Here is a 230,102-nt window from a genome sequence, read left to right on the forward strand (position 1 = left end):
CGATCGTCGGCTCGATCGCCGCCGATGTTCAAGAAGGCACGCTCGTCCTCAACGGCGACGCGTCGCAATTCACCGGGAGCGTGACGGTCGATCAACCGGCTGTGCTGCAGGCCAGCGCACAGAGTCTGCCCGCGGCGGTCACCGACAACGGTTTGGTGCAGTTCGAACAAAACACCGACGGCACGTACGCGGGGGCGATCGGCGGTACGGGTACCGTCGAAAAGGACGGATCCGGCACCCTCGTGCTCAACGGCGCGAGCAGCTATTCGGGCGGTACGTCCGTCGCAGCCGGCACGCTGGTCGTCGGCGACGCGTCGCACGCGGGAGCGTCGATCGCAGGCCCGGCCACGGTCGCCGCGGGCACCACGCTCGGCGGCTACGGCAGCGTGGGCGGCGACGTCATGAACAACGGCACGATCGCCGTGGCCAATGCGCTATCGTCCGCGGCGGCAGGCGTTCAACCTCAACCGCAAGGCAGCTTCACCATCCATGGCCAATTGATCAACGCGGGGCTGGCACAACTCGGCGGCAGCCGCAGCAGCCCGGTCGGAAACACGTTGAACGTCGGCAGCTACGTCGGCAAGAACGGAACGATCGCGCTGAACACCGTCCTCGGCGGGGACAACTCGCCCTCGGACAAGGTCGTGATCGACGGCGGCACGGCAACGGGCTCGACCACGTTGAAGGTCACCAACGTCGGCGGCACGGGAGCACCGACTGTCTCGAACGGCATCGAGGTGGTGCAAGCGGCCAACGGCGCAACGACCGCCGCAGGCGCATTCACGCTGGCGGGCGGCATGCTCAAGGCCGGCGCGTACGAGTACTACTTGGCAAGAGGCGGCGTGACCGCGGGCACGTCGCAAGACTGGTATCTGCGCAATACGGTGGCCGCCGGGAGCGGCACGTCGGGCGCTACGATCGGGGCCAGCGGGGCGGCGGCGGGCGCGGCGGCTTCGGCGGCAGGGGGCGCCGGCACGGTCGTTTCGCAGGCCGCCACCGGCAACCCGGTCACGCTGTATCGCCCTGAAGTCGCGCTGTACGCACAGATCCCCGCCGTGATGCGCGAACTCGACGGGATGCAGCTCGATGAGTTTCATCTGCGCCAGGGCGACCAAATGCTGCTGAACGAGACCGGCCCCCTACCCGCGGGATGGGGCCGAGTCTGGGGCGCACACAGCGTGTTGTCGGAAGGCGGCGACGTGAGTCCGCAATTCGACGGCACGATGGGTGGCGCGCAGGTCGGCCAAGACCTCTACGCGGACGGCGTCCAGGGCGGGCAGCGCAATCACTACGGCTTCTACCTCGGCATGGGCCGGGCAACGGGCGACGTCGACGGATCGGCGGTGGGCGTGGCGGGAGCCGGTGTCGGACACCTCTCGGTCAACGAATACAGCCTTGCCGGCTACTGGACGCATATCGGTCCGAGCGGCTGGTACACGGATACCGTCTTATCGGGCAGCGCGCTCAGCGCGGACACGACCTCGACCGACAACGTCCATGCGAGCACGCACGGTACCGCCTTCACGGCTTCGATCGAAGCCGGCATGCCGTTCGCGATCGGGCACGGGCTCACGATGGAGCCCGAAGCGCAGGTCGTCTATCGGCATCTGTCGATCGACAACCTGAACGACGGCATTTCGAACGTGGGATTCGACAGCGGCAATTCGATGCTCGCCCGATTCGGCCTCCGGTTCGCCGGCACCTGGGACGCGCACGGCATCGCGTGGCAGCCCTACATGGCCGTCAACGTGCTGCATGCTTTCGCGAACGGGGATCATCAAACCTACGACAGCGCGACCTCGGTCGCTACGCCCGTGAACCAAACCACGGGCCGGATCGATGCCGGGCTCGTGACGAAGTTCTCCAAGCACGGCAGCGTCTTTGCCACCGTGAGCTGGGGCACGAACCTCGGCGGGGAGCACGTGCGCACGGTGGGAGGAAACGCAGGGGTACGTTGGTCCTGGTAATGCGCGGGGCCGCGGAAGGCTCGGGGGCCGAGGCCCCCGAGCCTTGCGCCTCTATGCAGCCGACAGCACTTCCACGATCTTGCGGTCGTATGCCTGCCCTTGATCGTCGAACAGATGGCAGTGATCGGGCTCGGCGCCCAGCGTGAGCGACTCGCCGCGCTCATGCCGCTCGAGCGGCGGAATACGCGCGATGAGACCGTCCGGCGCCACCGACGCTTCGGCATACAGATAGGCGGCGTCGCCCAGCGATTCGACGGCCGTCGTCCGCGCGCTCACGCCTTGCGCGGGCGCGCCGGTTGCCGGCTCGCTCGATTGCACATGCAGATGCTCGGGCCGAATTCCGACTGTCACGCGCGCGCCGTGCTCCAATGCCCGCGCCCCCGACGAAGAGGCCCCGCGCGTTTCCACCGCCACCCGCTGGGTCTCGCCCGTGGCATAGCGCACGAGCACGCCGTCGCCGCCGACCTGCTCGACGACACCATCGAGAAAATTCATCTTCGGCGATCCGATGAACCCGGCCACGAATCGATTCGCCGGCGCATGGTAAAGACGGTTGGGACTGCCGACTTGCTCCACGTTGCCCGCCGACATCACGACGATCTTGTCGGCGAGCGTCATCGCCTCGACCTGATCGTGGGTCACATAGATCATCGTGGTCTTCAGTTCGTCGTGAAGCCGCGCGAACTCGAGGCGCATCTTCACGCGCAGCGCGGCGTCGAGGTTCGACAGCGGCTCGTCGAACAGGAACACCTTCGGCTTGCGCGTAATGGCCCGCCCGATCGCCACACGCTGGCGCTGCCCGCCCGAAAGCTGCTTAGGCTTGCGCTCGAGCAGATGATCGATGTGCAGGATCTTCGCCGCATTGCGCACGGCTTCGTCGATCTCGGGCTTCTTCGCACCGGCGAGCTTCAGGCCGAATGCCATGTTGTCGTAGAGCGACATGTGCGGATAGAGCGCATACGACTGGAACACCATCGCAATGCCGCGCTTAGCGGGCGGCACATCGTTCACGCGCGCCGCATCGATCATCAGCTCGCCGCCGCTGATCGATTCGAGGCCTGCGATCATCCGCAGCAGCGTCGACTTGCCGCATCCGCTGGGTCCGACGAAGACGACGAATTCGCCGTCGGCGATATCGAGGTTCACGTTGCGCAAGACCTCGTGTTCCTCATAACGTTTTGCGACACCACGCAGCGTCAAGCTTGCCATGATCCGTCTCCTTTCCCATTCATCGCCGTGCCCGCCCGATCGGCGACACGGCTCATCCATTGGCCGACGAGCGCGGGCAACGCGCTCATGTCGTCGAATACTCGTTGCGCTCCCGCCTGCACGAGCGCCTCGGCATGCGCGCGCCCCCCCTGTTCCGCGTGCGTACCGCCCGCGAAGCCGAGCACGACCATCCCCGCCGAGCTCGCCGCCGCGACGCCCGCGACGCTGTCCTCCACGACGATGCATGCCCGGCTCGCCACGCCGAGCGCATCGGCGACCGCGATGTAGATATCGGGCGCGGGCTTCGGACGCGGCACGCGATCCGCGCAAAACACATGCGAGCCGAAGAAGCGGTCGAGTCCCGTGCGCGCGAGCACGGCGTGGACATAAGCCGTGTAGCTGTTGCTCGCGCACGCCTTCGTCAGCGCGATTTGTTCGAGTGCGGCTTCGACGCCGGCCACGACCGGCGCTTGCTGCGCCGCGGCTTCGACGCTGCGCCGTATCGCGTCCATCTCGATCGGCGCGAGCGCTTGCCCGAGCGCCGCGGCGCTGGCTTCGAGCACGCGTTCGATGCGCAGCCCAAGCAGCGGCATCACGACAGGTTCGACGTCGGCGTGGGGCCAACGCGCTTGCAGCTCTTGCACGAGCATCTTTGCCGCGACGGCTTCGCTGTCGATCAGCACGCCGTCGCAATCGCAGATCAGCACGCGGTCGCGCCGCAACTCGCCTGCGTTTCGGATCGTCGATCCCGTCATTTGACGGCTCCGAACGTGAGGCCGCGCACGAGCTGCTTCTGCGAGAGCCAACCGACCAGCAGAATCGGAGCGACCGCGAGCAGCGACGCCGCTGACAGCTTCGCCCAGAACAAGCCCTCCGGGCTCGAGTACGACGCAATGAACACCGTGAGCGGCGCGGCGTTCGAACTCGAGAGGTTGATGCTCCAGAATGCCTCGTTCCACGACAAAATCACGAGCAGCAGCGCCGTCGAGGCGAGCCCCGGCAACGCCATCGGCATCAAGAGGTAGACGATCTCCTGCCAGGTCGCCGCGCCGTCGATGCGCCCCGCCTCGAGAATGTCGCGCGGTATCTCGTTGAAGTAGGTGAACGCCATCCAGACTGCGATCGGCAGATTCATCAGCGTATAGACGATGATGAGCCCGGAGACCGTATCGAGCAGCCCGGCGTTCTTCCAGAGCAGGTAGATCGGCACGAGCACCCCGACCGACGGCATCATCTTCGTCGAGAGCATCCACAGCAGCAGGCTTTGCGTCCGGCGCGTCGGGAAGAACGCCATCGTGTAAGCGGCCGGCACCGCCAGCACCAGGCACAGCACGGTCACGCCCACCGAAATGAGGATCGAGTTGCGCGCGAACAGGAAGTAGTCGCTGCGGGCGAAGACCTCCCGGAAGCTGTCCAGCGTCGGCGTGAAGATCAAGGAAAGCTGATAGGCGTCGCGTTCGGTCTTGAACGCCGTGATCGTCATCCAGAAGATCGGGAAGAACAGCGCGAGCGCGATCAGCCAGGCGAGCAGCCCTGGCAGCGCGCGCTTGACGGTGGCGAGCACGGGCAGTTGCGCGCGCATCGGGCGCGCGGCGGATACGGTCGGGTGGCTCATGCTTCGTACTCCCCTTTCAGATTCTTCGCTAGCATGCGCACGAGGAAGAACGCGACGACGTTCGCAAGAATCACGGCCAAGATGCCGCCGGCCGAAGCCAGGCCGACGTCGAATTGCTGGAGGCCGAGCGCGTAGATCAAATACGACAGGATCGTCGTGGCATTGCCCGGGCCGCCCGCGGTGGTCGTGTAGATTTCGGCGAAGATCGACAGCAGAAAGATCGTCTCCATCATGACGACGACCGAAATCGCACGCCTCAGATGCGGCAGCGTGATGTAGAAGAACATCGCGAATGCGCCGGCGCCGTCGATGCGCGCCGCTTCCTTTTGCTCTTCGTCGAGCGATTGGATCGCCGTGAACAAGATGAGGAACGCGAACGGCAGCCATTGCCACGCGACGATGACGACGATCGACGAGAGCGGATAGGTGGCGAACCAGTCGATCGGCTGCATGCCGACCGAGCGCATGACGGCCGCCACCACGCCATACACCGGGTGCAGCATCATGTTCTTCCAAATCAGCGCGCTCACCGTCGGCATGACGAAGAACGGGCCGATCGCGAGCACCCGCGCGATGCCTTGCCCGATGAACTTGCGATCGAACAGCAACGCCATCAGGATGCCGCCGACGACGGTAATGACGAGCACCCAGCCGATCAGCTCGATCGTATGAACGATCGACGGTATGAACGACGGATCGGTGACGAGGTAGCGATAGTTGTCGAGCCCCGCGAAACCTTTTTCATCCGGGTTGAGCAGGTTGTAGCGCCTGAACGAATACCAGATCGTCATGGCGAGCGGTATCGTCATCCAGAGCACGAGCACTGCAACCGAAGGCGCGGCGAGCCAGCGCGTGGAGCCTGCCCGGCGTTCGGGCGTCGGCAACGCGCTTTGCTCCGCGGCGTGCGAGAGCGGCATATGAAGATGTCCCATCGTTTCGGACTCCTGATCGATCGGACGCCACCCTTAACGGATGGCGTCGAGCGCGGGCCGCCGCGGCATGCGCGGTGGACGGCCCGCACGAGGGCGGGGCACAGCACAGTACGCTATGCGCACCGCCCGCCGGCTTGCGCCGGCATGGGCTTACTTCTGGTACCCGGCTTGGCGTACAGCGCGGTTGGCCGCGGCGTTGCCGGCCGTCAACGCTGCGTCGACGCTCATTTGGCCCGCGAGCGCACCGGAGATGCTCTGCCCGACGACGGTTCCGAACGATTGGAATTCGGGGATGCCGACGAACTGCACGCCCGTGTACGGAACCGGCTTGGCCGTCGGGTGGTTCGGGTCTGCCGTCTTGATCGCGTTCTCGACGAATTCGCCGAACGGCGCGGCCTGCTTATACTCCGGACGGTTATAGGTCGATTCGCGCGTACCCGGCGGCACCGATGCCCAGCCTTCGTCCTTCGCGACCGCTTCGATATAGGGCTTGCCGGTTGCCCATTCGATGAACTTCTTCGCGTCGTCCTGCTTCTTCGACGTCTTCGGAATCGCGAGCGCCCAGGCCCAGAGCCAGTGCGAACCGTTCGGCGTCACCGCCGTCGGCGCCGCGGCGAAGCCGATCTTGTCGGCCACTTGCGACTGGTTCTTGTTGTAGAGCATGCCGGCGGCGACGGTGGCATCGATCCACATCGCGCACTTGCCGGAGGACATCAGCGTCAGGTTTTCGTTGAAGCCGTTCGAGCTCGCTCCCGGGGGGCCGTCCTTCTTCATCAGGTCGACATAGAAGTTGACGGCCTTTTTCCATTCCGGCGACGTGAGTTGAGCGTTCCACTTCTCGTCGAACCAGCGCCCGCCCTCGGTGTTCACGAGCGTCGTCAGGTAGGCCATGTTCTCGCCCCATCCCGCCTTGCCGCGCAAGCAGATGCCGTAGACGCCGTTCGCCTTGTCGGTCAGCTTGTCGGCGAACTGAGCGATCTGGTCGTAGGTCGGCTTCGGCGGCATCGTGAGGCCCTTTGCCGCGAACAGATCCTTGCGGTAGAAGGTCATCGAGCTTTCCGCGTAGAACGGCAAGGCATACAGCGTGCCGTTGTACGAGAGGCTGTCGCGCACGGGCTTCATGACGTCGTTCACGTCATAGTCGGACGGCAGATTCGTCATCGGCGAAAGCCAGCCGCGCTTGCCCCACTGCGGCGCCTCGTATGCGCCGATCATCATCACGTCGAACTGGCCGCTGCCGGTCGTGATGTCGGTCGTCGCGCGCTGGCGCAGCACGTTCTCTTCGAGCACGACCCAATTGAGCTTGATGTCGGGATTGCTCTTTTCGAACTCGGCGGAGAGCTTCTTCATCTCGATCATGTCGGGGTTGTTCACCACCGCGATCGTGATCGTGGCGGCCGACGCGGCCGTCGCCGTCAACGCGAGGGCGGCGGCGGCGATCGCGCGCCGCGTGAGTCGAACGGCAGAGCCGGAATTGCGTTGCATCTGATGTCTCCTTAAGTCTTGTACGTTGTGGTGGAAATGCACGTGCGCTCAAAGAGAAGCGCGGTTCGTACTCAGCTCATCCAGTTGCCGCCGTCGACGTTCAGCGTCTGCGCCGTGATGTAGTCGGCGTCGCTCGAAGCCAGAAAGAGCGCGGCGCCCGTGAGGTCGGCCGGCAAGCCCATGCGCCCGAGCGGCACCTCTTCGCCGACGAGGCGCTTCTTCTCGCCGAGCGGGCGATGTTCGTAGCGGGCGAACAGGGCATCGACCTGTTCCCACATCGGCGTGTCGATAACGCCGGGGGCGATGCCGTTCACGTTGATTCGGTGCGGTGCGAGCGCAAGCGCGGCCGATTGCGTATAGCTGAGCACGGCGGCCTTCGTCGCGCAGTAATGCGAGACGAGCGCCTCGCCGCGGCGGCCGGCCTGCGAGGACATATTGACGATCTTGCCGCCGCGCCCTTGCTCGACCATGCGCTGCGCCACGGCTTGCATCAGGAAGAACATGCCCTTCACGTTGACCGCGAAGAGCGTGTCGAAGGTGTCCCACGATTCGTCGAGCAGCGGCCGCATGTCGAAGATCGCGGCGTTGTTGAACAGAATGTCGATGCCGCCGAAGCGGCCGACCGCCTGCTCGACGATCCGCGCGATGTCCTCGCGCCGCGTGACGTCGGCTCGCACGACGTGGACCGCGTCGGCATGACGCCTGGCGAGATCGGGGCAAATGGCGTCGGGGGATTTGACGTCGACGAGGATGCAGCGCGCGCCCTCTTGCAAATAGCGCTCGGCAACGGCCTCGCCGATGCCGCTCGCCGCGCCCGTCAGTACCGCGACTTTGTCGTGCAATCTCACGAACTTGTCTCCTGGGGTTAAGGGAACCCGTCTTTCTTGTTTCGTCTTTCTTGTGGTCTTGCGTTCTTTGCCGAGCGATCGCTCACTGATAGAGCAATTGCTCAGCTGTTGATCGAATGATCGGATACGCATCGGGGCCTGTCAAGGCGAGCCCTGCTTTTTCGATGTTGCGGTGCGCAATATTTCATTGGCCTTTCGGTCTATTGTGAAATTGGACTAAACTAACGAAACTTAGTCCATCGAAACAAGACGCCATGGAAATTGTGAACATCCACGAAGCAAAGACCCACCTCTCGCGGCTCGTCGATCAAGCCGCGCTCGGGGAGGCTTTCGTCATCGCCAAGGCGGGCAAGCCGCTCGTCAAGGTCGTCCCGCTCGATGCGCCCACTGCCGGGCAGCGTCGCCGTCTCGGATTTCTCGCAGGAGAAATCGCCGTGCCCGACGATTTCGATCGGATCGGCGCCGGCGAGATCGAGCATCTTTTTGGAGGGATCGGTACTTGAAACTGCTACTCGACACTCATCTATTGCTCTGGGCCGCCGGGCAGCCCGATCGGCTTTCGGCCAAGGCTTGCTCGTTGATCGAAGACGAAGCCAATACACTGCTGTTCAGTGCCGCGAGTCTCTGGGAGGTCACGATCAAGAGCGATCTTGGAAGAGCCGACTTCCGGGTGGACCCGCGACTGCTGCGCCGCGGGCTCATCGACAACGGCTACCTCGAGCTGCCCATCACGCATCATCACGTCCTATCGCTGAAGGGCCTCCCGCCGCATCACCGGGATCCGTTCGACCGGATGCTCGTCGCGCAGTCGATCACCGAAGGCATCGCGCTCGTCACGACGGATCCGGTTGTCGCACAGTACGAAGGGCTCGTGAAGCACGTGTGAACGCCGAAACGGTCTGTCCCCGGCTCATTCGCGCCCATTCGAGCCTTGTCGGCAAGCGAAAAAAAATGCGCGGGAAAACGGCCTTTATACGCAAAAAGAAATACACCTCATAAATGCCAGGACGCGCTCGCCCCGTCCGAAAGGACAGGTAGGCCCGCCGAGCCCTTGCCGGCGTCGCGGTACGTTCCACCGGTGGCCCAGCGCATATCGGCGTCGAAAAGGATGGAATAGGCCGTGGCGTCTTGTGCGCCTCGCACCTTGGCCCTACCGTTGAGCCACCCAATACAAGAGACAATGGAGCGAGACACATGCAATCGAACACGGTTCACCCGTGCGACGAGCAGTTGCCGTTTGGGCGACTGCTTACGCTCGGCATTCAGCACGTTTTGGTCATGTATGCGGGCGCGGTTGCCGTGCCACTCATCGTCGGTGGCGCCCTGAAGCTGCCGAAAGATCAAGTCGCCTTTCTCATCAGCGCGGATCTTTTCTCCTGCGGCATCGCCACGCTGATTCAAACGCTCGGGCTGTGGATCTTCGGCATCCGCCTGCCCGTCATCATGGGTTGCACGTTCGCCGCCGTCGGCCCGATGGTGGCGATCAGCACCAATCCGCAGCTGGGCATTCTCGACATCTTCGGCTCGACGATCGCGGCCGGCGCCATCGGTATCGTGCTGGCTCCCGCCATCGGCAGGATGCTGCGATTCTTCCCAACCGTCGTCGTCGGCTGCGTGATCTCGGTCATCGGCTTGTCGCTGATGGAAGTGGGGATCAATTGGGCCGCGGGCGGTGTCGGCAATCCCAATTACGGCGCGCCGCTGTTCCTCGGCTTGTCGCTGTTCGTGCTCGTGCTGATTCTGCTCATCAACAAGTTCTGCCGCGGCTTCATCGCCAACATTTCCGTGCTCATCGGCATCGTCGCGGGGTTCGTCGTTGCCGCCGCCACGGGACACGTCTCGTTCGACGGCGTGCGCGCAGCGCCCTGGGTCGGCATCGTCGCGCCCTTCCACTTCGGCTTCCCGCATTTCGACCCGCTTGCGATCGCGACGATGGTCACCGTCATGTTCGTCACGTTCATCGAATCGACGGGCATGTTCCTCGCCGTGGGCGACATGGTCGGCCGCCCCGTCGATCGGCGCACGCTCGTGCGCGGGCTGCGGGTTGACGGGCTCGGCACGCTCGTCGGCGGCATCTTCAACTCATTCCCGCATACGTCGTTCTCGCAAAACGTCGGGCTCATCGGCGTCACCGGCGTCAAGAGCCGCTACGTCTGCGCCACGGGCGGCCTGATCCTCGTCACACTCGGACTGTTTCCGAAGATGGCGCAGGTCGTCGCCTCCGTGCCGCCGTTCGTACTCGGCGGCGCCGGCATCGTCATGTTCGGCATGGTCGCGGCCAACGGCATCAAGTCGCTCTCTCGCGTCGACTTCACGACGAATCCGCACAATCTGTTCATCGTCGCCGTGAGCATCGGGCTCGGCCTCGTGCCCGTGGTCTCGCCGAAGTTCTTCGCGCAATTGCCGCCCGCGCTTTCGCCGCTGCTGCACAGCGGCATCCTGCTCGCATCGGTGTCCGCGGTGCTGCTCAACGTCATCTTCAACGGTGTCTCCAGCAAGGACACCCACGAAAGCGAATATGAAACCTCGCACGACGAGCACGAAAGCCGGCCCTCGACCCGACTCGAGCGGCGCGCAGCCGATGCGCACTGACTGAGCGATAAGTTCCGCCGCCTCGATGCGAGGCGGCGTATCGAAGAAGGGCGCGCGTCGAGCCGATCAGGCTCCACGCGCGCCCTTCGCGTTTTCCATCTCGTGGAGTGACACTCGTCACGCTACAACCACCCTCAAGGCACCCTCCTCCATTTCATCTGACGTTATCCGATAGTTAGTAGAACTAACCTATCGTTTATACCTAACTCGCCATACGTCAGAGGATTTCAAAACCCCGCTCCGCTCGAGTGCAAACCCTTGCGGCACAAGGCTTTCGAGGCGCCCTGAGATCGCCCTCGATTTATTCACACAAAACATTTCGACGAGAAATTTCGAGGGCCCGGACGGATCTGTCTAAACCCTGGCAAACGTTTGCCGTAAACAAAATTGGGAGCCTCTCTCCCCCACCCCGTTGCGAAAGTGGTCCTCATACCGCTTCGTCCATCATTAAGGAGTCCTAACAATGTTGCGTTTCCTACGGTCCCTTTCTCGCGACGAGCGCGGCGTCAGCGCGCTCGAATACTCGGTCCTGGCCGGCATCGTCGTCGTTGCCGTCGCGGCAGCAGGCACGATCTTCGGCGGCGCGACCGGCCTGCCCGCCCTCTTTCACAACCTGATCACCAACGTCACCGCCGTTCAGGCCAGCGGCAATTGATGCCTTGATGCCGTTCGGCGGCAACGCCGAACGGCTCGTCTAGGCCGTATCCGGCTGTTATCGATCGAAAGGCAAACGCATCATGGATGCAATCGACGCCCTTGCCTGCGCCGTGTTGTCGATATTGGCCGTCTCCGATTTGCGTCGGCGCCGTCTGCCCAATGCGGCGGTCGCGGCCTACGCAGCGCTTTATTTCATGCACGCGTGGCTCGCCGGCGAAAGCCGCGCCGGGCTCGAAGCGCATGTTGCGGCAGGCATCGGCGCGCTCGCATTCGCAGCCGTGCTGTTTCGCTTCGGATGGCTCGGCGGCGGCGACGCCAAGTTGTTCGCCGCCGTGTTCTTGTGGACGGGCCCGCTTCACGCGAGCGCCGTCTTCTTCGTCATCTCGCTGTCCGGATTGGTGCTCGCGCTAGCGCAGATGGCCTGCGGCCGGCTGCGCAGCCGCGCGAATGCCGGCGCGGCGCTCGCATGGCTCGCGCCCGCGCGCGGCGTGCCCTACGGCGTGGCGCTCGCGGCCGGCGGCATCGCTGCCCTGTGGCTGCCGCACGGACAAGCGCACGCAGTATCGCTGCATCAGGCGGCCTGGCTGCCCTCGATTCACGTACGGCTCACATAACGGAACGCCGTCGTCATGCAAAACATCCTTAAGCTAGCCGGCCTCATCGTCATTGCCGCGATCGGCGCGTTCGTCTTGCGAGCGCTCTACATCACGGCATCGCGCCCGGGTCCCGCGAAGCCGCCCGCGACGGTGCGCATTCGCGCCGCCGCGGCCGACTTGCCCGACGGCCTGCTGCTGCGCGACAGCGACCTCGTCTGGAAGCGCGTCCCTCGCGCGGACGCACCGGCCGGCGCAATCGTCGAAGGTCAGCCCGACGGCGCGGACCTCAAAGGCGATTTGCTGCGTCACGCCGTCCACGCCGGCACGCCGCTCGGCCCGGCCGACGTCATCTCGCCGAGTTCGCCGGGGTTCCTCGCCGCGGCGCTCAAACCCGGCATGCGGGCGATCTCCGTGGCGATCGACGACGTTTCCGGCAATGCGGGACTCATCGAACCGGGCGACTACGTCGACGTTCTGCTGACACAGCAGATCTCGGCCTCGCCGGGCGCCGCGAGCACGTCCGACCGCACCGTCGAGGCGGAAACGATCGCCGAACGGGTGCGCGTGCTCGCAGTAGGCACCGCGTTCACGCGGCCCAAGGATGACGAGAAGAAGCAGAGTCCGGCCAAAGCGCGCACCGTCACGTTCGAGGTCACGCCGCGCAGTGCCGAAGTCGTCACGGTTGCCGCGCATCTCGGCTCACTGTCGTTGGCGTTGCGCAGCTTCGCGACACGGGATCGCAACGCCGCGCCGGCGGAGGACGTGATGGAGCCGCAGATCCCGCCCGTCTGGGCGCGCGACGTCTCGCGCGGGCTGCGTGCGATGACGCCCGCGCCGCAGGCGACGGAAACCCACGCAGCCATGCCGAAGGCGGCCGCCGGCGTGCGGGACGTCGTCATCTATCGCGGGTCCAAGCAAACCGATTCGCTAGGCCTGCAAGGCGGCTCGGCCGGCTTGATGCCGCCGTTGCCGCCGGGCACGCCGACGGCCGCTCCGGCGGCACCCGCCACCGCCGCGCCGGCCGCCGCGCTCAGCGCGCCGAGCATTCATCCTGCTGCTTAGGATCACGAAATGATTCTCCGCTTCACTCGACCTGTTGCGCGTCTCGGTCGCCTCGCGCCGCGGCCCTCGCACCCGTACCCCCGCTCGCGCTTGCTGGCGATTTTCGCGTGCCTAGCCTACGCCGCCGCTTGTTTTTGTCTGATGGCTGGGCCGGCCCACGCCGCCGACGAAGCCTCGGTGCTGTCGGTACCCGCGGGCGGCGGCGCGATGGTGCAGTTGCCCGAAGCGGCCGTGGCCGTCTTCGTGGCCGACCCCGACGTGGCCGACGTGCACGTGCCCACGCCGAAGACGGTGTTCGTGCTCGGCAAGAAGGCCGGCACGACGACGTTGTTCGCGCTGGGGGCCAACAATCGCCCCATCCTGCGCAAGACGATCATCGTCGCGATGGACACCGCATCGATCCAACGGCTGCTCGACGCACGCTTTCCTCAGTGGCGGTTGACCGTCACGAGCGCGCCCGGTTCGCTGATGGTGAGCGGGCACGTACCGAGCGCGGCCGACGCCGATGCGGTCGTGCAAACGCTGAAGCCCTATCTGCACGGCCAGGAATCGCTAGTGAACCGGCTGACGCTGGCGCAGCCCATCCAAGTGCACCTTCGCGTGCGCATCACCGAAGTCGACCGCAACATCACGCAGCAGTTGGGCATCAACTGGAGTTCACTCGGCTCGAGCGGCAACTTCATCGGCGGACTATTCAGCGGCCGCACGCTGTTCGACCCGACATCGAAGCTGTTCGACCTCTCGTCGACCGGCGCCTTCTCCGTGCTCGGCGGCTTTCACACGAACAACGTGTCGATCGACGGGGTGCTCGACGCGCTCGATCAGGAAGGGTTGGTCACGATGCTCGCCGAGCCGAACCTCACGGCGATGTCGGGGCAAACCGCCAGCTTCCTCGCCGGCGGGGAATTCCCGATCCCGGTGGCGCAAGACACGACGGGCGCCATCACGATCGAGTTCAAGCCGTACGGCGTCTCGCTCGACTTCACGCCGACGGTGCTCGCGAACAACCGTATCAGCCTCAAGGTACGGCCCGAAGTCAGCGAGATCGATCCGAACAACAGCGTGACGACCGGTTCGATCAAGGTGCCGGCCCTGACGGTGCGCCGAGTCGAGACGACGGTCGAGCTTTCGAGCGGACAAAGCTTCGCGATCGGCGGGCTGCTGCAAAGCAACAGCAGCGACGTGCTCTCGCAATTGCCCGGCCTCGGCCGGCTGCCCGTGATCGGCAAGCTGTTCTCGTCGAAGAATTATCTGAACAACAAGTCGGAAGTCGTCGTCATCGTGACGCCCTATATCGTGCAGCCCGTCGGTCCCGGTCAGACACGCGACGCGCTCGACAGCGTCACGCATCCGAGCAGCGACGTCGAGTACGCGCTGCAGCGCGCGCTCGGACTCGATCCGCTGGCCGGCGATGCACCCAGACTCGTCGGCGCCGCCGGCTTCGTCTACTGAATGGAGAGCGTCGATGCGCAATCGCTCAGCCACCCTGATCCTTTCCGCCGCGCTCGCCGCCGTCTTCGGGACGGGGCTGTCGGGCTGCATGTCGGAGCATCCGCCGCTCGGTATGCCGGACGACTCCGTCATCGGTTTCACGGCCGCGGACGGCGGCCGAGCCATCCCGCCGCAATGCGACCGGTTGAACCAGCCTTCGCATATGGTCGACGCGGGCCGCGGCCGGCCCGGCGTCGAGTTCGGCTGCGCGACGTACTCGAATCTCGCCGCGATGCTCGTTCGGCCCGCCGATCTCGTCGCACCGATCCCGTATGCGGGCGCCGACGCGGCGCTCGGCGCGAGCGCCGTGCGCGCCTATGACGAAGGCCGCGCGACACCGCTGAACTCGACCTCGACGACGAAGTCGATCACGCATTGACGATGACTTGGGACTACTAGGGACTTCACGCCATGGGTGCCTTCGATCTGCGCTCCAACAGCCGCCGCGCACAGCCGCTCGCGACCGATCGCATCGTCGCCGTGCTGGCCGACGCGAGCAGCGAGGAAGTCGTTAGAAACCTCATGCTCGACCAGGGCATGGCTCACGCCTTCGTCATGCGCGGCGCGATCGACGATGCGGTCGAACTCATGCGCGGCCTGCCTCATGCACCGCGGCATCTGCTCGTCGACGTGTCGGGTTCGGCCATGCCGATCTCCGATTTGATGCGGCTCGCCGAGGTCGTCGATCCGTCGGTCAGCGTGGTCGTCGTGGGCGATCACAACGACGTCGGTCTGTTCCGATCGCTGCTGCGCCTGGGCGTGCAGGACTACCTCGTGAAGCCGTTGACCGTCGAACTCGTCCAGCGCGCACTGACGGCCGCCGATCCGTCCGCCTCGGCTCGCGCCGGCAAGGCGATCGGCTTCATCGGCGCGCGCGGCGGCGTGGGCGTCACGACGATCGCCACGGCCCTCGCGCGCCATCTCGCCGACAAGACGCGTCGCCGCATCGCCTACGTCGATCTCGATCTGCACGGCGGAGCGGCGGCGTCGATGCTCGGCATCACGATGAACAACGGCTTGGCGGAGCTGCTGCAAAACACGCAGCGGCTCGATCAGCAACTCATTCATCAGACTGTCGTCGCGCAAAGCGATCGGCTGTTCGTGCTCGGCGCCGAGCTGTCCTACGATCAGCCGCTCGCGCTGCGCCCCGGTACGGTCGGCGAACTCGTCGCCGCACTCAAGCGACACTTCCACTATGTCGTCCTCGATCTGCCGCAACGGGCCGGCGCCTTGGTCGACGAAACGCTCGATGCGTGCGAAACGATCCACGTCGTGGCCGATCGCTCAGTCCACGCCGCGCGCGAAACGGCGCGGCTGTGCCGCTTCGCCGAAGGACGCCCCGCCGACGCCGCGGTATCGGTGCTGCTCAATAACGCGCAGCAGCCCGTGCGCGGACGTGTCGCGCATGGCGACTTCGTTCACGCCCTCGGCCGGGCGTCGGTGCACGAGTTTCCCTACGAACCGCAGACGCTCGCGGTGGCCGAAAACCTCGGGGAGGCGATTGCCGAAGGCAAGCACTCGGCGTTCGCGCGCGCCGTGGTCGCGCTCGCCGATGCCATCACGGGGTCGGACGCGCCGGCCGTCGCGGCGCCCTCGCCGTGGTACGCGCGGCTGCGGTCGAAGCGGAGCGCCGCGTGATGTTCGGACGTAAAAGCCACGCCCCGTCGATTGCGAAGCAACCCAGCGTCGCGAGCGAGGCGGCTCCGGTCGATGCGGCACCGAGCAATAGTGCGGGCGCGAATGGGCAAGGGCACAGACACGCGAATGCAAACGCAAACGCGAGCGCCGGTGCACGCGCGCCGGCCGACATCGCACGGCATGCGACGGCGAGCGCCGTCGCCGAGTCGCATCGGAACGTGCCGGAGGCGGAGCAGCGGATGGCCCCGGCTCCCGCCCCCTCATCGCCTCCGGCCGACCGCCACGAGGCATTGATTCGCTCCGATACGTTCAAGACGATACGCTCGGCCGTGTTCGCGTCGATGAACATGTCCGCCGCGTTGATGATGTCGCGCGCGCAAGTGCGCGAGGGCATCGAGCAGATCGCCGCGGAGACGATCGCCCGCGAACGCCTGACGATCACGCTCGCCGAGCAGGCGCTCGTGGTCGACGAGATCCTCAACGACATGTTCGGCGTCGGCCCAATCGAGCCGCTGCTCGCCGACGAGAAAGTCACGGACATCCTCGTCAACGGCCCCGATCAGGTCTACGTCGAACGGGCCGGCCGGCTCGAACTGACGCCGCTCAAGTTTCGCGACAACGCGCACGTGATCAACGTCGCGCAGCGCATCGCCGCGGCCGTCGGCCGCCGGGTCGACGAAAGCAGCCCCCTCGTCGATGCGCGGCTTGCCGACGGCAGCCGCGTCAACGTCGTATTGCCGCCGATCGCTCTGCGCGGCGCATCGATCTCGATTCGTAAATTCGCCAAGCGCAACATCACGCTCGGACGCATGGCGCAGCAAGGCAACATCTCGCCGGCGATGGTCGAGGTGTTGCGGATCGCGAGCGCGTGCCGCTTGAACATCGTCATTTCGGGCGGAACGGGCTCGGGCAAAACGACGCTGCTCAACGCGATGTCGAACTTCATCGATCCGCACGAGCGCATCGTGACGATCGAAGACGCCGCCGAGCTGCAGCTGCAGCAGCCCCACGTCGTGAGTTTGGAAACGCGCCCGGAAAACAGCGAGGGGCTCGGCGGCATTTCGCAGCGCGACCTCGTGCGCAATGCGCTGCGGATGCGCCCCGACCGCATCATCCTCGGCGAGACGCGCGGCACGGAAGCGTTCGACGTCCTTCAAGCGATGAACACGGGCCACGACGGATCGATGACGACGATCCACGCGAATACGCCGCGCGACGCGATCACGCGGCTCGAGAGCATGGTGATGATGGCCAACGGCAATCTGCCGCTGATTTCGATCCGGCGGCAGATCGCGAGCGCCGTCCATATGATCCTGCAGGTGGAACGCATGCGCGACGGCATGCGGCGCATCACGCGCGTCACCGAAATCGCGGGCATGGAAGGCGACATCGTCATCACGCAAGATCTGTTCGCCTTCCGATTCAACGCCGGCGGCTATGAGGATCAGGTGCGCGGCACGTTCGAGTCGTCCGCGCTGCGGCCGGCCTTCGCGCAACGGGCCGCCTACTACGGGCTCGAGGACGAACTGATCGGAGCGATGCAATCGTGAGGCCCGCCGACGTCGTCGCAGCCGGCGCGTTCTTCGCGATCGTCATCGCGGGGCTCATCTTGCGTTCGCTGCGCGAAATGGCACGCAAGCAACCCACCCGACGCATCGCGGAGCGCGTCGGGGCACTGCGTGATTCGCATGCGGAAAGCCGGCGCACGCGCAGCGAAAAACCGTCGCATCAGCTCGTGAGCTTCGATCGCCGCCGCGGCGACGAGCAGGCCTGGCTGGCGTGGCTGCGCGCAAAACGGCAACGCATCGAGACGATCGCGGGACGCGCCGGGGTACGCAACATCATCGCCGTCGCGCTGCTGGCGGGCCTAGTCGATTTCGTCGGCGGCGCGCTCGCCGGGCTGCCCCTCTGGGCACGCACGCTCGGCGCCTTGGTCAGTGCGCTCATCGCCCTGCGCGCGACGTACCTGATCATCATCAAGCGTTTCAAGCAGCGCTTTCTCGCCGTGTTTCCCGACACGCTCGATCTCATCATCCGCGCCGTGCGTGCCGGCATTCCCGCCGTGCAGGCCATTTGCACGGCGGGCGTCGAAAGCGAAGAGCCGGTGCGCTCGACGTTTCGCACGATGGGCGATGCACTGCTCGTCGGCGCCGAAATCAAGGACGTGCTCGAACAAGCGGCCGAGCGGCTGCAACTCGCCGACTTCTCGTTCTTCGCCGTCTGTCTCGTCCTGCAGCGCGAAACGGGCGGCAATCTCGCGGAGACGCTCGAGAATCTCGCCGCCATCGTGCGCACGCGCCGCGACATCCGCGCCAAGACCAAGGCGCTCACGGCCGAAGGACGAATCTCGAGCAAGATCATTTCGGGCGTGCCGTTCTTCATCATGGGCTTCCTCTACCTCGTCAATCGTCCGTACATCACGCTGCTCTTCGATACGCGCGCGGGCCACAAGATGCTCGTCCTCGCAGCCGTGCTGCTGACGATCGGCCTCTCGCTGATCCGCAAGATCGCCAACTTGGACACCTCGCGATGAACACCGCCAACCTGTGGACGAATCTAGCGCTCGTCGCCCTGCTTGCGGGCGCGACGCTCTGGCTCTTGCTGCACGGGCGCAGCACGCGTGCGCGCATCGCCCAGCGCGTGAGGCTCGGCGCCGCGCGCGCGAGCGCGACGGGGCATGAACGAAACGTGCCGCAACAACTTGCACACAAAGTCGCGACGATCGGCGAGCGGATGCCGATCATCGACGCGGCCGAGCGCGGCAAGCTCGCGACGCGGCTCGCGAGCGCCGGATTCCGGGAGTCCCGCGCCGTTTCGATTCTCGCGGGCCTGAAGATCGTCTGCGGCGCCTGCGTCGCCTTCGGCGCGATCGCACTCGCGCCGCACCTGCCGCGCATCGGCGGCTACTTCGTCTTCCGCCTGCTGGCGATGGCGGGCGCGTTCGTCATCGGCATGATGCTGCCCGAGTACGCGCTCGGGTACGCCATCAAGCGCCGCCAGCGAGCGATCTCGGCCGCCCTGCCCGATGCGCTCGATCTGCTCGTCATCTGCACGAACGCCGGCAACAGTCTCGTCGTCGCCATCAAACGCGTCGCAGCCGAACTGCATACGATCTGCCCGCCGCTGTCCGACGAGTTTTCGGTGACGGCGGACGAGCTGCAGATCGGCAGCGACAGCGCGGTGGCACTGAACGCGATGGCCACGCGGATCGGCCTCGTCTCGATGCGCGCGCTCGTGACGACGCTCGTGCAATCGCAGCAGTACGGCACGCCGATCACGCAATCGCTGCGCATGCTGTCCCGGACCGAGCGCTCGATGCAAATCATCGCGCTCGAAGAGAAAGCCGCGAAGCTCGCGCCGAAGATGACGCTGCCGATGATGCTCTTCATCATGCCGACCGTCGCGTTGATCGCAGCGGGGCCGGCCATCATCCGGCTCATCGCGGTGTTTCATCATCATTGAAGATCCATTGAAGATCGTTCGAACCGTGGGAGGTTTCATGTACTCGGTCCCTCTGCCCTCGCGCCGCCTGCTTCCGCTGATCGGCGCGTTCATGGTCGGCTTGCTCGCCGCCGGCTCCATGACCGGCTGCGCGAGCGGGCCGCGCATCGAGACGCGCCCCGTCGTCGCCACGCACGGCGTCGATAAGAGCACCGACCTGCGCATCGCCGAAAGCGCGCTCGAAAGCGGCGACACGCAACTCGCGGCTTCGCTCTTCGAGAAGGCGCTCAAGGCCGATCCGAGCTCGTCGCGCGCGGAGCTCGGCCTGGCCGATGCGATCTACCAAGCGGGCGATCTCGCGCGCGCCGGCATGCTCTACGCGCACGTCGCCGCAGGCGCCCCCGACGATCCCCGCGCCCAGCTGGGGCTTGCCCGCGTGGCGCTGCGCGAGCGCAATCTCGACGACGCGGTAGCACGGTATCGCCGTCTCCTTGCCGCCCACCCCGACAATCCCGTCGCGGCCGAAGGGCTCGGTGCCGCGCTCGACCTGCAAGGCAAGCACGGCGAGGCGCAAGCGGTCTATCGCGCGGCACTCGCGCGCCACCCCGAGGCGCAGGGCTTGAAGACGAACCTCGGCCTCTCGCTGATCCTCGATCGGCGTGCGCGCGCGGGCGCGAACGTGCTGCTCGACATCGCGGGCCTTCCCGATGCGCCCGCGCAAGCGCGCGAGAACCTCGCGCTCGCGTACGGCGTACTCGGCAACGCCGAAGCGGCCAAACGCATTCTCACCGCCGACATGCCGGCGGCATCGGCCGAGGACAACTTGCGCTTCTATCAAAACCTGCGCGCGCGATGGTCGACCCCGAGCAGCCAGGGCGATGCGGCCGGCAACGCGGGCAGCGGCCATGCGGCCAGCGTGCAGCCGGTGCCGTCGGCGCAGGTCTCGCCGCAAGGCGCGCTCGAATGAACCGCTGGGCGCGCCTCGCCTCGAACGAGCGCGGCGTCGCGGCGCTCGAGTTCGTGCTCGTGTTTCCGTTCCTGATGACGGTCTTGTTCGGCATCGTCGACACGAGCCTGCTGCTGTGCGACAAGGCCGTCATCACGAACGCGAGCAGGGAGGCTGCGCGTGCGGGCGTCGTCGTGCGCGTGCCTCAACTCGGGGCGAGCGACGTCCAGAACGTCGCGCTCGCCTATGCGCAGAACAATCTGGTGACGGGCGGCACGGCCACGACGCCCGTGGTCACCGTCGATCAATCGGCCGGCACGTCGCCCGGAGATCCGCTCAAGGTGACCGTCACCTATACGTACGACGGTCTCGTGCTCGGCTCGGCGCTCAGTTCGCTGACGGGCCCGGTGACCGTCACGGCAACGACGGTCATGAACTATGAGTAGACGTGCGTTACGTTTGCGCCGGCCTTCGCGCCGCCGGCAACGCGGTTCGGTTCCGCTATGGTTCGTGCTGACGGCGCCGATCCTGCTGATGTTCGGCGCGTTCGCCGTCGATATGCCGCGCGTCACGACCGTGCGCAACGAATTGCAGAACGCGGCCGATGCCGCCGCGCTTGCCGGCGCGTCGAAGCTCATCGACAGCAGCAGCGGGCCCGATTGGGCCAACGCAGCGAGCGAGACGAGCGCGGCCGTTTCGTTGAATGCGTCGGACGGCGTCACGCTGACTGCCGGCAGCGTGCAAACGGGATTCTGGAATCTGACCGGCACACCGTCGACGCTCGAAGCGCAGACGATCTCGCCCGGGCTCTACGACGTGCCCGCCGTGCAGGTGACGGTCACGCGCAGCGCGAGCCAGAACGGCGGCCCCGTCGATCTGCTGCTCGGCGGTTTTCTGGACGTGCTGAGCACGCCGGCGAGCGCGACCGCCGTGGCCGTCGCCGCCGCGCCGTCAACGGTCGATTCGGGCGGCCTGTTCCCGATGGTTATCGATCAGTGCGTGCTCGACCAGTACTGGGACGCGGAAACGAACGAACCGACGATCGACCCGTCGACCGGGCTGCCCTACGAATTCCAGATCGGCAATGGTCAGCTTTACGGCTCGAGTTGCGAGGCCGGACAATGGACGTCGTTCCTCATCAACGCGAACGACGTGCCGACCGTGCGCGGCCTGATCGCATCGGGCAATCCGTCGCCGCTTTCGATCGGCGACGACATCTGGATCGAGCCCGGTGTCAAGACGACGCTCTACAGCAGCGTCCCCACCGGCGTCACGATCGTCGTGCCTGTGGCCGAGCAGATCATCACGCACAGCTACGTGCCGATCGTCGCGTTCGCGGCGTTTTATGTCGATGGGTCGTACGGCGGCAGCCAGAAGTACATCGAGGGGCATTTCGTCGGCGGCTATCGGATCCCCGTGCAGTCTTGGGGCGTTGGGCCCGACTATGGGGCGTATGTGGCGCCGCGGCTGGCGCTTTGATTCTGGCGTACTCTCACTCTCACGCGCTCGGTAAAGAGCGGTGCGCTTCCATACAAAAAAAACGGCGAGCTGATTGGATCAGCTCGCCGTTTTTGCTTCTGCGTGTAACTGCTGCGCTTCGTATCGTCAGCCCGCCGTCTTCGCCGCCGGGGAAGCCGATGCGCCCGCAGCCGCCGACGCCGCCCCCACCGTCGCCGGCGCATCGGCCGGCCGCGGTGTTTCGCCCGTGTTCGCGATCCAGCCGCCGCCGAGCGCGACGTACAGATCCACGAGGTTGTCGAGCCGCGCCACGCGCGCGTTGATGAGCGCCTGCTGCGCCGTATAGAGATTCGTCTGCGCGGTCAGCACCTGCAGATAACTATCGACGCCGTTCTTATAGCGAAGCTGCGACAGATCGAGCGAGCGCGTTTCCGCGAACGTCGTCCGTTCCAACGCCTGGATCTGCGAATCGTACGTGCTGCGCGCCGCCAGATCGTCCGCTACCTCACGAAATGCCGACTGAATCGCCTTCTCGTAGTTCGCGATCTCGATGCGCTTCTGCACGTGCGCGAGATCGAGGTTGGCCACGTTCTGTCCGCCCTCGAAGATCGGCAGCGCAACCTGCGGCGCGAACGACCATGCCGCCGAGCCGGCCTTGAACAAGCCGCCGAGCGTCGGGCTTGCCGATCCGAACGAGCCCGTCAGCGAGATCTTCGGGAAGAACGCCGCCCGCGCCGCGCCGATGTTCGCATTGGCCGCGCGCAGCGTCGCCTCGGCTTCCATGATGTCGGGCCGGCGCGTGAGCAGATCGGAAGGCAACCCCGCCGGGATGTCCGTCAGCAAACGCTGATCCCCGAGACCGTTGCCCGCCGGCAGATCGTCGGGCAACGGCTGCCCCACGAGCAACACAAGTGCGTTTTCGGCTTGCGCCCGGGCACGCGCCTGCGCTTCGCGATTCGCGCGCGCCTGCTCGACGACCGTTTCCGCTTGACGCAGATCGAGCTCCGAGCCGGTGCCGTTGTCGAACTGCAGCTTGGTCAAGGCGTACGACGCTTCGGCCGTCTTCAAGGTGTCGTCGGTGGTCTTGAGCAGATCGTCGACGGCCAGCATTTGCAAGTACTGCTCGGCCACCTGCGCGACGAGCGAAATCTCGGCGGCCTTGCGCGCTTGCGCGGTTGCCAGATATTTCTCGAGCGCCTGGTCCTTCAAGCTGCGAATGCGCCCCCAGAAATCGATCTCCCACGACGTATTGAGCCCGACCTGGTACTGCTGCGAGATCGTCTGACCGAGGAACGACAAATCCTTCGGCGTGCGAGACACCGATTTGCTGCCTTGCGCATTGAGCGTCGGGAACAGCGCCGCGCGCGCGATCCGGTATTGCGCGCGTGCCGCATCGACGTTCAACACGGCAACGCGCAGATCCCGGTTGTTCGCCAGCGCGAGCTGGATGATCTGCTGCAGGCGCGGATCGGAGAAGAACTCGCGCCAGCCGATGTCCACGGCCGTGCGGCCGCCGGCCGTGTCGCCCGCGCTTGCCGCCGGCTGCGTCGCGTAAACACCCGAGGCCGGGAACGCCGCGGCCACCGGCGCGGCCGGACGCTCGTATTTCGGCTCGAACGTGCAACCGGCCGCGACGACCGCCACGGCGAGCGCAATCAATGAATATCGTTTCATTTCAATGTCCTTCGTCGCCGTTCTTGTTCTCGCCACGGTCCGGCGCGTGCTGCGCCGAATGGTGAGCCTCGGCAAGACGCGCCGCCTCATCCACGTCCTCCGATTCGCCCGCGAACTTCGCGCGGATCACGACGAAGAACATCGGGATGAAGAAGATCGCGAGGAACGTCGCCGTCAACATGCCGCCGATCACGCCCGTGCCGATCGCATGCTGGCTCGCCGAGCCGGCACCGTTGCTGATCGCGAGCGGCAGCACGCCGAGAATGAACGCCATCGACGTCATCAAGATCGGACGCAGCCGCAGCCGCGCCGCTTCCATCGCCGCCTCGACCGGCCCCATGCCTTCGCTCTGCTGCAGTTCGCGCGCGAACTCGACGATCAGAATCGCGTTCTTGGCCGAGAGGCCGACCGTCGTGAGCAGACCGACCTGGAAGAACACGTCGTTCTCGAGCCCGCGGATCGTGGCGGCCAGCAGCGCGCCGATCACGCCGAGCGGCACCACCATGATGACCGAGAACGGAATCGACCAGCTTTCATACAGCGCGGCCAAGCACAGGAACACGACGAGAATCGACAGGCCGTAGAGAATCGGCGCTTGCGAGCCCGATTGAATTTCCTGATACGACAGCCCCGTCCACGAGTAGCCGATGCCGGCCGGCAGCTTCGCCGCGATCTTTTGCATCGCCTGCATCGCCTGGCCCGTACTCTTGCCCTGCGCGGCCGCCCCTTGGATTTCCATCGACGAAATGCCGTTGTAGCGCTCGAGCTTGGGCGAACCGAACGTCCAGTGGCCCGACGCGAACGACGAGAACGGCACCATCGTGCCCGACGTGTTGCGCACGTACCAGTTGTTCATCTCCTCCGGCGTCATGCGGAACGGCGCATCGGCCATCACGTACACCTTCTTGATCCGGTTGTCCGTATCGAGGAAGTTGTTCACGTACTGCGATGCCCAAGCCACCGAGAACGTCTGGTCGATCGCCTCCGGCGAAACGCCGAGCGCTTGCGCCTTCTCGCGGTCGATGTCGACCTTGAACTGCGGCGTGTCGTTCAGCCCGTTCGGCCGCACGAGCGCGAGCGTCGGATCCTTGGCCGCCATCCCGAGCAGCTGATTGCGCGCCTTCATCAGCGTATCGTGGCCGAGCCCCGCGTTATCGGTCAGCTCGAAATCGAAGCCCGATGCCGTGCCGAGTTCGGGAATCGACGGCGGATTGAACGGGATCACCATCGCGTCCTTGTAGCGCGAGTAGTGCATGAACATCCGCCGGATGATCGCCTGCACCTTCTGATCCGCGTGCTGCCGCAAGCCGTAGTCCTTCAGCCGCACGAACACGAGGCCCGAGTTCTGGCCGCGGCCCGCGAAGCTGAAGCCGTTCACCGTGAAGACCGATTCGACGAGCGACTTCTCCTTCGTGAGCAGATAGTCGGAGATGTTCGAGAGCGTGCGCTCCGTCGTTTCCTGCGTCGATCCCGTCGGCGTCTGCACGATGACGAACATCAGGCCTTGATCTTCGTCGGGCAGGAACGACTTCGGCAAGCGCACGAACAGCAGCCCGACCGCGACGATCACGGCCAGATAGATCACCAGCCATCGGCCCGAACGGCGGATCACGTGATGCACGCCGCTGTGATACTTGTCGCGGCTGCGCTCGAACGTGCGATTGAACCAGCCGAAGAAACCGGTCGTGGCCTCGTGCTCGTCGCCCCGGATCGGCTTGAGAATCGTCGCGCACAGCGCCGGCGTCAGAATCAATGCGACGAGCACCGACAGCACCATCGCCGAAACGATCGTGAGCGAGAACTGGCGATAGATCGCACCCACCGAGCCGCCCGAGAGCGCCACCGGCACGAACACGGCCGACAGCACGAGCGCCACGCCCACGAGCGCGCCCGTAATCTGCCCCATCGCCTTGCGCGTCGCGTCTCGTGGCGAGAGCCCCTCCTCGCGCATCACGCGCTCGACGTTTTCCACCACGACGATCGCATCGTCCACGAGCAAACCGATCGCGAGCACGAGCCCGAACATCGACAGCACGTTGATCGAGAAGCCCACCACGTTCATGATCGCGAACGTACCGAGCAGCACCACCGGCACGGCGATCGTCGGAATCAACGTCGCGCGCAGGTTCTGCAGGAACAGGTACATCACGAGGAAGACGAGCACGATCCCTTCGAGCAGCGTCTTGACCACTTCCTCGATCGACAGGCGCACGAACGGCGTCGTGTCGTACGGGTACTTCACGACGAGGCCGTGCGGGAAGTACTTCTGCAGATCGGCGATCTTCGCGCGCACTTCCTTGGCCGTTTGCAGCGCGTTCGCGCCCGTGGCCAGCTGAATACCCATACCGGCCGTGGGCTGACCGTTGTACTTCGTATCGAAGTTATAGGTTTCGCCGCCGAGCTCGACGCGCGCGACGTCCTTGATCCGCACCTGCGAGCCGTCGGGATTCACCTTCAGCAGGATGTTCTCGAAATCCTTCGGCGTGCGCAGCAGCGTCTGCTCGGTGATCGTCGCCTGCAGCATCTGCCCCGGCACGGCGGGCGTGCCGCCGAGCTGGCCGCCCGCAATCTGCACGTTTTGCTGCTGCAACGCGGTAACGATGTCGCCCGGCGTCAAACTGAAGCTCGTCAGCTTGTTCGGGTCGAGCCAGATCCGCATCGCGTACTGCGTGCCGAACAGCGTGACGGTGCCGACGCCGTCGAGACGGCTGATCGGATCTTCGATGTGCGAAGCGACGTAGTTGGAGAGGTCGTACCGGCTCATGCTGCCGTCTTCGGAGACGAATGCGAGCACGAGCAAGAAGCTGCTGCTCGATTTCGTCACCTTCGTGCCGAGCTGCTGCACGACCGTCGGCAACAGCGGCGTCGCGAGCGACAGCTTGTTTTGCACCTGCACCTGAGCGATGTCGGGGTTCGTGCCGGCATCGAACGTCAGCGTGATGGTGGCCGTGCCCGAGTCGTCGCTCGTGGAAGACAAGTACAGCAGGTGGTCGAGGCCGCTCATCTGCTGCTCGATGACCTGCGTGACCGTGTTTTCGACCGTCTTCGCCGACGCACCCGGATAGCTCGCCGAGATCTGGATCGACGGCGGCGCGATCGTCGGATATTGCGCGATCGGTAGATTGAAGATCGACGCGACCCCCGCGAGCATCAGGATGATCGCAATCACCCACGCGAAGATCGGCCGATCGATAAAGAACTTTGCCATTGTTACGGGCTCTCCGTGATCAGGCGGCGGGCGCGGACGCACCCGAGGCCGGCGCAGCACCGCTGGCTGGGGCCTCCGCTGTCGCCGGCAACTGCGCCGGGACCGGTTTCACTTGCATGCCTGGATGGACCTTCTCCGTGCCTTGGACGATCACGCGATCGCCGGGCGTCAGGCCGCCGTCGACGACCCAGTCCGGACCTTGCATGCCCGTGGTCGCGAGTTCGTGCGGCACGACTTTGTTGTCCGCTCCGACGACGAGCGCCACGGCGGCGCCCTTCTGATCGTGCGTCACGCCGATCTGCGGCACGAGCATCGCGTGCTCGTTCACGCCTTCGTCGATGCGCGCCCGCACGAACATGCCCGGCAGCAACACGCGGTTCGGGTTCGGGAACAGCGCGCGGATCGTGACCGAGCCCGTCGATTGATCGACGGTGACGTCCGAGAACTGGAGCTTGCCCGGCAGCGGGTAGGGCTGGCCGTCTTCGAGGATCAGCGTGACCTTCGCCGCATTGGGGCCGCCGACCTTCAAGCGCCCTTCCTGGATGTCGCGGCGCAGCTTCAGGCCGTCGAGGCTCGATTGCGTCAGATCGACGTAGACGGGATCGAGCTGCTGGATCGTATCCATCAGCGTCGCTTGGCTCGCCTGCACGTAGGCGCCCGGCGTGACTTGCGAAACGCCGGTGCGGCCCGAGATCGGCGCGACGACGTCGGTGTAGCCGAGGTTGATCTGCGCCGTTTCGACGGCGGCCTTGCCGGAGGCAACGTCGGCCATGGCCTGGCCTTCCGCGGCCACCGCGTTGTCGTAGTCTTGCTTGCTGACGGCGTTCGCCGCGACGAGTACCTTGTAGCGATTGGCTTGTGCCGTCGTGCTGGCGAGATTGGCCTGCGCCTTCGCGAGCGTCGCCTTCGCGCTGTTCAGCGCGGCCTGATACGGCGCCGGGTCGATCTTGTAGAGCCGCTGGCCCGCCTTCACTTCGGTGCCTTCGGTGAACTCGCGGCGCAGCACGATGCCGTCGACGCGCGCGCGCACTTGCGCCACGAGGAACGCGTTCGTGCGGCCGGGCAGTTCGGTGACCACGGGTACCGCGCTCGGCTGCACGGTGATGACGCCCACTTCGGGCGTTTGCTGAGGCGGTGCGGACGGCTTCTGGCCGCATGCCGCAAGCGCCACGGCCGCGGTGGCGGCGCAGATTAGGCGAATTGGAACCGGTTGGACACGCATGGAGCGACCTCTGGTCTATAGCTGGGAACGAAATAATCCTGTCGCGCCTCTTCCCCCGCGAGACGCGCGGCGCGACGGTCGTCGCAAAACGCTTGGGTAAGTCGATGGGCGCCGGCTCGAACGCCATACCTTGCGTAGGGCGCTGCGCGAGGCGCGCGGGAAGCACGCGAAGTACGGCAAGGTGCGGCAGACTCGCGCGCAAACGACTGACGATAATACCCGCGATTTCGCTTACTGCTCACTTACCCGCGCTTCGAGACGCTTCAAACGCTGGCGCGTATTTTATATACATTCTCGACTGTATGTAAAATGGCTATCATTACGCGATGTTCCGAAGCCACGGCTGCGCGTGTCAGCTTGTCATTTCGCGAAAAGTCGTAGCAATCGAACCGACGGCGGCCGGGTATGTCCGCGAAGGCGCCTTCCCAACGGGCAGCGATAAATGGTAAGACGAACGAAGGAAGAGGCCCTGCAGACTCGCAACCGCATTTTAGATGCGGCTGAGCAGGTGTTTTATGACAAAGGCGTGTCGCGCACGTCGCTCGCCGACATCGCCGCGCAAGCGGGCGTGACGCGCGGCGCGATCTATTGGCACTTCGAGAACAAGGGCGATCTGTTCACCGCCATGTTCGATCGGGTGCTGCTGCCGCTGGACGAACTCAAAGCTCCGCCGGCCGATGGGGGCGAGGACGATCCGATCGCGCGCCTCGCCACCGTGCTCAAGTGGTGCCTGCAGGCGGCCTCGACCGACCCGCGGCGGCGGCGCGTGTTCGACATCCTGTTTCTGAAGTGCGAATTCGTCGAGGAGATGGGCCCCGTGATGGAGCGCCATCAGACGAGCATGCGCGAGGGGGTCGGCAAGATCGAGGCGGATTTGATGCTGGCCATCGAGAAGGGGCAGTTGCCGGCCGATCTCGATACGCGCCGCAGCGCGCTGTACATCCACGCGTTCATCGGCGGATTTCTGCGCGATACGCTGCTGTTGCCGGCATCCGACGATTTCGCCTCTCACATCGACGGGTTCATCGATGCGTGTCTCGATGCGCTGCGCACGAGCCATGCGCTGCGAAAGACGCCGGCCAAAGCCGGCCGCCGGCACTAACGGGTACGGCCGACACGAGTACGCAAGTTCGACGCGTTCGGTGCAGGCTTCGATGCGCGCCGAACGCGCTATACGCGCTATACGCGCTACACACACTAGAAATTTCGGGCCAAGCCGGCCATGAACAGATCTTGATCTTTGTTGTTGCCGGTCGCCACGCGATTGAAGCGCAGGCTCGCGGCCCAATCGTTCGTCACCTGGTAGCTGACCTGCGCGCTGAGCAAGGCGTTGAGCCGCATCTTGTTCGATACCTCGTCGCGGTCATACGAGAGATAGGGCCCCACGCCTGCCGACAAGGTCCATTTGGTTTGGATCGGCGCGACATACCAGAATTGCGCGGCCACCCCTCTTCTGCCGGCGACCCCGTTGTTGCCTTCATAGAGGAAGCTGCCCGAATACGCCCAAGCATTGCCGAGGGGCCGTTTGACTTCGACCATGTAGCCCTTCTCGATCGGCACCTGGGGATGGTTCGTCTGCGACGTCCCGGCCCACACGCTCACCTGCGTCTTGCCGTCGGAAAACGCCGGGCTGGCGTTGCCGGAAAAATCCGAGCCGATGCCGAACAGCACCATGTCGGAGTTGAATCCGTCGATCATCTGGACATGGTTGTACTGCAGCTTCAGGAAGAAGCCGTTGGGGACCAGGTAATACCGCACCGCCGCCGAGGCACGCACACCCCAGCGCTTTTCGTTGCGCGGCGCGTTGTCGACGTGCGTCGTGTCCATGCTGAAATACGGCCCCGCCGAAAGTTCGAGGACCACGCGGTCGTCGACCGGCCAGCGAAACGAGCCCAAAGCGGCAAAGCCGTCGCGGTGATGATCCAAGGGGTGCCCCTCGTTCAGATAAGCGACGTAGGCGGAAAGGTAGTCGGTCAGGACGTCGCCGAAGCCGACTTCATAGGCGCGCCACCGCATGTCTCCCCCCTGGGTCGCGCTGCCGTCGCCGAACACCGCATAAGCATCGATCTTTCGCCCCGGCGGCGCGGACGCGGCGGCGGGGTTCGGTGCGCTGTCGTCGGCGTGCGCCCAGCCCGCGCACGAAAGCGCCGCGACGGCGCTTGCAAAGACGACACACGAACGAATGCGATGGCCCTGGCTCATGTTCATGTCGATGCCCTCCTTACGTCCCTAAGTCGGTAGCTGCGATTATACGAAGCGAAACCCACATGACGGGACGAAGGATGATCGGGAGGGTCCTCTCAGGCCGCAGGTCACGCAGCGACGCGCGCCCTAGCCTTCTTGTTCGACGCTCCGATCGATCCGCGCTCGATCGCGTGGCCTGCTTCGACGGCGGCAATCCAAGCGTCCGTGCCGATCACCGCCGCGAACCGCGAGTGCATGACGACGGTGAACGCGCGATGGATCTCCTCGGCACTGGCATAGCCTGCGTCGTTCTCGTAGGGCAGCGCGCCCGTCGCATCGCTCAGATGCTCCACCGTCATCCCGGCATGCGACGCATGCAAGACCGTCGACACATTGCAGTTGTGCGTCATGTAGCCGACCACCGACAGCGTATCGATCTCATGTTCGGCGAGCCAATCAGCCAGATCCGTGCCCGCGAACGAGCTCGGCAACGTCTTTTCGATCAGGTGATCGTAGGCGCGGCTCGCCACGACCGGATGAAGCGCGGCGCCATGCGAGCCGCGTGCGAACATCGACGCATCGGGCGACTCGATGTGCTGAACGACGATCACGGGTACCGAATGCGCGTGCGCGGCATCGATTGCGCGCGCGATGTTGGCCAGCGAATCCTGCACAGGCGGATATTCGATCGGCAGCTCGCCGGTGACGTATTCGTTTTGGACGTCGATGACGAGCAGGGCGCGGCGCGGGGACGTGGACATGGCATTTCTCCTTTCGATTTCGATTTCGATTTCTAGGACGGGTTGGGGTCGCCGCCGGGCGTTTCGCGTCTTTACGCTGTTTCTACGCTACTGTCCGGCGACGGCATGGATGGCATTGTTCCCGGACCCGCTCCGCGCCGACAGCGGCCCAAGTGCCATTCATCGATATAATCGGGCCATTCGCCCAAGGCTGCCATGACGCTCCTCTCATCCTCGCCCGCCGTCGCGCCCGCCGTGATTGCCGTCGTCGCGTTCGACGGCATCATTCCGTTTCACCTGTCCGTGCCGTGCGTCGTGTTCGGCGAGGACTACAGTTCGGGCGGCGTCCCGCGCTTCGACATGCGCGTGTGCGCCGCCGAGCCGGGCATGCTGCGCACGACCGCGGGCTTCGCGATTGCCGCGCCGCATGGCTTGGAGGCGATCGCCGCCGCCGATATCGTGATCGTGCCGAGTTGGCGCGACGCGCTCGAGCCGCCGAACGAAGCGCTGGTCGACGCACTGCGCGCGGCGCATGAGCGCGGGGCTCAGATGGTGGGATTGTGTTTGGGTGCGTTCCTCTTGGCCGCGGCCGGGATACTCGACGGCCGCCCAGCCACGACGCATTGGGTATGGGCCGACGCGTTCGCGCGCCGATACCCCGCCGTGCACCTGGACGCGGCGGTGCTTTATGTCGACGACGGGGACGTGCTGACCTCCGCCGGCACCGCCGCCAGCCTCGATTGCTGCTTGCACCTGCTGCGCAGACGTTGCGGCGCGCGTGCGGCCAATTACGTGGCGCGGCGTCTCGTCGTGCCGCCGCATCGCCAAGGCAGTCAAGCGCAGTTCATCGAACAGCCCATCGGGATCCGCGCGCGCGACGAGCGGCTATCCGCCCTGCTCGATTGGGTCCAGCAGCATTTGCGCGAGCCGCATTCGCTCGATTCGCTGGCCGAGCGCGTGCTGATGAGCCGGCGCACGTTCACGCGGCGCTTCAAGCAAGCGACGGGGACGACTGTAGGGGCATGGCTGCTCGGTGCACGTCTGTCGCGCGCGCAGCAATTGCTGGAGATGACCGACGATAGCGTCGACGCGATCGCCGACACGGCAGGCTTCGGTTCTGCCGTCTCGCTGCGCCAGCATTTCGCCGACGCGTTCAAAACGACGCCGTCGAGCTACCGGCGCGAGTTCAGGGGCGTGTGAGGACGCCGCTCGCTCAGCCGAGCCAATGCGACGCGTACAGCAACACGGCAACCAGCACGACGATAGCCGTCCAGGCCCACGCCGGCATCGCCTGCGGCGGCGAAGAACGATGCAGGCCATGTGCGCCGCGCGGCGAAACGAGCGTCCCCGCCGCGCGGCCGGCGAGCGCCGCGGCCGCGTTGTGCTCCCATGTCTTGCGGCCGAGCCCCGCCATATTGATCGGCCTCAGAAACACATGCTGACGGCGCGGGGCGCCCGTGGCGCGGTTGGCCCGCTTGCCGTGCTTGGCTTCCACCACGGCGCAGAATTCGGCGAAAAAATCGTCGGCCAAATCGTGCAGTGCATTTTCGATTTGGCGCGGCGGCAATTCGGCAAGCGGCCCCGTCAGGGTGGCCCAGACCGAATAGTCGATGCGTGTCGCACTCGCCTCGCCGTTTTCGCCGATGGGACCGTCGCCGCCCAACACGACGTCGATCTGGCCGCGCAGCGAACCGACGCCCATCGCGCAGGCCTTGAAGGTCACGGTGCGATGCAGCGATTCGGCGCTCGGGGCGCTCGGATTCGGCTCACCGGCCGCACGCCCCGCATCGGCGCTCGCCAAGTGCGCGCGCACTTCGTAGCGCGCGCGCAGCGGCCCGAGCGGAACAGTTAGCGTCAGCGCGTACTCGCCGTTCGGCGTGCGGGTGAACGCCTCGCAGTTTTCGACACTCGCGCGCAGCAGGGCGATGTCCTGCAACGCATCGCAGACTGCGGATGGAGCGAGTGGAATACGCAGCGCGTCGGTCAATTCCATGGCGGTGTCCTCGATCTGCCTCGCCTACGAGGTCTGATCGATGCGGTCTACCCGCGACGAGTAGAACGCGATGCAACCCTTGATCGCCTCAGCCCCCGGCAACGGAGATTCGTAGCTCCACGCGGCATCGACCACGGGACCGTCCTCTTCGGTGAGCAGATGAAAATACGCGGCGTCGCCTTTATAGGGGCAATGCGAAGCGCTGTCCGAACGGCGCAGACGCGTCATGTTCACGTCTTCTCGCGGAAAATAGAAGACGTCGGGCAGACCGGTTTCCTTCAACGTCACCCCCTTGCGCGTATCGGCGATCGTGATGCCGCCATGGATGACGCGCAGACGGTGAAGGTTCGGCTCAATTTCGATACGGTGTGAGGTATCGGCATTCGTCATAGCAATTCCTCTCGCAAGGCGCATGCCGGGTGCCCGTGTGCACCGCATAAAAAAAGCCACGAGCGGGCGCCCGTGGCTTCATTATCGACGAAAGTCAGGCCGTGTGTGCGGCCCGACCGTGCACTATTGCGTATTCCAGTGGAAATCTGCGCGTGCGCCGGCCGCCTTGCCTACCGTCACTTCGTGCGACTGGTCGTCGTCCTTATAGCGCGCGTGCACGGTGTAATGGCCCGGCGGCAGTTTCACGAGCATATAGGGGCCGCGCGAATCCGCGTGCAGGACGTCGGCATCGTGCGGACCGACGATGCGCACATGGACATCGGCCAGGTAGTCCGAGCCCGGCCCCGTGAAGCGCATGGCGAGCGGCCAATGATGCGCGGCGCGCTTGAGTGCGGCCGATTCGTCGCTGCCCACGCCGCCCGACACGTAGGCCACCTCGCCCTGGTGCTGGATTTGCGGCATCCCGCCGCCATTCTCGTTGCCCGCGCTGGTCATGTCGGTGGTCGTGCCGCCGACCGTGCTCGCGTTTTGCGCCCACGCGCCGCCGGCGGTAAAGCCGAGCGCCGCCGTCGCTACGGCCGCGGCAAGCATCGCTTTCTTGCTGGTTCGCGTTTTCATTGCTTAGCTCCTTCAAGTTGCGCGCCCGTTGTCTTGGCAAAGCCGGGCGCTACGAGAAATAGGCATGCAAAGACCGTTCCCGGGGGGCCGCGCATCAGATGCATCACGCGGCCCGCCCCAACCTCACGCCTGCAAACGTCAGCCCATTCAGCCCAAATCGACCGGTACGAAGATTTGTGCGTTGTCGCGCTGGATCAACAGCGCCACGCTGTTGCCCGCCTTGGCGATGACGTCGCGCAGCTGCTGGACCGACGTGACCGGGCGGCCGTTCACCGCGAGAATGACGTCGCCGGGCTGGATGCCGGCGCTGGCCGCCGGGCCGCTCGAGCTCTGCACGATCAGACCGTGCGTGAGCGACGTGCCGCTGCGTTCCTGCGGCGTGAGCGGGCGCACCGCGACGCCGAGCTTGCCTTGCTCCGACGACTGCGCGCCGTTATCGGCCACCTTCGTATCGGACAACGAGCCGAGCGTCACCGACACTTCCTTCTTGGCCTTGTCGCGCCAGACGTCGAGCGTCGCCTTCGAACCCGGCTTCATGCTCGCGATCTGTGCCGGCAGATCCGTCGAGTCGTTCACGGCCGCGCCGTTCACGGCCAGGATCACGTCGCCGGCCTGCAAGCCGGCCTTTGCGGCCGGACCGCCCGGATCGACCGAGCTCACGAGCGCGCCGACAGGCTTTTGCAAGCCGAACGAATCGGCCAGCGTCTGATTGACGCCCTGCACCGCCACGCCGAGCCGCCCGCGGCTCACGTGGCCCGTCTTCACGAGTTCGTCCTTGACGCGCATCGCCTCGTCGATCGGAATCGCGAACGACAGGCCCTGGAAGCCGCCCGTCTGCGAGTAGATCATCGAGTTGATGCCGATCACCTGCCCTTGCAGATTGAACAGCGGGCCGCCCGAGTTGCCCGGGTTCACCGGCACGTCCGTCTGGATGAACGGCGTGTAGTTCTCGTTCGGCAGCGAGCGCCCCTTCGCGCTGATGATGCCCGAAGTGACCGTGTTGTCGAACCCGTACGGCGAGCCGATCGCGACGACCCATTGGCCGACCTTGCTCTGGTTCGGATCGCCGATCTTCACCGTCGGCAGGCTCGAGGCGCTGATCTTCAGGACCGCGACGTCCGATTGCTTGTCGGTGCCGACGACCTTCGCACGGAACTCGCGCTTGTCGGTCAGCTTGACGGTGACGACGTTCGCGCCGTCGACGACGTGCGCGTTGGTCAGAATGTAGCCGTCGCTGCTGATGATGAAGCCCGAACCGAGGCTCGCGCTCGGCACGTCGTCTTGCCCGCCGCCGCCGTTGTCGCCGCCCTGGCCCGGGAACTGGCCGTAAAAGCGCTTGAAGAACTGGTAGAAGGGATCGTCCGGATCGACGGGCAGCTGCTGCATCGAGCGGTGCGCCGCCGTCTGCTTCACGACGTGCTTCGCGCTGATGTTGACGACCGCCGGCCCGAAGGTTTCCACGAGCCCCGAGAAATCGGGAATGCCCGTTTTCGCGGCGGCTTCGGCCGGCATCAGCGCAGCCGCTTGCGCGCTCGAGATGATCTGGGGATCGGCGTGGCGCGTGCCGGCCACGTAACCGACGGAGAGCGCTGCGGAGACGGCCACGGCCACGGCACCGCGGGACAGGATTCTTGCGTTCATGGGGAAAGGCCTCCTTGCTTGATGTGAAGCAGAGTAAAAGGCCTGTCTTAAAGGAGACTTAATGGTGAAATTGGCGAAATCGCCGTCAAAACCGGACGGTAACGAGCAGGCCGCCGAGCGGCGCGTCGCCGAGTTCGATCGCCACGCCATGCTGCGTCGCAACGCGTTTGACGATCGCGAGCCCGAGGCCGCTGCCCGAAACGTCCGCGCGGGCACGCGCCGCCGCGTCGCGGTAGAACCGGTCGAACACGCGCGCGCGCTCCTCGGCCGGGATGCCGGGGCCGCTGTCGGCGATCTGCACGCAGGCGCGGCCTTTCTCGTCGACGGCGAGCGTCACGTCGATGCGGCCGCCGCCGGGCGTGTACTTGACGGCGTTGTCGAGCAAATTGCCGAACATGACGCGCAGCGAATCGGCGTCGGCCGTCACCGTCGCCGGCTGCGCGCGCTCGAAGCCGAGATCGATGCCGCGGCGCTGAGCGATGAGGGCATGCGCGGCCACGCAATCGGCCAGCAGCATGCGCAAATCGACGGCCTCCTTGACGGCGCCCGCGTCAGGCTCCGCGCGCGCCAGCGCGAGCAGTTGCTCGGCCAGCCGCGTCGCCCGCGTGACGCCGGCCTGCAGATCGGCCAGCGCCTCACGGCGCGAGTCGGCATCTTGCGCGCGCGCGACGAGCTGCGATTGGATCTGCACGGCCGCCAGCGGCGTGCGCAGCTCGTGCGCCGCATCGGCCACAAACGCGCGCTGCGTGTCGAGCGCCGCGGATAACCGCGCCAGCAGGCCGTTGAGCGCGCGCACGAGCGGGCGCACTTCGAGCGGCAAGCGCGCCTCGGGCAGCGGATCGAGCGCCTCGGGACGGCGCGCGTCGAGTGCGCGCGTCACGCGCCGAAGCGGCGCGAGCCCGCGCCCGACGACGCCCCAGACGGCCACGCCGAGAAACGGCAGCAGCACGATGAGCGGCCACAGCGTGCGCAGCGCGACGTTCGCGGCGAGACGATTGCGCACCGAAAGCGGCTGCGCGAGCTGCACCACGTTGTCGCCGACGATCGCGCCGTACACGCGCCAGTCGCCGCGGTCGGTGCGCTCGGTCGAAAACCCGAGTTCCGCCCGCGGCGCGAGCGGCGCGCGCGGATGCGAGTAGTACATCAGCGAACCCGTGCGGCTCCAGATCTGGATGACAATGCCCTCGTCGGCATCGTTATGCGCCCCGAAGATCTGCGCGAAAGGCTCGGACGGCAACGCCGCGGCGATCTCTTGCAGCTGATAGTCGAAGAGCTCGTTGGCTTCGGCGAGCGCTTGCCGGTAGATCAGCCAACCGGCCAGGCCCACGCCCGCGAGCACGATCCCGATCAGCCAGAACAGCAGTTGACGGCGAATGGATTGCATCGATGCGTTCAGTCCTTATCGCCCGGTTATTCTTTCGCGATCATATAGCCCAGGCCGCGTACGTTGCGGATCAGATCCGCCCCGAGCTTCTTGCGCAGTGCGTGAATATAGACTTCGACCGTATTGCTGCCGATCTCCTCGCCCCATCCGTACATCTTCTCTTCGAGCTGGGCCTTCGACAGCACGGCGCCGGGCCGCGCGAGCAGCGCTTCGAGCAGCGCGAACTCGCGCGCCGACAGCGCCACGGGCGAGCCGTCGAGCGTCACTTGATGCGCGGCCGGATCGAGCGTGAGCTGACCGTGGCGTATCACCGATTCGCAACGTCCGGCCTGGCGCCGAATCAGCGCGCGCATGCGGGCGCCGAGTTCGTCGAGATCGAACGGCTTGACGAGGTAATCGTCCGCACCGGCATCGAGCCCTTTCACGCGATCGGCCACGGCGTCGCGCGCCGTGACGATCAGCACCGGCAGCGTGTTGCCGCGCGAGCGCAGCGAACGCAGCACATCGAGGCCGTCGCGCTTGGGCAGACCCAGATCGAGCAGAACGAGATCGTACGTCTCGCTGACCGCCGCGGTCAGCGCGGCCTCGCCGTCCTGCACCCAGTCGACCGCGAACCCTTCGCCGCGCAGCGCCTTGCGCACGCCCTCGGCAATCATGCGGTCGTCTTCGACTAGCAGTATTCGCATCGCTTCACGCTCAGGCGCGCCCGAATGACACAGATAGCGCATTCTAGCGGGTCCGGCATCGACGGTTCGTGCGCAGCTCACGCCGCTTGCGCCATACAATGAGCGCTTCGCGCGCTCCGAGCGCGCCTTTCGCCCCTGCTCTCGGCCCTTCGTGCACTATTTCATGACGCTCGCCTCGCTTTTTTCGGCACGCCGCCGCCCCATTCCCGCTTCATCCCGTTTCCCTGCCTCGCCCCCCGAACCCGCCCCGACCACCCGCGCCGAGCATCGACGGCCCGGTACCGCATGGCTGCGGGCGGCTTGCGCGCTGGCCGCCGCCGGCGCGCTCGCGGCGGCCGCTCCGGCCGAGGCGCACAAGGCGGCCCCGCACAAGCTGCTGCGCCACCATGCGCAGGCCGCGCCCGCCCCGGCAGGGCTACCGCTTTCGGTGACGCGCGCGCTCAAGCGAGCCGGCGTGCCGCTGTCGAACATCAGCGTCGTCGTCGAGCGGATCGGCGATCGCACGCCGATCGTCGCCCTGAACGCGGACACCCCGATGCTGCCGGCCTCGACGATGAAACTCGTCACGACCTATTCGGGGCTGTCGATCCTCGGGCCGGACTACCGATGGCGCACGAGCGCCTACGCCGACGGCGACGTCGACGCGAACGGCGTGCTGCACGGCAACCTGTACATCCAAGGCACGGGCGATCCGAAGCTCGTGCCCGAAGAGCTGATCGACCTCGTCGACAAGATCCGGAAAGCGGGCATCACCGGGATCGACGGCGCGCTCGTGCTGGACAAGCGCTTCTTCGATCCGTCGACGCGCGATCTGCCGCCGTTCGACGACGACGTGACCGCGCCCTACAACGTCGGCCCGGACCCCCTCCTCTACGCGTTCAAGTCGCTCTCGTTCACGCTGACCCCGTCGCCGGACGGCAACGTCAACATCGACGTGATCCCCGCGCTGGCCCAGCTGCAGATCGACAACTCGCTGCGCGCGCGGCCCGGCGCCTGCGTCGGCGTGGACACCGCGCTGACGCCGAGCGTCACGCCCGAGGCGAACGGCACCGTCGATGCGCTGTTCTCGGGCGAGTATCCGATTCGCTGCGGCCCGCGCACGATCAACGTCGCCGTGCTCGACCACACCGCGTTCTTCGCGGGCGGCTTTCTCGCCTTGTGGCGCTCGGCGGGCGGAACCTTCAACGGCACGACGCACGAAGGCGCGGTGCCGACCGGAGCACGGCTCGTCGCCGTTCACCGCGGCCCGGTGCTGGGCGACATCGTTCGCGACATCAACAAGTTCAGCAACAACGTGATGGCGCGCAACCTGTTCCTCACGATCGGCGCCGTCGTCGACAAGCCGCCCGGCACCCCGGCGAAGTCGGCCGACGCGATCGAGCACTTTTTGCACACGCAAGGGCTCGCCATGCCCGAGCTCACGCTCGTGAACGGTTCAGGTCTCTCGCGCGCGGAGCACGTGAGCGCGCACTCGCTTGCCGATCTGCTGCAAAACGCGAACGCGAGCCCCGTCGCGCAGGTATTCGTCGCGTCGCTGCCGATTGCCGGCGTCGACGGCACCATGCGCAATCGGCTGCGCGACGAGCCCGTGCTCGGCAACGCCCATATCAAGACCGGCACGTTGAACGACGTGCGCGCGATCGCCGGCTACGTCGCGGCCGACAACGGCCAGAGCTACGTCGTCGTCAGCCTGATCAACTCGCGGCGGGCGGAAGAGGCGCGCGCGGCCCACGATGCGCTGCTGGAGTGGGTCTATCGGGGTTTGCGCTAGGGCCGCCGCATCGGCCGGCGCGCGCCGCATGCCGCGCCGGCCATCGAATACTTCTTCTACGATCAAATGAGGCCGCGCGAGACGCGAGCGTGTACCCTTTCGGGCAACGACCGGCGCATGACCGGATGACCGCAGTTGCCCCGAGCGCCTGCCGAACGGCGATAAGCACGGCGCCGGGCCCCATAACGACGAGACCCGAAGGAGGAAGACGTCATGCAATTCGACGCCGAATTGCTTCTGCTCGCCATGGCGCCCGTCTTTCTCGCATGCATCGGCTGGGAAGCGTGGCACTTTGCGCGCGCGCGCCGCCTCGGGCACCTCTACAGCTGGCCCGATACGCTGTGCAACGCCGCGCTCGCCCTGATGCATCAAGGCGCCGACAAGCTCGCCTGGCTCGCGGTCGTGCCGGTCTACGCCTACGTCTACGCGCATTTCCGGCTTCTCACCTGGCATGGCGGCTGGACTTCCTTCGCCGTCCTGTTCGTCGCACAGGACCTGCTCTACTACGTCTTTCACCGCTGCAGCCACCGCATTCGCTGGTTCTGGGCCGCGCACGTCGTCCATCATTCGTCGGAGCGCCTCAATCTATCGACGGCGTTCCGCCAAAGCCTCATGTATCCGATCGCCGGCATGTGGGCGTTCTGGACGCCGCTGGCGGTGCTCGGCTTCCCGCCGAAGCAGATCATCGCGATCGTGCTCATCAATCTGGCGTTCCAATTTTTCGTCCACACGCAGGCGATTGGCCGGCTTGGGTGGCTCGAATTCGTGTTCAACACGCCGTCGATTCACCGCTGCCATCACGCGCGCAATCCGCGCTACATCGACCGCAACTACGCGGGCGTGCTCGTGATCTGGGATCGGCTGTTCGGCACCTTTGTGGCGGAGGACGAGCATGACGCGCCGCGGTACGGCATCGTCGAGCCGCTTCGCTCTTACAACCCGTTGACGGCGACGTTTCACGAGTGGCGCTCGATGCTCGGCGACGCGCTGCATGCGCCGCGCTTTGCCGATAAGGTGCGCGCGATTTTTGGGCCGCCCGAATGGGCGGCGGCTTACCACGCGACGCGTGGCCACATTACACATCACATCACGGCCATGCCGCCTATACGAGGAGATGAAGTCGATGGAACACGGTAATAAGACACAAAACAACACTTGGCTGCGCGTGGCGCAAACCTCGATCGCCTGTGCGGCGTTCGCGCTGATGGCCGCGTGCGGCGGCGGTGGCGGCGGCAGCGGTTCGTCGAGCGCGGCCGCGACGCCGGCGGGTGGCGTGACGATGCAGGTCGTTTCGTTCGGCACGAGCCTGTCCGATGCCGGCACGTATTCCCCGGTCATCAAGGCACAGTTCGGCGGCGGCCGGTTCACGACGAACCCGGGTCAAGTGTGGACGCAAAACGTCGCCAACTACTACGGCGGCTCGCTCACGCCGGCCGTCGTCGGCGGCTTCGGGCAGGCGCTCACGGCAGCGGGCGGGCTCGACTACGCGCAGGGCGGTGCCGAGGTCTCCACTGCACAGGGCATCGGCTGGGCGCCGAACAATCTGGCCGCCACGACCACGCCGATCGTGACTCAAGTCGCGAACTACCTGAGCACGTACGGCAGCTTCAACTCGAATCAGATCGTGCTCGTGGAAGGCGGCGCGAACGACATCCTCGCGAACCTCACCGCGCTGCTGACCGCTATCCAAACCGACATCGGCGGCGGCATGACGCCGCAAAACGCGATTCTCAAGGAAGTCAGCACCACGCTCGGCCCCGCGGCGCAAGCGCTGGTGACCCAGGTCGCCACGATCGTCGCCAAGGGCGGCACGCACGTGGTGTTCGTCAATGTGCCCGATATCGGCCAAACGCCGCTCGGCGTGCAGGCGGCTGCCCAGAACGGTGCCGCGGCTCAGCAACTGATCTCGGGCGTCGTGCAGACGTTCAACGGCATCGTGGCCGCCGGGCTGCAAGCGGCCAATCTGCCTGCCGGCACTGTGATTCCCGTCGATGCGTTCACCTGGCTCGATCAGTTGATCGCAACCTACCAGACCAACGGCTTCACGGTGGCGAACACGAACACGGCATGCAACCTGACGCAAATGCAGACGTCGGCAACGGCGTACGCGCAAGCCAACCCGAGCGTGCTGCAGCCCGGTCAGACGGCAGCGCAGTTCGGCGCCGCGCTGGCGTCGTCGCTGTTCTGCTCGCCGCAGACGCTGACGGCGGCGGGCGCCGATCAGACGTACATCTTCGCCGACACCGTCCACCCGACCACCCGCGCGCACTTGCTGTTCGCGCAGTACGTCGAATCGCAAATCGCCAAGGCGGGCATCGGCCATTGACGTGACGGTGGCTTGATCCGGTCCGGTCGTCGGACCGTTCATACGCAAACGCCCGGCTCATATCGAGCCGGGCGTTGCTTTTTGTGGGCGTCGGCGGCGGATCGCCGTTCGCTATTCGTTCGCCTCGAACGCGGCGGCGGCACGGCCGAGCCGGTCGTTGACGGCGATCCATTCGAGCGTGCCGGGCAGCTTCTCGACGAAGATGCGCTCGACCTGCGCTCGATCGAGGGCGCGCAGCAAGCCGTACAGCTCGCGCGCATAGACGTGCGGATCTTCCGGGGCGGCGACGAAATGGACGTTGCGTGCATCGGCCCACGTACCGGCCCGTGACGCGCGCGCCACGAGCGCGACGCGCATGCCGGCCGTTTGCGCGCCGGCCAGCATCGGCTCGAGCGCGTCGAACGGCAGCAGCGCGAGCGGCGTACGCGGGGCGTAGTGCGCTTTGAGCGTGCCCGAGGCGCGCGGCGCCGTGGCATCGCCGCCGTCGGGCAGGCGCGGAGCGACGCCGAGCACGTCCGCGATCTCGCGCGGCGTGACGCGCCCGGGGCGCAGCAACGCCGGAAAACCGCGGGACAAATCGAGGATCGTCGATTCGATCCCGACGTCGCACGCGCCGCCGTCGAGCACGTGAATCGCATCGCCGAACTCGTCGCGCACGTGCTGCGCCGTCGTCGGGCTCACGTGACCGAAGCGATTCGCCGAAGGCGCCGCGACACCGCCGTGGCCCGCGCGCCGCGCGCTGAACGCCTCGAGCAGCCGCTGCGCCACCGGATGCGACGGGCACCGCAGGCCGACCGAGTCCTGACCGCCGCTAACGGCGGCCGGGATATGCGCCGCGCGTTTGAGAATCAGCGTAAGCGGCCCGGGCCAGAACGCATCGATAAGCCGTTGCGCGTCGGCGGGCAAGGGCCCGACCCAGTACTGCGGATCGCCATGCGGCGCCAAATGCACGATGACGGGATGATTGGCCGGCCGTCCTTTCGCCGCATAGATACGCGCGACCGCGGCCGGACTCTCGGCGTCGCCGCCGAGACCGTAGACGGTTTCCGTCGGAAACGCGACGAGTTCGCCGGCCGCGAGCAGCGCGGCCGCTTCGTCGATTTGCGCATCGGAGACCGGCGGTACGGCCGGTGAACTCGGATGGTGGGACATCGTTGAACAGGCTTGACGCTTTTCCGCTCAGGCGAGCGGGATGTGCAGCAGCCGCGCGCAATCGCGTGCGGCCGTGCGCGCTTCGTCGAGCGTGGCGGCGGTGAAATTCACATGCCCCATCTTACGCCCGGGCCGCGCTTCCTCCTTGCCGTACAAATGCAGGCGCGCGGCCGGCATCGCAGCCACTTCGTGCCAGGGCGGCGTCGCGGGCGTCGAACACGTGCCCCCCTTCGGATCGACGGGGAACCAGACGTCGCCGAGGATGTTGAGCATGACGGCCGGCGAGTGCTGACGCGTGTCGCCGAGCGGCATGCCCGTCATCGCGCGCACCTGCTGCTCGAACTGGCTCGCCGCGCAGGCATCGACCGTGTAGTGGCCCGAGTTGTGCGGCCGCGGCGCCATTTCGTTGGCGACGAACGAGCCGTCTTCCAGCAGGAAGAACTCGACGCAGAGCACGCCCACGTAGCCGAGCTTCTCGGCAATGCTGATTGCCGCCAGCTGCGCCTGCTGCGCCAGCGCGGGCGAGGCGTCGGGCGCGGGCACGACCGTCACCGACAGCACGCCGCCGCGATGCAAGTTCTGCGCGAGCGGATAAACGGCCGTCGCACCGTTCGTGCCGCGCGCCACGAGCGCCGACACTTCGAACTTGAGCGGCAGGCGCTTTTCGAGCACGCAGGGCACGCCGCCGAGCGAACTGTAGGCATCGCGCACCTCGTCGGCGCTCACCACGCGCACTTGGCCCTTGCCGTCGTAGCCGAGCCGCGCCGTCTTCAAGATGCCCGGCAACACGTGCGCAAGCTGCCCATCGTCGAGCGCGGCCAGCGCCTCCGACGATTCGATGACCACGTGCGGCGCAACGGGTACCCCTGCTTCGGCGATGAAGCGTTTCTCGGCGATACGGTCCTGCGCGATCGCCACGCAGCGTCCGGCCGGGCTCACGAACGTCGAGCGCGCGAGAAAATCGAGGCTCGCGGCAGGCACGTTCTCGAACTCCGTCGACACGGCCGCGCAAAGGCGCGCGAGTTCGGTCAGCGCGGCCTCGTCGGTATACGCGGCGCGCAGATGCCGATCGGCAACACTGCCGGCGGGGCTCGTTTCGTCCGGGTCGAGCACGGCAACGCGGTAGCCCATCGCCTGTGCGGCGAAGCAGAACATGCGGCCGAGCTGGCCGCCGCCGACCATCCCGAGCCAAGCGCCGGGCATGATCGGTGAAACGGGGGTGTTCTCTGGATTCATTTCTTTGGTCGGTCTCGCCCGCGGCATGCGAATCGGCCGCGGGACGGCAAGCAACGGTCGCGAAAACGGGACCTCGAAATAGGGCCGGCCAAACGGCAAAAGGCCGGCCCCAAGCGCTCAAAGCGCCGGCAGCACCATCGCGTGAGCCGCCTGATTTTGCCGAACGCGAAACGCCGCGAGCCGCTCGGCATACTCGTTCGACGTACCTGCGAGCATCGCCACGGCGAACAGCGCCGCGTTCGCCGCGCCGGCCTCGCCGATCGCGAACGTCGCGACGGGCACGCCCTTGGGCATCTGCACGATCGAGTGCAGCGAATCGACACCCTTCAGATACTTGCTCGCCACCGGCACGCCGAGCACGGGCACCGTCGTCTTCGCGGCAAGCATGCCGGGCAGATGCGCGGCGCCGCCGGCGCCCGCGATGATCGCCTGCAAGCCGCGCGCGCGCGCCTTTTCCGCATAGTCGAACATCTCGTCGGGCATCCGATGCGCCGAGACGACCTTCGCCTCGTAGGGCACGCCGAATTCCTGCAGCATCGCCACGGCGTGCTTCATCACGTCCCAATCCGAACTCGATCCCATCAGCACGCCGACGAGCGGCGCGCCGTGCGTATGAGCGGTCTGCACTTGTTCCGTCATGGTCCGGTCGTCCTCAGGCCAGCGTTTGACCCGTGAGCCGCTCGAGCGCCTCTTGGTACTTGCTGCTCGTCTTGGCGAGGACGTCCTCGGGCAGCTTCGGCGCCGGCGGCGTCTTGCCCCAGTTCTGGGCTTCGAGCCAATCGCGCACGAACTGCTTGTCGAACGACGGCGGGTTCGTGCCGACTTGGTATTCGTCGGCCGGCCAGAAACGCGACGAATCGGCCGTCAGCGCTTCGTCCATCAGGAACAGCTTGCCGTGGCTGTCGAGGCCGAACTCGAACTTGGTATCGGCGATGATGATGCCGCGCGTGGCCGCGTATTCCGAGGCTTCCTTGTACAGCTTGATCGAGATGTCGCGGATCGTCGCGGCCAGTTCGGTGCCGATGCGGCGCTCGCACTCCTCGAACGTGATGTTCTCGTCGTGATGCCCCATCTCGGCCTTCGCGGCCGGCGTGAAGATCGGCTCGGGCAGCTTTTGCGCGTTCTGCAGCCCGGGCGGCAACTCGACGCCGCACACGGCGCCCGTCGCTTGATAGTCCTTCCAGCCGCTGCCGGCGAGATAGCCGCGCACCACGGCTTCGACGAGGATCGGCTCGAGCCGCTTGACGACGACGCCCCGTCCCTTCACTTGCTCGACTTCGTCGGGTGCGACGACGGTCTCGGGCGCCACGCCCGTCAGGTGATTCGGCACGATGTGCTGCAGACGGTCGAACCAGAAGTTCGCCATCTGGTTGAGCACGCGGCCTTTGTTCGGAATCGGCTCGCCCATGACGACGTCGAACGCCGACAGACGATCGGTCGTGACGATCAGCAACTGGTCGTGGCCGACCGCGTAGTTGTCGCGGACCTTGCCGCGACCGAGCAGCGGCAGCGAGCGGAGCGAAGATTCGTAGAGGGTAGACATCGTCGTGAGCCGTCAGTCAAAAGTGAAGAACGAATGAAACGCCAGGCGCATCGAGGCAATCTGCCATCGGCCGCCTGAACCACGAACAACAACCAACAAAAGACTACAAAACAACAAAAGGCAAACGCCGTTCCCATCGGTCGAGGGGAACGGCGATCGATTCACAATGGCCGCGCGAACCTTGCGCGGCCTTGTGCAGTCAAGCTTTCGGCGAATCAGCGAACGACTTGCGCCAGCTCGCCCGCCTTGTACTTCTCCGCGATCTTGTCGAGCGAGACCGGCTTGATCTTGCCTGCCTGGCCTTCGCAGCCGAACGCGACGAAGCGGTCGACACACACTTTCTTCGCCGCTTCGCGCGCGGGCTTCAGGTAGTCGCGCGGATCGAACTTGCTCGGATTTTCGAACAAGTATCGCCGAATCGCACCCGTGATCGCCAGACGCAGATCGGTGTCGATGTTCACTTTGCGCACGCCGTGCTTGATCCCTTCCTGGATTTCCTCGACGGGCACGCCGTACGTTTCCTTCATGTCGCCGCCGAACTCGCGGATTTCGGCCAGCAGTTCCTGCGGCACCGACGACGACCCGTGCATCACGAGGTGCGTGTTCGGAATCCGCGCATGGATTTCCTTGATACGGTCGATCGCGAGGATGTCGCCCGTCGGCTTCTTCGTGAACTTGTACGCGCCGTGCGAGGTGCCGATCGCGATCGCGAGGGCGTCGCACTGCGTCTGCTTCACGAAGTCGGCAGCCTGCTCGACGTCGGTGAGCAACTGCTCGCGCGTCATCGTGCCTTCGGCGCCGTGGCCGTCTTCCTTGTCGCCCTTCATCGTTTCGAGCGAGCCGAGCACGCCCAGTTCGGCCTCGACCGTCACCCCGATCGAATGCGCCATTTCGACGACCTTGCGCGACACGTCGACATTGTATTCGTACGACGCGACCGTCTTGCCGTCGGCCTGGAGCGAGCCGTCCATCATCACGCTCGTGAAACCGCTGCGCATCGCGGCCATGCAGACGGCCGGCGACTGCCCATGGTCCTGGTGCATCACGACCGGAATATGCGGGTACGACTCGATCGCCGCCTCGATCAAGTGACGCAGGAACGGCTCGCCCGCGTATTTGCGGGCGCCGGCCGACGCTTGCATGATGACGGGCGCGCCGACCTGATCCGCCGCGGTCATGATCGCCTGCACTTGCTCGAGGTTGTTCACGTTGAACGCCGGCAGGCCATAGCCATGCTCGGCCGCATGATCCAGCAGTTGACGCATTGATACGAGAGGCATGCTGTACTCCTTGGATTGAAATCTGGGTGCTCAGTCGGCACTTTTTATGTGCGAATGCGCGATTTTATCGCGAAGTGAGGGCCTCACCCGCACTTAGGGGGTCGTCATACCCCGCGGCGAGCGCCAAATGTACGGCGCTGAGCGCCGGCTCGTGGCCGGCGCACCGCTTTCAATCGATCTACTTGGCTTGAACGCTTGGGATCCGCTTGGGATCAATACGGATCGCCGACACGCACGATCTTCAGCGTATTCGTGCCGCCGGCTTGCCCCATCGGCTCGCCCACCGTCAGCACGACCATGTCGCCGCGCGAGGCGAAGCCCTTCGACACGACCACCTCGACGGCTTGCTTCAGCGCTTGATCGCGATCGCTGTTCGGCTCCACCGACAGCGGCGTCACGTTGCGGAACAGCGCCATCGCGCGCTCGCTCGTCACGCGCGAGGTCAGCGCGAAGATCGGCACATGCGACCAGTGGCGCGAGAGCCACAGCGCCGTCGCGCCCGATTCCGTCAACGCCACGATCGCTTTCGCGCCGAGATGGTAGGCCGTGAACAGCGCGCCCATCGCGATCGACTGGTCGATGCGCGTGAACGTGCGGTCGAGGAAATCCTTGTCGAGCTCGACGTGTTCCGACTTCTCCGCTTCGATACAAATCGCGGCCATCGCTTCGATCGTCTGCACGGGGTACTTGCCCGCGGCCGTTTCGGCCGACAGCATCACCGCATCCGTACCGTCGAGCACGGCGTTGGCGACGTCGGACACCTCGGCGCGCGTCGGCACCGGCGCGTGGATCATCGACTCCATCATCTGGGTGGCCGTGATCACGAGCTTGTTCGACTCGCGCGCCATCCGGATCATCCGCTTTTGCAGCGCCGGCACGGCCGCGTTGCCGACTTCGACGGCCAAATCGCCGCGCGCGACCATGATGCCGTCGGACGCGTCGAGAATACCTTGCAGCGCGGGAATCGCCTCGGCGCGCTCGATTTTCGCGATCATCTTCGGCTTGATGCCGTAGGGCATGCCGGCGATGTTCGCGAGCTGGCGCGCCATCTCCATGTCGGTCGCGTTCTTCGGGAACGACACGGCGATGTAGTCGACGCCGATCGCCATGGCCGTGCGGATGTCTTCCATGTCCTTGGCCGTCAACGCGGGCGCGGTCAAGCCGCCGCCTTGGCGGTTGATGCCCTTGTTGTTCGACAGCTCGCCGCCGACTTTCACGACCGTGTGGATTTCCTCGCCGACGACGCGCGAAACCGTCAGCACGATCAGTCCGTCATTGAGCAGCAGGACGTCGTTCGGCCGCAGGTCGCGCGGCAAATCGCGGTAGTCGAGGCCGACGCGCTCGTCGTTGCCGAGCGCGCAGTTCGCGTCGAGGATGAACGGCTGGCCCGGCTCGAGCATGGTCTTGCCGTTCTCGAACTTGCCGACTCGAATCTTGGGCCCCTGCAGGTCAGCCATGATGGCGATCGCTCGCCCCGTCTGGCGCGCCGCCTCGCGCACGTACTCTGCGCGCTGGCGGTGATCGTCGGCCGTGCCGTGCGAAAAATTCAGGCGTACCACGTCGAGGCCCGCTTGCATCATCTGCAAGAGGACTTCGGGCGAACTCGATGCCGGTCCGATCGTGGCGACAATCTTAGTGGCGCGATGCATGTATCTCCTCGTCTGGGTGGTGTCGCTGGTAAACGGGCTGCGAGATGATGCGTCGGGCGCCTGGGGCGAAGCGCTCGTGCGGTTGGGGCTGGGTTGCGCGCCGGATCGGGCCGGCGTCGCTTTGACTTCTTTGTCGACGGGTGCTTTGTCGACGGGTACAGCGGTGGTGGTGCCGGCGAGCGGCACCGCCACGGGTTCGACCGGCTCGGCCGCCTTCGGCTGGGATGCGGGGGGTACACCCACAGCCTTCGGGGCCGGTGCGCGGCGCACCGAACGGGCCGGCTGGGCCGGGCTTTTCTTGTCCGCCTTCGGAGCGCGCGCGCCCATGGTCAAGCCCGCGACTCGAGCACTTCGACGGCGGGCAGCTTCTTGCCCTCGAGGAACTCGAGGAAAGCGCCGCCGCCCGTCGAAATATAACTGACCTTGTCTTGGATGCCGTACTTGGCGATCGCCGCGAGCGTATCGCCGCCGCCGGCGATCGAGAACGCAGGCGATTTCGCGATCGCTTCGGCAAGCGTCTTGGTCCCGTTGCCGAACTGATCGAACTCGAACACGCCGACCGGACCGTTCCAGACGATCGTGCCGGCGCTCGAAAGCTGCGTGGCGAGCGCCTTCGCCGTTTGCGGGCCGATGTCGAGAATCATGTCGTCGGCTTCGATGTCGGCGACGTTCTTCGTCACGGCCGCCGCCGTGGCCGAAAACTCCTTCGCGACGACGACGTCGGTCGGAATCGGCACCGACGCGCCGCGGGCGCGGGCGCCGTCGATGATGGCCTTCGCCTCATTCACGAGGTCGGCCTCGGCCAGCGACTTGCCGATCTTCAGGCCGGCCGCGAGCATGAATGTATTGGCGATACCGCCGCCGACGATCAGCTGATCGACCTTTTCGGCCAGCGACTTCAGGATCGTGAGCTTGGTCGACACCTTCGAGCCCGCGACGATCGCCACGAGCGGACGCTTCGGGTTGCCGAGCGCCTTGCCGAGCGCGTCGAGTTCGGCCGCGAGCAGCGGGCCGGCGCAAGCGATCTTCGCGTACTTGGCGATGCCGTGCGTGGTGGCCTCGGCGCGGTGCGCCGTGCCGAACGCGTCGTTGACGTAGATGTCGCACAGCTGTGCCATCTTCTGCGCAAGCTCGTCGCTGTTCTTCTTCTCGCCCTTGTTGACGCGGCAGTTTTCGAGCAGGACGACCTGGCCCGGCGCGACGTTCACGCCGTTCTCGACCCAATTGGCGACGAGCGGCACGTCGCGGCCGAGCAGTTCGGCCAGGCGCTGGGCGACAGGCGCGAGCGAATCCTCAGGCTTGAACTCGCCCTCGGTCGGGCGGCCGAGGTGCGACGTCACCATGACGGCCGCGCCGGCGGCGAGCGCCGCCTCGATGGCGGGCACGGAGGCGCGCACGCGCGTGTCCTCGGTGATGTTGCCTTGCTCGTCCTGCGGCACGTTGAGATCGGCGCGGATGAAGACGCGCTTGCCGGATAGCAAGCCCTTTGCGATCAGATCGGAAAGACGCAGTACTTGGCTCATGGGAATGTACGCATGCAGGTTGATTGGCGGGCGAGTGCGCGCGCCGAGAATGGGCGAGCCCGGTTCGCGGCGAGAGCGGCAGTCGAGCATTTTAGCCGATCGTCACCCCTTCGAAGCCGATGACGGGACGAATGTCGCGTATTCGGGGAACGTATGTCGTAAATTGAGCGTGTTCGGGCGCACGTACGGCGGGGCTCGAGGGGGAACCGCCGAAATAGCCGGCGTTGCGCGAATGTCACGCCCACAGGCGCAGCAGCGTGTAGGCGAGCATGCCGACGACGATCGTGCCGACCATGCCGCGGCGCCAGAGAAACCAGGCAAGTCCCGCCAACGTGCCGTAAAACGCATGGTTCGAGAGCGCGACCGATAGGCCGTGCGGCGTGTCGAGCACATCCGGCAGCACGACGGCGACGAGCGCCGCCGCGGGCGCGTAGCGCAGCGCGCGCTGGACCCGCTCGGGCAGCACGGCGCGCTCGCCGCCGAACAGGAAGAACGCGCGGGTGACCGCGGTGACGAGCGTGAGGCCGAAGATCGCGAGCCAAATCTGAACAGCCGACATCGCTCAGGACTCCTTGCCGAGGTCTGCCCGGCCGGTTCGACCCGTTCGGCCGGTTGGGTCCGCCGTCCCGGCCGCGGGCCGAGCAGTTCGAATCCGGCGCAGATCGGCGCGGTCGGCGATCACGTCCACGACGCTGCCGGCCCCGATTGCCGCCAGCACGGCCAGCGGCAGCGCCAGCCGATACGGCAGGTCGATCGCAACGAGCGCGACCAAGCCCGCCACCGAGACGGCGGCCAGCACCGAGCGGCCCACGACGGCGGAGACGATCAGCGGCACGAGCGCCAGCGTGCCCGCGAGCGCGAGGCCCCAGTCATCGGGAAACACGCTCGCAAGCAAGATGCCGGCGATCGACGACACCTGCCATGCCGCCCACGCCGACAACGCCATGCCCCAGAAATAAGCCTCCTTGCCCGGCACGTAGCCGGTCGCGAACGCCTTCTTCTGGAACAGCAGATAGACCACGTCGCCGTTGAAATAGCCGAGCAGCAGCCGGCGCCGGAACGGCAAATAGGAAAAATGGGGCGCGAGACCGGCGCTGAAGATGGCGAAGCGCACGTTGATCATGGACGCCGTGAGCAACACCGTCCAGATCGGCAGCTTCGCGGCCATCAGCGGCAGCACCGCGAGCTGGGACGAGCCCGCGTAGACGAGCACCGACATCCCGAGCGCCTGCGGCACGGTCAGCACCGATTTGCTCATCGCGATGCCCGTGACGAGGCCCCAGGAAAGGATCGCCATCAGCATCGGCGAGTAGTCGCGCACGCCGCTCATGAAAGCGGTGCGGTTGTCGGTGCTGAGGCGAGCGAGCATGTGGGCGGGACGCGGCGGTGCTGGGCGCACTCCGTCGCGAGTTGAAGCTTAGGGAAAGTGTCCGATTATAGAGCCCGGACGCCCACAAAGCCGCCGCGGCGTGCCGAGGTGCGCATAAAAGACGCTAAAATGGCGAACTCGCTGGGCCAAGCCCACCGCAACGCTAGGAGATACGTATGTCAATGGCCGATCGTGACGGCAAGATCTGGATGGACGGCAAGCTGATCGACTGGCGCGATGCCACGATCCACGTCCTCACGCACACGCTGCACTATGGCATGGGCGTGTTCGAAGGCGTGCGCGCGTACAAGACGGTCGACGGATCGACCGCGATCTTCCGCCTCAAGGAGCATACGAAGCGTCTGCTGAATTCGGCGAAGATCTTCCAGATGGATGTCCCGTTCGATCACGAAACGCTGGCCGCCGCGCAATGCGAAGTCATTCGCGAGAACAAGCTCGAAACCGCCTACCTGCGCCCGATCGTCTGGGTCGGCTCGGAAAAGCTCGGCGTGTCGGCGCGCGGCAACACGATCCACGTGGCGATCGCCGCCTGGCCGTGGGGCGCCTATCTTGGCGAAGAAGGCATGACGAAGGGCATCCGCGTGAAGACCTCGTCGTTCACGCGCCACCATGTGAACGTCTCGATGGTGCGCGCCAAGGCGTCGGGCTGGTACGTGAATTCGATCTTGGCCAACCAGGAAGCCACGGCCGACGGCTACGACGAAGCGCTGCTGCTCGACGTCGACGGCTATGTCTCCGAGGGTTCGGGCGAGAACTTCTTCCTCGTCAACAACGGCAAGCTCTACACGCCCGATCTGTCCTCGTGCCTGGACGGCATCACGCGCGACACGGTGATCACGCTGGCACGGGACGCCGGGATCCAGGTCATCGAAAAGCGGATCACGCGCGACGAGGTCTACACGGCCGACGAAGCGTTCTTCACCGGCACCGCCGCCGAAGTCACGCCGATCCGCGAGCTCGACAACCGCATGATCGGCGCCGGTTCGCGCGGCCCCGTCACGGAAAAACTCCAATCGGCGTTCTTCGACGTCATCGCGGGCAAAAACGCGAAGTACCAGCACTGGCTCACGAAGATCTGATCCGGAAACGCCACACGCCATACACGCTACTAAGCTACTGTCTATAACGAGAATCCGTCTCATGAGCGAAACGAAGGAAATGCCGCTGGTCGAACTGTCGGCTAAAGATTTGCCCGCTTACTGCCCGAATCCGTCGATGCCGCGCTGGAGCGCGCATCCGCGCGTATTCATCGACGTCTCGCACGGCGAAGCACGCTGCCCGTATTGCGGCACGCGCTACAAGCTGCGCGACGGAGAAGTCGTCAAGCACCACTGATTCGTCCCGTCGCCAAGGCGCCGCGCGGCAAGCGCCCGCCTCGCGCGGGCGTGGCTGCATGTGCGGCGCTTTCGCGTCGCCGGCGGAGCGAAGCCGGCCACCGCGGCGCGGCCGGGCGACGCCCCTCGCTCAATCGCCAAGCGCGGCTCGCATTGCGCGCCGCGCTCGTCTATCTCTCGGATACCCACACTAATGCGTCGCGCGCTGGTAATCGCACCGAATTGGATCGGTGACGCATTGATGGCGCAGCCGTTGTTTACGCTGCTCAAGCAACTTCATCCGCGCATCGTCATCGACGCGCTGGCACCCACATGGGTCGCGCCGGTGCTCGAGCGGATGCCGGAAATCAGCGACGTGCATGCCACCGACCTCGCGCACGGAAAGCTACAGATCGTGCGGCGCTGGCAGCTCGCGGGTGACCTGCGCGAGAACGGCTACGACGCCGCCTACGTGCTGCCCAATTCGCTCAAGTCGGCCCTGATTCCTTGGCTCGCGGGCATTCGCCTGCGCATCGGGTATACGGGGGAAAACCGCGTCGGCCTGCTCAATGTGCGGCATCCGAATCCGAACAAGCGCGAGCGCGCGCCGATGGCGCCGCACTATGCCGCGCTCGCCTACACGCCGGGCGCCGACGTGCCGGACCTCGAGTCGCGCCTGCGGATGCCGCGCCTCGAAGCCGATCCGAACGAATCCGTGCGCGTGTCGGCGCGCTTTCATCTCGACACGCGCGTGCCGCTGCTGGTGTTTTGCCCGGGCGCCGAGTACGGCACCGCCAAGCGCTGGCCCGCCGAGCATTTCGCCGCGCTCGCGCGGATGGTCGGCCAGTCGTTCCCGTACACGCAGATCGTCGCGCTCGGATCGAACAAGGACGCCCCGCTCGCGCAGGCCATCGCCGAACAAGCACCGAACGTGCGCAACCTGTGCGGACAGACGTCGCTCGGCGAAGCCTGCGCGCTGATCGCGCGCTCGGGCGCGGTCGTCAGCAACGATTCGGGCCTCATGCACGTGGCCGCCGCGCTGCGCCGTCCGCTCGTCGCCATCTACGGATCGAGCGATCCGCGCCACACGCCGCCGTTATCGGACTTCGCGAAGGTACAATGGCTGCATCTCGAGTGCAGCCCTTGTTTTGCCCGCGAGTGTCCGCTCGGTCATTTGCGCTGCCTGCGCGAACTGTCGCCGGAACAGGTGTTCGCCGATTTGCGCACCATGCTGCTCGGCGAGCGCTGACGCACGGAAGGCCGCGCGCCTTTGTGCGTTCATTGACTCGTGGGCGCCGCATTTCGAGCCGGAAAGACCGTATAGCCAAGCCCGCCGCGTGTTTGCCCGCGCGGCGCGCAGTTAGCCTGACGGCGCGAGTTTGCGCTACCTACGAGCCCAAAGAGCCATGCCACGTTTCGCCCGCTTGTTCGAAGCCGCAGCCGATACGCTCAACGCGTTCTATCAGACCGTCGCCGACGGCAGCATCGATGCGCTGATGGCCCTTTGGATCGACGAGGAATTCGCGAGCTACGTCCACGCGGGCGGTGCGCATTGGCACGGCGTGGACCAGATCCGCGCGGGTCTCGTCGCTGCTGCCAATGCACACACGCTGCCGACGGCGATCGAGCCGCTCGACGTGCGCGTGTACGACAGCCTCGGGACGGTCGTCTACACGGTCGCGGAAGCGCATCGGCTCCCGGAGCCGCTCGCGCAGCCGCGGATGGTCTACACAACATACGTCATGGTTCACGAGCGCGGCGAATGGCGAATCGCGCACATTCATGCGAGCCCGATGCCGGAAGAAACGGCCAGCGAGTTCGCCGCCAAGATTCGGCACGGACAAGGCGCATTGCACTGACCGGCCGGCAGCGGATGGCCGGCCGTGGCGGTTACAGGATTTGAGGACGGTCATGAGCACCACACATGACAAACCGGCTTCGTCACCGGCTGCCACGGCAGCGGCCGCCGATAGATTGGTTCAGCTGCTGTACAACCCGCCACGATGGCTTCCCACGAGCCATGCGCAAACGATCGTTCCGGCCCTGTTCGCCCGCCTCCCGGCCGTCGACTATCGGCGCGAGCGCTGGAGCACGCCCGACGGCGACTTCATCGAACTCGACTGGCTCGCCTATCCGCACGGAAGCTCGGCGGCGCCTACGCCCGGCGCCCCGCTCTTCGTGCTGTTCCACGGGCTCGAAGGCAGTTCCGATTCGCACTACGCCCGCGTGCTGATGGCTTCGGCCCGCGCGCTCGGCTGGCACGGCGTCGTCCCGCACTTTCGCAGTTGCAGCGGCCCGCTCAATCTCGCGCCGCGGTTCTACCACCTCGCGGACAGCGCCGAAGTCGATTGGGTCTTGCGGCGGCTGCATGCGTCGCATCCCGGCCCGATCGTCGTGGCCGGCGTCTCGCTCGGCGGCAACGTCCTGTTGCGCTGGCTCGGCGAGCGCGGCAGGGATGCCGCGTTCGTCGCGGCGGCCGCGGCCATCTCCACGCCGCTCGACGTGCATGCGGGCGGGCGCGCGCTTTCGCAGGGCTTCGCGCTCGTCTATACGATGAGCTTTTTGAAGACGCTCAAGCGTAAGGCGCTGAGCAAGCTCGAGCAGTACCCGGGGCTGTTCGATCGGGACGCCATGCTGGCATGCCGGACGATGTACGAATACGACAACGTCGTCACCGCGCCGATACACGGGTTTCGCGATACGGAAGAGTACTGGACGCGCGCAACGACACGGCCGCTGCTGCCCGATGTCGTGGTGCCGACGCTCGTGCTCAACGCCCGCAACGATCCGTTCCTGCCGAGCGCCGCGCTGCCCACGCGCGCCGAAGTCTCGCCCGCCATCGAACTCGATCAGCCCGAGGCCGGCGGGCACGTCGGCTTCATGACCGGGCCGTTTCCGGGCCGGATCGATTGGATGCCGCAGCGCGTGTTCAATTTTCTGGAGCCGTTCGCGCACAATGGATGACATCGTCAAAGCCGCCCTCGCCAAATGGCCCAATGTCCCGCATTGCACGGGCTGGCTTCTGCTCGATCGGCGCGGCCAGTGGCGCATGCGCGACGACGGCGCTCAAGCGCGCGGCGAACTCGGCACGCCGATCCGTCATGCGGCGCTCGTCGGCTTCATCGAGCGCAATTACGAGTGCGACGACAGCGGCTGCTGGTTCTTTCAGAACGGACCGCAGCGCGTGTACGTCGAGTTGGCCTACACGCCGTGGATCGTGCGGCTCGCGCTGCCCTCACCCGGCGCGCCGGCGCTGACCGATCAGGCGGGTGCCGCGTTCGAGCCGACGGCGGTGTTCATCGACGATGAAGGCGGCGTCTTGTTCGCGGATGGATCTGGATCTGGATCTAAATCTAGCCGAAGCCGCGTGGCGGCGCTGCATGACCATGACCTCGATCTCTTCGCGCAATTGGCGACACTCGACGAGGCGGGACTCGCCGGCACGTTAGATTGGCGGCCAGGCAGGCCGCTGGCGATCGAGAGCGTGCGCCGCGCCGACGTGCCCGCGCGATTCGACTTCGTAGCAAGCCCCGCTGCGGCAAAAGGCGACCACGCCGGTTAAATCGGCTGGGGCAAGCGCGTCCTGTGGCTCGAGGCGCCCGCGCCCCTAAGCTCGCTCCCATTTCACTAAGTCTTCCGACGGGTTTACCCTCATTTCGCCAAAGCGCGAGTCGTATAAACATATATATGACTGGTTGACTGTATTAATTCAACCCATCCATTTCGTTCTAGTTTTTGCCCTCGCTCCTGGACCGCCCATGCAAGCCGACGACCGCCTCCCCCGCTACCAGCGCCTACGCGACGAGCTTGCGACCCAAATCGGGGAGCACCGCTGGCGTCCGGGCGAAGCGATTCCGACCGAGCAAGAGCTTTCGCGTACCTATGGCGTCGCGGTCGGGACGGTGCGCAAAGCGGTCGATCAACTCGTCGCCGAGGGGATGCTCGAGCGGTTTCAGGGCCGCGGGACGTTCGTGCGCCGCGCCAGCTTCGACGGGTCTTTGTTTCGCTTCTTTCGTTTTCAGAACCGGCGCGGCGAGCGACGAATTCCGACGAGCCGCATCTTGATGCGCGAGGTCGTGGGGGCGCCTTCGGCGGTCAGCGCCGCGCTGCAGATCGACGCCGACGAGCGCGTCATCCATATGTCGCGACTGCGGCTGATCGACGAGCACCCGATCCTCGCCGAAGAAATCTGGCTGCCGTACGAACGCTTCGCCGCGTTCGCCACGTTGGCCTCGGAGGACATCGGCGATTTGCTCTATCCCGTCTACGAAGCGCATTGCAATCAAGTGATCGCGTCGGCCGGCGAAACGCTGACCGTCGAAACGGTCGACGTCATGCACGGGCGCTTGCTGCGGATCGAGCCCGGCACGCCCGTCGTCGTGATCGAACGGCTCGCATACGGGTACGACCGTCGGCCGCTCGAATGGCGGCGCTCGCGGGGGCCGGCAAGCGAGTTCGTCTATCAGGTCGAGATTCGGTAGTCATTCGGTATTCGGTAGTGGGGGGTGATTGACGTCGAGTCGAGCGATTCGAAGCGACGCGCGGGCACACCGATAGGTTGTCCGAGTGGTTTAAGTAGTTTGTGGCATCCGGGCGATATCGCATCGCGCGGGACCGAGAGGAGACACACGATGTTTTTCAGTTGGTTCAAGGAAATTTCCCCCACCGAGCGCCGCACGTTCTGGGCGTGCTTCGGCGGCTGGGCGCTCGACGCACTCGACGTCCAGATCTTCAGCCTCGTGATTCCGGCGATCATCGCCGAATGGGGCATCGGCAAGACGCAAGCTGGCATGGTCAGCGGTGCGACGCTTATCGCTTCCGCGCTAGGCGGCTGGATCGCCGGCGCCCTGGCCGATCGCATCGGCCGGGTTCGCACCCTGCAGCTCACCGTCGCGTTCTTCTCCGTATTCACGTTCGCCTGCGCGTTCTCGCACAACTTCGAGCAGTTCATCGTGCTCAAGACGCTGCAAGGGTTCGGGTTCGGCGGCGAATGGGCGGCCGGTGCCGTGCTGATGGCCGAATCGATCCGCTCGCAGCACCGCGGCAAGGCCATGGGCTCGGTTCAGAGCGCATGGGCCGTCGGCTGGGCCGGCGCGGTCATCCTCTATACCGTCATGTTCTCGCTGATGCCCGGGGCCCTGGCATGGCGCGCGATGTTCGGGATCGGCTTGCTGCCCGCCTTGCTCGTGCTTTACCTGCGCCGTGGCGTGCCCGAACCCACCGCGCCGAGCGGGCGCGGCGCGGCGGCAGCCGAGCCGGCGAAGCAGGCGGGTTCTCGCTCTAGCGCGAAGGGCCTTCCGTTCCTCGAGATATTCTCGCCGAGCGTGCTGCGCATGACGCTGATCGGCGCGCTGCTCGGCGTCGGGGCGCACGGCGGCTACTACGCGCTGACCACCTGGCTACCCACCTACCTGAAGACGGAACGCCACTTGTCCGTGCTCGGCACGGGTGGTTATCTCGCCGTCATCATCGTCGCGTTCTTTTGCGGTTGCGTGGCCGCGTCCCAGCTGCTCGACCGGATCGGCCGCCGCGCCACCATCCTGCTGTTTTCGATCGCCTGCGTCGCCACGGTGCTCGTCTATCTGTTCGTGCCGCTGACCAACGGCGCCATGCTCGTCGTCGGCTTTCCGCTCGGCTTTTTCGCGGCAGGGATTCCCGCCAGCATGGGGGCGCTGTTCAACGAACTGTATCCGCGTGGGATGCGCGGCACCGGGGTCGGCTTCTGCTACAACTTCGGACGCGTGGTGTCGGCGGCTTTCCCCGTGATGGTCGGTCATCTCGCCAAGACGACGACGCTCGGATTCGCCATCGGTACCGATGCATCCATCGCCTATGCGATCGTCGTGCTGGCGGTGTTGATGCTGCCCGAAACGCGCGGCCGCGCGCTGGCCGAGAGCCTGCCTGGCACGGCGGAGCAGCGCGCTTCGGCGAATGCCGAGCCGGCGCACCGGTGATTGAGGTTTGGCTATGTTGTTGAAGACGACCGCGGCCGGTGCCGGCGCCATCACCGCCATCGACACGCACGCTCACGTGTTCTCACAAGACTTGCCGCTCGCGCAACGGCGCCGGTATGCGCCGGCGTACGACGCCCCGCTTCCGCTGTATCTCGCACAGTTGGACAAGCACGGTATTTCTCACGGCGTACTTGTGCAGCCGAGTTTTCTCGGCAGCGACAACCGGTGTTTGATGCAGGCGATCGCCGAAGCGCCGCATCGGCTCCGCGGGATCGCTGTGATCGATCCGGCGGCCGTCGCGGCCGAGCCGAACCAACTCGACGCGCTTGCGCGGGGGGGCATCGTCGGCATTCGGGTCAATTTGTTCGGTCTGCCGGACCCGGACTTCGCGAGCGACGCGTGGCGGGCGATGCTGCCTAAGATCGCCGCGCTCAGCTGGCAGATCGAAGTGCATTGCGAAGCGGAGCGGTTGCCGAGCGTCGTCGGTTCTCTGCTCGCCCGGACCGAAGATTCGATCGATATCGTCGTCGATCACTTTGGACGGCCGCGGCCGGCGCTGGGGGTCGACGATCCCGGTTTTCGGTATTTGCTGGCACTCGGTGAGACGCGCCGCGTTTGGATCAAGGTGTCGGCGACTTACCGGAATGCCGATCCGTTGCGGCCTGGCTCGGGCGAGCAGACCGCGTTGGCGGCGATGCCGTTGCTCGAAGAGGCCTTCGGTCTAGACCGGCTGGTGTGGGGCAGCGACTGGCCGCACACTCAGCATGAAGGCGCCGAACGCTACGATTCGGTTTGTTCCATGGCGTCGAAGTTGCTGCCGACGCAGCGCGAATTGCAGGCCGTGCTCGTCGATACGCCCGCACGGTTGTTTCGGTTCGTTTGAGCGGGCTTCCACGTCGGAGTGCGCCGGGGCTAGCTGTTCGAACGCGCTGGCGAGTTCGGCGGGGGCGACTGCTAAGATAGTCGCCCATCGAAGGAGCATGACATGCCTGAATTGACCCATTTCGACGCGTCCGGCCAGGCGCATATGGTCGACGTCGGCGGCAAGGACGAAACGAAGCGGATCGCCGTCGCGCGCGGCTCGATCCGAATGAAACCCGAGACGTTCGCGCTGATCCGCGACGGGAATGCGAAGAAGGGAGACGTGATCGGCGTCGCACGCATCGCGGCGATTCAAGGCGCCAAGCGCACGGCCGATTTGATTCCGCTTTGCCATCCGCTCGCGCTGACGCGCGTGGCCGTTGACTTCGCGCTCGACGAGGCGCTGCCCGGCGTGCATTGCACGGTTCAAGTGGAAACGCTCGGACGCACGGGCGTGGAAATGGAAGCGCTGACGGCCGTGCAGGTCGGGCTGCTCACCGTGTACGACATGTGCAAGGCTGTGGATCGTGGGATGACCATCACCGATGTGAAGGTGATGGAGAAGCATGGGGGGAAGTCGGGGGATTGGAAAGCGGAGAGCTGAGGCGTTGCTTTCATGAACTGGATTCTCGACCGCATCGCACTAGTGCTCACGGCCATCGCTTGCGCGTTGGGCGCGTGGGCCTTCTATCGCTACACCGGACAATGGTCCGGGCCGATCATCATGACCATCGTGATCGTCGGGCTGTTCGCCGAGAACCATCGCTTGCGAAAACTGTTAGCGGCGAATGGCATCGAATCCCGGCCTCGACGGCGTCGGAACACCTGAAGATGCGAACCTTGGCCGAGTTCGCAGCGTCGGCCACAGCCCTCTACTCGGCTCGGCTAGAAAAGCGGAGAGCCAATCTCATCCGCATTCCTCTCCCTCACTCATTGTCCACGAAGACCTTATTGGACCCTGCCTTGTACAGCCGCTTCCGTTTCTTCGGGTAATCGCACACATCGTGTTCCGGCCTGTCGCCAGCCACGATGTAAACCAATGCAACGTCGCCGGTATTCAGCATCGTGTGCGCTGTGCCGCCTCGCGGGAACCCCATGAAGTCTCCGGGGCCATGCAGAAGTAACGCCGACGATTCCGGCCAATCATCGGCACGCGAAAAGCTTGTTGCCGCTGCATCAATCGCTACTATCGTCGTCCTGGTCCGAACCGGACGTCTTCGGCGCCGCCCCGTACCGCTTGACCAGTTCCGCCTTGAAAGCCGCGAGCTTCGGCTCGTCGTCGCAAAGCTCGTACAGCCCCGAAAGCTGCGCCGGCCAATCGTGCAGCACAAGCGCAAAAATTTTCAGCCGTTCGACGGTATCGAACGCTTGGTCCTCTTTGCCGTCAAGCGCCTGCAGCGCCGCATAACGCCGCAATACCGTCTCACCCGGCAACAACGCCAGCGCTTTCGCGTGCATGTCCAGCTTCATCGGCAGATCGTTGCCGTCGATCGGCAGCAGCGTCGCCATTCCGTACTCGCCCCACGATCCGAACAGCACAGACGGGTCGGCCTTATATTCCTCGGCCGGATGCGCGCCGTAATAGAGCACTTCAGCCCGAGCGTAATCGCGATAAATCGGATGCAACGCCGCAAAGCCGCCCAGCACGATCAACAATTGCAACCCGAGCGCGAAGCGCCCCGGTACGAACGTCAGCGGCTTCGTCTCCAGAATCCCGAATACGAACATGGCCGGCAGCAGGAAGAACATGTATTGCTGCGGATATTCGACGAGCGCGTGCATGAGCAGCGCACCGATCAGCGCAAGCCCGAACACGCGTTCCAGCGTATGCGGCGCACGCAAGACGCGCCACAGCCACGCCAACAATCCGAGCAGCACGATGCCGAGGCCGACCACCCCGGTCTTCGCGAGCAGGTCGATGACGATGTCGTGCGAATTGTTGGCGATCTCGACATCGCCGAGCTGCTTCACGAGTTCGAACTCGAAACGCGGAAACTCGCCCCAGCCGACGCCCAGCAGCGGGTGCCCCTTGAACATCGTCCAGCCGTACTTCCACATCGCAAGACGCAGAACGAACTGCCCTTTGTCCTGAAAGCGGTGCGCAGCCGATACGTCCAGCCCCAGCTGAAAGCGACCGTTCGCCCATCGCACGGCCAGGTTCACGGCAACGAACACGACGATGAGCAGAACCGGGATCATCCATTCGCGCGTGCGGCGGCGCGGGGAGAACCCGGTGCCGCGCGGCGTGACGAGCGCCATCCAGAAGCCGGCAACGACGATGACGGCAGTCTGCAGCCACGGCCCGCGCGACACCGTCAACGCCTGCCCCAGCACACAGATCGCCGACACGACAACCCACAGGACGATATTCAGCCGGCGCTTCTGGACGAGATACATCGCCGCCGCAAGCGCGAACGCGATGACCGTCGCGAGGTGATTGGCTTGCGCCATGTTGCCGAACGGCCGCCGTTCGGTTGTAACGTTGTACGACACGACGAACGGCGCGAACTTCGCTTCGGCGTGAAAGAGCTGGACGAGCTGACAGAACACGGCGAACAAGCCGCCCGCGATCAACGCGACCGCCATCCAGCGCAATGCGGTTTCGGCCACCCCTGCCCGCGCGAATCCATATCCCGCATGCACGGCCATGAAGGCGGCCAGCAAAAAGCCCGCGCCCAGCCAAGCCATCGACGGCTGAGCGAGCGGCAGCACGAACGTCTGCAGCACGAGCAGCGCCCCGAACGCAAGCGGCACGAGCGCGACGGCAGGCATCGCGTACTGCACGCGCGGCCTTTCCGAAATCACCATCAGCAAGACGGCGGCGCCGACGAGCAGATAAAGCGAGAGTGCCGTGAACTCGGCGTAGAAGGTTGGGATCGGGTACGTATGGTTGGTGACCGCATAAGGCAGCAGCACCGCGAAGGCCAGGGACGCAAACGACAAATAACGGGCAAATGGAGAATTCATGAGGTTAGGGGCCGTCGGCAACCGGCGCACTATACAAAAGTTTCCTTTCACTGTGCGTAGCAGTCCACCGCCTCATGCGATCTTTTATCTTCCCATAAGGCCTTCGGGTAGCCTCACGCGCGGCATTCGGGCGGGGCAAGCTTGGCCGGCAACGTAGCCTCCGCCAGCGGCATCGGCCCAGACCCCGGCGCCGGCAGCGACGAGGCTTGCTTGCCCGAGGCGAAGCATTCCCACGTCAATACGCCGCCGCTGACCACACCCGATTCAAGCGCGATCCGGGAAGTCGGCGGATCGGAAGCATCGGGCAAAGATGGAACGAGCATCAACGTATCGCTGCCTGCCGGCGCCACACGAGCCGTGTACCGGATGGAGATCTCGCCCGTTGCGTCGTCCACGGTAATGGCGTCGACGTTGCGCGTGCCGGGCGGCGCGACGTAGCCGCTGCCGAACGCACTGCCCGCTGCGGCGTTCTCCGCTACCGCAAGACGCGCGCCCGATGCGAGCGACAGCCCCTCGCCCACGCGGCTGCGACCGAGGTAGTCCTGGTAGGCGGGAACCGCATACGCGGCCACGATGCCGACGATGGCGAGCACGATCATCAACTCGATCAACGTAAAGCCGCGCCTAAGGCAACGGGGAGCGCGTGCCGGCACGGCAGCGGACAACAAGCGGCAGGCAAGAGAAACGACGGCGGCGGGCATCGGCGAACACACTCCTCGAACGACGGCCCGCCGACGAACGGGCGGGCAACGAATTCGAAGGGTATAGGCGGCGGCTCAGTAGCGGCAGTCGGCCGAACGGCCAGCGGCCAGGTGCCCGCGCAAACAAGCGATCAATGGGTGCGGCCCGACTCCGAGGCCCCGCCTCCCTCCCGTCGCAACATGCGGCGCTTGAGCCACAATCCGACAAGCACGACGAGCAGCGCGCCGGCCACGTGTGCACCGTACTCGGCCACGGGCGTATCGAGCAGCGGCCAGCGATCCCCCGCGGGATCGTTGATGATGAGCCCGCCCGCGATCCAGCCTAGCAGCGCCGCGCCGAACGTGACGATGACGGGAAAGCGATCGAGCATGCGCAGCACGAGCGTGCTGCCCCAGACGATCAGCGGAATGCTCACGATCAAGCCGAAGATGACCAAGGCGATGCGGTGGTCCGGATCGGCCGTCTCGGCCGCTCCCGCGATCGCAATCACGTTGTCGAGGCTCATGACGGCATCGGCCACGATAATCGTTTTAATCGCCGAAAGCAGCTTGTCCGCGGGCTTGATGTTCTCGTGCGACTCGTGGGACGGCGCCATCAGACGCATGCCGATCCAGAGCAGCAGGAGCCCGCCGCCGAACTTCAGGAACGGGACGTCGAGCAGCGCGACGGCGAATACGATGAGCACGACGCGCAGCACGATCGCGCCGGCCGTCCCCCACAGCACGCCCTGCATCCGCTGCGCCGTAGGCAGCTTGCGGCACGCCAGCGCGATGACAACGGCGTTGTCGCCGCCGAGCAGGATGTCGATGACGACGATCTGAAAGACCGCCGACCAGTGAAGCGTCGTGAAGAAATCGAGCATAGCGTCGAGCATGAGGGCAATCGCCGTTCCAGAGCAAGCACGGTGGCAACAGCGATAAAAAAGCGAGGGAGCATGGTTTGCTCCCTCGCTTTCTTTTGCGTCTGTCGGAAGCCTTACGAAAGAATTTCGCAAGGATACCAAAAACGGCCGACTGACCTCGCCGCATGCGCACGGCATGCGGCGCGGCGTCGCACGTCGACGCCGGCTCTTACAGGATCGACTTCAGCAGACGGCCCATCTCCGACGGGTTGCGCGTCACCTTGATGCCGCAGCCGTCCATGATTTCGAGCTTCGCGTCGGCCGTGTCGGCACCGCCCGAGATCAGCGCGCCGGCGTGGCCCATGCGCTTGCCCGGGGGCGCCGTCACACCGGCGATGAAGCCAACCACCGGCTTCTTCATGTTGTCCTTGATCCAGTAAGCGGCGTTCGCTTCGTCCGGACCGCCGATCTCACCGATCATGATGACGGCGTCCGTATCCGGATCGTCGTTGAACATCTTCATGACGTCGATGTGCTTCAGACCGTTGATCGGGTCGCCGCCGATCCCGACCGCCGACGATTGGCCGAGGCCGAGCGCCGTCAGTTGGCCCACGGCTTCATACGTCAGCGTGCCCGAACGCGACACGACGCCGATGCGGCCCTTGCGGTGGATGTGGCCCGGCATGATGCCGATCTTCAGTTCGTCCGGCGTGATCGTGCCCGGGCAGTTCGGTCCGAGCAGCAGCGTCTTGCGGTTTTCACGGCGCATGCGGTCGCGCACTTCGATCATGTCGCGAACGGGGATGCCTTCGGTGATGCAGATCGCCAGGTCGAGGTCGGCTTCGACCGCTTCCCAGATCGCCGCGGCGGCGCCTGCCGGCGGAACGTAGATGACCGAGACGGTCGCGCCGGTTTCGGCCTTCGCTTCCTTCACGCTTGCGTAAATCGGAATGCCTTCGAAATCTTCGCCGGCCTTCTTCGGGTTCACGCCCGCGACATAGGCTTCGCGGCCGTTCGCATATTCACGGCATGCGCGCGTATGGAACTGGCCGGTCTTGCCGGTGATGCCCTGCGTGATGACCTTCGTGTCTTTGTTGATCAGAATCGACATGTATTGACCTCTGTTCGTTTGGCGTCGCGCTGCGTCCTCGCCGTGCGATGTGCATTGCGCAATGTGCGGTCTGCAATCGCACGGAGGGGACGCCCTGGCGCCGCCACTCGCGTATTCGGTGATGCGCCCTTATTTGCCCGCGGCAGCCGCGACGACCTTCTGCGCCGCTTCTTCCATGCTGTCCGCCGAGATGATCGGCAGGCCGGATTCGGCGAGCATCTTCTTGCCCAGGTCTTCGTTGGTGCCCTTCATGCGCACGACGAGCGGCACGCCCAGGTTCACCGCCTTCGAACCGGCGATCACGCCTTCCGCGATCACGTCGCAGCGCATGATGCCGCCGAAGATGTTCACGAGGATCGCCTTCAGGCCCGGGTTCTTGAGCATCAGCTTGAACGCTTCGGTGACCTTCTCGGTCGTGGCGCCGCCACCGACGTCGAGGAAGTTCGCCGGCTCGCCGCCGAACAGCTTGATCGTGTCCATCGTCGCCATGGCCAGACCGGCGCCGTTCACGAGGCAGCCGATGTTGCCGTCGAGCGAGATGTAGGCGAGGTCGAACTTCGATGCTTCGACTTCAGCCGGATCTTCTTCGTCCAGATCGCGGTACGCGACGATTTCCGGATGACGGAACAGCGCGTTCGAATCGAAGTTGAACTTCGCGTCAAGCGCGATCACCTTGCCGTCGCCCGTGAGGATCAGCGGGTTGATTTCGGCCAGCGATGCGTCCGTTTCCCACGTGGCCTTGTACAGACCTTGCAGGATGGCGCGCGCTTGCGGGATCGATGCGTCGGGCACGCCGATCTTCTTCGCGAGATCGTCAGCTTCCGAATCGAGCAGGCCCTTCGCCGGATCGACGGCCACCTTGTGGATCGCCTCGGGTGTCTTCGCAGCGACTTCCTCGATGTCCATCCCGCCTTCGCTCGAAGCCATCACGACGACCTTTTGCGACACGCGGTCGATCACGAGGCCGACATAGAGTTCCTTCTTGATGTCCGCGCCTTCTTCGATCAGCAGGCGGTTCACCTTCTGGCCTTCCGGACCGGTTTGGTGCGTGACGAGCTGCATGCCGAGGATCTGGTTCGCGTACTCGCGAACTTGCTCGAGCGACTTGGCCACCTTCACGCCGCCGCCCTTGCCGCGACCGCCTGCGTGAATTTGCGCCTTGACGACCCAGACCGGGCCGCCGAGCTCTTCAGCGGCCTTGACCGCGTCATCCACCGAAAACACCGGCTTGCCGCGCGGTACCGCGACGCCGAATTTCCGCAGGATTTCCTTTCCCTGGTACTCGTGAATCTTCATGCGTGATTCCCTTCAGTCTGAGAGTTGGATTGAACTTCGTGATCGCTGATGGCCTTCGAGCCGAGTGCATTGGACTTCGCCGCGCCGTTCACCGGGGCCGGTGCCGGGCTCGGCGATGCGCCGCTCGTTTCGAGGCCGCGCGGTACGTATCCGTACCAGCGCGGATAAAAGTGCCGCACCGCTTCGCCGTCGAACCGCAGCGCGTGGCAGCGGCCCAGTTGGAACGGCGGTTCGCGATGGGCACCGGTGCTGTCGGATTCACCTTGCGGTGTATCCGTTGCGCTATCGCGCGTGTTCCAGACGTCGCCGGCGAATGCTTGAACCGCGGCGGTCGGCAGAATGGAGCAGAGTTCGGTGAGGTGCGTGCAGCCTGCCGTTCCGGCGAGCAAACGCCGTGCTTGGCGGCGGAAATCGTTGAGGAGGTTGAGACCGATGAGGGCGCGATAGGCGGGATTGGAGACTTCGCATTGACCGGGGTATGGCACCCATTCCGAAGACGCTTCGGCGTCGACGATGGTGAGCTTGCGGTCGATGGTGATGCGAAGCCAGAGTTCATGGATCGGTAGGCCTTTGGGCCGGACACCGGGCGCCAATGCGACATCGCGCGGCTTGTGATCGGTCAGACACGCCTCGAGGTCCCACAGGCCGTCGTCACGCTCGTAGGCTTCCGCTCGTATTGCGCGGCGATGGCGCAACTGGCGGGCAACAGGCGGAGAAAGCGGCATGCGAGGGAAACGGCTGGAGAGGAAACCCGAGGATTTTACCATACTGGTTATGAGACACCTGCACCCCACGTTATGGTAGGTTGGTGGTAGGTGGGCGGCACGCTTGCATGGTTGCACCAGCGGAACGTGCCGAGCGCAACTCGGAACGGGAGGTGGGGCGGCGCGATCGAACGAGCGCTTACTCGTCGCTCCAGTCGTCGTCGCCTTTGAGAATCTGCGAGATCGTCGCGCCGGAGAAACCGCGCATCGCCAGAAAACGCGCTTGTTTCGCGCGTTCGGCGGGCGTTTGGGGAAGCTGCCCGAACTTTTTTCGCCACACCGCTTGCGCGCGGGCCCGCTCCGTCTCGCGCAGTTGGGAGCCGACCGAGTCGATCAGAGTGCTGTCGAGCCCGTGCTGACGCAGTTCGCTGACGATGCGGGTCACCCCCATGCGGGCCGAGCGCCGATTCACCATGCTCTCGGCGAAACGCTCGTCGGACAGCCAACCTTCGCGTTCGAGAGTATCGAGAAGCGGATCGAGTTCATCGCCTTCCTCGACGAACGGGGCCAACTTGCGGGTGATTTCAGTGCGGCTGTATTCGCGGCGCGAGAGGTAATCGATCGCTCGCATTTTCAGCGAGCGGGTGGGCCGGCGCGAACGGCCGGCCTGCTCGGAGGATGATTCGGATGGGTCACGCGCCGGATAGTCCGACGACGGATCGAGCGGATCGAATCGATCGTCGGGCCGATCAGGCCGCTCGAGCAAATCGGGGCGGGGCGGCGCGGCGGCGTCCGGCATTTCGCCACCGGACGCGTCATCGCCCACTGCTCCGTCGCGACGCCCGCCACGGACGCCGAAGCGGCGCCCTTCAATCCGCCCGCCCGGCGCCGCCCGCCCTTTCCGTATCACGCGCGGCTTACTCTTCTTCGCCGGCTACTTCGACATCGCCGCCGCTGCCCGCCGGCATCGCGTTGACGCCCAGCGACTCGCGAATCCGATTTTCGATCTCGCGTGCGATGTCGGGGTTCTCGCGCAGGAACTCGCGCGCGTTGTCCTTGCCTTGGCCGATCCGTTCGCCGCTGTAGCTGTACCAGGCGCCGGCCTTGTCGACGATCTTCGCCTGCACGCCGAGATCGATGATTTCGCCTTGGCGCGAAATACCTTCGCCGTAGAGGATGTCGAAGATCGCTTCTCGGAACGGCGGCGACACCTTGTTCTTCACGACCTTCACGCGCGTTTCGTTGCCGATCACTTCGTCGTTCTTCTTGATCGAGCCGATACGGCGGATGTCGAGCCGCACCGAAGCGTAGAACTTCAGCGCGTTACCGCCCGTCGTCGTTTCCGGGTTGCCGAACATGACGCCGATCTTCATCCGGATCTGGTTGATGAAGATGACGAGGCAGTTCGTGCGCTTGATCGTACCCGTCAGCTTGCGCAGCGCCTGCGACATCAGCCGCGCTTGCAAGCCCGGCAGGGAATCGCCCATCTCGCCTTCGATTTCGGCCTTCGGCACGAGCGCCGCGACCGAGTCGATAACGATCATGTCGATCGACCCCGAACGCACGAGCGCATCGGCAATTTCCAGCGCCTGCTCGCCCGTATCGGGCTGCGAGACGAGCAGATCGCTGACGTTCACGCCGAGTTTCCCCGCGTATTGGATATCGAGCGCGTGCTCGGCATCGATAAACGCTGCCGTGCCGCCGAGCTTTTGCATTTCGGCAATGACCTGCAGCGTGAGCGTGGTCTTACCCGACGATTCCGGCCCGTAGATCTCGACCACACGCCCGCGCGGCAGACCGCCCACGCCGAGTGCGATGTCGAGCCCGAGCGACCCCGTCGACACGACTTGGATGTCCTCGGCCACCTCGCCGTCGCCGAGCCGCATGACCGACCCTTTGCCGAACTGCTTTTCGATCTGCGCGAGCGCGGCGGCGAGCGCCTTGCTCTTTTCAGCCGTCAGTCCAGCCGAGCCTTTCTTGCTTTCTTCCATGAATCGTCCTTTGCTATGATGAGCGGGCGTCTGCGGCGGGCGGGCCGGGCAATGGAGACTGATGACGGCCGCGATTGCGGCTACGACCTTCGGTCACGAATTTCAGTGACGAATTTCGGTCTCTTACCGGCTGGCGCTCGAAACGCAGACACTGTATAAAAAAACAGGGTTCTTTGCAAGCCCGATGCGGGCGGATTTGCGTCGCGGCAACGGAGCTTCGGCGCGGCGCCTCACAAAACCGACCCAAGTCGGATCCATACGAGAACACGGAGACACCCGCCCGGTACCGGCACGAAAGCGCCGGCCGGCCGCGCGGCGCATCATGCGAATACTCATTGCCGAAGACGACAGCATACTCGCGGACGGCCTCGTCCGATCACTCCGCCAATCGGGCTATGCCGTCGATCACGTGAAGAGCGGGACCGAAGCCGACGCCGCGCTGTCGATGCAGACGTTCGACCTCTTGATTCTCGATCTCGGCCTGCCGCGCATGTCCGGGCTCGAGGTGCTGCGCCGCTTGCGCGCGCGCAATTCGGCGCTGCCCGTGCTGATCCTCACGGCGGTAGACGGCGTCGACGAGCGCGTGAAAGGGCTCGATCTGGGCGCCGACGACTACATGAGCAAGCCGTTCCATCTGAACGAACTCGAAGCGCGCGTGCGGGCGCTGACGCGGCGCGGCAGCGGCGGCGGGCCCACCGTCGTGCGGCACGGCTCGCTGGCCTACGATCAGGTCGGGCGCGTCGCGTCGGTGGGCGACCAGCTGCTCGAACTCTCCGCGCGCGAGCTGGGCGTGCTCGAAGTGCTGCTGCAGCGGATCGGGCGGCTCGTCTCGAAAGAGCAGCTCGTCGACCACCTCTGCGAATGGGGTGAAGAGGTCAGCAACAATGCGATCGAAGTCTACGTCCACCGCCTGCGCAAGAAAATCGAACCGAGCGGCGTGCGCATCATCACGGTGCGCGGACTGGGATACTGCCTGGAAAAGCCCGCGGCAAATGGCTCAGGGGTAGGTGCGGGCTCGGGCGCGACCGCAAGCGCGGCAAGCATCGGCGCGGCCGTAGCGCCGGCTGCGGCCGTCGCGAACGCGCCGGTCCCGCCTCCCGCGCTGGCCGACGCAGCTGTGAACGTCCGGCCGAAGTAGGCCCGCCTTGGCCTCCTCCGCACCGGCGAACGACGGCACGCCGCACGCGCCGGGTTCGCAGCCGGCCATACCTCCCGAGCAGTCGGGACCACCGGTGCCCGACGCGGAACCGCGCGCCGCTCGCCCCAATCCGTTCGCCCCGCCCGACGAAATGGAGCCTGTCCGGCCAGGCCGGCCCCGTTCGCTGTTCGGCGAGATTCTCGACTGGATGCTTGCGCCGTTGCTGCTGCTCTGGCCGATGAGCATCGCGGTGACGTATCTCGTCGCCAAGACGATCGCCAACGGCCCTTTCGACCGCGGCCTCGAAACCGACGCCTACGTGCTCGCGCGGCAGATACACCCGGTCAACGGCGTGGCCACGCTCACGTTGCCGAGCGCCGCGCGCGATTTTCTGACCGGCGACAACGTCGACAAGGTCTTCTATCAGGTGATCGGCACACGCGGCGAACTCGTCGCGGGCGTGCGCGACATGCCGCTGCCGAGCGACGACGACCATCCTCAGCCCGGTTTCGTCGAATTTCGCGATGCGACGCTGCACGGCAACGACATCCGCATCGCATACACGACCGCGGTCCTTGCCGTGGGCGGGGCCGGAGAAACAGGCGCGAGCGCGATCAACGGGTCGTCGTCCGTGCTGATCCAGGTGGCCGAAACGCTGGACAAGCGCAGCGCGCTCGCCAACGAGATCATCAAAGGCGTGATCCTGCCGCAGTTCGTGATCCTGCCGCTGGCGATCGTGCTGGTCTGGTTCGGACTTTCGCGCGGGCTTGCGCCGTTGACGTCGCTGCAGGCGAATCTGCGTGCGCGCCGGCCCGACGATCTCTCGCCGCTCGAAGCGTCGAGCGCGCCGCCCGAGATCGAACCGCTCGTGACCTCGTTCAACGACTTGCTGACGCGGCTTGCGCAAAACATCGATTTGCAAAAGCGCTTCATCGCCGACGCGGCGCACCAGATGAAGACGCCGCTAGCCGGCCTGCACATGCAGGCCGAACTCGCGCTGCGGGACGACGTATCGCCCGACGTGCGCCGCTCGCTCGAGCAGATCGCGACGGGCGCCGATCAAGCCGCGCGCCTCGTCACGCAGTTGCTGGCGCTGGCGCGCGCGGAGAATCGCATGTCGGGGCATGTCTTCACGCAGGTCGAGATCGCGCATCTAGCCCGCCTTGCCGTGCGCGACTGGGTGCGCGCCGCACTCGCAAAACAGATGGATCTGGGTTACGAGGCCCCGGACGAGCCGGTTTTCGTCGACGGCAATCCGGTGATGCTTCGAGAGATGCTGTCGAACGTCATCGACAATGCGATCCGCTATACGCCGGCCGGCGGGCGCATCACCGTGCGTGTCAGGCCGGAGCACGAAGCCGGGCGGGTGCGGATCGAAGTGGAAGATACCGGCCCCGGGATTGCGCCGGCCGAACGGCCAAAGGTGGTCGAGCGGTTCTATCGGATCCTTGGGCGGGAAGGCGACGGCAGCGGCCTCGGTCTCGCAATCGTCAGGGAAATCGCCACGATGCACGATGGCACGCTGACGCTCGACGATCATGTCTATCAGGAGTCGCCGCGGCTCGCGGGGACGCTGGTTCGGATCGATCTGCCGGTCTCGCGGAATACTACAGGCTTGACCTGAGACGGTCAGTTCTGCGGCTCGCCCACCCACGCTGCGAATTGGTGCTCGGCAGACGGGCGCGACGGGAACCGTCGTTTTTGGCCCGGCTCCGCGCAAGGGGGTTGACAGCCCACCCCATCATGGCCATAATCCGTTTTCTTTGGCGAATTAGCTCAGTCGGTTAGAGCGACGGAATCATAATCCGCAGGTCCGGGGTTCGAATCCCTGATTCGCCACCAGTTGCACAAAAGCCCTGATTCGTCAGGGCTTTTTCTTTTCCAGCATCGCGCTGGGGGTCCAAAGCGGTGGTCCACTCTTATTGAGTGAGCCCATGCGCTTAGCGTCCCACCTTCGCCGTTCTCGACACGGCGTCTATTCGTTTCGCCTCGTCCTCCCCGCCCCGCTGCGAGCCGCCCTAGGCCAAGGCGAAATCAAGCGTTCCCTCGGCACGAAGAGCCCCGCCGCCGCTCGCCTCCTGGCCTACGCGCTGTCGGCTAAACTCATCCCCATCATCGACCAAGCGAGGCGGCTGGTGGCATTCGATCCCGACAACATCGACGCGCAAGCGATTCGCCGCCTCATTGTCGAAGGCCTGCGCGTCGAGCCAAATGGCGCTGTTTCCGTTGACCGGCTCGAAACGACGCCAGGCCGAGAGGCCGAAGAGCTGCGCGAGTTCGCCGCCATGGTCGAGCGAACGAGGTCGCGGGCGCAGCAACGCATGGCCGGCGAGCCGAGCGCGGCCCAGCTCGCGGAGCGCGACGAGTTGGCGGCGGCGATCGGGCTCGCGCCTCGCGCGCCCGTCGATGTGCCACAAAAGCTCGACGAAGCGATCGCCGCCTGGCTGTCTCACCTCGGGGCACTGGCGGGGTCGACGCGGAAAGCCTACGCAACGGCCTTGGCCGGGCTCGCCCGCGCCGTCGGCGGCCCGGACACGATGGTTCACGCAATCACGCGCGGCCAGTGCATCCGCTACGCCGAAGGCCTGCTCGCGCCGGGAGCCGGCGGGAAGCCGCTCCACCCGAAGACCGTCCGCTCGCAAATCAACGCCTCGGAGCTGTTCTTGAAATGGGCGGTCGGGAATGGCCGGCACCTTGGCCCGAACCCGCTGGAAGGGGTTGCCCGGCCGTCGCCGACGCGCAGCGACGAGGGCGGCGCTGAAGCCTTCACGCTCGACGAGCTGCGCTTGATCTTCGAGCCGGAGCGCTACAACAAAGCGAAGCGCCCGCACCAGTTCTGGGCTCCGCTGATCGCCCTGTTCACGGGCGCGAGGGCAAATGAGATCGCGCAGCTTCGCCTGTCGGACCTCGAAAGGGTTGACGGCCTGCCGTGCATTCGCGTCGACCACGATCCGCGCGGCGACAACCCGACGCGCACCAAGAACGCGGACTCAGTGCGAACGATCCCCATGCACTCGGAGTTGATCCGGCTGGGGCTCCTCGCCTACGCCAAAGACGTTGAGGACGCGGGCGGCACGAGGCTCTTTCCGTATCTGCCGATGGACGCCCTGGGCAAGCGGGAGAAATACATCAGCCGCGACTTCAACGAAAAGCACCTCCCGGAGGTCGGCGTCCATCAGCCGCGCCGCAAGGTGTTCCACAGCTTCCGGGACACGGCGGAGACCGCGTTCCACGCCAACGGCGCGAACCCGGTGCAAATCGACGAATGGATCGGCCACAAGGCGGAGGGGATGGGCGCCTCGCGCTACAAGGCGAAGTTCACGCCCGCGCAGCTCGCGGAGCTGGTCTTGCCGAAGCTCCAATATTCGGGGCTCGACCTGAGCAGTCTGCGCTACTCGCCGGGGCGCTGGAACTATTGGCTGTCGAAGAACCTGCGACCGTAAAAGGTCGGTGCGATCCATGCACGAACAAATCGAACACACTCAAATTTTCACGTCGATTTTTGATGCGCGAAAATTGGCAGCCAAAAACTGCGCACGAATTTGCACGTTCGATTTGACAAACACGAATATTGCGCTATATATTTACATCCATCCGCAACGCCCGTAGGCGGGCACCATCCGTTAAGCTTGTAGGCAAGCATCGTATCCGTTACGCTCGTAGGCGAGCCCAAGCCCCAAGGGTAAAACCTTGGGGCTTTTTCGTTTGCATGACACAAACACAATATGGAGACAACATGTCGAAGGTCGCAGTTTTCATCGACGGGGGCCATCTGCGCTCTTATGCGCGCAAAGCAAAAAAGACATACAACCCTGCATTCGTGGTCGCAACAGCACGCGCAACCCTTTCGGCAGGCGACACGCTGTTTCGAATCCTCTACTACGATTGCGACCCATTTTCTGGCACCGTCAAAAAGCCGGTGTCAAACACCCCCCACACCTTTCCTCCCAATCAGTCGTTCCTGAACAGCCTGGCCGAAGAAGAGTTGGTGGCTGTTCGTCGCGGCGTCTTGAAATTCCGTGGATGGGAACGAACGAAGGCCAGTTTGGCCGCCACCGACGCCGCTGTGGCAGCTGGAAACCCTCCGCCTGCCGTGACTGACGCCGACTTCTCCGCTCGCTTTGAGCAGAAGGGCGTCGACCTCCGAATTGGCCTCGACCTATCCACCATGGCCGACAGCGGCGCCGTCGAAGAAATGATCGTCATGACGGGGGACACGGATTTGATTCCAGCCCTCAAACTTGTGCGCGCGCGGGGCTTCCAAGTGTCGGGGGTGGCGTTGCCGAACTACGCGATCATTGGCGAGTTGCGGCAACACCTTGACCTGTTCCGCTCTGTGGCTGCCTGGTAGAGGGCGTCATAGTCGAGGGCGACCGGCTCAACCGGGTGGTCCTTTGCATGGTTGCGACAACATCCGCCGCCTCCGACGCATCCGCCTGATTTTAAAAACTCGGCGTTCTCGGCTAACGACGGCGAATTCTCAGCAATCTACGGTTTGTGGTGGACGATGAGCCCTGCTTATCGGGAACCGCACAACGTTCGCGGTTGGCGTCTCAAAAGCCGCCCGCATTGACGCGTCCCGCCGTCAGCCCCCACCGTTCGGGTCAAGGGCGAGCGCGAGCGCTCGGCGAAGCGAACCCTTGACGCGCCGGGACTGCGGACAATTGCAAAAGGGTTGCGGGCGACGCCTCTTCGCCCGCAACCCTTGAAAACCGCTTTTGACGCCGAAAGCCCTGTCCCTTGGATCAAACCTTCGGGCGCTGCCTCGTCTTGGCCGGCGCTTGTGGCAACGAATCGGACAAAACCCTGTGTTCGAGCTCAGCCCGCATCCTCTCAACTTGCTCGCGTAAATCGTCGCGCTCGCGAGCGGTCGTCGCGAACTCCGACAGCATTCTGAGCGCGGCTCGTCGCGCTTCCGGCGACAGATCAGCGATCAACTCTGCGATTTGCGCGCCGTCTTCACCCGACTTTCCTCGATATTCACCAAACAGCGCGGAAATTGGACAGCGGAAGAGATCCGCGAATTGCCCGAGCCTGTGAAGCGTCGGCGTGATCGTTCCTGTTTCTATTCGCGAGACAGTCTCTTTTTCGAGCCCCAGGACGTCGCCGACGCGCGACTGGGTGTAGCCCGCCGCCTTTCGCTGAGCCGCGATGGCCGCCCCGACTCTTTTGGCGAGCTCTTCGCCGACGCCCTCGCCTTTCATGACTCCCTCCCCGTTGCTGCAAAAAAACGACGTTCGACGTCATTCTCACAACGCAGGACGTTCACAAATTGACGTCTGGAGTTACGATATTGACGCCTTAAATCAATTTAAGGCCGGCGGACGCTCGCGTCGGCTGTTTTGCGCAACGAATAGCGAGAACAACATGAAGAGAACAATCATCGCGGTCCTGGTCGCGGGGGGTCTTGCCGCCTGCGGCGGCGGGGGCGGAGGCGGCTCGTCGGGCGGCAGCGCGTCGACGAGCACCGGTTCGGGCAGTTCCACCAGCACGAGCGCGCCGGCCGTCGCACTGATCGCGGCGCCTGGCGCGAGCGCGGGCTCCTTCACGGCGACCGGCGACGTCGTCAACGACACGCTGGCGTTCATCAACGCGATGCGCGCCCAAGCCGGCCTTCCGGCCCTGTCCTTCCAATCGGGCGTCGCGCAAGCCGCGACCAACCATTCGCTTTGGGAGCAAGACAATAATGTGGTCGGCCACTACGAAACCTCCGGCCAGCCGGGCTACACGGGCGTTTCGCCGACGGACCGCGTGAACCAGTTCTACAAGACGCAATCGGTCGGCGAAGTGACCACGGGTTTCACGGGCGCCTTCGCGAGTTCGACGGAACCGATCCAAGCGCTGTTTGACGCTCCGTTCCACCGCGCCATCATCCTGTTCGACTCGGTCTACGCCGGCCCGGGCGACGCGACGACGACCGACACGTCGAAGCTCTCGACGCTGACCGTCGACTTCGCCGACTACAAGCAGGTCATCGCTGACAACCAGCTGGTCGCGTGGCCCTACAACGGCATGACGGGTGTCGACACAGGCTGGTATGCGAACGAAAGCCCGAACCCGGTCGCTTCCTACAACAACGGGGCTCTGGAAAACACCGTCGTCGGCTACCCCGTGACGCTCTCGGGCGGCGACAACGCGGCGTTTTCGAACGTCTCGTTCACGATCGCGGACGCGGCGGGCAACAACGTGCCGTGCGTCGAGACGGACAGCTCGAACAACTCGGACGCGACGCGCCTGGCGATGTGCGTGCCGACCGCAAAGCTGGCGACCAACACGACCTACACGGTCAAGGTCTCCGGTTCGCTGGCCAACAACTCGTTCGCCGCGACGCCGTTCGCCGTGAGCTGGACGTTCACGACGGCGACGACGGACAACGCCCCGATCGGCGCGCCGACATCCGCCAGCGCCCAAAGCGCAAGCGGCTCGCGCGCATTCGAGCAAGTCTCGCCCCGCCGAATCATTCTCAATTGAGAGCTTCCATGAGCCAACGAAACAAGAAGATTTCCATCGCCCTCGCGCTCGCCGCGTCGACGCTTTTGTCCGCCTGCGGCGGCTCGCCAAGCGAGAGCGACGTTCGCGCCGCCCTGGAAAAGCAAGTCGAGGCGGGGCGCCAGCAAGCCGAGCAATTCGCCGGCAAGAACTCGTTTCTTGAACAACAAGCCGCTGAGCAGAAGAAAGCCGTCGACGAGGTCAAGTTGATCGGCTGCAAAGCCGACGGCGACAAGGCTTACCTGTGCGACGTCGAGGGGAAAGCCGGCGCGGCCCGCGTTCGGATGCTCAAAGGCTCCGATGGCTGGCTCGCCGTCGACGCCGACAAAAGTTGAGCGCCAACCGGCCGGCTTTCCGACCTCCCTGTTGGCGCGCGCGGCAGTCGCCGCGCAACCTCCACGACCAATCAACGCTAAAACGATCATGGATCTTTCATCAATTGTCGCTTCTGCCGCGATCGCCGCGTCAGCCGCAAGCTTGCCCGCGCCAGTCGCACAGCCCGCATTGCCCGCTCAGGCTGACGCGCCGGTCTACGCCATTGGTGAGCAATGGACCTTCCGCTACACCAACGATCTTGAACCAACAAAAAACTCAACGTTTGCTCAAACCGTCTCGCGCGTGGAGGGCGAACGCACAGAGATCAATGGTGGATCGGTCGTCCTCGACGCGAACGGCAACAACGTCAAAACCGCGTCGGGCACATTCGAGCCGAGCGACGGAAAGCTTCAATTTCCAATGTCGGTCGGAAAAACATGGTCGTCGTCGAGCATCTATCGATCTGGCTCCTGGGCGTCTGCCGTTGAGCGCCAAGCAACGGTCGTCGGCGTCGAGCAGGTGCGAACGTCAGCCGGGGTCTTCGCGGCATTCAAGATCGAGATCACCGCCAGTTGGTCTGGCACAGAAGGCAATCGCGGGGAAGGCACGGCCCGCGAGACGGACTGGTATGCGCCGGCCGTTGGCCGGATCGTGAAGATGGACTATTTCGATCGCCCCACGCACGGCGCGCCGACGCCGACCCACGTTGAGCTGGTCGGCTTCAAGCCCGCGCCGGCCGCCTCCGCGCGCCCCGCGTCGCAATGACGGCGTCAACGGAATTATTGGAGCCCCCCCATGGAAAATCAAAAGATCGCAAGCGAAGAAGTTCAAATCAAACGGGCGAAGAGCAGCATGCGTTTCGCGATCGTCGCGATGTTCGTCGTGTGCATGTCGATCCCGATCGTGAACATCCTCTTCGGGATGTTCTTCGTGTTCTGGCTGTCGATGTCGATCTTCGGCGCGAGCGCGCGGCGCTCCGTCGACTTCGGCTGGCTCCTGCTCGGCGCCGCGCTTTGCATGTTCGGCTTCTTCTTGCCTGTGATATTCGAAGGCCCCACCGCGAGCGGGATGCTCTTCGGCTGGACCCTCGAAGCCGGGCTCAACATCGCGGTCGCCGTTTTCATCCTCCTTGGTCGGCTCGGGCATCTGCTGTTCAAACCCGACTGACGCGATCGTTGGCGTCTTCCGGCGCTCTCGGCGCGCCGCCGTCGACTCACCCAGCCTCGGAAGGGCAAAGAAAGCCCGCTTTGGCCGCGAAAGCGGCCATTTTTTCGAGATCAAAGCCTGAGCGGGGGTCGGCGCGGCAACACCCTTCTTATCGCGCAAGCGATTCGACGGATCTGTTGGCCATGCGGGGCCAGCTCCCTACGGGGAGGGCGTTTCTTCTTGGCGAGCGAAGCGCAGTCTTTCCCGCCGCCGCTGCGTCGACGCGCGCCTCGCTGCTATCGGGGCATCCGGCAACGAACGGTCGCTGCGCGGGATGCCGCCCAAAGGACCTTGCGCCGCGAGCGGATGAACGCCTCCCGCAACATGGGCGGCGACCAGCGCAGCCGCTCCCTCCACCACCTCTCCCGCATCTCATTGATGTAGGCCGCCGCGCCTCGGTCCTCCTGGCCGCTCGCTTCCCGCAACGCCGATTGGAGTTCTTGGTCCGCGTGGTCTATCGTCCAGTCCGCTGGCACATGGCTGGGGCGAACGATCGGCAACGCGCAAATCGGCCAGACGATTTCATGCGTCTCTCCTCCAACGAAGACGATCATCCGCACGCCCCTGCCGTCAGCGGTCAAGCCGAGGCGGGAGGCGAGCTCCGACGGGTTGTAGAGGGCGATCTCTTCGCGGCTGTATGAGAGAGTCGACGAGCCGGGTTGAGCGCTTTGCGTCTCCGACACGTTGGGCCTCTCGACTTCGCGCGAGCCGAAAACTTTGCATAGCCGCTCGGCCGTCTCGCCTGGCATGACTTGCCCGACGATCATCGTTCCGCACATGGAGAGCAGCGCTTGAACGAAGTTCTCGTCATACACGCCGACAAGCTGCGCGAAGTCTTGGCACACGACAACGCATCGAACGCCTCTCGACCGCCCGACCTCGAACAGAGAGCGCACGGGCAGCTTCCCCGCTTGCGGGAACTCATCCGCGACAAACCAAATCTTGCGAGAGAGGTTGTCGTCAAACTCCACGCTGTTTATGAGCGTGGCGAAAACCTCCGTCATGCCTTCCACGTAGCACCTCGTCAGCTCGCCATACCCCGCATGCCCTTGCAAGATCAATTGGCGAGGCTCCGCGCCTCGCGCCCACGCGACGACGCTGACGCGCCGCTTCGGCGGCGTGTCCCCCCAAGCCTCAGCCAGATCGTGAATCGGCGAACAGAAAGCCGAAAGGTTGATGAGCACGCCCTTGGTCGTGACGGAAGCTTCCTCGACCGCGCGAATCGCCTCTCGGTGGCATGCCGACATGATCGAGAGCATCGCCGGCTGCGGAAGGGACACGAGATCGGACAATTCCCTCCAACCCCAAGCGGTCCCGCGCGTCCGGCGGAGATGGACAAGCAATCCGACCAATAGTTGACGAGCTGCGTTGGCCCACATGGGGTCCTTGCTGTCCTTGATGGTCGAACTGGCGAAGCGCCTCATGTCCGCCACGTTGCGCAAGTCCCTCGCGATGTCCCACGCGTGGCTCCTGCCGTCCCACGGCGCGATGACGACGGGTCTTTTGAAAGCGGCGGTGAACTCGCCTTTCGGGTCGAACAAGAACAGTTGCTCGTTCGCTTTGACGATGTCGCGAACCAAAGGCCGCAGCGCTGTCGACTTGCCAGAGCCAACGCCGCCGACCATCAGCGTGTGCCTTGCCCACAGGCTCGACGGCCAGGGCACTTTCGGCGCCAGATTGGGCTCCGGCTGCCGCGCGGCGACCCGGCGAGACAGCGCGCGCAATCGCCGTGTCGCCTCTTTCCCCTCGTGCCGCTTCGCGCCGCGAACGAAAAGGAACTGATCGCGTGCCTTCAAATATGGCTTCGCGAACAAGCCGAAGGGGGCGAGCGCTGCAATCGCCGATAGGCCAAGACGCAGTTCGATTCCGACGCGCGTCGCGGTTTCCAGTCCATCCCACCACCGAACGTAACGAGCCGAAGAGCCTGCGCAAATCGACGGCGCCAATTGATGCGCCGCGAGCTTCGCCCAATAGCCCGCATGCTCCGCGAGGCCCCCGGTGGGGGCGGGCAGAAACGGAAGCGGCCGCCACAGCGCCCAAAGGACGGCGACGCCAGCGGCGCCCCCAATCGTTGCGCTGGCAACGAGCCAGCCGGCCACGTCTTTGCGGGGAAATGAAGCGGGAAAAGCTGAACCGGATTTCTGGGGCATGGCGGTCGCCTGAGGTGTCTGCACACCAGGCAAGGGCGACCATTTCCGGGCTCCCGTTCGCCAGTCCGACAAACGGTTATCTCGACCGCTCGTCTATTCGTCTGATGAAAAGAGAACAAAGCTCTCGTTAATCCCGCCCTCCCAGAATATCCGCCCCCCTCCACCGAGTTCGGTGGAAAACGGCCCCCAACCCAAAAGCGAGGATTTGAATGCACGCATCATTGGACGAAATCATCAGCGCCTACAAAAAACTTACCGACGACGACTTCGAGTCGCTTCAAGACTATGCGTCGAGACACATTCGCGGCACTTCGTTCGCAGAGCCCGACGACCTGATCCAGGAAACGATGACCCGCATGGTGGCCGGCACTCGGAAGTGGCCCTTGCGAGCGCCTTTCGGCTTGTTCATCCGCCTGGCCATGCGCTCGATCGCCCAAGCCGAGTGGGCGGAACGCGACAAAGGCTTCATCATCCCGATGCCCGACGATTACGACGTTGAAGAGCGCTTGGCCGACACGCTGACCGGCTCTTCCGTCGAAATGCGATTGCTCGCGTTGGAGCGTTTGCGCGAGGCGCAAGAGGCGGTGGCGCTCGCCCGCGCGGCCTTGGGGGACGATCTCGCGGCGCAGCGCGTCATCGACGGCATCGTGTGGGGAGCGCCCCCGCGAGAGACGCGCAAAGAGCTTGGGGTCGGCGCACGCGATTTCGATGCCGCCCGCCAGCGAGCCGGGCGCCGGCTTCGCGAAGCCGGCGAGATGGTCGCGCGGCGCGCCGAGCAGCAGTCCGCCGCGACACGCAAAGCGTGTCAAATCGTTCCCAACGCTTCGCGAGCAAGCGCCACCGCAAACCGCAAGTTGAAGAGATAGAAACGTGCCACGCTGCTTTCGCCGAAGCGCGCATGCTCTCGCATGCGCGCCTTTTCATTGCTCGCGTCCCGCAGACGGCTTGGCGCGCATTTTTGCCAAGGTGTCTTCGACCAGGCGCTTTCGAAGCCGTCGCATGGCCGCGCGATCGCAGGGCCCCGCCTCGCACGAATCGCCGTGATCGTCTCCGGCTTGCGCGCCCCCTTGCTCCGAAGACCGGGTTTGCGCTCGCGCGGACAGATCGAGAGAGAGAATCCACTCGATCAGCTGATCGGTCCTCACGAGCGGCGCGGAGCAGACCACAACGTGAGGCAGCGCGAATCGGCCGGCTCTCATCGAAGCGCGAATGGTGGCCGGGGCAAGCCCCAATATTCGCGACAGCGTTTTGACGCGCACGAACATCGACCCGACACCGTATGCCTCGCGCAAATGCTCGCGGACGCGCGCGCGTTCGCTTGTTTCGTTCCCGCTCTCGTTCGGTGGCCGGGACGGTTCATCCACTGCAAATCCGATTTCACTCATTGGGCCCTCTCCATCGACACGAAATGCGCCATTGATAGGAAGGGCGGCCGCCGTGAGATTTTGGTTAGGGTTTGGCGCGCCTCAATTCACGGTGTCCGTTTTCGTATTGTTTCATCTAGTGCCTACCGTTCGTCTGTTTTTTAAATCCGTGCAACTTTGCATTTCGCTCGTTTCTTCAATTTCTTGAATGCTCGATTGTTGATTGATGCAAGGACAAACGGCCCAACAACTTTCGGTTGCGGGCCGAATTCGTCAAGTTTGCGCGCATAGTGCTCGTATAAGAAACGAAATTAGCCGCTAACCCAATGCTTTTCTAAACCAACATCTCTTCGATTTCTCGCGGCCCCGCCCCCTTGCCGGGCGGGGCTGTTTACGAGATGACGCCCCCCGTCGGCGATCGACGTTGCACTACACCCGCATTCGGACCAGTGCAACCTCGCGCCGTCCGGCGTCCAAAATCTTGTGGCCGCCGCCCTACCAATATGCGCGGAAGCGCTACGACAGGAGAGTGGACATGGCGAGCATCATCAAGAAGCCGTTGAAAGACGGAATGTGTTCGTGGCAAGTGTTTGTGACGATGAAGGGTTTCCCCAGAGTCTCCGCCACCTTTGCCACGGAGGACGAGGCCAAACGCTTTGGCCAAACGCAGGAGGACGAGTTCAAGAGGCTTCGGAAGCTAAACGACCCAAGCCTCCCGATCAAAGCTTCGCCGCCCAAAGACAATCTTTTGAAGGAGCGAATCGCCGATCTCATTGAGGCCTTCGTCGCGTCTGAAAGAGCCACTGGCAGCGACCGACGCAATCACAAGGCGCCGATTCACCTCGTCGGAAACGCCCGCGTTTGCGACATCGACGAATACTGGATCGAAGACTACATCGCGAACGCCCGAGCCACCAAAAGCAGCCACGACAAACCCTATGCTTTCAGCACAATTCGCGACCAGATTCATTTGATAAAGAAGGCGATCCGCGCGCGAGCCCGCCAACTTCGAGTGCCCCGCCCTCCGTTTCCCTACCGGGATTCAATGCTTCCAAAGGGATGGGATAGTCCGCGCGAACGCCGGTTGGAGCCGAACGAGCAACGCGCGTTGTTTGGCCGCTTGCGCCAACTCGACAACCCTCGCCGCGATCACTGGTGGCTCATGGTTCGCCTTGCTTTGCTGACGGGCGCTCGGTTGCAAGAAGTCGCTCTGGCGGAGTGGAGCGATTTCGACATCGAAGAGCGCGCGTGGACCATCCCCGCCCATCGGTGCAAGACGAGAAGGACCCGTGTCATTCCGTTGGGACGCCGCGCGCTCAACGTCATTCGTCTTTTGACGGCAAGAAAGGATCCGAACTGCGCTCGAGTGTTTCACACGATGGGGACGCCGGCCGCATGCTCTCAGGAATTCCGCAAACTTCGAGAGTCGGCGGGCGTCGATGACTTTCGCTTCCACGATCTTCGACACGAAGCGATCAGCCAAATGTATTTGCATCAACGCGATCTCGACGAGCGCGAAATCATGGTGATAGCCGGCCACAGCGCGATCGAACAAACACGCCGCTATGTCGCCCTGCGCCCAAAGGACGTCGCGGTTCGAATGCGCTGAGGCCCAGCGTTGCTCGACGGCGGACCCGGACTGTCGGCATCCGCCGTTTCCCTCGCGCCGACGCGTTCTTGTCCGCCTCAATCCTCGCCCATGCTGTCAATCGTCAAAATCAATTCGTCGAAGAACCAAGCGGCCCAAGGCAGCGAGGGCTACCTCGTCTATCTAGGCGCGCCGTCGACCAGGGAGCGCGGCGACTTCGACGACTACGCGCGCGGCAACGATCGATCAACGCTCGGTCCGCTTCCATTCTGGGCGTGCTCCGGGCCGGCGCTGCTCGGCCTCAATTCGAGCCGGGCTGCGAACCCGGAGCAAGTTGAACGACTCGCGCGCGGCTTTCATCCGCTCGACGATCAAGCGCTCGTCGAAGGCGCGGGCGAATCGCACGTGATGGGCGTGGACATGACGTTTTCGGCGCCGAAAGACGTCTCGGCCGTTTTCGCCGCAGCCGACCGGCAGACTCAAACCCAGATTCTCGATTGCCTTCATGACGCTGTGCGCGCCGCGCTCGCGCATGCCGAAGCGCACGCAATCACACGACACTGCCACGGCGGACGAACGAAGAAGAAGGCCGAAGCCGCCGTCGCAGCCTGCTACACGCATTTCGCGAGCCGCGCTCTCGATCCACAACTTCACGTGCACGCGTTCATGTTCAACGTGGGCAAGCGAGCGGGCGCGGACGAGTGGAGCGCGCTCGAACATAAAGCGCAGTTCGACCGGAAAATGGCGACCGGTGCGCTGTTCCGTGTCGAGCTGGCGTCGCGCCTGCGCGAGATCGGATTCACGATAGAGCCGGACGGCCCCTATTTTAAAATCGCAGGCATCACCGACCGGCAGCGCGAAGCGCTGTCCACCCGAAGCCGGGAAATCGCGGAGCAAGTCTCCGGCATGGGCGACGTCAGCGAGCGCGAAGGCGCGGCGAAGGACATAGCAGCCGTCAACACCCGGTCCGCAAAGGCCGAACCGCCGTTGCCCGAGCTGCTGGACCGCTTCGCTAGCCAAACTGCCGCGCTGGGCCTGACGCCGGAAGCTGTGGCTCTCATGCGCGAGCGGGCGATCGGTTGGCCAGCCGCCGACGAATCGGAAAATCGCCTGGCAGTCCCAGGCGAATTCACTGAACAGCCAAGCGAGTTCTCCCTCGACCACGACGCGCTGCTCGCGACGCTTATGGAGCGGCAATCGTGCGCGACGCCGCAAGACGCGCTGACGCTCATCTGCGAGTCGGCGATGGGTCGATGGAGCGCGTCCCGCTGCGTCGAAGCGCTCGATCTCTTCATGGCGTCCCCGAACCTTTGCCTCTTGGGAGAGACGGAGACCTTGGCGCCCGTCTTCGCCTCTCGGGCAACCCTCGACATGGAAGCGCGCTCCACCGGAGCCGTCCGCGACGGCCGCGCCGATCTCCGACACCGGCTCGCCGTCGCCGCCGTCAACGCGCGCTTCGACGCGTTGGAATCGGATTTGAGCGCGAAGCTTGGCGTTGCGGTGGCTCTCGACGAGCAGCGGGCCGCAGCGCTGCATGTCGCGTGCGAGACCGGAAATCACGCTTTCGTGGAGGGATGGGCCGGCACCGGAAAGACGACGCTGGTCCGCGCGCTGTCGGAGGCTTACAAGGAATCCGGCTTTTCGGTCATGGGCTGCTGCCAATCTGCCTCGGCGGCGCAAAATTTGGCGCGAGAAACCGAAGTTCCCTCTCGCACGATCGCGAGCCTGCTTCTCGCCATCCAGTCCGGCCGGCTGACGCTGACCGAGCGAAGCGTCCTCGTGCTCGATGAAGCCGGCATGATTGGCTCCCGGGAGTTCGCGCTTGTCCAGCAAGCGGTTGTCGACGCGGGGGCGAAGCTGGTCGCGGTGGGAGACTCGAAGCAATTGCAGCCGATCGAAGCCGGGGGGATTTTCCGCGCCCTTGTTCGCGAGCACGGCGCGGCTGAAATCTCGACGATCCGCCGCCAGCGAACAGACTTCGGGCCGCTGCTCGACTGGCTGACCCATCGCGCATGCAATGGCGCAACCGACCTGGCGAGCCCCGCCGCCGAGCTTGAACGGCTCGAAGCATTGCGCTCGCTGCCGGAAGACGCAAGGATGCGCGCGGCCGAGGCGTATTGCTCGACCGAACCGACGTTGCGCCGAGGCTTTCTAGCATGGCGGTCGCGCTACGATCATCAATGGATGCGAGACGTCGTCGAGTCGTTCGCCCTCGGCGCTGCGCTGCCCGCGCTTCGCCTGCTCGACGCCCACCAACGGCTGCGACTCAGCGACGGCCCTCTCGCGACTGTCGAAACGTTGCTCGACGAGTGGGCGGCGGACAAGACGCTGTTGGCGGAGAAGATCATGATCGCGGCGACCCGTGCGGAAGTCGCTGGCCTCAACGCCCGCGCCCGAACACTCCTTGTCGAGCGCGGAGTCGTGCTCGACTCCAAAGGCATGGAGCTGGAAATCACGCATCGAGACGAGTCGAAGGAGGCAAAGCGCTTCGCCCCTGGCGATCGCGTCGTGTTCACGAAGAACGACCAGACGCTCGGCGTCGCGAACGGCTCGACGGGCACCGTTCAAAAAATCCAACGCACCGCGAGCGGCCCCGCTCTGATCGTTGAGCTGGACGCGCCGAACGAGCGCGGCGAGAAAACCGCGCGCGTGCCCGCCGCATTCGGGCGCTTCGACCATTCGTATTGCCTGACGAACCACAAAAGCCAAGGCCGCACGCTGAGCAGCGCGCACGTGCTTGTGAATCCAGCGACGGCGATGGCCGATCGCGAATGGATTTACGTCGCATCGAGCCGGTCTCGCTTCGCGACAACGCTGCATGTCGATCGGGGCGCGATCTTCTCGGCCGATCCCGAATCGCATTTGCAGCCGAACGCCACCGAGTTCGATCGCACAGCGGTGATCGAGTGCCTAGCCCGCTCAATGAGCCGCAGTCGCGCAAAAGGCACGACGCTCGACTACGCCGTCGCGCCTGTCCAGAGCGAACGCGGCAACACGAACGCGCGCCAAGAGCGGGAGGCCTCGACGCTTGATCGGCAACAGCAGAGCACCGCGACGACCGCAGCAGCGCCAACAGCGCGGCCAAAGCGTCCGCGCCCGACGCAATCAATGGACAAGCAACAGGAGCTGCGGAGATGACAAACGATCGACCCGTCTCGCGATGGAGCCAAGCGCAACTGAGTCTGTGGCTTTCGCGCCGCCGCCTAGATCAATTGCGAAGAATCGCCGTGTCGCTCCCGCCGGGCGCGACGCCGCTCGACGCGATCGACCGCGCGCTCGACCTTGCGACGGCCCCGATCTTTGCCCCCCGCCCTGGCGCCCTAGTCGATGAAGCCGAATCGGCGCACGCCGTCGAACAACTCGCCGCGATGGAGGCAAGACTCGCCGCCATCACGGCGACGTCGGAGCAAGTCCTCTCCGCGAAACTCGACCGACTTGCCTTGGTCGTCGATCAGGTTCGCGACCTGGCCATCGCATCGAGTCCAGCAACGCTCGCTTCCGGCTCGTTGGATTTCGAAGATCAAGCCGACGAGAGCGCCGGCGGCGATGTCGGCGAAGACATCAGCCAATGGCTCCGGGTTCGGCTCGCGGTGGCGGGAGAAACACCCAAAGAAGTCGCGGTTATTCGAGCGACCGCCCAATCGGTCGCTCGCCCTTTCGGGCCATCTTCGATTACGCGGTTCGACGCGATCTTGTCGGCGGTCGATGGCCGACCGATCCGTGACGCGTTGTCGTCCGGCCCGATCTTCGTCTCAGACATCGAAGCGAGCCGCGCGCTCGCTCGGCTTGATCGCGGCCAGCCGATTTGCCTGTTGTGCCGCCCTTCGCGAGATGGCCGCTGGACCGTCGACGCGCATTTGGTCGACAAGTCCGGCGAGACTGGCGACGCGATCGCATCATTCCTCGCTTGATGGTCAGCCAAGCTGGCCGGCCGTTTTTCGGGCGAACGCGCCAGGTGGGTTTTCACCGTGAAAACGGTGCGTCGGGTGTATAGCCACAAAAAAACATCGAAACCACACGAGAGTCAATAAAATCCGAGACCTCGCTCCCACGCGGCGCGCGCCTGGCGCTGCGAGCGCCGGCCGCCATGCGATCGGCCGCTCGGGAAAACTGCGCGCAGCGTCCGCCGGAATTGGCGTCTGGTTCCGCGACAAGACGATGGCTGGCGCTCGCTATACTCGCCAGCTTCCTCACATTTTTCATCGCGACATGAACAACACTTACATGACTGTGCTTGTGGCTCTCGCCGGAGCGGTCTCCACGCTCCTCGGCGTCTTGATCACAAGCCGAACCCAGGTCGCCAACCAAAAGCTCAACATTGAGTTTCAGGTCGAACTTGCCAGAGAGAAAGCGAGAAGCGACGCCTGGGCGGCCGCCAGCCAGTCGGCTGTCGTTCAGCTAGCCGTTGCCCACAAGAATCTCAGCCAAATCGCAAGAGAGTTTTCGTTGACCGGGCTCGATATCATGTGGACGGCCTCAATGCCTGTCGCCGAGTTCAACATCAAATACCTGTCTCTGTGCGAGAAGGCGGACGAGCTGTTGATGATCGTGGATTTCCATGCGCCCGACGCATCCGCGGCGGCCCGCGAGGTCTACGGGCAAATGAACATGTTTTGGGGCAGCTTTAAAAACATTCTCTATCAGACCGAGAAAGGCAAAACCCCGAGTGAGCTTTCGTCTCAGCTTGGGGCCGCGCACGACGCGGCGAAACTGATTGGCGAAAAAGCGGCTTTCGCGAAAGCCCGTCTGAGCGAGACGTTTCAAGAACATTTCGTGAACTAGCCTTCTGCACGGTGCCGGCCATCAACCCCGCCGTCGGCACGATGAGCGACGCTGACGGAGTGAGGGCGCGTTTGGCTTCGCAACATGCCGCCGCTCACGGAGGGTTGAGACGGTCTTCGGCTGGCCAACCGAAACGCATTCCCCCATGAGAACCGTATAGTTGGCTCGACAGAGCGGCTGTGGTGGCAAAATCGGGCAATGCATTCGCATCGATCAGCTACGGCGCACAAACACAACCATCATGGAGGGGTCGCATGTTTGGCAGGTTTTTTAGGAGTAAAGAGACAGGCGCACGCGGGGAAACCATTCCCTCTCGCCATGATGGATTTCCAGACACGAGCACGTTGTCCGGCGCCTGCCCTCGCTGCAAAACCCAATCGAGTTTCGAAACAACAGGGGCAATCCCAGTGACATTCAGCGACATGACCACCGTCGACCGTAGCGGGTCAATGGTCCGCGTCCCCTATGACCGGGTGGCCGTGCTTGTTTGTCGCCACTGCCACCAAGGCGTCGCTGTGATCGAAGAACAAATGACCGGCGAGCATCCGTCGGCGAGCAGCAAGGGGGGTGGTCAGCTCTGGTGGCGCGGTGTCCATTGGTGGCCCTTCCCTGGTGGCGCCAACGACCCGGCAATACCGCCGAAAATCCAAGACACGTTCGACGAGGCATGCCGAGCGATTGCCGCAAACTGCCCGCGCGCTGGCGCGGTGATGGCGAGGCGCACGCTAGAAGCGATCGCCGCCGATCGCGGCGAAACCGATGGCCCGCTCGTTAAAAGGCTCGCGGCGTTGACGAGTCAAGGCTTGCTCCCCTCGACCTTCTCCGATTGGGCGAAGGAGGTGCGGCTTGTCGGAAACGTCGGCGCGCACTTCGACTTGGAGGATGATGTTTCCTCAAAAGACGCGGAACAGCTCAGAGACTTTATCGCCGAGCTTCTAAACCACCTCTACGTTCTGCCCAGCAAGCTGGCCACCCGAAGGGCGAACGCCAATCGGGCCACCACGCCTCCTCGATAAGGTGGCCCTCATTTCGGCGGCTCCGCTCAGAGCCTGGCCGCTGAACACCATATCGCGAAAGCTTACGTGAAAAGGCAAAATCCAAGGCATCCGGGCAAATGTAGGGCATCCACCATGAAGTTCAATCGCTTTTCGTTGTGCTTCTTCGATGTGTTGGGTTTTGAATCGCGCTTCTCCGATCTTGGCCTGGACGGCATGCTTCGAAAGTATGTCGCTCTGATCGATCTCGTGGACGCGAAGAACGAGCACATGGGCCGCGTGTTTGGGGAGATGGGGTTTAAGGAAAGCGCCTACTGGCTGTCAGACGGCGACGCCTTTGTCGTTTCGCGTCTTCACGGCGCTTACGCCAGCGATTCGCTGCTTGTGTGGACGCACACGGATTTCCCCGAGGCTCGATACCCTGCCGCCGTCGACCTGGCGCCGGCCGAGCGCGAGCGGCTTGCATCCGAGCCCGCCGAAGGTTGGCTGTATCACCCCATCCCATGCGACAACCTGCTCGACATCTGCAACGAGATGATCTGCCACAGCTTGGAAATAGGGTTGCCGTTGCGCGGCGCGCTCGCTCTCGGCGAAGCTGTTCTACACAACGAGCGGGGCGTTTATCTTGGCCAGCCGCTCATCGACGCCGCGCGGATGGAGCACTCGCAAAGGATCATTGGCGCGTCGTTCACGCGCTCATTCATGAATCAGATCGTTCCGCCCAGGTATCTGGTGCCGTTTGACAAGCATCTAAAAGATGCACGCGACGACCTTTTTCAAGGAAGCGTCCTCGATTGGCCAAGGCACTGGCGGACAACCCGGAAGTCCGATCTTCGTGAAACCATTCGATCGCTCAACACGCTTCCGGCTGCGGCGGCCTATTACGACAACACGCTTTGCATGCTCGACGCCTCCGATGCCCGAGCCGAAATGTTTGACGGGCCAGCGGAAGCGCCGCTTGGCAGCGTCTATCCGCAGTTTTCGACGAAAGAGCTTGCGCTTCGGGCTTGCGCCGTGAGGCGCATCAACGTCCGCACCCCTGAATAGGAGATTCCGGTGGTTTCCAAAAGACCGCCGGCAGGCACTGGGGGGGCGTCGCCTCACCCGCTTCGGCCTTCCGGCCTAAAGAGCGGCTGGCGGGCCGCCCCCGACTAAGCCCGAGCGCCGTGGTCCATCGCCGCAAGGCGAATCTGTTCGATGAGGTTCGAAATTTCGCCAGAAAGCATCCGATACTCTTCGGTGATTTGCTCCTGGCTCTTGTTCGCCAGAAAAAATAGTTTGTCGGCGGCCCTGCGCACGAGGATCAACAACTCCGCGCCTTCGTCCAACTGGTTGGCGTTGCGCCATCGATCGATTGCGCCGCTCGCCAAGCCGAACAGTTCTTCACGCCATTTCTGCCGATTGACCACTCGGAGAATGTCTCTCTGGGCCGCAACACGATTATTAAACTCGCTCATCAAAACTCTCGCTTGAAAGAAGAACGCGCATCCACTGTGTTATTGCGCTCGAAGCTTTCTTCGCTTCATCTATCTCCTGATCTGAAACTATCTGCCCATAGCCGCGTGTCGAAAGTATCCTCGCCCTGGCGAATATGTCGAAAATCTCAGTCCGAATCGGCACGCCCTCTTTCAACAAGAGTGGAGATCGACGTGAAAATATCGGAACCCCGCTCCCAAACGAATAGCAAGTCGCGAAATTCCGCATTGCCAAAAACATGCACGACAGGTGAAAAACGCTGCTGTTTTCGTTTGCCGCCAGCGCCCTAGAAGACTCTTCGAACAATCGCTCAAACTTCTCGCAGTCTGCGCGCCGGTCCTGATATGGCCCTGGTTCGCCAAGGCTGACCACGAAATCCAACCCATCTGACGCATATAGTAGCCGAGACTCTCGATGGATGTGCCACGCGAACGGGCTGCCCGCTCGCCACATCTCGGCAAGCCGATCATGGCTGTATATCGAAAACTTTTGAGGATCAAGGTCGACGCGCTCACCGGACACGCAAGCCAACAGGTCGATGTCCGACCCTCGGTCTACTTCGCCTCGACAAACAGAGCCAAACGCATAGTAGTGAACAGTCATCGCCGGCCAAGCCTCTTTATAAGGATGGCGGTCAAGAACGCCATGCCGACCAAGCGCGTGGCCGCGATGACAGACGCCGCTGTCGGCCCGAACGAACCAACCCCGGCCACCCCGAAGAAGACGGCTGGCGCGTGCTGCATCCCCAGCAAATACCGGTGCAGGTTCCAGGGGTCGCCACCTATGGCCCCCTCAGACAGCCCGATCACGAGGAATGCGAGCACAAAGCTGCGCAGCAATTTAAGAACGCTCTCGCCGTTCCCCCATACAAAGTCCAGCACACGAAAACAAATCCAGCTTCCGAATTGCCTCACCACCACAATTCCACGATACTTTTCGCGGTAGTAGGTCTCTCCCGAAGCCCACGATTTATAAAGGTAAGATTCTGTCGCCTGCAATTCAAAAGAAATCGCCTTATTAACCGCCTTTGCGTCTCCGATTTGCTGATAATTCATGCGCAGCGAGCGCGCAAATCGCATTCTGAGGTTATCCTCCAACGGTGCTTCTTTTGACAAAATATCATCATCAATCTGACACCGCTCAAACGTCGCGTAAGCAAACTTGCATCCCGCAAACGACGTTTGATGAAAATTACATCCAATAAAACGCGCCCCGGTGAAATCACAGGAATCAAAGAAGCATTGGTTGAAATAGCAACCATCGAAAACAGCATGAACGAAACTAACCTTGTGAAAAGCCGTTTTTTTGGCCGCATTAAGTCGCGTCAAAATCTTATACGAGAAATCAGCATTCTCCGCGGTAAGATTTTTCGCGACGTAATAATCTACGATTTGTTCTCGATTGCCTTTTTTCAAAACCGCCGAACCGATCATCCCCTCTGTGGACTGCGGGGGCGGCGCAGGCGTGGGCACGGCACTGAGCGCAGACGCTTCGCCGGTCTTGGACGAACCGGTCGACTTCTTCCATCGTTTGAAAAGTCGCATTTTGTTTTCGGTCCCGTTGTGACGCGACGCGCCCGTCCGCGCGACGCCTATGTGGTCCCCCGCATTTTATCTGAACGCTTCTTGCCCGGAACCAGGGTGCTCGGGATTGGTTGACCGCACATCGCGCAAGAAAAAACACGGGCCAAATAGGAGGCAACGTTGGCTCGCAAAAATCGAACGTTGACGGCGGGATTCTCGCTCGGCGCTCTCGCGAAAGCGGATCGGGATGTTCATGGCGTATGGAGCGCTCTCCGTCCGTCGGCTAGTAAGCCACAACCGTTGACTGGCGGCCAATCTCGCGAGAGATTTTTGCCCGGAAGCTCCCGCCGCGCCACGCCCCGTCGGCGCTCACATAGCCAAGACAGGATTGAACATGGACTCAACCACGCCGCGTCTCAGGCCCGAAATCGCCGACATCGCCGCGTTGCGTCAATTGGTCCGCAGCATAAACGACCGGCCGGGACGTGTCCGGGTGCCGGACGAGCACGTCGAGCACGTCGTGCGAGAGTTGGCCAAGTATCATGGACTGGCGCTTGACGGCGAGTCGAAGCAGTGAACGTCGATTGTTGCGGGCTAGCGAGTTGGACCGCTGTCTTTCGGTTTTTCAGTGCTGTTCGACGGGTTTACGGGACCCTTTGCCTCTCTTGCCAAAATCTCCGCGTCGGCGGCAAGTTCTGCTGCTTCAAGGGTCGGAAAACTGTCACCGACCCTCTGATCTCCTTCCCAGATTTCATATTTACCGTCAGGGCGACGGTAAATTTTGAAAGGACCGAAGTCTTCAACAAAAACTAGGTCTGGATCTGGCGGCATCGCATCGGTCGCTTTCTGCGTCTGGTCGGACATACGCATCTCATTAGGAAGATTTCGTCGATCATATCATCCGGCATTTCCTCAACGGTTTAGCGCTAGCAGGGCTCTAACGCCGCGTCCGCAGGAATCAGGTCTGTCTGCAAGGTCGCCGAATTCAGTGCCCCCCGGTTGGCCTATGGCTAAGGAAAGCGCGCTAGAATCCGGGGGTCCAAGCCAGTGGACCACCGATTTCGGGCCCTGAACCGCCGCCAACCTAGGCGGGGCGGGCGTTCCAGGGAGTTGACCTTGTCTCCCTGATTCGCCACCAAATTAGCGCGAAAGCCCGCACTCTCACGACCTGCGGGCTTTTTCGTTTTGGCGCGCGGTGAGCCACTTGGTGAGCCATCCCGCGAATGCAAACGCTTTCGCACATCCACCGGAGGCGGGTTGGCGCCCGTTCCTTCCGACCGGTCAGGTGTCTACCGATTGCACAGATCAAATAGAAAGCGGGCCGCCGAGACAACCCAACCTACTGACCTTAAAGCCTCAAGCAAAAACAAAATACTTCCGCACCGTCTCCACCACTTCCCACGTCCCCTTCATGCCGGGTTCGATCACGAACACGTCACCGGCCTTCAGATGCACGGGCTGCTCGCCTTCCGGGGTGATGATGCAGTAGCCGTCGAGAAAGTGGCAGAACTCCCACTTCTCATAATTCACCTCGAACTTGCCCGGGGTGCAGATCCAGGTGCCCATGATCTTGCTGCCGTCCTTGGAGAGGTAAGCGTTGAGATTCACGGTGTGCGGATCGCCGCCGATGCGCTTCCACTTGGTGGCATCGACGACGGGAGTCGGGCAGGTTTCGCGCAAAACGGTAATGAAATCGGACATGTCGGCTCCAAGCCATCTAATAAGAGTAAGAGTGGGCCACGTTAGCACCCGGGGCATACCGGGGCATGTCTGGAGCCGACGGGGAGCTAGTATGGAACCGACACGGAGGCGCGGACGCCCGTCGTACGCGAAATCGACAGCGAATTAAGCATCCCTTCCCGAACGGCAACCGCGATCGATCTCGCCGGCTCGCGCGGGCGCGGAGCAAACGGTCCCGTACAGCGCGCTGCCTACCACCGCGCTCACTTCAGCCCATACCAAACGCCGCGCCCGCTGCCGTGCCGTTCCAGATATCCGCGCTCGCTCAGGTCGCGGAAGTGCTGCTTCAGCGTGTTGCGGTTGCTATCGGTGAGCCTAATCGCCTCGGCCATCGTGATACGGCCATGCTGGCGCGTGAATTCGACGATCTGCAAGGACAGCGTCGGCAGCATGGCCAGCACGACCTTCTCGTGCTCGACCTTCTTCTCGAGCCGCCGCACCTGCTCGGCCAGCGAACGCAGAAAGAACAGCAACCACGGCTGCCAGTCGGGTGCTTCGGTGCGAAGGGTGCCCCGCGTCCGACGCAACGAAAGCCAATAGGCTTCCTTATTCATCTCGAAGACGCTTTCCAGCGAGCAGTAAGGAACATAGCCATAGCCCGCCTGAAGCAGGAACAAGGTCGTCAGCACGCGGCTGAGCCCCTCGTTGCCGTCCTGGAACGGATGAATATCCAGGAACACGACCACGAATACAGCGATAACGAGCAGCGGGTGCAAGTGCGCCTTCTCGCGCTCGTCGCCCACCCATTGCACCATTTCCGCCATCAGACGCGGGGTGTCAAACCGTGTTGCCGTCTCGAACATCATGCCGGCCTGCATGCCGTTCTCATCAGGGGCGGCGACACTGTTGGAACCGGTCTTGTAGTGCCCCCGGTGCCAAGCATCCGTCTGGCCGTATTGCAGCAGAACCTGGTGGAGTTGCTTGACGTGGTCCTCGTCGAACGGAATGTCTCCCCACGCCCGGAACATCAATTCCATTACCTCCGCGTAGCCCGCCACCTCCTGCTCGTCACGCGTATTGAACTGTTTGACAGCCTGATTGGATAGCAGACGCTCGACGTCGCGGTCATTCAGCTTGCTGCCCTCGATGCGAGTAGACGAGCCGATGCTCTCGATCGTGGCAACACGCCGTAAAGCCGACAGCCGGTCAGGCGCAAGCGTGCCCACAGCGCGCCATGCGCCCTTGAATTCGTCAATCCCGGCAACCAGGCGCAAGACTTCCGGTGTGATCTGAAGCGTGTCGATTCGAAACATGAACGCATGCTACACCCATTTACACCCATTTATCGGTTCAAAATAATGGGCGTAAATGGATGCGGAAACGGTTACCCGTCAAACGCCGTCATCTCCTTGTCATGTTTGCGTCATCGAAATCTAAGAATTGGGGGCCAAACTCTCCGCCACCCGAGGGATCCATCGACGAACGCCCGATTCCCAACCGGTCCGTCTGCAAGCACGACGTGAAATAAAAAGCAGTCGCATGACCCAGGCGCCGCAAGTCGATGCAGCGCCAGGTAGTTCCGCATGATTTGGCTGGACCAATTGCCCACAAAAAAGCATCCAACCTTTGAATCAGGGGTCTCAATGTCTTTCAATTCGTTCCGCTCCGGCGCCATGCGCACGGTCGGCCTGAGTCTCAGCGCACTGGCAATGGGCCAGTTCCTGGCGGCTTGCGGTCACAGCGATTCGCCGAGCGCGTCGGCGCCGGTCACCACGGTCGCGTTTGCACCCAAGACGCCGATTCAGCACGTGATCGTGATCATCGGCGAAAACCACAGCTTCGATAACGTGTTCGCGACCTATCAGCCGCGTACCGGCGAATCTGTGTGGAACCTGCTGTCGCAAGGGATCATCAACCAGAACGGCACGCCGGGCGCGAATTTCAGCCATGCGAACCAGTCGGCCGCCACGGATACCTCGGCCAACGCGTTCCTGCTGAGCCCGCCCCAGACCCCCTTCTCCGGCGCGGTCCTGCCGGCCCCGCTGACGGGCGGCCCGCAAACCAGCTACCTGCCCACGGGCAGCACGCTGACCACGGCCCAGCAGACCGAAAACGGCCTGGATACCAACTATTACCAATACCTGCTGACGGGCGGTACCGGCCAAGCCAGCAAGGTGCCCGACACGCGTATCGCCAACGTGAACGCGCTGCCCACCGGCCCGTTCCAGTTGACGAGCACGAGTTTCAGCTACGACTCGTACTCGGCCAGCCCGGTCCACCGCTTCTACCAGATGTGGCAGCAGCTGGACTGCAGTCTCAGCCACGCGTCGACGACCAATCCGTCGGGCTGCGACGGCGCGCTGTTCTCGTGGGTTGAAACGACGATCGGTGCCGGCAGCAACGGCCAAACGCAGGCGGCGAACTTCAGCACGAATTATTCGACGACCGCCACGACGACCGGCGAAGGTTCGACCGCCCTCGGCTTCTACAACATGGCCAACGGCGACGTGCCGTACTTCAAGGCGCTCGCCGACCAGTACGCCATCAGCGACAACTTCCACCAGTCCGTCAACGGCGGCACCGGCGCGAACCACATCATGCTGGGCCACGGCGACATGCTGTATTTCAGCGACGGCAACGGCAATGCGCAAACGCCGCCGCACAACACGGTCGTGGCAGCCGGCTCGGCCAACGCCGGCACGGTCGACGAAATCGAGAATCCGAATGCGGCTCCCGGTACGAACAACTGGTATTCGGAAGACGGCTACGGCGGCGGCAGCTACGGTTCCGCCTCGTACGGCGGCGGCTCCTACTCCAACTGCTCCGATGCGACGCAGCCTGGCGTCGGTCCGATCCTGAACTACCTGAAGTCGCTGCCGACGCCGATCGCGTCGAACTGCCAGGCAGGCCACTACTACCTGCTGAACAACTACAACCCCGGCTACTTCGGCAACGGCAACAACGCCTACACCGACACCAATGCCAACAACACGGTCTTCACGATTCCGCCGCAGACCGTGCCGAGCATCGGCGACGTGATGAACACGGCCAACGTCAGCTGGAAGTACTACGGCGACCAGTGGAACAACTACGTCAACGACCCGTACCAGCTGAACTACGGCGTTGCCGGCGCGAAGAGCGACGAGTACTGCAACATCTGTAACCCGTTCCAGTACGACACGTCGATCATGTCGAACCCGGCGCAGGTCGCGGCGCATATCCAAGATACGACCAACCTGTATTCGGATATCGCCAACGGTACGCTGCCGGCCGTGTCGTTCGTCAAGCCGAGCGGCTGGGTCGACGGCCACCCGAACTCGTCGAAGCTGGACCTGTTCGAAGGCTTCTCGAAGAAGATCATCGACGCGGTGCAGGCCAACCCGACGCTGTGGAAGAACACCGCCATCTTCATCACCTTCGACGAAGGCGGCGGCTACTACGATTCGGGCTACGTGCAGCCGCTGGACTTCTTCGGCGACGGCACGCGTATCCCGTTCATCCTGGTCTCGCCGTACGCAAACCCGGGCTACGTCTCGCACAGCTACACCGATCACGTCTCGATCCTGAAGTTCATCGAACGTAACTGGGGGCTGCCGGTGATCAGCAACCGGAGCCGCGACAACCTGCCGGATCCGGTCACGACAACCTCGAACCCGTACGTGCCGACCAATAGCCCGGCGATCAACGACTTGTTCGACATGTTCGACTTCCCGGCGCCGACGGCGAACTAATCAGTCCCGGGCACCGGAATCCGATCCCGGCCGGAGCGATGGCATGTCTAGCGCTCCGGTCGAAAATCGGATCCCGTCACCTTGCACGCCGGAGTCGGAACCCAATCAGGTTCGGGCATCCGGCGCGTTTGCTGTTTACTACCTCCGCAAAGGAAAAGCGTTGAATCGTCTCCGCTACACACTCGTGGGTGTCGCCGCCCTGATCGCGATGTCCGCTTGCACCCAGAAGGGCACCGATACCAATCACGCATCGGATGCGTCGTCCAAGGATGCGACCGATGCAGCACTCACGGTCAACGGCACGGCGATCAGCAAGCGCGAGTTCGCCATGCTGCTGCGTGAGCAGCCGCCTCGCGACGAAACACCGAACTCCCCGAAGAAGATCGTCGATAACCTCACGATGCAGATTCTGGCGGCCCAGGCAGCCACCGAGAAAGGTCTGGACAAGTCGCCCGACGTCGAGGATCAGATGGACTTGTCGAAGACTTCGATTCTTGCGCAGGCCTACGTCAAGGATTTCTTCGCGTCCCACAAGCCGACCGATGCGCAACTGAACGCCGAGTACGACAAGGTCAAGGCAGCGGCATCGGGCAACGAATACCGGGCGCGCCATATCGTGGTGAAGACGGAGGACGAGGCCAAGGCGATCATCGCCAAACTGGACCAAGATCCGAAGGCCTTCGCTCAGCTTGCCAGCGCCGATTCGCTGGACCCGGTCAGCAAAGCCAAGGGCGGTGACCTGGGCTGGTTCGATCCGACGCGCATGGAGCCGGCGTTTGCCAGCGCGGTGGAGAAGCTGGGTAAAGGCCAAGTCTCTCAGGAGCCCGTCAAGTCGCAATTCGGCTACCACGTGATCATGGTGGACGATATTCGCTCCAAGGCAGCCGCCGTGCCGCCCTTCGAACAAATCAAGGATTCGCTGGCCGCCCATCTGGAGCAGGAAGAACTGCTCAAGACCTTGGGCGACATGAAGACCAAAGCCAATATCTCGGTCAAGCCCTGACCCCTGACCCGGCAGTTCCGCGCGCCGTCGGCCTAGTTGGCCGACTGCCGCGCCTGCCCACAACTCGAACAAACAGAATTGTTTTCCAGGTCACTCATGAACTTCAGCCAGTCCAGTATCAGGCGGCAGGCCATCCGTATCGCATGCTTCGGCCTCATTGGCCTTTGTGCCGTCGTGAGCTGGAACGGCATGGCGGAGAACAAAGCACCCTCCGCCCAGCCGAGCGCCGCGCAAATCGATCTGTGTCCGCGCCCCGCGGTCGGCAGCGCGGTGCCCGAACCGGCCGATGTGCGCAGCAGCCACGGCGTGCTGAAGCTCGACCTGACGATACGGAACGTGCTGGAGAAGGATGGATCGGTCCGTTACTGCTACATGACGCCAAGCGGTGCGGAGTCGCCGACGCTGCGTGTGCATCCGGGCGATCGCGTGGAGCTTCGGCTGAAGAACGACCTGAAGGACATCGAGCCCGACGCCAAGGCGAACGGGCCGATCTACGGTCCGATCTGCTCGGCCACGGCCAAGCCGCATAAGGTCAGCAATCCGTGCGACAGCGGCGTGATGACCGCCACGTCCACGAACCTGCACTTTCACGGCATGACCATGTCGCCCGTCTGTCATCAGGACGACGTGCTGAAGACATCGATCCAGCCCAGCGACCCGGTGTTCGAATACAACTTCGTGGTGCCCAAGGACGAGCCGCCCGGGTTGTACTGGTACCACCCCCACGTTCACGGCTTCAGCAGCGTTCAGGTGGAGGGCGGCGCCTCAGGCGCGCTGATCGTCGAAGGGATCGAGCGCGCGATGCCCGAAGTGGCCGGCCTGCCTGAGCGGGTGCTGGTGATCCGCGATCAGGACCTGCTGAACCCGAATGCACCGCCCAACAAATCGGAGCCACCGCAACTCACCAAGTCTCAGGTCGACAGCGACGGCGATGCGCAGAACAACGGTACCGGCTTCGGCAAGCCATCGAAGGACTTGTCGGTCAACTTCGTGACGGTGCCCTATCCCAACTACGAGCCGGCCACGATCCGGATCAAGCCGGGCCAGAAACAACTCTGGCGCGTATTGAACTCGTCGTCGGTCACCTATCTGAATCTCGCCCTGCTGTATCAGCGCAAGCCGCAGTCGATCGGCATCGTCGCCATCGACGGCGTGCCCGAGCAGAAGGACGGCAAGGGCGTCATACCGTGGGTCGACCATATCGGCATCCCGCCCGGATCGCGTGTCGAATTCATCATGAACGGCCCGCCGGCGGGTGAGACCGGGCTGCTGGTGACCCGCTGGGTCGATACGGGGCCCGCCGGCGAAAACGACCCCAATCGCGCGCTCGCGCTGATCAAGGCCGACCCGCAGGCGCCCGAGCTTGCCTCGACGCTGCCCACGGCGCATACGCCGCTGCCGGCCGCCAAACTCACGCCGCTCAGGGATGTGAAGCCGGTCCGGACGCGCAAGCTGTTCTTTACGGAAGTGCAGTCGAATCCGAACGACCCCAATAGCCCGACGGATTTCTACATCACGGTGGAAGGCCAGAAGCCCAAGCTGTTCGACCCGCATAACGGCATGCCGAACATCACCGTGCATCAAGGTGACGTCGAGGACTGGATCATCGAGAATCGCTCACCCGAATTGCACGCGTTCCATATCCATCAGATTCACTTTCTGGTGATGGAGGTGGATGGGCACCCGGTGGACGAACCGTTCCTGCGCGATACGGTCAACGTGCCGTACTACAAGAGCACGGAGCTGAGCTACCCGAGCGTACGGTTGCGCATGGATTTCCGCGATCCGCATACGGTGGGCACGTTTGTCTACCACTGCCATCTGCTCGAACATGAGGATGGCGGGATGATGGGGATCGTGCGCGTGTTGCCGCGGGGGAAGAAGTAGCTGGGCGGTAGCTGCAACAAAGCCTGTATGGATACTGGTATCGTGCCTGCCGACGCCTCGGGCTCCCGCGAGGCTGTATGCTTTGCGAGAGCCAAATAACCGCGGATGGGCAAATGCAAGTCGATGTACATGTCGTCAACTCGTTGATCGACGGAGAAGCGGGCGGCAACCCAGCAGGCGTCGTGATCGATGCCGACGCCCTCACCGCAAACCAGAAGCTGGAGGTCGCTCGGCGGGTCCGGTTGTCCGAAACCGCGTTCGTATCAAAGTCGGACGTGGCAACCATCAAGCTGGAGTTCTTCACGCCCACGCGACAGATCGCGCATTGCGGACATGCAACCATCGCCGCGTTCTCGCTTCTCCGGCAACTCGGAAAGGTGAGCGATGGGGCGTTGACGAAGGAAACGATCGACGGCTGTCGGAATGTTTTGGTCGATGGCAAAGCGGTCCTCATGGAGCAGCGTTCGCCGACGTATCGTTCGATAGAAGCGGGATCGGATCTCGCTCAAAGAGTCGCGCGATCGATCGGGCTGCAGCCCACACTGATATTCGCCACGGCTACACCAACCGTAGTCAACACGGGGAACCGCTTTCTGTTGATCGCGTTGCCGGATAGCCAGTCGGTCGCCGACGTCCGACCCGACCATCGTGCAATCGAAGCGGTGAGCGATGAACTCGACTTGATCGGATATTACTTGTTCTCGACCGCGACGATGCTCCCCGGCCGCCATGCAGGCACGCGCATGTTCGCACCGAGATTCGGGATTGACGAAGAGTCCGCGACCGGAACGGCGGCCGGCCCCTTAGCGTGCTTTCTATACGAGCACATGGGCATCGAGAACAAAGAGATCATCATCGAGCAGGGCCAGCTCATGCAGCCGAAGTCGCCGAGCGTCATCAACGTCCTGCTCGACATCGACGGCGGCAAAATCTCGCGACTGATGGTCGGAGGCGAGGCCGTGGTCGCGCGGACGATGAGCATCGAAATATGACGAGTTTCACGGCAACCGGCACGTATATTCGCCGCCCCACGTCCCGTTCGTGCATCGCTGACACGTATAGCGCGCGCACCCGGTAACGCCTTGCCCCGGCACCGCGCATTTATAAACGACGGTACTGTCGGAAACCATGCTGCCGTCGGAAGCCTGGCACGCGGCAGCGGCCGGTTTGCCTACCACACCCTGATCGGCCTGCGGCGCCGACGTTCCCATCGGCGCGCAAGCCGTGACGACAGCAACGATCCCGGCCATCGACAACCGCTTCATCCAACGATTCGAGGACATGGCAACCTCCCAGCGGGGTATCCACCGCACCAACCGTCTTCCGGACGAACAAAACCAAAACCACCAACATCGAACGCCGTATCGCTCGCGCAAAGAGCAATCCAACAATCCGCAAAACGCTGCCCCGTTGCGCGGGCCTATTCGCCTTCGTCGCCACGACAACCGTAAGTGTCATCCCAACGATTTCCTTTAAACGAAGCGACTATTTCGCGGGAGTGTCGCGCGAACTCGACGCCCATGCAAGAACCTCGGGAGAGCGACGTCGATTCAGGACGGCAATCTGCTCGATTCCATGCCATAGTTCACGCGTACTCCGCGCGCGAGGGAGAAGCTCATGAACGGCAAGCCGCTGTCGAAACGGATATGGGCAGGCAAGTACTTCGATCGATATCGATTCGTATCCGCCGCGGCAGCAACGATCGCAGCGGCATGCATGATCGCAGCACCTCTATCGTTCGCAGCCTCCGGCGGCGACGCCGGCAGTCATGACGTCTCGCTGGCCGACGTCCTGACCTATCACAACGACATCGCGCGCACCGGCCAATACCTAGCCGAAACGACACTTACGCCCGCGAACGTCAACGCCGCTCAGTTCGGCAAGGTGGCGTTTCTTGCCACGGACGGAAAAGTCGATGCGCAACCGCTCTACGTCAGCCACGTTTCGATGAACGGCGGGACACATAACGTCGTCTACGTCGCCACCGAACACGCGAGCGTCTACGCGTTCGACGCGGATAACAACACGAAGCTCTGGCAGCGCTCGCTGCTCCCGCACGGCGAAACGACGAGCGACAATCGGCGCTGCACGCAAATCACACCGGAAATCGGCATCACATCGACGCCCGTCGTCGATCGGTCGCGCGGCAGCCACGGCGTGATCTACGCGGTGGCGATGAGCGAAGACGCGCACGGTGCCTATCACCAGCGCGTTCACGCACTCGATCTGTCCACGGGAGCCGAAACGCTCGGTGGCCCGAAGGAGATCGCCGCCACCTATCCCGGTCACGGAGCAAGCAGCAAGAACGGCATCACCACATTCGATCCAAAGCAATACGCGGAGCGTCAGGCGCTGACCCTCGTGGGCGGCCATCTCTATCTGGCATGGACATCGCATTGCGACCACGAGCCCTACGGCGGCTGGGTCATGGCCTACAGCGCGGACACGCTCGAGCAAACGAGCGCGCTCAACCTGACGCCGAACGGCAGCGAGGGCTCGGTATGGATGAGCGGCGCGGGCATGGCATCGGACGGCAGCGCGCTCTACTTTCTCGACGCCAACGGCACGTTCGACACGACACTGAATGCACAAGGGTTTCCTGAGCACGGTGACTTCGGCAACGCGTTTCTCAAACTCGCAACTTCGCCGAAGCTCGGCGTCGCCGATTATTTCGCGCAGTTCGATACCACGGCTGATTCGGACGACGACATCGATCTCGGCTCCGGCGGCGCATTGGTGCTGCCCGATCTCAAGGACGACAAAGGCACCGTGCGGCATCTCGTCGTCGGAGCCGGGAAGAATTCGAAGATCTACTTGCTCGATCGCGACCACATGGGCCAGTTCGATCGCTCGCGCAACGTGATCTGGCAGGAGGTGGACGGGCAACTGGTCGGCGGCGTATTCGGCATGCCGGCGTATTACCACGACGTCATCTACTACGGCGGCGTGGGCGATCACCTCAAGGCGTTTCCGATCGCGTCGGCACGGCTCGCCGAGACGCCAAGCTCGAAGAGCGCCTTTAAATTCCCCTATCCGGGCGCAACGCCGAGCATCTCGGCCAACGGAACAAAAAACGCGATCGTCTGGGCGGCCGAGAACGGCGGCGAAGGCGCCCTTCACGCGTTCAGCGCGGACGACCTCGGCCACGAGCTTTACGACAGCAAGCAATCGGGAGCGAGGGACCGCTTCGGCCCGGGAAACAAGTTCATCACGCCGATGATCGCGCATGGACATGTCTACGTCGGCGCAACGAATGGGGTAGCCGTATTCGGATTGAGAAGTCATTAGTAGAATCGTTCACACCTCGTCCATTCGACCGACCGATCCCAATGAGCCATTTCCGCCCCGTCGCACTCGAGCATGCCAGCCGTCTGATCAATCACGGCCCGACGGTGCTTGTCACGTCCGCCGACGGCGATCGGCGCAACATCATGGCCGCCGCCTGGTCGATGCCCGTGGAGTTCACGCCGCCGCGAATCGCGATCGTCATCGACAAAAACACGTTCACGCGCGAATTGATGCTACCGAGCGGTCGATTCGCCGTGTGCATCCCCGGCGCGGCGATCATCGATTTGACGTACGCCGTGGGGAGCGTGAGCGGAAAGGACATCGACAAATTCACCCGCTTCGGAATCGCGTCGACGGTCGGGCCCGAACTCGGGCTGCCCCTCGTCGAGGCAGGCTGCTCGGCGTGGATGGAGTGCAAGCTGATTCGCGAACCGCACACGGAAGAGGCCTACGACACGTGCTTCGGGGAAGTCGTCGCAGCGGCGGCCGACGAACGCGTGTTCGCCGGCGGACGCTGGAAGTTCGACGATACGAACGTCGATCTCCATACGATCCATCACCTCGGCGGCGGCAACTTCGCGAAGGTCTCGAACCTAGTGGCGGCCAAGGCGCTGTAGAAGAACGCAAGGAATGCTTAAGGAAAATGTAAAATTACGGTTTTGTCCGGCATAAGCTGCGGCGCGCCCATCCGGTGCCCGCGCGATAATAGGAACAACGCCCCATGCATCAGCGCAACCCCTTGGAAAAACTGCTCGAGGTCTCCCTCTTCAAATCGCGCTGGGTGCTCGCGCCGTTTTACGTCGGCCTCGTCTTCTCGCTCGTGATGCTGCTGATCGCATTCGTCCAAGAACTCGTGCACGCGTTGGCCGGCGTGCTGCATGCGACGCCGGAGCAGATCATTCTCGCGACGCTGTCGCTGATCGACCTTTCGCTCGCGGCTAATCTCGTCGTCATCGTGATTTTTTCCGGCTACGAGAACTTCATTTCGAAGATCGACACCGGCGGCAGCGAAGACCGCCCGAGCTGGATGGGCACGCTCGATTTCTCGGGCTTGAAAATGAAGCTGATCGGCTCGATCGTCGCGATTTCGGCCATCTCGCTGCTGCGCGCGTTCATGAGCCTCACGGAGCTGGACATTCCGCTCGACGAGGCGCGGATCCGCTGGCTCGTCATCCTGCATCTGACGTTCATCGTCTCAGGCGTGCTGTTCGCGGCGATGGACTGGATCGCCGCCCGCTCCGAGAGTCATTGAGGGAAAGAGGAAAGAGGAAAGGGACGGAAGATAGAACGAGAAGACCGAGAAGGCCGCCGCCGGCATTGCCCCGGCGGCGCTTCGGTCATGCGTGGTGCACCACGCACACTTGATTGCGGCCGGCATGCTTGGCGTCGTAGAGCGCCTGATCGGCCTGAGCCACGAGCGCCGCGGCGCCCGTCAACCCGTCCACGGCGGCGCAGCCGCCCACACTCACCGTCACGCTCAACGGGCTCGAATTCACTTCGAGCGAATCGGTCTCGATCGCGTGCCGAATCTTCTCCGCCACGACAGCCGCACCCGCCTCGTCGCAATGCGGCAAGATCACGATGAATTCCTCGCCGCCGTAGCGGCCGAGGATGTCGCTGTTGCGCAGCTGCGGCGACACGGTCGTGGCGATCTTGCGCAGCACGGCGTCGCCGGTCGGGTGGCCGTACGTGTCGTTGATGCGTTTGAAATGGTCGATGTCGAACAATAGGACGGCGAACGTATCGCGATGACGCATCCAGCTGTTGTACTCGGCCAGCAGACGGCGGTCGACGTGCCGGCGGTTATAGAGGCCCGTGAGCGCATCGCGCTCCGACGAGTCGCGCAGCGCCTCCAGCGCGACCTCGCGTTCCTTCCATGCCACCGCCAGCTCGGTCACGTCGGCGATCGTCACGCACACGGCGACGACTTCCCCGTTCTCGATGAGCGGCATGAACGAGCAGTCTTGCTGCATCAGATCGAGCGAGCCCGTAATCGGGCAGTCATGCTCGAACGGAAGGAGCCAAGGGCGGTGCTGCCACGAAGAAAACGAGCCGCTGTGCAGCAGAAAAACGGTATCGAACTTGCGCTTGAGCCAAGCGCGCGGCAAGTCGGGAAAACTATCGAAGAAGCTGCGTCCGATCGCCTGCGCGGCCGGCAGCCCGCTATGCTCGTCCATGAAGCGGTTCCACAGCACGATGCGGTATTCGCGATCCACCGCAAAAATGCCGAGTCCGACACGTTCCAACGCGAGTTCGCTCAAGCGAGCGGTGCCAGGAATGTCCATCTGCAACGTCGGTAAATTCAGTAAATTCAGAGATTGGCCAGAAAGCCGTCGATCGCCGTCACGAGCGACTGGACAGCCTTCGCCGTCATCAACGTCAACAGATGAGAACCGAACACGCCGTCTTCGGTCTGCAGGTTGACTTCCAGCAGCAGCGCACGGTCCCACGGCAGTTTCGACGGATGCAGGACCTCTTCGAGATCGAGCTGTTCGCCGATCAAACGCGGCGGCGTAAACGTCGGCAGTTGCCCGAGCTGTTCGAACAGGCCCGTCAAGCACGCACCGGCGATCAAGTTCGTGACGTCGGACAGCACTTCGGCATCCGACATGTCTTCGTGGTCATGGCTGTCTTCGCCATGCACGTCGTCCGCGCGAAACACGAACTTCATGTGCCCGGCACTGCGGCTGTCGAACAGGGAAATCGCCTCGCCGGCGATCTCGCAGCGAAAGCTTTGACGGAGCGCGGTCACAGGCTCGGTGAAGTCGAGCATGTCGCGCACGGCCGAGGGCAGCGTATCGGTGTCGACCATGCGGATGCGCGGCACCGACAGATGCACGAAACGCCCGAGCAACGCGGCAAGGCGCGCGCCCGCTTGGCCCATGCCAATGTTCGCGATCTCTTGCAGCGCGTCGCGCTGGTCTTCGGTGAGAATAGGCTCACTCATACAATCCGTACTCTTTCAGCACCGGCAACAGCTTCGCGCTCGAAATCGGCTTGTCGATGAAAGCGACGGCGCCGAGCGCTTTCACGCGCGCTTTGGCTTCGGGCTGGATGTCGGCGGACACGACAATGATGAAGCTGTCGAGCCCTTCCGAACGCACCGTCTCGAGCACGTCGAAACCGGTCATGCCCGGCATCGTCAGATCGAGGAACATCACCGAAGCGCGCCCCTCACGGTAGGCGGTGACGGCGTCCGTTCCGTTGGCCGCTTGAGAAATTTCGACGTCCCACGCCTCAGGCAAGGCGTTGATCAGCAGTCGGCGGGCGAGCGTCGAATCGTCCACGACAAGTACAGGCAATCCCATTTTTGGATATTCCTTCATTACCACGTCCGGTATAACGGCCTCCCCCCATCGAAACTGAAGTACTCCTAAACCCGAACGCAGAAAACGTTTACAAGGCGCGCAAACGTTGGCGTAAACGTTTGTTTTTGCGTATTTGCAATCGACACCCTATTTTTCGAAGCGGGCTAATGGGGCCATGCCGAAAATCGCGACCCGCGCCTCCGGCTCTCGCCTCTATCCCTTCGTTCAGATTCGTACGTCGGCGTATAACGCTTTGCGTGCCGGCCTCCTCGCTTGTTATAATTCGATCACACGTCCGCTAGAAATGTGACGTTCTTTCTTCTTTCTCCACGCGGCGCTCCTTCACGGAATCGATGCTCAAAACCGATCGTCTGCGCGCCCTCGCCGATGCGCTCGCCAAGCACAACGTCATGCGTCTTCGCGACGCCGCCTCGCTGCTCGGCGTGTCCGAAATGACGGTTCGGCGCGATATTACCGCCAATCCCGAACGCTTCACCTATCTCGGCGGCTATATCGTCAGCGCCGCCAATGTGCCCAATGCGGCGGGCTATTCGCTCGAGCAGGAGCAGGATCACTTCGCGCAAGCGAAGGCACAGGCATCCGCGCACGCGGCGCAGCTCATCGCCGACGGCGAAACGATCTTCATCGATTGCGGCACGACGCTCACGACGCTCGCGCGCTTGATTCCGGCCGACATGCAGATCACCGTCGTCTGCTACTCGCTGAACATTGCCGAGATTTTGCGGCGCATGCCGAATGTGCGGATGATTCTGCTCGGCGGTGTGTACGTGCCGTCGTCGGATTCGTTCACCGGCGACGAAAGCCTCGAAATGCTACGCCGCATGGGCATCAACAAGGCCTTCATTTCCGCGGGCGGCATCGACACCGCGCGCGGCGTCACTTGCTGGAATTTTCATGAAGTGGCGATCAAGCAGGCCGCGATGTCGAGCGCCGTCGAAAGCCATCTCGTGGTCGACACCAGCAAGTTCGGCATCGTGAAGGCCGTGCGCTTCTCGCAGATCGACGCGTTCGATTCGATCGTCACCGAGAAGGGACAGGAGCTGCGCAGGCGCCGCGCGGGTTGACGCCGGCTAGGGCGTCAATTTCAATTGCGCTGGCGCAGGGAGAAGAGCACGCCGGCCACGAGGATGAAGGCCCCGACGATCACCTTCTGCCATGTGCTCGGCACGCCGACGAGAATCAGCGTGTTGTCGACGAGCGTCACGAGCGCGACGCCGAGCAGCGTGCCGAGTACCGTGCCGCTGCCGCCCGTGATGCGCGCGCCGCCAAGGATGACGGCGGCGATCACGTCGAGTTCGGAGCCGACGAGGTCGAACGGATTCGCGAGTCGATTGTTCGCCACGTGCAAGATGCCGGCGATGCCCGCGAGCATGCCCGTATAGCCGAACACGAACAAATGAACGGCGCGCACGTTGTAGCCGAGCCGCTCGGCGATCGAAAGGCTCCCCCCCATTGCGTAGACGGCGCGCCCCATCATCGTCCGATTGAGCAGCCACCACGTCGCGACGGCCGCCGCGGCCAGCGCGAGCACCGAGACCGGCAGCACGGCGTCGAGACCGTCCACCGTGCGATAAGCCAACAGCGGAATGCGGCCGAACCGATCCATGCTGTGCGGGATGTTCATGAAGAAGGTCGTGCCGACGAACGTCAGCAAGATGCCGCGATACAGATAGAGCGTACCGATCGTGACGATCAGCGACGGCGCCTTCAGCCGATGCACGAGCAAGCCGTTGATCAGCCCGAGCAGCACGCCGCCGACGGCACCCACGAGCAGAATCAGCGCGAACGGCGCATCGGGCCACCAGGCGAACACGGCCTTCGTGATCGAATACATCGTCAACGCACCGATCGCGGTGAACGACACATCGATGCCGCCCGACGCGAGCACGACGAGCGTGCCGAGCGCGAACAGCGACGTCGTCGTCGCAGAATGAAGCAGATCGAACAGCGTCGCCCACTGCAAGAAGCGCGGATTGATCGCCGCGACGACGATGCACGAGAGCACGATCAGGCCGCCGGGCAGCCATTCCGGGCGGCGCGCCAGTTTCGCGCGCCAGTCGGGCGCACGGCGCCGGCCGGCCATCTCTGCGGTATCGGTTGAACTCATCGTCTGATTCATCTTTGACTCGCCCTTCAATTCGAAAACGCCCACGCTAACGCCAACGCACTGATTCGGCCCCGAGCGCTTTACGCGGCTTGCGCCAGCAGCGCGCGGTACAGTTCGGCCTCGGTCAACCCCTGCGCTTCATATTCGCCCGTGACGCGGCCTTTGCTCATCATCAAGATCCGATCGCAGTTTTGCAGCAGCTCGGGCAAATCGTCGCTGATCAGCACGATGCCGATGCCATGCTCGGACAGCGACTGCATGATGCGGTAGATGATGTCCTTCGAGCCTACGTCGACACCGACCGTCGGCCCGTGCAGGATCAACACACGCGGATCGATGGCGAGCCAGCGGCCGATCAGCACGCGCTGCTGGTTGCCGCCCGACAGCGATTGCACGGGCTTGTCGATGTCGGGCGTCGCGATTTGAAGATCCGTAACCGTGCGCTGCGCGAGTTCGCGTGCACGCTTGCGATCGAGTTGACCAAAGCGGTCGCGCAGGCTCGAGATCATCGCGGTCACAACGTTGTCGCGAATCGATTTATCCAGGAACAGCCCCTCGCTCAAGCGGTCCTCGGGCACGTAGCCGATGCGATGGCGCTTCGCGTCGGCCGGCGTCGACAGCACGATCGGCGTGCCGTCGAGCGCGATCGTGCCGGCATCGCTCGGCGCCACGCCCGCCAACGCGCGTGCAAGCTCGTTGCGGCCCGAGTCGAGCAGCCCGGTGACGCCCAGGATCTCGCCGCGCCGCAATGCGAACGAGACGTCGCGAAACTGCCGCCCACGCGCAAGCCCGCGCACGGCGAGCACGACGTCGGCCGCCTCGGGCGCGTGCGCCCGATACCGTGCGTGCGCGAGTTCACGCCCCGTCATCAGCTCGCTCAATTGCGCTTTCGTGTAGTCGGCGATCGGCCCTTGCGCGACCTTGCTGCCGTCGCGCAGCACGATCACCTCGCCCCCGATCGCATAGCATTCGTCGAGCTTGTGGCTGACGAACAGCACCGTCACGCCCTGTGCACGCAAAGACGCCAAGACGGCGATGAGGTTGGCCACTTCCTTTTGCGTGAGCGAAGTCGTCGGCTCGTCCATGATGACGAACTTCGCCTCGCTCGCGATGACGCGCGCGATCGCCACGAGTTGGCGCGTCGCCAACGGCAGTGTTTCGACGAGGGTCCCTTGGAATTGCGCATCGGCCGGTAGCCCGACGGCCTCGAGCGCACGCGCGGCGCGGCGCGCCAATTCGCGACGGTCGAACGTGCGCGCGAGGCGCCCGCCGTGCTCGGCCAGCTCGGACGTCAACGCGACGTTTTCCGCCACGCTCATGTTCGGGAGCAGCGAGAGGTCCTGGTAGACGGTTTCGATGCCGGCCGCAAGCGCCTCTAACGGCGTGAGCCGCGCGTGCCGCTTGCCTTCGACGACGATCTCGCCTTCGTCGGGCGGCTGCGCGCCCGAAATGATCTTGATCAGCGTGCTCTTGCCGCAGCCGTTTTCGCCGAGCAGGTGATAGATCTGCCCGCGCGCGAACGCGAGCGTCACGCCGCGCAGCGCATGCACGCCGGTGTAGCGCTTATGCACGCCGGTCACCTGCAACAAAGGATCCGCAACCTGTTCGTCGTTCATCTTTGTGCTTCCGCTCGCGTCGAATTCAACGCGGTGCGAGCGGCTCGAAGGTTTCGAGAGCCGCCCGCGCCGCGCCGGCTGTCAGACCTTGCCGTCAGAAGTTGTATCGCTTGTAGTTCGACTTGTCGACGCTGACCCAGCCTTGGCCGCGCACGATGATGCCCTTGCCGGGCCCCTTCGACACGGTCACCTTCTCGTAGCCGGGCAAGCCGAGGTTGTCGCCGTTTTGCACCGTCTTGCCCTCGAGCAGCCGCTTCGCGATCTTGTCCATGGCAAGGCCCGCGAGCTTCGGATCCCAGAACGCGATGCCGTTGATCGCCCCGCTTTCGAGGAACTTGCCGGCTTCGTTGGGCAGGCCCGTACCGAACACGCAGACCTTGCCCACGAGGCCCGCTTCCTCGACCGCGCGCCCGATGCCGAGCACGTCGAGCGACGACGAGCCCTGGAAGCCCTTGATGTCGGGATGCTTGCGCAGCACTTCCTTCGCCTGCTCGTACGCGCGCTCGCCGTCGTTGTTCGTTTCGATGTTCGTCTCGACGAGCTGCATCTTCGGGTACTTCTTCTTGGCGTTGTCGATGCCGCCGTCGGCCCATTGCACCTGCGAACGGCTACCGAGCGAGCCGACGAACGTCGCCCATTTACCTTCGTCGTGCATGCAGCTCGCGAGCCGATCGTTGAGTGCGGCGCCGTAGGCGCTGTTGTCGAACGCTTCGACGTCGACCATCGTGTTCTTCTCGTTGTCGGCTTCGTGCGTGACCACCTTGATGCCGCGGTCCATCGCCTTTTTCAGCGCCGGCTCGAGCGTCGGCGGATCGTACGGGACGACCGCGATCGCATTGACCTTCTTGGCAATGAGATCTTCGATGATCCGCAATTGCTGCGCGGCGTCGGCCTGGCCCGGCCCCGTCTGATAGGTCGTGATGCCGGGATTGTCCTTGGCGAACTGCTTCACGCCCTCGTCCATCCGATTGAACCAGCTGATGCCCGTGACCTTCACCACCGTGACGATCGTTTCGTTCGTCGCCGCCTGCGCGGCGAAAATGACGCCCGCGCTGAGCGCGCAAGCCGCGAGCGCGAGGCTCGTTCGTTTCAGCTTCATGCGTTGTCTCCTTCCTTGTTCCGCGACGCCCCTTGTTTGCGCTGACGGCTGCCCGAGGCTAGACCTCCGTCGACTACCGAACCGATACGCCGTGCGGCCGAAGCCGTCATCCGCTTGCTTTGCCCGATCCGCGTTTGCCGTCCGGTGCGCGCTGCGCCGTGCCCGCGCGCCCGAAGGTGAAGATCGCGTGTAGCTGCTCGCCGTCGGCAAACGCGAGCGAGACGAGCAGCAAAAAGCCCCATGTGCAGTCGCCGAAGAACTGCGAAACGCCGAGCAGATTGAACAGGCTCGAGAGCAATTGCAGCACCGTGGCGGCGAAGAATACGCAGACGATGCGGCCGTATCCGCCCGCAGGATTCACGCCGCCCATCACGGCGATGAGGATCGCGATCAAGAGGTAAGAGCTGCCGTAGTCCCATTTCGCGCTGAGCGTGTGCGAGACGCTGACGAGTCCGGCCAGCGACGCGAGCAAGCCGCACATCGTGTACGTGGCGATCAGCATGCGTTCGCGCCCGATGCCGGCGTAGAAAGCCGCGCGCTGGTTGGTGCCCATCAGATAGAGGCGCAGCCCGAACGGCGTGCGCTTCAGGAGCCAGCCGAGCAGAATCACGGCCGCGATGAAGATACAAAACGAAATCGGCACTTGAAAGACCGCACCGTTGCCGATATCGGCGAGCGGCTCGACGTAATCGACGTGCACCGATGCGCCGTTGCTCAGCGCGACGGCGAAACCGGTGAAGACGAGCTGCGTGCCGAGCGTGCACAGGATCGGGGTGAGTCGCAGCCGTGCGATGACGAGGCCGTTGATCAACCCGCCGAGCAATCCCATCGCCACGACGATCACGCAAAAGAGCGTCGTATAGAGCACCGGCGCATCGTCGCCGCTGACCCACTTCGGCACGACGAGCGCGGCGATCATGCCCGCGAGATTCGCGAGCCCCACGCCCGACAGATCGATGCCGCCGTTGCCGGAGAGCATCGACAACATGATGCCGAGCGCGAGCAGACCGACCTCGGGCAGTTGCGATCCCATCGACTGCAGATTGTCGATGTCGACGAACTGGCCGTGCGAAAGCCAGACGGCGACGATCACGACGAGCACGTTGACGCCGAGCAGAAAGTTCAATTGCCTGTCGCCGAACCACTTGCCGATTACGAACGAGCCTTTCATGGATGCCCTTTTCGCGATGCGTGATGCGTCTTTCGTGAATCCCGATACCGGAACTGCAATTCGACGCCGGCCGATTGCCTTGCCTCGTGCCCTCGTTGCGCTGCCGCACGGCTCGTGCGATGCGTTCCGGCGAAGCGCCGCTATGCCTACGCCGAAACGGCCGAGCCCGCGCCGAGCAGCGCGTTGACTTCGTTCAACGTCGGCATCGACGGCGCAGTACCCGCCCGGGTGACGGAAATGCCCGCGAGCGCGCAGCCAAAGCGAACCGCGGCAAGCGGTCCGTCGCCGCGCGCGAGCGCCGCCGCGAAGCCGCCCGTGAAGCCGTCGCCCGCACCGGCCGTCTCGACCACGGGCCCGCAGCGAAACGCGGGCACGAGCACCGATTGCGCGCGCGAGTGCAGTAGCGCACCTGTTTCGCCGAGCGTGACGATCACCGTGCCCACGCCCTTGTCGAGCAGCACGTCGGCCGCGCGGCGCGCATCGTCGGGCGAGGCGATCTCGATGCCCGTCAGCGCCGCCGCTTCCGTCTCGTTCGGCGTGACGTAGTCGCACAGCGGGAAAATGTGGTCGGGCAACGGCAAGGCGGGCGCCGGGTTCAGCACGGTCGTCACACCATGCTTGCGCGCGAGTTCGAGGCCGCGATGCGCCGCCGAAACCGGCTGCTCCAGTTGCGTCACGAACACCCGCGCGCTAGCGATATCGCCTTCGATCGCTTCGACGTCGGCCGGCCCGAGCGTGCCCGCCGCACCCGCCGCGACAATGATCGCGTTGGAGCCTGTCGCCGCATCGACGAAGATGTGGGCCGCGCCGGTGGCCATCCCGTCGACGATGGCGGCACGCGCCTCGATCCCCTCCGCTCGCCACGTTTCGCGCGCGATCGCTCCGAACGCGTCGTCGCCGAGGCGCGTGCAAAACACGACGTGCGCTCCTGCTCGAGCCGCCGCGACGGCTTGGTTCGAACCTTTGCCGCCCGGGCCCATCGCGAACGCGGAGCCCGCGATCGTCTCGCCGATCACGGGCATACGCTCCGCGCGAAACGCGAGATCGGTCACGTAGATGCCGAGGATGACGACGCGCCCGCTCATTTGCCGCGCTCCGCGGGACGGGCGTCGCTCGAGGCGAGCGGCGCATCGGGGGCTAGCAGCACGCCCTTGGCGAAGATGAAGCAGCCGTAGCCGCGAGTTTCGCCCGTCGCAATCACGCAGTACGCTTTGCGCGCGCGGGCGTAGAACGCATGGCGCTCGATCGGGGCGAACGGTACGCTGCGCTCCTCCGCGCGGTCGACTTCGGCTTGCGCCTCGCGCTGAACGATCGGCATCGCCTGCGCATCGCCGACGACTTCCATCCGCATCGCGGGCGCTTCGACGAACGTGTCGAGCGGCAGCACCGAAAGCACGGCGCGCACGGCGCGTGCGGCGTCGGCACCGTCCATGCGCAAAAGCTTGCCGAGCACGGTCGCGCGCGCTACCGAATCGGCGGGGAAGTTGGCATCGCAGATGACGATTTCGTCGCCGTGGCCCATCGCGCGCAGCGCATGGAGCACGTCGGCATTCAGAAGCGGATCGAGATGTTTCAGCACGTTGTCTCCTTTCTTTCGTCGATACGTCGACTCGTTTTTCGGTTCAGTCAGGTGCGGCCTCGCTTGGTACGAGCGGCACGCGCCAATCGTATCAATCGCCGTACGGAATCCAAATATTCTTGATTTGCGCCGCTTGGCGCAAGAACACCATACCTTCGCTCGCACGATCGAACCAGTCGAGCCGGTGGCCGTGGTCGACAAACGTGCGCTTCAAGTTGCCGATCGACTCGTGCTCGACAAGCTTCGAATCGGCCGCGCGCCCGAAGCTCCAAAGCGCATCGACGTCATCGTGCTTGGCCAGCGCGGGCAGCAGCGCATCGCGCGCGCCGGTGACGATGTTCAGCGTTCCGGCGGGGACGTCCGACGTTTCGACGACTTGGTACAGATCGGTCGCCATCAGCGGGCACGCCTCGCTCGGCAGGACGACGACGCGGTTGCCGAGCGCGAGCGCCGGCCCGATCAGCGAAATCAGCGCGAGCAGCGGTGCCTCGTCAGGACAGGCGATGCCGACGACGCCGAGCGGCTCGTGCATCGCTAGCGCGACGCCGCGCAGCGGCGGGGTATGCACGGCGCCGTCGAACTTGTCGGCCCAGGCGCCGTAGGTAAACAGGCGCGAAATCGATGCGTCGACCTCACGCTTCGCCGCGCCTTCGTCGCATTCGGTGCGCCGAGCGAGCTGGCGCGCGAATTCCTCGGCACGCGCCGATAGGTTTTCGGCAAGGTAGTACAAGACTTGCGCGCGCGCATGGCCGTTCATCTCCGACCACTTGGCCGCATTCCTCGCCGCAGCGACTGCATCGCGCACGTCCTTGCGATTGCCGTCCGCCACCTCACCGGCATACGCGCCGCTCGGCGCATGAACGGCGCGTGAATTGCCGCCGTCGGCGCGCGTTTGCTTGCCGCCGATAAAAAGCTTCGCGGTGCGGTCGACGAGGTCGGCACCGGCGGGATGCCCTTCGTCGTCGAATGCCGCTCCGCTCGACGATGCCAGGCGCGCTGCCACCGCCGTTTCCCGCAATGCGCCCTTGCCCCAGCCGATCGGCTTCAGATACTCGTACGCCCCTTCCCTACCGCCCTCGCGGCCATACCCCGACTCGCGATAGCCGCCGAAGCCGACACTCGCGTCGAACAGATTCGTCGCATTGACCCAGACGACGCCGCACGCGAGCTGCGGCGCGATGTCGAGCGCGCGCCCGATGGTCTCGCTCCAAACGCTGGCCGCAAGTCCATAGCGCGTGTTGTTCGCGAGCGCGACGGCCTCGTCGGGCGTGCGAAAACTCATCGCCGTCAACACGGGGCCGAAGATTTCCTCCTGCGAGAGCGCGCTGGCCGGCGCGACGTTCGTCACCAGCGTCGGCGGGTAATACGAGCCGCCGCCGGCAGGCAGCGCGACTTGCGCGGGCTGCCAAACGTCGCAGCCCTCGGCGCGGCCCGTTTGCACGAGCGCCTCGATCCGCGCGAGTTGAATCGGGTCCACGATCGCGCCCATGTCGATCGTCTTGTCGAGCGACGGCCCCACGCGCAGCGTCGCCATGCGGCGCTTGAGCTTGGCGATGAAGCGCGCTTCGACGCCCTCCTGCACGAGCAGGCGCGAACCCGCGCAACAGACCAGGCCTTGGTTGAACCAAATTGCGTCGACAACCCCTTCTACCGCCCCATCGAGATCGGCATCGTCGAAAACGATGAACGGCGATTTGCCACCGAGTTCGAGCGTCAGCGACTTGCCCGAGCCGGCCGTGGCGGCGCGGATCAGACGGCCGACTTCGGTCGAGCCCGTGAACGCGATCTTGTCGACATCGGGATGATCGACAAGTGCGGCGCCCGTGCGGCCGTCGCCGGTCACGACGTTGAGCACGCCGCCCGGCAGGCCCGCTTGGCTCGCCAGCTCGGCGAACAGCAGCGCCGTGAGCGGCGTGTATTCGGCGGGCTTGAGCACGACGCAGTTGCCGAGCGCGATGGCAGGAGCCACCTTCCACGCGAGCATCAGCAGCGGGAAATTCCACGGCACGATCTGACCGATGACACCGAGCGGCGCCCATCCGCCGAACTCGCTCTCCTGCAGTTGGGCCCACCCGGCGTGATGCAGAAAATGCCGGGCGACGAGCGGCACGTCGAGATCGCGCGTCTCGCGGATCGGCTTGCCGTTGTCGAGCGCCTCGAGCACGGCGAACAGGCGGCTGTGCCGCTGCACCATCCGGGCCAACGCGTACAGATGCCGCGCACGCCGCGCGCCGCCGGCGGCCAGCCAAGCCGGCTGTGCCGCGCGGGCCGCGGCAACGGCCGCATCGACATCGGCCGCCCCGCCCTGCGCCGCCTGCGCGAGCGCTTCGCCGGTTGCCGGTGCGCGTACGGTGAAGCTTTCTCCCTCACCGCCCGCCTGCCACCGGCCGCCGATGAAATGGCCGAACGAAGCGTCGTGGCGCGCGAGCCAGGCGCGCGCGGCCTGATCGTCCTCGGGGGCGGGGGCGTAATCCATCGTCTCGAAGTATTCGGCAACGCTCATCGCGAATCGCTCATGCTACGGGGTGGCGGTTGAAAGCCGAATAGCGGCCGGTGACGTGGTGCTCGAGCTGGCGCTCGATGTCGGCAAGCAGGCTCGACGCGCCGATCCGAAACAGCGACGGCTCGAGCCAATCGCGGCCGAGTTCTTCCTTCATCAGCACTTGATAGGCGAGCACGGACTTCGCGCTCGAAACGCCGCCGGCCGGCTTGAACCCGACCCGCGCGCCCGTGCGCTCGCGAAACTCGCGAATCATCCGCACCATGACAAGGGACACGTCGAGCGTCGCGTTGACGCCTTCCTTGCCGGTCGACGTCTTGATGAAATCGGCGCCGGCCATCATGCAGACCATCGACGCCTTCGCCACGTTGGCCAGCGTGCGGATATCGCCCGTCGCGAGAATCGCCTTCAGATGCGCGGCGCCGCAGGCGGCCCTGAAATCGCGCACCTCGTCGTACAGCGCGCGCCAATTGCCGGTGAGGATGTGCTCGCGCGTGACGACGATGTCGATTTCGGCCGCGCCGTCGGCCACCGACGCCGCGATCTCTTCGAGCTTGAGCCGATGCGGATTCAATCCGGCGGGAAACCCCGTCGATACGGCGGCGACGGGAATGCCGGCGCCCGCGAGCGCATCGGCGGCCGCGGCCACGAAGCGGTGATAGACGCAAACGGCGCCCGTCGCGATCGCATCGGGCGCGAGGCCCAGCGCCTCGACGAGATCGGCGCGCACGGGACGGCGCGCCTTCGCGCACAGCCGCCGCACGCGGCCCTCGGTGTCGTCGCCGTTCAGGGTCGTCAGATCGATGCAGGTAACGGCTTTGAGCAGCCAAGCCGCCTGCGCGTCTTTCTTGACGGAGCGGCGCGCGGCAAGCGTGGCGGTACGCCGCTCGACCGCGGCGTGATTGACACGCAGGCCGTCGATCCACGCGGCGTCGAACGGGACGCCGCGATTGCGGACATCGTGCGCATCTTGTGCATCCTGGGCATCGGGCGAATCGAATGCAGCCGGTGCATGCGGTGCGATTCCGAGACCGTGCGGCGCGACGATCGAATGGGTTGAGGCGTCGGACATAGGAAGACCTGTTGTGCGTTGCACAACATGCCGTGATGGTTTGTTCGCATCGATCCTAGTCGCGTGAAATGATCATGACAAGCCGTCGTTACAATTTTATCGGATCTGGCGCCCCCTCCCACTCATCCGCCCCGACGCCACCTATCCCTACCCCTCGGATGGCGCCGCTTTCATGTTCATCTTCATCGCTCGGCACACGACGCCGAGAAAATGCTCGAGATCGGGCGTGTGCTTGCCGGCATCTTTCGCCGCGTCGTCCCATCGCCGCAGCTTCACTGCATCGCCGGCGAAGGGCTTGTCGATGAATGCGCGCGCTTGCGCGTCGTCGAACACGCCGCCCTGCAATGCGAGGCTGCGCACCGAATCGGCGGAGAGCCGCGCCGCGTAGTCACGATCGACCGCGCAGAGGTAGCGTTTCGCATCGACATGCAGGCGGATCGGCTCGAGCACGCTGTCGGGCAGGACCGGCCGCAGAAACGGCAACGCGAAATATTGATGCTGGTCGTCGATGCCGCGTTCGCTCGGCGTTTCGCCTTGCAGATTCAGCAAGTGGCCGAGGTCGTGCAAGAAAGCCGCGGCGACGAGCGGATCGTCCGCTCCGGCTTCCTGCGCGAGTGCGCCGCTTTGCAACGCGTGCTGCAACTGCGTGACCGGCTCGCCGCTGTAGGCGATGTCGCCGTAGCGGTCGAACAGGCCGCGAATATCGTCGAGACTCAATGCCATCGCTTCACTCCCACGGCAACGAAAACGTCTTCAAGTTGGTGAAACTCTTCATGGCCTCCTGTACGCCTTCCTTGTAGCCGAGGCCCGAATCCTTGATGCCGCCGAACGGCGTCAGCTCGATCCGATAGCCGGGCACTTCCCAGACGTTCACCGTCCCCACGCGCAGCTCGTTGACGAAGCGCGTGATGAGATCTTGCCGATTCGTGCAAACGCCTGACGACAAGCCGAACGCGGTGCCGTTGCTGAGCGCGATCGCCTCGTCGACCGAGTCGAACGTGATGATCGGCGAGACCGGGCCGAACGTTTCCTCGCGCACGAGCGTCATCGACGGATCGACGCGATCGAGGACCGTCGGCGCATAGAGCGCACCGGCACGCGCGTGGCCGGCAAGCAGACGCGCGCCCGCCGCGATCGCTTCGTTCACGCGCGCTTCGAACAATCGCGCCGCCTCCTCGTCGATGACGGTACCCATGCGGTTGGCCACATCGAACGGATCGCCGTAGGTCCATCCACGCGTGAGTTCGACGACGCACTCGGTGAAGGCATCGGCGATGCGCTTGTCGACGAGCATGCGCTTGACCGCGGTGCAGCGTTGCCCCGAGTTGCGGTACGAGCCCTGCACCGCCAGTTGCGCGGCGCGCTCGACATCGGCATCTTCGAGCACGATCAGCGGATCGTTGCCGCCGAGTTCGAGTACCGTGCGCCGGTAACCGGCCTTGCTCGCGATGTGCTTGCCGATCGCCACGCCGCCCGTGAACGTGACGAGTTCGGCAAGCGGATGCGTGATCAGCGTATCGGCGATCTCGCGCGGATCGCCCGTGAGCACCTGGAGCATCGGCGCGGGCAATCCGGCTTCGTAAAGCAGATCCGCGAGCCACAGCGCCGACAGCGGCACCTTTTCCGACGGCTTGAGCACGACGCGATTGTTCGTCGCGATCGCCGGCGCGATCTTGTGCGCGACCTGATTCATCGGGTGATTGAACGGCGTGATCGCAACAATCACGCCCGCGAGCGGTTCGCGCTGCGTGAACACGCGGCGCTTCTTGCCGTGCGGCGTCAGATCGCAGGAAAAACTCTGTCCGTCGTCGCGCAACGCTTCCATGGCGGCGAACTTGAAGACGTCGGCCACGCGCCCGATTTCGTAGCGCGAGTCTTGTTTCGACAGGCCCGATTCGAGCGTGATCAAGTCGGAGGCCGGCTCGGTGCGTTCGCGCAGCAACGTCGACGCGCGTTCGAGAATGTCGGCGCGCTCGAAGCGCGTCAGCGTCGGCCGGTACGCGGCGGCGTATTCGAAGGCGGCCTGCACGTCGTCGCCGCTTGCAAGCGGGACGGTGCCGACACGCAATCCCGTATAAGGATCGAAGACGTCGAACGTGCGCGGCCTCGATGCCCGCTCGCCGCACAGCCGCAGGGCTTCGGCGCGAAACGCCTCGTGATCGCGAACCGCTTGTTCATCGACGATGCTCATCATTGCCTCGCATGGTTCAAAGCGATGTCGAAGACATCGAAGTTGCGCAGACGACGGCCGCCGTACAGATCCTCGATATGTTCGACACGCCGATTGAAGACGAGCGGGACGGTTTGCTCGGAGAGTCCGCCGTGCGAACGCAGCGGCACCGTCAGCCCTGACAGATCGTGCGCGGTGCGGCGCGAACCGATGGCGACGTCGCGGCGCGATACCACGACGACATCGCCGATGCGCTCGGGCATCAACTCGAAGCGCGCGCAGGCTTGCGCGTTGTCGAGCACGAGTTCGATCCCTTCGAGCGCCGCGATACGTCCGATGGCGGAGCCGATATCGGCCGGATCGGCCAAGTAGACCGTCGCGAACGAACCCAGGGCGCCGTGATGCACCACGTACGGATCGGTGATCGGCAGAACGACGCGCGAGCGCTGGGCGCCGAGCGCATCGTCGAGCACATCCCGCAGATAGACGACGTTCGGCTCGCCCGTGCTCGGATCGTGCTTCGCGTTCATGCCGTGGTCCGCGGTGAGCCCGATCGTCCAGCCTCGCGCGTCGAGCCGCGCGAGGTAGCCGTCCATCATCGCGTAGAACGCGTTCGCCCCTTCGCTGCCGGGGGCGCACTTGTGCTGGACGTAGTCGGTCGTCGACAGATACATGAGGTCGACGTCGCCGCGCTCGGCCAAACGCACGCCCGAGGCGAAGACGAATTCGGAGAGGCCCGCGCTGTAGACGTCGGGCACGGGCAAGCCCGTCAACGTCCGCGCATCGTCGATGCCGTTTTCAGCAAGCGTCGCGCTATCGGCCTTCTCGGCGGAAAAGCAGATTCCCTGCAATTGCCAGCCGAGCAAGCGCCGCAGCTTGTCCTTCGCCGTCACGACGGCCACGCGGGCGCCCGCTTGCGCCGCCGCCGCCGCCGCGAGCAGCGTGCCGGCGCACAGATAGGCCGGATCGTTCATCATGACTTCGGCACCTTCGCCGCCGTTCGCGCGCGGATCCCAGAAGTAGTTGCCGCAGATGCCGTGCACCGAAGGCGGCGCACCGCAAACGATCGACAAGTTGTTCGGGTTCGTGAACGACGGCATCACGCAATCGGCACGCACGGCCGTCGCATCGTCACCCTGCAGCAGACGCGCGATGAACGGCGCGGCGCCGGATGCGGCCGCGGCCTCGAGATACTCGAACTCGCAGCCGTCGACACAGACCACGGCCACGGGATGCGCGGCCAGCCCTCGCAAGTCGTACGTGCGGCCGTTCACTTCCACGATCGCTCCTTCGCCTTCATTCCTTCGCTCATTTTCACGCTGCATCGCGTTCCTCGCTTTCAATGCCAAAGTGTTCATCGTTGCCGTGCCGCACCACCCCGCTCACCCTGGTTACGCCATTTTCCACATTAATTGCCAATTTGCCACATTTTGCCATACCGCCGAACGTGCGGCGGCGGCCCCGTACGACAACGGGCGCTGAGCGCGTTTCATGGGAGACGAGACCTCAGTTCGCGCGGCGCTTCGGTACGCGCGCCGCGATCAGCGAGAGTGCCGCGAACGAGGCCGCCAGCAGGATCAGCGACAGCGCCGAAGCCGGCAGGTAGTACCCGCGCTCGACTTGGCCGACGACGACGATCGGCACCGTGGAAAAGCCGGGCGGATAGACGGTCAGCGTCGCGCCGAGTTCGCCCAGCGAGAGCGCTAGGCCGAGCGCCAGGCTCGCGCGGATGGCGGGCACGAGCTGCGGCAGCACGACCCGCCTGAGTACCATCGACGGCGGCGCGCCGAGGCTCGCCGCGGCTTCGCGCAGCACCGTCAGTTCGGGACGCAGGGCGGCGGCCGCGCAGCGATAGCTGAACGGCAGCACCAGTGCCAACTGCACCAGCACGACGATCGCGGGCGAACTCGACAGATCGAGCGGCGCCTTGTGATAGGCGATCAGCACGCCGAGCCCGAGCACGACGCTCGGAACCCCGTTGGGCATCATCGCGACGGCATCGACGAGTGCGCCGAGCCCGCGGCGCGTACGCCCTTCGAGCGCGAGCGCCAGCCACAAGCCCAGGGCCGTGCCGAGTACCGCGACGGTAAATCCGACTTCGAGGCTGGCCGCGACCGCATCGAAATCGTCCGAGCCCAGGCGATCGAACCAGCGCGAGCTAAAGCCATCGGGCAGGATCGTTCCCGCCCAATGCGCCGCGACGCTCGAGAGCGCCACGACGGCGACCGGCAGCACGAACAGCCACACGCACACGAGCACGGCGAAAACCGTCGCCGCGATCCCGGCCGCGCGCGCGAAGGTCCGGCGCCGAACACCCGATCCCCGCGCGGCTGCGAAGGCGCCCTTCGCTGAATGATCCATCCGCGTCGCCATCATCGTGCTCCCATTGCCTGCCGGCGATCGACGCTGCGGTAGAGCGCATAGAGCGAGAGCGACATCGCGAGCATGACGACGGCACCGGCGGCGGCCGTCGGCAGATCGAGATCGACCGTGGCCGAGCTGTAGATCGCGACGGGCAGCGTCACGAGATGGGCGCTGCCGAGCACGAGCAAGATGCCGAATTCGTTGAGCGTCAGTAGAAAGCACAGGATCATGCCGGCCGCGATCCCGGGCCACGCGAGCGGCGCGACGACGCGCCACGCCACCATGAAGCCGTTCGCCCCGAGGCTGCGTGCCGCTTCGACGAGCCGCATGTCGATCTGCGCGAACGAGGCCAGCGCGGGACGCACGACGAACGGCGCATAAAAGACGACTTCGGCCAGCACGATGCCGCCCGCGCCGAACAGGAAATTGAGCGGCGGATTACTCAGATGAAACAGCCGTTGCAGCGCGATGCTGACCGAGCCTTGCGATCCGTAGAGAAAGATCAGCGTGAACGCGACGAGGAACGAGGGGAAAGCCACGAACAATTCGAGGAATCGCGTGATGACCGCCGCGCCCGGAAACGGCCGGAAGAACAGCAGCGCGGCGAGCGCCACGCCGAGCACCGAGGCGATGCCCGCGCTCGCGAAGACGATCGCGAGCGTCGTGCCGATCACGCCGGTCGCATCGGGGTTCGAGAAGAACGCCGTATAGGCATGCAAGCCGAACTCGCCGTGCGGCCCCGTGAGACTGAGCAGCACCAGCCGAGCCAGCGGATAGATGACGAGCGGGCCGAGCACGAGCACGGCGACGAGCATCAAATGCAGGCGCGCGCCTCGCTCGCGACGCTTGGCGAAGGCGCGATGCGAGGCGGTATCGGCGAGTGCACGCGGCGGCGAGGCCGCCTCAAGCGAGGCGTTGATCGTCGCCCCGCCGCTGCCCTCAAGGTTGTACGAGGACGACATGATCCACCTCATAACTGAGCGACACGCGCGCGCCTTTCTCGGGCGTCATGCCGTGACCGCGGGCGGCCGTCACGAGCACAGGGGTTTCGGGCATCGCATCGAGCACGACCGACACCGACAGCGCCGGGCCATACCAATCGACGGATGCGATCGTGCCATGCAAATGCCCTTCGCCGAGCGGCACGAGGCGCAGGCTCTCGGGACGCAGACATGCGAGGCGATCGCGCTCGCCGTAGCGGGCATCGCCGAGCGGAAACGCCACGCGCGGGGGCAGCAGATTCGCGGCGCCCAGATAGCGCGCGACGAACGCGTCGGCGGGGACATCGTAGAGCGCTTGCGGCGTGCCGATCTGAGCGATGCGGCCGTCGCGCATGAGCAGCGTGCGATCGGACAGTACAAGGGCATCGTCCTGATCGTGCGTGACGCAGACGATCGTGAGGTTGGGCAGCCGCTCATGCAGCGCCTTCAATTCGGATCGCACCGATGCGCGCAAATTAGCGTCGAGCGCGGAGAGCGGCTCGTCGAGCAGCAGCACGTCGGGCTCGATCACGAGCGCGCGCGCGAGCGCCACGCGCTGCTGCATGCCGCCGGATAGCTGCGCGGGCATGACGTGCCCGGCATCGGCGAGCTGCACGAGCTTGAGCGCATCGGCCACGCGGCGCGCGATCTCGGCCGCGTTCGTGCGTCGCGCGCGCAGACCGAACGCGACGTTTTCGAAGACGCTCAAATGCGGGAACAGCGCGTAATTCTGAAACAGCAACCCGAGATTGCGCCGATGCGCGCTTTCATGCGTCAATTCGCGCCCGGCCACGAATAGGCGCCCAGCCACGAAATCCGCTTTGACGAACCCGGCGATGAACCGCAGCAGCGTGGTCTTGCCGCAGCCGCTGCGGCCCAGCACGGTCAAGAACTCGCCGCGCCCGATCGAGAGCGACAAATCGTCGAGCACCGTGCGCGTGCCGAAGCGCACGCTGAGGCTCTCGATCTCGACACCGCCCGCGCGCGTGTTCGCGCCGAGCGCGTCCACATGCTCGAGCGCGGACGCGCTTTCCTCGCTCGCGCTCCGATAAGCCAGTCCTGCGGTATTCACCGGGTTCGTCCTCCACTTCCAAACTTCCAAACTTCCACACTTTCAAACCGCCCGACGTCTAACCTGCCGGGCGTCAACACTTAGCCTCGCTTACTGCGGCTTCACGACGTCGAGCTGCTTGCCCGAATTGCCGATCACGTCGTTCTTCCAGCGTGCCGTCCAGTCGGCCTTCTTCGTCATCACCTGGTTCCAGTCCACGGCAATCAGCTTCACGCCCGAGATCGCTTGCTTGACGGCCTCGCCGTTCTTGCCCGAGAGCTTGATGTCGGTGCGGCCCGGGATGCCGAAGATATCGGGCACCTTCGACTGCACGTCGGCGGACATCAGATAGTCGATGAGCTTCTTGCCTTCGGCCGCGTTCGGCCCGTTCTTGATCAGGCCGATCGCGTAGGGCAGCTGGAACGTCGTCGGCTGGCCGCCCGCCTTCGCGGCGAGGAAGACGGGCTTGAGCGAGAGGCCGCCGTTGGCCGCATCGTCGAGATCCATTTGCAGGTCGCCGTTCGCCACCGCGATCTCGTTGCGCGAGAGCAGCACGTCGAGGTAGCCCGTGCCCTTCGTGTGGAACTTCGCGCTTTGCTCGAGCTTCTTCAGGTAGTCGAACGCCTTGTCCTCGCCCATCAGCGACGTCGTCAGGATGATGACGGCCATGCCGTCGCCGGCCGTGGCCGGGTTCGAGTAGGCCACTTTGCCGCTGTAATTGGGCTGCAGCAGATCGTCGAACGTCTTCGGCTGGTTCTTGACGGTGTCGGGGTTGATCGCGAACGAGAAGTAGTTGTTGACGAACGTGGCCCATGCGCCGTTGCTTGCCTTGGCGATCGCAGGCACGTTCTTGTAGTTCACGCTCGGATACGGCTGCAGCAAACCGCCTTGATCGGCCTGCTGGATGAACGGCGGCAGCGTCACGATGACGTCGGCCTTCGGCGAGTCCTTCTCGACCGTCGCGCGGTTCACGACTTCGCCGCTGCCCGCCGTGACGATGTTCACCTTCACGCCTTCCTTCTTCTCGAAGGCGGGCAGCACATCCTTGTACAGATTCTCGAGGCCGTCGGCCGTGTACAGCACGACGGCGCCGGCGGCGTGGGCCGGCAGAGCGAGTCCCTCGAACAATGCGGCGGCAGCGGCAACCGCGAGCAGGCGGCCGAGGCGGGCCTTCGTACGCAGGGGTTGGCTCGGTGTCATGTCGATCTCCAAAGGTGTGACGCGAGTTTGTAAGTGTTCGGGCGACGCAAGATTCACAGCTTTCGGTGACAGTGCGATGACGAAACCTCAAAAATCCACGTTTTGACACATTTTGCCAATAAACTACAAACTCATCGCACGCCGATCATCTGATCGTTCGTACGCCGTTCGTCCTTTTTTGGAGCCCCCTCGATGTCCGCCTCTTCCCCGATTCTGCTCACGCCCGGCCCGCTCACGACGGCTCTCGGCACCCGCGAAGCCATGCTGCGCGACTGGGGCTCGTGGGACGGCGAGTTCAATCGAATGACGCGCAGCGTCTGCGCGGATCTGCTGGCCGTCGCGCATGGCCAAGGCGAATATGTTTGCGTGCCGATGCAAGGCAGCGGAACGTTCTCGGTCGAGGCGGCGCTGGGCACGCTCGTGCCGCGCGACGGCTGCGTCCTCGTGCCGAGCAACGGCGCTTATTGCGCCCGCATCGTCAAAATTCTCGAGCGCATGGGCGTCGCGCATGCCACGCTGCCGCTCGGCGAGGACGAGCCGGCCCGCGCCGAGGCGATCGAAGCCGCGTTCGCACGCGAGCCGCGCATCACGCACGTGGCGCAAGTGCATCTGGAAACCAGTGCGGGCTTGCTGAACCCGCTGGATGAAATCGCGGCCGTTTGCGCGAGACACGGCAAGCGGCTCATCGCCGATGCGATGAGTTCGTTCGGTGCCGTGCCGATCGACTTGCGCGGATCGGGGATCGACGCGCTCGTCTCGGCGAGCGGCAAATGTCTCGAGGGGGTGCCGGGGATGGGCTTCGTGATCGTGCGCCAGGCGCTGCTCGAAACGTGCGCGCGGCGCTCGCCTTCGCTCGCGCTCGACTTGCACGATCAGTGGGCCTACATGGAGAAGACGACGCAGTGGCGCTACACGCCCCCGACACACGTCGTCGCGGCGCTGCGCCGAGCACTCGATCAGTTCGTCGCCGAAGGCGGCCAGCCGGCGCGCGGCGCGCGCTATGCGCGCAACTGCGCGACGCTGATCGACGGGATGAGCGCGCTAGGCTTCGTGCCATTTTTGGCGCCGGCCATGCAATCGAACATCATCGTCACGTTCCATGCGCCGCGCGATCCCGCCTGGCGATTCGCCGATCTGTACGATGCCGTGCGCGCCGCCGGCTACATTCTTTACCCCGGCAAGCTCACCGAAGTCGACACGTTCCGCGTGGGCTGCATCGGCGCGATCGACGACAACGACATGCGCGGCGCCGTGGCTGCGATCGGTCAGGCGGTCGGGTCGCTGGGCATCAAGATCCGGTAGAGCGAACCGAACCGAACCGACGTGAACCTAGACACCGAAACACGACGGCGCGGCCGAAGCCGGCTCCCGACACCGAGACTTCGCGCCGGGCCCTTCACGCGATCATGCCGTGACGATCTTCGGCCCGCGCGCCGCAATGGCTTTGCCCAGCGGTCGCGCCGGCGCGCGCTCGGTGACGAGATAGCGGGCAAGTTCGAAGCCGTCGATGCGCACGGGTGTGACGCGGCCGAACTTCGAGTGATCGGCGACGACGATGGCCGTGCTCGCCGCGCGCAGCATCCGGGCGCGCACTTCGGCGGCCATCCGCGTGTAGTCGGTCAGCGCACCTTCCGGCGAAATGCCGCCCGCGCCGACGAACGCGAAATCAGCGTGGTATTGGCCGAGTTGCTGGATGGTGTCGAGCCCGAAGACGGCGTCTTCGATGTCGGACAGCTCGCCGCCGAGCAAGGTGACGCGGTTCTCGTTGCGCCGTCCGAGCAGCAGGGCGATGCGCCAGTCGTTCGTATAGACCGACAGCCGGTGATGCCCCGTCAGCGCACGGGCGACGGCTTCGGTCGTGCTGCCCGAGTCGAGGATGATCGAGGCGCCGTCGGGGACGAACTGCGCCGCGCGCTCGCCGATCGCCCGCTTGGCGTCGGCGTTCTCGGCACCGCGCACGTCGACGTCCGGCTCGCGCCGGTCCACCGAAAGCGCGCCCCCATGCGTCGTGACGATGAGCCCGCGCTCGGCGAGCACGAGCAGATCGCGGCGAATCGTTTCACGAGAGACACCGAGTTCGCGCACGAGCTCGGCGACGGTGAGGGCGCCGTCCTTGGTCAGGCGCGAGAGGATATGTTGGTGACGTTGTTCTGCGAGCATCGCGCCGGATGCGCCGATAGGCGGCGGGGTTAGGACTTGGGACGCGCGTATTGTAAGGGCAACGCGCGCTGCCCCGATGCCCGCGAACACGGCCCGCTCGAAGCGAGGGCCGGCTTCGCCATCGTTTTTATGCTTCGATCCGCTTGCGTGTGACGCCGAGCAACTCGGCCATGGCCGAGCGCGCGTCGATGGACCGGCGTTCGCGGATCGCGTCGTAGACGGCCGTGTGCTGATTCAGCGCCGCGTTGAAGACATCGGCCCGTTTCGCGTTGAGCCGCAGTTGTGCTTCGAGCGTGCGCTCGATGAGCGGGCCGAGCGGCATCAGGAGTTCGTTGCTGCAGGCGGCCAAGATGCCGAGGTGAAAATGCAGATCGGCCCGCACCCATTCGTCGACGTTGCGCGCGGCCACCATTGCAGCATGCGCGCGTTCGAGCGCGTCGATCGTTTCGGGTGTGTGCGCGCGCGCCGCCAGCTCCGCCGCATACGGCTCGACCATCTCGCGCACCTCCTGCAGCTTCAGCGCGAACGCGAGCGGCTGGGCGACTTGCGAGTACCACTCGAGCAAATCGGCATCGAGCAGATTCCACGCGCTGCGGCGCCTCACCCGCGTGCCGACTTTCGGCCGCGATTCGACAAGCCCTTTGGACGTCAGCGTCCGCAGCGCCTCGCGCAAGACCGTGCGGCTCACGCCGAACGACTCCATGAGCTCCGCCTCGCGAGGCAGCAAAGCGCCGGGCGCATAATCGCCGCGCAAAATAGCGGTCGCCAGCATATAGGCGACGCGCCCGTGCAAATCGCGTTGAATCATCTCTCTCCCTGTTCGTTTGGGGCACCGGCCGGCCGCTGCGGGCGATCCTCTCGCCCCGCGGCTCTTAGCGTGACGCGCACCGCGACATCGGCCCCTCTCCGGATTATCGCGGGAGCAGGGTAAAGCGCAAGCGCTCCGGCCCCCTCGCGCCAAAAACTATGTATCACAGCCCGAATAAATACTATTAATAGTATTTCATAAAACTTTGCGGTAAGATGACGTCTTTCGGGTATCGCGGCCGGTCGATTACCGTCGCCGCGGCCCGGCTGTTATTGTTGACGAGGAGGTTCGCCCATGAAAATTACGAAGCTGGAGACGTTCGTCGTCCCGCCCCGGTGGCTGTTTCTCAAGATCGAGACGGACGAGGGCATCGTCGGCTGGGGCGAACCTGTCGTGGAAGGCCGCGCGCATACGGTCGAAGCGGCCGTGCAGGAATTGGCCGACTACCTGATCGGCAAGGACCCGCGCCATATCGAGGACCACTGGCAAGTCATGTACCGCGCGGGGTTCTACCGCGGCGGGCCGGTCCTCATGAGCGCAATCGCGGGGATCGACCAAGCCCTGTGGGACATCCTCGGCAAGCATCACGGCGTGCCCGTGCATGCGCTGCTCGGCGGCGCCGTGCGCGATCGCATCAAGGTGTACTCGTGGATCGGCGGCGATCGCCCGCACGACGTCGCCAATAACGCGCGCGCCGTCGTCGAACGCGGCTTCAAGGCGCTCAAGATGAACGGCTCCGAGGAAGTGCAGATCGTCGACACCTACGACAAGGTCGAGCAGGTGATCGCCAACGTCGCCGCGGTGCGCGAAGCCGTCGGTCCGCACGTCGGCATCGGCGTCGATTTCCACGGCCGCATCCACAAGCCAATGGCGAAGGTGCTCGCGAAGGAGCTCGATCCGTACAAGCTGCTGTTCATCGAAGAGCCGGTGCTGTCGGAGAACGTCGAGGCGCTGCGCGACATCGTCAATCAAACGAACACGCCGATCGCGCTCGGCGAGCGGCTCTATTCGCGCTGGGACTTCAAGTCGATCCTCTCCGAAGGCTATGTCGACATTATCCAGCCCGACGCCTCGCATGCGGGCGGGATCACCGAATGCCGCAAGATCGCGGCGATGGCTGAAGCCTACGACGTCGGCCTCGCCCTGCACTGCCCGCTCGGGCCGATCGCGCTGGCGGCCTGCCTGCAGCTCGACGCGGTCAGCTACAACGCGTTCATCCAGGAACAGAGCCTCGGGATCCACTACAACCAGGGCAGCGACCTGCTCGACTACCTGCATAACCCCGACGTCTTCAAGTACGACAGCGGCTTCGTCGCGATTCCGCAAGGCCCCGGTCTCGGCATCGACGTCAACGAAGAGAAGGTGCGCGAGATGGCGAAGGTCGGCCATCGCTGGCGCAACCCGGTCTGGCGCCACGCCGACGGCAGCGTCGCCGAGTGGTGAAGCGCACGAACGGGCGCGGCGTCGCCGCCGCGCCCGCACGCGATACGTAAGCAGCAAACACGGCTGCGCGCCTCGGCGCGGACGGCCTGCCCTCCCCCTCCCCAGCCGCTTATCCGCCCTTTTTCGCCGCCTTGCCCGAATACGTCACGTTCACGAACGTAACACTTTGGGCGGCCGGCGCCCCCATTCGCTCGAGCCCGCCGCCAAGGCGACGCGCGTCGGTTATGCCGAAAGCTTTGCCGCGCAAGCGCGCCGCGCCGCCGGCCTTCCGCGCGACGCATCGTTGGCGCGCTCCTTGCAGTGTCGTGACCAGTACAACGACAAATCAGGGAGAGGGTCATGGGCGAGTTCATTCCGGACTATTTGCTTCGAGAGCAGGCAGCGGTCGGCGCACTCGTCGTATTCGCCGTGCTGCGCGTGCTGGCCGCGATCACGGCCTGCAACCGCGGTTGGCCAATCGGCGTCGTCGAGAAATTCGCGATCGGCGCGGCCGCGCTCTATTGCGCGCCGCAATTGATCGACCTGCTCGCGCATACCTACATCGTGCCCGGCTCGTCGGCCGAACTCGAAGGCAAGGTCATCGGCGCGGCGATCGCGCTGTTTTTCTCACCCATTCTCAGTCACAGGCTCGGCTATGAATGACCGCACTCGATTCGGCGCTTGCGTGCTCGCGCCGCGCCCGGCCACGCCGAGCGCCCGCGCACGGGCGCGCGAAGGCCGCCGCGCACAGCCCCTGTCGCGCCGCACCGCGCGCCTGGCCGCGGCAATCGGCGCAAGACGGTTCAACGCGCGCGCAAGCTCGCGCCCGTCGCCGTCTCGCTAGTGAGACATCGCGGGCGCAGGACGAAAGACAGGGACAAGAGTAAGAGCGATGGCCAGGAACGGAAATCGCCCGCAACGGAAAGGCTCGCGCGCCGCCGCCGCGGCGGAACGATCCCGCTCTCAGTGCGACGGCATGCTTCCCGGAGCCATGTGCGCGAGCACGGCCGCCGCGATGAAGATGGCGATCATCACGAGCGCCTCCAGGTGCAGCACGTTATTGAACGTGTGCGCGTCCGTGGTCGATGCGGTGCGGCGCAGCCGCGGCAGCGCGGAGATCCGGTTCAGCGCGCCGAGGAGGATCGCCAGCAGCACGAGCCCCCCCTTGAGCGTGAGCACATGTCCCCAGCCGCTGTCCGCCAACGGCGCGAGCGATCCGCCCAAGCCGCGCTGCGCGTTGAACAACCCCGTCGCGACGACCACGGCCAGCGCCATCCCCGCGACGTAGGAAACGCGTCCCGCGACGCGAATCAGCGCGCCGCGCGTCGTCGACGTATCGAGGGCGGGCAACACCACGAGTCCGCCCGCGAGCGTGATGCCGCCCCATAGGCCGGTCGCCAGGATGTGCAGCGCCTGCACCGCGACGGCGGTGGACCACGGCCCCGCATCGGCGGCGTGCCCGATCGACGCCTTGCCCAGTGCGACCACGATCGCGGCCACCCCGAACGCACTCTGCCCGACGCGCCCGCCGCGGCTGCCCAATGCCGTCGCCAACGCGAGCACAGCCCCGCCGAACGCGATGCACCAGGCGTGACCCACCTGCGTCTGGCCGAGCACCGTCGGGATCACGCCGATCGCGGGCACGAGCGAGAGCCCGCTCACCGAGGCCGCTTCGTAAAGCAGCCACAGCGCATCGGCCAGCACGAGCGCAAAAGATGCCGCGACGAGCGATGCCCGCGCGCGCTGCCAAGCGACACGCGCCAGTTGTCCCTCGAGCGCGAGCCAGCGTTCGAGCAGCACCGAACCGATCGCGAACGCAAAAGCGACATCCATGAGTGCGGCGAGCGCCACCTGCCCGATCGTGAGTCCCGTTGCATTCATCGGCCGATGGATCCTTTGCGATTGGAAATAAAGAGCGAAAGTGTACGTGCGAAGGACGCCGCGCGCGAACGATTCGCAGCGCATGGCGCACCGTATCGTTGCGGCACGGCGCATGCGCATCGGGCCGGACGCGTTCGCGCCCGGCGCATGCGATGCAAATCGGGGCACGAAGATAGGCGAAATAAGCTGACCTTTGGCTTTCACCAACCTTCGATGTGCAAAAAGGAGACAATGGCGCCCGAGACGCCCACATCGCCGAAACGCGCGCCGCGACTACGTTCCACGCGGCAAATTGTCGCGCTGTCGTTCGAGGACGCGTTCGCGGCGCTTCCAGCCATTCGCCTGAGGCCCCCATCGATGGTAGAATGCTGCGTCGCAGCGCCTGGCTTGAGCCCGAGCGCCGAGCCGTCAGCGCACCTGCCGCGAACCGCTGCAACATCACGCATCGAACAGTTCAATACCAAGCCACAGAGCCGAACCGAGCCGATCGCAGCCCGGTAGGTCCCCGAATAACGATGGAGTTACGCGTGTCTTCCAGACGCATTTTCCGCCCGCTACTCGCCCTTCTGTTGATTGGCGGTGCCGGTGCCTACAGCGCGGCGCAAGCGCAGAGTCAGCCCCAGGCCCCCAATACGATGGAACAGCGCGTGCAGGGTTGCACGGCTTGCCACGGTTCGCACGGCCAAGGTACCGACAACGACTACTTCCCGCGCCTCGCGGGCAAGCCCGCCCAGTACCTGTACAACCAGCTCGAGAATTTCCGCGCGGGCCGGCGCAAGTACCCGCCGATGAACTACCTCGTCACGTACCTCTCTGACGACTACCTGCACCAGATCGCGACGTTCTTCTCGCAGCAGCGTCCGCCGTACCCGGCACCGTCGAAGCCGACGGTCTCGAACGACGTGCTCGCGCGCGGCAAGCAAATCGTTCTGAACGGCGATCAGTCGCATAACGTCCCCGCTTGCGCGGCCTGCCACGGCAAGGCGCTGACGGGCATGGAGCCCGCGATTCCGGGCCTTGTCGGCTTGCATAGCGATTACATCAGCGCGCAGCTCGGCGCATGGCGTTCGGGCACGCGTCACGCGATCGCCCCGGATTGCATGCACGAAATCGCTTCGCGCCTGACGGACGAAGACGTCACGGCCGTCGCCGCATGGCTGTCGACGCAACCCGCTCCGTCCAACCCGGTTCCGGCTCCGGCCCGCACGATGAAGACTCCGCTTGCCTGCGGTAGCGAACCACAGTAAGCGCGAGGAGAGACACACCTATGAAACGCAAGTCTTTGTTCGCTCTGTCGGCGCTCGTCGTTGCCGCCGCCGCACTCGTGCCCGTCCTCTGGTCGGGCAGCGACAATCTGCACAACGGCTCGGCCGAAGCGGCCACGCCGGCCGACCAGGCCGCGCTGATCAAGCGCGGCGAGTATCTCGCGCGCGCGGGCGACTGTATCGCCTGCCACACGGTGCGCGGCGGCCAGCAGTTCGCAGGCGGCCTGCCGATGGCCACGCCGTTCGGTACGCTGTACACGCCGAACATCACGCCCGACGACCAATACGGCATCGGCAAGTGGTCGTCCGACGACTTCTATCGCGCGCTCCATACGGGCCGCTCGAAGGACGGCAGCCTGCTGTATCCGGCATTCCCGTTCGCGAGCTACACGAAGGTCACGCGCGCCGATTCCGACGCGATCTACGCGTACCTGCGCTCGGTGCCGCCGGTGGCCGTTCCGAGCCGTCCGCACGAGCTGCGCTTCCCGTTCAACAACCGCAACCTGCTGATCGGCTGGCGCACGCTGTTCTTCCGTGAAGGCACCTACAAGGACGATCCGACGAAATCGGTCGAGTGGAACCGCGGCGCGTATCTCATCGAAGGCCTCGGCCACTGCACGATGTGCCACACGTCGATCAACCTGATGGGCGGCCCCGTGAATTCGTCGGCGTTCGCCGGCGGCCTGATCCCGCTGCAGAACTGGTATGCGCCGTCGCTGACGTCGAACAAGGAAGCGGGTCTCGGCGAGTGGGACATCAAGGACATCAGCGATCTGCTCAAGAACGGCGTGTCCGAGCGCGGTGCCGTGTTCGGCCCCATGGCCGAAGTCGTTCACAACAGCCTGCAGTACATGTCGAACGACGACATCCGTGCGATGGCGACGTACCTGAAGACGATCCCGCAGAAGAAAGAAGCGCCCGAGACGATGCAGTACGAGACGTCGGAGAAGTTCGGCGACGAGCTGCTGCAGACGGGTAAGAAGGTGTACGGCGACAACTGCGCGAAGTGCCACGCCGACAACGGCCTCGGCAAGCCGCCGGCCTATCCGCCGCTCGCGACCAACCAGTCGATTCAGATGCCGTCGGCCGTCAACCCGATCCGCATGGTGCTGAACGGCGGCTACCCGCCGAGCACGGATAACAATCCGCAGCCGTACGGCATGCCGCCGTTCGCGCAATCGCTGTCGAACGAGGAAGTCGCGGCGGTCGTGACGTACATCCGGATGTCGTGGGGCAACCACGGTACGCCGGTGTCGCCGCAGCAAGTGAGCGATTTGCGCTCGGCGCCGCTCGACTGATCGCATGACCCTTTAGGGGGCGCGGCCTCGCGGGCAACCGCGGCCGCGCCCTTTCTCATTTCCGGCGCGGCTCGATCCGCCGCGTCAGGACCCAAGCGGCCCGCCGGCATCACGAACGCCGAATCGTCACGAACTGCCGGGAACCACTACGGCCTTCCCGCAGACGAACCAAGACGAACGCCGGCCGCCTCACCGCATTGCACTGAAACCTTATGTCATTCGATTCCCTAGGCTTGTCCGAACCGCTGGTGCGAGCCGTCCACGAGCTCGGCTACACGTCGCCGACGCCGATCCAACAACAAGCCATTCCGGCCGTGCTCGGCGGCGGCGACCTGCTCGCCGGCGCGCAAACCGGCACGGGCAAGACGGCCGGCTTCACGCTGCCGATCCTGCAGCGCCTGAGCGCCGCGCCGGCGCACACGGGTGCGGCCGGCAAACGCATGGTGCGCGCGCTGGTCCTCACGCCGACGCGCGAACTCGCCGCCCAGGTCGAGGAAAGCGTGCGCGCCTACGGCAAGTACCTGAAGCTCAAATCGACCGTGTTGTTCGGCGGCGTGAGCATCAACCCGCAGATCGACGCCTTGAGGCGCGGCGTCGACATCGTCGTCGCAACGCCGGGGCGATTGCTCGACCACATGCAGCAAAAGACGATCGACGTTTCCGGACTCGAGATTCTCGTGCTCGACGAAGCCGATCGCATGCTCGACATGGGCTTCATCCACGACATCAAGCGCGTGCTCGCGCGCTTGCCCGCAAAGCGGCAGAACCTGCTGTTCTCGGCAACCTTCTCCGACGAAATCAAAGCGCTCGCCGACAGCCTGCTCGACGCGCCGGCGCTGATCGAAGTGGCACGCCGCAACACGACGGCCGAACTCGTCGCGCAAAAGATCCACCCCGTCGACCGCGACCGCAAGCGCGAGCTGCTCACGCATCTGATCCGCCAGCACCAGTGGTTCCAAGTGCTCGTCTTCACGCGCACGAAGCACGGCGCCAACCGTCTGGCCGAGCAATTGACGAAGGACGGCATCAGCGCACTCGCGATCCACGGCAACAAGAGCCAATCGGCGCGCACTAGAGCGCTGGCCGAATTCAAGGACGGCACGCTGCAAGTGCTCGTCGCGACCGACATCGCCGCGCGCGGCATCGACATCGATCAGCTGCCTCACGTCGTCAACTACGATTTGCCGAACGTGCCGGAAGATTACGTGCACCGGATCGGCCGTACGGGACGCGCGGGCGCGAGCGGCGAAGCGGTGTCGCTCGTCTGTGTCGACGAGCTGCAACTGCTCAAGGACATCGAGAAGCTGATCAAACGCACGATCGAGCAGGAAGTGATCGACGGCTTCGAGCCGGATCCGAATGCGAAGCCCGAGCCGATCCAGCAGCGCCGCGGACAAGGCAACGCGGGCCGTCAGCCTCGCGCGGGCGGCGAGCCGAAGCACAACGCGCGTGCGCAGAGCGGGCAGCCGGCATCGCGCCCGACCGCGGCTCGACGCGAAGGACAAGCCGGACAGGACAGTGGCCATGCAAACCCGTCCAACCGGACGGCGAAGCCCAAGCCGCAAGGGCAGCAGGCAAAGACGTCGCAGCCTCAAGTGAAGCCGCAGGGCCAGGCCAAGCTGCAAGGGCAAGCGAAGCCGCAGGGCCAAGGCCGGCCTCAATCGCAGGGCAAGCCGCAAGGCCAAGGCCGCCCTCAAGCGCAAGGCAAACCGCAAGGGCAGCAGACGCCACGCGGTGCCGGGCAGGATCGCGGGGAAGGCCAGCGTCGCAACGCGGGCGAGGCACCGTCGGGCCAAGCGAATCGTGGGCGCAAGCAAAACGACCCGGGCGCACTGCTCGGCGGAAAGCAGCGTCCGGGCGCGCCTACGAGGAACGCTCAGCGCGGCTGATCGAGCGCGCTTCGTTGACGGAAAGCGACAAGCGGAAAACGGCGAGCTAGCGATCCGCTGCTTGCCGCAACTCGCCGATCTGGCGTTCCCAGCGAGCGAGCACGGTTTGCTGCTCGCTCGCCGGCCCCGAGAGTTCGAAAGCGATACCGCCCGTCAGGCGTGCATAGCCGACCCTTTGAGCTTCACCCACGTCGATCGACGCGATGAACAACGCGAGACCGCAGCCGGCCTCGTTCGTACCGCTACCCGCCAAGGGCAAGGGCTCCACCTCCAGCTGCACTTGATGAAACGCGCCCTCATGGACGAACGTGAGCGCGGCATGTGCACGCTTGTGACCATGATGGCCGAATTCCGTTGTGTGCAAGGTGTCCCGCGCCAGCGAGCCCAGCGTGCGCGCGGCGCGCGAGCTAGGCCACAACGCGAACGCGAGCGACGTCGCATCGGGTGCATACAGCTCCCCGATGCCGAGCAGCGAGGTGCGCAGATGCCCTCCGGCATCGCAGGTGATCAGCGACGCCGTGAATCCGATCTTCGACGCCAGGGCTTCCCCGTCGAACAGCGCCCGCAGTTCCGGGGGCCATTCGTCGAAGGTGCGTTGATCGAGCGCGCGGGCCGGCGGTTCAACGGAAGAAGACATGCTCTGCCACTTTCGCGAGCGGATAGTGCACGCCGGGTTGGATGCGCGCGGGAATATTGAGCGGCTTGAGCAGCATCTTGACGCACATGTCGGCGGACAAACTGCGCCGCACGAGCGAACTGATGCGCGCCGCCCGTTCGCGGTTATAGACCGAATCATGCACGCGCTCCGGATAGCGAATGGCGAACACATGGCGCAGCGCGATCTCCGAATCCTCGCTCTTGATTTCCATCACGCGGCGCATCAATGCGCCGAGCACGGCCAGCCGGCCATTGCCTTCGATGACGTTGTACTTTTTGAAGTACTTGAAAAAGTGCTTGTAGTGACGCACTTCGTCGCTGCGGATGTGATCGGTGATCTCTTTGAGCACAGGCTCGTCCGAGCATTCGTTGATGGCCCGGTAAAGCGTGGCCGTGCCCGTTTCGACGACGCACCGCGCGACCATCTCGAGCGCGCGCGTCTTTTCGAACTCTTCCATCGAGCAGGTTTTCGAGTACTCGTCGAAGAAGTTGCGAAATGCCGTGTCCCAATCGAACTCGGGCCACACGTAGGCGATGTAAGCCTTCAGCGCGCGGCCGTGCTGCATCTCCTCGGGCTCCCATTCGTGGTTGAGCCATGCGGAGACTTCCGGGTCGCCGTCGAAGTAAGCCGTGAGATTGCTGGTGTAGAGATCGGTACCGCTTTCAATGAACGAACACGCGCAGAGCAGCAGCAGCAGATCTTCGTTCGCCGCGGCGCGCTGGCGGTCGATGCGTGTTAGATCGATGTCCTCGATGCGCCAAGGCATTACGTGATCGGAGTCGATGGTCATGACGTTGCGCTCCCAAAACCGCACCGTCGATCCGCATCGCGCAGCACACGCTCGCGCACAAAAAACGCGTTGCAGATATCAAGATGCGATACGGTGAATGTCGTTAAACGTTATACCTCCGGATGTTAGCCGGAGTCCCGAGAAATTGCTTTCCACGTGCACAGACCGTCGATCGGCAACCGCGGTTCCAAAAGCGATACTTCCGGGACAACCGAAAGCATTACAAACTGTTTAGACGATTGATTCGAATTACGGACAATTACGATCGTCCCTACGTTTAACTTGCATGCAAGCGGCGCGCCATGCCGCTCGCGCCGGTCCGTTTTCGTCACTCAAAACCCTGCCGCAAGCCCGTCGCGCCGTGTGTCGCTGGCGGCCACATAGCCGTGTTCGGGCTCGTCGCGCGACAGCTTCCAAATGTATTGGCCCGAGCCGAAGTCCATATAAGGGTCGTCGATCGCCTTGATCCGGTGCCCGCGCGCCTCGAGCGCGCGCGCGACGCCTCGATCGAACGTCGATTCGATATCGAGCGTGAAATCGCGATTGACCTTCCAGCGCGGCGCGTCGCAGGCCGCCTGAGGCTGCTGGCCGTAATCGATCATCCGCACGATCGACTGCAGATGCCCCTGCGGCTGCATATCGCCGCCCATCACGCCGAAGCTCATGACAGGCAGTTGCCGCCCATCGACGCGCTCGGTCACGAAGGCCGGAATGATGGTGTGGAACGGCCGCTTGCCGCCGGCCACGACGTTGGGCGAGCGCGGGTCCATCGAAAACCCGCAGCCGCGGTTTTGCAGTGCGATGCCGGTGCCCGGCACGACGATGCCCGAGCCGAAACCCATGTAGTTCGATTGGATGAAGCTCACCATCATCCCGCGCTCGTCAGCGGCGGTCAGATAGATCGTTCCGCCGGCCGGGGGCATGCCGAAGCCGAAGTGCGTCGCGCGCTTCGGGTCGATCAGCGCGGCGCGCGAAGCCAGATAGACATCGTCGAGCATCTGTTCCGGCGTCACTTCCATCGAGCGGGGGTCCGCCACGTAGCGGTAGACATCGGCGAACGCGAGCTTCATCGCCTCGATCTGCAAATGCTGCGAATCGATGCCGTCGCGCGCCAGCGCCTGCAAATCGAACCGTTCGAGAATGCCCAGCGCAATCAGCGCCGCGATGCCCTGGCCGTTCGGCGGGATTTCGTGGACCGTGTAGCCGCGATAGTCCTTGCCGATCGGCTCGACCCACGTCGGACGATACTCGGCCAGATCGGCCGCCGTCATCGCGCCGCCCCCCTCGCGCGCGAAGGCCGCGATCCTCTCGGCGCTCTCGCCCTCGTAAAACGCTCGCGGCCCTTGCGCCGCAAGCAGCCGCAGCGTGTGCGCATGGCCGGGCAGGCGCACGAGTTCGCTCACGAGCGGAGCCCGCCCCCGCGGCATGAAGGTGCCCGCAAAACCGGGCAGATCGGCAAGTTCGGGGATCGCCGCGGCCCACTTGCGCGCGACGATGCTCGCCACGGCATGGCCGCGCTCGGCGATGTCGATCGCCGTCGCCATCAGGTCGCCGAAAGGCAGCAAGCCGAACTTTTCGTGGAGCGCCTCCCAGCCGGCGATCACGCCGGGCACCGTAGCCGTATCCCAGCCGCGCTTGGGCTGCACGGCCACGCCGTCGTCCTCGCCGTAACGCTGCTTGAAGTACTCGACACTCCAGGCCTTCGGCGCCACCCCCGACGCATTGAGCCCGTGAAGTTTCGTCCCGTCCCAGACAAGCGCGAACGCATCGCCGCCGAGGCCGCACGAAACCGGCTCCACCACCGTCAGCGCGGCCGCCGCCGCGATCGCCGCGTCGACGGCATTGCCGCCTTGCCACAGGACGCGCAAACCGGCCTGGGCCGCGAGCGGATGGGAGGTCGATACGACGTTGCGGGCAAAAACGGGCAACCGCGGCGTGGAATAGGGGTTGTGCCAGTCGAAGCGGGTCATGTCGGTTTCTCGCGGTGAAAACGTTTCTTTCCCCAAGGGACAAAGGGTCGAAGGTTTTACAATAGCCTCTTTTACTGCCCTGCCGCCGCACGCCATGAGCCGAGACCCCCGCTTGAGCCTGAACGCACGCCAACAGGAAATGCTCGACTGGGTGCAGCGCGACGGTTTCGTGACGGTGGACGACCTCGCGTCGCACTTCGCCGTCACGCCGCAGACGATCCGGCGCGACGTGAACTGGCTCTCCGACATGAATCTGCTGCGCCGCTATCACGGCGGCGCGAGCCTGCCGACGAGTTCGGAGAACGTCTCCTATACCGCGCGCCAGCGCATGTTCCATGACGAAAAGCGGCGCATCGCGACGCTCGCCGCCACCCACATCCCCGATCAGGCGTCGCTCTTCATCAACCTCGGCACGACGACCGAGGAAGTCGCACGCGCCCTGAACCGCCATCGCGGGCTGCGCGTCATCACGAACAACCTGAACGTCGCCAACATGATGAGCGGCTACCCCGAGTGCGAGGTGCTCGTCACGGGCGGCATCGTGCGGCCGTGGGACAAAGGCATCGTGGGCGAGTTGGCCATCGAGTTCATCCGACAATTCAAGGTGGACTTCGCCATCATCGGTACCTCGGGCATCGAGCTCGACGGCACGCTGCGCGACTTCGATACCCGCGAGGTGCGCGTATCGGAAGCCATCATCGAACATGCGCGCACGGTCTTCCTGGCCGCCGATCATTCGAAGTTCGGCCGCCCGGCGCTCGTCCGTCAGGGCCACCTCAACCAGATCGACGCGCTGTTCACCGATCAGCCGACGCCGCCGGAGATGGCCGATTCCCTCGCGGCAGCCGGCACGCAGGTGTATGTCGCCCCATCGGACTGACCGCACGGCGCCTTATTTCATGCTGCGCCGCACGCGAAAGTTCAAGTGAATTCGCGAAGTTGCGGCCGCAACCGAACCGCTTCCCCGGCCGGCCGTTGTCAAACGGAAAATTTTCAGGGGACGATTTGGATAAGAACGGGCGCTTGACTACACTCCAGTTCCCCGACGTATGCGCGCATCGCGCGAGCCGGGGCGAAACGCTTCCCTACTCCCGATAGGTTGAGCGCACGGCAGCCGAGCAGCCGTTGCCGAGGCAATTCCGTTGCCCATGGAGAGAACAATGCTGAGTCCGCATGAATTCGCCACGTTGCTACTCGTCAAGGACGCTCCGAATCAAGTCGACATGGACCGTGAAGAACTCGACGCCCTCCTCGAGCAGCAGCTGGTGCAGCTCGAGCGCATGGGTTCGGGCCATCAACAGTGGCGCTTGACCGAGTCGGGCGACTCGGCGATTCGCGCGATCAAACGCTTTTCATAGCCTCGCCGCTTTCCCTCTTCTCCACCGCCGTGGTGCCGGCGCGGGCGGGTCCCGCCGCCTGCACGCGGTGAACCGACGCGTGCGTGACCTCGCGAGGACGATGCGCGGGATCGTTCACACCTCACCGCGCCGCTAGCCCCCGCGCAGCGTCGGATCGACTTGCGCGCGCCAATCGATGGCCTTCACCCGCTGAGCGTTGAAGTAATCGGCCCATGCGCGCTGCGCATCGGGTCCGCCAGCCGTTCGCATGCGGTAGTGGCTCGCCATGTCGTTGCCGAACGCGCAGTACTGCGCCTGCGATAGGCGCCCGTACCGATACGCGACGTAGGCGTCGACGAGCGCCGAGTAGACGGACTGCGCGTCCGCGCCGTAATCCGTTTGCGCGCCACAGCTCGCCTGCAGCGCCGAGAAGCTTTGCCCGCTCCCGAATACAGCCGCACACCCGCCCACGAGCACGGTTCCCGCGCACGCCACGGCCGCCATCCATCCACGCATCGCACACCTCTTTCGTCGTTTTTCAGATGGTAGCCCCTTGGTGCCCGGTCGTGCCGCGGTTTCACGATGGCGGCATGCGCGGTTCGAATACGAACCCTAAATCCCCCGTTTACTTTTTCGAATGTGTTCGTTAAAGTTCGAAAACGAACATTGATAGGTTCGTTTTATTTAGCTGATAGCCGGATGGCATAAGAGGGGACAAAGCAAGTGACGCAAGGCAGCCGATACGATCTGCTCGTGGTGGGTGGCGGAATCAATGGCACGGGCATCGCGCGCGACGCCGCTGGACGCGGCTTGTCCGTCCTGCTCGTCGAGCAGGACGATCTGGCCTCCCACACTTCGTCGTCGAGCACGAAACTCATTCACGGCGGGCTGCGCTACCTCGAATACAAGGAGTTCGGCCTCGTTCGCAAGGCGCTGCAAGAGCGCGAAACCTTGCTGCGCGCCGCCCCCCACATCATGTGGCCGCTGCGCTTCGTGATGCCCCACATGCCCAATCTGCGCCCGGCCTGGCTCATCCGCGCCGGCTTGTTCCTCTACGATCATCTGGCGCGGCGCGAGCTGCTGCCGGGTTCGCGCGGCATCGACATGCGCCGCCATCCCGCCGGCGCGCCGCTCGTCGATTCGATCGCGCGCGGCTTCGTCTACTCGGACGGCTGGGTCGACGATGCGCGTCTCGTCGTGCTGAATGCGCTCGATGCCGCCGAGCGCGGCGCCACGGTGCTCACGCGCACGAAGCTCGCCGGTGCCGTGCGCGCGGGCGGCGAATGGCACGCGCAGCTGCAACGCGCGGACGGCGCGCGCCTCGACGTGCGCGCGATGGCAATCGCGAACGCGGCGGGCCCGTGGGTGGGCCAGCTACTGCACGATGCGCTCGGGCGCGGCGCGCACCATAGCGTGCGGCTCGTCAAAGGCAGCCACATCGTGACGCGGCGCCTGTTCGATCACGATCACGCTTATATTTTCCAGAACCCCGACAAGCGGATCATCTTCGCGATCCCCTACGAGCGCGAGTTCACGCTGGTCGGCACCACGGACGTCGAATATCACGGCGATCCGTCGCAGGTCGCCATCACCGAAGACGAAACGCGCTATCTGTGCGAGTCGATCAACCGGTACTTCAAGCGCAAGATCACGCCGGCCGACGTTTGCTGGACCTACTCGGGCGTGCGTCCGCTGCTCGAGGAAGAAGGCGCCGACAACCCGTCGGCCGTCACGCGCGATTACCGGCTCGAACTCGACGCCGGTGACGGCGAGGCGCCGCTGCTGTCGGTTTTCGGCGGCAAGATCACCACGTTCCGCAAGCTCGCCGAAGAGGCCGTCGACCGCCTCGGCTCGGTCATGCCGATCGGCAAGGGCGCTTGGACGGCCGGCGCGCCGCTGCCCGGCGGCGATATCCCGGGCGCGAAGTTCGAACCGTTCGCCGCGAAGTTCGCAAACGAACATCCGTGGCTGCCGGCCAACGTAGCGCGCCGCTACGCGCGCGCATACGGCACGCGGGCCAAGCAGCTCGTGGGTTCGGCCAAATCGCTGGCGGACCTCGGCCACGAATTCGCGCCGGGCCTGTTCGAACAAGAGCTGCGCTACCTGCGCGACGTCGAGTGGGCGCGCGCCAGCGCGGACGTCCTCTGGCGCCGTTCCAAGATGGGCCTGCATCTGCAGCCGGGCACGACCGAACAGGTGGCGGGCGCGATCGACGCCTGGTTCGCCCGCTCACCGGCGTCGATTGCGCAGCACACCTCGTCCGCCATCCCCGGCTGACGGCGCGAGGGGCATTTCCGCACGGCAGTACCCGCATCACCGGCAGTACCAGGAACCGCGCAGCAGACGAGCTGCGACATATCACGACAACACATGGAGAAGAGACAATGCAGGATCAATACATCCTCGCGCTGGACCAAGGCACCACGAGTTCACGTGCGATGCTGTTCGACCGCAAGGGCAACGTCGTCTCGGTTGCTCAAAAAGAATTCCGTCAGATCTATCCGCAGCCGGGCTGGGTCGAGCACGATCCGCAGGAGATCTGGTCGACGCAAGCCGGCGTCGCGGCCGAAGCCGTCACGCGCGCGGGTATCAACGGCACGTCGATCGCCTCGATCGGCATCACGAATCAGCGCGAAACGACGATCGTCTGGGATCGCGACACGGGTCAGCCGATCTATAACGCAATCGTCTGGCAAGACCGCCGCACCGCCGGCCTGTGCGATCAGCTCAAAGCGCAGGGCCTCGAGGAGAAAGTGCGCGCGAAAACGGGCCTGCCGATCGACGCCTACTTTTCCGCCACCAAAATCCGCTGGATTCTCGACAACGTCGAAGGCGCGCGCGAAAAAGCCAAGCAAGGCAAGCTCGCGTTCGGCACGGTCGACAGCTGGCTCGTCTGGAACTTCACGAAGCACGAACTGCACATCACCGACGTGACGAATGCGTCGCGCACGATGCTGTTCAACATCCACACGATGCAGTGGGACAACGACCTGCTCGAGGCGCTCGACATTCCGCGCAGCATGCTGCCCGAAGTGCGCGCATCGTCGGAGATCTACGGCAACACGGTCACGACCGTCTTCGCCTCGAAGATTCCGATCGGCGGCATCGCCGGCGACCAGCACGCGGCGCTGTTCGGCCAAATGTGCACGAAGTCGGGCATGGTCAAGAACACCTACGGCACCGGCTGCTTCCTCGTCATGAACACGGGCGAGAAGCCCATCGAATCGAAGAACAACCTCGTCACCACGATCGCCTGGAAGATCGGCAACGAGGTCAACTACGCGCTCGAAGGCAGCATCTTCATCGGCGGCGCGGTCGTGCAATGGCTGCGCGATGGGTTGGGCATCATCAAGAGCGCGTCCGATATCGAGGCCCTCGCGGCCAGCGTCGAACATAGCGACGGCGTCTACCTCGTTCCCGCGTTCGCGGGCCTCGGCGCCCCGCACTGGAATCCGCGCGCGCGCGGCACGCTGTTCGGCGTGACCCGCGGCACCACGAACGCGCATATCGCCCGGGCGGCGCTCGATTCGATCGCCTATCAATCGCTCGACGTGCTCAAGGCGATGGAAGCGGACTCCGGCATCAAGATCGGCGAGCTGCGCGTCGACGGCGGCGCCTGCGCCAACAACTTGCTCATGCAGTTCCAGTCCGACTTGCTCGGATGCTCGACCGCGCGTCCGCGCATCAGCGAAACGACGGCCCTCGGCGCCGCCTACCTCGCGGGCCTCGCCGTCGGCTACTGGAGCAACGTGGGCGAACTCGAAAGCCAATGGCAGCTCGACCGGCGCTTCACGCCTGCGATGCAGCAGGCCAACGCTCAGCAGTGCATCGCGGGCTGGCAGCGGGCGATCAACGCCGCCAAGGCTTGGGCCGACGCGAGCTGAGAGCGTACGGCCGCGGGCAGGGATACGGCATGAACGCGGCCGCTTCGTGCCCGTGCCCGCCTGCGCCAATTCAACCAACAATCGACCAACAATAGTCATTCCGGAGACACACCAACATGTCACCCCTGATCGCGGAATTCCTAGGCACCGCGCTGCTCGTGCTGCTCGGCAACGGCTCCGTCGCCAACGTGCTGCTCGCGCGCACGAAGGGCAAGGGCGCCGATCTCATCGTCATCGTCTGGGGCTGGGCGATGGCCGTCTTCGTCGCCGTCTACGTGACGGCGTCGTTCAGCGGCGCGCATCTGAACCCCGTCGTGACGATCAGCCTCGCGCTCGCCGGCAAGTTCGCCTGGAGCAAGGTAGCCGGCTACATCACGGCGCAGATGCTCGGCGGCATGGCAGGCGCGTTCCTCGTCTGGCTCGCCTATCGCCAGCACTTTTCGTCGACGGAAGACGCCGACATCAAGCTCGCCTGCTTCTGCACGGCGCCGGCGATTCGCAGCGTCCCGCACAACGTGCTGACGGAAATGATCTGCACCTTCGTTCTGATCCTCGGCGTGCTCTACCTCGCCTCGCCGCAAGTGGGCCTCGGCGCGCTCGACGCCCTGCCCGTCGGCCTGCTCGTGCTCGGCATCGGCATCTCGCTCGGCGGCCCGACCGGCTATGCGATGAGCCCCGCCCGCGACCTGGCGCCGCGCATCATGCACGCGCTGCTGCCGATCCCCGGCAAGCGCGGCAGCGACTGGCGCTACGCCTGGGTGCCGGTGTTCGGCCCGCTCGTGGGCGGCGCGATGGCATCGTTCGTGTACGTGCATGCGCATTGAGCGGAACGATCAGTACGAACGGAACAGGCCGTGCAAGCGGAACAAGCCTGACAAGTACGACAAGCGGCATAAGCGGAACGAGCATGTTCGGCCGTTAGCCGCATAGACCCGATCGGGGCGTTCAAGGCCGGCGGCACGAATGCGTACCAATAGCCGCGAACGCCCCGGGGTCGGACTCAGCGAAGAAAGAGAGCGCCGCGACGCCAATATCCGTATCATTGGCGTTTCACTACACAACAAAGTGCGCTCCGGGGTTAGGCCAGCCACCGTGCGCGCGCCCTTTCTTCATGTTCGACCATCTCATCTGCGACTGCGACGGCGTGCTCGTCGACAGTGAAGTGATCGCCGACCGCGTGCTGCTGCACGCCCTGTCGGCCGAGTTCCCGACCATCGATTTCGCTTCCGTCGTCCATCTGGCCTTCGGTCAGCGTACATCGACCTTTCTTTCCGATATCGAGAAGCGATTTGAGATCGTCATCCCCGACAGTTTCCTCGCCGGTGTCGAACGCGACATCGACGCGCAATTGAAGCACTCGCTCGCACCGATCGCCGGCGTGCGCGATGCGCTCGCGCAGGTACCGCTGCCGGCTGCCGTCGTCTCCAACAGCCGCCTCGCGCGGATTGCGCAGTCGCTCTCGCGCGTCGGGCTGGCCGATGTCTTCGGCCCGCGCGTGTTCAGTGCCGAGCAGGTCCAACGGCCCAAGCCGCATCCGGACGTCTACCTGCACGCCGCGCGCGAACTCGGCGTCGCGCCGGAGCGCTGCCTTGTCGTCGAAGACAGCGTGACAGGCCTGTCGGCGGCGCGCGCCGCGGGCATGCCGACGATCGCGTTCGTCGGCGCGAGTCACGTTCCCAAAGGCTATGCGCAAGTGCTGCGCAACCTGGGCGTCACGCGCATCGTAGAGCGCATGGAGCAATTGCCCGCATTGATCGCCGCGGGGTTGCGCGGCGAGTTCGGGCAACTGCTTTCGTAAGTCCGGGACGTAGGCGAACCGGGGTTCGTTTCGCCTACGCGTTCGAGACTTCGAGAAGACGCCGAAACGACAGCGCCGCCTTACGCCTCGCTTGCGCAGCTCTCCCGCTCGCGTGCGGCCGCCAGCGCCCGGCGAAACGCAACCAGCTCCTCGATCGTCAGCATCGGCAAGCCGTGCTTGGCGGCGAAGCGCTCGACCTGCGCGCCGCGCGTCATCGTGCCGTCCTCATTCATGAGTTCGCACAGCACGCCGGCCGGCGACAAGCCCGCGAGCACGGTCAGATCGACCGTGCCCTCGGTGTGGCCGCGGCGCGCGAGCACGCCGCCCGGCTGCGCGCGCAGCGGAAACACGTGACCGGGGCGCACGATGTCCTCGGGTTCGGCCTGCTCGGCGATAGCCGCCCGGATCGTCGTCACGCGATCGGCGGCCGACACGCCCGTGCTCACGCCGTGGCGCGCCTCGATCGATACCGTGAACGCCGTGCCGTGGCGGCTCTCGTTGTGGGCGACCATGGCCGGCAACGCGAGCGCGCGAATCTTCTCGTCGGGCAGGCACAAGCAGACGATGCCGCTGCACTCGCGAATCAGCAGCGCCATCGTCTCGACGGACAGACGCTCGGCGGCCACGATGAGATCGGCCTCGTTTTCGCGATCGTGGTCGTCCTGCAGAACGACGGCGCGGCCATCACGCAACGCGGCAAGCGCGGCTGCGATGCGCGGCGACATCGGCACGGAATCGAGGAAGGAAAGTTCGGCGGACGCCGTGGAAACGGGTAAAGACGGTAAAGACATATGAAACGCTCCTCGCGAGAGAGAAAAAGCGAAAAACGTTTCAGGGCATCGCAAACGGCACGAACGCCACCGCGCTCGACACGGCAAAGCATGCCGAGCCGAACGAGGCGGCGAGCGCGACTGTCTGCGCATCTTCTTTCATCCGGACTGTGACCGTCGGCTCTGGCATCGCACCAGATCTGCTGACCCCGCGCGGCAAGCAACCGGAGAGGCTGCTTCGTTCGCGGGCGCTCGCGGGCTCGCCGGCACATGGCCGGCATACCGCCGGTGGGGAATTTCACCCCGCCCTGAAGACGCACTGATATATAAGACATAGAACCGGCACTGGGCCGGTCCGATGAGGATACACGAGGGTTGCCATGCCTGCCGGCAAAGCCCTCGCGGCGGCGAGGGCTCTTTCCGAACGGAAAGCGGGCCCGGGCTTGCCGTCATGCCGACCGAAAACGGATCCGCGCTGGCCGCATCGGGGCCGCCATGCCCGACCGGCTATAATGTCGGGTTATGCGGCAGGCATTTCGTCCCGCTTCGCCCCCTTTTACCAGGGAGATACGCGCGAGCGACACGCCCCGCCGCGGCCCGACATCCGCCCCGCCCGATGCGGCGGCCCGTGCCGGCTTCCACGACTTACCTACGCCCCCAGGTCAACCACTGCGAACGGCGAGCTTCATGACCAAGAAAGTTTATGTAAAAACCTTTGGCTGCCAGATGAACGAGTACGACTCCGACAAGATGGTCGACGTACTTGGTGCCGCCGAAGGACTCGTCAAGACGGATTCCCCCGAAGACGCTGACGTCATCCTGTTCAACACCTGCTCCGTGCGCGAAAAGGCGCAGGAAAAGGTCTTCTCCGATCTGGGCCGCGTGCGCGAGCTGAAAGAGGCCAAGCCCGACCTGCTGATCGGCGTCGGCGGCTGCGTCGCGAGCCAGGAAGGCGCCGCGATCGTCGCGCGCGCGCCCTACGTCGATCTCGTCTTCGGCCCGCAGACGCTGCACCGGCTGCCGCAGATGATCGACGCGCGCCGCGCGAGCGGCCGTTCGCAAGTCGACATCTCGTTTCCCGAAATCGAAAAGTTCGACCATCTGCCGCCCGCGCGCGTCGACGGCCCGAGCGCATTCGTCTCGATCATGGAAGGCTGCAGCAAGTACTGCAGCTACTGCGTCGTGCCCTACACGCGCGGCGACGAGGTCTCACGCCCGCTCGACGACGTCCTGACGGAAATCGCGGGGCTGGCCGATCAAGGCGTGCGCGAAGTCACGCTGCTCGGCCAGAACGTGAACGCCTATCGCGGCGCGCTGACGGCGGGCGCGGCCGAGATCGCCGATTTCGCGACGCTGATCGAATACGTCGCCGAGATCCCCGGCATCGAGCGCATCCGCTACACCACGTCCCATCCGAAGGAATTCACGCAGCGCCTGATCGACGTCTACGCGAAGGTCGACAAGCTCGTTTCGCATCTGCACCTGCCCGTGCAGCACGGCTCCGATCGCATTCTGATGGCGATGAAGCGCGGCTACACGGTGCTCGAGTACAAGTCGGTGATACGCCGCCTGCGCGCGATCCGGCCCGACCTCTCGCTGTCCACGGACATCATCGTCGGCTTCCCGGGCGAGACGCAGGACGACTTCGACAAGACGATGGCGCTCGTGCACGAGATGAGCTACGACACGAGCTTCTCGTTCATCTACAGCCCGCGTCCCGGCACGCCCGCCGCGAACCTTCACGACGATACGCCGCGCGAAGCTAAGCTCAAGCGCCTGCAGCATTTGCAGGCGACCATCGACGCCAACGTCGTGCGCATCAGCGAAGCGATGGTCGGCAACGTCGAGCGCATCCTCGTCGAGCGCCCCGCGCGCAAGGACCCGACCGAACTCGCCGGCCGCACGGCCAACAACCGCGTCGTCAATTTCCCCGCGCCGGTGGCCTCGCACGCGCGTCTGATCGGCCAGATGATCGACGTGCGCATCACGCGCGCCTATCCGCATTCGCTGCGCGGCGAACTCGTGCTCGCGGAACATCCGGAATCCGTTGCTTGAACCTTGACCCCCGACCCATCGCCCAAGTCCTTAAGGAACGCACTTTCGCCTTGAAGAACGCCCCGTCCCTGGAATTCACCGCGCCGCGAGAAGACAACGCGCGCCTCGCCAACCTGTGCGGGCCGCTCGACGAAAACCTGCGGCAGATCGAACAAGCGCTCGACGTCACGCTCCAGCGGCGCGGCCATCGCATCTCGATCCGCGGACGCGGCGCGAAAGTCGCGCTCGGCGCGCTCGAAACGTTCTACAACCGCGCACGCGAGCCGCTGTCGGTCGACGACATCCAGCTCGCGCTCGTCGAATCGCGCCATCCGGGCAACCGCGGCGGCGCGCAAGACGATGCGGCGTCCAACCGCTACGACCCCGACCATCCGTTCGACGAACCGGCGGGCCAGGGCGACGAAAGCATCGACGAACTCGGCCCGAAACTCTACACGCGCCGCGCCGATCTGCGCGGACGCACGCCGGCGCAGCGCGAATACTTGAAGCAGATCGTCTCGCACGACGTCACCTTCGGCGTCGGGCCCGCGGGGACGGGCAAGACGTATCTCGCCGTGGCCTGCGCCGTCGATTCGCTCGAGCGCGATCAAGTCAAGCGCATCGTGCTCACGCGTCCGGCGGTCGAAGCGGGCGAGCGGCTCGGCTTCCTGCCGGGCGACCTCGCGCAGAAGGTCGATCCGTACTTGCGTCCGCTTTACGACGCACTCTACGATCTGCTCGGCTTCGACAAGACCGCCAAGATGTTCGAGCGGCAGATGATCGAAATCGCACCGCTCGCCTACATGCGCGGACGTACGCTGAACCACGCGTTCATCATTCTCGACGAAGCGCAGAACACGACGCCCGAGCAGATGAAGATGTTCCTCACGCGCATCGGCTTCGGCTCGAAAGCCGTCGTCACCGGCGATACGACGCAAGTCGACTTGCCGCGCGGCGCGAAAAGTGGGCTGATCGAAGCGCAGCAAGTGCTGGCGAACGTGCGCGGTATTGCGCTCACGCGCTTCACGAGTGCGGACGTGGTGCGTCATCCGCTCGTCGCCCGCATCGTCGAAGCGTACGACCAGCACACGAAGAAGGACGACGCCGCACCGATCGACGGGCGATGACGCCTCCCGCGAACCGAGAACGAATGAACGAGAAAACACGTGCGCCGCGGCTGAAGCTGGCGTTCCAGTTTCCGGCCGCCAAGGCGTTCCCCGAACACAAGGACGCGGTCTCGCGTGCGAACGTCGCCATCTGGATCAAGGCGGCACTGTTCGCCGACGGCGAGCTGACGGTGCGCTTGGTCGACGCCGACGAAGGCCGCCAGTTGAACCGCACCTATCGCGGCAAGGACTACGCGACGAACGTGCTCACGTTCGCCTACGCGGAGAGCGAAGACGATCCCGTTTCGGGCGACCTGATCCTGTGCTGCCCCGTGATCGAGCGCGAGGCGGCCGAGCAAGGCAAACCGCTCGCCGCGCACTACGCCCACATGATCGTGCACGGCACGCTTCATGCGCAGGGCTACGATCACGAGATCGACGAAGAGGCGGAAGAAATGGAAGCGCTCGAAACGGAGATCCTCGGCCGGCTGGGCTTCGCCGATCCGTACGGAGACCGCGCCCGCTAGCACGCCCACGATGTCCGACACGAGCCAGCTCCCCGCCCCGCTTGTTCCCGCCTGCCCGGGCTATCCGCCCGCGCTCGGCGAGGCGCGGCTGCTGGGCGAGGCCGAGCTTGCCGCATCGCTCGCCGATACGATGCGGCACTGGGACGGCGCGAGCGATCTATGGCTGTTCGGCTATGGCTCGCTGATTTGGAACCCCGGCATGCCGGCCGCGGAAACCGTGCGTGCGCGCGTACGCGGCTACCACCGGGGGCTGTATCTGTGGTCCCGCGTGAACCGCGGCACGCCGGAGCAGCCGGGCCTCGTGCTCGCGCTCGATCGCGGCGGCTCCTGTACCGGCATGGCGTTTCGGCTCGCGGGCGAAGGCGCGCGGCCGCATTTGGAGGCGCTCTGGCGGCGTGAAATGCCGATGGGCTCCTACCGGCCGGCCTGGCTCCCGTGCTGGCTCGCCGATGGGCGCCGCGTCGACGCGCTGGCGTTCGTCATGCGGCGCGACGTGCCGACCTACACAGGCAAACTGTCCGACGAAACCGTGAAGGCCGTATTCGGCTGCGCCACAGGCCGCTACGGCACGACGCTCGATTACGTCCGCCGCACCGTCGAAGCCCTGCGCGAATGCGGGATGCCCGATCGCGCGCTCGAAGCGCTGCTCAAGCGTTGCCTTTAGCGCCATCTCGTCGATCAATATCCGAGAAAAGCCGCGATACCGACGAGCGCTCCAAGCCCGGCCACGCCGAGCGCGCCGCCGAGCAGCCAGCGGCGGCGCGTGAGCAGCGTGATGGCCGCCAGCGAAATCGCGATTTGCGTGAGCGTCGTGGCCTGCGCCCAGCGGTGGTGCAGATGCAGTTGCCGTTCGCTGGCCGCGTCCGCTTGCGCGACGGCCTTCTCGAGCCCTTCGGCCTGCGCCCGGATCGCCTTCTTTTGGTCGACGTATTTGGCGGCGTCGGCGGTGAACTTGGCGCTCGCCTTCGGATCGGCCGCCGTCAGCGCGGCGCCGAGTTCGGCCAGATTCTGCTTCTCGCCCTTTGCCTGGTAGTAGCCCCACTGATTGGCCGCCTCCGTCTTGCGGATCGCGGCCTCGTTCTTGTAAAAGAGCGCGAGCCCCTCGGTGGACCCGCCTTGATACGAGAAGATCGCACCGATCGTCGCGAGCACGGCCGTCATGACGGCGATTCGGCCCGCGAACGGATCGGGCGGCGCGCCGCCGCTCTCGTGGCCATGCTCGTGATCGTGGCCCGCGTGTTCGAGCGCTTCTTCGTGCGGCCCGCGCACTTCAAACTCTTCGGACATAATTCTTTCGCGCAAACAAGGTAGAAGACTGAAGGCAATTCGAGCTTGCGCTCGCCTTACAGTGCCTGTCGCGAACTTTAGCAGGCCCATCGGCATAGATGGTCCTACTTTTGCGTGGTGTATCCTTTACTCTCCGTTTACCACGCGTCCAGCCGTCCCGGACGCACCGCCATGACCGACGCCTATCCCAGTCGACGCCATACCGACAAGCCTCCCGAAAAACGCTCGCTGCTCGAGCGCCTGACCGATTTCATTTCGCCCGAGCCCGAATCGCGCGGCGAACTGCTGGAAATCCTGCAAGACGCGCACGAGCGCAATCTGATCGACGCCGATTCGCTCTCGATGATCGAGGGCGTCTTCCAAGTGTCCGATCTTTGCGCGCGCGACATCATGGTGCCGCGCGCCCAGATGGACGCCATCGACATCGAGTGCAGCCCCGAGGAATTCATCCCCTTCGTCCTGGAAAAGGCGCACTCGCGCTATCCGGTGTACGAGGGCAACCGCGACAACATCATCGGCGTGCTGCTAGCGAAGGACTTGCTGCGCTATTACGCCGAGGAATCGTTCGACGTGCGCGGCATGCTGCGTCCGGCCGTGTTCATCCCGGAAGCGAAGCGGCTCAACGTGCTGCTCCACGATTTCCGCATGAATCGCAATCACATTGCAATCGTCGTCGACGAATACGGCGGCGTGGCCGGGCTCATCACGATCGAAGACGTGCTGGAGCAGATCGTCGGCGACATAGAAGACGAATACGACTTCGACGAGGAAAGCGGCAACATCATCGCCTCGCCCGACGGCCGCTACCGCGTGCGTGCGCTGACGGAAATCGAGCAGTTCAACGAAGTATTCGGCACGCATTTCTCGGATGAGGAAGTCGATACGATCGGCGGCCTCGTGACGCATCATTTCGGCCGTGTGCCGCACCGCGGCGAGCGCGTGCGCATCGACGATCTCATCTTCGAAATCCTGCGCGGCGACGCGCGCCAAGTCCACGTGCTGCTCGTGAGGCGAGATCCGCTCGCGGGCCAGCGCGAACGCGAAGCACAGCACGTTCAAACTTGATGGCCGAATCGATTACCTCCCGTCTGCGCGGCCGCGCCGCCCGGGCGAGCACCGCCACGGGGCCGGGCACGCTATCGCGCTGGCACTACGTCGCCGCGCTGGCGCTCGGCGCATTGAACACGCTTTCGTTCGCGCCGACGCCGCACGGCGGCTGGCTCGAAATCGCCCTCTTCGCCATGCTCTACGGCTGGCTTGCGCGCACGACCAGCTGGAAGAGCGCGGCCTTGACGGGCGGCGCGTTCGGCTTCGGCAACCTCGTCACGGGCGTTTGGTGGCTCTACGTCAGCATGCATCACTACGGCGGGATGCCGGCACCGCTCGCGGGCGCCGCAGTCGCGCTGTTCGCGCTCTACCTCGCGCTCTACCCGTCGATTTCGGCGGGGCTGTGGTCGTTCTGCGCGGGGCATGCCGCAGCACGCGGCTCGCGTGACGACGATGCGCGTCCGTTCTCACCGACCTGGCACGGCGCATTCGCGTTCGCGAGCGCCTGGGCGATCGGCGAATGGCTGCGCGGCACTGTCTTCACCGGCTTTCCTTGGCTTGCGAGCGGCTACGCGCAGGTCGACGGGCCGCTCTCCGGGTTCGCGGCGATCGGCGGCGTCTATGGCGTCGGCTGGGTCTTGGCGCTCACCGCGGCGCTCATCGTTCAGAGCGTGTGGGCCTGGTTCGCATCGGAGCGCCGGGGCGCGGCGATCGTCCTGCCGGCCGTGGCGGCGCTCGCGCTCATGGGCGCCGGCGTGCTGCTGTCACGCGTCGCCTGGACGCTACCCGGCAATGCGCCGCTGACCGTTCGGCTGCTGCAGGGCAACGTCAAGCAAGAGATGAAATTCGACGAAGCCGGCGTCACCGCCGCGCTCGACCTCTACGAGCGGATGATCACCGCGCACGCGGCCGATCTCATCGTCACGCCGGAAACGGCGATTCCGATGCTGCCGGAGCAGTTTCCGGAAACGTTCGGGCGCGCGCTGCGCACGTTCGCGGACAACACGGGCTCGTCGCTGCTGATCGGCGCGTTCGGCGCGTCGATCGGGCCCGACGGCCGATACGTAGACGAAACGAACAGCTTCTTCGGCGTCACGCCGGGCTCGCGCGAGCTGTACCGCTACGACAAGCACCATCTGGTGCCGTTCGGCGAATTCGTTCCATGGGGCTTTCACTGGTTCGTGCAGCTGATGAACATTCCGCTCGGCGATCTCGCCCGCGGCAAGCCCGTGCAGCACGCCTTCATGGTTCATAACCAGCCGGTGGACGTCGACATCTGCTACGAAGATATCTTCGGCGAGGAGATCGCGCGCACGCTGCGCGAGGCCGCCGTGCCCGCGGGCGTGCTCGTGAACGCGTCGAACCTGGCCTGGTTCGGCGATACGATCGCGCTCGATCAGCACCTGCAGATGGCGCGCATGCGCACGCTCGAAACAGGGCGGCCGCTCATCGCGGCAACCAACACCGGCACGACCGCAGTCATCGATGCGCAAGGCCGCGTAACGGCGCGCCTACCCGCATTCACGACGGGCCAGATCGAAGCGAAGGTGCAAGGCATGACGGGACGCACACCGTACATCAGTGTCGGCAACAATCTGGTACTTGCACTCTCGCTGGTGCTGATCGCCTTCGGGTTTGCATACGGTCCGGGGCGCAAAAGCCGCAACGCACGGCCAATCCGGTAAAATTCACTGTTTTAGCGCTGGGCAGCGGTTCTGCCGCCTGCCCGCCCGATACCGTGCACGAGCGCGCCCACGCGCGACCGGCCGGTAGCCGGGCCCATCCGCCTTCAGCCGCCATAGGCACGACATGCTCACGTTTCAGCAAATCATCCTGACGCTGCAATCCTATTGGGACCAACAGGGTTGCGCGCTGCTCCAGCCGATCGACTTGGAAGTCGGCGCCGGCACTTCGCACGTCCATACGTTCTTGCGCGCCATCGGGCCCGAGCCTTGGCGCGCGGCCTACGTGCAGCCGTCGCGGCGCCCGAAGGACGGCCGCTACGGCGACAACCCGAACCGCCTGCAGCACTACTACCAGTACCAGGTCGTGCTCAAGCCCGCGCCGGAAAACATCCTCGATCTGTACCTCGGCTCGCTCGAAGCGCTCGGCTTCGATCTGAAGCAAAACGACGTGCGCTTCGTCGAAGACGATTGGGAAAACCCGACGCTCGGCGCCTGGGGCCTCGGCTGGGAAGTCTGGCTCAACGGCATGGAGGTCACGCAGTTCACCTACTTCCAGCAAGTGGGCGGCCTCGACTGCAAGCCGGTGCTCGGCGAAATCACGTACGGCCTCGAGCGCCTCGCGATGTATCTGCAAAAGGCCGAGAACATCTACGACCTCGTCTGGACCGAATGGGAAGAAGCGGGCCCGAACGGCCCCGAACTGCGGCGCCTCACCTACCGCGACGTCTACCACCAGAACGAAGTCGAGCAATCGACCTACAACTTCGAATACGCGAACGTCGAGCTGCTGTTCTCGCAATTCAACAGCTACGAATCGGAAGCGAAGCGCATGATGGAATCGCAGCTTGCGCTGCCCGCCTACGAACTCGTGCTCAAGGCCGGGCATACGTTCAATCTGCTCGATGCGCGCGGCGCGATCTCGGTCACGGAGCGCGCGGCCTACATCGGCCGCATCCGCGCGCTGTCGCGGCTCGTCGCGCAAGCCTATTACGATTCGCGCGAAAAGCTCGGCTTCCCGATGCTCGGCAATCCCGTTCACGGGGTGCCCGGCTTGACGACGGACGAGCAGGACGCCGCGATGCCGGCATGGGCGCCGCCGCTGAAGGTCGAGCGCAAGATCGACAAGGAATGACGAGACCCAACGAACATGAATCAAGCTCACCAAGCCACCCTGCTCGTCGAACTGCTGACTGAGGAATTGCCGCCGAAAGCGCTCGCGCGTCTGACCGACGCATTCGCGCAAGGCCTCGTCGAACGCCTGGCCGCGCGCGATCTCGTCGCCGGCGAGCCTTCGTTCGAACGCTTCGGCACGCCGCGCCGTCTCGCGGTGCTCGTGAAGAACGTGCGCGCCGTCGCCCCCGAAAAACAAGTCCGCGAAAAGGTGCTGCCCGTCTCGGTCGCCCTCGATGCGAACGGCCAGCCCACGGCACCGCTCGCAAAGAAGCTCGCGGCGCTCGGTTTTCCCGATGTCCAGGTGGCCGATTTGGAACGCGCCTCCGACGGCAAAGCGGAGGCGTTCTTCCTGCGCTACGCAGCCCCTGGCGCAACGCTCGCCGACGGTCTGCAAGCCGCGCTCGAAGAAGCGGCGGCAAAGCTGCCGATTCCGAAGGTCATGACTTACCAGCGGCCCGACGGCACGAACGTTCAGTTCGTCCGTCCGGTGCAGCGTCTTACGGTCCTGCACGGCGATAACGTCGTGCCCGTCACGGCATTCGGCATCGACGCCGGCGACGCTACGCTCGGCCATCGCTTCCTGTCGGACGGCCTCGTCGGGCTCCTGCATGCCGACGAATACGCGCAAACGCTGCGCGCCAAAGGCCGCGTGATCGCGAGTTTCGACGCGCGGCGCGCGAGCATCGTCGAGCAATTGAACGCGCACGCGCACGGCGACAGCGTCGTGATGCCCGAGGCGCTGCTCGATGAAGTGACTGGGCTCGTCGAATGGCCGGTCGTCTACGAATGCCGCTTCGAGGATCAATTCCTGCAAGTCCCGCAGGAATGCCTGATTCTGACGATGCAGACGAACCAGAAGTACTTCGCACTCACCGATCAGGCCGGCAAGCTGCGCTCGCGCTTCTTGATCGTCTCGAACATCGAGACGGGCACGCCGGGCGACATCGTCGAGGGCAACGAGCGCGTCGTGCGCCCGCGTCTGGCCGATGCGAAGTTCTTCTTCGAGCAAGACAAGAAGAAGCCGCTCGCCGATCGCGTGCCGTTGCTTGCGAACGTCGTCTATCACAACAAGCTCGGCTCGCAGCTCCAGCGTGTCGAGCGTCTCGAAGCGCTCGCGCGCGCCATCGCGCCGCTCGTCGGCGCCGATCCCGCGCAAGCCGCGCGCGCCGCGCGCCTCGCCAAGGCCGATTTGCTGACCGACATGGTCGGCGAATTCCCCGAGCTGCAAGGCACGATGGGCACCTACTATGCCCGCCACGACGGCGAAGCCGAGGAAGTCGCGCTCGCTTGCACCGAACACTACCAGCCGCGCTTTTCCGGCGATGCGCTGCCGGGCACGCGCGTCGGCACGGCCGTCGCGCTCGCCGACAAGCTCGAAACGCTCGTGGGCATCTGGGGCGTAGGCCTCGTGCCCACCGGCGAGAAGGACCCGTTCGCGCTGCGCCGCCATGCGCTCGGCATGCTGCGCATCCTGATCGAGAAGCAACTGCCGATCGATCTCGTCGCGTTGCTGAATGTGGCCACGGGCTGCTTCGGCGCCGCGCCGCAGGTCGCCGACTGCACGGGCGCGCTCTACGCGTTCTTCATGGACCGGCTGCGCGGCCTGCTGCGCGAGCGCGGCTACGCCGCGACGGAAATCGAGGCCGTTTTGAGCCTGCAGCCGAGCAAAGTCGACGACATCCTTGCCCGGCTCGACGCCGTGCGCGAATTCTCGGCGCTGCCCGAAGCCGGTGCACTCGCCGCCGCCAACAAGCGCATCACGAACATTCTGAAGAAATCCGAAGCCGAGGTGAGCCTCACCGCGGCCGGCGCGACGGCCCCGAACGGCGCGGCCGCGCCGTCGGTGCAATCGGCGCTGCTCGTCGAACCGGCGGAACGCTCGCTCTCCGAGCAGCTGAAGAAAGTCACGCCGACGGTTCAAGCGCAGCTCGAGCAGCGCGACTACACGCGCGCGCTGTCGGCGCTCGCCGCGCTGCGCGATCCCGTCGACACGTTCTTCAACGACGTGATGGTCAACGCCGAGGACACCGCGCTGCGCAAGAACCGGCTCGCCCTGCTGGCCGAGCTGCACACGCAGATGAACTGCGTGGCCGACATCTCGAAACTCGCGGCGTAAGCGAGCGGAAGCGACTGCCATGACCTCCGCCAAGAAGCTCGTCGTCCTCGATCGCGACGGCGTCATCAACGTCGATTCGGACGCCTTCATCAAAACGCCCGACGAGTGGATCGCGATCCCGGGCAGCCTCGAGGCGATCGCGCGGCTCAATCAGGCCGGCTATCGCGTCGCCGTCGCCACGAACCAGTCGGGCATCGGCCGCGGCTTGTTCGACATGGCGACGCTGAACGCGATGCACGAGAAAATGCATCGCGCGGCGGCGGTTCTCGGCGGCCGCATCGATGCCGTCTTCTTTTGTCCGCACACGGCCGAAGACCAATGCGAGTGCCGCAAGCCGAAGCCAGGCATGCTGCAGGCGATCGTCGACCGCTTCGAGATCGACCCGGCCGCGACGCCGACCGTCGGCGATTCGCTGCGCGATTTGCAGGCCGGCGCCGCGCTCGGCTTTCCGACCCACCTCGTACTGACCGGCAAAGGCAAGAAGACGCTAGCGGCGGGCGGCCTGCCCGAGGGCACGAAGGTGCACGACGACTTGAAAGCGTTCGTGCTGTCGTTCCTCGCGGAGCAGCAAGAATAAGTAGCGCGTGAGCGCGTGCGCGGCACGCCTCACGCCAACCGATCGAAGACACCGATGCGATTCATCCGCTTTTTCCGCTCGCTGCTGTTGTTCCTATATTTCATCTTCTACACCGCGCCGTATGCGACGGCCTGCTTCATCGCTTTCCCGTTCATGAACGCGGACCGGCGCTACTGGATGGCCGTCGGCTGGTGCCGTTCCACGGTCAACGTCGTACGCTATCTGAACGGGATTCGCTATCGGATCGAAGGGGCGGAGAATTTGCCCGACGGCCCCGCCGTGCTGCTCTCGAAGCATCAGTCGGCATGGGAGACCGTCGCGTTTCCGGCGATCATGCCGCGCCCGCTGTGCTACGTGTTCAAGCGCGAGCTGCTTTACGTCCCGTTCTTCGGCTGGGCGCTCGGCATGCTGAAAATGGTTCACATCGACCGCAAGGAAGGCAAATACGCGTTCGCCTCCGTCGTGAAGCAAGGCAAGCTGCGCATGAGCGAAGGCGCTTGGGTGATCATGTTCCCCGAAGGCACGCGCACGCCGGTCGGCAAGCAAGGCAAGTACAAAACCGGCGGCGCGCGCTTCGCGATCGACTCCGGCGCGCCTGTCGTGCCGATCGCGCATAATGCCGGTCATGTCTGGCCGCGCAATTCGTTCATCAAGTACGCGGGCACGGTGACGGTGTCGATCGGCAAGCCGATCGAGTCCGCCGGCCTCACGCCCGACGAACTCAATACGCGCGTCGAGGCGTGGATCGAGGCGGAAATGCGCCGCATCGATCCCGACGCCTATAGCGATGCCGACGGCGCCGCCGGTCCGCGTGCCAGCCGCCGCTCGAATGCGCAAGCAACGTAAGTAGGTAAGGTACAACCTAAGCAGGTAAGCCGCCCAACAATGCCAAAGTCCGCCAAGCCTCCCGCGGCAAGCGCGCTCGATACGCGACAGCTCGACCTGCCGCTGTTCGGCAGCCCGGCCGACGAAGGCGCGCTCGTCCCGCCGGCGGTCTCGGCACCGCCTCGGCAGGAGCCGACGCCGAACGGCGTGAAGCTGCGGCGCGTGACGTTGAATGGACACACGATCGAATACGCGTTGAAACGCTCGTCACGACGCACGATCGGATTTTCGATCGACGGCAGCGGCCTGGCGATCACCGCGCCGCGCTGGGTCACGCTGGCCGATATCGAGACGGCAATCGCGGGCAAGGAGCGCTGGATCGTTGCGAAACTGGCGGAATGGCAAACGCGCGCCGAACAGCGCGCCTTGCCGCGCATCGAATGGCGCGACGGTGCGCAGATTCCCTACCTCGGCAAACCGGTGCAAATCGCGCTCGCGTCGGCGAATGCGTCGCTCGTGTTCGACGAGCGGAACGCGACCCTAGCGCTGGCGCTGCCGGCTCACGCCGACGCGCAGCAGATCAAGGATCGCGTGCAAGGCTGGCTGCAAACCGAGGCCAAGCGCGTGTTCGGCGAGCGGCTCGACTACTATGCGCAACGGCTCGGCGTCGCGTACAAAGGCTATGCGTTGTCTTCGGCGGCCACGCGCTGGGGCAGTTGCTCGAGCGACGGCCGTATCCGTCTAAATTGGCGGCTCATTCACTTTCCGATGTCGATCGTCGACTACGTCGTCGCGCACGAACTGGCTCATTTGCGCGAAATGAATCACAGCCCGCGGTTTTGGCAAACGGTGGAATCGATCTTTCCCGAGTTTCGCGAGGCGCGGCACACGCTCAAGCATCATCCGCCGGAATTGCTGCCGACGCTTTGAGGAGTTGCGGGCGCGATATCGCTCGTTTCGATTTGTGGTCGTAGTCGCGGTGTTTTTGATTCTCGGTCAAAAAACAAACTCTGCACGACTCCCTTCTTTTTGACTCATAGTCAAATTCCCCACTCAATAGTTTATATCGGGTGACGTCGTGCACGTCGCGCGTTGCTATCGCTCGTCAGTCGAAGCGCCACTCTCGTTAGTCGAATAGACAGAAGTCAGGACTACCGTGTAAGCTGTCAAGCGGGCCGTGTCGATATAACGATACGAAATTTTTTCGACAGATCACATTCATGACTTTCTCATTACACAGCGCCTATTCGTCACTGAAGGGGTCCGTCCATGCGGGCGGACGACGGTTGCTATCGCAGCGTGAATCGTTGGCGGGGAAAACGCCGCCGGGTCGCGGCATCGAAGCCGGAGTTCGCCGGATGCTTCGTCCGATCGCTTATTGCCTTGCCGCCAGCTTGGCGCTTGGATCGAATTTGAGCCACGCGCAAAAAACCGAGCCTAAGCTGCATCTGATCTACAACGCAAACGCGGATTTGTGTACCTCAGCCTTCCGCACGCTCACATCGATACATCGACGGTATCCGAAGGCGAACTACATAGCCGACGAGCCGAAAGCCTTCTTCTCAACGCCGGGTTTTGGGGAGCCTCATTGGCTGTCGAAGAGCGATCCGGCAGTAGTCGAGCTTGGAATGGGGGACCCGCGGTTTACACGTCTAGACTTCGCCGACGGTCAGCGACTCATCGCTGTTAACGATATTCCGCTTGGCTCCCACGGAGATTTCACGACTGATGTCTGGATCGCGAAGCCAGGTAAAAATCTGGCCATCAGGGATGACATCAAAGTAAACGATGACACGCTCACTTCAGCGGATCCTGCAGACGTCGAACTTTTGATCGACTTCGAGCGGGACAAAGTCCGATCGTCATCGCCCTATCCGTTGGTGAGCCTGGGCAAAAAAACTTTTTCCTTCGACGAAGGGTCTCCGCCAAACAGCAGCGCAATTAAGTCAGCGAACGACCTCTTTATCGGGCCCGATTCGCAAGAACCGTTCGGGTTCAAAGGCAGGCTGTACTTCCTCGTGGGAGCCGCATTCGCCGGTCCGTGGACGATCTATGGGTTCGACAAGAATGCTGTCCCCACGATGGAATGCATTGCAGATTTTCAATAATGAAAAGCGATAACTGCACGGACAACGACCATGAGCGGCGAGACCCTTTCATCCCTGAGCGAATTTACTGGTCACTTCGAAAACGGTGATTTCGCAGCGAAAAACTTTGAGGATCCCTTTTATTACGAAAAATCGACCAAGACGATCAACTTCGGCTATGGGATCAACCTGACCGGCGCCGCCGCAGCTGCCGCCGCCAAACATCCGTATGCCCGGGAGATCATCGATGCGGAATTGAAGGCTCAGGGCATTACCATTACGGAGCATCAGTGGGAGTTGATCCGGAAAATTTCCGCGAATCCGAATCCGCGAGAAGTGGTCGATGACTTGAACCGCTCCCTCCCCGCTAAACACGGCAGCAGCTGGAAATCCGAAGCCGCAGCGGTGATGGACGCCTTCTACGCGAAGATCGTTGAACCCGAACTCGTCAAAAAAGTGCCGAACCTCGATTCGCTGCCTGTCGGCGCGCAATGGGCGCTGAAAGACCTGTACTACAACTCGCCCAAACTCTGGGGCCCGAAGATCGAAAAAGCCGCGAAAGACGGCGATCTCGTCGGCATCGCAAATGAACTCGCATTGGACACGACCCGGCATTCCGCCGGAACAGGCGCTGAACTTCGCTCGCTAGGGCGCGCGACGCTCGCGCTCGGCGGCATCCCGACGTACGGCCCAGACAACACCCTCACCAAAGTGGACTGGTCCCGCAGCAATCAGTCGGATCTATCTCTCTTCCATTTCCTCGCGTTGAGCACCACCGCGCAGGTTGGAATGAACCGCAGCTCAGCGGCCGAATACATTTCGAAGTGGGACCACAGAGTGTCGGCGAGCCACCGCGAGATCCTGGCGTCGCTCGAAACGCATGCTTCGACCGACGCTGCGAACAACAACACCATTACCCCACCGACGCCGCTCGATACGCATCCCGTCGACGCAGCGAACCAGAACACCATCAGTCCGGCCATGCCGCTCGATACACATCCCGTCGACACGGCGAATCAGAACATCATCGCCCCAGCAGCACCGTTCGATCTGTACGCCGTCGACGCCGCAAACCCGAGCACCATCACCCCAGCGGCACCGGATACCGCCGAGCTGCTCGTCGCCAACGAGCGCCGACCACGCTTCTGTTAATGACGAAGCGGCGCGGCACGCAAGCCCTGGAGCAGCTACCGCGCCCGCTTCCTTGACCTCCACCGCCCTCACACCGCGCAGTCGCACACCCGCGCTCGAATCGACACGCGCTTACTTCGTCTTCTTCTGAATGAACTCGACTTTATAGCCGTCCGGATCGGTGACGAACGCGATGACGGTCGTGCCGTGCTTCATCGGCCCTGCTTCGCGCGTGACGTTTCCGCCCTGCGCTTTGATCTTCTCGCACGCGGCATAGGCATCGTCCACCTCGATCGCGATATGGCCGTACCCGGCGCCGAGGTCGTAGGCCGTGGTATCCCAGTTGTGAGTGAGCTCGATGACCGCGCCCTCGCTCTCGTCCGTGTAGCCGACAAACGCCAGCGTGAAACGGCCTTCGGGATACTCGTGGCGGCGCAGCAGCTTCATGCCGAGCAGCTCGGTATAGAACTTGAGCGAGCGGTCGAGATCGCCGACTCGCAGCATCGTGTGCAGCAAACGCATCGTGAACTCCGGTTTCGTCGAAAAGAAGCGAATCTACCAAGAAAGCGTGATGGCCGCTCGCCCTGCCGTCATTGGGGTTACCTGTCCCCGGCCAAGCCAGTGCGCCAACGTTTTGGTAAGGTACACAGGCTCGTACCGGAATTTCGTCGACGCCGCCCGTACCGTCAACGACGTCAACGAATAGGCAGCGCCCCCTTACCATCCACGCTCCGCTCCAATCCACGCCTAAAGATATTTCGCATGAACACCGCCGCAGCAATCGCCACGCCGGCCCCCGTGCGCCGCGCCCCCGACACGTTCGCCATCGCCCTAATGGTATTGCTGTGTGCGATCTGGGGCCTGCAGCAAGTCGCGATCAAGACGACGAACGGCGCGCTCGGCCCCATGCTGCAGGCCGGCCTGCGCTCGACGATCGCCGCGCTGCTCGTGTTCGGCTGGGCTCGCTTGCGCGGCACGCCGCTGTTTCGGAGGGATGGAACGCTGGGCGCCGGCGTGCTGGCCGGCATCCTGTTCGCGGGCGAATTCGTCTGCATTTTCGCGGGCCTCACGTTGACGAGCGCCTCTCGCATGGCCGTCTTCCTTTACACGGCGCCGTGCTTCACCGCACTAGGTTTGCACGCGTTCGTCGCCGGGGAGCGGATGCGCCGGCTGCAGTGGTACGGTGTCGCCGTGGCGTTCGCGGGCATCGCGCTGGCATTTGCCGACGGCTTCGCGCAAGCACCGGCTCCCGGCGCTTCCGCCCTCGCCGGGGTCCTCGGCGACGCGCTCGGGGTGCTCGGCGGCGTCATGTGGGCGGCGACGACGGTCGTCGTGCGCGCCAGCTCGCTCTCGCACGCAAGCGCGAGCAAGACGCTGTTCTATCAACTGGTCGTATCGGCCGTCGTTTTGCTCGCGCTCGCCTTCGCGCTCGGCGAGCAGCATCGCGTGCAGATCACGCCGCTGGCCGTGGCAAGCCTCGGCTACCAGGCCGTTATCGTCGCGTTCGTCAGCTACTTGACGTGGTTCTGGCTGCTCACGCGCTACATCGCCTCGCGGCTGTCGGTGTTCTCGTTTTTGACGCCACTGTTCGGCGTAGCCTTCGGCGTCGTGCTGCTCGGCGAATCGTTCAACACGCGCTTCGTGCTGGCAGCGCTGCTCGTGCTCGCCGGCATCGTGCTCGTCAACGCACCGGCACGCGCCGCAGCGCGCCAGTGAAGTAGCGAGGGACTTCATTCGCGTCGGGCTTGCGGCTTTCGGCGCGCTTGCATCGCTCGCCGCGCTTGACGCAGCGTAAGTCTCCCGCCGAAGTTCTTACCGCGCGCCCAGCGTTTGCGCCACGCGCACGTATTCGTCGACGGGAACATCCTCGGCGCGCCGTGCAAGATCGAAACCGAGCCCTTCGAAATCCACGCGATCGCGATACGCCGAGAGCGTATTGCGCAGCATCTTGCGCCGCTGCGAAAACGCTGCCGTCACGAGTTCGCCGAACACCGCCATGTCGACGGGCGCAAGCTCGCGCGGCGCGTACGGAATCATCCGCACGATCGCCGAATCGACCTTCGGGGGCGGCTGAAACGATTCGGGTGGCACGTCGAGTTGCTTGTCGATCACGTAGCGATACTGCAGCATGACCGACAGCCGCCCGAACGCCTTGGTACCGGGCTCGGCCACCATGCGCTCGACCACCTCGTTCTGCAGCATGAAGTGTTGATCGACGACGACCGGCGCGAACGTCATGAGGTGAAACAGCAGCGGGCTCGAAATGTTGTACGGCAAATTGCCGACGATACGCAGCGTCGGCTTCTCTTGCGTCTCGACGAGCGACGCGAAGTCGAAGGCCAAGGCATCGCCCGCGTGCAGCGCCAAAAGCTCGCCGAATTTGTCCTGCAATCGTGCGATGAGATCGCGATCGAGTTCGACCGCGTGCAGCGGCGCCTCGGGCGTGGCGAGCCGCTCGACGAGCGGCTCGGTCAGGGCGCCGAGGCCCGGCCCGATCTCGACCATCCGCTGCCCGCGCTCCGGCCTGATGAGTGAGACGATCGAATCGATGATGCCGAGATCGACGAGGAAGTTCTGCCCGAATCGCTTCCGTGCGAAATGGCCTTGATGCTGTCTGCTGGTGGACATCGAAATGTGAAAACCGAAAGGGTCGAAAAACGCCGCGCGGCCGAATTGATCAACGGCGATCGTCAGCCGGCGCGCCGGTTGCGCGCCATCGTGACAGCCGTGTCGATCGCCGCGATCATGCTGCCCGCATCCGCGCGCCCCGTGCCCGCGAGATCGAGAGCGGTGCCGTGATCGACGGACGTGCGGATGATCGGCAGCCCCAGCGTGATATTGACGCCCTCGCCGAAGGTCGCGTATTTGAGCACCGGCAGCCCTTGATCGTGGAACATCGCGAGCACGCAATCGGCCTCGTCGAGATAACGGGGCTGAAACAGCGTATCGGCCGGATAGGGGCCGCGCGCGTCGATGCCCCGCTTAACCGCCTGCTCGAGTGCCGGCGAGACGACGTCGATCTCTTCGCGCCCGAGGTAGCCGTTCTCGCCTGCATGCGGGTTCAAGCCCGTGACGAGAATGCGCGGCACGGGCAAGCCGAAATCGCGCCGTAAATCGTGATCGATGATGGCGAGGGTCTGAACGAGGCCGTCGACGCTAAGCGCAGCCGGCACGTCCTTGAGCGGCAGGTGCGTCGTGGCGAGGGCCACCCGTAGCGGGCGGGCGCCCGTGCCGGCCAGCATCATCACGACGCGCGCCGTACCTGTTCGTTCGGCGAGGTATTCCGTATGCCCCGTGAACGGGACACCGGCATCGTTGATCGTGCTCTTTTGCAGCGGCGCCGTCACGATCGCATCGAACCGCTCGCCCAGCGCGCCGTCGATCGCATCGTCGAGCAAGCCGAGCACGTAGCGGCCGTTGGCGGCATCGAGCCGGCCCGCCTGCGAAGCGGCGGCAAGCGGCCGGTGCCCGACGCCGACATGACCCGCTCCGCGCAGCGCCGCCCACTCGACGCCGACCGCGCGCGCACGCGCCTCGATCAACGCGGCATCGCCGAGCACCGTGAACGTCGCGCCGGGCCAATGGGCCGCGGCGCCCGCAAGCGCCGCCGCCGTCAGCTCCGGACCCACACCGGCCGGTTCACCGGTGGTGATCGCGATATTCAGCGGGGCTGGGCTTGCGGTGCTCGTCATCGTGGAGGGTGGCTGGTCTATCGTCTGTCGTCTGCCATCTATCGGCTCACTGCTGCGCAACCGGAACGTCGACCTTGTATTGGACGTAGGCCGAATCGCGCAGTTCGCGCAGCCAATCGGAATACGCTTGCTCGGCCTTGCGCTGGCCGATCGCCTGACGCGCCAGGTCCATCTGCTGCTGAACGGAACCCTCCGCGTCGCGCCGGCCGAGGACCTGGATCAGGTGGTAGCCGTACTCGCTGCGCACCGGCTCGCTGATTTCGTTGTCCTTCAGGTCGTTCATCGCGCGCTCGAACTCGGGCACGGTTTCGCCGGGGCTGATCCAGCCGAGGTCGCCGCCTTGCGAGGCCGAGCCGTCTTGCGAATAAGTACGCGCAAACTGCGCAAAATCGCCGCCCGCCTCGATCTGCTGCCGAATATCGAGCAGCTTTTGCCGCGCGGCGGCTTCGGACTCACCCTGGCCCACGCGAATCAGAATGTGCCGCACATGCGTTTGCACGAGCTTCGGGGCATCGGCCGCCGAGCCGCCGATACCGACGCGCCGGTCGACGAGACGCATCACCTCGAAGCCGTCATCGGTCCGGATCACGTCGGGCGCGACTTCGCCGGGGCGCAAATCTTCCGCGGCCTTGACGAACGCGTCCGGCAGATTTGCCGGTGCCTTGAAGCCCAAATCGCCGCCTTGCTTCGCGTCGGCCGCTTGCGAATTCTCTTTCGCGAGCGACTCGAACTTAGCGCCGGTCGTGGCCTGCGTCAGGATGGCCTCAGCCTTCTTGTGTGCGGCGTCGACGACGTCCTGTGCGGCACCGGCCGGCACCTTGACTAGAATGTGCTCGATGCGCAGATCCTGCTGGGCTCGCGCGCCCGGCCCGCGCTGGCTGGCGATGTAGTTCGCGACTTCGGCGTCGGACACCGACACCTTGCTGTCGACCTCTTTTTCACGCAGCTTCTGGAGCGTCAGTTCGTTGCGAGCATCGCTCGAGAACACCGACCAAGGCACGCCTTCGCCTTCGATCCGCGAACGGTAGACGTCGAGCGGCAGCTTGTTCGCCGCTGCGAGCCGCTGCAGCGTCTTTTGGACGTCCGCGTCGCTGACGACGATGCCGTCTTCCTTCGCCTTTTCGAGCTGAACGCGCTCGAGCACCATTTGATTGAGCACCTGCGAGCGCAGTTGAGCTTCCGGCGGCACGGGCGCGTGCTGCTGCTGAAGCCGCCGCGAGATGAGGCCCATGCGCTCGTCGAGTTCGCGCATGGTGATGACGTCGTCGTTGACGACCGCCGCGACGGAATCGACCGTCTGACCGGCTGCGGTTTGTCCCTTCAATGCCTGCGCCATGGCCGGCGCGGCCGACAGAAGAACGGCGGAAGCCACTGACGCCGCAAGCGTTGCCCAGCGAAGCTTATTCACGATTGCCACAGATGCTCCAAATATCCTGGGCCGCTTTTCGCGCCCCTTTTTTGCGCACACGACCCGGAAGGCCGTACGCGTTGCTCGTCCAATTACTCGTAATTGGTGAACCGTGCCAACGGCGGCAGCGGCGGCGGCGGCGGCTCGTAACCCGCCACGCCCGCGCGGAATGCCGCTACGAGCCCGTTATCGACATTCGAGAGGCCCTTTAGCGTCAACTGCGCCAGCACCCGCGTATCCGTCGTGTACTGCCCCAAGGAATTGACGCCGTTAGCATAACGCTGCGCGCCGACACCGAGAATCCAGCAATCGGCATCGTACTGGAAGCCGGCGAGGGCGTCGACGAAGCGATGCCCATCCAAATCGTATTTGGCCCGGGCCACGGCGTAGAGCCGGTGCGTCAGCGGCCATTCCCCCGAAACCAGTATCTGGTTGATCGGCTGGTTGCTGAGCGTCGGGTTCGCACGGGTGTACCGATAGGCTACGTTGATGACCTTGCGGTCTTCGGGACTGAACCCAAAGCCGATGCTCGAGCGCACAAGCTGATGCTGGTCCGCATTATATTGGAACGCCGTCTCCGAGGCGAAATCGGCTCCGAGCTTAAGCGAAGCCCCAACGAGCAGATCCGAATGACTCGTGGCCGGAGTGGGCGTGGTCGAGTCCAGCACCACTCGCTGATCGGTGAAGTAATACTGCTGCGCGATCACGAAGCGCGCGCGCTCGTCCCCGGTCGCCGCATTGATGAAGCGCGTCGTCAACGCCGCCGTGAGGCGGTTGGCGTCGGCGATGCGGTCGTTGCCGACGAACGTATTCGGCGTGAAGATTTCGGCCAGACCGAAGTCCGATTCGGCCGTATCGAACAGTGGTGCGAAGCTCTGGTCGCGGTACGGCGTGTAGACGTAGTAGAGCCGCGGCTCGAGCGTCTGGATGTAGTCGTCGCCGAACAGACGGATCGAGCGGTCGAAAACGAGCCCGCTGTCGAAGCTGAAGGTCGGAATCGATTCCGTGAACGCCTTCGGCTGTCCTGCCGGCGCCGTGCTTGAAATGTTGCTCAAGTCGTACGACGCGAAGTGCCACTGCACCTTCGGCGTGACGAAATACCCCGGCCCGACGATTCCGTACGACACGTACGGGTTGAACACGAACCGGTCGCCCTCGGTCGAATCGGCCGTCGTAATCCGAAAGCGCGAGTAGTCGGCCTCGGCGCCGAAGTCGAATCCGCCGATGTTGTACTTCGCGTATTTGACGTTCAACTCCGGCTCGCGGCCGTACGGCGGCGTGGAACCTTGCTGCGTTTGCCAGTGCTGCACGCGCGCGAGCACCGACCAAGGCCCGTTGTTGTAAGTGAGGCCGGCTTCCTGCTGGAACAGCGTCTGCGTGCCGTTCAGGAACTCGTTGCCGGCCGAGGCGAGATCCTTGGTGTAATTTTGATCGGAGACCCGGTTATACGAGACGTACGCGCCAAAGCCGTTACCGAGGCTCTGAGCGTGCTGCCAGTAGATCGCATACCGATTCTCATGGGCGAGCGCATCGTTCGGCAGAAACTCGGCGGTGAACGTACCCGAGTAGGTGGGCGACAGATAGCGGAACGCCGCCTGCGTTTGCACGCCGCGCTTGGAGATCAGGCGCGGCGTCAGCATCAGATCGCGATTGGGCGCGATGTTGAAATAGTACGGAAGCGATAGCTCCAAGCCGTTCGTCGAGCCCATCGAAAACGTCGGCGGCAACAAGCCGCTCCGTCGATCGCCCGTGAGCGGAAACGACATCCACGGGCTCGCGAAGATCGGCACGCCTTGGAAAAACAGCACGCTGTTGTGCGCGACGCCTTCGTCCGCGCCCGTATCGAAATCGAACCGCGAGCCGCGGATGTACCACGAGGGTTTCTCGCACTGGCAAGCCGTATAGGTGCCGCTCGTGAACTCCGAGCGCTCGGCATCGAGCAGATCGACACGCTGCGCGCTGCCCGAGCCGCCGTTCGAATTGAAGTGGTACTTCGGCAGCGGCATGTAGCCTTGGCTGGCCTCCACCTTCAAATGCGCTTCCGGGCCCGCGAACAACACGCCGTTTTCGATCACGCGCACGCTGCCGTACGCGTCGGCCATGTCCGTGTCCTGATCGTAGTGGAACGCATCGGCCTTGATCACGGCCACGCCGCGCCGCAGTTCGCCCGCGCCCTTCACCGCGACGTCCTGATCGGCCGTGCCTCGCGCCTGATCGCCGATCACGAAGGTGGCGGGCGAGCTGCCCGGGAGCAACGGATGCTCTTCGAGCTGCGGCGCAAGCCGCAGCCCCCATGGCGCATCGGTCTGCTGCGGCTGCGCGGCAGCGCCCGACAACTGTGCATGGGATACGGAAGGCATCAAGCCCGGTACGGCGATCAATGCCGTAGCGAGCCGCCTCAAGCGCGGCAGCTTGTCGCCGGAAAAATTCGTTAAAAGGGGCTGTCTGGGCGGCATCTATCGTTTGGCGAATCGGCTCGGCGGCGCTCTCCCCACCCGCCGCACGTTACTCGGACCGCCCGCGTGCGCGCCGCGCCGCGGCGCATGCCGGCGACGAGCGCGCGCATACGGACGACGAGCAGTCGAACGGAACCGTGCAAAAGCCGACACGGGAACAGGGGCGCAACATGAAAAGTCGTCGGGTATTATATGGCAAGACGTTTTGCAGCCCGCTGACACAATGACCGATTTCCCCACCGATACCCGGCGCGATGCGCTCGCCGCCTGGCTCGGCACGCTTGCTCCCCGCTACGGCCTCGACTTGCCGAGCCTCGTCCCGGCCTCGGCCGATGCCAGCTTCCGCCGCTATTTCCGCCTCGCCGCCGCCGGCGAGCACGGCGCGTCGCTGATCGCCGTCGACGCGCCGCCTCCCGAAAAATGCCGCGAGTTCGCGCAGATCGCGCAGATGCTGGCCGACGCCGGCGTGCACGTGCCGCGCGTGCTCGAATGCGACTTCGACGCGGGCTTCATGCTCGTGACCGATCTCGGCACGCGCGCCTATATCGCCGAGATGGACTCGAGCGATACCGCGCGCGCCAAACCGCTGATGCGCGCCGCGATCGATGCGCTGATCCGCTGGCAATCGAGTTCGCGCGAGGACGTGCTGCCGCCTTTCGACGAAGCGTTCCTGCGCCGCGAGATGGAGCTGATGCCCGAATGGTACGTGGCTCGGCACATCGGCCGCGAGGTCGACGAGAAGATCCGCGGCGTGCTCGACCGTACCTATGCACTGCTGATCGCGAGCGCTCGCGCGCAGCCGCAAGTGTTCATGCTGCGCGATTTCATGCCGCGCAATCTGATGATCTGCGAGCCCAACCCCGGTGTGCTCGATTTTCAAGATGCGGTGTACGGGCCGATCGCCTATGACGTCGCATCGCTGCTGCGCGACGCATTCATCAGTTGGGACGAAGAGTTCGAACTCGACTGTTTCGTCTACTACTGGGAGCGCGCCAAAAAGGCCGGCCTGCCCGTCGACCCCGATTTCGGCGAGTTCTACCGGCAGATCGAATGGATCGGGCTGCAACGGCACATCAAGGTCCTGGGCTTGTTCGCCCGGCTGCACTACCGCGACGGCAAGCCGCGCTACCTGGCGGACTTGCCGCGCTTCGTCGGCTACGCGCGCAAGGTAGCCGAGCGCTATCGCCCGCTCGTGCCGTTCGCACGGCTGCTCGACGATCTCGAGAGCCGCGCGCCGGAAGTCGGCTACACGTTTTGAGCGGACGATCGACGGTCCACAGTCCAAGATCCTAGACACTCACCCGATGACGCACGCACTCACGACGGCCATGATTTTCGCCGCGGGCCGCGGCGAGCGGATGCGCCCGCTCACCGACACACGGCCCAAGCCGCTGCTCGAAGCGGGCGGCAAGCCGCTCATCGTTTGGCAAATCGAACGTCTCGCACAAGCGGGTTTTACGACGATCGTCATCAACCACGCGTGGCTCGGCGAGCAAATCGAGCAGATGCTGGGAGACGGCGCGCGCTACGGCGTACAGATCGCCTATTCTGCCGAGACCGAGGCCCTCGAAACGGCGGGCGGCATTGCCAAGGCACTGCCGCTGCTCGAGGCGGACGGCTGCGCGCGGGTGTTCGCGGCCGTCAGCGGAGACGTGTTCTGCGATTTCGACTACGCGCGGCTGCGCGAGCCGGCCGCGCGCGTGGCCGCGTCCGAGCAACCGCGCATGCACCTCGTCATGGTGCCGAATCCGCCTTTTCATCCGCGCGGCGATTTCGCGCTCGACGGGACGGGGCATCTGTCGCTCGAGGGAGAGACGCGCTACACGTTCGGAAACATCGGCGTCTACGACACGCGCATGTTCCACGCGCTTGCCCCGGGCGAGCGCCGCGCGCTGACGCCCTACTACCGGGAGACGATCGCCTCGGGACTCGCGAGCGGCGAGCTTTACGAAGGGCGCTGGGAAAACGTCGGCACCCCCGATCAATTGCGCGCCCTCGATGCCGCGCTGCGCGGCGCCGGTCGCGCCGTCAACGGCTAAACGCCGACGGCCAACACGCGACGCCTAACGGCTGACGCCTAAGCGCCGGCCGCGCCATCCTCGGGAAATCCTAGGCGAAGGCGAGCGACTCAAGCGCCTTCGCCGTGCGCCGCGCTTTCCGCATGCGCGCGAGAGACGGCGCGCTGCTGCAGGGCCCACATTTGCGCGAATGCCCCACCCGCCTCGAGCAGATCGGCGTGCGTCCCGCGCTCGACGATGCGCCCGTGATCCATCACGATGATCTGCTCGGCATGCACGACGGTCGAGAGCCGATGCGCGATGACGAGCGTCGTGCGCCCGCGCGCGATCTGATCGAGTTCCTGCTGGATCGCGCGTTCCGAATGCGAATCGAGCGCGGACGTCGCCTCGTCGAAAATGAGGATCGGCGGATTCTTGAGCAGCGTGCGCGCGATCGCGACGCGCTGTTTCTCGCCGCCCGATAGTTTGAGCCCGCGCTCGCCCACGGCCGTGTCGTATCCCTTCGGCAAGGTTTCGATGAAATCGTGGATATGGGCCGCGCGCGCGGCGGCGATCACTTCGTCGCGCGTCGCCGAGGGGCGCCCATAGGCGATGTTGTAGTAGATCGTGTCGTTGAACAGGACCGTATCCTGCGGCACGATCCCGATCGACGCGCGCAGCGAATCCTGCGTCACGTCTCGAACATCCTGCCGATCGATGGTAATGGCGCCGCCCCGCTCGCGATCGATGTCGTAAAAGCGGAACAGCAGCCGCGCCAGCGTCGATTTGCCCGAACCGCTCGGCCCGACCACGGCCGTCGTCGTGCCCGCCGCGATCGAAAACGTGACATCGTCCAGGATGATGCGCGAATGCTCGTAGCCGAAACGCACGTGCTCGAAGCGCACTTCGCCGCCGTGCACGGCGAGCGGGGCCGCACCGGGCGAGTCGGGCACCTCGCGCGCGGCGCCGAGCAGCGTGAACATCCGGTCCATGTCGGTCAGGCTCTGCTTGAGCTCGCGATAGACCACGCCCAGAAAATTCAGCGGCACGTACAGTTGCAGCATGAACGTGTTGATGAGCACGAGATCGCCAAGCGTGAGCCGTCCCGCCATCACGCCTTGCGTCGCGCGCCACAGGATCAGGACGAGCGCCGTGCCGATGATCGTTTGCTGACCGAAGTTGAGCACCGACAGCGAGTTTTGCGATTTGATCGCGGCGGCCCGGTAGCGCTTCAGGTTTTCGTCGTAGCGACGCGCCTCCCAGTCTTCGTTGTTGAAGTACTTGACCGTCTCGTAGTTGAGCAGCGAATCGATTGCCCGCGAGTTGGCGCGCGAATCGAGTTCGTTCATCGTGCGGCGAAAATGCGTGCGCCACTCCGTCACCTTGACCGTGAACACGATGTACGTCACCAAAGCGGCAAACGCGACGAGCGCGTAGTAGGCCTCGTATTTGACGACGAAGAAACCGAGGACGAGGCCGACTTCGACGAGCGTCGGCAAGATGCTGTAGAGCGAGTACGAGATCAGTTGCGATATGCCGCGCGTGCCGCGCTCGATGTCGCGCGACATGCCGCCCGTCTGCCGGTCGAGGTGAAAGCGCAGCGAAAGCGAATGCAAATGGCGGAATACCTTCAGCGCGATCTGGCGCACGGCGCTTTCCGTCACCTTCGAAAACAGGATTTCGCGCAGTTCGGTGAACATCGACGTCGATAGCCGCACGAGCGCATAGGCGATGACGAGCAAGCCCATCCCGCCGGCGAGCACGATCGCCGGGTCGTGTTCGGCGCGGCCGAGCGCCGTCAGCCGCTGCATCGAAGCGAGGCCGTCGACGATGTGCTTCATGACGATCGGCACGCCGAGATTGGCGAGCTTCGCGCTGATGAGGCACGACAACGCGAGCGCGACGCGCCCCTTGTAGTCGGCGAGATAGGGAAGCAGCGAACGAATCGTCTGCCAGTCGCGGCGCGGCGCGCCGGAGGCGGCGGCGGGCGCGGGTTCTTGCGAGGAGCTGTAGCGGCGCATGGGGCGAAATAGAAGCAAAGCCGCGGCGGCGGCGGATCGAGCGGCGGCCCGCGGGACCCGCGCTTCCCCGGCGAACGGTGCGCCGCCCAGTGTCCTGAGCGCGACCCGTGCGCCGTGTGCGCGTTTGCCCGTACAATTTCGCTGGCCGGCCTATCGTTGACGGCTATTGTCGCAGGCTCGGCCCATTGTCGCTGAACAGGTACCCCGATGACCCACTCCCCCCCGCTGCTTCCGCAAAAAAACTGCGCACTGCGCGTCGTGCCGCAGCCCTCTGACGCCAACGTGCACGGCGACGTGTTCGGTGGCTGGATCATGGCGCAAGTCGACATCGCGGGCTCGATTCCCGCCAGCCGGCGCGCCAACGGCCGCGTCGCGACGGTCGCCGTCAACTCGTTCGTGTTCAAGCAGCCGGTTTTCGTCGGCGATCTGCTCAGCTTCTACGCCGATATCGTGAAAACGGGCACGACCTCGATTACCGTATCGGTCGAAGTGTTCGCCCAACGGATGAGCCTGACGGAAGAACTCGTCAAAGTGACGGAAGCCACGCTCACGTACGTCGCGACCGACAAGGACCGCCGTCCGCGCGCGCTTCCTGATCTGAAGTAACAACAATCGGCGGCGGGCCGCTCGCCCTGGCGCGGCAGCCCCAAGCCTCTAGCTTCACGCGCGCGGAATCAAGCCGGCACGCCCGCGGCCGCGCGTGCGCTCAGCGCGCCCGCTTGCTGCAGCATTTCGGGAATGGCGTCGTGCGGCATGGGCCGCGCAAAGAAGTAGCCTTGCATTTCGTTGCAGGCCCGCTCTTTCAGGAAGTCGAGCTGCGCCGCCGTCTCGACGCCCTCCGCGATCACCTGCAATTGCAGCGAATGCGCGAGCGCGATGATGGCGGACGTGATCGTTTCGTCGTCGCTCGAGGCGCCGATGTCGGACACGAACGAGCGGTCGATCTTCAGACGATCGACCGGGAAGCGCTTCAGATAGCTCAAGCTCGAATAGCCGGTGCCGAAGTCGTCGATCGCGAGGCCGATGCCGAGCGCGTGCAGTTCGGCCAGCATCGTCACGGCCTCCTCCGCGTTGCGCATGATCGTGCTCTCGGTCAACTCCAGCTCCAGATACTGCGGCTCCAGGCCTGTTTCCTCGAGGATCGCCATCACGAGCTTGGCGATGTCGCGCTGCTGGAACTGCCGCGCCGACAAATTCACCGACACGCGCGCGGGCGGCAATCCCTCGTCCTGCCAAGCCTTGTTCTGGCGGCACGCCTCGCGCAGCACCCACTCCGACAGGGGGCCGATGAGGCCGCTCTCCTCGGCCACGGGAATGAACGCCGACGGCGGCACGAGCCCCACTTCGGGATCGAGCCAGCGCACAAGCGCCTCCATGCCGACAATCTGCCCCGTCTCGATGTCGACCTGCGGCTGGTAGTGCAGCAAAAATTCGCCGTCCCTCAGTGCACGCCGCAAACGCCGCTCGAGGTTGAGCCGGGCCCCGACGCTCGTGTTCATCTCGGGCTGGTAGAACTGGAACGTGTTGCGGCCCATGTCCTTGGCGCGGTACATCGCGAGGTCGGCCTTCTTCAGCAGGGTCTCGACATCCTCCCCGTCCTGCGGGAACAAGCTCGCGCCCATGCTGCAGCCCACGTAGAGCTCGGTGCCGTCGAGCCAGACAGGTTCGGAGATCGTGGCGCGCACGCGCTCCATCCAGCCGATCAGCGTCTTCTCGTCGACGGCGTCGGTCAGCACGATCACGAATTCGTCGCCGCCGTGCCGCGCGACCGTATCGCTCGGCCGCGCGCTGCGCGCGAGCCGTTCGGCCACCACGCACAGCAGCCGATCGCCGATGCTGTGGCCGAGGCTGTCGTTGACGTTCTTGAAACCGTCCAGGTCGATGAAGACGGCGGCGAGCGGTTTGCCGCGCGCGATCGCCTGATCTAGACGCTCGCGCAGCAGATTGCGGTTCGGCAGCCGCGTCAGGCCGTCGTAGTTCGCCTGATACTCGAGCTGCTCCTGGTAGCGGATCAGATCGGTGACGTCGTTCACGACGCCGATATGATGCGTGGTGTTGCCGTCCGGATCGGGCACCGGCGCAATGAACAGCTGATTCCAAAAGAGCGCGCCGTCCTTGCGATAGTTGCGCAAGACCGCGCTCACTTCGCGGTTGGCGGCTAGGCCTTCTCGAATCTCGACGAGCCCTTCCTGATCGCGGTCGTCGCGCTGCAGGAAGCGGCAATCCTGGCCGACCACTTCCGCCGGATCGTAGCCCGTGATGCGCTTGAACGCGGGGTTCGCGTATTCGATCACATGGCCGTTGCCCGACGCCGCCGTGATCAGAATCGCATTCACGCTGGCATCGAGCGCCCGGCTTTGCAGACGCAGGGCGAGATCGGAGCGCTTGCGGTCGGTCACGTCCGTGTACGAACCGAGCACGCCTATGACGCTGCCGTCGCCGTTCGTCAGCGGAATCTTGCTCGTGATCCCGGCCCGGAGAGCGCCGTCGATCAGCACCTCGAACTCGTGGTTCATTTTCGGCACGCCGGTCGCGATCACCTCTTCGTCGGCCTTGCGCAGCGCATCGGCGAGCGCGGACCACGGCAGGTCTTCATCGGTCTTGCCGATCACCTGCTCGGTGTAGGCCAGGCCCGCATCGCGCGCGAACGCCATGTTGCAGCCGAGGTAGCGGGAATCGCGGTCCTTCCAGAAGATGCGCTGCGGGATGTTGTCGATGACCGTCTCGAGCATGTGGCTCGAACGCTGCGCCTCGGCTTCGGCCTTGATTTGCTCGGTCACGTCGTCGGCCAGCACGAACATCGCCGGGCGGCCCATGAACGTCAGCGCGTGATTCGTGATGTCGGCGCTCAATTGCGTGCCGTCACGGCGCCGCTGGCGCCAAACGCCCGCCGACACGCGCCCGCGGCGCGGCGCCGCGTGCCCGCGCACGAGATACGATTCGAGCCGGGCGATTTCGTCGGGCCAGCACAGATCGCGAATCGTCATACCGAGAAACTCGCTTTCGCCGTAGCCGTACTGCTCGACGGCCGCGGCATTCACGGCGAGATAACCCAGCGTCTCGCGATCGTAGATCCACATCGGCACGGGGTGCGCGTCGAACAGTTCGCGAAACCGTTGGTCGCTGCGCCGCATCGCACGGGCGACGCGGATTTTCGCGCGCGCGGCGCTCTCGCGCACGCCGAAGGTGTAGATGAACATGCCGCAGCCCACCACGAGCGTGACGATAAGCAGGACGGTGGCGAGCCCGGTCGAGTGCTCGTAGGCGACGAACGCGTTAGCGCCGGTCACCGCGGCGGCGGCGGCGACGTTGATCAGCAGCCGTTTCGAGAAAAAGGAACGCATTGGATGTAGAAAGCCGGTCGTCTCTAGTGCCCAGGGTTGAGTTCCTGGGTTTCAGGGCACTCGGGATGGGGCGCGCGGCTTCAGATTTCTACGGGCTCGCTCGTTCCTTCGTGCTGGGATCGATACGGACCTTTACGCGCCAAACCAATGGATAACGGCAGCGTTCGGCGCAAGTTGAGGGTGGCAAAACAAAAATATTCTTACGGCGCTGAGGAATGAACGCCCCAGCGCCTCACAGCGGCTCGACGAAAAAGGTACGAAGCCTGGCGGCCGGACAGCGGTGTTCTCCGCCTTCGATGTTTTATAGGGACGGAATCACTCCATCAGCCCGAACTCGCGCATCGCCGGTAGAAAGTCATGACTTGCCTCCGGTTTGCGCGTGAGTTTCGTCAGAATGTAGCGCTTGAACGGATCGAGTTTCCCCCAGCGCTCGACGCTCGGCACGTTCGCGCCGGCCATCCGGCTGTGGGTGAGCACGCCTTCGGGCACGGCGGCCGCGTTGCGCCAGGCCGGCTCGGGCTCGGGCGAGAACCACTCGGGCTCGAGGTTCGCGTGCGTGCGCATCATTTCGAACAAGGCATGATCGAAGTTCGGCTCGATCTGGGCGTCTTCGTCGACGGGAAACCGCGCCAGCAAGGCGCGGTCCGGATGCGGCAGCAGTTGCCACTGCGCGAGCGAGATACGAAGACCGAAGCGGTCGAGATTGAAGCGGACCGACATCGGCATGTAGGTGAGGTCCTCCGACGATACACGCTCGAAATCGAACAGTAGCGGCGTTTCATGCAATCCCATGGCGTGTCCTTTGGCGCTCGTGCGCCTGCTCGTACGGGCAAGCGGCGCCCGCTTCGGGTATTTTAGAACCTTATCCGCGAAACACCGGCCGGCATCCCTGCGTTGCGGCGGTCGGCCGAAGGGCGTGGTAGTTGGCACTTGGACGAGGAGCGATGTTGAACGACCCGTTGGACGGCTTGGATGAGCGCGGCGTCATCGAGCAAAAAGTACGCCGGCATCGTGACGGCGCGATGGAGGCGACCGTCGACCAGGTCGGCCAGGAATGGCCCGTGGCGCTCGTTTTCAACGGTATTTCGCATGCCGTCATGATGTGCACGCCGCGCGAGTTGGAGGCATTCGCCGTCGGTTTCGCGATTTCGGAAGGGATCGTCGAGCGCGGCAGCGACATTCGTGACATCGAGGTCGCGTTTCACCGCGACGGCGTGGCGATGCCCTATGCGCAAGTCGAATTGACGATCGTGCAACAGGCCTTCGTCGCGCTCAAGGACCGGCGGCGTGCGCTCGCGGGCCGCACGGGCTGCGGCGTCTGCGGCATCGAGAGCATCGATTTGCTCGATTTGGCGCCGGAGCAAGTACCCAATACGGGGTTCTTGGAGCGGCTCTCGCCCGACGCCATTGCGCGAGCCGCGCATGAGCTGCCGTCGCACCAGTCGCTCACGCGCATGACGGGCGGCCTGCATGCCGCCGCGTGGTGCGATGCCGAGGGTGCGATTTCACTGGCATTCGAGGATGTCGGCCGGCACAACGCACTCGACAAACTGATCGGCCGCCTCGTGCTCGATCGCGTCGATGCGACGAACGGCTTCGTCTTTCTGTCGAGCCGCGCGAGCTATGAACTCGTGCGCAAGGCCGCCCGCGTCGGCATTCCGATGGTGGCGACGATCTCGGCGCCCTCCTCGCTCGCCATCGCGATCGCGCGGCAGGCCGGGATTCGGCTCGTCAGCTTTTGCCGGGAGACGAGCTACGTCGAGTACGGCGGCGGCGCTTGAAGCGCCGCCGTCACGGCCGGCGCTTCAACCGAACTGCCGGAAATCCGGCTTGCGTTTCTGGAAGAACGCCATCATCGCTTCGCGCGCCTCGGGGGCGAGCAGCATCTTGCCGAAGTGCACGATTTCCTCCTTCATGCGATCGGCGATTTCCTGCCCATTGGCGCGCTTCATCAGCGCCTTCGTCACGCGCAGCGACGCCGCCGGGAGCGCGGTGAGCTTGAGCGCCTGCGCGTAGGCGAACGCATCGACTTCGCCTGCCGGCAGCAGCCGATTGACGATGCCCATCCGATGCGCCTCCTGTGCGTCGAAGGCTTCGCCGAGCAGGAGCTTTTCGGCTGCCAGCGGGTAGCCCGCGATGCGCGGCAGCAGCAAGCTCGACGCCGCCTCGGGGCACAGCCCCAACTGCGAGAACGGCAGCGAGAAGGTGGCGGACTCGGCCGCATAGACCAGATCGCAGTGCAGCAGCAACGTCGTGCCGATGCCGACGGCCACGCCGACGACCGACGCCACGATCGGCTTCTCCGCACGGCTGATGCGCCGCAGGAACTGCAGCACGGGCGCGTCCTCGCCGCTCGGCGGCGATTTCATGAAGTCCTCTAGATCGTTGCCCGCGCTGAACACCTGCGCGCCGCCGCGAATCAGGATCGCGCGCACCGCCGCGTCTTCTTGCGCATCGGCCAGCGCGTCGGCCATCGTCTGATACATCGCCGCCGTGATCGCGTTTTTCTTCTCGGGCCGGTTCAACGCGATCGTCATCACGCCTTCGGCACTGCGCTCAACCACAATGTCCATCGTCTCTCTCCCAAAGGAAAACGGTTCGCGGCCTCGAAGGATCGCTCCGAGGCGCACGAACCGTCATTGCCGGCTCACGGCGGCAATTACAGCCGTTCGATGATGCCTGCCGCGCCCATGCCGGTGCCGACGCACATCGTCACCATGCCGTACTTCAGGTTGCGGCGGCGCAGGCCGTGCACGACGGTCGCCGCACGAATCGCGCCGGTCGCGCCCAGCGGGTGGCCCAGCGCGATCGCGCCGCCGAGCGGATTGACCTTGGCCGGATCGAGGCCCAACTCGCGCATCACGGCCAGCGATTGCGCCGCGAACGCTTCGTTCAATTCGATCCAATCGAGGTCGTCCTGCGTCAGGCCCGCGGCCTTCAGCGCGGCCGGAATCGCTTCCTTCGGGCCGATGCCCATCACTTCGGGCGGCACGCCGCGCACGGCGAAGCTCACGAAGCGTGCGAGCGGCGTCAGGTTGAACTGCTTCAGGATTTTCTCGGAAACGACGATCAGCGCGCCGGCGCCGTCCGACGTCTGCGAACTGTTGCCGGCCGTGACGGAGCCCTTGTTCGCGAACACGGCGCGCAGCTTGGCCAGGCCCTCGACGGTCGTGTCCGGACGCGGGCCTTCGTCGAGCGCGATCTCGCGCGTCTTCGTCTTCACCTCGCCCGTGGCGAGATCGGGCACGCGTTCGACTATCGTGTACGGCGCGATCTCGTCCTTGAACTCGCCCGATTGCTGGCCGGCGATCGCCTTCTGGTGCGATTCGAGCGCGAAGCGGTCCTGATCCTCGCGGCTCACCTTCCAGCGCTCGGCCACGCGCTCGGCCGTCAGGCCCATGCCGTAGGCGATGCCGAAGTTCTCGTCGCTATCGAAGATGTGCGGCGACATCGACGGCGTGTTGCCCATCATCGGCACCATGCTCATCGATTCGCAGCCGCCCGCGATCATCGCATCGGCCTCGCCGACGCGAATGCGGTCGGCCGCCATCGCGAGCGCCGTAACGCCGGACGCGCAGAAGCGGTTGACCGTGACGCCGCCGACCGATTGCGGCAAGCCCGCGAGCAGCGCGCCGATCCGCGCGACGTTCAGGCCCTGCTCGGCCTCGGGGATCGCGCAGCCGACGATCGCGTCTTCGATGACCTTCGTATCGAGGCCGGGCACCTGCGCCACGGCCGACTTGATCGCGTGCACGAGCAGCTCGTCCGGGCGCGTGCTCTTGAATACGCCGCGCGGCGCCTTGCCGATCGGCGTGCGGCTCGCGGCGACGATGTATGCGTCTTGCAATTGTTTGCTCATTTGCAACTCCTGAATGCTATATGCGTTCGCCGTCTTAGTTGCGCACCGGCTTGCCGGTCTGCAGCATGCCCATGATTCGCTCTTGCGTCTTTTGCGTGCCGAGCAGATCGACGAATGCGCGGCGCTCGAGCGCGAGCAGCCATTCTTCGTCGACGAGACTGCCCGCTTCGACGTCGCCGCCGCAAACGGCTTCGGCAATGCGCGAGGCGATCAAGAAATCGTGCGCGCTGATGAAGTTGCCGTCGCGCATGTTCACGAGCTGCGCCTTGATCGTCGAAATCGCCGAGCGGCCCGCCACCGGAACTTGCTTCACCGGCAGCGGCGGACGATAGCCCGCGGCGGCCAATGCTCGCGCTTCCTTCTTCGCCGTGTCGAGCAGCTCGAACACGTTGAAGACGATCGTGTCCGACGGCTTCAGATAGCCCATCGAACGCGCTTCGATCGCCGAGGCCGACACCTTCGCCATCGCCGCGTTCTCGAACGACTTCGAGAGAAACTTCAGCAGCTCGCCGTTCGACGCGCCGACTGCGGCGGCTGCGTCGACGGCACGCAGCGCGGCTTCCTTCAGGCCGCCGCCCGCGGGCACGAGACCAACGCCGACTTCCACGAGGCCGACATAGCTCTCGATGTGCGCGACACGCTTAGCGCTATGGAGCATCAGCTCGCAGCCGCCGCCGAGCGCGATGCCCGACACCGCGGCCACGACGGGCACGTTCGCGTACTTCACGCGCAGCATGCCTTGCTGGAATTTCTTGACGAACGGCTCGATCCCCTTGGCGCCGCCCATCATGAACTGCGGCATCGCCTCCTCGAGATTGGCACCAGCCGAGAACGGACCGCCGGGCGCGCCGAGCTTGAGCGAGGTCGGCTGCCACACGACGACGCCCTTGTACGACTTCTCAGCGAGCTCGATCGCTTGCGCGAGGCCGTCGAGCACGCCCGGGCCGATCGTGTTCATCTTCGTCTTGAACGAGACGATGACGACGTCGTCTTCGCCCGCTCGGTCATCCACCCACGCGCGAACCGAATCCGTTTCGAACAGCGTCTTGCCGTAAGCCCGCGGATCGACGCCCGTTTCACCGAGCAGCGGCGCGCGGAACACTTGCTTGCCGTAGACGGGCAGCGTCGAGCGCGGCTCGAACTTGTTCGCGGCCGGCGAGAACGAGCCTTCGCCCGTATGGACGCCGCCCTGCTCGGCAACCGCGCCTTCGAACACCCACGACGGCAGCGGCGCTTTCGACAGCGCCTTGCCCGCGGCGACGTCTTCTTGCACCCACTCGGCCACCTGCTTCCAGCCGGCGGCCTGCCAGCCTTCGAACGGGCCTTCGTTCCAGCCGAAGCCCCAGCGGATGGCCAAATCGACGTCGCGCGCGTTATCGGCGATCGACTCCAAATGCACCGCGATGTAGTGGAAGACGTCGCGGAAAATCGACCAGAGGAATTGCGCCTGCGGGTGCTCCGATTCGCGCAGCAGCTTCAGGCGCTCGGCCGCCGGACGCTTGAGGATGCGGCCAACGAGCTCATCGGCCTTCGCACCGCCTTCGACATACTCGCCCGTCTTGGCGTCGAGCACCTTGATGGCCTTGCCGTCCTTCTTGTAGAAGCCGCCACCGGTCTTCTGACCGAGCGCACCCTTCGCGACGAGCGCGGCCAGAACGGCGGGCGTCTCGTACACGGGGAAGAACGGATCGTCGGCGAGGTTGTCCTGCATCGTCTTGATGACGTGCGCCATCGTATCGAGGCCGACGACGTCCGCCGTGCGGAACGTGGCCGACTTCGCGCGACCCAGGCGCGAGCCCGTCAGATCGTCCACTTCGTCGAAGCGCAGCCCGAACTTGGCCGCTTCCGTGATGACGGCGAGGATCGAGAAAATACCGACGCGGTTCGCGATGAAGTTCGGTGTGTCCTTGGCGCGCACGACGCCCTTGCCGACCACGCTCGTCAGGAACGATTCGAGATCGTCGAGAATTTGCGGCCGCGTGTGCGTCGTCGGAATCAGCTCGACGAGATGCATGTAGCGCGGCGGGTTGAAGAAGTGCACGCCGCAGAAGCGCGACTTCAGCTCGTCGGAGAATCCTTCGGACAACTTGGTGATCGACAGGCCCGACGTGTTCGTCGCGAAAATCGCATTCGGCCCGAGATGCGGCGAGACCTTCTTGTACAGGTCGTGCTTCCAGTCCATCCGTTCGGCGATCGCCTCGATGACGAGATCGCACTCGCCGAGCTTGGCGATGTCGTCTTCGTAGTTCGCCGGCTCGATGTAGCGGGCGTCGTCCTTATTGCCGAACGGCGCGGGCGACAGCTTCTTGAGGTTCTCGATCGCCTTCAAAGCGATCGCGTTCTTCGGGCCTTCCTTGGCCGGAAGGTCGAACAGCAGCACCGGCACCTTGGCGTTGATCAGGTGCGCGGCGATCTGCGCGCCCATCACGCCGGCGCCGAGCACGGCCACCTTGCGAATGATCAGATTGCTCACGTCTTTCCTCCGTCGGAGTCATGCGTTTTCGCTGGCTCGATAGCTGCGCGTCGCGCACGGCGCATGCAGCTTCGTCATCGAGATGCGGTAAATCGGGTTGATCACGGCACGCCGTCTCGTGCGTGCCGCGCGGCTTGGGCGTGTCGCTTAGAACAGCGCCTCGTCGACTTCCATCAGCGTCTTCGAGCCCGCGCGCGCCTCGCGGATGGTCTTGGCCGTTTCGGGCAAGAGCTTGGCGAAGTAGAAACGCGCCGTGGCGAGCTTGGACTTGTAGAACGGATCGCCCGACGCTTGCTTGTCCAGCGCGATCCGTGCCATGCGCGCCCAGAAGTACGAGAAGACCAGATGGCCGACCGTGCGCAGATACGGCACGGCCGCGGCGCCCACTTCGTCCTGGTTCTGCATCGCCTTCATGCCGATTTCCATCGTGAGCTTGCTCACCTTGTCGCCGATATCGGCGAGCGGGTTGATGAACTCTTGCATTTCGGGCTTCACGCCTTCGGCTTCGACGAAATCCGTCACGAGCTTGCCGAACTTGCGCAGCTTCGCGCCCATGTCGCCGAGCACCTTGCGGCCCAGCAGATCGAGCGATTGCACGGCGTTCGTGCCTTCGTAGATCATGTTGATGCGGGCATCGCGCACGTATTGCTCCATGCCCCATTCCTTGATGAAGCCGTGGCCGCCGAAGACTTGCATCGCGTGGTTCGTGCACTCGAACGCGTTGTCCGAGAGGAACGCCTTCAGAATCGGCGTCAGCAGCGCGACGAGATCGGCCGCTTCCTTGCGCTCGGCTTCGTCTTGCGCCGAGAGTTCCTTGTCGATCTGCAGGGCCGACCAGTACGAGAACGCGCGCGCACCTTCCGCGTAGGCCTTCTGCGTGAGCAGCATGCGGCGCACGTCCGGGTGGACGATGATCGGATCGGCAGCCTTCTCCGGTGCCTTCGGACCCGTCAGCGAACGCATCTGCAGACGTTCCTTCGCGTAGACGAGCGAGTTCTGGTAGGCGACTTCCGTGAGGCCGAGGCTTTGCATGCCGACGCCGAGACGCGCCGCGTTCATCATCACGAACATCGCTTGCAGGCCGCGGTTCGCCTCGCCGACGAGCCAACCCTTGGCGTTGTCGAGATTCATCACGCAGGTGGAGTTCGCGTGGATGCCCATCTTGTGCTCGATCGAGCCGCACTTGATGCCGTTGCGCTCGCCCGGCTCGCCCGCTTCGTTGGGCACGAACTTCGGCACGATGAACAGCGAGATGCCCTTCGTTCCCGGCGGCGCATCGGGCAGACGCGCGAGTACCAGGTGGACGATGTTCTCGGCAAGATCGTGTTCGCCGCTCGAAATGAAGATCTTCGTGCCCGTGATCAGATACGAGCCGTCGCCGTTCGACTCGGCCTTCGTGCGCAGGATGCCGAGATCGGTGCCGCAGTGCGGCTCGGTCAGACACATCGTGCCCGTCCACTCGCCGGCCACGAGCTTGGGCAGATAGACCTTCTGCTGCTCGGCCGTGCCGTGCGCATGCAGGCACTCGTAGGCGCCGTGCGAGAGGCCCGGATACATCGTCCATGCCTGGTTGGACGAATTGAGCATTTCGTAGAGCGCGTTGTTCACGAATGCGGGCAGGCCTTGGCCGCCGTATTCGGGATCGCAGCCGAGCGCGGGCCAGCCCGCGTCGATGTACTGGCGATACGCCTCCTTGAAACCCTTCGGAGTCGTGACCACGCCGTCGCCCGCATAGGTGCAGCCTTCCTCGTCGCCGCTTTGGTTCAGCGGGAACAGGACTTCAGCGCAGAACTTGCCGGCTTCTTCGAGCACTTGGTTGATCGTATCGGCATCGAGATCGGCGTGCTTGGGCATGCCCTTGACTTCGTTTTCGACGTTCAGCAGTTCGTGCAGCACGAATTGCATGTCGCGCAGCGGCGCGGCGTACTGACCCATGACTTCCTCCAAAGGTTTGCAGCTGTAGAGTTAAAGCCGTCTAGGCAGTCGGTACGCCGGGTAGGCGTCCTACTGGCTATGGCTTCGGCTCTGATACGAAACAATCGTTTTTTCCAGCGCGGCCCACGTGAGACGCTCGGCATCGGGCAGATGCAGGAAGCGCGCGTCGTGATGCAGACCGAGCGTGAAGCTATACAGTTCGAAGAGCATCAGGTTCGGATCCGTATCCGAGCGCAGATGGCCTTCTTCGACGGCTTGCGAAATGGCCCGCAGCAACGCCGCCCGCCAGGTCGAGACGCTCAGCACGAGCTGCTCGCGCACGGGGTTGTCTCCGCGGTCGTCGTATTCGACGGCGCCGCTGATGTAGATGCACCCCGTCATCACTTCCTGGATCCGCCTTTCCATCCAGCGGCCCAGCATCGCGCGCAATCTCGGCAAGCCGCGCGGCTCGCCCAGGCTCGGAAAAAACACCTCCTCCTCGAAACGACGGTGGTATTCGCGCACGACTTCGACCTGCAAGTCCTCGCGCGACCCGAAGTGCGCAAAGACTCCGCTTTTGCTCATCTGCATGCGCTCGGCCAGCAGGCCGATCGTCAAACCCTCGAGCCCGTCACGGCTCGCCAGATCGAGCGCCGCATCGAGAATCGCTGCGCGCGTTTGTTCACCTTTTCGCATGGCCTCTCTATACCGTTCTCTTGGCTGTGCAATCATAAAATAGAACGGCCGTACTATTATTGAGCGCGGCCGCCCCCGAAACAAGGACTTTATTAGAAACCGGAATCTAACCGGGCGGCTAGGGTCGTTGACGCCGATTGCGGGCGGGCGGCGGTGCCTTGCCGGCCGCGGGGTGCGAAGCGTAGCGCACCCCTAATCGTATCCGCCGACCGTCAGCAGCTTCATCACGGCGCGGTACGCCGCGTACGCCAGCCAGCTGGTCAAACGCTCGGGCCAGGGCCGCGCCGCGTAGCGAGCGGGGTCGATGGGACGCGCCTCGGCGAACGCCGCGAGGATCGCCTCGCGCAGCCGGCCGATCTCAGCGTGTTCGATGAGCACGACGTTTGCCTCATTGTTGAGCACGAGGCTTAGCGCGTCGAGATTCGAGGAGCCGACCGTCGCCCAGTTGGAATCGACGACGGCTACTTTACCGTGCAGCACCGTTTTCTCGTACTCGGAGATCTTCGCGCCCGCGCCGAGGAATGTCCGGTAAAGATACGGCACAGCGCGATCGAGCGCGAGAAATTCCTTGCGGCCGATCAGCAGGCGCACGTCCACGCCACGCCGTGCCGCGGCCACCAAGGCGCGGCGCAGCTTGCGGCCGGGCACGAAGTACGGATTGGCCAGCAGGATTTCGTGCCGTGCGCGGCCGATAGCCACCAGGTACGCCTTTTCGATCGCGCGCCGATTCACGAAGTTGTCACGGGCGATGAAGGCTACGCTTGGGGCCTTCAGGGCATGCTCGGACGCATTGGGGGATGAATGCGACGGAGCAGATGCACCCGTGGATGTCGCTTGTGCCCGCAGTTCGCGCGCCCGCGACATCGAAGCCGCGTAGGGACGGTGGCCGAGTTCGAGACGTCGCCACTGCGTATCGAGCGCGGCGCTGACGCGGGGCACGACCGGCCCCGTCAACTCGACGGCGAAGTCCCAGCGGGCGCGCGCGAGGCGGCCGCCGGGCGAGGCGAAATCGTCGACGATGTTGATGCCGCCGCAGAACGCGACGTGCTCATCGACGAGCGCGAGCTTGCGGTGAGTCCGCGACAGACCGAATCGGCCAAGCAAACCGAAGCCGAGCCAGCCGGCGTTGTAGATCCGATGCTCGATGCCGGCTGCGCGCCACTCGTCGAACAACGCCAGGCGCGCTGTCCCGAGCCCGTCCGTCATCACGCGCACCCGCACGCCACGCCGTGCCGCGCGTATGAGTGCGTCGGAGACGGGGCGGCCAGCGTCGTCATCGCAAAAAATATAGGTTTCGAGCACGACGCTTTCCTTCGCCGCGTCGACCTGAGCGATCAATGCGGCGAAGTAGTCGGTCCCGCTGCTGAAGAGCCGCACGTGGTTGCCGGCCGTGAAGGCCAACCGGGCGGCGCGACGCCTCGAAACGAGCGCGGCCCCGATGCGCGCCAGCCGGCGCGCGGCACGTGTGCTCACGCGTCCTTGGGCGGTTGCTGCGATGCGGCTTTGCCTGCCGCCGCCGCGTTACCCACGCGCAGCCGGCGCGGCAATTGCAGGATCGCTTCCCGATTGGACGAGGAGAAGCAGCGCGCCGCCGCCTGCTCGTGAGGTAGCCACAGATGCGCCGTATGCTCGCGCGGCGCGAGCGTGACCTCCAGCCGGTACGGCACTTCCAACCCGAACCAATGCTCGACGTTGCGGGTGACGCCTTCGGCATAGCGATGCCGCCATACCGGATAGATTTCGTATTCGATCAACTCGCCCCAATCGACGAGCGCGTCGACCGGCACGAGCGGGCCGCCGACGACGATCCCCGTCTCCTCCCCCACTTCGCGCGCCGCGGTTTCGGCGAGCGGTTCGTCCAGGCGGTCTTTCGATCCGGTCACCGATTGCCAAAACCCGGGGCGATCCGCGCGCTCGATGATGAGCACGTCGAGTTCGGGCGTGTAGATGACGACAAGGACCGACTCGGGAATTTTCGGCGGTTTTCGCATGGTGTTCGAATGATACGGGTACGGCCGTCAGGATAGCGCGGGAGCCGGGTTTTGCGGAACCGGATGGCTGCCGTTCGGGTCAGATCGATTCGCGCGGTTCAGCCCCGAAAACGCAAAAAACCCCAAAGATCGGATTCTCATCCAACCTTCGGGGTTTTCAGTAAAGCTCGCGGGGCTCGTCGCCAAACACCCGCGCCTTATGCATCACACCTTACGCCTTCGGCTGCTCCGGCTGGCGCAACCGAATATGCAACTCGCGCAACTGACGCTCGTCCACGGCGCTCGGCGCCTGCGTCAGCAGACACTGCGCGCGCTGCGTCTTCGGGAACGCGATCACGTCGCGGATCGAATCGGCGCCGGCCATCATCGTCACGATACGATCGAGACCGAATGCAATCCCGCCATGCGGCGGCGCGCCGTACTGCAGCGCGTCGAGCAGGAACCCGAACTTCGCCCGCGCTTCCTCATCGTTGATCTTCAGCGCGCGGAACACCTTCGACTGCACGTCTTCGCGATAGATCCGCACCGAACCGCCGCCGATTTCCCAGCCGTTCAGCACCATGTCGTAGGCCTTCGCCAGGCAACGGCCCGGATCGGTTTCGAGGAACTCGAGATGCTCGTCCTTCGGGCTCGTGAACGGATGGTGCGCGGCCACGTAGCGCGCATCTTCCTCGTCGTACTCGAACATCGGGAAGTCGATGACCCACAGCGGCTTCCAGCCGGCTTCGACGAGGCCGTTCGACTTGCCGAAATCGGAATGGCCGATCTTCAGGCGCAGCGCGCCGAGGCTGTCGTTGACGACCTTCGCGCGATCGGCCGCGAAGAAAATGATGTCGCCGTCTTGCGCGCCGGTACGCTCGAGGATCGCCGCGATCGCCGCGTCGTGCAGGTTCTTCACGATTGGGCTTTGCAGGCCGTCACGGCCCTTGGCGGCTTCGTTGACCTTGATCCATGCCAGACCCTTCGCGCCGTAGATGCGCACGAACTCGGTGTAGCCGTCGATGTCGCCGCGCGACAATTCGCCGCCCTTCGGCACGCGCAGCGCCGCCACGCGGCCGTCCTTCGTGTTCGCCGGGGCACTGAACACCTTGAAGTCGACGTCCTTCATCGCGTCCGTCAACTCGGTGAACTCGAGCTTGACGCGCAGATCGGGCTTGTCCGAACCGAAACGCGCCATGGCTTCCGAGTACTGCATGACCGGGAACGCCGCGTCGAGCGTGACGCCGATCGTCTCAGTGAAGACGTGGCGGATCATCTTCTCGAACAGATCGCGAATTTCCTGCTCGCTCAGGAACGACGTCTCGCAGTCGATCTGCGTGAATTCGGGCTGGCGGTCGGCGCGCAAATCTTCGTCGCGGAAGCACTTCACGATCTGGTAGTAGCGATCGAAGTTCGCCACCATCAAGAGCTGCTTGAACAGCTGCGGCGACTGCGGCAGCGCGAAGAACTGGCCCGCGTTCACGCGCGAAGGAACCAGGTAGTCGCGCGCGCCTTCAGGCGTGCTCTTCGTGAGCATCGGCGTTTCGATGTCGATGAAGCCCTGCGCGTCGAGATACTTGCGCACTTCCATCGCCACGCGATAGCGCAGGCGCAGGTTGTTCTGCATCTGAGGACGGCGCAGGTCGAGCACGCGGTGCGTGAGGCGCGTCGTTTCCGAGAGGTTGTCGTCGTCGAGCTGGAACGGCGGCGTGACCGATGCGTTGAGCACCGTCAGTTCGTGACAGAGCACCTCGATCTTGCCGCTCTTCAGGCCTGCGTTGGCCGTGCCTTCCGGACGATTGCGCACGACGCCGACGATTTGCACGCAAAACTCGTTGCGCACACCCTCGGCGATCTTGAACATCTCCGCACGATCGGGGTCGCACACGACTTGCACGAGACCTTCGCGATCGCGCAGGTCGATGAAGATGACGCCGCCGTGGTCGCGCCGGCGATGCACCCAGCCGCACAGCGACACGGTTTGGCCCAGCAGGTGTTCGGTCACCAGACCGCAGTATTCAGATCTCATCGACATGGTATTCGTCTTTCGTTTGGCATTAGAGGGCAGCGCGTGCGGGTTGCGTTTCACCGCACGGGCGGCATTAAAGGGGCGGCTCGACCGGACGGCGCGCCGGCGCGCCAGCCGGCAATTGCGGGGCGACTACCCCCATCGAGACGATGTACTTGAGCGCCGCATCGACCGTCATGTCGAGTTCGATGACTTCCGCCCTGGGAACGATCAGGAAGAAGCCCGACGTCGGATTCGGTGTCGTCGGCACGTAGACGCTGACGTGATCGCTCTGCAAATGATTGACCACGTCGCCGCCCGGGATGCCCGTCAGAAACGCGATCGTGTAGGAACCGCGCCGCGGGTACTCGATCAGGAGCGCCTTGCGGAACGCGTTCCCGCTGCTCGAGAGCAGCGTGTCGGACACTTGCTTCACGCTCGTATACAGCGGGCCGACGATCGGGATATGCCTCACGATCGCGTCCCACCAGGTGACGAGCTTTTGCCCGACGAAGTTCTGGGTGAACAGGCCGACGACGAAGATGAACGCCAGCGTCAGCACCGCGCCGACGCCGGGCAAATGGAAGCCCAGCAGCCGCTCGGGCTGCCACGACGCGGGCAGGAGCAGCAGCGTCTGGTCCATCGTACCGATGACGAGCCCCAGCACCCAAAGCGTGATCGCCAAGGGCACAAGGACCAGCAAGCCGGTCAGGAACACGGATTTGAGCGTCGTCTTTTTCATGTGTACCGTCAGGGAACCGCTTGGAATTGAATCGGCGCGCGCGGCTCAATCTGCCTAGCGCTTGAGGCTCGACCCGTGCGACGACGTTCCGGCGCGTACAGCAACGGCCGGCATGAACGCCGGCCGCGCGTCCAGCGGCATTGGCTTACGCGTCGGACGAAGTCGATGCCGAGGTGCTCGTGCTGGCCGCTTGCGCGGGGGCGCTGTCCGACTTCGACTCGGACTTCGCTTCGGGCTTCGCTTCCGATGTGGCCGCGGCCGCTCCGCTGGAAGCCGCCCCATTCGAGCCGTTCGATGCGTTCGATCCGCTCGAACCACCACGGAAATCGGTGACATACCAGCCGGAACCCTTCAGCTGGAAACCCGCGGCCGTTAGCTGCTTACGAAAGCTGTCCTTTTCGCATTGCGGGCACTGCGTCAGCGGTGCATCGCTCATCTTCTGGAGCACGTCTTTCTCAAAGCCGCACGATTCGCAACGGTAGGCGTAGATCGGCATGATTCTCTTCCCGACTATTTCCGACAAAAAAACGGTTAAGCGCTTGCAAAGCGTTGAATTATAGCCGCATTTGGCTACTTCCCGGCTGACGGGGCACTCGGCCTCGCGCAGTTCGCGAAATGAGGGCGACGGCGCGGAAAATCAACCCCGCCGGCGCCAGCTCATCCAACGCTCGCGGCCGGCGAACACGGGGATCGAATCGGCGACGGGTTCGTCCTCGACGAGTTCGAACGACGGGCTCAGTAGCGCATCGAGTTCGTCGCGCGAAATCCCGAACGGCGGCCCCTTGGGCGCTTCGTCGAAGAAAAAGAACCCGGCGAGCAAGCCGCCCGGCTCGAGCAGCGCGGCCATCTGGGCCGCGTAGTCGGCGCGGCGCCCGTGCGGCAATGCGCAAAGGAACGCACGTTCGTAGATCCACCCCGGCACGAACGGCGGCCGGTAGGCGAAGAAATCGGCTTGCTCGACGAGCGGCGCGTGGGGGCCGAGTTGCGCGCGGGCCGCCGCCACGGCATCGACCGAGAAATCGATCGCACGGACAGTCCAACCGGCCTGCGCGAGCCAACCGGCTTCATGCGCGCTGCCACAGCCCGGGATAAGAACGGGCCGAGGCGCGGTGCGCGCCGCGAAAGCCGCGAACGCCTCGGGCACGCCGGCCTGATCCCACGGCATGAAACCTTGTCGAAAGCGTTCGTCCCAGAAAGCGGCCGTGTTCGGGTCACGCGTGGAGAAGGCAGGCGCCGCACCGCCTGCAACAGGCTGACTCGGCGGCGGTTGATCGGATGACGACGGCTTGTTCATCGCATTGAGCCCCTTTAAACCCGGTGATGCGCCATTAGGCCCGGTTCATTTCGGTTACGCCCCGTAGGCAAAGGCGAGCCACGCGCGCGCGACAAGCGCGCCGACGCCCACAGCCACACCGAACAGCAACAGTGCCTGCAGAAGCCGGTTCGTGCGTTTCTGCTCGAGCAGCAAAAGCCGGATCGCGGCATCGTGCGCGCCGCGCGGGCCGTCGTGCCCGTGCCGCTCCGCCAGCACGTGATGGACGAGGCGCGGCAGTTGCGGCAGCGTCTTGCTCCACTGCGGCATTTCCACTTTTAGCCGCTCGTACCATCCGCGCCAGCCGATCTGCTCGTTCATCCAGCGCTCGAGGTAAGGCTTGGCCGTCTTCCAAAGATCGAGTTCGGGATCGAGCGAGCGGCCGAGCCCCTCGACGTTGAGCATCGTCTTTTGCAGCAGCACGAGTTGCGGCTGAATCTCGACGTTGAAGCGGCGCGACGTCGAAAACAGCCGCAGCAGCACCTGCCCCAGCGAGATGTCTTTCAGCGCGCGATCGAAATACGGTTCGCAGACGGCTCGAATCGCACTTTCCAATTCTTCGACGCGGGTGGTGGGCGGCACCCACCCCGACTCCAAGTGCAGCGTGGCAACACGGTGGTAGTCGCGCTTGAAGAAGGCGAGGAAATTTTGCGCGAGATAGTTCTTATCGAAATCGGACAACGCCCCGATGATCCCGAAATCGAGCGCGATATAGCGGCCGAAATGGGAAGGGTTCAGGCTGACCTGGATATTGCCCGGGTGCATGTCCGCATGGAAGAAGCCGTCGCGGAACACCTGCGTGAAGAAAATCTCGACGCCTTCGCGCGCGAGCTTCGGGATATCGACCCCGGCCGCCCGCAATGTCTCGACCTGGCTGATCGGCACGCCGACCATGCGCTCCATCACGAGCACGCTCGGCGTACAGAACTCCCAGTACATTTCGGGCACGAGCAGCAAATCGAGCCCGGCGAAGTTGCGCCGAAGCTGGCTGCCGTTCGCCGCCTCGCGCATGAGGTCGAGTTCGTCGTGCAGGTACTTGTCGAACTCCGCGACGACCTCGCGCGGCTTGAGGCGCTTGCCGTCCGCCCAGAGCCGCTCGGCCCAGACGGCCAGGTCGCGCAGCAGCGCCAGATCGGAATCGATCACGGGCAGCATGTTCGGCCGCAATACCTTGATCGCGACGTCCTTGCCCGCGTGCTGGCCCGACTTCACCTTGGCGAAGTGCACTTGCGCGATCGATGCGCTGGCCACCGGCACGCGCTCGAAATCGTCGAACAGGACGTCGACGCGCCCGCCGAGCGATCGCTCGATGATCTCGATCGCGACGCTCGAATCGAACGGCGGTACCTGATCTTGCAGTTTGGCGAGTTCGAGGGCGACATCGGCGGACAGCAGATCGCGGCGCGTCGAGAGCACTTGGCCGAACTTGACGAAGATCGGCCCGAGGCTTTCGAGCGCGAGCCGCAGCCGCACGGCCGGCGGCGACTTGTAGCGGCGGCCGATCGTGCCGATGCGCACGAGGAAGCGGACCCGGCGATCGTTGAGCCGGCTCAGCATCATTTCGTCCAGCCCGAAACGCCAGACGGTGTAGACGATCTTGATGAAACGCAATAGACGCATGGTTGGCCCGCTCGCTATCGCACGCGGCGCAAGGCGCCTGCCTGGCGCGCGAGCGTTTGCTGATCGAGCCTTTCGATGCGTTTTTCAACGCGCGCGAGCGCATCGCGGGCGCGCGCGAGTTCGCCGTTGAACGCATCGAGCGCGCCACGCCGCACGAGCTGCGGGCTTTCGTCGAGCAGGTATTCGGCGATCGAATCGCGCAAGCCGCGGCCGGCGCGCAGTGCCTGCTCACCGGCGGTGCGCACGATCTGCGCCGCGCGGTAGGCCGGCGCGTCGCCGATCAGCTTCGCCAAATCTTCCTCCGGCTCCCAGCGCAAATGTTCGGCCAGCTTCGCGAGCTGCGTGGCGAATTCGGCGTCGCCCTCGATTTTGACGTGCTTCATGACCGCGGCCTGGCCGCCTTGCATGAAGGCCGGCAGCGCATCGGGCGCGACGGCGAGCGAGACATCGACGGCCCGAGCGTCGATTTCGTCGACGGCGCTCAGATAGCCGTCCGATTCCACGGCAAGGGTCAAGACGATCGAGGAGAACGTGAGACGCGCTGTCTTGCCCGCGTACGGGGCGAGGCGTTCGCGCGCCCACGCTTCGCGAGCGAGCAAATGGTTGACGGCAGCGGCAAAGGGCTTGGCGGCAAGAGTCATCGGGGAACAATAAAAAGCCCGCGCGAGCGGCAGCCGACGCGGGCCTCTATTGTAGCGCCCGATCGTGCGGCGGCACTGCCGGCCGGGTGTCGTCGGAGGCTCCGATTCCCACCTCGGCGAAACGACGCGGCGGCTCGCGCGACGAACTCGTGCGAATGGGCGACCGTGTTCGACCGTTGCACGCGTCAGTCGGACGCGCTCGTGGCCAATGGGCTAACTAGCGGAGCCGCAGGCTATGGCGGCAAAGGCGGGGCCACCCAAGGTGATCCTGATGAGCCAGTGCAGGTCGGTACCCTGATTGAGGCAATCGCCGCGCTCGAACGACGACGGGTCGGTCGTATGGCAGATCGCCGACTTCACGAGCGTTCTCACGGGCGACCTCCGGCCGAGCAGATGACCAACGCGCTTTCAATGAACCGTCGATTGCTGGATGCCCGCGAGCAGCCAGCCGTCGCCACCGCGCTTCGGCTTGTTCAATTGCCATGTTTCGTCGAGCGGCTGCGCCGCCTCACCCGCCGCTTCGCGGATCAAGCCGGTATAGCGCACGCTCGCACGGTACTCGAACGCATCTTCTTCGAGTTCGACCAACTCGGCGTTCAACTGAACGACATCGGTTTCGTTGCGCGTCCCGGCCCGCGCATCGAGTTCGAGCTTCAACTCGGCGAACATCTCCGGCGTCGAAAACGCGCGGATATCGGTGAGATTGCCGGCATCCCATGCGGCTTGCAGGCGTACGAAATTGACTTTGGCGTGATGCAGAAACGCGGGCTCGTCGAAATCGGCTGGGCGCTCGAAAGCCGCGTGCGCGATGCCCGCCGACGCAGCGGCACCGCCGTTACCCTGCGCGGCCGACTCGTACCCGCCGCCGAACGCGTCGCGCCCCATCGGCAGCGCCCCGCCGGCCGCGGCCAGTGCGGGCGTGCCGCTCTTGCGGCGCATCGACATCAGCTTACGGACGAGCCAAATCCCGATCATCGCCAGCAGCGCGACGACGATGACGTTCGCCATCGCACCCGCGAACGCCCCGCCCAAACCGAAGTGCGACAGCAGCGCCGCGATGCCGAGACCCGCCGCAAGACCGGCGATCGGACCGAGCCAGCGCGAACGCGACGGCGTGGCGGCCGCCGCGGCCTGGGCGCCTTGGGCGCGCTGTGCCTGTGCGCCGGCGGCCGGCTGCGTGCCGGCCTGCGCCGAGCGGCTCGATTGTCCCAATTGCTGCGGCGGCGCGCTCTCGCGCTGCATCGTTTGCGACTGGCGCCCGATACTGCGGCCGCCGCCCATGCGTTTCGCCTCGGCGTCGAGCGTGATCAGCGTGCCCGCCGCGATCATCGTCGCCACCGTGAAGAGCCGGATTCGCTTCGTAAATTGCAATGAAAGCAGTTTGGAAGAAATTGAAAGCGAATCGGCCATATCGATATCCCCTATAAAAACAATGAATTAGGGGATCTAGTACTTCACCCCCACGTGCAAGGCTACCACGCCAGCTGACAAATTGTAATATTTCACGGCGTCAAGCCCAGCCTGCTCCATCATCGTTTTCAAGGTGTCCTGGTCCGGATGCATCCGGATCGATTCGGCAAGATACCGGTAACTTTCGGCATCTTTGGCGAACCTCGAGCCAAGCCACGGCAAAACCTTGAACGAGTACACGTCGTACGCCTTCTTCAGCGGCTCCCAGACCTTCGAAAACTCGAGGACGAGCAAGCGCCCGCCGGGCTTCAGCACACGCCGCATCTCGGAAATGGCCACTTCCTTTCGGGTCATGTTGCGCAGCCCGAAGGCCACCGTCACGACGTCGAAGTAGTTGTCGGGGAACGGAATTTTTTCGGCGTCGCACAGCAGCGACGGCGTCACGATGCCTTGGTCGAGCAGTCGGTCACGCCCCACCCGCAGCATCGATTCGTTGATATCGGTATGCCAGACTTCGCCGCTCGGCCCGGCCTGCTTCGCGAACGCCTTCGACAAATCGCCGGTGCCGCCCGCGATGTCGAGCACTTTGGCGCCGGGGCGCACGTGCGCCTGCGCGATCGTGAATTGCTTCCAGACGCGGTGCAGGCCGCCCGACATCAGGTCGTTCATGAGGTCGTAGTTCGTGGCCACCGAGTGGAACACGCCCGCCACCTTCTTCGCCTTGTCTTGTTCGTCGACGGTTTCGAAGCCGAAGTGGGTCTTGCTCATCGCGTTTATCCTCCGCGTTTCATATCAGTGACAGTGGCCGCGCGGGGCGCCCGCCGGCGCCATCGGCGCGTCGCGGTCGAGCCCGGCCGCCGCGAGCTGGTCGAAGTAGCTTCGCCAAAGCTCGTCCTGGCGCGTCGCCAGTTCATACAGCAAATCCCAAGAATAGATGCCCGTGGCATGGCCGTCCGAAAACGTCGGCTGCAAAGCGTAGTTGCCGACGCCGTCGATCGAAACGATCGCGACCTCGCGCTTGCCCGTTTGCACCGTTTCTTGTCCCGGCCCGTGTCCGCGCACCTCGGCCGAGGGCGAATAAACGCGCATCAATTCGAACGGAATCCGATAACTGAGGCCGTTCGCGTACTGCAACTCCAGCACGCGCGATTTTGCATGGACGACGATGCCCGTGGGCACCGGCGTCTCGGAAGTCAGTCCCGCCATTGTTTGCCTCTCATTCGAAATTCACGGCGCTCGCGGCGGTGTCTTGCCCGCCCGCCGAGCGCCGTCAACCGAGCGCCTGCGCCATTTCGTGCCGCAAAGCCTCGGCAATCAGCGTGGCTTGCGCGCGCCGCTGTGCCAGGAGCGCTTCCGAGACGGATCGTTGCCTCGGTGCCCAGATCGGCAGCGGGAAATGCGCGTCGTTCGTGAAGCGCGGAATCACGTGCCAATGCACGTGCGGCACCTGATTCCCGAGACTCGCCAGATTCACCTTGTCCGGTGCCAGCACGCGCCGTACCGCGCGTTCTGCCGCGTACACGGCCTGCATGACGCGATCGCGCTCGCCCTGCTGCAAATCCGAAAATTCCGCCACGTGGGCATTCCAGATCACGCGGCAGAAACCCGGGTAGTCGTGCTCGTCGGCCAGGACGACGCGCAATGCGTCGTCCTGCCAAAGCACGACCCCGCCTTCCTCACGGCAAAATACGCACTCCATCATCGTCCCTTGGCGTCGGCCAGCATCGGTAAGCGCGATTCGCCATCCCGGCGATTCACGGCGATCGCGCGCGAGAGCGTTTTACACCATTACGCCCCGCGCGTGGCCGCTATTTCACCGCCATTACACCAGTACGCGCTCGATGCCGCCATTATTCGCGTGCTCGACGTATTCGGCCATCCAGTTCTCACCCAGGACGTGACGCGCCATTTCGACGACGATGTAGTCGGCTTCGACGCCCGCGTCCTCGTTGTAACGAGACAAGCCCTGCAAGCACGACGGGCAGCTCGTCAGCACCTTGATGTCGGCCGCGCCGTTGCCCGCGGCCGACGCTTCGACCCCGCTCGCACCGGCCGACGTCACCGGGATTTCGCGCAGCTTGGCCGCGCCCTTGCGGATTTCCTCTTCCTTGCGGAAGCGCACCTGCGTCGAAATGTCGGGCCGAGCCACGGCGAACGTGCCCGATTCGCCGCAGCAGCGTTCGTTCTTCGCGATCTTGTAGCCGTCGTTGGCGGAGCCCATCAGTTCATTGACGAGCTTGACCGGATCCATCGTCTTGATCGGCGTGTGGCACGGGTCGTGATACATGTAGCGCGTGCCGGACACGCCGTCGAGCTTGATCCCCTTCTCGAGCAGGAACTCGTGGATGTCGATGATTCGGCAGCCCGGGAAGATCTTCTCGAATTCATAGCCGGCGAGCTGGTCGTAGCAGGTCCCGCACGAGACGACCACCGTCTTGATGTCCAGGTAGTTCAGCGTGTTGGCCACCCGGTGGAACAGCACCCGGTTGTCCGTCACGGTCTTCTCGGCCTTGTCGTACTGGCCCGCGCCACGCTGCGGGTAGCCGCAGCAGAGATAGCCCGGCGGCAGCACCGTCTGCACGCCCGCTTCCCAGAGCATCGCCTGCGTCGCGAGGCCCACCTGCGAGAACAGCCGCTCGGAGCCGCACCCCGGGAAGTAGAACACCGCCTCCGAATCGACAGTCGTCGTCTTCGGATTGCGGATGATCGGGACGATCTTGTTGTCCTCGATGTCGAGCAGCGCGCGCGCCGTCTTCTTCGGCAGGTTGCCCGGCATCTTCTTGTTGACGAAGTGGATCACCTGCTCGACGACGGGCGGCCGGCCCGTCGTGGCGGGCGGATGGGCGGTCTGCTTGCGCGTGAAGTTCTTCAGCAGATCGTTGCCGAGACGCTGCGCCTTGTAGCCGATACCCATCATCGCCGTGCGGGCGAGGTTGATCGTCTGCGGATTGGTCGCGTTCAGGAAGAACATCCCCGCGGCCGAGCCCGCGTTGAACTTCTTCTTGCCCATCTTGCGCAGCAGGTTGCGCATGTTCATCGACACGTCGCCGAAGTCGATCTTGACCGGGCACGGCGTCACGCACTTATGGCAGACCGTGCAGTGGTCGGCCACGTCGTTGAACTCGTCCCAGTGCTTGATCGATACGCCGCGGCGCGTCTGTTCCTCGTACAAGAACGCTTCGATCAGCAGCGACGTGGCGAGGATCTTGTTGCGCGGGCTGTAGAGCAGATTCGCGCGCGGCACGTGCGTGGCGCACACGGGCTTGCACTTGCCGCAGCGCAGGCAGTCCTTCACCGAATCGGCGATCGCGCCGATGTCGGACTGCTGCATGATCAGCGATTCGTAGCCCATCAGGCCGAAGCTCGGCGTATAGGCATTGCGCAAGTCAGCGCCCGGCAACAGCTTGCCCTTGTTGAAGCGACCCTCAGGGTCGATCCGTTCCTTGTACGCGCGGAAATCGGCGATCTCTTCTTCCGTCAGGAATTCGAGCTTCGTGATGCCGATGCCGTGCTCGCCCGAAATCACGCCGTCCAGCGAGCGCGCGAGCTTCATGATGCGCTCGACGGCCTTGTGCGCGTCTTGCAGCATCTCGTAGTTGTCGGAGTTGACGGGGATGTTCGTATGAACATTGCCGTCGCCCGCGTGCATGTGCAGCGCGACGAACACGCGGCCGCGCAGCACCTTCTTGTGGATCGCCTGCGCTTCGTCGAGGATCGGCTTGAACTCGCCGCCGTTGAAGATCTGACGCAGCTCGGCGCGGATCTCCTGCTTCCACGATGCGCGGATCGTCCGGTCTTGCGTCACGTGGAAGACGTTGGCGCCCGGTTGATCGTCCACTCGATCGGCGAATTTCTCGGCCAGCGCTTCGTAGCCCAGTTGCACGAGGTAGTGCTGCGCCTCGCGCAGCGAGAGGTCGAGCTTCTCTAGCACGAACGACCAGCGTGCGCGCACGCGCGCCAGCAAGGCAAGGGCTTGCTGCACGCGATCTTCGAGCAGCTCCGCGCTCGGGATTTCGTTGGCGTCGTCGGTCTTGCCGAGCGGCAGGTTGCCGCCCTTGAAGAACGCTTCGAGCGCATCGACGAGCTGCAGCTTGTTCTTCAGCGACAGCTCGATGTTGATCCGCTCGATGCCGTCCGTGTACTCGCCCATGCGGTTCAAGGGGATCACGACGTCTTCGTTGATCTTGAACGCGTTCGTGTGCTTGGCGATCGCAGCCGTGCGGCTGCGGTCGAGCCAGAAGCGCTTGCGCGCCTCGGCGCTGACGGCGACGAAGCCCTCGCCGCTCTTGCCGTTCGCCATGCGCACGACTTCGGACGTGGCCGCGGCCACCGCGTCGGCGTCATCGCCGACGATGTCGCCGATCAGCACCATCTTCGGAAACGCGTTGCGCTTCGATTTCGTCGCGTAGCCGACGGCGCGCAGATAGCGCTCGTCGAGGTGCTCCAAGCCGGCCAGGATCGCACCGCCCTGCTTGGACGTCTCGAACAGATAATCCTTGATCTCGACGATGCTCGGAATCGCATCGCGCGCCTGGCCGAAGAACTCCAGGCAAACGGTGCGCGTATGCGCCGGCATCTTGTGCAGCACCCAGCGCGCGGACGTGATGAGCCCGTCGCAGCCTTCCTTCTGCACGCCGGGCAAGCCCGCGAGGAATTTGTCCGTGACGTCCTTGCCGAGCCCTTCTTTGCGGAAGCGCCGGCCTTCGATCGAGAGCATCTCCGTGCGCAGCAGCCGCTCGCCGGGCGCGGCATCGCCGTCGAACCATTTGAGTTCGAACCGGGCCACGTCGACGTCGTGAATCTTGCCGCGGTTATGTTCGATCCGCGTCACCTCGAGCCAATTGCCCTGCGGATCGACCATGCGCCACCAGGCGAGGTTGTCGAGCGCGGTGCCCCACAGCACGGCCTTCTTGCCGCCCGCGTTCATCGCGACGTTGCCGCCGATGCACGATGCGTCGAGCGAGGTGGGATCCACGGCGAACACATAGCCGGCGGCCTCGGCCGCCTCCGTCACGCGGCGCGTGACGACGCCGGCACCCGAGAAGATCGTCGGCGTCTTCGTGGCCACGCCCGGCAGTTCGGTCAACTCCACGGCGCCGAGTTGCTCGAGCTTTTCCGTATTGATGACGGCCGAGAACGGCGTGAGCGGAACGGCGCCGCCCGTGTAGCCGGTGCCGCCTCCGCGCGGAATGACCGTCAATCCGAGTTCGAAGCAGGCCTTCACGAGGCGCGCGATCTCGGCTTCGGTGTCCGGGGTCAGCACGACGAACGGGTACTCGACGCGCCAGTCGGTCGCATCGGTGACGTGCGAGACGCGCGAGAGGCCGTCGAAGCGAATGTTGTCCTTCTGCGTGCAGCGGCCGAGCACCTTCGTCGCCCGGCGGCGCAACTCGGCCATCTTGCCGAACTCGGCCGCGAACGCATCGACGGCGCCGCGCGCGGCCGCGACGAGCATTTCCACGCGCGCGGCGCGCTCCCGGCCGGCTTCGTCGCCGTGCTCGGTCAGATCCGCGTGGCGGCGCTTCTCGATTTCGCTCAAGCGGTGGTTCAGCGCCTCGATCAGCAGGTCGCGCCGCTTCGGATTGTCGAGCAGATCGTCCTGCAGATACGGATTGCGGCGCACGACCCAGATGTCGCCGAGCACTTCGTAGAGCATCCGGGCCGAGCGGCCCGTGCGGCGCTCGGCGCGCAACTCGTCGAGGGCCTTCCAGGCTTCGTCGCCGAGCAGGCGGATGACGATCTCGCGGTCGGAAAACGAGGTGTAGTTGTACGGGATTTCGCGCAAGCGCGGTTCGGTGTCGGCGGCAGCGACAGCCGCGGCGCCGTGCGGATCGAAGACTTGAGGTGCGTTCATGGTCGGACGGATCGAGTGGCCGGGCAAAGCGTCCATCGACGTTTGCGGCCGGCAATGCGCGTCACGCGCAATGAGTTTTCTGGAAACTGGGCGTCGGCAGCGAGGGCTCACCGCGCGGGTAGGCGCGATCTGAGCATGGCCGTATCAGGTGCGCGCTAGCCGCACGATCGTGCGTGACGGGCATGCCGCTGCGCCGGGGGACGCGCTTCCCGCGGGGCTGGGGTCAGTGAGGCGGTCCGTGGCTGCCAGCGCATTATCCGGTCCTGGTCTTAAAACGGAATTCTACCGCATGATCTCGATACGCGTTGCTGTGCAATATGACGCGTTACGCGTACGCGGAAGCGGCGCAAAAGCCCGGCCCGGCGGGCATCCGGCACTTTGCCGACCGGCCGTCCGGTCAATGCCCGATGGATTTCGCGGTGCGAAAACGGTCGCCCGTTGGCGCTATCATTGTTCTTTTCGCATTTTGCACGCCACGCGAGCCATCCTCGCGCCCAAGCCCATGTCCTCGTCTTCCCACGATTATCTGAAGAAAATCCTGACCGCCCGCGTCTACGACGTAGCCCGCGAGACGGAACTCGAACCGGCGCGCAATCTGTCGGCCCGCCTGAGCAATCGCGTCTTCCTGAAGCGCGAGGACAACCAGCCCGTCTTCTCGTTCAAGCTGCGCGGCGCCTACAACAAGATGGTCCACATCGATGCCGAAGCGCGCTCGCGCGGCGTCATCACCGCGTCGGCCGGCAATCATGCGCAAGGCGTCGCCTTCTCGGCGGCGCGGCTCGCCGTCAAGGCGGTCATCGTCGTGCCGGTCACGACGCCGCAGGTGAAGGTCGACGCCGTGCGCGCGCACGGCGGGCCCACCGTGGAAGTCGTGCAGGCCGGCGAATCGTACAGCGATGCCTACGCGCACGCGCTCGAACTGCAAAAGGCGCGCGGGCTCACGTTCGTGCATCCGTTCGACGATCCGTACGTGATCGCGGGCCAAGGCACCGTCGCGATGGAAATCCTGAGCCAGCACCAGGCGCCCATTCACGCGATCTTCGTGCCGATCGGCGGCGGCGGACTGGCCGCTGGGATCGGCGCTTACGTGAAAGCCGTGCGGCCCGACATCAAGGTCATCGGGGTGCAGACCGAGGACTCGTGCGCCATGGCGCGGTCGATCCAGGCGGGCGAGCGCGTGACGCTGCCCGAGGTGGGCCTGTTCTCCGACGGCACGGCCGTCAAGCTCGTCGGCGAGGAAACGTTCCGCCTGTGCCGCCAGTATCTCGACGACGTCCTCACCGTCAACACCGACGCGCTGTGCGCGGCGATCAAGGACGTCTTCCAAGACACGCGCAGCCTGCTCGAGCCCGCCGGCGCGCTGTCGGTGGCCGGCGCCAAGCAGTACGCCGAGCGCACGGGCGTGACGGCGCAAACGCTGGTGGCGATCACTTCCGGCGCGAACATGAACTTCGACCGGATGCGCTTCGTCGCCGAGCGGGCGGAAGTGGGCGAAGCGCGCGAGGCCGTGTTCGCCGTGACGATCCCCGAGGAGCGCGGCAGCTTCAAGCGTTTCTGCGAACTCGTGGGCGAGCGCAACGTCACCGAATTCAACTACCGGATCGCCGATGCGAGCGCGGCGCATATCTTCGTCGGCGTGCAGATCAAGAGCCGCGGTGAATCGGCATCGATCGCCCAAGCGTTCGAGCAGCATGGCTTTCCGACCGTCGACCTGACGGGCGACGAACTGTCGAAGCAGCACATTCGCTATATGGTCGGCGGCCGCTCGCCGCTCGCGCGCGACGAGCGCCTGTTCCGCTTCGAGTTCCCCGAGCGGCCCGGCGCGCTGATGAAATTCCTCTCGTCGATGGCGCCCGAATGGAACATCAGCCTCTTTCACTATCGCAATCAGGGCGCGGACTACAGTTCGATTCTCGTCGGCATTCAAGTGCCGCAATCGGACAACGACGCGTTCGCGCGATTCCTGTCGACGCTCGGCTATCCGCACTGGGACGAAAGCGGCAACCCCGTCTATCGGCTGTTCCTTGCGCAATAGCGTGCCATGACGCGGCGTGGCGACACGCCCTCTCGCTCAACGCATCGACGCCCTAGCCTTTAATCGACCGAACACCATGACTCCCGAACACTCGCCGCTCGGCAAGAGCGCGACCTACACCGAGCAGTACGATCCGTCGCTGCTGTTTCCGATCGCCCGCAACCGCGCGCGCGAAGCGATCGGGATCACGAGCACGCTGCCGTTTTTCGGCACCGACATCTGGAACGCCTACGAACTGTCCTGGCTCAACCCGCGCGGCAAGCCGCAAATCGCGATCGCGACGTTCTTCGTGCCGGCCGAATCGCCGAACATCGTCGAATCGAAGTCGTTCAAGCTCTATCTGGGCTCGTTCGCTCAGACGACCCTCGAGTCCGTCGATGCGCTGCGCGATATGCTCAAGCGCGACGTGTCGACCGCTTGCGGCGCATCCGTGTCGGTGCACCTGGCGACGCCGGCGGAATTTCAGAAAATCGAGTTCGAGGAGTTCGACGGGCTGTCGCTCGACCGCCTCGATCTCGATACCGACATCTACGAGCCCGACCCGACGCTGCTGAAGGCCGCGGAGGGCGAAGCCCCCGTAGAAGAAACGCTGTACTCGAATCTGCTGAAGTCGAACTGTCCCGTGACGGGGCAGCCGGATTGGGGCAGCGTGCAGATTCATTACGTCGGCCCGCAGATCGATCACGCGGGGCTGCTGCGCTACATCATTTCGTATCGCTCGCACACGGGCTTTCACGAGCAATGCGTCGAACGCATCTTCACCGACATCATGCGCGAATGCCGCCCCGTGAAGCTGGCCGTCTATGCCCGCTACACGCGCCGCGGCGGGCTCGACATCAATCCGTTCCGCACCAACTACAACCTGCCGATGCCGGACAACGCGCGCACGGCGCGGCAGTGAGTGCCGATACGATCAGAACGGTTCGCCGGTAGCGTGCGCCGACGGACCGCCGCTTCCTTCCCGCGCATCGCCCGCGGCCTTCGCGCCGCGCGGCACGAAGCGTCCCGCGCGCTCGCCCGACGGCGCGCGATCGCGATACGAAAGCACACCGTTGACCCACACGGCGTCGATGCCTTCGGCCGCCTGGCGCGGATTGTCGAACGTCGCCACGTCGCGCACGCTCGTGGGATCGAACAGCACGAGATCGGCGTGGTACCCGACATGGATCTCGCCTCGCTTCTCTAAGCCGAAGCGCCGGGCCGACAGCCCCGTCATCTTGCGCACGGCCTCCTCGAGCGGTATCAGCCGCACGTCGCGCGCGTAATGTCCAAGGACGCGCGCAAACGTGCCCCACAGCCGCGGATGCGGCAGCGGATCGTTCGGCAAGCCGTCCGATCCCACCATCGTGGCCGGATGCGCCAGGATGCGGCGCACGTCGTCTTCAGACATGTTGTGGTAAACCGCGCCGGCCGGCTGCAAGCGGGCAGCAGCTTCCTGCTGCGTCACGCCCCAGTCGCCGGCGATGGCAGACAGTCGTTTGCCCGATGCTTCGGGATGCGGCGTCGACCACGTCACCGTGATCTCGATATCGCCCGTGACCTGCTTCAGATCGAGCGTGGTCGAGCTGCGGTCGTACGGATAGCAGTCGCAGCCGATGCGCTGCGCCTCGCGTGCGCGTTCCAGTGACGCAAGTACTTCGATGCTGCGCCCCCAGTTGCGCGGCCCGGCGCACTTCAGGTGCGAAACGACGACGGGCACGCGCGCATGCCGGCCGATGCGGCAGGCTTCGTCGAAGGCGTCGAGGATTGCGTCGAACTCGCTGCGCATGTGTGTCGTATAGAGCGCGCCCGCTTGCGCGAGCGGCTCGGCGAGCGCCATCACTTCCTCGGTCGGTGCATTGATGGCGGACGCGTAGGCGAGCCCCGAACTCAATCCGAGCGCGCCGTGCTCGAGCGCGTCAGCCAGCTGCGCACGCATCGCGTCGATCTCCTCGTGCGTGGCGGCGCGATCGAGCCGGTCCATGTGATTGCTGCGCAATGCCGTATGGCCGACGAGCGCCGCCACGTTGACGGCCGGGCGCGCGACGTTCACCGCCTCGACATAGGCGGCGAACGTCGGATACTGGAACGCGCCGCGCTCGCCGAGCAGATTCATCGGATCGGGCGGCTCGCCGCGCAGCGCGACGGGCGACGCGCTGATGCCGCAGTTGCCGACGATCACCGTCGTCACGCCCTGCGAGAGCTTGGGCAGCATCTGCGGCTCGCGGATCACGTGGGTGTCGTCGTGCGTGTGCACGTCGATGAAGCCCGGCGCCAACGCACGGCCATCGGCTTCGACGATCTCCTCGGCGATCCAATTCGACAGATTGCCGACGGCCACGATCGTCTCGCCGCGGATCGCGACGTCGCGCACGACGGGCGGTTTCCCCGTGCCGTCGTAAAGCGTGGCGCCGTAGATCAGCGTATCGGCGGCTTCGGGATGAGAATGCATGGTTCGTCTCCGGGGGCGGGGGCGGGCGCGGGCGGCTCGGCAGCGCGACAAGACACGACGCGGCGGCGCCGGCTTGCCGAGTATCCTACTCGTACTTTCCGTGCGATGACCTTCTCGGCTGTTCGGCAACCGAGCTTCACGCGGCGGCCGTTCCGGCCATGGCTCGCACGCCGGCGCACCGCATTGCCTTGTTGAAGAATGGCTGGTTCAACTGCGGAATACGCTAAGATGCGCAAACCTCTCTGATCCGTAGTCGGATTTTCGATGCGAAATACCTCCCCGCAACACGCCGCGAAGGCTGCACAGGAATTGGACGAGCCCACCGCCGCCGTCGAACCCGATAACGACACGAATCCGTCGGACGGCGGCAGACGAAAGCGGACCGGCGCACTCGACCGCGCGGTACAGATTCTGGATCGCATTCAGGAAGTGAACGCCCCGATGACGGCCTACGAGGTCGCCCGGTCGGTGGGCGCGCCGTTGACCACCGTCTATACGATCATCAACGACCTCGTCGACAAGCGCCTGCTGACCCGCAATCGGGAAGGCAGCGTCTGGCTCGGGCCCCGCCTGTACGGCTATGGATTGACGTATGTCGGCTCGCTGGACTTCATGGAGGTGGCCGCGGACGAAATGCGCCGCCTGGCCGAGGAGGTCGAGGAAACGGTTCAGCTTTGCGGATGCGATGAAGGCATGATGGTCGTGCTGGACATGAAGGAAGGGCCGGGCCACTTCAAGGTGACGTCGAAGGTCGGAAGCCGCGTACCGCTCAACTGGACGGCATCGGGACGGCTGCTCGTGGGACACATGCCGCGCAAGGAACTCGAACGGTTCTTTGCGCGTCACGCCTTGCCTTCGCCCACCGGCCGGGCCGTCACCGATCCCGTGCAGCTCGCTGAAATGGCCCACGTCGCGCTGGCTCAGCGCCTCGCTCAGCAAATCGGAGAATCCGAGGTTGCCGTGGCGTGTCTCGCCTCGCCGATCCTGAATCGCGACAGTCAATGCGCACTCGTGATTTCGCTCGTTTTGCCCGAGCAAAAGGCCCTGCAGCGGTACGATTTTTATGCGAGCGCCGTGAAGGCCGCTGCTCGCCGGATCGAGGAGCGCTTGGGCTGGTAAGCCCGGGCTTCGCCCCATCTCTTTTGCCGGGCCGCGGCGCCCGGACAGCCCTCCCGCAATGAAAATTTACCCCCTTGGCGGCAGCCTTTGCTCATTCTCGATATTGCTTAATTACGATATATAGAACGCAATTGCGCACACCAAAATCCGACGGTCGATCCGGGTTTGTGACCACTTGACGCACGTGTTTGCTCGCGTAGACTGCATTCGCAACTACGGTATATATACCTTAATTAGGAAGCCAAGAGGGTGGACGACCGTAGGCTCCGGGGGTCATACCGTGACGCCTGGCCCGACTCCGACACGCGCGCCCGCTGCGCGCCGCCGGCTGGGCAACGCTCCGTGTGACAACGTCTTAACGTTCAAGGGTCGCGCCATGAAAAGCCAGATCTTCCTTGTAGGCTTTGTTGCCTACGTCATCGTCATGATAGGTGTGAGTGCGCTCGTCGCACGACGGCAGCGATCGGGCGCCGATTTTCTGCTCGGCGGCCGCGCCTTTCCTATGTTTCTGACACTTGGCAGCACTGTTGCGACCATGGTTGGAACCGGTTCCAGTATAGGCGCGGTCGGATTCGCCTACAAGAACGGCTGGGCGGGCGGGCTGTATGGCCTCGGTGGCGCGGTCGGCATTCTGCTGCTGGCGTGGATGTTCGCACCGGTGCGCAAATACGAGTTCATGACGATGAGCGAGGAGTTGTCCTACTACGTCGGCGGCAATCGGATCGTCAAGAACTTCTCCGGCGTCCTGATGCTGGTGGCATCGCTGGGCTGGCTCGGTTCGCACATTCTGGGCGGGGGCCTTTATCTCGCCTGGATCGCGCACATCGACCTGACGCTTGCGAAGGTCCTGATCGCGATCGGCTTCGCGGCATACGTCGTGATCGGGGGATACACGGCCATGGTATGGACCGACACCCTGCAGGCGATCGTCCTGTTCGTGGGATTCGTGCTGATCGCGATCGTGTCCGTTTCGATGGCGGGCGGCGTCGGCCATATTCAGGCGGCGATGGATCCGTCCGCCGTCAGCTTCCTCGCGCTCGGCAAGATCGGCCCGGTGCATGCGCTCTCCCTTTCCGTGGCCGTGGCCGTGGGTGTGCTCGCTACGCCCTCCTATCGTCAGCGCATCTATGCGGGCCGCGACGCGGCTACCGTACGCCGCTCGTTCGTGATCTCCGGCACGCTCTATTTCTTCTTCTCCGCGCTGCCGGCGCTCATCGGGATGGCGGCACACGTGCTGAATCCTCACCTGAGCAACTCGGATTTCGCATTTCCCTATCTGGCATCCGAGGTCCTGCCGCTCTGGCTCGGCATGATCGTGCTGACGGCGGCCATGTCGTCGACCCTGTCGACGTCGAGCGCCGATTCGGTGGCCGCCGTTTCCCTGCTCCTGATCGACGTGCGCGGCATCTTTACCCGCACCTCTCCCGATCCGGCCAAGGCCATCGTGCGCTCGCGAGTGGGATTGCTGGCGGTCATCGGCGTTGCGCTGCTGCTGGCCCTGCCGTCGAGCGACATCATCAACTACATCACGAAGATGATCGCGACCGTCCTCTCCGGGCTGTTCGCCTGCGGCGTACTCGGCCGCTTCTGGCCGCGCTTCACGTGGCAGGGCGCTCTCGCCAGCCTCATTTGCGCGTCGGGTGTTTCGCTGGCCGTGATTTCCATCGATTCCTGGAGCGCGTTCTGGGGCAACCCGGTCATTCCTTCGGTTCTGGTCGCATTCGCCGCCGGCGTTCTCGTCAGCCTCGTTACGCCGCCCGGGCGCGTGACGCGCGAGGAAGCGCTCGTACTGCTCGCCAAGGAACGCCAACAGATGGAACGGGTCGTGTCCGCGCATTGACCGGCCCCGCCTGCCCTACCCGCGAGTGTCCCCGCAGGGACACCGCGACTTCTCGTCGTATCACTCGTCAATCATAAGGAATGCAGATGAAAAAGATTGCGCTCCAGGGGATCGTTCTGGCGTCGGCCGTGGCTGCACAAGCCGCCTATGCACAAAGCAGCGTGACGCTGTACGGTATCGTCGATGCGGGCTTTACCTACTCCAACAACCAGCGAGGCAACAGCGCATGGCAGGCCACGCAGGGCAACGTCCAGGGCTCCCGCTGGGGATTGACCGGGGTGGAAGACCTCGGGGGCGGGACGAAAGCCACCTTTAGGTTGGAAGATGGCTTTTCGGCGGAGACGGGCGCCCTTGGGCAGGGTGGCCGCATCTTCGGCCGCAGCGCCTGGGTGGCGCTCGGCAATGCTAAGTGGGGTACCGTGACGCTCGGCCGGCAGTACAACAGCGTGCAGGACTATCTCTGGCAGGAACAGCCCAACGGCGTGGGCGCGTTGAGCCAGTATGCCAATGCGATCTACGACAACGACGACATCAACAATACATATCGCACCAACAACGCGGTCAAGTACACGACGCCGACCTTCTCCGGTTTCACCGCCGATGCGATGTACGCGTTTTCCAATACGGCGGGCGCGTTCGGCAGCAACAGGGCCTGGAGCGTTGGCGCGGACTACGTGAACGGTCCGATCCGGCTCGATGCGGCTTATTCGCTCGTGGATTCGCCGGCCATCAACACGGCCGGCGCGGCCCCTTCAGACAACTATTACTCGACGTCCTCGTCGATCATCGGCAATGTGGCCCGCAACCAGGTGTGGGGCGCCGGCGGAGCTTATACGTTCGGGCCGGCCATCGTTTCGCTGCTCTACACGAACTCGACCTTCGACATCATCGGCGGCGGACGTCTGCATTTCGCAAACTACGAGGCCAACGTCCGGTATTGGTTGACGCCCGCGACCCAGCTCGCAGCCGGCTACATCTATACGAACCAGAAAGCCAATACGGCTACGGCAGGCAACGCGCACTACAACCAGATCGCAATCGGCGGCGATTACTTTCTCTCGAAATCGACCGACCTGTACCTGAACGGGATCTACCAGAGGGGGTCGGGCGCCAACGCGTGGATCGAGGGCATCGGCGCGCCGTCCAGTACGTCCAGCCAGGTCGCCGTCGTCACCGGCATTCGGCACAAGTTCTGACATGCGTCCACATCCCGAGACAGCCGACACCTTGATCTCCGGCGCGCAGCTCTACGACGGCAGCGGCGCGCCGCCGCTCTCGGGCGACGTCGCGCTGCGCGACGGCCGGATCGCGGCCATCGGCAACTTGTCGAACTGGCTTGCGGCGGAAATCGTCGAAGCGAAGGGCCGTGCGCTGGCCCCAGGCTTCATCGACATCCACACGCACGACGACACGCACGTGATCCGCGCGCCGCACATGTTGCCGAAGATCTCGCAAGGCGTAACCACGGTGATCGTCGGCAACTGCGGCATCAGCGCCTCGCCGGTGACACTCGAGGGCGAGCCGCCCGACCCGATGAATCTGCTCGGCGAGCGCGATGCGTTCCGGTATCCGACGTTCGCCGCCTATGTCGATGCGGTGAACGCCGCGCGCCCGGCCGTGAACGTCGGCGCGCTGATCGGCCATACGGCGCTGCGCAACAACCACATGGACCGGCTCGACCGCACCGCGACGCCCGCGGAGATCGACGGTATGCGCTCGCAGCTCGAAGACGCGCTGTCGCACGGCGCGCTCGGCCTCAGCACGGGCCTCGCGTACGGTTCCGCGTTCGCGGCATCGACCGAGGAGGTGATGGCGCTCGCCGAGCCGCTCGCGAACGCGGGCGCGCTGTACACGACGCACATGCGCACCGAGTTCGACGCGATTCTCGATGCGATGGAGGAGGCGTACCGCGTCGGCCGGCACGCGCGCGTGCCGGTCGTGATCTCGCATCTGAAGTGCGCGGGCCCGTCGAACTGGGGGCGCAGCGCCGAGGTGCTCGCATCGCTCGATCGCGCGCGGCGGCTGCAGCGGGTCGGCTGCGACTGCTATCCGTATAGCCGCAGTTCGTCGACGCTCGACTTGAAGCAGGTAACCGGCGACATCGACATCACTGTCACATGGTCGACCCCGCACCCGGAAATGGCCGGCAAGCTCATCGCGGAGATCGCGGGCGCATGGGGCGTATCGCAGCAGGAAGCCGCGCGCCGCCTGCTGCCGGCCGGCGCGGTCTATCACAACATGTCGGAGGAGGATGTGCGCCGCATTCTGTCGCATCCCGCGACGATGGTCGGCTCGGACGGCCTGCCGAACGACCCGTTGCCGCATCCGCGGCTGTGGGGTGCGTTCCCTCGCGTGCTGGGCCACTACGCGCGCGACACGCGGCTCATCGCGCTCGAGGAGGCGATCCGCAAGATGACGAGCTTGTCGGCGCGGCGCTTCGGTCTCGCACAGCGCGGCGAAGTACGGATCGGCTATCACGGGGACCTCGTGCTGTTCGATCCGGCGCGAGTGCGCGACGCGGCAACCTTCGACCAGCCGCGGCAGAACGCGGAAGGCATCGACGCGGTCTGGGTGAACGGCGTGCTGTCGTACCGCGACGGCCAGCCGACCGGCGAGCGCGCCGGCCATTTCGTTGCGCGCGGGGTGCGGCCGAACGCGGACGCCCAGGGGGAATTTTGAATCACCAATCAATCATCACTGGAAAGAGAGCATCGATGAAACGTTATGGCGTGGAAGGCGGCAAAGGGACGGGCGGTCAACATATGCCGTTCGCGAGGGCGGTCGAAGCGGACGGCTGGCTGCATGTGTCCGGCCAGACGCCGATGGAAAACGGCGAAGTGATCGACGGCGGCATCGTCGCGCAGTCGCACAAGGCGCTGCGGAACCTATTCGCAATCCTGAAGGAAGCGGGCTACGGCGCCGAGCACGTCGTGCGTTGCGGCGTGTGGCTCGACGATCCGCGCGATTTCGCGTCGTTCAACAAGGTGTTTCGCGAGTACTTCGGCGACCATCCCCCGGCCCGCGCGTGCGTCGTGTCGAGCATGGTCGTCGACTGCAAGGTCGAGGTCGACTGCGTCGCGTACAAGGCACGCGCCTGATCGACTCGCCCCCCTCGGCGCCGGTTTGCCGAGTATCCTACGAGTACTTTCCGTGCGTTCACGCTACGTTCCCGGATTACTCCGTACATTGACGTTTCCTTCTCGGACTCAAACCGAAGTCCGAGGCTTTACCGAGGAAAATCTGATGGCATTGACGATCACGAACTATTCAGCCGCTTCCATCGACCCGCTCAGCAAGGGCCTGGGCACCGTGCCGAGCGCGAGCGTGCCGCTCGATTCGGCTGCGAATCTAGAATGGAATCTGCTCGCCGAGGACGTGAGCCTGCCGGCCGCCGTGCTCTATGCGGACCGGATCGAACACAACCTGAAGTGGATGCAGGACTTCGTCACCGAATACGGCGTCAAGCTCGCGCCGCACGGCAAGACGACGATGGCGCCGCAGCTGTTTCGCCGGCAGATCGAAACAGGCGCCTGGGGCATCACGCTCGCAACGGCGCACCAAACGCGCGCCGCCTATCACGGCGGCATCGAGCGCGTGCTGATGGCGAATCAACTCGCCGGCAGGCGCAACATGGCGATGATCGCCGAACTCTTGTCCGATCCGGACTTCGAGTTCTTCTGTCTCGTCGATTCGCCGGACGGCGTCGAGCAGCTCGGCGCGTTTTTCAAGGAAGCACGCCGCAAGCTGCAAGTGCTGATCGAACTCGGCGTACCCGGCGGACGCACGGGCGTGCGCGACGATGCGCAGCTGGAGAGCGTGCTGGCGGCCATCGCTCGCTACGAAGGCACGTTGGCGCTTGCCGGGATCGAAATCTACGAAGGGGTGCTCGCGGACGAGCCGGCTGTGCGTGCATTTCTGCGCCGTGCAGTACAGACGACGCGCACCCTCTCGCAAGCGGGCCGGTTCGAACGCGCCCCCGCCATCCTCTCGGGCGCGGGCTCGGCCTGGTACGACATCGTGGCCGAAGAATTCGCGGCCGAGTCGAAAGCCGGCACGATCGAGGTGGTGCTGCGTCCAGGCTGTTATTTGACGCACGACGTCGGCGTCTATAAGAAAGCGCAGAGCGAGATTCTCGAGCGCAACCCGATCGCGAAGAAGATGGGAGAAGCGCTGTTGCCGGCGCTGCAACTGTGGGCCTACGTGCAGTCGATCCCCGAAGCGGACCGGGCGATCGTCGGTTTCGGCAAGCGCGATGCGGCGTTCGATGCCGGCATGCCGGTTCCGGCATGCCACTACCGGCCGGGCACGAGCGAGCCGCGCGCGATCGCGCCGAGCGAAGGCTGGGAAGTCACGGGGATGATGGATCAGCACGCCTATCTGCGCATCGTGCCCGGCGCCGATCTCAGAGTGGGCGACATGCTGGCGTTCGACATCTCGCATCCGTGTCTGACGTTCGACAAATGGCGGCAGCTGTTGATCGTCGACGGTCGCTACCGCATCACGGAAGTGGTCGAAACGTTCTTCTGAAAACGGCTGGCCGAGCGAGGCGCACGGCCAGCGGCACGCGGCTCAAATCGGACACGCGCTGGCCGAGCACCGCCTCGATGTGAGCGGCGCGCGGCCGGCGTCATTTCGTTTGAGCGAAGTGTGTAAGACCGCTGTCCACGGCCGCCTCGCCGCCCTGCGCCTCGTCGCCGGACACCGGCGAGTCCGCCACGTTGGCGATGCGCGTTTCGAGCCTGGCGAGCGCGTCGGATAACCCGTGCAGCGTATCGTCGGGCAACGCCCCCATCGTCTCGAGCAGGAACGCATTGCGCTGCGGCAAGCTCGCATCGACCACCTGACGCCCTTCTTCGGTGAGCCTCACGTTCGTGATGCGGTTGTCGCGCGTGTCGGTGCTGCGCTCGACCCAGCCGATTGCCTCGAGCGACTTCAATTGGCGCGTCAGCGCGCCCGGATCGATGCGTAGCCGTTCGACGAGGCGCTTCTGCGACCACTCGCCCGTGTCTTCCGTCAGCGTGCGCAAGATGCGCCAGCGCGGCATGGGATGTCCGACCCGCGCTTCGAAGCCGGACAAGAATGCGCGGTAGGTGCGGCCGAACTGCTGAACGATCGCGACGTAATCTTCCATGATGCAACCCTTCTTCCTAGGCCGTCCTCGGCCTTATTCCGCCACGGGCACAGGTTCGCTCCTGCGCGTGATGCTGACGTGCGGCACGCTCGCGCAGCGCCACAATGCGACGACGGCAATGACGGCCGCCACGGCGATCCCCATGTGAATCGCGGTGACGAGCGACACGCGTGCCTGCTCGAGCAGCGCGGCGCCGTTTTGCCCCGCATGCGCGAGCGAAGCGAGCAGCGTGTCTTGTGCGTCCCGGTTGACGAGAATCTGGGGGTCGCGCATGGTGTGCCACCATGCGGTCGCATTCGCGCTCGTCAGTGCATCGCGCACGCCGCGCGAATAAAGATGCGTGATCAGCGTACCCGTAACGGCCGCCCCGAACATGCCGCCGATCATCCGCAGCGATTGCAGCAAGGCCGTGGCGATCCCTAGATGCTCGCGCCCCGACGTTTCCTGCGCGAAGACGGTCAAGTTCGGCAGTACGAAGCCAAGCCCGATGCCGGCGAGCATCATGAGCCCCATCAAAATCGTGTGCGGCATCGCGCGCGTGGCGGCCGCCGTGCCGACGCACGCCAGCGCGAGCAGCGCGCAGCCGATATAGAGCATCGCGTTGGGGCGGCGAATCCGCGTGACGATGCGTCCGTTCACGATGCTGCCGATCGTAATGAACACAACGAGCGGCGTGATCAGCACGCCCGCATCCTTCGGCGACAGCCCGAAACCGCCTTGCAGCAGTAGCGGCGCGTAGAAGATCAGCGAGAACATCGAGTACCCGCACAATATCGACAGCACGAACAGCGCGGCGAGGCTGCGATTGGCGAACATGTCGAGCGGCAGGATAGGCTGTTCGGCACGCTGCTCCCACTTCCACAGCGCGACACCCGAGGCGGCCGCCAGAACGGCGAGCGCCGCGACGCCGGCGGTGACGCCGTGCTGCGACAGCGATTCGACGAGCATCTGCAGCGAACCGAGCGCGACGGCGATGAGCAGCGAACCGGGCCAGTCGAGGCGGATTTTGCCGCGCGCCTTGATGTGCCGCACGTGAGGCAGATAGCGCCAGACGAACACGAGCGAAAGCAGGCCGACCGGCAAGTTCACGTAGAACGCCGAACGCCAGCCGTAATACTGCGTCAGGAAACCGCCGAGCGACGGCCCGATCGCATTGGCGATCCCGAACGCCGAACTCATGAGCACCTGCCAGCGCAGACGCACGACGGAATCGGGAAACAGGTCCGGAATGCAGGCGAACGCCGTGCCGACGAGAATCCCACCGCCGATCCCTTGCAATGCGCGCGCGATCACGAGAAACATCATGCTGTTGGCGGCGCCGCAGAGCACGGACGCCGCCGTGAACACGACGATCGACGCGATCACGAACGGCTTGCGCCCGAAATAGTCGCCCAGCCGGCCGAAAATCGGGACGGTGATGACCGAGGTCAGCAGGTAGGACGTGGCAACCCACGCATAGAGCTCGAATCCGCGCAGTTCGGCGACGATCGTGGGCAACGCAGTGCCGACGACGGTCTGGTCGAATGCGACGAGCATGGTGACGAAGGAGATACCGAGCATCGCCATGAGCGATTCCCGGAACGGCAGAAGCTGCCCACGTGAGTGGTGAGCGGCGGTATGGACGGCCATTTTTTGTAGAAGCAATCGTTGATAAGTCAAAGAATGACGAATGATAGCATGGGTGCATAGAATTCGCAGGCTGGCGCGCCGCTCGATTGTGGCGCTTCTCCCCACTTCTTCTGTCTACTCGACCAATGGAACCGATCCCGATCACTGAGCCAGAACTTGCTCCGGATGACTTGGCGACACTCGCGCGCGCCAAGCAGGCGCTCGAAGCGCAGCCGCTCGCGATGAAACTGGCAAGCGCCGTCGGCACGCCGATCGAGCGGCTTTTGGAGCGGCTGCCGGCCGGCGCGCACGATACGATCGCCGACGCCACGCGCCGCGCGCTCGACGCGAGCCTGCGCGCGGCGGTCGCGACGCTGGGCGCCCCCGCGCCGACACTGGCAGGCGATGACAATGGGGCTGCACCATCACGGGCGCCGAGCGCCAAGCCGCGCGATTGGCTCCATAAAGTAGCGGTCGCGACGACGGGCGCGGCAGGCGGCGCGTTCGGCTTCTTCGCCCTGCCGGCCGAGTTGCCCGTCACCACCACGCTGATGTTCCGCTCGATCTGCGACATCGCCCGGAGCGAGGGCGAGGACCTGCGCGAAGCCGAGGCGCGGCTGCAATGCCTGGCCATCTTCGGCATGGGCAGTCACGAGCAGGACGAGCAAGCCGACTTCGGCTATTTCGTCGCGCGCGGCGCGCTCGCGCAGGCCATCTCCAAAGCGTCGTCGGAACTGGCGAGCAAAGGGGTCGCGGCGCATGGCACGCCGGCGCTGGTGAGGCTGATGAACGTGATCGCGGCGCGCTTTTCGGCGCAAGTGAGCGAGCAAGTCGCGGCCAAGTCGATCCCGGCGATCGGCGCGGTGCTCGGCGCGGCCGTCAATACCGTCTTCATCGATCATTTCCAGCAGACGGCGCACGGACACTTCGCCGTGAGGCGCCTCGAACGGCGCTACGGCAGCGCGGCCGTGCAGGCGGCCTATCGCGCCATCGAATCGACTTCGAGCGGGCGGGCGTCGCGTTCGCGCGCGTGAGCGCGAACGAATCGCGCGGCCCCCTCGATCGCACGCTTTGCCTCGGGCACGAAAGGCGTCCAGAGCTGCCAGACATGCGGCATGTTCGGCCAGATCTCGCACTCGACCGGCACGCCGGCCGCCTGCGCACGCTGCGCCACGCGGCGCGCGTCGTCGAGCAGCACTTCGGTGCTGCCGGCCTGGATCAAGAGCGGCGGCAGGCCGGAAAGATCGGCGTAAAGCGGAGACAGATGGGGGTGAGTCGGGTCCGTGCCGCCGATGTAGAACTGCGCCGCGCGTCCGATCGAGGCGCCGCAGAACATCGGATCGACCCCGTCGTTCGATTCGAGCGTCCCGCCCGTGGCCGCCAGATCCGTCCACGGAGAAAACAGCACGCCGGCAGCCGGTAGCGGATCGCCCGCATCGCGCAGCGCGACGAGCGTTGCCAGTGCGAGGCCGCCTCCGGCCGAATCGCCCGCGATGACGATCGAATCGGCCGGCGTTCCTTCGGCGAGCAAGGCCCGATAAGCCGCCAGCGCATCGTCGAGCGCGGCCGGGAACGGATGCTCGGGCGCGAGCCGATAGTCGAGCGAGAACGTCCGAGCCCCCGAGCGGGCGGCGAGCGCGAACACGAGCGCGCGGTGCGACGCGGGCGAGCAGAAGTAATAGCCGCCGCCATGGCAATAAAGGATCGTGCGGACGGGCACACCGCGTGCACGATCGCCCGCGCGCTCCAGCCATTCGCCGCGCAACGGCGCGTCGGCGGGCCGCTCGCGTACGGTCAGGCGCCAGCCGGCGGGCACCGGTTGCCGACGAATCCGCGAAGCGGCATGCGCGCGTGCGCGCTCGACGCTTACATGCGGCTTGAGCGTTTCGGGCCGAAATTGTCTCTTGAGCAACCAGCAGGCGACAGCGCTTTGCCAGCTCATTGCAATGCCCCCCCTACATGACGATATATGACCGTCATGTTACGTGTCTGCGTAAGAGCGTGGGCACTACGAAAGGGTGCTATGCGGGAGAACGCACGCCGACGCCAGGGCGCCGCTGGGCGGGCAAGGGAGCCGGTTTTGGGGTCGGCATTCCAGGTGCGCGGCGCCGTGCGCGAGCAACGCGCCGGCGCCGAAACGGGTGCGATAAGGCGATCAGGTATTAGTTGGCCGGTTCGACCTGCCCACGAATTTCACCGGCGGGATTGATCTTGGTGTGGACATTGAAGTACCACTTGCCGTTCATCAAATCGGCGGCTTGCGCATCGGTGAGGGTCTTTTCGCCCTCGATCGGGCTCGCGAGCTTGTCCTTCGGAATGGGGATTTGGGGGTCCGCGTTCTGCCCCACGGGCGCGGGACCGTGGAAGTGCGCCATCGTGGCGGGGCCGGTAAGACCCTCGTACGTAGCCTTCCATTTAAGATCCTTGGACGCCGTGTCGAACGTCGCTTCCAGATTGCCGTGGCCCTTGGACGTCTTCGGCGGCACTTCGCTCGAAGGCTCGAGATCGGCCTTCAGCGTCACCGTTTCGGCGAACGCGGCACCGGCCGCTACTGCCCACAACAGAACGGCGACATTCAGCTTGCGCAATACATGCATCGTGCTCTCCTGTTTGTTGAGACCGCCCATGCGAAATAGCTGTTCGCACCCTACTGGCGGCGGTTCCACATACTAGAACAAGTTGCGTACGCGCGTATGTCAAGCACTCAAGCACTCAAGCGCTCAAGAACGCAGAGCGCCGATTGGATCGGGCTCGCTTCAGCAGACCTTGCGGAACATGATGTCGACGACCGTGCCCGGGCTCACCGCAACCCACGTCGAATCGGTGGCGCGCAGCAAACCGGCCGGGGCGCCGTCCGTGCCCAGATAATGCGTATCGAGCGAGCGCCACTGCTTGCCGGCGCAATCGATTTGATATCGGGTGATCGATACGGACACGGGCGCGCTCGCGCCGGGCATCATCGACGGCGCCTTCCAGGTGGTCTTCGCGGTGTATTCGATATAGCCGTCGGCATCCGTCGCAATGCTGTCGGAATCGACCGCATACGCGAGATCCGAAGCACTTTTCAAGGGAGTCCATTGCGTGGCGTCGGCATAAGCCATCGAGCCGAGCGCAACGGTTACGACGATCAAAGGGCGGAGCCAATTCATATTCTGTGTCCTGACGTTCGAAATGGCCCGGCTTTGCGAGAATCGCTAATTATTTTGGTGTCCTGCCTATTTTGCTGCACAACGATCGGATTCTATCAGAGCATGCGAGCGGCGCGACCCTGAAAACCTCGCCGATAGGCACGCGCTGGCGCAAATTGAGGAGGCGTACTAGATCCGAACCCGCGGGATGCGCCCGATTCGCCGCCCTTTCGTATGCGCGCGCGTCACGCCACGCTCATTGCGCGGTGAACGGCGCCGCCGTGTCGACGCCGCTTGCCGCGCCGACCGTTTCGAAGTCCTTGGCTCGCAGGCTGACTTTGCGTGCATAAGCGGTCGAGCCGCCGTAGCTCTTGAGCGCGGCGCCCACGTCGCCGCGTGCCGATTCGAGGTAGCCGTGCAGAATGGCCGAGCCCGCCTCGATATTGGCGGCCGGTTCGGTCAAGTCGAGATTCTTGACGAGCCGCTTATGCGCCGCCGGCACCACTTGCATGAGGCCCGTCGCGCCGTGCTTGCCGCGCGCGTGGTCCTGAAAGCGCGATTCGATCGAGATGATCGCCAGTACGAGCGCGGGCGGCAGGGAATACTTCGACGCCGAAGCCATTACCGCCGACGAGATCTGCTCGGCCTTCGCGCGCGCAAGCCCGAATCGCCGCGTGAGCATGTCGCGGATACGATGAACCTGCCCGGGCGCGGGATCGCTGGCCGGAATCGGTGCCAGAGCGACGGGGTCGGATGCGGCAGCCTCGGGCGCGGCCGCGGCTGCCAGGATCGCCTGCACGGACGGCAGGGCGGCCGCTTGAACGCTCGACGACGATGCCGCAGCTAGAGAATGCGATGCCCCAACGGCAGCCGCCGCCCCCGCGAGCGCGCGCGATGCTTCGGACTCCTGCGCATTGACGGACGCAGCGAGACCCAGCGAAAGCAGCAGCAGGCAGAAAAGTCGACTCATTACGTATGGGGAATGTGACAGTGCGCCGCATTATAGCGGCTCATTTCGCGCTGTTCAGGGGGACCGATTGAATCATCAGTCAATTAAAAGGGGCCGCGTTGCTCACAGGACGCAGAGACGGGGATGCCGCGCGGCAGCCGGCTATTCGTCCGTCTTTATCCGTCGCGCTGTTCTTTAAGGGGGTCTTAAGTAACGGCAGCAGACAATCGCCCCCTTCTGATCGAGACTACGCACCATGTCACTCACCGAACTCGAAGCGCTGAATCGGGCGCTATTTCTTGCGATCGACGCCACGTCCGCCACGCCGGTCTGGCTGATCGGGACCGCACGGATCGTCGCGAACGACTTGATCTGGTCGATTCCGTTGGTATTAGCCGGTCTCTGGCTGACCGGAGACGCGCGCCGGCGCGAAACGGCGCTCCGGGCGTGCGTCGTCGCCCTGGTGGCGCTCGGCGTGAATCAACTGATCGGTCTAGCCTGGCAACACCCGAGGCCGTTCGCGATCGGCCTGGGTCAAACGTTTCTCGCGCATGCCCCCGACTCCTCGTTTCCGAGCGATCACGGGACGGTCTTTTCGGCCATCTTCATCACGCTATTTGCGCGAGGCATGTCGCGCCTCGGCGCATTGACGCTCGTGTGCGGAATCGCCGTGGCATGGGCCCGCGTTTTCCTAGGCGTGCATTTCCCGTTCGATATGATCGGCGCCTTCGGCGTAGCCGCGGCCACCTACGCTGTCATCACGCCGCTTTGGAACTATGCAGGGTCTCAACTGACGAGCCTTGCCGTCGCCGCTCACCGCCGGTTGTTCGCGGCGCCGATCCGGCACGGCTGGCTGCGCCCTTAGGCAAGCATGGATGGGCAACTGGCCTAGCCCGTCCATCCGCCCCTTTCATAGGCCGGCGCACCGCATACCGTGCGCGCAGGCTTTCCGCGAAAAGATCTCACGACAACATTGCCCGCAGCGCAAGCTTAATTGCCGATATCATATTCATCTAACTTATCGCGCATTTAATTCGATTAAGCTATTGCGCGGCGCTTATGAGTAACAATACTAAACAAATATCCTAATTCTGTAAGCAAAGATTGCCGTACAACACCCCTCAAAATAATCACGGCATAAAACGCCAAACCTTCCCGACTTCCGGCTCGGTTTATTGCCCGCCCCAAGGCGGAATGGTTCCATCACGGGTACTGCACACCGACCTAAACACGCGTACCCAAGCCGCGGGGATGGACCATGCCGAAATCAGCCGAACCCGATCACCAGCAGCCGAATACGATCGAGCCCAGCCTCTGCGACGGGGCGGCGCTCTTGCTGCCGCAAACCGCCCTATCCGGCCCCGCGCGCGCGCGCATCGAACCTCAGGCAGGAACGAACGCAAATAAGCACGTGGGCAGCGGACGCGCACGTCCGTCTTGGCTCACAACGGGTGCGCGCGGGGTATGGCACGCCGCAAAGCGTTTGATGACTGACGAGCAGTTTCTGAAACTTTCGCATCGGCGCCACGTGGGGCGCTTTCCCAACCTGTCCGCACCCACGACGTTCAACGAATACATCCTTCACCGCTGCCTGCATCCGGAGCCGCATTGGAGCGAGCTGGCCGATAAGCTCGCCGTACGCGAGTTCGTCAAGCAGCGTATCGGCGAAGAACACTTGATCCCGCTCCTCGCCGTGCCCGACGTTTTTACCGAAGACGTGTTCGATTCGTTGCCGAACGCTTTCGTCATGAAGACGAACCACGGCTGCGCCTTCGTGGAGATCGTCGAGGACAAGCGCCGCACTTCGTTCGAACACCTGAACCGGCTCGCGCAAAAGTGGCTGGCCAAGGATTACTACCACGCAGGCCGCGAGAAACACTACCGGCCGATCAAGCCGCGGCTGTACTTCGAGCAATTGCTCAAGGACGAGTCCGGCCACATTCCGCCCGACTTGAAGATGAACATGTTCGGCCACGACGCGACGGGCCCGATCATCTACGCAGGCATCGTCTCCGATCGCTTCGGCACGCCGCACGGCGATATTTTCGACGTGAACTGGAATCAGATCGACCTCGCAGTCGGCCACTACCCGAGAAGCAAGACCCCGCCGCCCCCGCCCCCCCATTGGGACGAAATCGTGCGCCTCGCCACGCGCCTGGCCGACGGCCTCGGCTACGTGCGCGTCGACCTGTACGTGCCCGACGGCAAGGTCTATTTCGGAGAACTGACCTTTACGCCCGGCGCGGGCGTCTTCCCCTTTCACCCCGATCGCTACGACTACGAGTGGGGGCAGCTCTTCAAAAAGATGATCGAGGACGATCGGCGGGGGAAGGCTGCGCATCACCCATTCGAACAAGGCTCGCAAGTATGAACAACATGCAAACGACCCCTCTTCCGACGAACGATCTCGTCTCTCGCGCGCTCGCGCAAATCGAGCGGACACTCAGTCTATCGACCGATATCGCAACGGAACCCGATCCCCGGTTGCGCGACACCTACACGGCCGGCCTCGCATGGATGCAGCGCTTCATCATGCGTCCGCATGCCGAGCTCGGACGCAAAGGCGCCGTCTGCCCTTTCGCGAAACCGTCGCACGACGAGCGCGCTTTGCTGTTCAGCGCATTCGATGCTGCGGACATGCCGTTCGACGCGTACATCGCCGCCTTGATGCGGTTGCCGTATCTGTTCGACAGCGTGGCCAAGGCGCGACCGGAGCCGTCTGAACTGCTGTCGCTAGCCGTGTTTCCGATCGGCTTGCAGGGCGACGTCTATTACAAGTTCATCGATTGCGCGCACATGATCCTGAAGCCGTTCTACATGGAGTGCGGCTTGATGCTCGGGGAGTTCCATCCCCTGAGCACGGTGGGCGGCGCGCATGCCCCGTCGTTCCGGCCGATGCGTGCCGACGTCCCGCTGTTCGTCATCCGCGCCATGGCACTGCACGACGCGCTGTTCATCGACGGCGAATCGACGCCCGTCGGCATGCGCGTGCATGAGCTCGAATGCTTTCTGCGCTGGAATGCCGAGCGTCTGTCGGCGCCCGAAAAAGAGCGGGCCGTCGCGCGCCTCGAGCAACGCAGGGCCCAGCTCGCCGCTGACGATGCGGCGGCCCGGCCCGTGGCGCCGGCGCACAGCGTTTGACGCGACGCCGTACGAAAGAGCAAACGCACACCGCAGTACTTGGGGCGGCCGCACCGGCGGCCGGTATCGATTCGAAGCCGATTGACGAAGCACGAGAGGAACACCGTGATGGACGAATTGTCGTGGGAAGAATGGCAAGCGCTTTGCGAAATGATGAACGGATATATCAAGACGCAGGTCCTCTCGACCGCATGCGATCTTGGGGTGTTCGACGTAATCGAGCGCGGCGCCACCGTTGCCTCGCTGGCGAAGCAGCTTGAAATCGGCGAGCACGGCTGTCGAGTACTGTTGCTGGGCCTTAAGCAGCTGAAACTCGTGCGCGTGAGCGAAACCGGTGCCATCGAGAATGCGCCGCTCGCGCGCCGCTGCTTGCTGCGCTCGGCCGAGCAGTCGATGGTTCCGTTCGTCCACTTGAACGATAAGATTCAGCATCGCGCCTGCCTGCATTTCACGAAGGCTTTGCGCGAGGGCCGCAACGCCGGGCTCGACGAATTTCCCGGCGATACCCCAACGCTGTATGGCCGCATGGCCTCGGATCCGGCGCTCGAGCGGCTCTTTCACGCAGGCATGGGCGCTTACACCCGGCTCTCGCCGCGCATGATGGTGGTCAAGGAGTTCAGCGAGGTGTCGAGGCTCCTTGACGTCGGCGGCGGCGACGGCACGAACGCGATTCGGCTCTGCGAGCGCTATCCGTCGTTGAAGGTCACGCTGATCGACCTGCCGTCCGTGATCGAGAAAGCACGCGCCAACATCGAGGCGCACGGCCTCTCCGAGCGCGTGACCTGCGAAGCCGTCGACATGTTCACGGACCCTTGGCCGAGCGGCTGCGACGGCGTGATCTTCTCGCACGTGCTCGAGATTTTTTCACCCGAGCGAATTCAATTCCTCTACAAGAAGGCGCGCGCCTACCTCGAGCGCGGTCACCTTTTCGTCTGGTCGCTCATGTGCGACGACGACGAGGCGGGCGGCCTGCAGTCGGTCAAGTCGTCGCTGTATTTCGTCACTGTCGCGAGCGGCGAGGGCATGGCCTATCCGGTCCGCGATCACGTAACGTGGCTGAACGACGCGGGCTTCGAAGTGGCGTCGACCTACGACGCCCGCGCGATCGATCACTGCGCCCTGGTCGCGCGTTGATGCTTCGCTCGGGCTGAGAATGCGAGGGGCCAAGGGGCAACCGCCGAGGAACGGCTGCCCGGGGGCGCGTATCGAGATCGAGGCACTCGCTCCGCTGTAGCACAAATGCGCTACACGGGGCGGCGCCCTCCCCTTTACAATCGCTCCATCATGCAATCCAATTCCACCGGTTCCGAACCGAGCGCCATCCATGTCGCGATCGTCGAGGACGACGCCAGCTTCCGCGAGGCACTGGCCCGTGCGATCGAGAGCGCGCCGGATATGCGAGTCGCCGGCGCCGCCACCACGCGCGCCGAAGGGCTTGCCTTGCTGCAAGGTGCGCCGGCCGACGTGCTGCTCGTCGATCTCGGCCTGCCGGACGGCTCCGGCATCGACGTCATCCAGGCGGCCGTACGGCAATGGCCCGGTTGCAGCATCATGGTCAGCACCAACTTCGGCGACGAGACACACGTCATGCGCTCGATCGAGGCGGGGGCGGCCGGCTATCTGCTCAAGGACAGCTCGCCCGCGCGCATGGCCGACGAGATTCGAAGCCTAGCCAGCGGCGGCAGCCCGATCAGCCCCATCATCGCGCGGCAGATCCTCGCGCGATTCCAGCAAGGCCGGGCCGCCGCGGCCCAGAGCGCGAAACCTGCCGCTACGCCGCCCCCCGCGCTGTCGGCACGCGAGAAGGAAGTCCTCGACTACATCACCAAAGGGTTCACGACCCAAGAGATCGCCCGCTTGATGGATCTGTCCCACTTCACCGTCCGCAGCTTCGTGCGCCGCATCTACGGGAAACTCGAGGTCAACTCCAAGGCGGAAGCCATTTATGAAGCCCGAACGCTGGGACTGCTGGGCGATTGAGCCGCGCCGTTTCGAGCGCGGCATGCGCTCACGCCTCCAACTGCTCCAGTACCTTGCCCTTCGTTTCGATGCCGAGGAAGTGAACGGTAATCGCGGCCAGGAACGGCACGGCCGCAAGGATATAGAACGCGACGTCGAGATTGCCGCCGGTCATCGTCTTCGAGACGATCGTCGGCGCGAAGATCGCCGCCACCTTCAGCCACGCGCCACCCACACCGCAGCCCATCGCACGGATGCTCGTGGGATAGAGTTCCGGTGTGTAGACGTAGGCAGTGATGAACCCGCTCGCCAGAAAACCGAGCGCCAACGCGCAGAATGCCGCGACGACGTACACGGACATCGTGTAGCACACGCCCGCCATCGCCAGCGAAAGCGCGCAGAGCAGGAACGAGACGTTGATGATCGGCTTGCGGCCGACTTTGTCGACGAGCAGCGCGCACGCGAGCGAACCCAGCACACCGAGCACCGAGGCCGCCACGGCCAGATTCAGCGCGAGCTGCAGCGGCGCGTGATAGATCGTGCGGTAGATCGTCGGCAGCCAAGTCGACAAACCGTACTGAATGAATCCGCACGTCATCCATAGCATCGCCACCGCGAGCGTGCGCTTCAGATACGCGGGCCCGAGCAGATCCTTCACGCTGCGCTTTGGATGGCGGCTCACCATCGCCTCGAACGCCTCGGCATTCGTAACCGGCGCAAGCACGCCCTTCGCCGTGCGCTCGAACGCCGTCACCGCGGCGTCGGCCTCGTCGAGCCGCTTGCGCTCGGCCAGCCAGCGCGGCGATTCGGGCACGATCCGGCGCAGCACGACGAACAGAATGAGCGGCATCGCGCCGATGAAGTACATCGCCTGCCAGCCGAAGCGCGGAACGACCCACGCGCCAAGCGCGTTCGACGCCAGCAGCCCGATCGGGAACACGATCTCGTAGAGCAGCACGAAACGGCCACGGCCGTGGGCGCGGCTAATCTCGTTGATGTACGTCGCCGCTACCGGCAGCTCGCCGCCGAGCCCGATCCCCTGCACGACGCGCAGCGCCGCGAACGCCGCGAAGCTCGGCGCGAAGCCGCATGCGATGCTCGTCACGCCGATGAGGCCCGAGCTCCACGCGATCGCGCGCACGCGGCCGTGCCGCTCGGCGAGCGACGGGAACAGAAAGGCGCCGAACAGCTGCCCGACCGACCCGGACGCGATCAGAAAGCCGATCGCCCAAGGCGTCAGATGCCACTTCTGAATCAGCATCGGCAGCGTCGTCGCGATCGTGATCACGTCGAAGCCGTCGAAGAACGTGGCCAGACCGATCAGCAAGCGCGCACGCACCTGCATGGCGTTCCTCGGCATCCGTTCGAGCCGCGCGATGATCGAGCCGCGCGTGTGCCGTTCGCTCGAATCGACGCCGCTCCCCTGCCCGATGAAATTGTCGATGGTTCGCATGCGTGTCGTCCTCCTGTCCCCAATGTGTGGTTTATGCGAGCGCCTTGCTCGTGTCGGTCAATGCCGATGGATCGACCGGGCGCCCTTGACTCATCCATTTGCGTGCGAGCTTCAACTCGCGCGGCGTATTGATCGCAATCGCGCCGCGCAGATGCCCATGCTCGACGAAGAACAGCGTCGCGCGCTTTTCGTCGAGGCTGCCGCGCACGATCGGCTCGGCGGCGGCGGGAATGTCGCCCAGGATCTGCAGGTTGACGTCGTACTGATCGGACCAGAACCACGGGATCTCGGCGTATGGCGTTCTCACGCCGAGCATCGCCTTCGCCGCCGCGATCGCCTGGTTCTGCGCGTTGGCCCACGATTCGAGCCGCACGCGGCGTTTGAGCCAGGCGTTCGGATGATTCGCGACGTCGCCGCAGGCGAACACGTTCGGATCGTCGGTCGCGCCGAATTCGTCGACGACGACACCGTCGGCCACCGCCAGCCCGGCCGCCTCGGCGAGCGCCGTATGCGGCGCGAGGCCGATGCCCGCCACCGCAAAGTCGGCGTCGAGCGCCGAGCCGTCGGAGAACGTCGCGCGGATACCGTCGTTGTGGTCGTCGGCAGCGCTACCGCCGTCGCCGTTACGGGGGAGATCGTCCAAAGCGAAGAGCGACGCGCCGAGGCGCACGTCCACGCCGTTCGCGCGATGCAGCGCCAGCAGGAAGTCGGACACCGCGGGCGGCACGGAACGGCCGCATAGACGCCCCGCCCCTTCGACGACAGTGACTTCCACGCCGAGCTTGCGCGCCGTGGCCGCCACCTCCAAGCCGATCCAGCCGCCCCCGACCACGAGCACGCGCCGGCTGCGGCGCAAGCGCTCGCCGAGCGCCACGGCTTCGTCGAGCGTGCGCAGATACGTGATGTGAGACGTCTTCACCATTTGCTGCGGCAAGCGGCGCGCGGCCCCGCCCGTCGCGATCGCGAGCCGGTCGTACTGCACCTCGCGGCCCGAGCGCGTCTTGACGACACGCGCGGCCCGATCGATCGACGTCGCGCAATCGGGCTGCCACGCCTCGACGTTCAACGAAGCCAGCTCGTCGTGCTTGACCACGCGCACCGTTTCGATATCGGCGTCGCCCGCCAGCACGGCCTTCGACAGCGGCGGACGCTCGTACGGCGGATGCGTCTCGTCGGCGATCATCACGAGCCGCCCGGCGAAGCCTTCCTTGCGCAGCGTCTTCACGACCCAGCCGGCGGCTTGGCCGCCGCCGATCACGACGACGGTGCGCGGCGCTTCCTGTTCATGGTTGGCGTGGGCACTCATTGCTTACGCTCCGTCATGAATTTGCCCTGTGGGGCCGGGGCCTGCGCGTTTTTTTGACGACGAGTATTGCCGTCCAAGCCGCCATCGACGGCCCATTCCGCGAACACCGTCGGCCCCGGTTCGAACTCGCGAGGCTGCCAAGCGGGCGTCAGAATGTCTTCGTCGGCGTAGTACTCGACCAAGGCGCCCGCGGGGTTCTTGAAGTACCAGAAATAAGCCGACGAAACCGGATGCCGGCCCGGTCCGAGTTGCGTGGTCCAACCGCACCGGCTGATATGCAAGCCGCCGCCGAATACTTCGTGAATGTCGCGCACGGTGAACGCAACGTGGTTGAGGCCGCGCTTGCCGTCGGGCAACGCGAGCAGGAACAGATCGTGATGGCCGCCGTGCGGCGCGCAGCGCATGAACGCGCCGCGATTCGGGTAGCGATCCGAGGTCTCGAAGCCGAGCAACGCGTGATAGAACGCTTCCTGCTCGGCGAGGCAATTCGTGAAAAACACGACGTGGCCCACTTCGATCGGCTCGGCGCGCTCGTAGATCGGCGAAGGCTGATCCACGCGCAATGCCTGCCCCCAAACGTTGGACGGCGAGCCCTTCACGTCGAGTTCGCGTTTGCGCGTCACCTCGACGCGAATCGCCATGCCGGCCGGGTCGTAACAGCCCACGGCGGCGTCGGTCGAGTAATAGCCGCGTTGCCCGGCAAGCTTCGTACGCAGCGGGTCGAGTTCCGCGGGCGTGGCCACGCCCCAGGTCACTTCGCGCAGCGTCGGTCCGCCCTCGAAGGCCACGGGAAGCGACGGATCGTTCGCATCGACGACGAGCACCGTGCAGCCGTTCATCGTTTCGAAGCGGACACGCGTTTCGTCGCGCGCAACCTCCTTCAAACCCCAGTCCGCGAAAAAGCGGCGACAGGTATCGAG

207 protein-coding genes, 1 tRNA gene, 2 pseudogenes and 1 riboswitch (2 of these 211 running past the window's edge) are annotated in these 230,102 nt (G+C 64.7%); of the genes and pseudogenes, 102 read left to right on the forward strand and 108 right to left on the reverse strand.

The features are described from left to right. On the forward strand, window positions 1–1,967 hold the 3' portion of the coding sequence (locus tag DWV00_RS04415; RefSeq protein WP_115532349.1) for an autotransporter family protein. It extends 1,435 nt beyond the left edge of the window; the window shows 1,967 of its 3,402 coding nt (coding positions 1,436–3,402); its start codon lies off the left edge, out of view; it ends in the stop codon at window positions 1,965–1,967. A gap of 51 nt (window positions 1,968–2,018) precedes the next feature. Here DWV00_RS04415 and DWV00_RS04420 read toward each other — a convergent pair whose 3' ends face one another. From DWV00_RS04420 to DWV00_RS04445, 6 genes are all read right to left on the reverse strand, one after another. After that, window positions 2,019–3,176 carry an ABC transporter ATP-binding protein gene (locus DWV00_RS04420; RefSeq protein WP_115532350.1) on the reverse strand — a complete coding sequence of 386 codons (1,158 nt, stop codon included), beginning with the start codon at window positions 3,174–3,176 and terminating at the stop codon, window positions 2,019–2,021. Beyond that, window positions 3,164–3,931: an HAD family hydrolase gene (locus tag DWV00_RS04425; RefSeq protein ID WP_115532351.1), complete on the reverse strand. Its 768-nt coding sequence runs from the start codon at window positions 3,929–3,931 to the stop codon at window positions 3,164–3,166. The genes DWV00_RS04420 and DWV00_RS04425 overlap by 13 nt, the downstream gene beginning before the upstream one ends. Continuing rightward, window positions 3,928–4,791: a carbohydrate ABC transporter permease gene (locus DWV00_RS04430; protein ID WP_181885360.1), complete on the reverse strand. Its 864-nt coding sequence runs from the start codon at window positions 4,789–4,791 to the stop codon at window positions 3,928–3,930. Before DWV00_RS04430 ends, DWV00_RS04425 begins: the two co-directional genes overlap by 4 nt. Next, window positions 4,788–5,723, reverse strand: coding sequence for a carbohydrate ABC transporter permease (locus tag DWV00_RS04435; RefSeq protein ID WP_115532352.1), 936 nt, complete (start codon window positions 5,721–5,723; stop codon window positions 4,788–4,790). Before DWV00_RS04435 ends, DWV00_RS04430 begins: the two co-directional genes overlap by 4 nt. 150 nt (window positions 5,724–5,873) lie before the next feature. Beyond that, window positions 5,874–7,208 carry an ABC transporter substrate-binding protein gene (locus DWV00_RS04440; protein ID WP_115532353.1) on the reverse strand — a complete coding sequence of 445 codons (1,335 nt, stop codon included), beginning with the start codon at window positions 7,206–7,208 and terminating at the stop codon, window positions 5,874–5,876. Between the two features lie 71 nt (window positions 7,209–7,279). Further along, a complete protein-coding gene (locus tag DWV00_RS04445) occupies window positions 7,280–8,056 on the reverse strand; it encodes an L-iditol 2-dehydrogenase (protein WP_115532354.1) in 777 nt (258 codons plus the stop codon). Between the two features lie 254 nt (window positions 8,057–8,310). Here DWV00_RS04445 and DWV00_RS04450 point away from each other — a divergent pair, with 254 nt between their 5' ends. The 15 genes from DWV00_RS04450 to DWV00_RS04520 all read left to right on the forward strand — a co-directional run bounded on the left by DWV00_RS04450 (window position 8,311) and on the right by DWV00_RS04520 (window position 21,958). Next, on the forward strand, window positions 8,311–8,559 hold the full coding sequence (locus DWV00_RS04450) for a type II toxin-antitoxin system Phd/YefM family antitoxin (protein WP_115532355.1): 249 nt from the start codon (window positions 8,311–8,313) through the stop codon (window positions 8,557–8,559). Further along, window positions 8,556–8,942, forward strand: a complete 387-nt coding sequence (locus tag DWV00_RS04455) for a type II toxin-antitoxin system VapC family toxin (protein ID WP_115532356.1) — start codon at window positions 8,556–8,558, stop codon at window positions 8,940–8,942. Before DWV00_RS04450 ends, DWV00_RS04455 begins: the two co-directional genes overlap by 4 nt. Window positions 8,943–9,250: 308 nt before the next feature. Continuing rightward, the gene (locus tag DWV00_RS04460) at window positions 9,251–10,648 is read left to right on the forward strand and encodes a nucleobase:cation symporter-2 family protein (protein ID WP_115532357.1); all 1,398 of its coding nucleotides are present in this window, start codon (window positions 9,251–9,253) and stop codon (window positions 10,646–10,648) included. A gap of 463 nt (window positions 10,649–11,111) precedes the next feature. After that, window positions 11,112–11,303 (forward strand): Flp family type IVb pilin, encoded by a 192-nt coding sequence (locus DWV00_RS04465; protein WP_115532358.1) that lies wholly within the window; start codon window positions 11,112–11,114, stop codon window positions 11,301–11,303. An 82-nt stretch (window positions 11,304–11,385) separates the two neighbouring features. Then, window positions 11,386–11,919: an A24 family peptidase gene (locus tag DWV00_RS04470; protein WP_115532359.1), complete on the forward strand. Its 534-nt coding sequence runs from the start codon at window positions 11,386–11,388 to the stop codon at window positions 11,917–11,919. A gap of 15 nt (window positions 11,920–11,934) precedes the next feature. After that, window positions 11,935–12,963 (forward strand): Flp pilus assembly protein CpaB, encoded by a 1,029-nt coding sequence (gene cpaB / locus DWV00_RS04475; protein WP_115532360.1) that lies wholly within the window; start codon window positions 11,935–11,937, stop codon window positions 12,961–12,963. Between the two features lie 141 nt (window positions 12,964–13,104). Next, complete coding sequence (locus DWV00_RS04480; RefSeq protein WP_115532361.1) at window positions 13,105–14,415, forward strand: type II and III secretion system protein family protein; 1,311 nt, start codon at window positions 13,105–13,107, stop codon at window positions 14,413–14,415. Between the two features lie 13 nt (window positions 14,416–14,428). Further along, window positions 14,429–14,833: a CpaD family pilus assembly lipoprotein gene (locus tag DWV00_RS04485; protein ID WP_115532362.1), complete on the forward strand. Its 405-nt coding sequence runs from the start codon at window positions 14,429–14,431 to the stop codon at window positions 14,831–14,833. A gap of 32 nt (window positions 14,834–14,865) precedes the next feature. Next, a complete protein-coding gene (locus DWV00_RS04490) occupies window positions 14,866–16,092 on the forward strand; it encodes a CpaE/TadZ family protein (protein ID WP_115532363.1) in 1,227 nt (408 codons plus the stop codon). After that, window positions 16,092–17,642: a TadA family conjugal transfer-associated ATPase gene (locus tag DWV00_RS04495; RefSeq protein ID WP_115532803.1), complete on the forward strand. Its 1,551-nt coding sequence runs from the start codon at window positions 16,092–16,094 to the stop codon at window positions 17,640–17,642. The genes DWV00_RS04490 and DWV00_RS04495 overlap by 1 nt, the downstream gene beginning before the upstream one ends. Next, window positions 17,639–18,625, forward strand: coding sequence for a type II secretion system F family protein (locus tag DWV00_RS04500; protein WP_115532364.1), 987 nt, complete (start codon window positions 17,639–17,641; stop codon window positions 18,623–18,625). Before DWV00_RS04495 ends, DWV00_RS04500 begins: the two co-directional genes overlap by 4 nt. Next, window positions 18,622–19,554 carry a type II secretion system F family protein gene (locus tag DWV00_RS04505; RefSeq protein WP_115532365.1) on the forward strand — a complete coding sequence of 311 codons (933 nt, stop codon included), beginning with the start codon at window positions 18,622–18,624 and terminating at the stop codon, window positions 19,552–19,554. The genes DWV00_RS04500 and DWV00_RS04505 overlap by 4 nt, the downstream gene beginning before the upstream one ends. A 37-nt stretch (window positions 19,555–19,591) precedes the next feature. Further along, window positions 19,592–20,500, forward strand: a complete 909-nt coding sequence (locus tag DWV00_RS04510) for a tetratricopeptide repeat protein (RefSeq protein ID WP_245964724.1) — start codon at window positions 19,592–19,594, stop codon at window positions 20,498–20,500. Next, window positions 20,497–20,925: a TadE/TadG family type IV pilus assembly protein gene (locus tag DWV00_RS04515; protein WP_115532366.1), complete on the forward strand. Its 429-nt coding sequence runs from the start codon at window positions 20,497–20,499 to the stop codon at window positions 20,923–20,925. The genes DWV00_RS04510 and DWV00_RS04515 overlap by 4 nt, the downstream gene beginning before the upstream one ends. Continuing rightward, window positions 20,918–21,958, forward strand: a complete 1,041-nt coding sequence (locus DWV00_RS04520) for a TadG family pilus assembly protein (protein WP_115532367.1) — start codon at window positions 20,918–20,920, stop codon at window positions 21,956–21,958. The genes DWV00_RS04515 and DWV00_RS04520 overlap by 8 nt, the downstream gene beginning before the upstream one ends. 126 nt (window positions 21,959–22,084) lie before the next feature. Here DWV00_RS04520 and DWV00_RS04525 read toward each other — a convergent pair whose 3' ends face one another. From DWV00_RS04525 to DWV00_RS04535, 3 genes are read right to left on the reverse strand one after another with little or no spacing between them, the layout of a single operon-like run. After that, on the reverse strand, window positions 22,085–23,611 hold the full coding sequence (locus DWV00_RS04525; RefSeq protein ID WP_115532368.1) for an efflux transporter outer membrane subunit: 1,527 nt from the start codon (window positions 23,609–23,611) through the stop codon (window positions 22,085–22,087). A gap of 1 nt (window position 23,612) precedes the next feature. Continuing rightward, a complete protein-coding gene (locus DWV00_RS04530; RefSeq protein WP_115532369.1) occupies window positions 23,613–26,819 on the reverse strand; it encodes an efflux RND transporter permease subunit in 3,207 nt (1,068 codons plus the stop codon). A 19-nt stretch (window positions 26,820–26,838) separates the two neighbouring features. Next, the gene (locus tag DWV00_RS04535) at window positions 26,839–28,041 is read right to left on the reverse strand and encodes an efflux RND transporter periplasmic adaptor subunit (RefSeq protein ID WP_115532370.1); all 1,203 of its coding nucleotides are present in this window, start codon (window positions 28,039–28,041) and stop codon (window positions 26,839–26,841) included. Window positions 28,042–28,483: 442 nt separating this feature from the next. Between DWV00_RS04535 and DWV00_RS04540 the strand changes: the two genes are divergently transcribed. Beyond that, window positions 28,484–29,143: a TetR family transcriptional regulator gene (locus DWV00_RS04540; RefSeq protein WP_115532371.1), complete on the forward strand. Its 660-nt coding sequence runs from the start codon at window positions 28,484–28,486 to the stop codon at window positions 29,141–29,143. Between the two features lie 95 nt (window positions 29,144–29,238). Here the strand turns inward: DWV00_RS04540 and DWV00_RS04545 are convergent, their stop codons facing one another. Together DWV00_RS04545 and DWV00_RS04550 are read right to left on the reverse strand one after the other, a co-directional pair. After that, window positions 29,239–30,243, reverse strand: coding sequence for a hypothetical protein (locus DWV00_RS04545; RefSeq protein ID WP_115532805.1), 1,005 nt, complete (start codon window positions 30,241–30,243; stop codon window positions 29,239–29,241). Between the two features lie 110 nt (window positions 30,244–30,353). After that, complete coding sequence (locus tag DWV00_RS04550; RefSeq protein ID WP_115532372.1) at window positions 30,354–30,986, reverse strand: cysteine hydrolase family protein; 633 nt, start codon at window positions 30,984–30,986, stop codon at window positions 30,354–30,356. 195 nt (window positions 30,987–31,181) lie between these two features. On the opposite strand from DWV00_RS04550, the gene DWV00_RS04555 reads away from it, so the two are divergent. Continuing rightward, window positions 31,182–32,165, forward strand: a complete 984-nt coding sequence (locus tag DWV00_RS04555; RefSeq protein WP_115532373.1) for a GlxA family transcriptional regulator — start codon at window positions 31,182–31,184, stop codon at window positions 32,163–32,165. Between the two features lie 13 nt (window positions 32,166–32,178). Here the strand turns inward: DWV00_RS04555 and DWV00_RS04560 are convergent, their stop codons facing one another. The 6 genes from DWV00_RS04560 to DWV00_RS04585 all read right to left on the reverse strand — a co-directional run bounded on the left by DWV00_RS04560 (window position 32,179) and on the right by DWV00_RS04585 (window position 37,677). Then, window positions 32,179–32,958: an SRPBCC family protein gene (locus DWV00_RS04560; protein WP_115532374.1), complete on the reverse strand. Its 780-nt coding sequence runs from the start codon at window positions 32,956–32,958 to the stop codon at window positions 32,179–32,181. A 24-nt stretch (window positions 32,959–32,982) separates the two neighbouring features. Next, window positions 32,983–33,348, reverse strand: coding sequence for a DUF427 domain-containing protein (locus DWV00_RS04565; protein WP_115532375.1), 366 nt, complete (start codon window positions 33,346–33,348; stop codon window positions 32,983–32,985). 123 nt (window positions 33,349–33,471) lie between these two features. Further along, window positions 33,472–33,966: a carboxypeptidase regulatory-like domain-containing protein gene (locus tag DWV00_RS04570; RefSeq protein ID WP_115532376.1), complete on the reverse strand. Its 495-nt coding sequence runs from the start codon at window positions 33,964–33,966 to the stop codon at window positions 33,472–33,474. 147 nt (window positions 33,967–34,113) lie between these two features. Next, window positions 34,114–35,607 carry a DegQ family serine endoprotease gene (locus DWV00_RS04575; protein WP_115532377.1) on the reverse strand — a complete coding sequence of 498 codons (1,494 nt, stop codon included), beginning with the start codon at window positions 35,605–35,607 and terminating at the stop codon, window positions 34,114–34,116. Window positions 35,608–35,692: 85 nt separating this feature from the next. Further along, the gene (locus DWV00_RS04580) at window positions 35,693–36,991 is read right to left on the reverse strand and encodes an ATP-binding protein (protein WP_115532378.1); all 1,299 of its coding nucleotides are present in this window, start codon (window positions 36,989–36,991) and stop codon (window positions 35,693–35,695) included. 26 nt (window positions 36,992–37,017) lie between these two features. Beyond that, complete coding sequence (locus tag DWV00_RS04585; RefSeq protein ID WP_115532806.1) at window positions 37,018–37,677, reverse strand: response regulator; 660 nt, start codon at window positions 37,675–37,677, stop codon at window positions 37,018–37,020. Window positions 37,678–37,840: 163 nt separating this feature from the next. Here DWV00_RS04585 and dacB point away from each other — a divergent pair, with 163 nt between their 5' ends. From dacB to DWV00_RS04600, 3 genes are all read left to right on the forward strand, one after another. Further along, window positions 37,841–39,448, forward strand: a complete 1,608-nt coding sequence (gene dacB / locus DWV00_RS04590) for a D-alanyl-D-alanine carboxypeptidase/D-alanyl-D-alanine endopeptidase (RefSeq protein WP_115532379.1) — start codon at window positions 37,841–37,843, stop codon at window positions 39,446–39,448. A gap of 213 nt (window positions 39,449–39,661) precedes the next feature. Further along, entirely contained in the window at window positions 39,662–40,585 is a 924-nt protein-coding gene (locus DWV00_RS04595; protein ID WP_115532380.1) for a sterol desaturase family protein, read from the forward strand. Next, the gene (locus DWV00_RS04600) at window positions 40,572–41,774 is read left to right on the forward strand and encodes an SGNH/GDSL hydrolase family protein (RefSeq protein WP_245964726.1); all 1,203 of its coding nucleotides are present in this window, start codon (window positions 40,572–40,574) and stop codon (window positions 41,772–41,774) included. Before DWV00_RS04595 ends, DWV00_RS04600 begins: the two co-directional genes overlap by 14 nt. A 111-nt stretch (window positions 41,775–41,885) precedes the next feature. On the opposite strand, the gene DWV00_RS04605 is transcribed toward DWV00_RS04600, so the two are convergent. The 9 genes from DWV00_RS04605 to DWV00_RS04645 form a co-directional block, all read right to left on the reverse strand. Continuing rightward, on the reverse strand, window positions 41,886–42,926 hold the full coding sequence (locus tag DWV00_RS04605; RefSeq protein ID WP_115532382.1) for an L-threonylcarbamoyladenylate synthase: 1,041 nt from the start codon (window positions 42,924–42,926) through the stop codon (window positions 41,886–41,888). 27 nt (window positions 42,927–42,953) lie between these two features. Further along, window positions 42,954–44,162 (reverse strand): 5-(carboxyamino)imidazole ribonucleotide synthase, encoded by a 1,209-nt coding sequence (locus DWV00_RS04610; RefSeq protein WP_115532807.1) that lies wholly within the window; start codon window positions 44,160–44,162, stop codon window positions 42,954–42,956. Between the two features lie 117 nt (window positions 44,163–44,279). Next, window positions 44,280–44,801, reverse strand: coding sequence for a 5-(carboxyamino)imidazole ribonucleotide mutase (gene purE / locus DWV00_RS04615; RefSeq protein WP_115532383.1), 522 nt, complete (start codon window positions 44,799–44,801; stop codon window positions 44,280–44,282). 13 nt (window positions 44,802–44,814) lie between these two features. Beyond that, a complete protein-coding gene (locus DWV00_RS04620; RefSeq protein ID WP_115532384.1) occupies window positions 44,815–45,705 on the reverse strand; it encodes a phosphoribosylaminoimidazolesuccinocarboxamide synthase in 891 nt (296 codons plus the stop codon). Between the two features lie 215 nt (window positions 45,706–45,920). After that, window positions 45,921–46,985 (reverse strand): class II fructose-bisphosphate aldolase, encoded by a 1,065-nt coding sequence (gene fba / locus DWV00_RS04625; protein ID WP_115532385.1) that lies wholly within the window; start codon window positions 46,983–46,985, stop codon window positions 45,921–45,923. Between the two features lie 212 nt (window positions 46,986–47,197). Then, a complete protein-coding gene (gene pyk / locus DWV00_RS04630) occupies window positions 47,198–48,634 on the reverse strand; it encodes a pyruvate kinase (RefSeq protein WP_115532808.1) in 1,437 nt (478 codons plus the stop codon). Window positions 48,635–48,963: 329 nt separating this feature from the next. Next, window positions 48,964–50,157 (reverse strand): phosphoglycerate kinase, encoded by a 1,194-nt coding sequence (locus DWV00_RS04635; protein ID WP_115532809.1) that lies wholly within the window; start codon window positions 50,155–50,157, stop codon window positions 48,964–48,966. Window positions 50,158–50,392: 235 nt separating this feature from the next. Further along, window positions 50,393–50,716 carry an AzlD domain-containing protein gene (locus DWV00_RS04640; protein WP_115532386.1) on the reverse strand — a complete coding sequence of 108 codons (324 nt, stop codon included), beginning with the start codon at window positions 50,714–50,716 and terminating at the stop codon, window positions 50,393–50,395. Window positions 50,717–50,719: 3 nt separating this feature from the next. Further along, complete coding sequence (locus tag DWV00_RS04645) at window positions 50,720–51,526, reverse strand: AzlC family ABC transporter permease (protein WP_115532387.1); 807 nt, start codon at window positions 51,524–51,526, stop codon at window positions 50,720–50,722. A gap of 176 nt (window positions 51,527–51,702) precedes the next feature. Between DWV00_RS04645 and DWV00_RS04650 the strand changes: the two genes are divergently transcribed. From DWV00_RS04650 to DWV00_RS04700, 11 genes are all read left to right on the forward strand, one after another. Further along, entirely contained in the window at window positions 51,703–52,626 is a 924-nt protein-coding gene (locus DWV00_RS04650) for a branched-chain amino acid transaminase (protein ID WP_115532388.1), read from the forward strand. A gap of 61 nt (window positions 52,627–52,687) precedes the next feature. After that, complete coding sequence (locus tag DWV00_RS04655; RefSeq protein WP_115532389.1) at window positions 52,688–52,882, forward strand: zinc-finger domain-containing protein; 195 nt, start codon at window positions 52,688–52,690, stop codon at window positions 52,880–52,882. 192 nt (window positions 52,883–53,074) lie between these two features. Next, complete coding sequence (gene waaF / locus DWV00_RS04660; protein WP_115532390.1) at window positions 53,075–54,109, forward strand: lipopolysaccharide heptosyltransferase II; 1,035 nt, start codon at window positions 53,075–53,077, stop codon at window positions 54,107–54,109. A gap of 157 nt (window positions 54,110–54,266) precedes the next feature. Beyond that, window positions 54,267–54,719, forward strand: a complete 453-nt coding sequence (locus tag DWV00_RS04665) for a nuclear transport factor 2 family protein (RefSeq protein WP_115532391.1) — start codon at window positions 54,267–54,269, stop codon at window positions 54,717–54,719. Between the two features lie 52 nt (window positions 54,720–54,771). Continuing rightward, window positions 54,772–55,824, forward strand: a complete 1,053-nt coding sequence (locus DWV00_RS04670; RefSeq protein ID WP_115532392.1) for a YheT family hydrolase — start codon at window positions 54,772–54,774, stop codon at window positions 55,822–55,824. Continuing rightward, complete coding sequence (locus DWV00_RS04675; protein ID WP_115532393.1) at window positions 55,817–56,422, forward strand: DUF2946 family protein; 606 nt, start codon at window positions 55,817–55,819, stop codon at window positions 56,420–56,422. Before DWV00_RS04670 ends, DWV00_RS04675 begins: the two co-directional genes overlap by 8 nt. A 196-nt stretch (window positions 56,423–56,618) precedes the next feature. Next, window positions 56,619–57,341 carry a GntR family transcriptional regulator gene (locus DWV00_RS04680; protein ID WP_115532394.1) on the forward strand — a complete coding sequence of 241 codons (723 nt, stop codon included), beginning with the start codon at window positions 56,619–56,621 and terminating at the stop codon, window positions 57,339–57,341. Between the two features lie 150 nt (window positions 57,342–57,491). Beyond that, window positions 57,492–58,814 carry an MFS transporter gene (locus DWV00_RS04685; RefSeq protein WP_115532395.1) on the forward strand — a complete coding sequence of 441 codons (1,323 nt, stop codon included), beginning with the start codon at window positions 57,492–57,494 and terminating at the stop codon, window positions 58,812–58,814. Window positions 58,815–58,827: 13 nt separating this feature from the next. Continuing rightward, window positions 58,828–59,697: an amidohydrolase family protein gene (locus DWV00_RS04690; RefSeq protein WP_115532396.1), complete on the forward strand. Its 870-nt coding sequence runs from the start codon at window positions 58,828–58,830 to the stop codon at window positions 59,695–59,697. A gap of 102 nt (window positions 59,698–59,799) precedes the next feature. Beyond that, window positions 59,800–60,279: a cyclic pyranopterin monophosphate synthase MoaC gene (gene moaC / locus DWV00_RS04695; protein WP_115532397.1), complete on the forward strand. Its 480-nt coding sequence runs from the start codon at window positions 59,800–59,802 to the stop codon at window positions 60,277–60,279. A gap of 12 nt (window positions 60,280–60,291) precedes the next feature. After that, window positions 60,292–60,504: a hypothetical protein gene (locus DWV00_RS04700; protein ID WP_115532398.1), complete on the forward strand. Its 213-nt coding sequence runs from the start codon at window positions 60,292–60,294 to the stop codon at window positions 60,502–60,504. A gap of 347 nt (window positions 60,505–60,851) precedes the next feature. Here DWV00_RS04700 and DWV00_RS04710 read toward each other — a convergent pair whose 3' ends face one another. From DWV00_RS04710 to recA, 8 genes are all read right to left on the reverse strand, one after another. After that, window positions 60,852–62,642, reverse strand: a complete 1,791-nt coding sequence (locus tag DWV00_RS04710) for a PglL family O-oligosaccharyltransferase (protein WP_115532399.1) — start codon at window positions 62,640–62,642, stop codon at window positions 60,852–60,854. A gap of 113 nt (window positions 62,643–62,755) precedes the next feature. Continuing rightward, window positions 62,756–63,343, reverse strand: a complete 588-nt coding sequence (locus DWV00_RS04715; RefSeq protein ID WP_115532400.1) for a pilin — start codon at window positions 63,341–63,343, stop codon at window positions 62,756–62,758. A gap of 131 nt (window positions 63,344–63,474) precedes the next feature. Further along, window positions 63,475–64,206 carry a TerC family protein gene (locus DWV00_RS04720; protein WP_115532810.1) on the reverse strand — a complete coding sequence of 244 codons (732 nt, stop codon included), beginning with the start codon at window positions 64,204–64,206 and terminating at the stop codon, window positions 63,475–63,477. Window positions 64,207–64,414: 208 nt separating this feature from the next. Then, complete coding sequence (sucD, locus tag DWV00_RS04725) at window positions 64,415–65,296, reverse strand: succinate--CoA ligase subunit alpha (protein ID WP_115532401.1); 882 nt, start codon at window positions 65,294–65,296, stop codon at window positions 64,415–64,417. A 129-nt stretch (window positions 65,297–65,425) separates the two neighbouring features. Beyond that, window positions 65,426–66,592 (reverse strand): ADP-forming succinate--CoA ligase subunit beta, encoded by a 1,167-nt coding sequence (gene sucC / locus DWV00_RS04730; protein WP_115532402.1) that lies wholly within the window; start codon window positions 66,590–66,592, stop codon window positions 65,426–65,428. Further along, window positions 66,589–67,317: a DUF2889 domain-containing protein gene (locus DWV00_RS04735; RefSeq protein WP_115532403.1), complete on the reverse strand. Its 729-nt coding sequence runs from the start codon at window positions 67,315–67,317 to the stop codon at window positions 66,589–66,591. The genes sucC and DWV00_RS04735 overlap by 4 nt, the downstream gene beginning before the upstream one ends. 178 nt (window positions 67,318–67,495) lie before the next feature. Beyond that, window positions 67,496–68,206 carry a recombination regulator RecX gene (gene recX / locus DWV00_RS04740; protein ID WP_245964727.1) on the reverse strand — a complete coding sequence of 237 codons (711 nt, stop codon included), beginning with the start codon at window positions 68,204–68,206 and terminating at the stop codon, window positions 67,496–67,498. Window positions 68,207–68,213: 7 nt separating this feature from the next. Next, window positions 68,214–69,287: a recombinase RecA gene (gene recA / locus DWV00_RS04745; RefSeq protein ID WP_115532404.1), complete on the reverse strand. Its 1,074-nt coding sequence runs from the start codon at window positions 69,285–69,287 to the stop codon at window positions 68,214–68,216. A 322-nt stretch (window positions 69,288–69,609) separates the two neighbouring features. On the opposite strand from recA, the gene DWV00_RS04750 reads away from it, so the two are divergent. The 6 genes and pseudogenes from DWV00_RS04750 to DWV00_RS04770 all read left to right on the forward strand — a co-directional run bounded on the left by DWV00_RS04750 (window position 69,610) and on the right by DWV00_RS04770 (window position 74,776). After that, window positions 69,610–70,425, forward strand: coding sequence for a response regulator transcription factor (locus DWV00_RS04750; RefSeq protein WP_115532405.1), 816 nt, complete (start codon window positions 69,610–69,612; stop codon window positions 70,423–70,425). Window positions 70,426–70,492: 67 nt separating this feature from the next. Further along, window positions 70,493–72,049, forward strand: a complete 1,557-nt coding sequence (locus DWV00_RS04755; protein ID WP_245964751.1) for a sensor histidine kinase — start codon at window positions 70,493–70,495, stop codon at window positions 72,047–72,049. 141 nt (window positions 72,050–72,190) lie between these two features. Continuing rightward, window positions 72,191–72,267: transfer RNA gene (locus tag DWV00_RS04760), tRNA-Met, on the forward strand. Between the two features lie 92 nt (window positions 72,268–72,359). After that, window positions 72,360–72,545: pseudogene (locus tag DWV00_RS35040) on the forward strand (DUF6538 domain-containing protein); the annotation flags it as partial. 15 nt (window positions 72,546–72,560) lie between these two features. Next, the gene (locus DWV00_RS04765; protein ID WP_181885362.1) at window positions 72,561–73,868 is read left to right on the forward strand and encodes a site-specific integrase; all 1,308 of its coding nucleotides are present in this window, start codon (window positions 72,561–72,563) and stop codon (window positions 73,866–73,868) included. A 293-nt stretch (window positions 73,869–74,161) separates the two neighbouring features. Then, a complete protein-coding gene (locus DWV00_RS04770; RefSeq protein ID WP_115532407.1) occupies window positions 74,162–74,776 on the forward strand; it encodes an NYN domain-containing protein in 615 nt (204 codons plus the stop codon). Between the two features lie 394 nt (window positions 74,777–75,170). On the opposite strand, the gene DWV00_RS04775 is transcribed toward DWV00_RS04770, so the two are convergent. After that, window positions 75,171–75,629 (reverse strand): helix-turn-helix transcriptional regulator, encoded by a 459-nt coding sequence (locus DWV00_RS04775; RefSeq protein ID WP_115532408.1) that lies wholly within the window; start codon window positions 75,627–75,629, stop codon window positions 75,171–75,173. 163 nt (window positions 75,630–75,792) lie between these two features. On the opposite strand from DWV00_RS04775, the gene DWV00_RS04780 reads away from it, so the two are divergent. The 4 genes from DWV00_RS04780 to DWV00_RS04795 all read left to right on the forward strand — a co-directional run bounded on the left by DWV00_RS04780 (window position 75,793) and on the right by DWV00_RS04795 (window position 78,396). Beyond that, on the forward strand, window positions 75,793–76,896 hold the full coding sequence (locus DWV00_RS04780; RefSeq protein ID WP_115532409.1) for a CAP domain-containing protein: 1,104 nt from the start codon (window positions 75,793–75,795) through the stop codon (window positions 76,894–76,896). Between the two features lie 8 nt (window positions 76,897–76,904). Beyond that, entirely contained in the window at window positions 76,905–77,249 is a 345-nt protein-coding gene (locus DWV00_RS04785) for a hypothetical protein (RefSeq protein ID WP_115532410.1), read from the forward strand. A gap of 88 nt (window positions 77,250–77,337) precedes the next feature. Next, window positions 77,338–77,994 (forward strand): hypothetical protein, encoded by a 657-nt coding sequence (locus tag DWV00_RS04790; RefSeq protein WP_147297839.1) that lies wholly within the window; start codon window positions 77,338–77,340, stop codon window positions 77,992–77,994. 30 nt (window positions 77,995–78,024) lie between these two features. Then, window positions 78,025–78,396, forward strand: a complete 372-nt coding sequence (locus DWV00_RS04795; RefSeq protein WP_115532412.1) for a hypothetical protein — start codon at window positions 78,025–78,027, stop codon at window positions 78,394–78,396. 275 nt (window positions 78,397–78,671) lie between these two features. On the opposite strand, the gene DWV00_RS04800 is transcribed toward DWV00_RS04795, so the two are convergent. Then, entirely contained in the window at window positions 78,672–80,585 is a 1,914-nt protein-coding gene (locus DWV00_RS04800; protein ID WP_245964728.1) for a type IV secretion system DNA-binding domain-containing protein, read from the reverse strand. Window positions 80,586–80,794: 209 nt separating this feature from the next. Here DWV00_RS04800 and DWV00_RS04805 point away from each other — a divergent pair, with 209 nt between their 5' ends. After that, window positions 80,795–81,451, forward strand: a complete 657-nt coding sequence (locus DWV00_RS04805) for a hypothetical protein (protein ID WP_147297840.1) — start codon at window positions 80,795–80,797, stop codon at window positions 81,449–81,451. A gap of 54 nt (window positions 81,452–81,505) precedes the next feature. On the opposite strand, the gene DWV00_RS04810 is transcribed toward DWV00_RS04805, so the two are convergent. Then, window positions 81,506–81,970, reverse strand: coding sequence for a hypothetical protein (locus DWV00_RS04810; RefSeq protein WP_115532414.1), 465 nt, complete (start codon window positions 81,968–81,970; stop codon window positions 81,506–81,508). A gap of 514 nt (window positions 81,971–82,484) precedes the next feature. On the opposite strand from DWV00_RS04810, the gene DWV00_RS04815 reads away from it, so the two are divergent. The 6 genes from DWV00_RS04815 (at window position 82,485) to DWV00_RS04840 (ending at window position 90,361) form a co-directional block, all read left to right on the forward strand. Further along, entirely contained in the window at window positions 82,485–83,558 is a 1,074-nt protein-coding gene (locus tag DWV00_RS04815; RefSeq protein ID WP_115532415.1) for a site-specific integrase, read from the forward strand. A 90-nt stretch (window positions 83,559–83,648) separates the two neighbouring features. Then, window positions 83,649–86,675, forward strand: a complete 3,027-nt coding sequence (gene mobF, locus DWV00_RS04820) for a MobF family relaxase (protein ID WP_115532416.1) — start codon at window positions 83,649–83,651, stop codon at window positions 86,673–86,675. Then, window positions 86,672–87,448, forward strand: coding sequence for a hypothetical protein (locus tag DWV00_RS04825; protein ID WP_115532417.1), 777 nt, complete (start codon window positions 86,672–86,674; stop codon window positions 87,446–87,448). Before mobF ends, DWV00_RS04825 begins: the two co-directional genes overlap by 4 nt. 298 nt (window positions 87,449–87,746) lie before the next feature. Beyond that, entirely contained in the window at window positions 87,747–88,319 is a 573-nt protein-coding gene (locus tag DWV00_RS04830) for a hypothetical protein (RefSeq protein WP_115532418.1), read from the forward strand. A 515-nt stretch (window positions 88,320–88,834) separates the two neighbouring features. Next, a complete protein-coding gene (locus DWV00_RS04835; RefSeq protein WP_181885363.1) occupies window positions 88,835–89,335 on the forward strand; it encodes a DUF4145 domain-containing protein in 501 nt (166 codons plus the stop codon). A 114-nt stretch (window positions 89,336–89,449) separates the two neighbouring features. Then, window positions 89,450–90,361, forward strand: a complete 912-nt coding sequence (locus tag DWV00_RS04840; RefSeq protein WP_115532420.1) for a hypothetical protein — start codon at window positions 89,450–89,452, stop codon at window positions 90,359–90,361. Window positions 90,362–90,465: 104 nt separating this feature from the next. Here DWV00_RS04840 and DWV00_RS04845 read toward each other — a convergent pair whose 3' ends face one another. The 3 genes from DWV00_RS04845 to DWV00_RS04855 are packed head-to-tail and all read right to left on the reverse strand — an operon-like array spanning window position 90,466 to window position 92,334. Next, window positions 90,466–90,771, reverse strand: coding sequence for a hypothetical protein (locus tag DWV00_RS04845; RefSeq protein WP_181885364.1), 306 nt, complete (start codon window positions 90,769–90,771; stop codon window positions 90,466–90,468). Then, window positions 90,758–91,393: a nucleotidyltransferase domain-containing protein gene (locus tag DWV00_RS35045; protein ID WP_115532422.1), complete on the reverse strand. Its 636-nt coding sequence runs from the start codon at window positions 91,391–91,393 to the stop codon at window positions 90,758–90,760. Before DWV00_RS35045 ends, DWV00_RS04845 begins: the two co-directional genes overlap by 14 nt. Then, window positions 91,390–92,334 (reverse strand): pentapeptide repeat-containing protein, encoded by a 945-nt coding sequence (locus DWV00_RS04855; RefSeq protein WP_245964729.1) that lies wholly within the window; start codon window positions 92,332–92,334, stop codon window positions 91,390–91,392. The genes DWV00_RS35045 and DWV00_RS04855 overlap by 4 nt, the downstream gene beginning before the upstream one ends. Before the next feature lie 373 nt (window positions 92,335–92,707). Between DWV00_RS04855 and DWV00_RS04860 the strand changes: the two genes are divergently transcribed. Continuing rightward, window positions 92,708–92,890, forward strand: a complete 183-nt coding sequence (locus tag DWV00_RS04860; protein WP_115532423.1) for a hypothetical protein — start codon at window positions 92,708–92,710, stop codon at window positions 92,888–92,890. 17 nt (window positions 92,891–92,907) lie between these two features. Here DWV00_RS04860 and DWV00_RS04865 read toward each other — a convergent pair whose 3' ends face one another. The 3 genes from DWV00_RS04865 to DWV00_RS04875 all read right to left on the reverse strand — a co-directional run bounded on the left by DWV00_RS04865 (window position 92,908) and on the right by DWV00_RS04875 (window position 95,306). Continuing rightward, complete coding sequence (locus DWV00_RS04865; protein ID WP_147297841.1) at window positions 92,908–93,177, reverse strand: hypothetical protein; 270 nt, start codon at window positions 93,175–93,177, stop codon at window positions 92,908–92,910. 492 nt (window positions 93,178–93,669) lie between these two features. Further along, the gene (locus tag DWV00_RS04870) at window positions 93,670–94,014 is read right to left on the reverse strand and encodes a cupin domain-containing protein (protein ID WP_115532425.1); all 345 of its coding nucleotides are present in this window, start codon (window positions 94,012–94,014) and stop codon (window positions 93,670–93,672) included. Window positions 94,015–94,256: 242 nt separating this feature from the next. After that, on the reverse strand, window positions 94,257–95,306 hold the full coding sequence (locus DWV00_RS04875) for a Fic family protein (protein WP_115532426.1): 1,050 nt from the start codon (window positions 95,304–95,306) through the stop codon (window positions 94,257–94,259). A gap of 330 nt (window positions 95,307–95,636) precedes the next feature. On the opposite strand from DWV00_RS04875, the gene DWV00_RS04880 reads away from it, so the two are divergent. The 4 genes from DWV00_RS04880 (at window position 95,637) to DWV00_RS04895 (ending at window position 101,606) form a co-directional block, all read left to right on the forward strand. Next, window positions 95,637–97,724 (forward strand): alkaline phosphatase family protein, encoded by a 2,088-nt coding sequence (locus tag DWV00_RS04880; protein WP_115532427.1) that lies wholly within the window; start codon window positions 95,637–95,639, stop codon window positions 97,722–97,724. Between the two features lie 160 nt (window positions 97,725–97,884). Further along, a complete protein-coding gene (locus tag DWV00_RS04885) occupies window positions 97,885–98,727 on the forward strand; it encodes a foldase protein PrsA (RefSeq protein WP_181885365.1) in 843 nt (280 codons plus the stop codon). A 96-nt stretch (window positions 98,728–98,823) separates the two neighbouring features. Then, the gene (locus DWV00_RS04890; protein WP_115532429.1) at window positions 98,824–100,614 is read left to right on the forward strand and encodes a multicopper oxidase family protein; all 1,791 of its coding nucleotides are present in this window, start codon (window positions 98,824–98,826) and stop codon (window positions 100,612–100,614) included. Window positions 100,615–100,727: 113 nt separating this feature from the next. Beyond that, window positions 100,728–101,606, forward strand: coding sequence for a PhzF family phenazine biosynthesis protein (locus DWV00_RS04895; RefSeq protein WP_115532430.1), 879 nt, complete (start codon window positions 100,728–100,730; stop codon window positions 101,604–101,606). Window positions 101,607–101,612: 6 nt separating this feature from the next. Here DWV00_RS04895 and DWV00_RS04900 read toward each other — a convergent pair whose 3' ends face one another. Beyond that, window positions 101,613–101,897, reverse strand: a complete 285-nt coding sequence (locus tag DWV00_RS04900) for a hypothetical protein (RefSeq protein WP_147297842.1) — start codon at window positions 101,895–101,897, stop codon at window positions 101,613–101,615. 433 nt (window positions 101,898–102,330) lie between these two features. On the opposite strand from DWV00_RS04900, the gene DWV00_RS04905 reads away from it, so the two are divergent. The 3 genes from DWV00_RS04905 (at window position 102,331) to DWV00_RS04915 (ending at window position 105,154) form a co-directional block, all read left to right on the forward strand. After that, a complete protein-coding gene (locus DWV00_RS04905) occupies window positions 102,331–103,902 on the forward strand; it encodes a PQQ-binding-like beta-propeller repeat protein (RefSeq protein ID WP_115532432.1) in 1,572 nt (523 codons plus the stop codon). A gap of 41 nt (window positions 103,903–103,943) precedes the next feature. After that, entirely contained in the window at window positions 103,944–104,519 is a 576-nt protein-coding gene (locus DWV00_RS04910) for a flavin reductase family protein (protein WP_115532433.1), read from the forward strand. Window positions 104,520–104,623: 104 nt separating this feature from the next. Continuing rightward, entirely contained in the window at window positions 104,624–105,154 is a 531-nt protein-coding gene (locus DWV00_RS04915; protein ID WP_115532434.1) for a TIGR00645 family protein, read from the forward strand. A gap of 85 nt (window positions 105,155–105,239) precedes the next feature. Here DWV00_RS04915 and DWV00_RS04920 read toward each other — a convergent pair whose 3' ends face one another. From DWV00_RS04920 to DWV00_RS04930, 3 genes are read right to left on the reverse strand one after another with little or no spacing between them, the layout of a single operon-like run. Then, a complete protein-coding gene (locus DWV00_RS04920) occupies window positions 105,240–106,187 on the reverse strand; it encodes a sensor domain-containing diguanylate cyclase (protein WP_115532435.1) in 948 nt (315 codons plus the stop codon). A 26-nt stretch (window positions 106,188–106,213) separates the two neighbouring features. Next, window positions 106,214–106,849 (reverse strand): chemotaxis protein CheC, encoded by a 636-nt coding sequence (locus DWV00_RS04925; RefSeq protein WP_115532436.1) that lies wholly within the window; start codon window positions 106,847–106,849, stop codon window positions 106,214–106,216. Further along, on the reverse strand, window positions 106,842–107,210 hold the full coding sequence (locus DWV00_RS04930; protein ID WP_115532815.1) for a response regulator: 369 nt from the start codon (window positions 107,208–107,210) through the stop codon (window positions 106,842–106,844). The genes DWV00_RS04925 and DWV00_RS04930 overlap by 8 nt, the downstream gene beginning before the upstream one ends. A gap of 353 nt (window positions 107,211–107,563) precedes the next feature. Here DWV00_RS04930 and DWV00_RS04935 point away from each other — a divergent pair, with 353 nt between their 5' ends. After that, window positions 107,564–108,295: a DeoR/GlpR family DNA-binding transcription regulator gene (locus tag DWV00_RS04935; RefSeq protein WP_115532437.1), complete on the forward strand. Its 732-nt coding sequence runs from the start codon at window positions 107,564–107,566 to the stop codon at window positions 108,293–108,295. Window positions 108,296–108,315: 20 nt separating this feature from the next. Here the strand turns inward: DWV00_RS04935 and DWV00_RS04940 are convergent, their stop codons facing one another. The 15 genes from DWV00_RS04940 to phnS all read right to left on the reverse strand — a co-directional run bounded on the left by DWV00_RS04940 (window position 108,316) and on the right by phnS (window position 126,140). After that, complete coding sequence (locus tag DWV00_RS04940; protein ID WP_245964730.1) at window positions 108,316–109,338, reverse strand: ABC transporter permease; 1,023 nt, start codon at window positions 109,336–109,338, stop codon at window positions 108,316–108,318. An 80-nt stretch (window positions 109,339–109,418) separates the two neighbouring features. After that, window positions 109,419–110,954 (reverse strand): sugar ABC transporter ATP-binding protein, encoded by a 1,536-nt coding sequence (locus tag DWV00_RS04945; RefSeq protein WP_115532439.1) that lies wholly within the window; start codon window positions 110,952–110,954, stop codon window positions 109,419–109,421. Between the two features lie 94 nt (window positions 110,955–111,048). After that, window positions 111,049–112,053 carry an autoinducer 2 ABC transporter substrate-binding protein gene (locus DWV00_RS04950; RefSeq protein WP_115532440.1) on the reverse strand — a complete coding sequence of 335 codons (1,005 nt, stop codon included), beginning with the start codon at window positions 112,051–112,053 and terminating at the stop codon, window positions 111,049–111,051. Between the two features lie 106 nt (window positions 112,054–112,159). Continuing rightward, window positions 112,160–113,224 (reverse strand): ABC transporter permease, encoded by a 1,065-nt coding sequence (locus DWV00_RS04955; RefSeq protein WP_115532441.1) that lies wholly within the window; start codon window positions 113,222–113,224, stop codon window positions 112,160–112,162. A 146-nt stretch (window positions 113,225–113,370) separates the two neighbouring features. Continuing rightward, window positions 113,371–114,309: a ribokinase gene (gene rbsK, locus DWV00_RS04960; protein ID WP_115532442.1), complete on the reverse strand. Its 939-nt coding sequence runs from the start codon at window positions 114,307–114,309 to the stop codon at window positions 113,371–113,373. Beyond that, entirely contained in the window at window positions 114,306–114,803 is a 498-nt protein-coding gene (locus DWV00_RS04965) for an RbsD/FucU family protein (RefSeq protein WP_115532443.1), read from the reverse strand. The genes rbsK and DWV00_RS04965 overlap by 4 nt, the downstream gene beginning before the upstream one ends. Before the next feature lie 91 nt (window positions 114,804–114,894). Next, window positions 114,895–117,306: an aldehyde dehydrogenase family protein gene (locus DWV00_RS04970; RefSeq protein WP_115532444.1), complete on the reverse strand. Its 2,412-nt coding sequence runs from the start codon at window positions 117,304–117,306 to the stop codon at window positions 114,895–114,897. A gap of 10 nt (window positions 117,307–117,316) precedes the next feature. Further along, complete coding sequence (gene deoC / locus DWV00_RS04975) at window positions 117,317–118,375, reverse strand: deoxyribose-phosphate aldolase (protein ID WP_115532445.1); 1,059 nt, start codon at window positions 118,373–118,375, stop codon at window positions 117,317–117,319. A gap of 147 nt (window positions 118,376–118,522) precedes the next feature. Continuing rightward, window positions 118,523–119,098 carry a phosphonate degradation HD-domain oxygenase gene (locus tag DWV00_RS04980; protein ID WP_115532446.1) on the reverse strand — a complete coding sequence of 192 codons (576 nt, stop codon included), beginning with the start codon at window positions 119,096–119,098 and terminating at the stop codon, window positions 118,523–118,525. Window positions 119,099–119,102: 4 nt separating this feature from the next. Further along, entirely contained in the window at window positions 119,103–120,566 is a 1,464-nt protein-coding gene (gene phnY / locus DWV00_RS04985) for a phosphonoacetaldehyde dehydrogenase (RefSeq protein WP_115532816.1), read from the reverse strand. Next, on the reverse strand, window positions 120,566–121,870 hold the full coding sequence (gene phnA / locus DWV00_RS04990) for a phosphonoacetate hydrolase (protein ID WP_115532447.1): 1,305 nt from the start codon (window positions 121,868–121,870) through the stop codon (window positions 120,566–120,568). The genes phnY and phnA overlap by 1 nt, the downstream gene beginning before the upstream one ends. Before the next feature lie 181 nt (window positions 121,871–122,051). Beyond that, window positions 122,052–122,906 carry a 2-aminoethylphosphonate ABC transport system, membrane component PhnV gene (phnV, locus tag DWV00_RS04995; protein WP_115532817.1) on the reverse strand — a complete coding sequence of 285 codons (855 nt, stop codon included), beginning with the start codon at window positions 122,904–122,906 and terminating at the stop codon, window positions 122,052–122,054. A gap of 11 nt (window positions 122,907–122,917) precedes the next feature. Continuing rightward, window positions 122,918–123,871: a 2-aminoethylphosphonate ABC transporter permease subunit gene (phnU, locus tag DWV00_RS05000; RefSeq protein WP_115532448.1), complete on the reverse strand. Its 954-nt coding sequence runs from the start codon at window positions 123,869–123,871 to the stop codon at window positions 122,918–122,920. After that, complete coding sequence (locus DWV00_RS05005) at window positions 123,849–124,961, reverse strand: ATP-binding cassette domain-containing protein (RefSeq protein WP_181885366.1); 1,113 nt, start codon at window positions 124,959–124,961, stop codon at window positions 123,849–123,851. Before DWV00_RS05005 ends, phnU begins: the two co-directional genes overlap by 23 nt. Before the next feature lie 90 nt (window positions 124,962–125,051). Next, complete coding sequence (gene phnS / locus DWV00_RS05010) at window positions 125,052–126,140, reverse strand: 2-aminoethylphosphonate ABC transporter substrate-binding protein (protein WP_115532449.1); 1,089 nt, start codon at window positions 126,138–126,140, stop codon at window positions 125,052–125,054. 192 nt (window positions 126,141–126,332) lie between these two features. Between phnS and DWV00_RS05015 the strand changes: the two genes are divergently transcribed. Next, entirely contained in the window at window positions 126,333–127,442 is a 1,110-nt protein-coding gene (locus DWV00_RS05015; protein ID WP_115532450.1) for a 2-aminoethylphosphonate--pyruvate transaminase, read from the forward strand. A gap of 102 nt (window positions 127,443–127,544) precedes the next feature. On the opposite strand, the gene DWV00_RS05020 is transcribed toward DWV00_RS05015, so the two are convergent. Together DWV00_RS05020 and DWV00_RS05025 are read right to left on the reverse strand one after the other, a co-directional pair. After that, window positions 127,545–128,300 carry a DeoR/GlpR family DNA-binding transcription regulator gene (locus DWV00_RS05020; RefSeq protein WP_115532451.1) on the reverse strand — a complete coding sequence of 252 codons (756 nt, stop codon included), beginning with the start codon at window positions 128,298–128,300 and terminating at the stop codon, window positions 127,545–127,547. Between the two features lie 127 nt (window positions 128,301–128,427). Further along, a complete protein-coding gene (locus DWV00_RS05025) occupies window positions 128,428–129,108 on the reverse strand; it encodes a FadR/GntR family transcriptional regulator (protein WP_115532452.1) in 681 nt (226 codons plus the stop codon). Between the two features lie 294 nt (window positions 129,109–129,402). Here DWV00_RS05025 and dgoD point away from each other — a divergent pair, with 294 nt between their 5' ends. Further along, complete coding sequence (gene dgoD / locus DWV00_RS05030; RefSeq protein ID WP_115532453.1) at window positions 129,403–130,551, forward strand: galactonate dehydratase; 1,149 nt, start codon at window positions 129,403–129,405, stop codon at window positions 130,549–130,551. A 339-nt stretch (window positions 130,552–130,890) separates the two neighbouring features. Continuing rightward, window positions 130,891–131,193 carry a hypothetical protein gene (locus DWV00_RS05035; protein ID WP_115532454.1) on the forward strand — a complete coding sequence of 101 codons (303 nt, stop codon included), beginning with the start codon at window positions 130,891–130,893 and terminating at the stop codon, window positions 131,191–131,193. A gap of 300 nt (window positions 131,194–131,493) precedes the next feature. Here DWV00_RS05035 and DWV00_RS05040 read toward each other — a convergent pair whose 3' ends face one another. Beyond that, window positions 131,494–132,411 (reverse strand): copper resistance D family protein, encoded by a 918-nt coding sequence (locus tag DWV00_RS05040; protein WP_115532819.1) that lies wholly within the window; start codon window positions 132,409–132,411, stop codon window positions 131,494–131,496. A gap of 515 nt (window positions 132,412–132,926) precedes the next feature. Between DWV00_RS05040 and DWV00_RS05045 the strand changes: the two genes are divergently transcribed. The 3 genes from DWV00_RS05045 to DWV00_RS05055 all read left to right on the forward strand — a co-directional run bounded on the left by DWV00_RS05045 (window position 132,927) and on the right by DWV00_RS05055 (window position 136,863). Beyond that, window positions 132,927–133,658, forward strand: a complete 732-nt coding sequence (locus DWV00_RS05045) for a c-type cytochrome (RefSeq protein WP_115532455.1) — start codon at window positions 132,927–132,929, stop codon at window positions 133,656–133,658. Between the two features lie 20 nt (window positions 133,659–133,678). Beyond that, window positions 133,679–134,974 (forward strand): c-type cytochrome, encoded by a 1,296-nt coding sequence (locus tag DWV00_RS05050; protein ID WP_115532456.1) that lies wholly within the window; start codon window positions 133,679–133,681, stop codon window positions 134,972–134,974. 212 nt (window positions 134,975–135,186) lie between these two features. Next, a complete protein-coding gene (locus tag DWV00_RS05055) occupies window positions 135,187–136,863 on the forward strand; it encodes a DEAD/DEAH box helicase (RefSeq protein ID WP_115532457.1) in 1,677 nt (558 codons plus the stop codon). Window positions 136,864–136,909: 46 nt separating this feature from the next. Here DWV00_RS05055 and DWV00_RS05060 read toward each other — a convergent pair whose 3' ends face one another. The 3 genes from DWV00_RS05060 to DWV00_RS05070 form a co-directional block, all read right to left on the reverse strand. After that, window positions 136,910–137,500 (reverse strand): hypothetical protein, encoded by a 591-nt coding sequence (locus tag DWV00_RS05060; protein ID WP_115532458.1) that lies wholly within the window; start codon window positions 137,498–137,500, stop codon window positions 136,910–136,912. After that, window positions 137,484–138,287 carry a ferritin-like domain-containing protein gene (locus DWV00_RS05065; RefSeq protein WP_425452724.1) on the reverse strand — a complete coding sequence of 268 codons (804 nt, stop codon included), beginning with the start codon at window positions 138,285–138,287 and terminating at the stop codon, window positions 137,484–137,486. The genes DWV00_RS05060 and DWV00_RS05065 overlap by 17 nt, the downstream gene beginning before the upstream one ends. A gap of 356 nt (window positions 138,288–138,643) precedes the next feature. Beyond that, the gene (locus DWV00_RS05070; protein ID WP_115532820.1) at window positions 138,644–140,281 is read right to left on the reverse strand and encodes a gamma-glutamyltransferase family protein; all 1,638 of its coding nucleotides are present in this window, start codon (window positions 140,279–140,281) and stop codon (window positions 138,644–138,646) included. A 94-nt stretch (window positions 140,282–140,375) separates the two neighbouring features. On the opposite strand from DWV00_RS05070, the gene DWV00_RS05075 reads away from it, so the two are divergent. Together DWV00_RS05075 and DWV00_RS05080 are read left to right on the forward strand one after the other, a co-directional pair. Further along, entirely contained in the window at window positions 140,376–141,161 is a 786-nt protein-coding gene (locus tag DWV00_RS05075) for a DeoR/GlpR family DNA-binding transcription regulator (RefSeq protein ID WP_115532460.1), read from the forward strand. A 280-nt stretch (window positions 141,162–141,441) separates the two neighbouring features. Next, window positions 141,442–141,639, forward strand: a complete 198-nt coding sequence (locus DWV00_RS05080; protein WP_115532461.1) for a hypothetical protein — start codon at window positions 141,442–141,444, stop codon at window positions 141,637–141,639. A 132-nt stretch (window positions 141,640–141,771) separates the two neighbouring features. Here DWV00_RS05080 and DWV00_RS05085 read toward each other — a convergent pair whose 3' ends face one another. Beyond that, a complete protein-coding gene (locus tag DWV00_RS05085; RefSeq protein ID WP_115532462.1) occupies window positions 141,772–142,134 on the reverse strand; it encodes a hypothetical protein in 363 nt (120 codons plus the stop codon). Between the two features lie 207 nt (window positions 142,135–142,341). On the opposite strand from DWV00_RS05085, the gene glpD reads away from it, so the two are divergent. The 4 genes and pseudogenes from glpD to DWV00_RS05105 all read left to right on the forward strand — a co-directional run bounded on the left by glpD (window position 142,342) and on the right by DWV00_RS05105 (window position 147,300). Next, entirely contained in the window at window positions 142,342–143,895 is a 1,554-nt protein-coding gene (glpD, locus tag DWV00_RS05090) for a glycerol-3-phosphate dehydrogenase (RefSeq protein WP_115532463.1), read from the forward strand. 107 nt (window positions 143,896–144,002) lie between these two features. Next, complete coding sequence (gene glpK / locus DWV00_RS05095; protein WP_115532464.1) at window positions 144,003–145,502, forward strand: glycerol kinase GlpK; 1,500 nt, start codon at window positions 144,003–144,005, stop codon at window positions 145,500–145,502. Between the two features lie 113 nt (window positions 145,503–145,615). After that, window positions 145,616–146,326 (forward strand): annotated as a pseudogene (locus tag DWV00_RS05100) (MIP/aquaporin family protein); the annotation flags it as partial. Window positions 146,327–146,613: 287 nt separating this feature from the next. After that, window positions 146,614–147,300, forward strand: coding sequence for an HAD family hydrolase (locus DWV00_RS05105; RefSeq protein WP_115532466.1), 687 nt, complete (start codon window positions 146,614–146,616; stop codon window positions 147,298–147,300). An 80-nt stretch (window positions 147,301–147,380) separates the two neighbouring features. On the opposite strand, the gene ribB is transcribed toward DWV00_RS05105, so the two are convergent. Together ribB and DWV00_RS34870 are read right to left on the reverse strand one after the other, a co-directional pair. Further along, the gene (ribB, locus tag DWV00_RS05110; protein WP_115532467.1) at window positions 147,381–148,091 is read right to left on the reverse strand and encodes a 3,4-dihydroxy-2-butanone-4-phosphate synthase; all 711 of its coding nucleotides are present in this window, start codon (window positions 148,089–148,091) and stop codon (window positions 147,381–147,383) included. A gap of 40 nt (window positions 148,092–148,131) precedes the next feature. Next, a complete protein-coding gene (locus DWV00_RS34870; protein ID WP_281272614.1) occupies window positions 148,132–148,260 on the reverse strand; it encodes a hypothetical protein in 129 nt (42 codons plus the stop codon). Then, window positions 148,218–148,390: riboswitch (FMN riboswitch) on the reverse strand. It overlaps the preceding gene by 43 nt. Before the next feature lie 367 nt (window positions 148,391–148,757). On the opposite strand from DWV00_RS34870, the gene miaB reads away from it, so the two are divergent. Genes miaB through DWV00_RS05130 form a run of 4 tightly spaced genes read left to right on the forward strand, consistent with a single transcriptional unit; the run spans window position 148,758 to window position 152,401 of the window. Continuing rightward, a complete protein-coding gene (gene miaB / locus DWV00_RS05115; protein ID WP_115532468.1) occupies window positions 148,758–150,125 on the forward strand; it encodes a tRNA (N6-isopentenyl adenosine(37)-C2)-methylthiotransferase MiaB in 1,368 nt (455 codons plus the stop codon). A gap of 50 nt (window positions 150,126–150,175) precedes the next feature. Next, the gene (locus DWV00_RS05120) at window positions 150,176–151,231 is read left to right on the forward strand and encodes a PhoH family protein (RefSeq protein WP_115532469.1); all 1,056 of its coding nucleotides are present in this window, start codon (window positions 150,176–150,178) and stop codon (window positions 151,229–151,231) included. Window positions 151,232–151,254: 23 nt separating this feature from the next. Beyond that, complete coding sequence (gene ybeY, locus DWV00_RS05125) at window positions 151,255–151,737, forward strand: rRNA maturation RNase YbeY (protein ID WP_115532470.1); 483 nt, start codon at window positions 151,255–151,257, stop codon at window positions 151,735–151,737. A gap of 10 nt (window positions 151,738–151,747) precedes the next feature. After that, window positions 151,748–152,401, forward strand: a complete 654-nt coding sequence (locus DWV00_RS05130; RefSeq protein ID WP_115532471.1) for a gamma-glutamylcyclotransferase — start codon at window positions 151,748–151,750, stop codon at window positions 152,399–152,401. Between the two features lie 14 nt (window positions 152,402–152,415). Here the strand turns inward: DWV00_RS05130 and DWV00_RS05135 are convergent, their stop codons facing one another. Further along, window positions 152,416–153,024: a DUF4337 domain-containing protein gene (locus DWV00_RS05135; RefSeq protein WP_115532472.1), complete on the reverse strand. Its 609-nt coding sequence runs from the start codon at window positions 153,022–153,024 to the stop codon at window positions 152,416–152,418. 171 nt (window positions 153,025–153,195) lie between these two features. Between DWV00_RS05135 and DWV00_RS05140 the strand changes: the two genes are divergently transcribed. The 9 genes from DWV00_RS05140 (at window position 153,196) to DWV00_RS05180 (ending at window position 163,686) form a co-directional block, all read left to right on the forward strand. Next, on the forward strand, window positions 153,196–154,089 hold the full coding sequence (locus DWV00_RS05140; RefSeq protein ID WP_115532473.1) for a CorC family transporter: 894 nt from the start codon (window positions 153,196–153,198) through the stop codon (window positions 154,087–154,089). Then, on the forward strand, window positions 154,089–155,756 hold the full coding sequence (lnt, locus tag DWV00_RS05145) for an apolipoprotein N-acyltransferase (protein ID WP_115532474.1): 1,668 nt from the start codon (window positions 154,089–154,091) through the stop codon (window positions 155,754–155,756). Before DWV00_RS05140 ends, lnt begins: the two co-directional genes overlap by 1 nt. A 124-nt stretch (window positions 155,757–155,880) precedes the next feature. Next, window positions 155,881–156,888, forward strand: coding sequence for a glycine--tRNA ligase subunit alpha (glyQ, locus tag DWV00_RS05150; protein WP_115532475.1), 1,008 nt, complete (start codon window positions 155,881–155,883; stop codon window positions 156,886–156,888). Window positions 156,889–156,903: 15 nt separating this feature from the next. Next, the gene (gene glyS / locus DWV00_RS05155; RefSeq protein ID WP_115532476.1) at window positions 156,904–159,045 is read left to right on the forward strand and encodes a glycine--tRNA ligase subunit beta; all 2,142 of its coding nucleotides are present in this window, start codon (window positions 156,904–156,906) and stop codon (window positions 159,043–159,045) included. Window positions 159,046–159,064: 19 nt separating this feature from the next. Further along, complete coding sequence (gene gmhB / locus DWV00_RS05160) at window positions 159,065–159,622, forward strand: D-glycero-beta-D-manno-heptose 1,7-bisphosphate 7-phosphatase (protein WP_115532477.1); 558 nt, start codon at window positions 159,065–159,067, stop codon at window positions 159,620–159,622. A gap of 63 nt (window positions 159,623–159,685) precedes the next feature. Beyond that, window positions 159,686–160,468 carry a lysophospholipid acyltransferase family protein gene (locus DWV00_RS05165; protein ID WP_115532821.1) on the forward strand — a complete coding sequence of 261 codons (783 nt, stop codon included), beginning with the start codon at window positions 159,686–159,688 and terminating at the stop codon, window positions 160,466–160,468. Window positions 160,469–160,507: 39 nt separating this feature from the next. Beyond that, window positions 160,508–161,377 (forward strand): M48 family metallopeptidase, encoded by an 870-nt coding sequence (locus tag DWV00_RS05170; RefSeq protein ID WP_115532478.1) that lies wholly within the window; start codon window positions 160,508–160,510, stop codon window positions 161,375–161,377. 290 nt (window positions 161,378–161,667) lie between these two features. Then, window positions 161,668–162,555, forward strand: a complete 888-nt coding sequence (locus tag DWV00_RS05175) for a hypothetical protein (RefSeq protein WP_147297843.1) — start codon at window positions 161,668–161,670, stop codon at window positions 162,553–162,555. Between the two features lie 30 nt (window positions 162,556–162,585). Continuing rightward, on the forward strand, window positions 162,586–163,686 hold the full coding sequence (locus DWV00_RS05180; RefSeq protein ID WP_115532480.1) for a hypothetical protein: 1,101 nt from the start codon (window positions 162,586–162,588) through the stop codon (window positions 163,684–163,686). Between the two features lie 111 nt (window positions 163,687–163,797). Here the strand turns inward: DWV00_RS05180 and gloA are convergent, their stop codons facing one another. Then, entirely contained in the window at window positions 163,798–164,187 is a 390-nt protein-coding gene (gloA, locus tag DWV00_RS05185; RefSeq protein ID WP_115532481.1) for a lactoylglutathione lyase, read from the reverse strand. Between the two features lie 240 nt (window positions 164,188–164,427). Between gloA and DWV00_RS05190 the strand changes: the two genes are divergently transcribed. Further along, a complete protein-coding gene (locus tag DWV00_RS05190) occupies window positions 164,428–165,381 on the forward strand; it encodes a DMT family transporter (RefSeq protein WP_115532482.1) in 954 nt (317 codons plus the stop codon). A 96-nt stretch (window positions 165,382–165,477) separates the two neighbouring features. Here DWV00_RS05190 and rsmA read toward each other — a convergent pair whose 3' ends face one another. The 4 genes from rsmA to DWV00_RS05210 form a co-directional block, all read right to left on the reverse strand. Beyond that, window positions 165,478–166,293, reverse strand: coding sequence for a 16S rRNA (adenine(1518)-N(6)/adenine(1519)-N(6))-dimethyltransferase RsmA (gene rsmA, locus DWV00_RS05195; protein ID WP_181885367.1), 816 nt, complete (start codon window positions 166,291–166,293; stop codon window positions 165,478–165,480). 62 nt (window positions 166,294–166,355) lie between these two features. Next, window positions 166,356–167,357, reverse strand: a complete 1,002-nt coding sequence (pdxA, locus tag DWV00_RS05200) for a 4-hydroxythreonine-4-phosphate dehydrogenase PdxA (protein ID WP_115532483.1) — start codon at window positions 167,355–167,357, stop codon at window positions 166,356–166,358. Window positions 167,358–167,403: 46 nt separating this feature from the next. Further along, entirely contained in the window at window positions 167,404–168,774 is a 1,371-nt protein-coding gene (locus DWV00_RS05205; RefSeq protein ID WP_115532484.1) for a peptidylprolyl isomerase, read from the reverse strand. 83 nt (window positions 168,775–168,857) lie between these two features. Beyond that, window positions 168,858–171,221, reverse strand: coding sequence for an LPS-assembly protein LptD (locus DWV00_RS05210; protein ID WP_115532485.1), 2,364 nt, complete (start codon window positions 171,219–171,221; stop codon window positions 168,858–168,860). Between the two features lie 223 nt (window positions 171,222–171,444). Between DWV00_RS05210 and DWV00_RS05215 the strand changes: the two genes are divergently transcribed. Further along, window positions 171,445–172,479, forward strand: coding sequence for an aminoglycoside phosphotransferase family protein (locus tag DWV00_RS05215; RefSeq protein WP_115532486.1), 1,035 nt, complete (start codon window positions 171,445–171,447; stop codon window positions 172,477–172,479). A gap of 46 nt (window positions 172,480–172,525) precedes the next feature. Beyond that, window positions 172,526–173,260, forward strand: a complete 735-nt coding sequence (murU, locus tag DWV00_RS05220; protein WP_115532487.1) for an N-acetylmuramate alpha-1-phosphate uridylyltransferase MurU — start codon at window positions 172,526–172,528, stop codon at window positions 173,258–173,260. An 89-nt stretch (window positions 173,261–173,349) separates the two neighbouring features. Here the strand turns inward: murU and DWV00_RS05225 are convergent, their stop codons facing one another. Next, on the reverse strand, window positions 173,350–175,239 hold the full coding sequence (locus tag DWV00_RS05225) for an ABCB family ABC transporter ATP-binding protein/permease (protein ID WP_115532488.1): 1,890 nt from the start codon (window positions 175,237–175,239) through the stop codon (window positions 173,350–173,352). A gap of 207 nt (window positions 175,240–175,446) precedes the next feature. Here DWV00_RS05225 and DWV00_RS05230 point away from each other — a divergent pair, with 207 nt between their 5' ends. Continuing rightward, on the forward strand, window positions 175,447–175,845 hold the full coding sequence (locus DWV00_RS05230; protein ID WP_115532489.1) for an acyl-CoA thioesterase: 399 nt from the start codon (window positions 175,447–175,449) through the stop codon (window positions 175,843–175,845). 68 nt (window positions 175,846–175,913) lie between these two features. Here DWV00_RS05230 and DWV00_RS05235 read toward each other — a convergent pair whose 3' ends face one another. Together DWV00_RS05235 and DWV00_RS05240 are read right to left on the reverse strand one after the other, a co-directional pair. Next, a complete protein-coding gene (locus DWV00_RS05235) occupies window positions 175,914–178,583 on the reverse strand; it encodes a sensor domain-containing protein (RefSeq protein WP_115532490.1) in 2,670 nt (889 codons plus the stop codon). Window positions 178,584–178,898: 315 nt separating this feature from the next. Beyond that, window positions 178,899–179,375, reverse strand: a complete 477-nt coding sequence (locus tag DWV00_RS05240; RefSeq protein WP_115532491.1) for a nitrate reductase associated protein — start codon at window positions 179,373–179,375, stop codon at window positions 178,899–178,901. A 152-nt stretch (window positions 179,376–179,527) separates the two neighbouring features. Between DWV00_RS05240 and fdhD the strand changes: the two genes are divergently transcribed. Next, on the forward strand, window positions 179,528–180,364 hold the full coding sequence (gene fdhD / locus DWV00_RS05245) for a formate dehydrogenase accessory sulfurtransferase FdhD (RefSeq protein WP_115532492.1): 837 nt from the start codon (window positions 179,528–179,530) through the stop codon (window positions 180,362–180,364). A 24-nt stretch (window positions 180,365–180,388) separates the two neighbouring features. Here fdhD and DWV00_RS05250 read toward each other — a convergent pair whose 3' ends face one another. The 18 genes from DWV00_RS05250 to DWV00_RS05335 all read right to left on the reverse strand — a co-directional run bounded on the left by DWV00_RS05250 (window position 180,389) and on the right by DWV00_RS05335 (window position 203,082). After that, a complete protein-coding gene (locus DWV00_RS05250) occupies window positions 180,389–181,156 on the reverse strand; it encodes an enoyl-CoA hydratase (protein ID WP_115532493.1) in 768 nt (255 codons plus the stop codon). 86 nt (window positions 181,157–181,242) lie between these two features. Then, window positions 181,243–182,442 (reverse strand): acetyl-CoA C-acyltransferase, encoded by a 1,200-nt coding sequence (locus tag DWV00_RS05255; protein WP_115532494.1) that lies wholly within the window; start codon window positions 182,440–182,442, stop codon window positions 181,243–181,245. A gap of 34 nt (window positions 182,443–182,476) precedes the next feature. Then, complete coding sequence (locus DWV00_RS05260; RefSeq protein WP_115532495.1) at window positions 182,477–184,915, reverse strand: 3-hydroxyacyl-CoA dehydrogenase/enoyl-CoA hydratase family protein; 2,439 nt, start codon at window positions 184,913–184,915, stop codon at window positions 182,477–182,479. A gap of 147 nt (window positions 184,916–185,062) precedes the next feature. Continuing rightward, on the reverse strand, window positions 185,063–186,850 hold the full coding sequence (locus tag DWV00_RS05265; protein WP_115532496.1) for an acyl-CoA dehydrogenase C-terminal domain-containing protein: 1,788 nt from the start codon (window positions 186,848–186,850) through the stop codon (window positions 185,063–185,065). A 69-nt stretch (window positions 186,851–186,919) separates the two neighbouring features. Beyond that, window positions 186,920–187,525, reverse strand: a complete 606-nt coding sequence (locus DWV00_RS05270; RefSeq protein WP_115532497.1) for a TetR/AcrR family transcriptional regulator — start codon at window positions 187,523–187,525, stop codon at window positions 186,920–186,922. A gap of 192 nt (window positions 187,526–187,717) precedes the next feature. After that, a complete protein-coding gene (gene clsB / locus DWV00_RS05275) occupies window positions 187,718–188,998 on the reverse strand; it encodes a cardiolipin synthase ClsB (RefSeq protein WP_115532498.1) in 1,281 nt (426 codons plus the stop codon). Then, window positions 188,995–189,516 carry a dihydroneopterin triphosphate diphosphatase gene (gene nudB, locus DWV00_RS05280; RefSeq protein ID WP_115532499.1) on the reverse strand — a complete coding sequence of 174 codons (522 nt, stop codon included), beginning with the start codon at window positions 189,514–189,516 and terminating at the stop codon, window positions 188,995–188,997. Before nudB ends, clsB begins: the two co-directional genes overlap by 4 nt. A 211-nt stretch (window positions 189,517–189,727) precedes the next feature. After that, window positions 189,728–191,530, reverse strand: a complete 1,803-nt coding sequence (gene aspS / locus DWV00_RS05285; RefSeq protein ID WP_115532500.1) for an aspartate--tRNA ligase — start codon at window positions 191,528–191,530, stop codon at window positions 189,728–189,730. 67 nt (window positions 191,531–191,597) lie between these two features. Further along, window positions 191,598–192,245: a DUF502 domain-containing protein gene (locus tag DWV00_RS05290; RefSeq protein ID WP_115532501.1), complete on the reverse strand. Its 648-nt coding sequence runs from the start codon at window positions 192,243–192,245 to the stop codon at window positions 191,598–191,600. 145 nt (window positions 192,246–192,390) lie between these two features. Continuing rightward, on the reverse strand, window positions 192,391–192,741 hold the full coding sequence (locus DWV00_RS05295; RefSeq protein ID WP_115532502.1) for an FmdB family zinc ribbon protein: 351 nt from the start codon (window positions 192,739–192,741) through the stop codon (window positions 192,391–192,393). Between the two features lie 141 nt (window positions 192,742–192,882). After that, entirely contained in the window at window positions 192,883–193,539 is a 657-nt protein-coding gene (locus DWV00_RS05300) for a methyltransferase domain-containing protein (protein WP_115532503.1), read from the reverse strand. A 54-nt stretch (window positions 193,540–193,593) separates the two neighbouring features. After that, a complete protein-coding gene (ubiB, locus tag DWV00_RS05305) occupies window positions 193,594–195,177 on the reverse strand; it encodes a ubiquinone biosynthesis regulatory protein kinase UbiB (protein WP_115532504.1) in 1,584 nt (527 codons plus the stop codon). 14 nt (window positions 195,178–195,191) lie between these two features. Continuing rightward, complete coding sequence (locus tag DWV00_RS05310; protein WP_115532505.1) at window positions 195,192–195,818, reverse strand: ubiquinone biosynthesis accessory factor UbiJ; 627 nt, start codon at window positions 195,816–195,818, stop codon at window positions 195,192–195,194. 408 nt (window positions 195,819–196,226) lie between these two features. Further along, complete coding sequence (locus DWV00_RS05315) at window positions 196,227–197,228, reverse strand: Tim44 domain-containing protein (RefSeq protein ID WP_115532506.1); 1,002 nt, start codon at window positions 197,226–197,228, stop codon at window positions 196,227–196,229. A gap of 36 nt (window positions 197,229–197,264) precedes the next feature. After that, complete coding sequence (gene ubiE, locus DWV00_RS05320; protein ID WP_115532507.1) at window positions 197,265–197,996, reverse strand: bifunctional demethylmenaquinone methyltransferase/2-methoxy-6-polyprenyl-1,4-benzoquinol methylase UbiE; 732 nt, start codon at window positions 197,994–197,996, stop codon at window positions 197,265–197,267. Between the two features lie 24 nt (window positions 197,997–198,020). Further along, complete coding sequence (locus tag DWV00_RS05325) at window positions 198,021–198,434, reverse strand: gamma-butyrobetaine hydroxylase family protein (RefSeq protein ID WP_115532508.1); 414 nt, start codon at window positions 198,432–198,434, stop codon at window positions 198,021–198,023. Window positions 198,435–198,498: 64 nt separating this feature from the next. Beyond that, the gene (locus DWV00_RS05330; protein WP_115532509.1) at window positions 198,499–198,927 is read right to left on the reverse strand and encodes an HIT family protein; all 429 of its coding nucleotides are present in this window, start codon (window positions 198,925–198,927) and stop codon (window positions 198,499–198,501) included. A gap of 123 nt (window positions 198,928–199,050) precedes the next feature. Beyond that, the gene (locus DWV00_RS05335) at window positions 199,051–203,082 is read right to left on the reverse strand and encodes an FAD/FMN-binding oxidoreductase (RefSeq protein WP_115532823.1); all 4,032 of its coding nucleotides are present in this window, start codon (window positions 203,080–203,082) and stop codon (window positions 199,051–199,053) included. A 502-nt stretch (window positions 203,083–203,584) separates the two neighbouring features. Here DWV00_RS05335 and ilvA point away from each other — a divergent pair. Continuing rightward, entirely contained in the window at window positions 203,585–205,117 is a 1,533-nt protein-coding gene (gene ilvA, locus DWV00_RS05340; RefSeq protein WP_115532824.1) for a threonine ammonia-lyase, biosynthetic, read from the forward strand. Between the two features lie 76 nt (window positions 205,118–205,193). Further along, window positions 205,194–206,018, forward strand: coding sequence for an NADPH-dependent 7-cyano-7-deazaguanine reductase QueF (queF, locus tag DWV00_RS05345; RefSeq protein ID WP_115532510.1), 825 nt, complete (start codon window positions 205,194–205,196; stop codon window positions 206,016–206,018). Window positions 206,019–206,030: 12 nt separating this feature from the next. Here the strand turns inward: queF and DWV00_RS05350 are convergent, their stop codons facing one another. Beyond that, the gene (locus DWV00_RS05350) at window positions 206,031–207,548 is read right to left on the reverse strand and encodes an N-acyl-D-amino-acid deacylase family protein (RefSeq protein WP_115532511.1); all 1,518 of its coding nucleotides are present in this window, start codon (window positions 207,546–207,548) and stop codon (window positions 206,031–206,033) included. A 264-nt stretch (window positions 207,549–207,812) separates the two neighbouring features. Between DWV00_RS05350 and DWV00_RS05355 the strand changes: the two genes are divergently transcribed. The 6 genes from DWV00_RS05355 to DWV00_RS05380 all read left to right on the forward strand — a co-directional run bounded on the left by DWV00_RS05355 (window position 207,813) and on the right by DWV00_RS05380 (window position 215,034). Further along, window positions 207,813–208,667, forward strand: coding sequence for an IclR family transcriptional regulator (locus DWV00_RS05355; RefSeq protein WP_115532512.1), 855 nt, complete (start codon window positions 207,813–207,815; stop codon window positions 208,665–208,667). A 376-nt stretch (window positions 208,668–209,043) separates the two neighbouring features. Beyond that, on the forward strand, window positions 209,044–210,507 hold the full coding sequence (locus DWV00_RS05360) for a sodium:solute symporter family protein (protein ID WP_115532513.1): 1,464 nt from the start codon (window positions 209,044–209,046) through the stop codon (window positions 210,505–210,507). An 80-nt stretch (window positions 210,508–210,587) separates the two neighbouring features. After that, window positions 210,588–211,703: a porin gene (locus DWV00_RS05365; protein ID WP_115532514.1), complete on the forward strand. Its 1,116-nt coding sequence runs from the start codon at window positions 210,588–210,590 to the stop codon at window positions 211,701–211,703. Window position 211,704: 1 nt separating this feature from the next. Further along, window positions 211,705–213,186 (forward strand): N-acyl-D-amino-acid deacylase family protein, encoded by a 1,482-nt coding sequence (locus tag DWV00_RS05370; RefSeq protein ID WP_115532515.1) that lies wholly within the window; start codon window positions 211,705–211,707, stop codon window positions 213,184–213,186. 35 nt (window positions 213,187–213,221) lie between these two features. Further along, window positions 213,222–213,605 carry a RidA family protein gene (locus tag DWV00_RS05375; protein WP_115532516.1) on the forward strand — a complete coding sequence of 128 codons (384 nt, stop codon included), beginning with the start codon at window positions 213,222–213,224 and terminating at the stop codon, window positions 213,603–213,605. A 151-nt stretch (window positions 213,606–213,756) separates the two neighbouring features. Beyond that, a complete protein-coding gene (locus DWV00_RS05380) occupies window positions 213,757–215,034 on the forward strand; it encodes an amino acid deaminase (RefSeq protein WP_115532825.1) in 1,278 nt (425 codons plus the stop codon). Window positions 215,035–215,134: 100 nt separating this feature from the next. Here DWV00_RS05380 and DWV00_RS05385 read toward each other — a convergent pair whose 3' ends face one another. Together DWV00_RS05385 and DWV00_RS05390 are read right to left on the reverse strand one after the other, a co-directional pair. Next, window positions 215,135–215,638, reverse strand: a complete 504-nt coding sequence (locus DWV00_RS05385) for a MarR family winged helix-turn-helix transcriptional regulator (RefSeq protein ID WP_115532517.1) — start codon at window positions 215,636–215,638, stop codon at window positions 215,135–215,137. A gap of 33 nt (window positions 215,639–215,671) precedes the next feature. Continuing rightward, window positions 215,672–217,267 (reverse strand): MFS transporter, encoded by a 1,596-nt coding sequence (locus DWV00_RS05390; protein ID WP_115532518.1) that lies wholly within the window; start codon window positions 217,265–217,267, stop codon window positions 215,672–215,674. Window positions 217,268–217,392: 125 nt separating this feature from the next. Here DWV00_RS05390 and DWV00_RS05395 point away from each other — a divergent pair, with 125 nt between their 5' ends. After that, window positions 217,393–218,280 (forward strand): EcsC family protein, encoded by an 888-nt coding sequence (locus tag DWV00_RS05395; protein WP_115532519.1) that lies wholly within the window; start codon window positions 217,393–217,395, stop codon window positions 218,278–218,280. Here DWV00_RS05395 and DWV00_RS05400 read toward each other — a convergent pair. The 4 genes from DWV00_RS05400 to DWV00_RS05415 all read right to left on the reverse strand — a co-directional run bounded on the left by DWV00_RS05400 (window position 218,226) and on the right by DWV00_RS05415 (window position 221,344). After that, window positions 218,226–219,188 carry an alpha/beta hydrolase gene (locus tag DWV00_RS05400; protein ID WP_115532520.1) on the reverse strand — a complete coding sequence of 321 codons (963 nt, stop codon included), beginning with the start codon at window positions 219,186–219,188 and terminating at the stop codon, window positions 218,226–218,228. The genes DWV00_RS05395 and DWV00_RS05400 overlap by 55 nt on opposite strands. A 220-nt stretch (window positions 219,189–219,408) precedes the next feature. Beyond that, entirely contained in the window at window positions 219,409–219,843 is a 435-nt protein-coding gene (locus DWV00_RS05405) for a CHRD domain-containing protein (protein WP_115532826.1), read from the reverse strand. A 159-nt stretch (window positions 219,844–220,002) separates the two neighbouring features. Continuing rightward, window positions 220,003–220,395 carry a surface-adhesin E family protein gene (locus DWV00_RS05410; protein ID WP_115532521.1) on the reverse strand — a complete coding sequence of 131 codons (393 nt, stop codon included), beginning with the start codon at window positions 220,393–220,395 and terminating at the stop codon, window positions 220,003–220,005. A gap of 235 nt (window positions 220,396–220,630) precedes the next feature. After that, on the reverse strand, window positions 220,631–221,344 hold the full coding sequence (locus DWV00_RS05415; protein WP_115532522.1) for a transglycosylase SLT domain-containing protein: 714 nt from the start codon (window positions 221,342–221,344) through the stop codon (window positions 220,631–220,633). 235 nt (window positions 221,345–221,579) lie between these two features. Here DWV00_RS05415 and DWV00_RS05420 point away from each other — a divergent pair, with 235 nt between their 5' ends. The 5 genes from DWV00_RS05420 (at window position 221,580) to DWV00_RS05440 (ending at window position 226,444) form a co-directional block, all read left to right on the forward strand. Beyond that, complete coding sequence (locus tag DWV00_RS05420) at window positions 221,580–222,188, forward strand: phosphatase PAP2 family protein (protein WP_115532523.1); 609 nt, start codon at window positions 221,580–221,582, stop codon at window positions 222,186–222,188. Between the two features lie 393 nt (window positions 222,189–222,581). Next, window positions 222,582–223,694 (forward strand): ATP-grasp fold amidoligase family protein, encoded by a 1,113-nt coding sequence (locus tag DWV00_RS05425; protein ID WP_245964731.1) that lies wholly within the window; start codon window positions 222,582–222,584, stop codon window positions 223,692–223,694. A gap of 5 nt (window positions 223,695–223,699) precedes the next feature. Further along, entirely contained in the window at window positions 223,700–224,464 is a 765-nt protein-coding gene (locus DWV00_RS05430; RefSeq protein WP_220274660.1) for a DUF6875 domain-containing protein, read from the forward strand. Between the two features lie 108 nt (window positions 224,465–224,572). Continuing rightward, window positions 224,573–225,598 carry a methyltransferase gene (locus DWV00_RS05435; RefSeq protein ID WP_115532525.1) on the forward strand — a complete coding sequence of 342 codons (1,026 nt, stop codon included), beginning with the start codon at window positions 224,573–224,575 and terminating at the stop codon, window positions 225,596–225,598. Window positions 225,599–225,748: 150 nt separating this feature from the next. Then, entirely contained in the window at window positions 225,749–226,444 is a 696-nt protein-coding gene (locus DWV00_RS05440) for a response regulator transcription factor (RefSeq protein ID WP_115532828.1), read from the forward strand. 28 nt (window positions 226,445–226,472) lie between these two features. Here DWV00_RS05440 and DWV00_RS05445 read toward each other — a convergent pair whose 3' ends face one another. The 3 genes in view from DWV00_RS05445 to DWV00_RS05455 are tightly spaced (at most 31 nt apart) and all read right to left on the reverse strand, a layout consistent with a single transcriptional unit that may run on beyond the window. Continuing rightward, window positions 226,473–227,876: an MFS transporter gene (locus tag DWV00_RS05445; protein WP_115532526.1), complete on the reverse strand. Its 1,404-nt coding sequence runs from the start codon at window positions 227,874–227,876 to the stop codon at window positions 226,473–226,475. Between the two features lie 31 nt (window positions 227,877–227,907). Beyond that, window positions 227,908–229,182 (reverse strand): NAD(P)/FAD-dependent oxidoreductase, encoded by a 1,275-nt coding sequence (locus DWV00_RS05450; protein WP_115532527.1) that lies wholly within the window; start codon window positions 229,180–229,182, stop codon window positions 227,908–227,910. Beyond that, window positions 229,179–230,102: the 3' portion of a VOC family protein gene (locus DWV00_RS05455; RefSeq protein WP_115532528.1), read on the reverse strand. It continues 45 nt past the right edge of the window; only the last 924 of its 969 coding nucleotides appear in the window; the start codon falls outside the window, past its right edge — the gene reads right to left on this strand; the stop codon is at window positions 229,179–229,181. Before DWV00_RS05455 ends, DWV00_RS05450 begins: the two co-directional genes overlap by 4 nt.

The sequence above is a fragment of the Trinickia dinghuensis genome (assembly GCF_003367175.1).
Lineage (GTDB): Bacteria > Pseudomonadota > Gammaproteobacteria > Burkholderiales > Burkholderiaceae > Trinickia > Trinickia dinghuensis.

Coding starts and splice junctions, on each gene's coding strand:
- DWV00_RS04420 (WP_115532350.1), bottom strand. CDS start 3,176: ATGGCAAGCTTGACGCTGCGTGGTGTCGCAAAACGTTATGAGGAACAC.
- DWV00_RS04640 (WP_115532386.1), bottom strand. CDS start 50,716: ATGTCGGCTGTTCAGATTTGGCTCGCGATCTTCGGCCTCACGCTCGTC.
- DWV00_RS04665 (WP_115532391.1), top strand. CDS start 54,267: ATGCCACGTTTCGCCCGCTTGTTCGAAGCCGCAGCCGATACGCTCAAC.
- DWV00_RS05435 (WP_115532525.1), top strand. CDS start 224,573: ATGGACGAATTGTCGTGGGAAGAATGGCAAGCGCTTTGCGAAATGATG.
- DWV00_RS05015 (WP_115532450.1), top strand. CDS start 126,333: ATGTCCGCCTCTTCCCCGATTCTGCTCACGCCCGGCCCGCTCACGACG.
- DWV00_RS04770 (WP_115532407.1), top strand. CDS start 74,162: ATGTCGAAGGTCGCAGTTTTCATCGACGGGGGCCATCTGCGCTCTTAT.
- DWV00_RS04700 (WP_115532398.1), top strand. CDS start 60,292: ATGAACTGGATTCTCGACCGCATCGCACTAGTGCTCACGGCCATCGCT.
- DWV00_RS05425 (WP_245964731.1), top strand. CDS start 222,582: ATGCCGAAATCAGCCGAACCCGATCACCAGCAGCCGAATACGATCGAG.
- DWV00_RS04955 (WP_115532441.1), bottom strand. CDS start 113,224: ATGAAAGGCTCGTTCGTAATCGGCAAGTGGTTCGGCGACAGGCAATTG.
- DWV00_RS04670 (WP_115532392.1), top strand. CDS start 54,772: ATGAGCACCACACATGACAAACCGGCTTCGTCACCGGCTGCCACGGCA.
- phnU (WP_115532448.1), bottom strand. CDS start 123,871: ATGTCGTCCTCGTACAACCTTGAGGGCAGCGGCGGGGCGACGATCAAC.
- DWV00_RS05105 (WP_115532466.1), top strand. CDS start 146,614: ATGTTCGACCATCTCATCTGCGACTGCGACGGCGTGCTCGTCGACAGT.
- DWV00_RS04495 (WP_115532803.1), top strand. CDS start 16,092: ATGTTCGGACGTAAAAGCCACGCCCCGTCGATTGCGAAGCAACCCAGC.
- DWV00_RS05385 (WP_115532517.1), bottom strand. CDS start 215,638: ATGGAAGATTACGTCGCGATCGTTCAGCAGTTCGGCCGCACCTACCGC.
- DWV00_RS04605 (WP_115532382.1), bottom strand. CDS start 42,926: ATGTCCCACCATCCGAGTTCACCGGCCGTACCGCCGGTCTCCGATGCG.
- DWV00_RS05060 (WP_115532458.1), bottom strand. CDS start 137,500: ATGTCTTCTTCCGTTGAACCGCCGGCCCGCGCGCTCGATCAACGCACC.
- purE (WP_115532383.1), bottom strand. CDS start 44,801: ATGACGGAACAAGTGCAGACCGCTCATACGCACGGCGCGCCGCTCGTC.
- DWV00_RS04675 (WP_115532393.1), top strand. CDS start 55,817: ATGGATGACATCGTCAAAGCCGCCCTCGCCAAATGGCCCAATGTCCCG.
- DWV00_RS05040 (WP_115532819.1), bottom strand. CDS start 132,411: ATGAATGCAACGGGACTCACGATCGGGCAGGTGGCGCTCGCCGCACTC.
- glyS (WP_115532476.1), top strand. CDS start 156,904: ATGAATCAAGCTCACCAAGCCACCCTGCTCGTCGAACTGCTGACTGAG.
- rsmA (WP_181885367.1), bottom strand. CDS start 166,293: ATGTCCACCAGCAGACAGCATCAAGGCCATTTCGCACGGAAGCGATTC.
- DWV00_RS05235 (WP_115532490.1), bottom strand. CDS start 178,583: ATGCGTTCCTTTTTCTCGAAACGGCTGCTGATCAACGTCGCCGCCGCC.
- DWV00_RS05255 (WP_115532494.1), bottom strand. CDS start 182,442: ATGAGCAAACAATTGCAAGACGCATACATCGTCGCCGCGAGCCGCACG.
- DWV00_RS05050 (WP_115532456.1), top strand. CDS start 133,679: ATGAAACGCAAGTCTTTGTTCGCTCTGTCGGCGCTCGTCGTTGCCGCC.
- DWV00_RS04875 (WP_115532426.1), bottom strand. CDS start 95,306: ATGTTTCGAATCGACACGCTTCAGATCACACCGGAAGTCTTGCGCCTG.
- DWV00_RS04795 (WP_115532412.1), top strand. CDS start 78,025: ATGGAAAATCAAAAGATCGCAAGCGAAGAAGTTCAAATCAAACGGGCG.
- DWV00_RS04655 (WP_115532389.1), top strand. CDS start 52,688: ATGAGCGAAACGAAGGAAATGCCGCTGGTCGAACTGTCGGCTAAAGAT.
- DWV00_RS05355 (WP_115532512.1), top strand. CDS start 207,813: ATGCGAAATACCTCCCCGCAACACGCCGCGAAGGCTGCACAGGAATTG.
- DWV00_RS05360 (WP_115532513.1), top strand. CDS start 209,044: ATGAAAAGCCAGATCTTCCTTGTAGGCTTTGTTGCCTACGTCATCGTC.
- DWV00_RS05310 (WP_115532505.1), bottom strand. CDS start 195,818: ATGACTCTTGCCGCCAAGCCCTTTGCCGCTGCCGTCAACCATTTGCTC.
- DWV00_RS04585 (WP_115532806.1), bottom strand. CDS start 37,677: ATGCGAATACTGCTAGTCGAAGACGACCGCATGATTGCCGAGGGCGTG.
- DWV00_RS05035 (WP_115532454.1), top strand. CDS start 130,891: ATGGGCGAGTTCATTCCGGACTATTTGCTTCGAGAGCAGGCAGCGGTC.
- ybeY (WP_115532470.1), top strand. CDS start 151,255: ATGAACGAGAAAACACGTGCGCCGCGGCTGAAGCTGGCGTTCCAGTTT.
- DWV00_RS04620 (WP_115532384.1), bottom strand. CDS start 45,705: ATGTCTACCCTCTACGAATCTTCGCTCCGCTCGCTGCCGCTGCTCGGT.
- DWV00_RS05190 (WP_115532482.1), top strand. CDS start 164,428: ATGAACACCGCCGCAGCAATCGCCACGCCGGCCCCCGTGCGCCGCGCC.
- DWV00_RS05315 (WP_115532506.1), bottom strand. CDS start 197,228: ATGGCCGATTCGCTTTCAATTTCTTCCAAACTGCTTTCATTGCAATTT.
- DWV00_RS05180 (WP_115532480.1), top strand. CDS start 162,586: ATGAGCGGCGAGACCCTTTCATCCCTGAGCGAATTTACTGGTCACTTC.
- DWV00_RS04435 (WP_115532352.1), bottom strand. CDS start 5,723: ATGGGACATCTTCATATGCCGCTCTCGCACGCCGCGGAGCAAAGCGCG.
- DWV00_RS04715 (WP_115532400.1), bottom strand. CDS start 63,343: ATGCCCGCCGCCGTCGTTTCTCTTGCCTGCCGCTTGTTGTCCGCTGCC.
- DWV00_RS04520 (WP_115532367.1), top strand. CDS start 20,918: ATGAGTAGACGTGCGTTACGTTTGCGCCGGCCTTCGCGCCGCCGGCAA.
- DWV00_RS04920 (WP_115532435.1), bottom strand. CDS start 106,187: ATGGACATTCCTGGCACCGCTCGCTTGAGCGAACTCGCGTTGGAACGT.
- DWV00_RS04425 (WP_115532351.1), bottom strand. CDS start 3,931: ATGACGGGATCGACGATCCGAAACGCAGGCGAGTTGCGGCGCGACCGC.
- DWV00_RS04595 (WP_115532380.1), top strand. CDS start 39,662: ATGCAATTCGACGCCGAATTGCTTCTGCTCGCCATGGCGCCCGTCTTT.
- miaB (WP_115532468.1), top strand. CDS start 148,758: ATGACCAAGAAAGTTTATGTAAAAACCTTTGGCTGCCAGATGAACGAG.
- DWV00_RS05290 (WP_115532501.1), bottom strand. CDS start 192,245: ATGAAAAAGACGACGCTCAAATCCGTGTTCCTGACCGGCTTGCTGGTC.
- DWV00_RS05130 (WP_115532471.1), top strand. CDS start 151,748: ATGTCCGACACGAGCCAGCTCCCCGCCCCGCTTGTTCCCGCCTGCCCG.
- DWV00_RS04865 (WP_147297841.1), bottom strand. CDS start 93,177: ATGTCCGACCAGACGCAGAAAGCGACCGATGCGATGCCGCCAGATCCA.
- DWV00_RS04570 (WP_115532376.1), bottom strand. CDS start 33,966: ATGAAAACGCGAACCAGCAAGAAAGCGATGCTTGCCGCGGCCGTAGCG.
- DWV00_RS04840 (WP_115532420.1), top strand. CDS start 89,450: ATGAAGTTCAATCGCTTTTCGTTGTGCTTCTTCGATGTGTTGGGTTTT.
- DWV00_RS05350 (WP_115532511.1), bottom strand. CDS start 207,548: ATGCATTCTCATCCCGAAGCCGCCGATACGCTGATCTACGGCGCCACG.
- DWV00_RS05330 (WP_115532509.1), bottom strand. CDS start 198,927: ATGGAGTGCGTATTTTGCCGTGAGGAAGGCGGGGTCGTGCTTTGGCAG.
- DWV00_RS04900 (WP_147297842.1), bottom strand. CDS start 101,897: ATGTCCTCGAATCGTTGGATGAAGCGGTTGTCGATGGCCGGGATCGTT.
- DWV00_RS04560 (WP_115532374.1), bottom strand. CDS start 32,958: ATGGAATTGACCGACGCGCTGCGTATTCCACTCGCTCCATCCGCAGTC.
- DWV00_RS05135 (WP_115532472.1), bottom strand. CDS start 153,024: ATGTCCGAAGAGTTTGAAGTGCGCGGGCCGCACGAAGAAGCGCTCGAA.
- DWV00_RS04980 (WP_115532446.1), bottom strand. CDS start 119,098: ATGGCATTGAGTCTCGACGATATTCGCGGCCTGTTCGACCGCTACGGC.
- cpaB (WP_115532360.1), top strand. CDS start 11,935: ATGCAAAACATCCTTAAGCTAGCCGGCCTCATCGTCATTGCCGCGATC.
- DWV00_RS04645 (WP_115532387.1), bottom strand. CDS start 51,526: ATGCTCGCTCGCCTCAGCACCGACAACCGCACCGCTTTCATGAGCGGC.
- DWV00_RS34870 (WP_281272614.1), bottom strand. CDS start 148,260: ATGCCAGAGCCGACGGTCACAGTCCGGATGAAAGAAGATGCGCAGACA.
- DWV00_RS04515 (WP_115532366.1), top strand. CDS start 20,497: ATGAACCGCTGGGCGCGCCTCGCCTCGAACGAGCGCGGCGTCGCGGCG.
- phnA (WP_115532447.1), bottom strand. CDS start 121,870: ATGCAGCGTGAAAATGAGCGAAGGAATGAAGGCGAAGGAGCGATCGTG.
- DWV00_RS04935 (WP_115532437.1), top strand. CDS start 107,564: ATGCTCAAAACCGATCGTCTGCGCGCCCTCGCCGATGCGCTCGCCAAG.
- DWV00_RS04555 (WP_115532373.1), top strand. CDS start 31,182: ATGACGCTCCTCTCATCCTCGCCCGCCGTCGCGCCCGCCGTGATTGCC.
- DWV00_RS05070 (WP_115532820.1), bottom strand. CDS start 140,281: ATGACCCGCTTCGACTGGCACAACCCCTATTCCACGCCGCGGTTGCCC.
- DWV00_RS04945 (WP_115532439.1), bottom strand. CDS start 110,954: ATGAACGACGAACAGGTTGCGGATCCTTTGTTGCAGGTGACCGGCGTG.
- DWV00_RS05300 (WP_115532503.1), bottom strand. CDS start 193,539: ATGAACAAGCCGTCGTCATCCGATCAACCGCCGCCGAGTCAGCCTGTT.
- glpK (WP_115532464.1), top strand. CDS start 144,003: ATGCAGGATCAATACATCCTCGCGCTGGACCAAGGCACCACGAGTTCA.
- DWV00_RS04860 (WP_115532423.1), top strand. CDS start 92,708: ATGGACTCAACCACGCCGCGTCTCAGGCCCGAAATCGCCGACATCGCC.
- ilvA (WP_115532824.1), top strand. CDS start 203,585: ATGTCCTCGTCTTCCCACGATTATCTGAAGAAAATCCTGACCGCCCGC.
- DWV00_RS05265 (WP_115532496.1), bottom strand. CDS start 186,850: ATGGGTCAGTACGCCGCGCCGCTGCGCGACATGCAATTCGTGCTGCAC.
- mobF (WP_115532416.1), top strand. CDS start 83,649: ATGCTGTCAATCGTCAAAATCAATTCGTCGAAGAACCAAGCGGCCCAA.
- dgoD (WP_115532453.1), top strand. CDS start 129,403: ATGAAAATTACGAAGCTGGAGACGTTCGTCGTCCCGCCCCGGTGGCTG.
- nudB (WP_115532499.1), bottom strand. CDS start 189,516: ATGCGAAAACCGCCGAAAATTCCCGAGTCGGTCCTTGTCGTCATCTAC.
- DWV00_RS04635 (WP_115532809.1), bottom strand. CDS start 50,157: ATGAGCCAAGTACTGCGTCTTTCCGATCTGATCGCAAAGGGCTTGCTA.
- DWV00_RS04650 (WP_115532388.1), top strand. CDS start 51,703: ATGTCAATGGCCGATCGTGACGGCAAGATCTGGATGGACGGCAAGCTG.
- moaC (WP_115532397.1), top strand. CDS start 59,800: ATGCCTGAATTGACCCATTTCGACGCGTCCGGCCAGGCGCATATGGTC.
- DWV00_RS05430 (WP_220274660.1), top strand. CDS start 223,700: ATGCAAACGACCCCTCTTCCGACGAACGATCTCGTCTCTCGCGCGCTC.
- DWV00_RS04545 (WP_115532805.1), bottom strand. CDS start 30,243: ATGAGCCAGGGCCATCGCATTCGTTCGTGTGTCGTCTTTGCAAGCGCC.
- DWV00_RS04450 (WP_115532355.1), top strand. CDS start 8,311: ATGGAAATTGTGAACATCCACGAAGCAAAGACCCACCTCTCGCGGCTC.
- DWV00_RS05215 (WP_115532486.1), top strand. CDS start 171,445: ATGACCGATTTCCCCACCGATACCCGGCGCGATGCGCTCGCCGCCTGG.
- DWV00_RS04800 (WP_245964728.1), bottom strand. CDS start 80,585: ATGCCCCAGAAATCCGGTTCAGCTTTTCCCGCTTCATTTCCCCGCAAA.
- DWV00_RS04735 (WP_115532403.1), bottom strand. CDS start 67,317: ATGCCGCTTTCTCCGCCTGTTGCCCGCCAGTTGCGCCATCGCCGCGCA.
- DWV00_RS04790 (WP_147297839.1), top strand. CDS start 77,338: ATGGATCTTTCATCAATTGTCGCTTCTGCCGCGATCGCCGCGTCAGCC.
- DWV00_RS05065 (WP_425452724.1), bottom strand. CDS start 138,287: ATGCCTTGGCGCATCGAGGACATCGATCTAACACGCATCGACCGCCAG.
- DWV00_RS05420 (WP_115532523.1), top strand. CDS start 221,580: ATGTCACTCACCGAACTCGAAGCGCTGAATCGGGCGCTATTTCTTGCG.
- phnY (WP_115532816.1), bottom strand. CDS start 120,566: ATGAGCATCGTCGATGAACAAGCGGTTCGCGATCACGAGGCGTTTCGC.
- DWV00_RS04775 (WP_115532408.1), bottom strand. CDS start 75,629: ATGAAAGGCGAGGGCGTCGGCGAAGAGCTCGCCAAAAGAGTCGGGGCG.
- DWV00_RS04780 (WP_115532409.1), top strand. CDS start 75,793: ATGAAGAGAACAATCATCGCGGTCCTGGTCGCGGGGGGTCTTGCCGCC.
- DWV00_RS05020 (WP_115532451.1), bottom strand. CDS start 128,300: ATGCTCGCAGAACAACGTCACCAACATATCCTCTCGCGCCTGACCAAG.
- DWV00_RS04680 (WP_115532394.1), top strand. CDS start 56,619: ATGCAAGCCGACGACCGCCTCCCCCGCTACCAGCGCCTACGCGACGAG.
- DWV00_RS04580 (WP_115532378.1), bottom strand. CDS start 36,991: ATGCAATCCATTCGCCGTCAACTGCTGTTCTGGCTGATCGGGATCGTG.
- DWV00_RS04525 (WP_115532368.1), bottom strand. CDS start 23,611: ATGAAACGATATTCATTGATTGCGCTCGCCGTGGCGGTCGTCGCGGCC.
- DWV00_RS05395 (WP_115532519.1), top strand. CDS start 217,393: ATGGAACCGATCCCGATCACTGAGCCAGAACTTGCTCCGGATGACTTG.
- DWV00_RS04880 (WP_115532427.1), top strand. CDS start 95,637: ATGTCTTTCAATTCGTTCCGCTCCGGCGCCATGCGCACGGTCGGCCTG.
- gmhB (WP_115532477.1), top strand. CDS start 159,065: ATGACCTCCGCCAAGAAGCTCGTCGTCCTCGATCGCGACGGCGTCATC.
- DWV00_RS04915 (WP_115532434.1), top strand. CDS start 104,624: ATGCATCAGCGCAACCCCTTGGAAAAACTGCTCGAGGTCTCCCTCTTC.
- DWV00_RS04685 (WP_115532395.1), top strand. CDS start 57,492: ATGTTTTTCAGTTGGTTCAAGGAAATTTCCCCCACCGAGCGCCGCACG.
- DWV00_RS04750 (WP_115532405.1), top strand. CDS start 69,610: ATGCGAATACTCATTGCCGAAGACGACAGCATACTCGCGGACGGCCTC.
- DWV00_RS04815 (WP_115532415.1), top strand. CDS start 82,485: ATGGCGAGCATCATCAAGAAGCCGTTGAAAGACGGAATGTGTTCGTGG.
- phnV (WP_115532817.1), bottom strand. CDS start 122,906: ATGGATCATTCAGCGAAGGGCGCCTTCGCAGCCGCGCGGGGATCGGGT.
- DWV00_RS05400 (WP_115532520.1), bottom strand. CDS start 219,188: ATGAGCTGGCAAAGCGCTGTCGCCTGCTGGTTGCTCAAGAGACAATTT.
- phnS (WP_115532449.1), bottom strand. CDS start 126,140: ATGACACCGAGCCAACCCCTGCGTACGAAGGCCCGCCTCGGCCGCCTG.
- DWV00_RS05370 (WP_115532515.1), top strand. CDS start 211,705: ATGCGTCCACATCCCGAGACAGCCGACACCTTGATCTCCGGCGCGCAG.
- DWV00_RS05390 (WP_115532518.1), bottom strand. CDS start 217,267: ATGGCCGTCCATACCGCCGCTCACCACTCACGTGGGCAGCTTCTGCCG.
- DWV00_RS04470 (WP_115532359.1), top strand. CDS start 11,386: ATGGATGCAATCGACGCCCTTGCCTGCGCCGTGTTGTCGATATTGGCC.
- gloA (WP_115532481.1), bottom strand. CDS start 164,187: ATGCGTTTGCTGCACACGATGCTGCGAGTCGGCGATCTCGACCGCTCG.
- DWV00_RS05230 (WP_115532489.1), top strand. CDS start 175,447: ATGACCCACTCCCCCCCGCTGCTTCCGCAAAAAAACTGCGCACTGCGC.
- DWV00_RS05450 (WP_115532527.1), bottom strand. CDS start 229,182: ATGAGTGCCCACGCCAACCATGAACAGGAAGCGCCGCGCACCGTCGTC.
- DWV00_RS05080 (WP_115532461.1), top strand. CDS start 141,442: ATGCTGAGTCCGCATGAATTCGCCACGTTGCTACTCGTCAAGGACGCT.
- DWV00_RS04785 (WP_115532410.1), top strand. CDS start 76,905: ATGAGCCAACGAAACAAGAAGATTTCCATCGCCCTCGCGCTCGCCGCG.
- DWV00_RS04480 (WP_115532361.1), top strand. CDS start 13,105: ATGGCTGGGCCGGCCCACGCCGCCGACGAAGCCTCGGTGCTGTCGGTA.
- DWV00_RS04910 (WP_115532433.1), top strand. CDS start 103,944: ATGAGCCATTTCCGCCCCGTCGCACTCGAGCATGCCAGCCGTCTGATC.
- DWV00_RS05045 (WP_115532455.1), top strand. CDS start 132,927: ATGGAGTTACGCGTGTCTTCCAGACGCATTTTCCGCCCGCTACTCGCC.
- DWV00_RS04490 (WP_115532363.1), top strand. CDS start 14,866: ATGGGTGCCTTCGATCTGCGCTCCAACAGCCGCCGCGCACAGCCGCTC.
- DWV00_RS04905 (WP_115532432.1), top strand. CDS start 102,331: ATGATCGCAGCACCTCTATCGTTCGCAGCCTCCGGCGGCGACGCCGGC.
- DWV00_RS05375 (WP_115532516.1), top strand. CDS start 213,222: ATGAAACGTTATGGCGTGGAAGGCGGCAAAGGGACGGGCGGTCAACAT.
- DWV00_RS04925 (WP_115532436.1), bottom strand. CDS start 106,849: ATGAGTGAGCCTATTCTCACCGAAGACCAGCGCGACGCGCTGCAAGAG.
- DWV00_RS04460 (WP_115532357.1), top strand. CDS start 9,251: ATGCAATCGAACACGGTTCACCCGTGCGACGAGCAGTTGCCGTTTGGG.
- DWV00_RS04485 (WP_115532362.1), top strand. CDS start 14,429: ATGCGCAATCGCTCAGCCACCCTGATCCTTTCCGCCGCGCTCGCCGCC.
- sucD (WP_115532401.1), bottom strand. CDS start 65,296: ATGTCGATTCTGATCAACAAAGACACGAAGGTCATCACGCAGGGCATC.
- DWV00_RS05445 (WP_115532526.1), bottom strand. CDS start 227,876: ATGCGAACCATCGACAATTTCATCGGGCAGGGGAGCGGCGTCGATTCG.
- DWV00_RS04430 (WP_181885360.1), bottom strand. CDS start 4,791: ATGAGCCACCCGACCGTATCCGCCGCGCGCCCGATGCGCGCGCAACTG.
- DWV00_RS04970 (WP_115532444.1), bottom strand. CDS start 117,306: ATGAGCGTTGCCGAATACTTCGAGACGATGGATTACGCCCCCGCCCCC.
- DWV00_RS05335 (WP_115532823.1), bottom strand. CDS start 203,082: ATGAACGCACCTCAAGTCTTCGATCCGCACGGCGCCGCGGCTGTCGCT.
- DWV00_RS05170 (WP_115532478.1), top strand. CDS start 160,508: ATGCCAAAGTCCGCCAAGCCTCCCGCGGCAAGCGCGCTCGATACGCGA.
- DWV00_RS05025 (WP_115532452.1), bottom strand. CDS start 129,108: ATGATTCAACGCGATTTGCACGGGCGCGTCGCCTATATGCTGGCGACC.
- DWV00_RS05270 (WP_115532497.1), bottom strand. CDS start 187,525: ATGCGAAAAGGTGAACAAACGCGCGCAGCGATTCTCGATGCGGCGCTC.
- DWV00_RS04830 (WP_115532418.1), top strand. CDS start 87,747: ATGAACAACACTTACATGACTGTGCTTGTGGCTCTCGCCGGAGCGGTC.
- DWV00_RS04890 (WP_115532429.1), top strand. CDS start 98,824: ATGAACTTCAGCCAGTCCAGTATCAGGCGGCAGGCCATCCGTATCGCA.
- waaF (WP_115532390.1), top strand. CDS start 53,075: ATGCGTCGCGCGCTGGTAATCGCACCGAATTGGATCGGTGACGCATTG.
- DWV00_RS04575 (WP_115532377.1), bottom strand. CDS start 35,607: ATGAACGCAAGAATCCTGTCCCGCGGTGCCGTGGCCGTGGCCGTCTCC.
- lnt (WP_115532474.1), top strand. CDS start 154,089: ATGGCCGAATCGATTACCTCCCGTCTGCGCGGCCGCGCCGCCCGGGCG.
- DWV00_RS04565 (WP_115532375.1), bottom strand. CDS start 33,348: ATGACGAATGCCGATACCTCACACCGTATCGAAATTGAGCCGAACCTT.
- ribB (WP_115532467.1), bottom strand. CDS start 148,091: ATGTCTTTACCGTCTTTACCCGTTTCCACGGCGTCCGCCGAACTTTCC.
- aspS (WP_115532500.1), bottom strand. CDS start 191,530: ATGTCGATGAGATCTGAATACTGCGGTCTGGTGACCGAACACCTGCTG.
- fba (WP_115532385.1), bottom strand. CDS start 46,985: ATGCCTCTCGTATCAATGCGTCAACTGCTGGATCATGCGGCCGAGCAT.
- DWV00_RS04810 (WP_115532414.1), bottom strand. CDS start 81,970: ATGAGTGAAATCGGATTTGCAGTGGATGAACCGTCCCGGCCACCGAAC.
- DWV00_RS05405 (WP_115532826.1), bottom strand. CDS start 219,843: ATGCATGTATTGCGCAAGCTGAATGTCGCCGTTCTGTTGTGGGCAGTA.
- DWV00_RS04805 (WP_147297840.1), top strand. CDS start 80,795: ATGCACGCATCATTGGACGAAATCATCAGCGCCTACAAAAAACTTACC.
- rbsK (WP_115532442.1), bottom strand. CDS start 114,309: ATGAGCGGGCGCGTCGTCATCCTCGGCATCTACGTGACCGATCTCGCG.
- fdhD (WP_115532492.1), top strand. CDS start 179,528: ATGTTGAACGACCCGTTGGACGGCTTGGATGAGCGCGGCGTCATCGAG.
- DWV00_RS04720 (WP_115532810.1), bottom strand. CDS start 64,206: ATGCTCGATTTCTTCACGACGCTTCACTGGTCGGCGGTCTTTCAGATC.
- deoC (WP_115532445.1), bottom strand. CDS start 118,375: ATGTCCGACGCCTCAACCCATTCGATCGTCGCGCCGCACGGTCTCGGA.
- DWV00_RS04530 (WP_115532369.1), bottom strand. CDS start 26,819: ATGGCAAAGTTCTTTATCGATCGGCCGATCTTCGCGTGGGTGATTGCG.
- DWV00_RS05415 (WP_115532522.1), bottom strand. CDS start 221,344: ATGAGTCGACTTTTCTGCCTGCTGCTGCTTTCGCTGGGTCTCGCTGCG.
- murU (WP_115532487.1), top strand. CDS start 172,526: ATGACGCACGCACTCACGACGGCCATGATTTTCGCCGCGGGCCGCGGC.
- glyQ (WP_115532475.1), top strand. CDS start 155,881: ATGCTCACGTTTCAGCAAATCATCCTGACGCTGCAATCCTATTGGGAC.
- DWV00_RS05210 (WP_115532485.1), bottom strand. CDS start 171,221: ATGCCGCCCAGACAGCCCCTTTTAACGAATTTTTCCGGCGACAAGCTG.
- DWV00_RS05250 (WP_115532493.1), bottom strand. CDS start 181,156: ATGGACATTGTGGTTGAGCGCAGTGCCGAAGGCGTGATGACGATCGCG.
- dacB (WP_115532379.1), top strand. CDS start 37,841: ATGACGCTCGCCTCGCTTTTTTCGGCACGCCGCCGCCCCATTCCCGCT.
- DWV00_RS05365 (WP_115532514.1), top strand. CDS start 210,588: ATGCAGATGAAAAAGATTGCGCTCCAGGGGATCGTTCTGGCGTCGGCC.
- DWV00_RS05140 (WP_115532473.1), top strand. CDS start 153,196: ATGACCGACGCCTATCCCAGTCGACGCCATACCGACAAGCCTCCCGAA.
- DWV00_RS05295 (WP_115532502.1), bottom strand. CDS start 192,741: ATGCCGATCTACGCCTACCGTTGCGAATCGTGCGGCTTTGAGAAAGAC.
- DWV00_RS04950 (WP_115532440.1), bottom strand. CDS start 112,053: ATGAAGCTGAAACGAACGAGCCTCGCGCTCGCGGCTTGCGCGCTCAGC.
- DWV00_RS04440 (WP_115532353.1), bottom strand. CDS start 7,208: ATGCAACGCAATTCCGGCTCTGCCGTTCGACTCACGCGGCGCGCGATC.
- DWV00_RS04895 (WP_115532430.1), top strand. CDS start 100,728: ATGCAAGTCGATGTACATGTCGTCAACTCGTTGATCGACGGAGAAGCG.
- DWV00_RS04540 (WP_115532371.1), top strand. CDS start 28,484: ATGGTAAGACGAACGAAGGAAGAGGCCCTGCAGACTCGCAACCGCATT.
- DWV00_RS05055 (WP_115532457.1), top strand. CDS start 135,187: ATGTCATTCGATTCCCTAGGCTTGTCCGAACCGCTGGTGCGAGCCGTC.
- DWV00_RS05225 (WP_115532488.1), bottom strand. CDS start 175,239: ATGCGCCGCTACAGCTCCTCGCAAGAACCCGCGCCCGCCGCCGCCTCC.
- DWV00_RS04940 (WP_245964730.1), bottom strand. CDS start 109,338: ATGAGTTCAACCGATACCGCAGAGATGGCCGGCCGGCGCCGTGCGCCC.
- DWV00_RS04825 (WP_115532417.1), top strand. CDS start 86,672: ATGACAAACGATCGACCCGTCTCGCGATGGAGCCAAGCGCAACTGAGT.
- DWV00_RS05325 (WP_115532508.1), bottom strand. CDS start 198,434: ATGGCGGGACTGACTTCCGAGACGCCGGTGCCCACGGGCATCGTCGTC.
- DWV00_RS04535 (WP_115532370.1), bottom strand. CDS start 28,041: ATGCGTGTCCAACCGGTTCCAATTCGCCTAATCTGCGCCGCCACCGCG.
- DWV00_RS05175 (WP_147297843.1), top strand. CDS start 161,668: ATGACTTTCTCATTACACAGCGCCTATTCGTCACTGAAGGGGTCCGTC.
- DWV00_RS04845 (WP_181885364.1), bottom strand. CDS start 90,771: ATGAGCGAGTTTAATAATCGTGTTGCGGCCCAGAGAGACATTCTCCGA.
- DWV00_RS04550 (WP_115532372.1), bottom strand. CDS start 30,986: ATGTCCACGTCCCCGCGCCGCGCCCTGCTCGTCATCGACGTCCAAAAC.
- DWV00_RS04610 (WP_115532807.1), bottom strand. CDS start 44,162: ATGAATCCAGAGAACACCCCCGTTTCACCGATCATGCCCGGCGCTTGG.
- recA (WP_115532404.1), bottom strand. CDS start 69,287: ATGGAAGAAAGCAAGAAAGGCTCGGCTGGACTGACGGCTGAAAAGAGC.
- pyk (WP_115532808.1), bottom strand. CDS start 48,634: ATGCATCGCGCCACTAAGATTGTCGCCACGATCGGACCGGCATCGAGT.
- DWV00_RS04710 (WP_115532399.1), bottom strand. CDS start 62,642: ATGAATTCTCCATTTGCCCGTTATTTGTCGTTTGCGTCCCTGGCCTTC.
- DWV00_RS05440 (WP_115532828.1), top strand. CDS start 225,749: ATGCAATCCAATTCCACCGGTTCCGAACCGAGCGCCATCCATGTCGCG.
- DWV00_RS04505 (WP_115532365.1), top strand. CDS start 18,622: ATGAACACCGCCAACCTGTGGACGAATCTAGCGCTCGTCGCCCTGCTT.
- DWV00_RS05075 (WP_115532460.1), top strand. CDS start 140,376: ATGAGCCGAGACCCCCGCTTGAGCCTGAACGCACGCCAACAGGAAATG.
- DWV00_RS35045 (WP_115532422.1), bottom strand. CDS start 91,393: ATGACTGTTCACTACTATGCGTTTGGCTCTGTTTGTCGAGGCGAAGTA.
- DWV00_RS04690 (WP_115532396.1), top strand. CDS start 58,828: ATGTTGTTGAAGACGACCGCGGCCGGTGCCGGCGCCATCACCGCCATC.
- DWV00_RS04465 (WP_115532358.1), top strand. CDS start 11,112: ATGTTGCGTTTCCTACGGTCCCTTTCTCGCGACGAGCGCGGCGTCAGC.
- DWV00_RS04510 (WP_245964724.1), top strand. CDS start 19,592: ATGTACTCGGTCCCTCTGCCCTCGCGCCGCCTGCTTCCGCTGATCGGC.
- DWV00_RS05085 (WP_115532462.1), bottom strand. CDS start 142,134: ATGCGTGGATGGATGGCGGCCGTGGCGTGCGCGGGAACCGTGCTCGTG.
- pdxA (WP_115532483.1), bottom strand. CDS start 167,357: ATGACGAGCACCGCAAGCCCAGCCCCGCTGAATATCGCGATCACCACC.
- DWV00_RS04600 (WP_245964726.1), top strand. CDS start 40,572: ATGGAACACGGTAATAAGACACAAAACAACACTTGGCTGCGCGTGGCG.
- DWV00_RS05240 (WP_115532491.1), bottom strand. CDS start 179,375: ATGGGATTGCATGAAACGCCGCTACTGTTCGATTTCGAGCGTGTATCG.
- ubiB (WP_115532504.1), bottom strand. CDS start 195,177: ATGCGTCTATTGCGTTTCATCAAGATCGTCTACACCGTCTGGCGTTTC.
- ubiE (WP_115532507.1), bottom strand. CDS start 197,996: ATGAGCAAGACCCACTTCGGCTTCGAAACCGTCGACGAACAAGACAAG.
- DWV00_RS04930 (WP_115532815.1), bottom strand. CDS start 107,210: ATGGGATTGCCTGTACTTGTCGTGGACGATTCGACGCTCGCCCGCCGA.
- DWV00_RS04855 (WP_245964729.1), bottom strand. CDS start 92,334: ATGCGACTTTTCAAACGATGGAAGAAGTCGACCGGTTCGTCCAAGACC.
- queF (WP_115532510.1), top strand. CDS start 205,194: ATGACTCCCGAACACTCGCCGCTCGGCAAGAGCGCGACCTACACCGAG.
- sucC (WP_115532402.1), bottom strand. CDS start 66,592: ATGAAGATTCACGAGTACCAGGGAAAGGAAATCCTGCGGAAATTCGGC.
- DWV00_RS05410 (WP_115532521.1), bottom strand. CDS start 220,395: ATGAATTGGCTCCGCCCTTTGATCGTCGTAACCGTTGCGCTCGGCTCG.
- DWV00_RS04870 (WP_115532425.1), bottom strand. CDS start 94,014: ATGTCCGATTTCATTACCGTTTTGCGCGAAACCTGCCCGACTCCCGTC.